The organism is Ancylobacter sp. TS-1 (assembly GCF_009223885.1).
Lineage (GTDB): Bacteria > Pseudomonadota > Alphaproteobacteria > Rhizobiales > Xanthobacteraceae > Ancylobacter.
The window spans coordinates 2,275,524-2,499,400 of sequence record NZ_CP045144.1 but is presented as its reverse complement, the minus strand read 5'-3'; the positions used below and the strand labels follow the sequence as shown (position 1 = coordinate 2,499,400).

Annotated in this window: 206 protein-coding genes, 2 tRNA genes and 3 pseudogenes (1 of these 211 only partly in view); 112 read left to right on the top strand and 99 right to left on the bottom strand. The window is 69.3% G+C overall.

Features of this window, described 5'->3' with window-relative positions; all coding sequences use genetic code 11:
- The first annotated feature begins 139 nt into the window (after window positions 1–139).
- Together GBB76_RS11755 and choX are read left to right on the top strand one after the other, a co-directional pair.
- Window positions 140–1,762 carry an ABC-F family ATP-binding cassette domain-containing protein gene (locus GBB76_RS11755; protein WP_152303472.1) on the top strand — a complete coding sequence of 541 codons (1,623 nt, stop codon included), beginning with the start codon at window positions 140–142 and terminating at the stop codon, window positions 1,760–1,762.
- A 191-nt stretch (window positions 1,763–1,953) separates the two neighbouring features.
- Window positions 1,954–2,904 carry a choline ABC transporter substrate-binding protein gene (gene choX, locus GBB76_RS11750; protein WP_152303471.1) on the top strand — a complete coding sequence of 317 codons (951 nt, stop codon included), beginning with the start codon at window positions 1,954–1,956 and terminating at the stop codon, window positions 2,902–2,904.
- Window positions 2,905–2,945: 41 nt separating this feature from the next.
- Here choX and GBB76_RS11745 read toward each other — a convergent pair whose 3' ends face one another.
- Entirely contained in the window at window positions 2,946–3,911 is a 966-nt protein-coding gene (locus GBB76_RS11745; protein WP_152303470.1) for a GlxA family transcriptional regulator, read from the bottom strand.
- A gap of 90 nt (window positions 3,912–4,001) precedes the next feature.
- Here GBB76_RS11745 and GBB76_RS11740 point away from each other — a divergent pair, with 90 nt between their 5' ends.
- From GBB76_RS11740 to GBB76_RS11730, 3 genes are all read left to right on the top strand, one after another.
- On the top strand, window positions 4,002–4,904 hold the full coding sequence (locus GBB76_RS11740; RefSeq protein ID WP_152303469.1) for a 3-keto-5-aminohexanoate cleavage protein: 903 nt from the start codon (window positions 4,002–4,004) through the stop codon (window positions 4,902–4,904).
- Window positions 4,905–4,914: 10 nt separating this feature from the next.
- Window positions 4,915–6,447, top strand: coding sequence for a carnitine 3-dehydrogenase (locus GBB76_RS11735; RefSeq protein WP_152303468.1), 1,533 nt, complete (start codon window positions 4,915–4,917; stop codon window positions 6,445–6,447).
- 83 nt (window positions 6,448–6,530) lie between these two features.
- Window positions 6,531–7,610 carry an aldose epimerase family protein gene (locus tag GBB76_RS11730; protein ID WP_152303467.1) on the top strand — a complete coding sequence of 360 codons (1,080 nt, stop codon included), beginning with the start codon at window positions 6,531–6,533 and terminating at the stop codon, window positions 7,608–7,610.
- Between the two features lie 15 nt (window positions 7,611–7,625).
- Here the strand turns inward: GBB76_RS11730 and GBB76_RS11725 are convergent, their stop codons facing one another.
- From GBB76_RS11725 to GBB76_RS11705, 5 genes are read right to left on the bottom strand one after another with little or no spacing between them, the layout of a single operon-like run.
- The gene (locus GBB76_RS11725; RefSeq protein ID WP_152303466.1) at window positions 7,626–8,333 is read right to left on the bottom strand and encodes an energy-coupling factor ABC transporter ATP-binding protein; all 708 of its coding nucleotides are present in this window, start codon (window positions 8,331–8,333) and stop codon (window positions 7,626–7,628) included.
- Window positions 8,330–9,058, bottom strand: coding sequence for a cobalt ECF transporter T component CbiQ (gene cbiQ / locus GBB76_RS11720; protein ID WP_246668903.1), 729 nt, complete (start codon window positions 9,056–9,058; stop codon window positions 8,330–8,332). The genes GBB76_RS11725 and cbiQ overlap by 4 nt, the downstream gene beginning before the upstream one ends.
- The gene (locus GBB76_RS11715; RefSeq protein ID WP_152303464.1) at window positions 9,055–9,615 is read right to left on the bottom strand and encodes a cobalamin biosynthesis protein CbiL; all 561 of its coding nucleotides are present in this window, start codon (window positions 9,613–9,615) and stop codon (window positions 9,055–9,057) included. The genes cbiQ and GBB76_RS11715 overlap by 4 nt, the downstream gene beginning before the upstream one ends.
- A gap of 23 nt (window positions 9,616–9,638) precedes the next feature.
- Window positions 9,639–10,253 (bottom strand): cobalt transporter CbiM, encoded by a 615-nt coding sequence (gene cbiM, locus GBB76_RS11710; RefSeq protein WP_152303463.1) that lies wholly within the window; start codon window positions 10,251–10,253, stop codon window positions 9,639–9,641.
- Window positions 10,254–10,271: 18 nt separating this feature from the next.
- On the bottom strand, window positions 10,272–11,102 hold the full coding sequence (locus GBB76_RS11705) for a DUF4198 domain-containing protein (RefSeq protein ID WP_152303462.1): 831 nt from the start codon (window positions 11,100–11,102) through the stop codon (window positions 10,272–10,274).
- 151 nt (window positions 11,103–11,253) lie between these two features.
- Here GBB76_RS11705 and nikR point away from each other — a divergent pair, with 151 nt between their 5' ends.
- Window positions 11,254–11,727: a nickel-responsive transcriptional regulator NikR gene (gene nikR / locus GBB76_RS11700; RefSeq protein ID WP_152303461.1), complete on the top strand. Its 474-nt coding sequence runs from the start codon at window positions 11,254–11,256 to the stop codon at window positions 11,725–11,727.
- A 9-nt stretch (window positions 11,728–11,736) separates the two neighbouring features.
- Here nikR and GBB76_RS11695 read toward each other — a convergent pair whose 3' ends face one another.
- Window positions 11,737–12,075 carry a hypothetical protein gene (locus GBB76_RS11695; RefSeq protein WP_152303460.1) on the bottom strand — a complete coding sequence of 113 codons (339 nt, stop codon included), beginning with the start codon at window positions 12,073–12,075 and terminating at the stop codon, window positions 11,737–11,739.
- Between the two features lie 278 nt (window positions 12,076–12,353).
- Here GBB76_RS11695 and rplU point away from each other — a divergent pair, with 278 nt between their 5' ends.
- The 12 genes from rplU (at window position 12,354) to GBB76_RS11635 (ending at window position 23,790) form a co-directional block, all read left to right on the top strand.
- Window positions 12,354–12,662, top strand: coding sequence for a 50S ribosomal protein L21 (rplU, locus tag GBB76_RS11690; RefSeq protein WP_152303459.1), 309 nt, complete (start codon window positions 12,354–12,356; stop codon window positions 12,660–12,662).
- Between the two features lie 32 nt (window positions 12,663–12,694).
- Entirely contained in the window at window positions 12,695–12,964 is a 270-nt protein-coding gene (gene rpmA, locus GBB76_RS11685; RefSeq protein ID WP_152303458.1) for a 50S ribosomal protein L27, read from the top strand.
- A gap of 145 nt (window positions 12,965–13,109) precedes the next feature.
- A complete protein-coding gene (locus GBB76_RS11680; protein ID WP_152303457.1) occupies window positions 13,110–13,769 on the top strand; it encodes a GNAT family N-acetyltransferase in 660 nt (219 codons plus the stop codon).
- Window positions 13,770–13,837: 68 nt separating this feature from the next.
- Complete coding sequence (gene obgE, locus GBB76_RS11675; RefSeq protein WP_152303456.1) at window positions 13,838–14,872, top strand: GTPase ObgE; 1,035 nt, start codon at window positions 13,838–13,840, stop codon at window positions 14,870–14,872.
- 93 nt (window positions 14,873–14,965) lie between these two features.
- Window positions 14,966–16,168, top strand: a complete 1,203-nt coding sequence (gene proB, locus GBB76_RS11670) for a glutamate 5-kinase (RefSeq protein ID WP_152303455.1) — start codon at window positions 14,966–14,968, stop codon at window positions 16,166–16,168.
- Between the two features lie 61 nt (window positions 16,169–16,229).
- Window positions 16,230–17,336, top strand: coding sequence for a DUF262 domain-containing protein (locus GBB76_RS11665; protein ID WP_152303454.1), 1,107 nt, complete (start codon window positions 16,230–16,232; stop codon window positions 17,334–17,336).
- An 8-nt stretch (window positions 17,337–17,344) separates the two neighbouring features.
- The gene (locus tag GBB76_RS11660) at window positions 17,345–18,022 is read left to right on the top strand and encodes an MAE_28990/MAE_18760 family HEPN-like nuclease (RefSeq protein ID WP_202911088.1); all 678 of its coding nucleotides are present in this window, start codon (window positions 17,345–17,347) and stop codon (window positions 18,020–18,022) included.
- Between the two features lie 36 nt (window positions 18,023–18,058).
- Complete coding sequence (locus GBB76_RS11655) at window positions 18,059–19,078, top strand: serine hydrolase (RefSeq protein ID WP_152303453.1); 1,020 nt, start codon at window positions 18,059–18,061, stop codon at window positions 19,076–19,078.
- Between the two features lie 341 nt (window positions 19,079–19,419).
- Complete coding sequence (locus GBB76_RS11650; RefSeq protein ID WP_246668902.1) at window positions 19,420–20,592, top strand: extracellular solute-binding protein; 1,173 nt, start codon at window positions 19,420–19,422, stop codon at window positions 20,590–20,592.
- 222 nt (window positions 20,593–20,814) lie between these two features.
- The gene (locus GBB76_RS11645) at window positions 20,815–21,894 is read left to right on the top strand and encodes an ABC transporter ATP-binding protein (protein ID WP_152303452.1); all 1,080 of its coding nucleotides are present in this window, start codon (window positions 20,815–20,817) and stop codon (window positions 21,892–21,894) included.
- A gap of 1 nt (window position 21,895) precedes the next feature.
- A complete protein-coding gene (locus GBB76_RS11640) occupies window positions 21,896–22,906 on the top strand; it encodes an ABC transporter permease (protein WP_152303451.1) in 1,011 nt (336 codons plus the stop codon).
- Entirely contained in the window at window positions 22,903–23,790 is an 888-nt protein-coding gene (locus tag GBB76_RS11635; protein WP_152303450.1) for an ABC transporter permease, read from the top strand. The genes GBB76_RS11640 and GBB76_RS11635 overlap by 4 nt, the downstream gene beginning before the upstream one ends.
- 21 nt (window positions 23,791–23,811) lie before the next feature.
- On the opposite strand, the gene GBB76_RS11630 is transcribed toward GBB76_RS11635, so the two are convergent.
- The 9 genes and pseudogenes from GBB76_RS11630 to fdnG form a co-directional block, all read right to left on the bottom strand.
- On the bottom strand, window positions 23,812–24,369 hold the full coding sequence (locus tag GBB76_RS11630) for a GNAT family N-acetyltransferase (protein ID WP_256366625.1): 558 nt from the start codon (window positions 24,367–24,369) through the stop codon (window positions 23,812–23,814).
- Window positions 24,370–24,495: 126 nt separating this feature from the next.
- Window positions 24,496–25,332 carry an alpha/beta fold hydrolase gene (locus tag GBB76_RS11625; protein WP_152303449.1) on the bottom strand — a complete coding sequence of 279 codons (837 nt, stop codon included), beginning with the start codon at window positions 25,330–25,332 and terminating at the stop codon, window positions 24,496–24,498.
- 340 nt (window positions 25,333–25,672) lie between these two features.
- Window positions 25,673–25,768: transfer RNA gene (locus tag GBB76_RS11620), tRNA-Sec, on the bottom strand.
- Between the two features lie 141 nt (window positions 25,769–25,909).
- Window positions 25,910–27,841 (bottom strand): annotated as a pseudogene (gene selB / locus GBB76_RS11615) (selenocysteine-specific translation elongation factor); the annotation flags it as partial.
- The gene (gene selA / locus GBB76_RS11610; RefSeq protein WP_152303448.1) at window positions 27,838–29,259 is read right to left on the bottom strand and encodes an L-seryl-tRNA(Sec) selenium transferase; all 1,422 of its coding nucleotides are present in this window, start codon (window positions 29,257–29,259) and stop codon (window positions 27,838–27,840) included. The gene selA and the pseudogene selB, both read right to left, overlap by 4 nt.
- Window positions 29,260–29,269: 10 nt before the next feature.
- Window positions 29,270–30,181, bottom strand: coding sequence for a formate dehydrogenase accessory protein FdhE (fdhE, locus tag GBB76_RS11605; RefSeq protein WP_152303447.1), 912 nt, complete (start codon window positions 30,179–30,181; stop codon window positions 29,270–29,272).
- Between the two features lie 162 nt (window positions 30,182–30,343).
- Window positions 30,344–31,063, bottom strand: coding sequence for a formate dehydrogenase subunit gamma (locus tag GBB76_RS11600; protein ID WP_202911087.1), 720 nt, complete (start codon window positions 31,061–31,063; stop codon window positions 30,344–30,346).
- Window positions 31,063–32,049 (bottom strand): formate dehydrogenase subunit beta, encoded by a 987-nt coding sequence (gene fdxH, locus GBB76_RS11595; RefSeq protein WP_152303446.1) that lies wholly within the window; start codon window positions 32,047–32,049, stop codon window positions 31,063–31,065. The genes GBB76_RS11600 and fdxH overlap by 1 nt, the downstream gene beginning before the upstream one ends.
- A gap of 12 nt (window positions 32,050–32,061) precedes the next feature.
- Window positions 32,062–35,151, bottom strand: a complete 3,090-nt coding sequence (gene fdnG, locus GBB76_RS11590; RefSeq protein WP_152303445.1) for a formate dehydrogenase-N subunit alpha — start codon at window positions 35,149–35,151, stop codon at window positions 32,062–32,064.
- A gap of 339 nt (window positions 35,152–35,490) precedes the next feature.
- On the opposite strand from fdnG, the gene GBB76_RS11585 reads away from it, so the two are divergent.
- The 8 genes from GBB76_RS11585 (at window position 35,491) to GBB76_RS11550 (ending at window position 43,596) form a co-directional block, all read left to right on the top strand.
- Window positions 35,491–36,021 carry a TlpA disulfide reductase family protein gene (locus GBB76_RS11585; protein WP_246668901.1) on the top strand — a complete coding sequence of 177 codons (531 nt, stop codon included), beginning with the start codon at window positions 35,491–35,493 and terminating at the stop codon, window positions 36,019–36,021.
- Window positions 36,018–37,148 (top strand): transglutaminase-like domain-containing protein, encoded by a 1,131-nt coding sequence (locus GBB76_RS11580; protein WP_152303443.1) that lies wholly within the window; start codon window positions 36,018–36,020, stop codon window positions 37,146–37,148. The genes GBB76_RS11585 and GBB76_RS11580 overlap by 4 nt, the downstream gene beginning before the upstream one ends.
- Before the next feature lie 120 nt (window positions 37,149–37,268).
- Entirely contained in the window at window positions 37,269–38,330 is a 1,062-nt protein-coding gene (gene selD / locus GBB76_RS11575; RefSeq protein ID WP_152303442.1) for a selenide, water dikinase SelD, read from the top strand.
- Between the two features lie 150 nt (window positions 38,331–38,480).
- The gene (gene larA / locus GBB76_RS11570; RefSeq protein WP_152303441.1) at window positions 38,481–39,788 is read left to right on the top strand and encodes a nickel-dependent lactate racemase; all 1,308 of its coding nucleotides are present in this window, start codon (window positions 38,481–38,483) and stop codon (window positions 39,786–39,788) included.
- Window positions 39,785–41,113: a LarC family nickel insertion protein gene (locus GBB76_RS11565; protein WP_152303440.1), complete on the top strand. Its 1,329-nt coding sequence runs from the start codon at window positions 39,785–39,787 to the stop codon at window positions 41,111–41,113. The genes larA and GBB76_RS11565 overlap by 4 nt, the downstream gene beginning before the upstream one ends.
- Entirely contained in the window at window positions 41,106–41,891 is a 786-nt protein-coding gene (locus tag GBB76_RS11560) for an adenine nucleotide alpha hydrolase (protein ID WP_152303439.1), read from the top strand. Before GBB76_RS11565 ends, GBB76_RS11560 begins: the two co-directional genes overlap by 8 nt.
- A gap of 3 nt (window positions 41,892–41,894) precedes the next feature.
- Window positions 41,895–42,548 carry a nickel pincer cofactor biosynthesis protein LarB gene (gene larB / locus GBB76_RS11555; RefSeq protein WP_152303438.1) on the top strand — a complete coding sequence of 218 codons (654 nt, stop codon included), beginning with the start codon at window positions 41,895–41,897 and terminating at the stop codon, window positions 42,546–42,548.
- A 19-nt stretch (window positions 42,549–42,567) separates the two neighbouring features.
- Entirely contained in the window at window positions 42,568–43,596 is a 1,029-nt protein-coding gene (locus GBB76_RS11550; RefSeq protein ID WP_152303437.1) for an aldehyde reductase, read from the top strand.
- 155 nt (window positions 43,597–43,751) lie between these two features.
- Here GBB76_RS11550 and aguA read toward each other — a convergent pair whose 3' ends face one another.
- The 5 genes from aguA to acnA form a co-directional block, all read right to left on the bottom strand.
- Window positions 43,752–44,843: an agmatine deiminase gene (gene aguA, locus GBB76_RS11545; RefSeq protein ID WP_152303436.1), complete on the bottom strand. Its 1,092-nt coding sequence runs from the start codon at window positions 44,841–44,843 to the stop codon at window positions 43,752–43,754.
- A 5-nt stretch (window positions 44,844–44,848) separates the two neighbouring features.
- Window positions 44,849–45,742 (bottom strand): N-carbamoylputrescine amidase, encoded by an 894-nt coding sequence (aguB, locus tag GBB76_RS11540; RefSeq protein ID WP_202911086.1) that lies wholly within the window; start codon window positions 45,740–45,742, stop codon window positions 44,849–44,851.
- Between the two features lie 26 nt (window positions 45,743–45,768).
- On the bottom strand, window positions 45,769–46,110 hold the full coding sequence (locus GBB76_RS11535; protein ID WP_152303434.1) for a DUF2794 domain-containing protein: 342 nt from the start codon (window positions 46,108–46,110) through the stop codon (window positions 45,769–45,771).
- 396 nt (window positions 46,111–46,506) lie between these two features.
- Window positions 46,507–47,364, bottom strand: coding sequence for a thioredoxin family protein (locus tag GBB76_RS11530; RefSeq protein ID WP_246668900.1), 858 nt, complete (start codon window positions 47,362–47,364; stop codon window positions 46,507–46,509).
- A 318-nt stretch (window positions 47,365–47,682) separates the two neighbouring features.
- Window positions 47,683–50,367: an aconitate hydratase AcnA gene (gene acnA / locus GBB76_RS11525; RefSeq protein ID WP_152303433.1), complete on the bottom strand. Its 2,685-nt coding sequence runs from the start codon at window positions 50,365–50,367 to the stop codon at window positions 47,683–47,685.
- 212 nt (window positions 50,368–50,579) lie between these two features.
- On the opposite strand from acnA, the gene ccmA reads away from it, so the two are divergent.
- The 9 genes from ccmA (at window position 50,580) to GBB76_RS11480 (ending at window position 58,862) form a co-directional block, all read left to right on the top strand.
- Entirely contained in the window at window positions 50,580–51,209 is a 630-nt protein-coding gene (gene ccmA, locus GBB76_RS11520) for a heme ABC exporter ATP-binding protein CcmA (RefSeq protein WP_152303432.1), read from the top strand.
- The gene (gene ccmB / locus GBB76_RS11515; RefSeq protein ID WP_152303431.1) at window positions 51,206–51,877 is read left to right on the top strand and encodes a heme exporter protein CcmB; all 672 of its coding nucleotides are present in this window, start codon (window positions 51,206–51,208) and stop codon (window positions 51,875–51,877) included. The genes ccmA and ccmB overlap by 4 nt, the downstream gene beginning before the upstream one ends.
- 393 nt (window positions 51,878–52,270) lie before the next feature.
- Window positions 52,271–52,855 carry a F0F1 ATP synthase subunit delta gene (locus tag GBB76_RS11510; RefSeq protein WP_371717114.1) on the top strand — a complete coding sequence of 195 codons (585 nt, stop codon included), beginning with the start codon at window positions 52,271–52,273 and terminating at the stop codon, window positions 52,853–52,855.
- Window positions 52,855–54,384, top strand: coding sequence for a F0F1 ATP synthase subunit alpha (atpA, locus tag GBB76_RS11505; RefSeq protein ID WP_152303429.1), 1,530 nt, complete (start codon window positions 52,855–52,857; stop codon window positions 54,382–54,384). The genes GBB76_RS11510 and atpA overlap by 1 nt, the downstream gene beginning before the upstream one ends.
- Window positions 54,385–54,423: 39 nt before the next feature.
- The gene (locus GBB76_RS11500; RefSeq protein ID WP_152303428.1) at window positions 54,424–55,305 is read left to right on the top strand and encodes a F0F1 ATP synthase subunit gamma; all 882 of its coding nucleotides are present in this window, start codon (window positions 54,424–54,426) and stop codon (window positions 55,303–55,305) included.
- A gap of 25 nt (window positions 55,306–55,330) precedes the next feature.
- A complete protein-coding gene (gene atpD, locus GBB76_RS11495; RefSeq protein WP_152303427.1) occupies window positions 55,331–56,764 on the top strand; it encodes a F0F1 ATP synthase subunit beta in 1,434 nt (477 codons plus the stop codon).
- 69 nt (window positions 56,765–56,833) lie between these two features.
- Complete coding sequence (locus GBB76_RS11490; protein WP_152303426.1) at window positions 56,834–57,250, top strand: F0F1 ATP synthase subunit epsilon; 417 nt, start codon at window positions 56,834–56,836, stop codon at window positions 57,248–57,250.
- A gap of 78 nt (window positions 57,251–57,328) precedes the next feature.
- Complete coding sequence (tenA, locus tag GBB76_RS11485; protein WP_152303425.1) at window positions 57,329–58,003, top strand: thiaminase II; 675 nt, start codon at window positions 57,329–57,331, stop codon at window positions 58,001–58,003.
- A gap of 118 nt (window positions 58,004–58,121) precedes the next feature.
- Window positions 58,122–58,862, top strand: a complete 741-nt coding sequence (locus GBB76_RS11480) for a GntR family transcriptional regulator (RefSeq protein ID WP_162375573.1) — start codon at window positions 58,122–58,124, stop codon at window positions 58,860–58,862.
- Window positions 58,863–58,929: 67 nt separating this feature from the next.
- On the opposite strand, the gene infA is transcribed toward GBB76_RS11480, so the two are convergent.
- Entirely contained in the window at window positions 58,930–59,211 is a 282-nt protein-coding gene (gene infA, locus GBB76_RS11475) for a translation initiation factor IF-1 (RefSeq protein ID WP_013168254.1), read from the bottom strand.
- Window positions 59,212–59,382: 171 nt separating this feature from the next.
- On the bottom strand, window positions 59,383–60,870 hold the full coding sequence (locus tag GBB76_RS11470; protein ID WP_152303423.1) for a DEAD/DEAH box helicase: 1,488 nt from the start codon (window positions 60,868–60,870) through the stop codon (window positions 59,383–59,385).
- A 265-nt stretch (window positions 60,871–61,135) separates the two neighbouring features.
- Between GBB76_RS11470 and GBB76_RS11465 the strand changes: the two genes are divergently transcribed.
- Window positions 61,136–61,870, top strand: a complete 735-nt coding sequence (locus GBB76_RS11465; protein ID WP_152303422.1) for a class I SAM-dependent methyltransferase — start codon at window positions 61,136–61,138, stop codon at window positions 61,868–61,870.
- Between the two features lie 9 nt (window positions 61,871–61,879).
- On the opposite strand, the gene metW is transcribed toward GBB76_RS11465, so the two are convergent.
- Both metW and GBB76_RS11455 read right to left on the bottom strand, forming a co-directional pair.
- A complete protein-coding gene (metW, locus tag GBB76_RS11460) occupies window positions 61,880–62,530 on the bottom strand; it encodes a methionine biosynthesis protein MetW (RefSeq protein ID WP_152304849.1) in 651 nt (216 codons plus the stop codon).
- Between the two features lie 59 nt (window positions 62,531–62,589).
- A complete protein-coding gene (locus GBB76_RS11455; RefSeq protein WP_152303421.1) occupies window positions 62,590–63,810 on the bottom strand; it encodes a homoserine O-acetyltransferase in 1,221 nt (406 codons plus the stop codon).
- Between GBB76_RS11455 and GBB76_RS18645 the strand changes: the two genes are divergently transcribed.
- From GBB76_RS18645 to GBB76_RS11435, 5 genes are all read left to right on the top strand, one after another.
- The gene (locus GBB76_RS18645; RefSeq protein ID WP_162375571.1) at window positions 63,809–63,955 is read left to right on the top strand and encodes a hypothetical protein; all 147 of its coding nucleotides are present in this window, start codon (window positions 63,809–63,811) and stop codon (window positions 63,953–63,955) included. The genes GBB76_RS11455 and GBB76_RS18645 overlap by 2 nt on opposite strands.
- An 11-nt stretch (window positions 63,956–63,966) precedes the next feature.
- On the top strand, window positions 63,967–64,881 hold the full coding sequence (locus tag GBB76_RS11450; protein WP_152303420.1) for a chorismate mutase: 915 nt from the start codon (window positions 63,967–63,969) through the stop codon (window positions 64,879–64,881).
- 66 nt (window positions 64,882–64,947) lie between these two features.
- Window positions 64,948–66,078, top strand: coding sequence for a histidinol-phosphate transaminase (gene hisC, locus GBB76_RS11445; protein WP_152303419.1), 1,131 nt, complete (start codon window positions 64,948–64,950; stop codon window positions 66,076–66,078).
- A complete protein-coding gene (locus GBB76_RS11440; protein WP_152303418.1) occupies window positions 66,068–67,003 on the top strand; it encodes a prephenate/arogenate dehydrogenase family protein in 936 nt (311 codons plus the stop codon). Before hisC ends, GBB76_RS11440 begins: the two co-directional genes overlap by 11 nt.
- A 31-nt stretch (window positions 67,004–67,034) precedes the next feature.
- Window positions 67,035–67,556, top strand: coding sequence for a nucleoside deaminase (locus tag GBB76_RS11435; protein ID WP_152303417.1), 522 nt, complete (start codon window positions 67,035–67,037; stop codon window positions 67,554–67,556).
- A gap of 116 nt (window positions 67,557–67,672) precedes the next feature.
- Here GBB76_RS11435 and GBB76_RS11430 read toward each other — a convergent pair whose 3' ends face one another.
- Window positions 67,673–69,163 carry a CoA-acylating methylmalonate-semialdehyde dehydrogenase gene (locus GBB76_RS11430; RefSeq protein ID WP_152303416.1) on the bottom strand — a complete coding sequence of 497 codons (1,491 nt, stop codon included), beginning with the start codon at window positions 69,161–69,163 and terminating at the stop codon, window positions 67,673–67,675.
- Between the two features lie 126 nt (window positions 69,164–69,289).
- Here GBB76_RS11430 and GBB76_RS11425 point away from each other — a divergent pair, with 126 nt between their 5' ends.
- Window positions 69,290–70,204 (top strand): LysR family transcriptional regulator, encoded by a 915-nt coding sequence (locus tag GBB76_RS11425; RefSeq protein WP_152303415.1) that lies wholly within the window; start codon window positions 69,290–69,292, stop codon window positions 70,202–70,204.
- A gap of 22 nt (window positions 70,205–70,226) precedes the next feature.
- Here the strand turns inward: GBB76_RS11425 and GBB76_RS11420 are convergent, their stop codons facing one another.
- Both GBB76_RS11420 and GBB76_RS11415 read right to left on the bottom strand, forming a co-directional pair.
- Window positions 70,227–71,186: a tripartite tricarboxylate transporter substrate-binding protein gene (locus GBB76_RS11420; RefSeq protein ID WP_152303414.1), complete on the bottom strand. Its 960-nt coding sequence runs from the start codon at window positions 71,184–71,186 to the stop codon at window positions 70,227–70,229.
- A gap of 199 nt (window positions 71,187–71,385) precedes the next feature.
- Entirely contained in the window at window positions 71,386–71,847 is a 462-nt protein-coding gene (locus tag GBB76_RS11415) for a helix-turn-helix domain-containing protein (protein WP_152303413.1), read from the bottom strand.
- 99 nt (window positions 71,848–71,946) lie between these two features.
- Here GBB76_RS11415 and GBB76_RS11410 point away from each other — a divergent pair, with 99 nt between their 5' ends.
- Window positions 71,947–74,247 (top strand): heavy metal translocating P-type ATPase, encoded by a 2,301-nt coding sequence (locus GBB76_RS11410; RefSeq protein WP_152303412.1) that lies wholly within the window; start codon window positions 71,947–71,949, stop codon window positions 74,245–74,247.
- A gap of 145 nt (window positions 74,248–74,392) precedes the next feature.
- Here the strand turns inward: GBB76_RS11410 and argH are convergent, their stop codons facing one another.
- Entirely contained in the window at window positions 74,393–75,778 is a 1,386-nt protein-coding gene (gene argH / locus GBB76_RS11405) for an argininosuccinate lyase (RefSeq protein ID WP_152303411.1), read from the bottom strand.
- Window positions 75,779–75,804: 26 nt separating this feature from the next.
- Here argH and GBB76_RS11400 point away from each other — a divergent pair, with 26 nt between their 5' ends.
- Window positions 75,805–76,578: a TlpA disulfide reductase family protein gene (locus GBB76_RS11400; RefSeq protein WP_202911085.1), complete on the top strand. Its 774-nt coding sequence runs from the start codon at window positions 75,805–75,807 to the stop codon at window positions 76,576–76,578.
- On the opposite strand, the gene GBB76_RS11395 is transcribed toward GBB76_RS11400, so the two are convergent.
- Window positions 76,556–77,557 (bottom strand): sensor domain-containing diguanylate cyclase, encoded by a 1,002-nt coding sequence (locus GBB76_RS11395; protein WP_162375569.1) that lies wholly within the window; start codon window positions 77,555–77,557, stop codon window positions 76,556–76,558. The two genes, GBB76_RS11400 and GBB76_RS11395, sit on opposite strands and share 23 nt — an antisense overlap.
- A gap of 202 nt (window positions 77,558–77,759) precedes the next feature.
- On the opposite strand from GBB76_RS11395, the gene GBB76_RS11390 reads away from it, so the two are divergent.
- On the top strand, window positions 77,760–78,698 hold the full coding sequence (locus tag GBB76_RS11390; RefSeq protein ID WP_152303409.1) for a DMT family transporter: 939 nt from the start codon (window positions 77,760–77,762) through the stop codon (window positions 78,696–78,698).
- Window positions 78,699–78,876: 178 nt separating this feature from the next.
- On the opposite strand, the gene GBB76_RS11385 is transcribed toward GBB76_RS11390, so the two are convergent.
- From GBB76_RS11385 to GBB76_RS11340, 10 genes are all read right to left on the bottom strand, one after another.
- Entirely contained in the window at window positions 78,877–79,758 is an 882-nt protein-coding gene (locus tag GBB76_RS11385) for a 3-hydroxybutyryl-CoA dehydrogenase (protein ID WP_152303408.1), read from the bottom strand.
- 88 nt (window positions 79,759–79,846) lie between these two features.
- On the bottom strand, window positions 79,847–80,791 hold the full coding sequence (locus GBB76_RS11380) for an electron transfer flavoprotein subunit alpha/FixB family protein (RefSeq protein ID WP_202911226.1): 945 nt from the start codon (window positions 80,789–80,791) through the stop codon (window positions 79,847–79,849).
- A 14-nt stretch (window positions 80,792–80,805) separates the two neighbouring features.
- Window positions 80,806–81,555 (bottom strand): electron transfer flavoprotein subunit beta/FixA family protein, encoded by a 750-nt coding sequence (locus GBB76_RS11375; RefSeq protein ID WP_152303406.1) that lies wholly within the window; start codon window positions 81,553–81,555, stop codon window positions 80,806–80,808.
- A gap of 235 nt (window positions 81,556–81,790) precedes the next feature.
- Complete coding sequence (locus GBB76_RS11370) at window positions 81,791–82,510, bottom strand: rhomboid family intramembrane serine protease (RefSeq protein ID WP_152303405.1); 720 nt, start codon at window positions 82,508–82,510, stop codon at window positions 81,791–81,793.
- Window positions 82,511–82,514: 4 nt separating this feature from the next.
- Window positions 82,515–83,123: a cob(I)yrinic acid a,c-diamide adenosyltransferase gene (locus GBB76_RS11365; RefSeq protein ID WP_152303404.1), complete on the bottom strand. Its 609-nt coding sequence runs from the start codon at window positions 83,121–83,123 to the stop codon at window positions 82,515–82,517.
- 21 nt (window positions 83,124–83,144) lie between these two features.
- Window positions 83,145–83,348 carry a twin transmembrane helix small protein gene (locus GBB76_RS11360; protein ID WP_152303403.1) on the bottom strand — a complete coding sequence of 68 codons (204 nt, stop codon included), beginning with the start codon at window positions 83,346–83,348 and terminating at the stop codon, window positions 83,145–83,147.
- Window positions 83,349–83,375: 27 nt separating this feature from the next.
- A complete protein-coding gene (locus GBB76_RS11355; RefSeq protein WP_152303402.1) occupies window positions 83,376–83,852 on the bottom strand; it encodes a TspO/MBR family protein in 477 nt (158 codons plus the stop codon).
- 114 nt (window positions 83,853–83,966) lie between these two features.
- Window positions 83,967–84,956: a hypothetical protein gene (locus GBB76_RS11350; protein WP_202911084.1), complete on the bottom strand. Its 990-nt coding sequence runs from the start codon at window positions 84,954–84,956 to the stop codon at window positions 83,967–83,969.
- 120 nt (window positions 84,957–85,076) lie between these two features.
- The gene (locus GBB76_RS11345; protein WP_152303401.1) at window positions 85,077–85,532 is read right to left on the bottom strand and encodes a host attachment protein; all 456 of its coding nucleotides are present in this window, start codon (window positions 85,530–85,532) and stop codon (window positions 85,077–85,079) included.
- Window positions 85,533–85,660: 128 nt separating this feature from the next.
- Window positions 85,661–86,494 carry a YihY/virulence factor BrkB family protein gene (locus GBB76_RS11340; RefSeq protein ID WP_152303400.1) on the bottom strand — a complete coding sequence of 278 codons (834 nt, stop codon included), beginning with the start codon at window positions 86,492–86,494 and terminating at the stop codon, window positions 85,661–85,663.
- Between the two features lie 337 nt (window positions 86,495–86,831).
- Between GBB76_RS11340 and GBB76_RS11335 the strand changes: the two genes are divergently transcribed.
- The 3 genes and pseudogenes from GBB76_RS11335 (at window position 86,832) to GBB76_RS11325 (ending at window position 89,658) form a co-directional block, all read left to right on the top strand.
- A complete protein-coding gene (locus GBB76_RS11335) occupies window positions 86,832–88,073 on the top strand; it encodes a glutamate-5-semialdehyde dehydrogenase (RefSeq protein ID WP_246669119.1) in 1,242 nt (413 codons plus the stop codon).
- Window positions 88,070–88,683, top strand: a pseudogene (locus GBB76_RS11330) (nicotinate-nucleotide adenylyltransferase). The gene GBB76_RS11335 and the pseudogene GBB76_RS11330 overlap by 4 nt, the downstream one beginning before the upstream one ends.
- Window positions 88,684–88,746: 63 nt before the next feature.
- On the top strand, window positions 88,747–89,658 hold the full coding sequence (locus GBB76_RS11325; RefSeq protein ID WP_152303398.1) for an agmatinase: 912 nt from the start codon (window positions 88,747–88,749) through the stop codon (window positions 89,656–89,658).
- Window positions 89,659–89,710: 52 nt separating this feature from the next.
- Here GBB76_RS11325 and GBB76_RS11320 read toward each other — a convergent pair whose 3' ends face one another.
- The 4 genes from GBB76_RS11320 to GBB76_RS11310 form a co-directional block, all read right to left on the bottom strand.
- Window positions 89,711–91,876, bottom strand: a complete 2,166-nt coding sequence (locus GBB76_RS11320) for a DEAD/DEAH box helicase (RefSeq protein ID WP_152303397.1) — start codon at window positions 91,874–91,876, stop codon at window positions 89,711–89,713.
- Window positions 91,877–91,943: 67 nt separating this feature from the next.
- Window positions 91,944–92,120 (bottom strand): hypothetical protein, encoded by a 177-nt coding sequence (locus tag GBB76_RS18760; RefSeq protein ID WP_202911083.1) that lies wholly within the window; start codon window positions 92,118–92,120, stop codon window positions 91,944–91,946.
- Between the two features lie 59 nt (window positions 92,121–92,179).
- Window positions 92,180–92,428, bottom strand: a complete 249-nt coding sequence (locus GBB76_RS11315; RefSeq protein ID WP_152303396.1) for a BrnA antitoxin family protein — start codon at window positions 92,426–92,428, stop codon at window positions 92,180–92,182.
- Window positions 92,429–92,443: 15 nt separating this feature from the next.
- Complete coding sequence (locus GBB76_RS11310; protein ID WP_152303395.1) at window positions 92,444–92,746, bottom strand: DUF6481 family protein; 303 nt, start codon at window positions 92,744–92,746, stop codon at window positions 92,444–92,446.
- 232 nt (window positions 92,747–92,978) lie between these two features.
- Here GBB76_RS11310 and rsfS point away from each other — a divergent pair, with 232 nt between their 5' ends.
- The 9 genes from rsfS to GBB76_RS11265 all read left to right on the top strand — a co-directional run bounded on the left by rsfS (window position 92,979) and on the right by GBB76_RS11265 (window position 103,328).
- A complete protein-coding gene (gene rsfS / locus GBB76_RS11305) occupies window positions 92,979–93,392 on the top strand; it encodes a ribosome silencing factor (protein WP_152303394.1) in 414 nt (137 codons plus the stop codon).
- An 8-nt stretch (window positions 93,393–93,400) separates the two neighbouring features.
- Window positions 93,401–93,883: a 23S rRNA (pseudouridine(1915)-N(3))-methyltransferase RlmH gene (gene rlmH / locus GBB76_RS11300; RefSeq protein ID WP_152303393.1), complete on the top strand. Its 483-nt coding sequence runs from the start codon at window positions 93,401–93,403 to the stop codon at window positions 93,881–93,883.
- A gap of 60 nt (window positions 93,884–93,943) precedes the next feature.
- Window positions 93,944–95,281 (top strand): murein hydrolase activator EnvC, encoded by a 1,338-nt coding sequence (locus tag GBB76_RS11295; RefSeq protein WP_152304847.1) that lies wholly within the window; start codon window positions 93,944–93,946, stop codon window positions 95,279–95,281.
- Window positions 95,278–96,627, top strand: coding sequence for a S41 family peptidase (locus tag GBB76_RS11290; protein ID WP_152303392.1), 1,350 nt, complete (start codon window positions 95,278–95,280; stop codon window positions 96,625–96,627). The genes GBB76_RS11295 and GBB76_RS11290 overlap by 4 nt, the downstream gene beginning before the upstream one ends.
- Before the next feature lie 154 nt (window positions 96,628–96,781).
- Window positions 96,782–97,222 (top strand): hypothetical protein, encoded by a 441-nt coding sequence (locus GBB76_RS11285; protein ID WP_152303391.1) that lies wholly within the window; start codon window positions 96,782–96,784, stop codon window positions 97,220–97,222.
- Window positions 97,223–97,342: 120 nt separating this feature from the next.
- On the top strand, window positions 97,343–97,855 hold the full coding sequence (locus GBB76_RS11280; protein WP_152303390.1) for an RNA pyrophosphohydrolase: 513 nt from the start codon (window positions 97,343–97,345) through the stop codon (window positions 97,853–97,855).
- A gap of 249 nt (window positions 97,856–98,104) precedes the next feature.
- Window positions 98,105–98,857, top strand: coding sequence for a TetR/AcrR family transcriptional regulator (locus GBB76_RS11275; protein WP_152303389.1), 753 nt, complete (start codon window positions 98,105–98,107; stop codon window positions 98,855–98,857).
- A complete protein-coding gene (locus tag GBB76_RS11270) occupies window positions 98,854–100,143 on the top strand; it encodes an efflux RND transporter periplasmic adaptor subunit (protein ID WP_152303388.1) in 1,290 nt (429 codons plus the stop codon). The genes GBB76_RS11275 and GBB76_RS11270 overlap by 4 nt, the downstream gene beginning before the upstream one ends.
- Window positions 100,143–103,328: an efflux RND transporter permease subunit gene (locus tag GBB76_RS11265; protein ID WP_152303387.1), complete on the top strand. Its 3,186-nt coding sequence runs from the start codon at window positions 100,143–100,145 to the stop codon at window positions 103,326–103,328. Before GBB76_RS11270 ends, GBB76_RS11265 begins: the two co-directional genes overlap by 1 nt.
- A gap of 140 nt (window positions 103,329–103,468) precedes the next feature.
- Here GBB76_RS11265 and GBB76_RS11260 read toward each other — a convergent pair whose 3' ends face one another.
- The 5 genes from GBB76_RS11260 to GBB76_RS11240 form a co-directional block, all read right to left on the bottom strand.
- Complete coding sequence (locus tag GBB76_RS11260) at window positions 103,469–104,146, bottom strand: LON peptidase substrate-binding domain-containing protein (RefSeq protein ID WP_152303386.1); 678 nt, start codon at window positions 104,144–104,146, stop codon at window positions 103,469–103,471.
- 72 nt (window positions 104,147–104,218) lie between these two features.
- The gene (gene trxA, locus GBB76_RS11255; protein ID WP_152303385.1) at window positions 104,219–105,145 is read right to left on the bottom strand and encodes a thioredoxin; all 927 of its coding nucleotides are present in this window, start codon (window positions 105,143–105,145) and stop codon (window positions 104,219–104,221) included.
- A gap of 78 nt (window positions 105,146–105,223) precedes the next feature.
- A complete protein-coding gene (locus tag GBB76_RS11250) occupies window positions 105,224–105,745 on the bottom strand; it encodes a prolyl-tRNA synthetase associated domain-containing protein (protein ID WP_152303384.1) in 522 nt (173 codons plus the stop codon).
- A gap of 36 nt (window positions 105,746–105,781) precedes the next feature.
- Window positions 105,782–106,924 (bottom strand): hypothetical protein, encoded by a 1,143-nt coding sequence (locus tag GBB76_RS11245; protein ID WP_152303383.1) that lies wholly within the window; start codon window positions 106,922–106,924, stop codon window positions 105,782–105,784.
- Between the two features lie 13 nt (window positions 106,925–106,937).
- The gene (locus tag GBB76_RS11240; RefSeq protein ID WP_152303382.1) at window positions 106,938–108,353 is read right to left on the bottom strand and encodes an MBOAT family protein; all 1,416 of its coding nucleotides are present in this window, start codon (window positions 108,351–108,353) and stop codon (window positions 106,938–106,940) included.
- Between the two features lie 258 nt (window positions 108,354–108,611).
- Between GBB76_RS11240 and GBB76_RS11235 the strand changes: the two genes are divergently transcribed.
- Window positions 108,612–109,415 (top strand): gamma-glutamyl-gamma-aminobutyrate hydrolase family protein, encoded by an 804-nt coding sequence (locus tag GBB76_RS11235; protein ID WP_152303381.1) that lies wholly within the window; start codon window positions 108,612–108,614, stop codon window positions 109,413–109,415.
- A 109-nt stretch (window positions 109,416–109,524) separates the two neighbouring features.
- On the opposite strand, the gene GBB76_RS11230 is transcribed toward GBB76_RS11235, so the two are convergent.
- Window positions 109,525–110,199 carry a GntR family transcriptional regulator gene (locus GBB76_RS11230; protein ID WP_152303380.1) on the bottom strand — a complete coding sequence of 225 codons (675 nt, stop codon included), beginning with the start codon at window positions 110,197–110,199 and terminating at the stop codon, window positions 109,525–109,527.
- Between the two features lie 116 nt (window positions 110,200–110,315).
- Between GBB76_RS11230 and GBB76_RS11225 the strand changes: the two genes are divergently transcribed.
- Window positions 110,316–110,543: a Trm112 family protein gene (locus GBB76_RS11225; protein WP_202911082.1), complete on the top strand. Its 228-nt coding sequence runs from the start codon at window positions 110,316–110,318 to the stop codon at window positions 110,541–110,543.
- 6 nt (window positions 110,544–110,549) lie between these two features.
- On the opposite strand, the gene GBB76_RS11220 is transcribed toward GBB76_RS11225, so the two are convergent.
- Entirely contained in the window at window positions 110,550–111,794 is a 1,245-nt protein-coding gene (locus GBB76_RS11220) for a ubiquinone biosynthesis hydroxylase (RefSeq protein ID WP_152303379.1), read from the bottom strand.
- Window positions 111,795–111,920: 126 nt separating this feature from the next.
- Between GBB76_RS11220 and GBB76_RS11215 the strand changes: the two genes are divergently transcribed.
- From GBB76_RS11215 to GBB76_RS11170, 10 genes are all read left to right on the top strand, one after another.
- On the top strand, window positions 111,921–112,796 hold the full coding sequence (locus tag GBB76_RS11215; protein ID WP_152303378.1) for an acyl-CoA thioesterase II: 876 nt from the start codon (window positions 111,921–111,923) through the stop codon (window positions 112,794–112,796).
- 322 nt (window positions 112,797–113,118) lie between these two features.
- Window positions 113,119–113,457, top strand: a complete 339-nt coding sequence (locus GBB76_RS11210) for a P-II family nitrogen regulator (protein ID WP_152303377.1) — start codon at window positions 113,119–113,121, stop codon at window positions 113,455–113,457.
- A 51-nt stretch (window positions 113,458–113,508) separates the two neighbouring features.
- Window positions 113,509–114,873, top strand: coding sequence for an ammonium transporter (locus tag GBB76_RS11205; protein WP_152303376.1), 1,365 nt, complete (start codon window positions 113,509–113,511; stop codon window positions 114,871–114,873).
- Window positions 114,874–115,117: 244 nt separating this feature from the next.
- A complete protein-coding gene (locus tag GBB76_RS11200; RefSeq protein ID WP_246668898.1) occupies window positions 115,118–116,386 on the top strand; it encodes an aminotransferase class I/II-fold pyridoxal phosphate-dependent enzyme in 1,269 nt (422 codons plus the stop codon).
- Between the two features lie 46 nt (window positions 116,387–116,432).
- Window positions 116,433–119,132 carry a DNA translocase FtsK gene (locus GBB76_RS11195; RefSeq protein ID WP_246668897.1) on the top strand — a complete coding sequence of 900 codons (2,700 nt, stop codon included), beginning with the start codon at window positions 116,433–116,435 and terminating at the stop codon, window positions 119,130–119,132.
- 151 nt (window positions 119,133–119,283) lie between these two features.
- On the top strand, window positions 119,284–120,063 hold the full coding sequence (locus tag GBB76_RS11190) for an outer-membrane lipoprotein carrier protein LolA (RefSeq protein ID WP_152303374.1): 780 nt from the start codon (window positions 119,284–119,286) through the stop codon (window positions 120,061–120,063).
- A 330-nt stretch (window positions 120,064–120,393) separates the two neighbouring features.
- Complete coding sequence (locus tag GBB76_RS11185) at window positions 120,394–121,212, top strand: exodeoxyribonuclease III (RefSeq protein ID WP_152303373.1); 819 nt, start codon at window positions 120,394–120,396, stop codon at window positions 121,210–121,212.
- A 150-nt stretch (window positions 121,213–121,362) separates the two neighbouring features.
- Entirely contained in the window at window positions 121,363–121,575 is a 213-nt protein-coding gene (locus tag GBB76_RS11180; protein WP_152303372.1) for a lipoprotein, read from the top strand.
- A 15-nt stretch (window positions 121,576–121,590) separates the two neighbouring features.
- Entirely contained in the window at window positions 121,591–122,862 is a 1,272-nt protein-coding gene (gene lysA / locus GBB76_RS11175) for a diaminopimelate decarboxylase (protein WP_152303371.1), read from the top strand.
- A gap of 174 nt (window positions 122,863–123,036) precedes the next feature.
- Window positions 123,037–125,802 (top strand): TIGR02302 family protein, encoded by a 2,766-nt coding sequence (locus tag GBB76_RS11170; RefSeq protein WP_202911081.1) that lies wholly within the window; start codon window positions 123,037–123,039, stop codon window positions 125,800–125,802.
- Window positions 125,803–125,970: 168 nt separating this feature from the next.
- On the opposite strand, the gene hpt is transcribed toward GBB76_RS11170, so the two are convergent.
- The gene (gene hpt / locus GBB76_RS11165; RefSeq protein ID WP_152303370.1) at window positions 125,971–126,561 is read right to left on the bottom strand and encodes a hypoxanthine phosphoribosyltransferase; all 591 of its coding nucleotides are present in this window, start codon (window positions 126,559–126,561) and stop codon (window positions 125,971–125,973) included.
- Window positions 126,562–126,795: 234 nt separating this feature from the next.
- Here hpt and ftsE point away from each other — a divergent pair, with 234 nt between their 5' ends.
- The 4 genes from ftsE (at window position 126,796) to GBB76_RS11145 (ending at window position 129,651) form a co-directional block, all read left to right on the top strand.
- Window positions 126,796–127,455 (top strand): cell division ATP-binding protein FtsE, encoded by a 660-nt coding sequence (ftsE, locus tag GBB76_RS11160; protein WP_152303369.1) that lies wholly within the window; start codon window positions 126,796–126,798, stop codon window positions 127,453–127,455.
- A gap of 13 nt (window positions 127,456–127,468) precedes the next feature.
- Window positions 127,469–128,527, top strand: a complete 1,059-nt coding sequence (locus GBB76_RS11155) for an ABC transporter permease (RefSeq protein WP_246668896.1) — start codon at window positions 127,469–127,471, stop codon at window positions 128,525–128,527.
- Between the two features lie 9 nt (window positions 128,528–128,536).
- Window positions 128,537–129,238, top strand: a complete 702-nt coding sequence (locus tag GBB76_RS11150; RefSeq protein WP_152303368.1) for a YdcF family protein — start codon at window positions 128,537–128,539, stop codon at window positions 129,236–129,238.
- Window positions 129,239–129,327: 89 nt separating this feature from the next.
- The gene (locus tag GBB76_RS11145; protein WP_152303367.1) at window positions 129,328–129,651 is read left to right on the top strand and encodes a hypothetical protein; all 324 of its coding nucleotides are present in this window, start codon (window positions 129,328–129,330) and stop codon (window positions 129,649–129,651) included.
- A 37-nt stretch (window positions 129,652–129,688) separates the two neighbouring features.
- On the opposite strand, the gene GBB76_RS11140 is transcribed toward GBB76_RS11145, so the two are convergent.
- Window positions 129,689–130,225, bottom strand: coding sequence for a gamma-glutamylcyclotransferase (locus GBB76_RS11140; RefSeq protein WP_152303366.1), 537 nt, complete (start codon window positions 130,223–130,225; stop codon window positions 129,689–129,691).
- Window positions 130,226–130,483: 258 nt separating this feature from the next.
- Between GBB76_RS11140 and GBB76_RS11135 the strand changes: the two genes are divergently transcribed.
- The gene (locus GBB76_RS11135; protein WP_152303365.1) at window positions 130,484–131,599 is read left to right on the top strand and encodes a DUF2125 domain-containing protein; all 1,116 of its coding nucleotides are present in this window, start codon (window positions 130,484–130,486) and stop codon (window positions 131,597–131,599) included.
- Window positions 131,600–131,651: 52 nt separating this feature from the next.
- On the opposite strand, the gene edd is transcribed toward GBB76_RS11135, so the two are convergent.
- From edd to zwf, 3 genes are all read right to left on the bottom strand, one after another.
- Window positions 131,652–133,490, bottom strand: a complete 1,839-nt coding sequence (gene edd / locus GBB76_RS11130; protein WP_152303364.1) for a phosphogluconate dehydratase — start codon at window positions 133,488–133,490, stop codon at window positions 131,652–131,654.
- 89 nt (window positions 133,491–133,579) lie between these two features.
- Window positions 133,580–134,272 carry a 6-phosphogluconolactonase gene (gene pgl / locus GBB76_RS11125; protein ID WP_152304842.1) on the bottom strand — a complete coding sequence of 231 codons (693 nt, stop codon included), beginning with the start codon at window positions 134,270–134,272 and terminating at the stop codon, window positions 133,580–133,582.
- Window positions 134,273–134,469: 197 nt separating this feature from the next.
- The gene (zwf, locus tag GBB76_RS11120; RefSeq protein ID WP_152303363.1) at window positions 134,470–135,945 is read right to left on the bottom strand and encodes a glucose-6-phosphate dehydrogenase; all 1,476 of its coding nucleotides are present in this window, start codon (window positions 135,943–135,945) and stop codon (window positions 134,470–134,472) included.
- Between the two features lie 769 nt (window positions 135,946–136,714).
- On the opposite strand from zwf, the gene GBB76_RS11115 reads away from it, so the two are divergent.
- From GBB76_RS11115 to GBB76_RS11090, 6 genes are all read left to right on the top strand, one after another.
- The gene (locus GBB76_RS11115) at window positions 136,715–137,725 is read left to right on the top strand and encodes a tripartite tricarboxylate transporter substrate binding protein (protein ID WP_152303362.1); all 1,011 of its coding nucleotides are present in this window, start codon (window positions 136,715–136,717) and stop codon (window positions 137,723–137,725) included.
- Between the two features lie 233 nt (window positions 137,726–137,958).
- Window positions 137,959–138,459: a tripartite tricarboxylate transporter TctB family protein gene (locus GBB76_RS11110; protein WP_152303361.1), complete on the top strand. Its 501-nt coding sequence runs from the start codon at window positions 137,959–137,961 to the stop codon at window positions 138,457–138,459.
- Between the two features lie 47 nt (window positions 138,460–138,506).
- Complete coding sequence (locus GBB76_RS11105; RefSeq protein ID WP_152304841.1) at window positions 138,507–140,021, top strand: tripartite tricarboxylate transporter permease; 1,515 nt, start codon at window positions 138,507–138,509, stop codon at window positions 140,019–140,021.
- Between the two features lie 329 nt (window positions 140,022–140,350).
- Complete coding sequence (locus GBB76_RS11100) at window positions 140,351–141,076, top strand: GntR family transcriptional regulator (RefSeq protein ID WP_152303360.1); 726 nt, start codon at window positions 140,351–140,353, stop codon at window positions 141,074–141,076.
- Window positions 141,077–141,385: 309 nt separating this feature from the next.
- Window positions 141,386–141,847: a TerB family tellurite resistance protein gene (locus GBB76_RS11095; protein WP_152303359.1), complete on the top strand. Its 462-nt coding sequence runs from the start codon at window positions 141,386–141,388 to the stop codon at window positions 141,845–141,847.
- A 148-nt stretch (window positions 141,848–141,995) separates the two neighbouring features.
- A complete protein-coding gene (locus tag GBB76_RS11090) occupies window positions 141,996–142,742 on the top strand; it encodes a glutamine amidotransferase (RefSeq protein ID WP_152303358.1) in 747 nt (248 codons plus the stop codon).
- A 143-nt stretch (window positions 142,743–142,885) separates the two neighbouring features.
- Here the strand turns inward: GBB76_RS11090 and GBB76_RS11085 are convergent, their stop codons facing one another.
- The 3 genes from GBB76_RS11085 to GBB76_RS11075 form a co-directional block, all read right to left on the bottom strand.
- Window positions 142,886–143,350 carry a MucR family transcriptional regulator gene (locus GBB76_RS11085; protein WP_152303357.1) on the bottom strand — a complete coding sequence of 155 codons (465 nt, stop codon included), beginning with the start codon at window positions 143,348–143,350 and terminating at the stop codon, window positions 142,886–142,888.
- A 417-nt stretch (window positions 143,351–143,767) separates the two neighbouring features.
- Window positions 143,768–144,412 carry a TenA family protein gene (locus GBB76_RS11080; RefSeq protein ID WP_152303356.1) on the bottom strand — a complete coding sequence of 215 codons (645 nt, stop codon included), beginning with the start codon at window positions 144,410–144,412 and terminating at the stop codon, window positions 143,768–143,770.
- 66 nt (window positions 144,413–144,478) lie between these two features.
- Window positions 144,479–145,267 (bottom strand): SDR family oxidoreductase, encoded by a 789-nt coding sequence (locus GBB76_RS11075; protein ID WP_152303355.1) that lies wholly within the window; start codon window positions 145,265–145,267, stop codon window positions 144,479–144,481.
- Between the two features lie 186 nt (window positions 145,268–145,453).
- Between GBB76_RS11075 and GBB76_RS11070 the strand changes: the two genes are divergently transcribed.
- The 7 genes from GBB76_RS11070 (at window position 145,454) to uraD (ending at window position 153,313) form a co-directional block, all read left to right on the top strand.
- A complete protein-coding gene (locus GBB76_RS11070; protein ID WP_152303354.1) occupies window positions 145,454–145,942 on the top strand; it encodes an HPP family protein in 489 nt (162 codons plus the stop codon).
- Window positions 145,942–146,511 (top strand): TetR/AcrR family transcriptional regulator, encoded by a 570-nt coding sequence (locus GBB76_RS11065; protein ID WP_152303353.1) that lies wholly within the window; start codon window positions 145,942–145,944, stop codon window positions 146,509–146,511. The genes GBB76_RS11070 and GBB76_RS11065 overlap by 1 nt, the downstream gene beginning before the upstream one ends.
- Window positions 146,512–146,635: 124 nt before the next feature.
- A complete protein-coding gene (gene pucL / locus GBB76_RS11060) occupies window positions 146,636–147,475 on the top strand; it encodes a factor-independent urate hydroxylase (protein WP_152303352.1) in 840 nt (279 codons plus the stop codon).
- A gap of 49 nt (window positions 147,476–147,524) precedes the next feature.
- Window positions 147,525–148,346, top strand: a complete 822-nt coding sequence (locus GBB76_RS11055; protein WP_152303351.1) for a xanthine dehydrogenase family protein subunit M — start codon at window positions 147,525–147,527, stop codon at window positions 148,344–148,346.
- Window positions 148,343–151,069, top strand: a complete 2,727-nt coding sequence (locus GBB76_RS11050) for a molybdopterin cofactor-binding domain-containing protein (RefSeq protein ID WP_152303350.1) — start codon at window positions 148,343–148,345, stop codon at window positions 151,067–151,069. Before GBB76_RS11055 ends, GBB76_RS11050 begins: the two co-directional genes overlap by 4 nt.
- Entirely contained in the window at window positions 151,066–152,418 is a 1,353-nt protein-coding gene (guaD, locus tag GBB76_RS11045; protein ID WP_202911080.1) for a guanine deaminase, read from the top strand. Before GBB76_RS11050 ends, guaD begins: the two co-directional genes overlap by 4 nt.
- Window positions 152,419–152,425: 7 nt before the next feature.
- The gene (gene uraD, locus GBB76_RS11040; protein WP_371716937.1) at window positions 152,426–153,313 is read left to right on the top strand and encodes a 2-oxo-4-hydroxy-4-carboxy-5-ureidoimidazoline decarboxylase; all 888 of its coding nucleotides are present in this window, start codon (window positions 152,426–152,428) and stop codon (window positions 153,311–153,313) included.
- Between the two features lie 27 nt (window positions 153,314–153,340).
- Here the strand turns inward: uraD and GBB76_RS11035 are convergent, their stop codons facing one another.
- The 6 genes from GBB76_RS11035 to GBB76_RS11010 all read right to left on the bottom strand — a co-directional run bounded on the left by GBB76_RS11035 (window position 153,341) and on the right by GBB76_RS11010 (window position 158,477).
- Complete coding sequence (locus tag GBB76_RS11035) at window positions 153,341–153,547, bottom strand: hypothetical protein (protein ID WP_152303348.1); 207 nt, start codon at window positions 153,545–153,547, stop codon at window positions 153,341–153,343.
- 151 nt (window positions 153,548–153,698) lie between these two features.
- Entirely contained in the window at window positions 153,699–154,238 is a 540-nt protein-coding gene (locus tag GBB76_RS11030) for a flavin reductase (RefSeq protein ID WP_152303347.1), read from the bottom strand.
- Between the two features lie 75 nt (window positions 154,239–154,313).
- The gene (locus tag GBB76_RS11025; protein ID WP_152303346.1) at window positions 154,314–155,627 is read right to left on the bottom strand and encodes an NtaA/DmoA family FMN-dependent monooxygenase; all 1,314 of its coding nucleotides are present in this window, start codon (window positions 155,625–155,627) and stop codon (window positions 154,314–154,316) included.
- Window positions 155,628–155,632: 5 nt separating this feature from the next.
- The gene (locus GBB76_RS11020) at window positions 155,633–156,469 is read right to left on the bottom strand and encodes an ABC transporter ATP-binding protein (RefSeq protein ID WP_152303345.1); all 837 of its coding nucleotides are present in this window, start codon (window positions 156,467–156,469) and stop codon (window positions 155,633–155,635) included.
- Window positions 156,470–157,288 carry an ABC transporter permease gene (locus GBB76_RS11015; RefSeq protein WP_152303344.1) on the bottom strand — a complete coding sequence of 273 codons (819 nt, stop codon included), beginning with the start codon at window positions 157,286–157,288 and terminating at the stop codon, window positions 156,470–156,472. It abuts the gene before it with no gap.
- Window positions 157,289–157,397: 109 nt separating this feature from the next.
- Window positions 157,398–158,477 (bottom strand): putative urea ABC transporter substrate-binding protein, encoded by a 1,080-nt coding sequence (locus tag GBB76_RS11010; RefSeq protein ID WP_152303343.1) that lies wholly within the window; start codon window positions 158,475–158,477, stop codon window positions 157,398–157,400.
- A 136-nt stretch (window positions 158,478–158,613) separates the two neighbouring features.
- On the opposite strand from GBB76_RS11010, the gene GBB76_RS11005 reads away from it, so the two are divergent.
- Together GBB76_RS11005 and GBB76_RS11000 are read left to right on the top strand one after the other, a co-directional pair.
- On the top strand, window positions 158,614–159,246 hold the full coding sequence (locus GBB76_RS11005) for a TetR/AcrR family transcriptional regulator (protein WP_152303342.1): 633 nt from the start codon (window positions 158,614–158,616) through the stop codon (window positions 159,244–159,246).
- A 120-nt stretch (window positions 159,247–159,366) separates the two neighbouring features.
- A complete protein-coding gene (locus GBB76_RS11000; RefSeq protein WP_152303341.1) occupies window positions 159,367–159,582 on the top strand; it encodes a hypothetical protein in 216 nt (71 codons plus the stop codon).
- Between the two features lie 82 nt (window positions 159,583–159,664).
- On the opposite strand, the gene GBB76_RS10995 is transcribed toward GBB76_RS11000, so the two are convergent.
- The 4 genes from GBB76_RS10995 to GBB76_RS10980 form a co-directional block, all read right to left on the bottom strand.
- Window positions 159,665–161,107 (bottom strand): NAD-dependent succinate-semialdehyde dehydrogenase, encoded by a 1,443-nt coding sequence (locus GBB76_RS10995; RefSeq protein ID WP_152303340.1) that lies wholly within the window; start codon window positions 161,105–161,107, stop codon window positions 159,665–159,667.
- A 99-nt stretch (window positions 161,108–161,206) separates the two neighbouring features.
- Window positions 161,207–161,683 carry a VOC family protein gene (locus GBB76_RS10990; RefSeq protein WP_152303339.1) on the bottom strand — a complete coding sequence of 159 codons (477 nt, stop codon included), beginning with the start codon at window positions 161,681–161,683 and terminating at the stop codon, window positions 161,207–161,209.
- 4 nt (window positions 161,684–161,687) lie between these two features.
- Window positions 161,688–162,047: a DUF1428 domain-containing protein gene (locus GBB76_RS10985; protein ID WP_152303338.1), complete on the bottom strand. Its 360-nt coding sequence runs from the start codon at window positions 162,045–162,047 to the stop codon at window positions 161,688–161,690.
- Window positions 162,048–162,083: 36 nt separating this feature from the next.
- Complete coding sequence (locus GBB76_RS10980; RefSeq protein WP_152303337.1) at window positions 162,084–162,509, bottom strand: VOC family protein; 426 nt, start codon at window positions 162,507–162,509, stop codon at window positions 162,084–162,086.
- A gap of 128 nt (window positions 162,510–162,637) precedes the next feature.
- On the opposite strand from GBB76_RS10980, the gene GBB76_RS10975 reads away from it, so the two are divergent.
- Complete coding sequence (locus tag GBB76_RS10975; RefSeq protein ID WP_152303336.1) at window positions 162,638–163,345, top strand: helix-turn-helix domain-containing protein; 708 nt, start codon at window positions 162,638–162,640, stop codon at window positions 163,343–163,345.
- An 84-nt stretch (window positions 163,346–163,429) separates the two neighbouring features.
- Here GBB76_RS10975 and GBB76_RS10970 read toward each other — a convergent pair whose 3' ends face one another.
- The 3 genes from GBB76_RS10970 to GBB76_RS10960 form a co-directional block, all read right to left on the bottom strand.
- Window positions 163,430–164,212 carry a Bax inhibitor-1/YccA family protein gene (locus GBB76_RS10970; RefSeq protein WP_152303335.1) on the bottom strand — a complete coding sequence of 261 codons (783 nt, stop codon included), beginning with the start codon at window positions 164,210–164,212 and terminating at the stop codon, window positions 163,430–163,432.
- Window positions 164,213–164,375: 163 nt separating this feature from the next.
- Window positions 164,376–166,976, bottom strand: coding sequence for an ABC transporter permease (locus tag GBB76_RS10965; protein ID WP_152303334.1), 2,601 nt, complete (start codon window positions 166,974–166,976; stop codon window positions 164,376–164,378).
- A gap of 8 nt (window positions 166,977–166,984) precedes the next feature.
- On the bottom strand, window positions 166,985–167,719 hold the full coding sequence (locus GBB76_RS10960; RefSeq protein WP_152303333.1) for an ABC transporter ATP-binding protein: 735 nt from the start codon (window positions 167,717–167,719) through the stop codon (window positions 166,985–166,987).
- Between the two features lie 163 nt (window positions 167,720–167,882).
- On the opposite strand from GBB76_RS10960, the gene GBB76_RS10955 reads away from it, so the two are divergent.
- The 3 genes from GBB76_RS10955 to GBB76_RS10945 all read left to right on the top strand — a co-directional run bounded on the left by GBB76_RS10955 (window position 167,883) and on the right by GBB76_RS10945 (window position 171,812).
- Entirely contained in the window at window positions 167,883–168,473 is a 591-nt protein-coding gene (locus GBB76_RS10955) for an arylesterase (protein WP_152304839.1), read from the top strand.
- Window positions 168,474–168,611: 138 nt separating this feature from the next.
- Complete coding sequence (locus GBB76_RS10950) at window positions 168,612–170,657, top strand: acyltransferase family protein (RefSeq protein ID WP_152303332.1); 2,046 nt, start codon at window positions 168,612–168,614, stop codon at window positions 170,655–170,657.
- Window positions 170,658–170,768: 111 nt separating this feature from the next.
- Window positions 170,769–171,812, top strand: coding sequence for an aldo/keto reductase (locus GBB76_RS10945; RefSeq protein ID WP_152303331.1), 1,044 nt, complete (start codon window positions 170,769–170,771; stop codon window positions 171,810–171,812).
- Between the two features lie 63 nt (window positions 171,813–171,875).
- Here GBB76_RS10945 and GBB76_RS10940 read toward each other — a convergent pair whose 3' ends face one another.
- The 13 genes and pseudogenes from GBB76_RS10940 to GBB76_RS10880 all read right to left on the bottom strand — a co-directional run bounded on the left by GBB76_RS10940 (window position 171,876) and on the right by GBB76_RS10880 (window position 187,357).
- Window positions 171,876–172,286 carry a DNA-binding transcriptional regulator gene (locus tag GBB76_RS10940; protein WP_152303330.1) on the bottom strand — a complete coding sequence of 137 codons (411 nt, stop codon included), beginning with the start codon at window positions 172,284–172,286 and terminating at the stop codon, window positions 171,876–171,878.
- A gap of 73 nt (window positions 172,287–172,359) precedes the next feature.
- Window positions 172,360–173,373, bottom strand: coding sequence for an ABC transporter substrate-binding protein (locus GBB76_RS10935; protein WP_152303329.1), 1,014 nt, complete (start codon window positions 173,371–173,373; stop codon window positions 172,360–172,362).
- A 102-nt stretch (window positions 173,374–173,475) separates the two neighbouring features.
- A complete protein-coding gene (locus GBB76_RS10930) occupies window positions 173,476–174,270 on the bottom strand; it encodes an ABC transporter permease (RefSeq protein WP_152303328.1) in 795 nt (264 codons plus the stop codon).
- The gene (locus GBB76_RS10925; protein ID WP_152303327.1) at window positions 174,267–175,118 is read right to left on the bottom strand and encodes an ABC transporter ATP-binding protein; all 852 of its coding nucleotides are present in this window, start codon (window positions 175,116–175,118) and stop codon (window positions 174,267–174,269) included. Before GBB76_RS10925 ends, GBB76_RS10930 begins: the two co-directional genes overlap by 4 nt.
- A 26-nt stretch (window positions 175,119–175,144) precedes the next feature.
- Window positions 175,145–176,095 carry a hydroxymethylglutaryl-CoA lyase gene (locus tag GBB76_RS10920; protein ID WP_152303326.1) on the bottom strand — a complete coding sequence of 317 codons (951 nt, stop codon included), beginning with the start codon at window positions 176,093–176,095 and terminating at the stop codon, window positions 175,145–175,147.
- Window positions 176,092–177,321 carry a CaiB/BaiF CoA-transferase family protein gene (locus tag GBB76_RS10915; RefSeq protein ID WP_152303325.1) on the bottom strand — a complete coding sequence of 410 codons (1,230 nt, stop codon included), beginning with the start codon at window positions 177,319–177,321 and terminating at the stop codon, window positions 176,092–176,094. Before GBB76_RS10915 ends, GBB76_RS10920 begins: the two co-directional genes overlap by 4 nt.
- Window positions 177,322–177,611: 290 nt before the next feature.
- Window positions 177,612–177,833 (bottom strand): annotated as a pseudogene (locus GBB76_RS10910) (inner membrane-spanning protein YciB); the annotation flags it as partial.
- A 57-nt stretch (window positions 177,834–177,890) separates the two neighbouring features.
- Window positions 177,891–180,974 carry an SUMF1/EgtB/PvdO family nonheme iron enzyme gene (locus GBB76_RS10905; RefSeq protein WP_152303324.1) on the bottom strand — a complete coding sequence of 1,028 codons (3,084 nt, stop codon included), beginning with the start codon at window positions 180,972–180,974 and terminating at the stop codon, window positions 177,891–177,893.
- Between the two features lie 24 nt (window positions 180,975–180,998).
- Window positions 180,999–182,885, bottom strand: coding sequence for an ABC transporter permease (locus GBB76_RS10900; RefSeq protein ID WP_152303323.1), 1,887 nt, complete (start codon window positions 182,883–182,885; stop codon window positions 180,999–181,001).
- Entirely contained in the window at window positions 182,885–183,628 is a 744-nt protein-coding gene (locus GBB76_RS10895; protein WP_152303322.1) for an ABC transporter ATP-binding protein, read from the bottom strand. The genes GBB76_RS10900 and GBB76_RS10895 overlap by 1 nt, the downstream gene beginning before the upstream one ends.
- Before the next feature lie 13 nt (window positions 183,629–183,641).
- Window positions 183,642–185,663 carry a VWA domain-containing protein gene (locus tag GBB76_RS10890; protein WP_152303321.1) on the bottom strand — a complete coding sequence of 674 codons (2,022 nt, stop codon included), beginning with the start codon at window positions 185,661–185,663 and terminating at the stop codon, window positions 183,642–183,644.
- Between the two features lie 2 nt (window positions 185,664–185,665).
- Window positions 185,666–186,757: a hypothetical protein gene (locus tag GBB76_RS10885; RefSeq protein WP_152303320.1), complete on the bottom strand. Its 1,092-nt coding sequence runs from the start codon at window positions 186,755–186,757 to the stop codon at window positions 185,666–185,668.
- Window positions 186,758–186,892: 135 nt separating this feature from the next.
- The gene (locus GBB76_RS10880; RefSeq protein ID WP_152303319.1) at window positions 186,893–187,357 is read right to left on the bottom strand and encodes a hypothetical protein; all 465 of its coding nucleotides are present in this window, start codon (window positions 187,355–187,357) and stop codon (window positions 186,893–186,895) included.
- Window positions 187,358–187,579: 222 nt separating this feature from the next.
- On the opposite strand from GBB76_RS10880, the gene GBB76_RS10875 reads away from it, so the two are divergent.
- Both GBB76_RS10875 and GBB76_RS10870 read left to right on the top strand, forming a co-directional pair.
- Window positions 187,580–188,845 (top strand): DUF1598 domain-containing protein, encoded by a 1,266-nt coding sequence (locus GBB76_RS10875; protein ID WP_152303318.1) that lies wholly within the window; start codon window positions 187,580–187,582, stop codon window positions 188,843–188,845.
- A gap of 88 nt (window positions 188,846–188,933) precedes the next feature.
- Complete coding sequence (locus tag GBB76_RS10870; RefSeq protein ID WP_152303317.1) at window positions 188,934–189,482, top strand: hypothetical protein; 549 nt, start codon at window positions 188,934–188,936, stop codon at window positions 189,480–189,482.
- Window positions 189,483–189,604: 122 nt separating this feature from the next.
- Here GBB76_RS10870 and GBB76_RS10865 read toward each other — a convergent pair whose 3' ends face one another.
- From GBB76_RS10865 to dapF, 4 genes are read right to left on the bottom strand one after another with little or no spacing between them, the layout of a single operon-like run.
- Window positions 189,605–190,210: a septation protein A gene (locus GBB76_RS10865; RefSeq protein WP_152303316.1), complete on the bottom strand. Its 606-nt coding sequence runs from the start codon at window positions 190,208–190,210 to the stop codon at window positions 189,605–189,607.
- A gap of 2 nt (window positions 190,211–190,212) precedes the next feature.
- Complete coding sequence (gene ftsY / locus GBB76_RS10860) at window positions 190,213–191,154, bottom strand: signal recognition particle-docking protein FtsY (RefSeq protein ID WP_210250432.1); 942 nt, start codon at window positions 191,152–191,154, stop codon at window positions 190,213–190,215.
- A gap of 5 nt (window positions 191,155–191,159) precedes the next feature.
- Window positions 191,160–192,440 (bottom strand): tRNA (N(6)-L-threonylcarbamoyladenosine(37)-C(2))-methylthiotransferase MtaB, encoded by a 1,281-nt coding sequence (mtaB, locus tag GBB76_RS10855; RefSeq protein WP_152303314.1) that lies wholly within the window; start codon window positions 192,438–192,440, stop codon window positions 191,160–191,162.
- Between the two features lie 3 nt (window positions 192,441–192,443).
- Window positions 192,444–193,337, bottom strand: a complete 894-nt coding sequence (dapF, locus tag GBB76_RS10850; RefSeq protein ID WP_152303313.1) for a diaminopimelate epimerase — start codon at window positions 193,335–193,337, stop codon at window positions 192,444–192,446.
- A 215-nt stretch (window positions 193,338–193,552) separates the two neighbouring features.
- Between dapF and GBB76_RS10845 the strand changes: the two genes are divergently transcribed.
- The 5 genes from GBB76_RS10845 (at window position 193,553) to GBB76_RS10825 (ending at window position 199,047) form a co-directional block, all read left to right on the top strand.
- Entirely contained in the window at window positions 193,553–194,371 is an 819-nt protein-coding gene (locus GBB76_RS10845; protein WP_152303312.1) for a GyrI-like domain-containing protein, read from the top strand.
- A 194-nt stretch (window positions 194,372–194,565) separates the two neighbouring features.
- Window positions 194,566–195,798: a 23S rRNA (adenine(2503)-C(2))-methyltransferase RlmN gene (gene rlmN, locus GBB76_RS10840; RefSeq protein WP_152303311.1), complete on the top strand. Its 1,233-nt coding sequence runs from the start codon at window positions 194,566–194,568 to the stop codon at window positions 195,796–195,798.
- A gap of 8 nt (window positions 195,799–195,806) precedes the next feature.
- Window positions 195,807–196,331 (top strand): hypothetical protein, encoded by a 525-nt coding sequence (locus tag GBB76_RS10835; RefSeq protein ID WP_152303310.1) that lies wholly within the window; start codon window positions 195,807–195,809, stop codon window positions 196,329–196,331.
- Window positions 196,332–196,420: 89 nt separating this feature from the next.
- Window positions 196,421–197,650 carry an argininosuccinate synthase gene (locus tag GBB76_RS10830; protein WP_152303309.1) on the top strand — a complete coding sequence of 410 codons (1,230 nt, stop codon included), beginning with the start codon at window positions 196,421–196,423 and terminating at the stop codon, window positions 197,648–197,650.
- 281 nt (window positions 197,651–197,931) lie between these two features.
- Window positions 197,932–199,047 carry a site-2 protease family protein gene (locus GBB76_RS10825; RefSeq protein WP_152303308.1) on the top strand — a complete coding sequence of 372 codons (1,116 nt, stop codon included), beginning with the start codon at window positions 197,932–197,934 and terminating at the stop codon, window positions 199,045–199,047.
- Window positions 199,048–199,086: 39 nt separating this feature from the next.
- Here the strand turns inward: GBB76_RS10825 and GBB76_RS10820 are convergent, their stop codons facing one another.
- A complete protein-coding gene (locus GBB76_RS10820; protein ID WP_152303307.1) occupies window positions 199,087–199,353 on the bottom strand; it encodes a hypothetical protein in 267 nt (88 codons plus the stop codon).
- Between the two features lie 189 nt (window positions 199,354–199,542).
- On the opposite strand from GBB76_RS10820, the gene GBB76_RS10815 reads away from it, so the two are divergent.
- The 3 genes from GBB76_RS10815 (at window position 199,543) to GBB76_RS10805 (ending at window position 202,425) form a co-directional block, all read left to right on the top strand.
- Complete coding sequence (locus tag GBB76_RS10815; RefSeq protein WP_152303306.1) at window positions 199,543–199,776, top strand: hypothetical protein; 234 nt, start codon at window positions 199,543–199,545, stop codon at window positions 199,774–199,776.
- A 189-nt stretch (window positions 199,777–199,965) separates the two neighbouring features.
- Entirely contained in the window at window positions 199,966–201,795 is a 1,830-nt protein-coding gene (gene typA, locus GBB76_RS10810; protein ID WP_152303305.1) for a translational GTPase TypA, read from the top strand.
- Between the two features lie 120 nt (window positions 201,796–201,915).
- Window positions 201,916–202,425, top strand: coding sequence for a GNAT family N-acetyltransferase (locus tag GBB76_RS10805; protein ID WP_152303304.1), 510 nt, complete (start codon window positions 201,916–201,918; stop codon window positions 202,423–202,425).
- 30 nt (window positions 202,426–202,455) lie between these two features.
- On the opposite strand, the gene GBB76_RS10800 is transcribed toward GBB76_RS10805, so the two are convergent.
- Window positions 202,456–202,791, bottom strand: a complete 336-nt coding sequence (locus GBB76_RS10800) for a DUF167 family protein (protein WP_152303303.1) — start codon at window positions 202,789–202,791, stop codon at window positions 202,456–202,458.
- A complete protein-coding gene (locus GBB76_RS10795; RefSeq protein ID WP_152303302.1) occupies window positions 202,788–203,072 on the bottom strand; it encodes a YggT family protein in 285 nt (94 codons plus the stop codon). Before GBB76_RS10795 ends, GBB76_RS10800 begins: the two co-directional genes overlap by 4 nt.
- 170 nt (window positions 203,073–203,242) lie before the next feature.
- On the opposite strand from GBB76_RS10795, the gene GBB76_RS10790 reads away from it, so the two are divergent.
- A tRNA-Ala gene (locus GBB76_RS10790) sits at window positions 203,243–203,318 on the top strand.
- Between the two features lie 84 nt (window positions 203,319–203,402).
- Here GBB76_RS10790 and GBB76_RS10785 read toward each other — a convergent pair.
- The 6 genes from GBB76_RS10785 to GBB76_RS10760 all read right to left on the bottom strand — a co-directional run bounded on the left by GBB76_RS10785 (window position 203,403) and on the right by GBB76_RS10760 (window position 211,944).
- Window positions 203,403–206,393, bottom strand: coding sequence for an AMP-binding protein (locus GBB76_RS10785; RefSeq protein ID WP_152303301.1), 2,991 nt, complete (start codon window positions 206,391–206,393; stop codon window positions 203,403–203,405).
- Window positions 206,393–207,442 (bottom strand): hypothetical protein, encoded by a 1,050-nt coding sequence (locus GBB76_RS10780; RefSeq protein WP_152303300.1) that lies wholly within the window; start codon window positions 207,440–207,442, stop codon window positions 206,393–206,395. Before GBB76_RS10780 ends, GBB76_RS10785 begins: the two co-directional genes overlap by 1 nt.
- 236 nt (window positions 207,443–207,678) lie before the next feature.
- Window positions 207,679–208,440, bottom strand: coding sequence for a heme ABC transporter ATP-binding protein (locus GBB76_RS10775; protein ID WP_152303299.1), 762 nt, complete (start codon window positions 208,438–208,440; stop codon window positions 207,679–207,681).
- A 4-nt stretch (window positions 208,441–208,444) separates the two neighbouring features.
- Window positions 208,445–209,479 carry an iron ABC transporter permease gene (locus GBB76_RS10770; protein ID WP_152303298.1) on the bottom strand — a complete coding sequence of 345 codons (1,035 nt, stop codon included), beginning with the start codon at window positions 209,477–209,479 and terminating at the stop codon, window positions 208,445–208,447.
- A 65-nt stretch (window positions 209,480–209,544) separates the two neighbouring features.
- A complete protein-coding gene (locus GBB76_RS10765; protein ID WP_246668893.1) occupies window positions 209,545–210,447 on the bottom strand; it encodes a hemin ABC transporter substrate-binding protein in 903 nt (300 codons plus the stop codon).
- Window positions 210,448–210,627: 180 nt separating this feature from the next.
- A complete protein-coding gene (locus tag GBB76_RS10760) occupies window positions 210,628–211,944 on the bottom strand; it encodes a UDP-glucose/GDP-mannose dehydrogenase family protein (RefSeq protein WP_152303297.1) in 1,317 nt (438 codons plus the stop codon).
- Between the two features lie 369 nt (window positions 211,945–212,313).
- On the opposite strand from GBB76_RS10760, the gene GBB76_RS10755 reads away from it, so the two are divergent.
- From GBB76_RS10755 to GBB76_RS10720, 8 genes are all read left to right on the top strand, one after another.
- Window positions 212,314–213,450: an ABC transporter substrate-binding protein gene (locus tag GBB76_RS10755; RefSeq protein WP_152303296.1), complete on the top strand. Its 1,137-nt coding sequence runs from the start codon at window positions 212,314–212,316 to the stop codon at window positions 213,448–213,450.
- Window positions 213,451–213,514: 64 nt separating this feature from the next.
- Window positions 213,515–214,723, top strand: a complete 1,209-nt coding sequence (locus GBB76_RS10750; protein WP_152303295.1) for a YncE family protein — start codon at window positions 213,515–213,517, stop codon at window positions 214,721–214,723.
- A 54-nt stretch (window positions 214,724–214,777) separates the two neighbouring features.
- Entirely contained in the window at window positions 214,778–215,986 is a 1,209-nt protein-coding gene (locus GBB76_RS10745) for an isochorismate synthase MenF (protein WP_152303294.1), read from the top strand.
- A complete protein-coding gene (locus GBB76_RS10740; RefSeq protein WP_152303293.1) occupies window positions 215,983–217,608 on the top strand; it encodes a (2,3-dihydroxybenzoyl)adenylate synthase in 1,626 nt (541 codons plus the stop codon). Before GBB76_RS10745 ends, GBB76_RS10740 begins: the two co-directional genes overlap by 4 nt.
- Before the next feature lie 2 nt (window positions 217,609–217,610).
- On the top strand, window positions 217,611–218,255 hold the full coding sequence (locus tag GBB76_RS10735; RefSeq protein WP_152303292.1) for an isochorismatase family protein: 645 nt from the start codon (window positions 217,611–217,613) through the stop codon (window positions 218,253–218,255).
- Window positions 218,255–218,542: a phosphopantetheine-binding protein gene (locus tag GBB76_RS10730; protein WP_152303291.1), complete on the top strand. Its 288-nt coding sequence runs from the start codon at window positions 218,255–218,257 to the stop codon at window positions 218,540–218,542. Before GBB76_RS10735 ends, GBB76_RS10730 begins: the two co-directional genes overlap by 1 nt.
- A 4-nt stretch (window positions 218,543–218,546) precedes the next feature.
- Window positions 218,547–222,464 (top strand): non-ribosomal peptide synthetase, encoded by a 3,918-nt coding sequence (locus GBB76_RS10725; protein ID WP_152303290.1) that lies wholly within the window; start codon window positions 218,547–218,549, stop codon window positions 222,462–222,464.
- The gene (locus GBB76_RS10720) at window positions 222,446–223,219 is read left to right on the top strand and encodes a 2,3-dihydro-2,3-dihydroxybenzoate dehydrogenase (RefSeq protein WP_152303289.1); all 774 of its coding nucleotides are present in this window, start codon (window positions 222,446–222,448) and stop codon (window positions 223,217–223,219) included. Before GBB76_RS10725 ends, GBB76_RS10720 begins: the two co-directional genes overlap by 19 nt.
- Window positions 223,220–223,259: 40 nt before the next feature.
- Here the strand turns inward: GBB76_RS10720 and GBB76_RS10715 are convergent, their stop codons facing one another.
- Window positions 223,260–223,877: the 3' portion of an ABC transporter ATP-binding protein gene (locus GBB76_RS10715; RefSeq protein WP_152303288.1), read on the bottom strand. Its footprint extends 198 nt past the window's final position; the window shows 618 of its 816 coding nt (coding positions 199–816); the start codon falls outside the window, past its right edge; the stop codon is at window positions 223,260–223,262.

Sequence of the window (223,877 nt, the reverse complement as noted above, 5' to 3'; positions counted from 1 at the left end):
ACAGTGCCAATTTCGAAGGCATGTGGCCCCGTCCACCCGGCGGCGGCCGCGGCGCAGGGCCGCGATGCGCCGGCGCGGCTTCCCCCGGCGCGTCAAATGGCCTAAGCGCCCTGCATAATCCTCGCAGGGCCCCGCGCGCATGATCCGCCTCGATTCCATCAGCAAGCAGAACGGCAAGCAGATCGTCTTCATCGAGGCGTCGGCGACGTTGCTCAAGGGCGAGAAGATCGGCCTCGTCGGCCCCAATGGCGCCGGCAAGACCACGCTGTTCCGGATGATCACCGGCGAGGAAGCGGCGGATGAGGGACAGGTGTCGGTCGATCGCGGCACCACCATCGGCTATTTCAGCCAGGATGTGGGCGAGATGGCCGGCCAGTCCGTGCTGGCCGAGGTGATGGACGGCGCCGGGCCGGTGAGCACCATCGCCGCCGAGCTGCGGTCACTGGAAGCGGCCATGGTCGATCCCGACCGCGCCGACGAGATGGACGCCGTCATCGAGCGCTATGGCGAGGTGCAGGCGCGCTTCGAGGAACTGGACGGCTATTCGCTGGAGGGCCGCGCCGCCGAGGTGCTCGCCGGTCTCGGCTTCTCGCAGGAGATGATCGACGGCGATGTCGGCAAGCTCTCGGGCGGCTGGAAGATGCGCGTGGCGCTCGCCCGCATCCTGCTCATGCGCCCCGACGTGATGCTGCTCGACGAGCCCTCCAACCATCTCGACATCGAGAGCCTGATCTGGCTGGAGGCGTTCCTGAAGAATTTCGACGGCGCGCTGATGATGACCTCGCACGACCGCGCCTTCATGAACCGCATCGTCACCAAGGTGGTGGAGATCGACGCCGGGACGCTTACCTCCTATTCCGGCGATTACGAGTTCTACGCCCAGCAGCGCGCGCTCGCCGAGAAGCAGCAGCAGGCGCAGTTCGAGCGCCAGCAGGCCATGCTGGCCAAGGAGATCGCCTTCATCGAGCGGTTCAAGGCGCGCGCCTCGCACGCCGCGCAGGTGCAGAGCCGGGTGAAGAAGCTCGACAAGATCGAGCGGGTGGAGCCGCCGCGCCGCCGCCAGACCGTCGCCTTCGAGTTCCAGTCGCCGCCGCGTTCGGGCGAGGATGTCGTGAGCCTCAGAGGAGTGCACAAGAGCTACGGCCCGCGCCGCATCTATGAGGGGCTGGACTTCAGTGTGCGTCGGCGCGAGCGCTGGTGCGTGATGGGCGTGAACGGCGCCGGCAAGTCGACCCTGCTCAAGCTGGTGGCCGGCGAGACGCGGCCCGACGACGGCACCGTCGCCCTCGGCGGCAGCGTGAAGATGGCCTATTTCGCCCAGCATGCCATGGAAGTGCTGGAGGGCGAGCGCACCGTGTTCGAGACGCTGGAGGACGCCTTCCCGCAGGCTGGACAGGGCAGCCTGCGCTCGCTCGCGGGCTGCTTCGGCTTCTCCGGCGACGACGTGGAGAAGCGCTGCCGCGTGCTCTCGGGCGGCGAGAAGGCGCGGCTCGCCATGGCCCGCATGCTCTACGACCCGCCGAATTTCCTCGTGCTCGACGAGCCGACCAACCATCTCGACATCGCCACCAAGGAGATGCTGATCGCCGCGCTCGCCAATTACGAGGGCACCATGGTCTTCGTCAGCCACGACCGGCACTTCCTCGCCGCGCTGTCGAACCGGGTGCTGGAGCTGACGCCCGAGGGCGTGCACCAGTATGGCGGCGGCTACACCGAATATGTCGCGCGGACCGGGCAGGAGGCGCCGGGGCTGCGGAGCTGAGCGGTGTGGGCGGTGTGGGCTGTCTCACCGCCCCTGTCGCCTCCGCGCCGGGCGAGGGGTGACGCGGCGTGAGGCGGCTGCGCATTCGGTCATCTGCGCTTCGACTATGATCAAGCAGGCGGTGACGCAGGCAATAGGCTTTCCCCGCGATGCCGATACAGCGGCATGATCGCCAATATGAGGGAACAGCAATGATCAAGCGCCTTCTCGTTGCCTGCGTCGCCCTGTCCGCATCGCTCGCGTCGCCCGCCGCCTTCGCCGGCGACCCGGCGACCTGTGCGAAGCCGAGCCTCTCCGATGTCGGCTGGACCGACATCACCGCCACCACCGAGATCACCCGGCAGATCCTCGCCAGCCTCGGCTACAAGCCGGACGTCGCCATCCTCTCCGTCGCCATCACCTTCAAGGCGCTGGAGAACGGCGACCGCGACATCTTCCTCGGCAACTGGATGCCCCTGCAGGAGCCGACGCAGGTGCCTCTCGTCAAGGCCGGCAAGATCGACGTCGTCGCCACCAACCTCAAGGATGCCCGCGTTGGCTTCGCGACCTCCAAGGCCGCCTATGATACGGGCCTGAAGACCTATGCCGACATCGCCAAGTTCAAGGACAAGCTGGACGGCAAGATCTACGGCATCGAGGCCGGCAGCAGCGCCAACACCACCATCTCCAAGATGATCGCCGACAACACCTTCGGCGTCGGCGGCTTCACGCTGGTGGAGTCGAGCGAGCAGGCGATGCTCTCGCAGGCCGCCCACCGCATCAAGCAGGGCGAGCCTGTGGTGTTCTTCGGCTGGCAGCCGCACCCGATGAACCTCAATCTGCCGATCACCTATCTGACCAATGGCAACGACGTGTTCGGCCCCAATGACGGCGGCGCCACCGTGGTCACGCTGACCCGGCCGGGCTACGTCAAGCAGTGCCCGAATGTCGGCAAGCTGCTGACCAACCTGACCTTCGACGTCGCCACCGAGGACCGGCTGATGAGCGATATCCTCGACAAGGGGATGCAGCCCGACGCCGCCGTGCGCGCCTGGCTGAAGGAGAACCCGGCCGCCATTGACCGCTGGCTCGACGGCGTGACCACGCTCGACGGCAAGCCGGGCGCGGCGGCGGTGAAGGGCGCGCTCGGCCTCAAGTCCTGACGCGATCCGACGACGAAACGACAGACGACGAAAGGGCCCGGCTACAGCCGGGCCCTTCTTGCTGCCGAGGGCGGCTGGCCGAACTGGCGGCGGAAGGCGCGCGAGAGCGAGGCGATGGCCGAGAAGCCGGTGCGCTCGGCGATGTCGGCAATGGGCAGGTTGGTGTCGAGCACGAGCCGCCGCGCCGCGCTGAGGCGCAGGGCGATGTAATAGGCCCCCGGTGCCACGTCGACCGTGCGCAGGAACAGCGTTTCCAGGCTGCGGGTCGACACGCCCACCCGCCGCGCGATAGCGGCGATGGTGAGCGGGCGGTCGATATGGGTCTCCATGATGCGGATCGCCTCGGCGACGCGCGGCTCGTGCTGGCGGATACGCCCGAGCGAGACGATGGGCTGCACGTCCGAGCCGGTGCGCACCTCCTCGTAGATGTAGAGGCTGGCGACATCGAGCGCCGCCGAATAGCCCTGCCGGGCGCGGATCAGCGCCAGCATGCAGTCGAGCGCCGGCGTCGCCCCGCCGGTGGTGAACACCGGCTCGTCCACCACCCAGCGGTCGGGCTGCACGTCGGCATGGGGAAAGCGTGCGGCGAAATCCTCCAGGTCCTCCCAGTGGGTCGTCGCCCGGCGCCCGTCCAGCAGCCCGGCATAGCCGAGCAGCCAGGAGCCGGATTCGATGCCGCCGACGATGGAAGAGCGCTTGGCCCCCGCGCGGATCGCCTTCAGCACCGGGGACGTGGCGTGGCTGGCGACATCGAAGGCGGCCACGGCGATCAGCGCATCCTGCCGCGCCGTCGGATCGAAGGCGCCTTCCACCGGGATCGGCAGGCCGCAGCTCGACACCGGCATGGCGCCGTCCATCGAGGTCAGCCGCCAGCGATAGGCGGGGCGCCCCAACACGCGATTGGCGCCGCGCATCGGGTCGAGCGTGGCGGCGAGCGAGAGCAGCGACAGGCCAGAGAACAGCACCAGCGTGACGTCCAGCGGCTCGTTGGAATGGGCAAAGATCATCGCTTCGCAAAATGAAAAATGGCGTGCGCATCAAGTTGCGTCACAGCGCGGCTTTGCCGTCAAGCTCCACCCATCATACCGGAGGTATCCATGCCGCTTTCGATGAATCGCGACGTCTTCATCACCTGCGCCGTCACCGGTGCGGGCGCCACCACGGGCAAGTCCCCGCATGTGCCGGTGACGCCCCAGCAGATCGCGGAATCGGCCATCGACGCGGCCAAGGCGGGTGCGGCTATCGTGCACTGCCATGTCCGCGACCCGGAGACCGGGGCGGCGGCGCGCCGGCTTGAACTCTATCGCGAGGTGACCGACCGCATCCGCTCGGCGGACATCGATGTGGTGCTGAACCTGACCGCCGGCATGGGCGGCGACCTCGTCTTCGGCGGCGTCGAGGCGCCCTTCCCGCTGAACGCTGGGGGCACCGACCTCGTGGGCGCCACCGAGCGCGTCGCCCATGTCGCCGACTGCCTGCCGGAAATCTGCACGCTCGACTGCGGCACGATGAATTTCAGCCTCGGCGACTATGTGATGACCAACACGCCCTCCACCCTGCGCGAGATGGCGCGGCAGATGACGGCGCTCGGCGTGCGTCCCGAGATCGAAGCCTTCGACACCGGGCACCTCTGGTTCGCCAAGCAGCTCGTCGAGGAAGGGCTGATCGAGGACCCGGTGCTGATCCAGCTCTGCATGGGTATTCCGTGGGGCGCGCCGGACGACCTCAACACGTTCATGGCGATGGTCAACAACGTGCCGGCCAGTTGGACCTTCTCGGCCTTCTCCATCGGGCGCAACGCCCTCGCCTATCCCGCCGCTGCGGTGCTGGCGGGCGGCAATGTCCGCGTCGGGCTGGAGGACAACCTCTATGCCGGCAAGGGCCAGCTCGCCACCAACGCCCAGCTCGTCGAAAAGGCCGCGACGGTGGTGACGAATATGGGCGCGCGCATCATCGGCCCGGCTGAGGTGCGCGAGAAGCTGAAGCTGGTGAAGCGCTGAGGAGACGACGATGACGGCGACAATTCCGGGGGGCCTTGCTCCCATCTCCCGCGCGGCCGCCATCGGCGGCGGGGTCATCGGCGGCGGCTGGATCGCCCGCTTCCTGCTCGCCGGCATCGACATGAAGGTGTTCGATCCGCACCCCGAGGCGCAGCGCATCGTGGCGGAGGTGATCGCCAATGCCGAGCGGGCCTATGGGCTGCTCACCAGCGCGCCGCTGCCCGCGCGCGGCCGGCTCACCTTCTGCGCCAGTGTGGCCGAGGCGGTGGCGGATGCGCAATGGGTGCAGGAGAGCGTGCCCGAGCGGCTCGACCTCAAGCGCCGCGTGCTCGCCGAGATCGACGCGGCGGCCCCGGCGGAGGCGCTGATCGGCTCCTCCACCTCCGGCCTCAAGCCGACCGACCTGCAGGAAGCGCTGGCGCATCCCGAACGGCTCTTCGTCGCCCATCCCTATAACCCGGTCTATCTGCTGCCGCTGGTGGAGATCGTCGGCGGCGCGGCGACCACGCCCGCCACCGTCGCGCGGGCGAAGCAGGTGCTGGAAGCCATCGGCATGAAGGGCGTCGTCATCGCCCGCGAGATCGAGGCCTTCGTCGGCGACCGGCTGCTGGAGGCGCTGTGGCGCGAGGCGCTGTGGCTGATCAAGGACGACATTTGCGACGTCGAGACTTTGGACGACGTGATCCGCTATTCCTTCGGCCTGCGCTGGGCGCAGATGGGGCTGTTCCAGACCTACCGCATCGCCGGCGGCGAGGCCGGCATGCGCCATTTCCTCGCCCAGTTCGGCCCGTGCCTGCAGTGGCCGTGGACCAAGCTGACCGATGTCGTCGACCTCGACGACGCGCTGGTCGAGAAGATCGGCGCGCAGTCGGATGCGCAGGCGGCGGGGCTCTCGATCCGCGAGCTGGAGCGCATACGCGACGAGAACCTCGTCGGCATCGTGCAGGCGCTGAAGGCGAGCCGGGGTGGCGAGGGCTGGGGTGCGGGCGCGCTGCTGGGCGATTTCGAGCGGCGGCTGTGGGCGGCGGCCGGCGGCGAATCCGCCGGGGCGCCCGATATCGCCGCGCCGCTGGCGCTGCACGAGGCGCGCGTCTCGCCGGCCTGGATCGACTATAACGGCCACATGACCGAGCACCGCTATTTGCAGGCGTTCGGCGACGCCACCGACGCGCTGCTGCGCCTGATCGGCGTCGATCTCGCCTATGTCGAGGCCGGCCGCAGCTACTACACGGTCGAGACCCATATCCGCCATCTCGACGAGGCGCGGCTCGGCGAGGCGCTGCGTGTCACGACGCAGCTTCTCGCGGTCGACGGCAAGCGCATCCACCTGTTCCACCGCCTGTTCGCCGGGCCCGAGGGCCGGGAGATCGCCACCGCCGAGCAGATGCTGCTGCATGTCGACACTAGGGCGGGGCGCGCGGTGCCGGCGCCGGAGGCTGTGCTGGCCGGTTTGTCGCCGATTGCGCAGGCGCATGCGCGGCTCGCCGCGCCGGAGGGCGCCGGCCGTTCGGTCGGGGCGAAGCGGGTGGCCGAAGCGGTGTGAGACGGCGCGAACCGGAGACGGGCGCGCGGGAAACGGCTATAGAGCGTGGCCGACATTGCCGGGCGTCCATTCCGGGCTTCGCCATGACCGCCACCGCTTCCCGTCTTCTGCGCGAGCCCTTCGGCACCCTGCCGGACGGGCGCCCTGTCGAGCGCATCCGCCTGATCGGTCCCGAGGGGTTCGAGGTGGCGGTGCTCACGCTCGGCGCCACGGTGCAGGCGCTCCACGTGCCCGACCGCTACGGGCGGCTGGCCGACATCGTGCTCGGCCACGACACGCCGGAGCCCTATCTCGCCACGCCGCGCTTCTTCGGCGTGGCGGTGGGGCGCTACGCCAACCGCATCGCCGGCGGCCGTTTCGAACTCGACGGCGCGCGCGTCTCCATTCCGGCCAATGACGGGCCGCACGCGCTGCATGGCGGGACCGAGGGCTTCGACCGGCGGCTGTGGCGCGTGGAGGAGACGGCCGAGGGCGAGGCGCCTTCGGTGCGGCTTTCGCTGGTGAGCCCCCATGGCGACCAGGGCTTTCCCGGACGGCTGGAGGCGGGCGTGACCTACACGCTCACCGGGCCAGACGAACTCACCATCGCCTTCACGGCAGCGACGGACCGGCCGACGGTGGTGAACCTCACCCATCACGGCTATTTCAACCTCGGCGGCGTTGAGGAGGGCGGCGACGTGCTCGACCATCTCCTCACCATCCATGCCGACGACTACCTGCCCATCGACGCGGCGGCGATCCCGCTCGGCGGGCCGCAGAGCGTCGACGGCACGCCGTTCGACTTCTGCACCCCCCGCCCCATCGGCGCGCGTATCCGGCAGGCCGACGAGCAGTTGCGGCGCGGCTTCGGCTACGACCACACCTATTGCCTCGACGGCGGCTTCACCGCGCAGCCGCGCCTTGCCGCGCGGGTGCATCACCCTGCTTCCGGGCGGGTAATGGAACTGCTGACCGACCAGCCGGGCCTTCAGTTCTATTCCGGCAACCATCTCGACGGGCGCACGCCGGGCAAATATGGCCGGCTCTACCGCCAGTCGGAGGCGTTCTGCCTCGAACCGCAGGCGTGGCCGGACGCGCCGAACCGGGCGGACTACCCCTCCGCCCGGCTCGATCCGGGCGAGACCTACCGCCACGTCTCGGTCTATCGCTTCCCAGTCGCCTGAGGCGTTCGCCCCCGCTCAGTCGTGCGCGGGATGCACATGCGGGTGGCGGTGCAGATGCGGGTGGTCGTGGATCTCGGCCGGCGCCAGCATGCCCTCGCGCATGGTCATTGCCCGGGTCGCCAGCTCGGCGACGAAGCCGTCATCGTGCGAGACCAGCAGCAGCGCGCCGGCAAAGCGATGCAGCGCGTTTCGCAGCCGCTCGCGATTGGCCGCGTCGACGCCATTGGTCGGCTCGTCGAGCATCAGCACGTCCGGCCGCATGGCGAGCAGCCCGGCAAGGCAGACGAGCCGTTTCTCGCCCCCCGAGAGGCGATGGCTGACGCGATCCGCCAGAGGGCCGATGCCGAGCCCGTCCAGCGCCTCCTGCCCGCGGGCGCGGGCCTGCGCCTCGGTGCAGCCGGTGTTGAGCGGCCCGAAGGCGACGTCCTCGATCACGGTGGGGCAGAAGAGCTGATCGTCGCTGTCCTGGAACAGGTAGCCGATGCGCGGTCGCAGCGGGCGGAAGTCGCGCTCGGCCCGGCAGAGGGCACCGAACAGCCGCACCTCGCCGGCACTCGCCCGCTCCAGCCCGACCAGCGTGCGCAGCAGCGTGGTCTTGCCGGCGCCGTTCGGCCCGACAATGGCGAGCCGCTCGCCGGCCGCGAGGGCGAGGCTGGCCTCGCGCAGCACCGGCACGCCGTCGCGCCGCACCGTCACGCCGTGCAGCGAGAGCAGCGCGCTCATGACCGCCCCACCCCGGTCAGCTCGACGGCAAGGGCGAGCAGGCCGCCACCCGCCACCAGCGCGAAGCCGGCCCAGTCGCGCCGCGTCGGTGCGGGCGCGGTGGCATGGGGAAACCGGCCATCATAGCCCCGGCAGAGCATCGCTTCCTCCACGCGCTGCGCGCGGTCGAGGGCGCGCACCAGCAGCATGCCGATGAGATTGCCATAGCTGCGCCAGGTGTGGCGGTTCGTTCGCGGGCGGAAGCCGCGGGCGCGCATCGCCTCGTGCAGCCGGCGCGCCTCGTCGCGGAGGAGGCCGACATAGCGGGCGGTCAGCACGAAGAGCCGAGCGATCGCCTCGGGTACGCGCAGCCCGCGCAGCGCGCCACCGAGCCGGGAAGGCTCGACGTCGCCGAGCAGCGTGGTGATGAGCATCATCGCGGCGGATATCTTGAGGGCTACCAATACGGCGCGCGCCAGGCCCTCCGCGCTGGCGGTCAGCGGGCCGAGCGACACGAGCGACGTGCCCGCCACGGTGAAGGGCAAAGTGAGGAAGAGCAGCAGCACGAAGCCTTCCACATGCAGGAGGCGGCGCCACGAGACCCGCGCCGGGCTCGTCCGCCACAGCGCCAGCGCGGCGAGGAGCGCAGCGGCGGCGATGGCGGGCGTGCGCAACTGCGAGAGGCAGGCGACGGCGATGAAGGTTGCGGCGAGGCGCAGCCGCAGGTCGGCCGGTGCGAGGCTCATTTTCGCCGTCCCCGCGCCCACAGTGCCATGCCGGCAAGGCCGAGGATGAGGAAGACGCCTGAGACGATGTCGGTCACGCGCAGCCTTGCGTCGAGTTCCTCGATGCGCTCCAGCAGCGGCTCGACCTGACGCTGCACGGCCGCCTCGATGGCGGCTTCGAGCGGGCGGGTGTCCGCGATCGTCGATACAGGGGAATCCGTTGCTGCCGCCGGGGAGGGGGAGGGTGCGGCGCCTCCCGCCAGACGGGCGGCAGTGAGCGTGGCGGAGGCGATGTGTCCCTCGCGCGTGTCGACGGTGACGGTGACGTCGCCGGTCGCCTCCGGCGGCAGGGCGAAGGCGAAGCGGCCCTCGGCATCGGTGGTGCCGCTGATAAGAGTGGCGCCGGCCGAATCCTTCGCGATCCAGGGTGTGCCCCTGGCGCGGCCGCCGCCGATGAAGAAGGCGTAGCCGGCAATCGAATCGCCCGCGACGGTGGCGAACACCTTGAGCTTGTGCGCCTGCGCCGGCGCGGCGAAGGCGAGCAGGAAGAGGAGGAGCGCGGCCGCCAGTCGTTTCATGGTGGCCCACCCATAGCAGGCTTTCACGGTAGCGCGGGGCGCAGCGCGTCGGGCTGCACCCGGGCGAGAAAGGCGACCACGGCGGCGGTGACGAAGGCTTCGCCCAGAGCCAGCGGCAGGTAGGTGGCGACGAGCACGCTCGCCAGCGGCGTGTATTCCGAGCCGGAAAGCGCCAGCGACAGCGCGACCATGCCGCCGGTGCCGAGCACGGCGAACGCCCCCACCGCGCCGGCGAGCAGCGCGCGGGCGAGCGGCCGGCGCGCGGCGCGGATCGCCGGTCCCAGCGCCATACCGAGCAGCACGCCCGGCAGCGCGATGTTGACCGTGTTGACGCCCAGCGTGGTGAGCCCGCCGAAGCCGAACAGCAGCACCTGCAGCAGCAGCGCCACCAGCACGGCGGCGAACGCGCCGGCGCCCAGCATGATCCCCATCAGCCCGGACAGCAGCAGGTGGATGCTGGTCGGGCCCATCGGCACCGCGATCAGCGAGCCGGCGAAGAAGGCGGCGGAGAGGATGGCGGTGCGCGGGATCGCCCGGTCGTCGAGCCCGCGTACCGCCAGCGCGACGCCGCCGGCCGCGAGAAGGCCGCCCCCGATCAGCACCGGGGCGGAGAGGATGCCATCGGGGATGTGCGCCATAGAGGGTTACCTGTCGGGCTATTTGCCGCTCGTCGCCGTGTTCATGTCGGTGGCCTTGACCCAGATGAGGCCGCCAAGTTCCACCGGCACCGGCTTGCCTTCCGGCGAGGTGGCCGGCGTGTCGGCCTCGACCAGCGCGGCGAAGCCCCACCAGCCGGTGCGCGGCATGGCGTAGCTGAAGGTGCCGTTGGCGTCGGCCTTGATCACCTGGGTGACGAAGGCATCGTTGGGCGGCTTCACCGTGCCGTCATTGACGAACTCCACCTCGATCTCGGCGAAGGGCACCGGCTTGCCGTCCTTCAGCACGACGCCGGTGAACAGGTTGCCGGTCCACAGGCCGGAGGGGCGGGTGAGCGGCCGGATCTCGACCGGCAGGCCGACCAGTTGGTCCCAGCCCTCGCCGGAGGCGAAGCCGTCGACCACCACTTTCGCGTAGTGGACGATGTATTTGCCCTCGGCCGGCTCCCAATAGGGCTGCGGCTCGACAAAGAAGACGGCGGCGCCCGGCTCCGGCAGGTCGTGGCTCAGCGTCCAGGCCTGCTTGCCCGCGACCGGGCGGGCAGCGATCGCGCCCGTGAGGTCGGTCTGCCGGCCGCCCGACAGCACGCCCACGCGCACCGGCTTCTTCATGTCCATCACCGGGCCGCCCTCGACCGGGTGGGTGAAGACAAGGTCGAGCGTGACGGTGCCGCCGTCCGGCAGCACGTCGGCGGAAGGAATGATCTCCTGGAAATGCGCCCGGGCCGGCGTGAAAAGCGCGGCCGCGCCGAGCAGCGGCAGGGCGAGCACGCCGCCTCTCAGCACGGCCGCGAGGAACGTGGAGGCGGACGGGAAGGCGGCGAGGGGCATCGGGCGGGGTTCCGCATCGTATGAAATCATCTATAAAAAATCATACTGAGGCCCGGTCCCGATGCGCAAGCGCCAAACACCGCCGCCGTTTCCAATTTCTCCGTCACCCTCTGAATGTTAGGCTTCGCGTCCAGTTTCGCGGAGACGAGCCATGCAACGGATCACCATCGCCATCGACGATGATCTCGCCGCCCGGCTCGATGCCCATATGGAAGCGAGCGGCTCGACCAGCCGCTCGGAGGCGATCCGCGACCTCGTGCGGCGCGGCCTTTCCGCCCGTCCCGAGGGGCCGGCGCAGGCGCAGTGCTTCGGGGTGATCAGCTGCACCATCGACCAGTCGGTGCGCAACCTCGCCGCCCGCGTGCCGCAGGGGCGGCTGGAGCGCCACGACCAGACCGTCGCGGCGCTCTCCGTGCCGCTCGACCACACGACGTCGCTCGACGTGACGCTGATGCGCGGCCATGTCGGCGACGTGTCGGCCTATGCCGAGGCGCTGTTCCTCGAACGCGGCGTCATGCACGGCACGCTCGCTTTGGTGCCGGTGGACGCGGGGGCGGACCGCCACGTCCACAATCAGGGCGCCGCCCATGAGCACACCCATCTGCGGGTGAAGAGCGGCTTCTGAGAGGCCCGCTCAGCGCCGCTGCGCGTTCAGCGCCAGCCAGGCGATGGCGGCGCCGGTGAGCGCGGCGGCGGCGACCAGCAGCAGCGGGTGATCGCCGGCCTGCCGCGACAGCGCGCCGACGCCGCGCCCGTACAGCGCCTGACCGTTCTCCAGCGCGTCGTCGGCAAGCCGCAGCGCCCCGCTGCGGGCATGGCGCACCGCCCGCGAGCCGAGGTCGAAGGCTTCCTCATAGGCGTCCTCGGCACGGTGGGCGGCGGTGTCGTAGGCCTCGCGGCCGGTCTCGCCCGCCACGCGCCGCAGCTTGCCGCCGACCTGCCGGGCCGCGCCCGTGATACGCTGAGTGTCCATTGCCGAACTCCGATCTGACGCGCGGCGGGGTCGCCGCGCCTGTGCGGGGAGAACGCCGGGCGGGGCGGAAGGTTCATCGGGCGCGAGGCCGCGATAATGTGTACTTTCCTTGACAGGAGCGGCCCCGGCGGCTATGAGCCCGGCGCTGCGTGATGGGCGTCCTGCGTCCCTCGCGCGCATATTGAAACCCATCGACCGAAAGAAGCCGGTCCAGGCCAGCGTCGCGCATCAGCGTTCCGCGCAGTGCCGGAGACCGGGCTCGAACGAAAGGACAGAACATGTTCGCGGTCATCAAGACGGGCGGCAAGCAGTATCGGGTCGCCCCCAACGAACTCGTGACCGTCGGCAAGATCGACGCCGAGGCGGGTTCGTCCGTCACCCTGCCGGTGCTTATGCTCGGCGGCGAAAGCCCGAAGGTCGGTGCCCCGCTCGTGGACGGCGCCGCCGTCACCATCGAGGTCGTCAAGCACACCCGTGGCGACAAGGTCATTGCGTTCAAGAAGCGTCGTCGTCAGAATTCGCGTCGTAAGATCGGCCATCGCCAGGACTTCACCGTCGTGCGCGTGACCTCGATCACCGGCGCCTGAGACCGCCAGCAGGAAAGAATTAGGAGAGCATCATGGCTCACAAGAAGGCAGGCGGTTCCTCCCGCAACGGTCGCGACTCCGAAGGTCGTCGTCTCGGCGTAAAGAAGTTCGGCAGCGAGAAGGTCGTCGCCGGCAACATCATCGTGCGTCAGCGCGGTACGACCTGGCATCCCGGCACCAATGTCGGCATGGGCAAGGATCATACCCTCTTTGCGCTGAGCGATGGCCGAGTCGAGTTCCGCACGAAAGCAAATTCCCGCACGTACGTATCCGTCATTCCGGCCGCCGAGGCCGCCGAATAAAGCCGGTGAGGGTTCATGGAAATCCCGCCGGTCTCGCCCGACCGGTAGGATTTCCCTGATGTCCTTGAGGACAGTCCGGGGTGCCCGACAGGGGAGGCGAGAAGACCGCCTCCCCTTCGTCGTTCAGGCCCCCAGGAGACCCTCAATGACCATCGTCGAAGCGACCCCCGGGTCGACCCTTGCCGAGAGCAGTATCGCCGTCCTCGAAACCGGCCGCCTCCTCCTTCGCGTGCCGCGCATCGAGGACATGACGTGGATCGCCGAGCTCGCCGACAACCGCAAGGTCGCGGAGATGACGGCGAACATCCCCCATCCCTACGGCATGGCGGATGCGGCGGCCTTCGTCGCCAACCTGCCGGGCGGCCCCGAGGCGGCGACCTTCGCCATCTTCCTGAAGGACGAGGGCGTGCTGCGGGGCACCGCGGGCTTCGGCCCGCCGATTCCGGTCGGCATGTGCGGCTTCGTGCGCCGCGACGAGGACGCGCCGGAGATCGGCTACTGGCTTGCCGAGCCCTATTGGGACCACGGCATCGCCACCGAGGCCACGCGCGCGCTGATCGACCACGCCTTTGGCGACCGCAAGCTGGAGGCGCTCATCGCCTCCGCGCGCGTCGTCAATCCGGCCTCGCGCCGGGTGCTGGAGAAGTGCGGCTTCCAGTGGACCGGGGTCGGGCTGGCCCGGGTCCGGGCTATCGGCGCCTCGGTGCCGGTCGACCGCTTCCGGCTGGAGCGCCGGCTGTGGACCTCGCTGCGGGCCTGGGGCGCCACCAAGCCGCCGCGCCTGCACGACTCCACCCGGCATTGAGCCGGGGCATCTGCTATCCTGAACGGGTTCCCGCGCGGGCGGGGGCCCCGAACCGTTGAGCCGTACCGATGAAGTTTCTCGACCAGGCCAAGATCTATGTCCGTGCCGGCGACGGCGGCGCGGGCTGCCTCTCGTTCCGGCGCGAGAAGTTCATCGAGTTCGGCGGCCCGGACGGCGGCGACGGCGGGCGGGGCGGGGATGTGTGGATCGAGTGCGTCGACGGGTTGAACACGCTCATCGACTACCGCTTCCAGCAGCACTTCAAAGCCAAGAAGGGCGGCTTCGGCATGGGCAAGAACCGCGCCGGGGCCAAGGGCGACGATGCCGTGCTGAAAGTGCCGGCGGGGACCGAGGTGCTCGATGAGGACGGTGAGACCGTTCTGGCCGATCTGACCCATATCGGCCAGCGCATCCGCCTCATCAAGGGTGGCAATGGCGGCTTCGGCAACGCCCATTTCCAGACCTCGACCAACCAGGCCCCGCGCCGCGTCAATCCGGGGCAGGAGGGTGAGGAGCGGTGGATTGTGCTGCGGTTGAAACTCATCGCTGATGCCGGTCTTGTCGGCTTGCCCAATGCCGGCAAGTCGACCTTCCTCGCGGCGACGACGGCGGCGAAGCCGAAAGTCGCGGACTACCCCTTCACCACGCTGCATCCTGGGCTCGGCGTGGTGAAGGTGGACGGGCGCGAATTCGTGCTGGCCGACATTCCCGGCCTGATCGAGGGCGCGCATGAGGGCGTCGGCCTCGGCGACCGCTTCCTCGCCCATATCGAGCGCTGCCGCGTGCTGCTGCACCTTGTCGACGGCACCTGCGAGCATGCCGGCAAGACCTACAAGACCGTGCGCGCGGAGCTGGAAGCCTACGGGCAGGGGCTGGAGGACAAGCCCGAGATCGTCGCCCTCTCCAAGATCGACGCGCTCGACCCGGAGACGCTGAAGACCCAGCTCGCCCGGCTCCAGCGCGCCGCCAAGCGCAAGCCGCTGACGCTCTCGGCGCAGTCCGGCGAGGGCGTGCGCGAGGCGCTGCGCGCGCTCATCCATGTCATCGACGAGGGCAAGGCCGAGGAAGTCGCACGGGACGTCGTCGAACCCTGGCGGCCGTGACGGGCGCCAAACGCCCCCCACAAATCCCGCGCCTTGGCGGCGAAATCGGCGTATGAAGCGCGCCGTCCCTCATTTCCAGCCGAAGCGCCTCCGATGAACCGTCCCGCCTCGCCCGCCGCCGCCACCGACACCGCCGCCACCGGGACCGCCGCTACCGGGACCGCCGGCACGCCGGTGCCGCAGCTTTCCTCCTTCCGTCGCATCGTGGTGAAGGTCGGCTCGGCGCTGCTGGTGGACTCCTCGCGCGGGGCGCTGCGGCATGCGTGGCTGGCGGCGCTGGCCGAGGACGTCGCCCAGCTTCACCGCGAGGGCAAGGAGGTGCTGGTCGTCTCCTCGGGCGCCATCGCGCTCGGGCGCAATGTCTTGAAGCTGCCCAAGCGCCCGCTGAAGCTGGAGGAAAGCCAGGCCGCCGCCGCCGTCGGGCAGATCGCGCTGGCGCGGGCGTGGTCGGAGGCGCTGGCGCATGAGGGCGTCGCGGCCGGCCAGATCCTCATCACGCTCGGCGACACCGAGGAGCGCCGGCGCTACCTCAACGCCCGCTCGACGCTGGCCAAGCTGATCGACCTCAAGGTCGTGCCCGTCATCAACGAGAACGACACGGTGGCGACCTCGGAAATCCGCTATGGCGACAATGACCGCCTCGCCGCCCGCGTCGCCGGCATGGCGAGCGCCGACCTTCTCGTGCTGCTCTCCGATATTGACGGGCTCTACACCGCCCCGCCCAATGACGACCCCGATGCGCGCTTCCTGCCGCTGGTGCCGCGCATCACCGCCGAGGTCGAGGCGATGGCGGGCGGCGCCGGCACCGAGCTGTCGCGCGGCGGCATGAAGACCAAGATCGAGGCCGGCAAGATCGCCACCACGGCGGGCGCGCATATGGTGATCGCCTCCGGCAAGGTGAAGAACCCGCTGCGCGCCATTGCCGAGGGCGCGCGCTGCACCTGGTTCCTCGCCCCGGCCAACCCGGTCGCCTCGCGCAAGCGCTGGATCGCCGGCTCGCTGGAGCCGCGCGGCGTGCTGCATCTCGACGCCGGCGCCGTGGCCGCGCTGCGCCGGGGCTCCTCGCTGCTGCCGGCGGGGGTAAAGCTGGTGGAAGGCGACTTCACGCGCGGCGACGCCGTGGTGCTGCGCGGGCCGGACGGCGCCGAGATCGGCCGCGGCCTGGTGGCCTATGACGCCGACTATGCCGAGCGCATCCGCGGCAAGTCCTCAGACGAGATCGCCACCATCACCGGCTTCGAGGGTCGCGCGGCGATGGTGCACCGGGACGATCTGGTGCTGGGCGGGGGTGGGTGAGACGGACCTAGATTCATTCGGGAATTCAGGCTAACCTTTTCATCATAAGAAAGGGTTGATTATGGCGCTCGATGATGAAGTCCAGGCTGCTCGCAAGAAAGTTGTTACCGATGGCTATGACATGTCCATCGGTGAGATTATTAATTTATATAAAGAGTCTGAATTAGTCATAGATCCGGTATTTCAGAGATTATTTAGATGGGACGACGAACGGAAGACGCGGTTCATTGAATCTCTTTTACTTGGTATACCAATACCGTCTATTTTTGTATACCAAACGGAATTCGGTGTTTGGGAGCTCGTTGACGGACTGCAAAGAATATCGACCGTACTTCAGTTGACGGGCGACTTGAAAGGTGAGCGAGCTGATCAGCTCGGACCACTCGTATTGAATGGAACTAGGCTTCTTCCGAGTCTCAATGGTAAGCGATGGAAGTCATCCGGACCTAGTATTGATGATGGAATAGGGCAGGCATTTCAGATTGAACTTAAGCGAGCTCGTGTTCGTGTGGAAATACTTAAATCTGAAAGCGACATATCTGCCAAGTTTGAACTTTTTCAGCGCCTAAATACCGGAGGAGCTGGCCTCACTGAGCAGGAAGTTCGTAACAGTATAGCTGTATCTTTGAATAAAAATTTCTATGACTGGCTAATTGACTGCGCAAATTTCGACGCTTTTAAGTTAACAACAAATCAAACTGATACCGCATTAGAGGCGCAGGCCGGTGTCGAGCTTGCGTTACGTTTTTTCGCGTTTAGATCTGTGGCATATCAATCGGGACTTGATGTTCATGAATATTTGAACGGCGCCCTTATGCAGATGGCCACAAGTAATGATTTTGATATGTTGGGGGAGCGTGATGTTTTTCAAAAAACATTCACTTTCTTAAACGCCGCGCTCGGGGATGCCGCATTCAAGAAATGGAACGGAGGAAATTTTTCCGGAAAATTCCTGATGTCTGTCTATGAGGTCATGGCTACCGGGGTCTCTTACAATTTGGTTCATTTGAATGCTATGTCACCTCACGATCGCGATGTCTTTATAAAAGAGGTCGCTAAAAAACTTTGGAGTAATCCTTCGTTCACCCAAAATTCTGGTGCTGGTGTTCGAGGAACAACTAGACTCGCTAAATTGTTGCCTATATCTGCCGATCTTCTGCGCCCGTAGAGTGCGCCATGTCAGAAATCAAAACACTCCCCCAGTTGCAAGACGCCCTTGATAAGGAGATGAGTTGGCGCGTAAAAGAGATCGGTAGTTTTACAGTTGCAGCAAAGGCCAATGGTCCGCAGAGACGTTTTTTTATACGTGCCGGAGTTGCTCTTTTGTATGCTCATTGGGAGGGGTTTATTAAGTCATCCTCGGATATGTATTTAAATTACATACACAATAAAAGTCTTTCATATGCTGACTTAAAAAGTTGCTTTGCAGTTATGGGACTAAAATCGAAACTTAATATGTTAAGGGAGTCGAAGAAATCCAAGGCAAATGTAGAGGCGTTCGAATTTATTACGTCCGAATTAGGTAAAACGGCTTCCATCTATGGATCTAATTATATTGATACAGAATCAAATCTTACATCGATAGTTTTTTCGAATATTGCGCAATCTTTGGATATAGAAATTGACGCCTATCAAATGCATTTTAACCTAATTGATCAGAGTCTTGTCCATCGGCGTAATAAAATAGCGCATGGAGAGTACATAGATATAGGAGGAAAGGAATTTTCTGATCTAGTCGAGAATGTTCTATTAATGATGAGAAACTATAAGACTGATCTGGAAAATGCGGCGTCTCTCGAAAAGTATAAGCGTCCCGCCACGACGAGCGCACAGCCTCAGCTCCCCCCATCGTGACCCCACATCCCCCGCTCCCGCCCTATCTTCCCCGGCATGCACCGTCGCTCCCTGCTTGCCGCTCCGCTGCTTCTGCTCGCCCCGCGCCTCGCGCGCGCTCAAAGTGAGTCGCCCATACACTCCGACGCTGCCGCACGGCTGACGCCTCTGCTCGACCGCGCCGCCGCCTTTGAGCCGCTGCGCACCGCGCTCGTGATGAGGGCCGGCGAGACGCTCGCCGCGCGCGGCTACAAAGGCGGGCGGGTGGACCGGCCGGCCAACATCAAGTCGGCCTCGAAAAGCATCCTCGCCATGCTGGTCGGCATCGCCATCGACAAGGGCGTGCTGGAAGGGGCGGACCAGAAGATCGCCCCGCTGCTGCGCGCCGATCTGCCTGACGACCCCGACCCGCGCCTTTATGAGATCACCATCGGCCATCTGCTTTCCATGCAGGCAGGGCTGGAGCGCACCTCCGGGCCCTCTTACGGCCAGTGGATCGCCTCGCGAAACTGGGTGCGGGCGGCGCTGGCGCGGCCCTTTGTCGATGCGCCGGGCGGCGCCATGCTCTATTCCACCGGCTCGACGCATCTGCTCTCCGCCATCCTGACGCGCGCCTCCGGGCGCTCGACGCTGGCGCTGGCGCGCGACTGGCTCGGCGCCATCGAGGGCTTCGCGATCGCCGACTGGGAGCGCGACCGGCAGGGCATCTATTTCGGCGGCAACCAGATGGCGATGCGCCCGACCGCGCTGCTTGCCTTCGTCGAGTGCTGCCGCAAGGGCGGGCGCAACCGGGCCGGGGAGCAGGTGATTCCGCCGGCGTGGATCGAACAGTGCTGGACGGCGCGCACGGCCTCGCGCTTCACCGGCGACGCCTATGGCTATGGCTGGTTCGCGCGCGAGATCGCCGGGACGCGGGTGCATTACGGCTGGGGCTATGGCGGGCAGATGCTCTATGTGGCGCCGGAACGGGCGGCCTGCCTGGTCATGACCTCCGCCACCGACGCGCCCGCCGGCCGCACCGGCCACCGCGACGACCTGCACGCGCTGGCCGGCGACCTCCTCGCCGCGCTGGGCTGAAACGCGCGCCGCCGGCTTGCGTTTGGCCGGCAAACGAAAGCCCGCCGGTTTCGCCACGACGCCGAAGCGCGTGGCATACGCGCATTTTTCGTGCACACAATTTGGCGAACCGTGGCTAATTCGGCGCCAGTGGCGAAGCGCAGGCGGGGCGGGCGGGCGCGGCCGGCCGCAACAGTGCGGGACGGGCGATGCAGGGTCCGGGGCGGGGCGTGTCGTGCCCGTTCTGGCGGTTCGTCGCACCTGTGCAACGGGCGGCGCCGCTGGCACGCTTCGTGCTCCAAGCCTCCCGGCCACTTCCGCCCAACAGGTCTGTGCCGGGCGGCCAGAGCGAGGAACATGTCGTGACGAAGAAGCCGGAAGCTCCCAACTCGTCCATCGAAACGCTGCTGGCAGCGCGCAGCTTCACCCGCCGCGTGCTGTTCAAAGGGGCGCTGGCCGCCGGTACGGTCGCCGCGACCGGCCCGTGGCTGGTGAAGGACGCCTTCTCCTCCTCGGGCGAGCTGAACATCCTCAACTGGTCGGACGAACTGCCCGATCCGGTTCTCCCGGAATTCACCAAGAAGACCGGCATCAAGGTCAACTCCACCCCGTTCTCGCAGAACGAGGAGCAGATCAACAAGCTGCAGGCCACCGAGGGCGAGGGCTTCGACCTGTGCGCGCCGACGCGCGACCGCGCCCCGCAGTTCAAGGAGCTGGGCGTGCTGGCGCCCTACGACCTCTCCAAGCTGAAGCTCGACCAGGTGCTGCCGGCGATGCTCGAAGGCTCCACCAGCGTGTGGACCTGGGATGGCGGCCTCTACCACGTGCCCCATTGCTGGGGCTCGGAGGCGATCTCCTGGCGCACCGACCTCGCCACCCTGACCTATGACAAGCTCAGCTACGGCACGCTCTGGAGCCCGGAATTCAAGGGCAAGATGCAGGGCCGCCCGCACTCGCTGCTGCTCGGCATCGGCCTGTGGTGGGACAAGTCCGGCAAGCTGCCCTCCAACCGCATGCTCGACGCCTTCAAGGACGAGGCGACGATGAAGAAGATCTACGATCCCATCCTCGCCTTCGCCATCGAGAACAAGGCGCAGGTCAAGCAGTTCTGGGATTCGGCCGACAACACCAAGTCCGGCTTCATGGAGAATGGCTGCGTCATCGGCCAGACCTGGGATGGCCCGCCGCTCTCGCTGAAGAAGGCCGGCAAGCCGATCAACTACATGGCCCCGCAGGAAGGCGCCATCACCTGGATCGACGGCTGGTCGATGACCAAGGCGGCGAAGAACGTGCCGCAGCTCTACGAGTTCATCAACTTCGTCCACCAGCCGGAAATCTCGGCGATGGTCGCCAACGGCTCGGGCTACAACCCGGTCGTCAAGGGCGCCGACAAGTTCCTCTCCGAGGTCGCCAAGAAGAACTTCGCCGAGGCCTATCCCGGCAACGCGCTCGACAATCTGTGGAGCCGCCCGCCGGAGCCGTCGTGGTACGCCGAGCTGCGCACGCAGTACGCCGAGAAGTTCAAGGCGGCGTGAGTGCGGGGGACGGTCCTCGCGCCGTCCCTCCCCGTCATCCCGGACGGCCGGCAGGCCGATCCGGGAACGATCCCGGCTCCGCGGCTCCGCCTTCGGCCGGGATGACGGCGTTCTCTTCGAACGGGCGGGTCGCCCGTCACACGATACCCGCCCGTCTCACGGTCCCGGATCGCCGCTGGTGCGGCGTCCGGGACGACGGCAACCAACTGAACGGAAATCCGCATGGCCGCTGCCGTCGAGCTTGAGGGCGTCAATGTCACCTTCGGCGACTTCGTCGCCGTCAAGGAAGCCAACCTCACCATCGAGCCGGGCGAGTTCTTCTCCTTCCTCGGGCCGTCCGGCTGCGGCAAGACCACGCTGCTGCGCACCATCTCCGGCTTCATCGAACCGACGCGGGGGCGGGTGAAGATCGGCGGCGAGGACATGAAGGGCATCGGGCCGAACAAGCGGCCCACCGCGCTGATCTTCCAGAACCTCGCTCTGTTCCCGATGATGACGGTGGCCGAGAATATCGGCTACGGCCTCCGGGTGCGCGGCGTGCCGCGCCACGAGCGCGACGAGAAGGTGAAGAACCTGCTGATCCAGGTCGCGCTCACCGAGCATGGCCACAAGCGGGTGTCCGAGCTTTCCGGCGGCCAGAAGCAGCGCGTGGCCATCGCCCGCGCCCTGGCCGTCGAGCCGTCGGTATTGCTTCTGGACGAGCCGCTCTCCGCGCTCGACCTCAAGCTGCGCCAGCACATGCGTTCGGAACTGCGCGCCATCCAGAAGCGGGTCGGCATCACCTTCATCTACATCACCCACGATCAGGGCGAGGCGCTGACCATGTCGGACCGCATCGCCGTGATGAATGCCGGGGTGATCGAGCAGGTCGGCGACGGGCGCGCCGTCTATGCCGAGCCGCGCACGCCCTTCGTCGCCTCCTTCGTCGGCGAGAACAACGCCATACGCGGACGCATCTCCACCATCGAGGGCGACATCGCCACGCTGGAGACCCCGCTCGGCACGTTGAAGGGCCGCAACCCGGTTGGCCTCACCAGCGGGCAGGAGGCGTTGCTGTTCGTGCGCCCCGAGGCGATGCAGCTGCACGCCAACGGCTCCACCACCGGCTTCGAGGGCGAGACGCTGGACGTCGCCTACGAAGGCAGCGTCACCCATGTCACGCTGCGGGTGAAGACCGGACAGAAGGTCACGGCCAGCATTGGCGCCGGCGCGGGAATGGTGCTGCCGAGCGCGGGCGAGAGCCTGCATATCGGCTTCCGTCCCGAGGACGGCCTGCTGCTGGCCCGGCCGGAAAGGCACTGAGATGAGCGGCGGCCTCGCCCTGGTCTTCGGCCTGCCGCTGGTCGTGGCGGTCGGCTTCTTCCTGCTCGCCGCCTATGAGCGGCGCACCGGCCTTGCCTCCGGGCCGGGCTTCTTCCAGCGCAACGGAATCGGGGTCGGCACCTATCTCGTGGTCGCCGTCGGCTTCTGGGCCTTCTTCATCATCCTGCTGCCGCAGCTCGCCATGGTGGACATGTCGTTCCGCCCGAAGCTGCCGCCGGCGCAGATGGGCGGGCCGAAGGACGTCTTCACGCTGGAGAACTACCGCTACTTCCTGTTCGGCTCGACCACCTCGACCGCCGAATGGAACTGGCTGCACATCAAGGCCTTCTTCCTCACTATCGGCGTCAGCATCGCGATCACGCTGCTGAATTTCGCGATCTCCTACCCGCTCGCCTTCCACATGGCGCAGTCGGCGACGGCTGCGCGGCTGCGCGTGCTGCTGCTGCTGCTGATCCTGCCCTATTGGGTGAACGAGATCCTGCGCGCCTTCGCCTTCCGCGTGCTGCTGTCCTCGGGCGGCATCATCAACCAGATGCTGATGGGCGTCGGCCTGACTTCCGAGCCGATCGACTTCCTCGGCGCCGATGTCGGCCTCTATGTCGGCCTGTCCTACGCCTATCTCCTGATGATGATCTTCCCGCTCTACAACGCCATCGAGAGCCTCGACCGCAACCAGATCGAGGCGGCGCGGGACCTTGGCGCGCCGTGGTGGCACATCCACGCCTTCATCGTGATGCCGCACGCCAAGCCCGGCATCGCCTCCGGCTGCACGCTGGTGTTCATGCTCACCGCCGGCGCGCTGGCCGCGCCGCTGGTGCTGGGCGGGCCGCGCACGCTGTGGTTCACGCCCATCGTCTATGACCGCTTCTACCAGGCCTTCAACTGGCCGCAGGGCGCGGCCTACGCCTTCATCCTGCTGGTGAGCTGCATCATCTTCGTGCTGGTGGTGCTGAAGGCGTTCCGGCTCAGCCTCGGGGAAATTACGCGATGACGCCGAGTCCGTTCCAGCGCGTGATGTTCGCGGTCTACACCGTGATCTTCTTCCTCTATCTGCTGGGCCCGCTGGCGGTGATGGGCGTCTCCGCCTTCAACACCCCGCAATACCCGCAGGTCTGGCCGATCGAGGGCTTCACGCTGGACTGGTTCGGCCAGCTGCTGGCCGACCAGGACATGATGACCGGCCTGCACATGAGCATCTGGATCGGCTTCCTCGTGGTGGCGATCTCGGTGCCCATCGGGCTCGCCGGCGCCATCGTGATGACGCAGATCCAGGCACGGGTGCGCTCGGCCTATTACCTGATCGTGGTCTCGCCGGTGCTGACCCCGGGGATCATCATCGGCATCTCGACCGTGGTGTTCTGGCGCCAGTTCACCGGCCAGACCGGCACGCGCTTCCTCTATGACGGCGTGGTGCTCACCGTGCTGGGCCAGGCGAGCTTCATTTCGGCCTATTGCATGCTGATCATCCTCGCCCGGCTCCAGCGCTTCGACCGCGCGCAGGAGGAGGCGGCGCTCGATCTCGGCGCCAGCTACCCGCAGGTGTTCCGCCACATATTGGTGCCCTTCCTCAAGCCGGCGCTGGCCTCGGCGGCGGTGCTGGCCTTCCTGTCCTCCTTCGAGAACTACAACACGACGACCTTCTCGATCCTCTCGGACAAGACGCTGACCACGGTGCTCGCGGGCCGGGTGCGGCAGGGCACCACGCCGGCCATCTCGGCGCTGGCGGTGCTCATCGTGGCGGTGACGGTGATCGGCGCCATCGCCTATGAGATCTACAAGCGCCGCTCCGACGCGGTCGCCGCGCAGCGCCAGCGCGCCGCATTGGAGGCCGAGGAGGCCGAGCTTTCCGGCACGCCGGCGCCGGCGATGGGCTGAAGCGCCGGCCCTTACCCCCGCTCACGTCGGCGGCGGGGTGGGCAGGGTGTCGTCGCCGGGGCCGAGCGGGCGCTGCATGAGCACCGAATCGACCCAGCGGCCAAACTTGAAGCCGACCGCGGCCAGCGTGCCGGCCGGGCGGAAGCCGAGCCGGCGGTGCAGGGCGAGCGAGCCGGCATTGTCGCTGTCGCCGATCACCGCCAGCATCTGCCGCCAGGGGCCGGCCTCGCAGCGGGCGATGAGGGCACCGAGCAGCGCGCCGCCAATGCCCTTTCCGCCGCAGCCCGGCGCCACATAGACCGAATCCTCCACCGTGAAGCGGTAGGCCGGGCGCGGGCGGTAGGTGGAGGCATAGGCATAGCCGACGACCGTGCCCTCCCGCTCGGCGACGAGATAGGGCAGGCCGAGCGCCAGCACATGGGCGCGCCGGGCGGTCATCTCGGCGGCGGAGGGCGGCACTTCCTCGAAGCTGGCGAGGCCGGTGAGCACATGATGGGCGTAGATCGCCTGCACGGCCGGCATGTCGTCGTCGCGGGCGTCGCGGATGAGGGGCGGGACGATGGGGAGGGAGTGGGGCACGCTCTGTCGCTTTCGTTCGGCGGTTCCTGCCACCGGCGGGCGGGTTCCCCCGCCGTCGCGACACGCGACCGCCGGCCATGACCGCAAGAGTCATGGCCGGCGTTGAAGCCTTTCAGGCGGCGCGGATCAAGCCTTGATGAAGGCGAGAATGTCCGGGTTGACCACGTCGGCATGGGTGGTGAGCATGCCGTGCGGGAAGCCGGGATAGACCTTCAGCGTGGGGTTCGGCAGCAGTTCCGCCTGCAGCGCGCTGGCGTTCTTGTGCGGGACGATCTGGTCGTCATCGCCCTGGAGGACGAGGGTGGGGACCGTCATCGCCTTGAGGTCTTCGGTCTGGTCGGTCTCGGAGAAGGCCTTGATGCCCTCGTAATGCGCCTTGGCGCTGCCGACCATGCCCTGGCGCCACCAATTGTCGATCACGCCCTGCGAGACCTTGGCGCCGTCGCGGTTGAAGCCGTAGAACGGGCCGGCGGCGACGTCGATGTAGAACTGGGCGCGGTTGGCGGCGAGCGCGGCGCGCAGGCCGTCGAACACCTCGACCGGCAGGCCGCCAGGATAGGCTTCGGTCTTCAGCATGATCGGCGGCACGGCGGCGACCAGCACGGCCTTGGCGACGCGGCCCTGCGGCAGGCCGAACTTGGCGACGTAGCGGGCGACCTGGCCACCGCCGGTGGAGTGGCCGATATGAACGGCGTTCTTCAGGTCGAGATGCTCGACCACGGCCGAGACGTCGGCGGCGTAATGGTCCATGTCATGGCCCTCGCTCACCTGCGCCGAGCGGCCATGGCCGCGGCGGTCGCTGGCGACGACGCGGAAGCCGTGCTGGAGGAAGTACAGCATCTGGGCGTCCCAGTCGTCCGACGACAGCGGCCAGCCGTGATGGAAGACGATCGGCTGTGCATCCTTCGGACCCCAGTCTTTGAAGAAGATGTCAACGCCGTCTTTGGTCGTAACGTAGCCCATAATGTGGTTCCCTTCGGGTGGAAAGAGATTATCTGATCGTCGATTGATACTGTTTTATTTCGAATCTGCGGAAAAGACGCTTTCGGACTCTCCGCATGTCGTCGTCGAAGCGCCTCGCATTGAGATATTTCTATCACGATGTTTGCCGGACGCAGGTGACAATGCGATGGCGCCGGCGCCGGTTCTTTCGTGCATGCATGCACGGCAAGCGTCGCAGGGCACTTGTGCAATTTCGACACGGGAGGGTCGGCGCTTCAGCCGCGCCGAGCGGCCGGCACGGGCTCGCCGGCGCGTGCGCCGGAGCAAGGCGGTCGCCGGGTCAGCGCCCGGGGACGGGGGATGGCGGAAGAGAGTGGGAGTCGAACCCACCAGGGACCGGCTCGCGGCCCCTCCCGGATTTGAAGTCCGGGTACCTCACCGGAGATAACGCTCTTCCAGATGCCGCATCGCCCGACGTGCCGTCGGTTGCTGCGGGGTCGTCACAGGCTTGGTTGGCACAGGCTTGGTTGGCACAGGCTTGGTCGTCACAGGCGCGGCCGGTCGTTGGCGGCGCCTGTGCCTCAGTGTCCTCCATCGCGCCGAACAGGTCCAGCCGGTGCCTGTTGACGCGGCGAAGGTCGCCCCGGCGCAGCGTGACGCCGTGCCGGTCGAAGAATTCGAGGATCTGGATCGCCACCTTGCGGCCGACCGCGTGCTCGCCGTGCTCGATTCGGTCGCGGAAGGCGCCGGCGGCGAACTGGCCGTCCGCGGCCGCCTCCGACAGGGCGCGCACCATCGCCACCATGGCGGCGACCGTCCGGCGCAGGAAGAAATGGTCGTGCGCCACCTCGTCGACCTTGCCCATGCGGGCGAGCAGCTTGAGCAGGCGGCGGATCTCGGGCTCGGCCTCGCCGGTCATCGCCGCGACGTCGCGCACGCGCGGTGGACGGAAGCGCGCGCCGCCGCCGAGCAGCGGCTCCACCAGCTCCCAGCGCAGTTCGTCCGCGCGGGTGAGGCGCACCTCGTGGCCGGACAGGCGCACCCAGGCGCCGTCGACCGCCAGCCGCCCGTCGCCGGACAGGCGCCGAAGCGCCTCGGCGAAGGCGGGCTTGGGCAGGCGCGGGGCGAGGGCGAGCCGCAGGCGCTCGGTGCCCATGCCCGGCAGGTCGGGATTGGCCTCGTGGAAGCGCGCCAGCTCGGCCAGCAGCGCGTCGGCGTAGAGGGGCCAGCGCGCGGCGGACAGCACGGTGAGCGCACCGCCCCCCGCCAGCGCGACGAGGCCGAGCCTCTCCATGAGGCCGCCGGCCGCGTCCGCACCCAAGGCCCGGTCGCGGGCAAAGGCGTCGAGGTCGAGATGGAACGGCTCGGCCGCCAGCAGCCCGGCCACGGCGGCGTCGGCCTCGGCCTCGCCGAGCGCGGCAAGCTGGGCGAGGCGCTCGGGGGTGCGGCGCTTGCGGGCCGGGGCGCGCAGGTCGAGGAGGCGCCCGCCGCCGATGGTGCGCTGGGCCGAGGTGTCGCGGATGACGAAGCGGTCGCCCGCCGCCGCCGCGAGAGGGCTGTCGAGCACGATCTGCACGAGGCCGGCGGCGCCCGGCGCCAGCGATTCCCCCGACAGGGGCACGAGGCGGGCGCCGATCTCGGCCGAACCCTGATGGAAGCGCACCGGGAACCACTGGCCGAGCGGCTTCGGCTCGCCGGCCAGCACGTTGAGCGTGGCGTCGATGCGCGCGGTCGGGGCGTCGAGCGCGGGGTCGAGCACCATGTCGCCGCGATGGATCGCGTCGTGCGAGATGCCCTCGCCGGCGAGATTGAGCGCGCAGCGGTCGCCGGCCCGGCCTTCCTCGGCCTTGCGGTTCTGCGCGTGGATGGAGCGCACGCGGGCGGGAAGGCCCTGCGGCGAGGCCGTCACCGTGTCGCCGACGCGCACCCGGCCGGAGAGCACGGTGCCCGTCACCACCGTGCCGGCGCCCGACAGGGTGAAGCAGCGGTCCACGGCGAGGCGGAAGCGTCCCCCCGCCGCCCGGGAGGTGAAGGCGCGGGCCTCAGTGACGAGGCGCGCGCGCAGTGTCTCGATGCCCTCGCCGGTGATGGACGAGACCGGCAGTATGTCGGCGCCTTCCAGCGCCGTGCCCTCCAGCAGGGCGGCGATCTCGCCGGCCACTTCGCCGCGCCGTTCCGCGCCGGCAATGTCCGCCTTGGTCAGCGCGACCAGACCGCGCGAGATGCCGAGCAGGTCGAGCAGGGCCAGATGCTCGCGGGTCTGCGGCATCACCCCGTCATCGGCGGCGACGATGAGCAAGGCGAAATCGATGCCGCTCGCCCCGGCCAGCATGGTGTGGATGAACTTCTCGTGCCCCGGCACGTCGATGAAGCCGAGCGTGCCGGCCTCGGTCGGCAGATAGGCGAAGCCGAGGTCGATGGAGATGCCGCGCGCCTTCTCCTCCTTCAGCCGGTCGGTGTCGACGCCGGTGAGCGCGCCCACCAGCGCGGTCTTGCCATGGTCGATATGTCCGGCCGTGCCGATGATCATGGCGCCACCTTCAGATGGTCGAGGTCGGCGAGGAAGCCGGCCTCGTCCTCGAGGCAGCGCAGGTCGAGGATGAGCGCGCCCTCGGCGATGCGGCCGATGACCGGCACCGGCAGGTCGCGCAGCGCCGCCTGCAACGCGTTGAGCGTGCCGCCGGAGCCGCCAGCCGGGCGAATGGCGAGCGCGGCGCTCGGCAGGGTTTCCAGCGGCAGCGCGCCGGAGCCGATCTGGCTGGCGCAGTCCGCCGCTTCCACCGTGAAGCCCGAGCCGAGCCGGGCGCCGACCGGGGCGGCCAGCGCCTCGGCGCGGGCGGCGAGTTCGGCGCGGGTGCGGGCGAGCAGGCGCAGCGTTGGCAGGCGGGCCTTGAGGCGCTCGGGGTCGCGGTAGAGCCGCAGCGTCGCCTCCAGCGCCGCCAGACGGATCTTGTCGACGCGCAGCGCCCGCTTCATCGGGTTTTTGTTGATCTTCGCGATCAGCTCGGCGCGGCCGACGATGAAGCCGGTCTGCGGGCCGCCGAGCAGCTTGTCGCCGGAGAAGGTGACTATGTCGGCGCCCTCGGCCACCGCCTCGCGCACGGTCGGCTCATGGGCGAGGCCGAGGCGGGTGAGATCGAACAGCGTGCCCGAGCCGAGATCGTTGACGAGCGGCACGCCGCGCGCATGGGCGATGCCGGCCAACTCGCGCGCCGGCACCTCGCGGGTAAAGCCCTCGATGCGGTAGTTCGAGGTGTGCACCTTCAGCACCAGCCCGGTCGCCTCGCCGAGCGCGCCGGCATAGTCCTTCGGATGGGTGCGGTTGGTGGTGCCGACCTCGACCAGCTTCACCCCGGCCCGGGCCATGATGTCGGGCATGCGGAAGGCGCCGCCGATCTCGATCAGTTCGCCGCGCGAAACGACGGCTTCGCGGCCGAGGCCCAGCGTGTTGAGCACGATGAGCACGGCGGCGGCGTTGTTGTTGACGACGGTGGCGTCCTCGGCACCCGTCAGCTCCACCAGCAGCTCGCGCACATGGTCGTCGCGCTCGCCGCGCTGGCCGGTGGCGAGGTCGAATTCCAGCGCCACCGCCGAGGCCATGGCGGCGGTGGCGGCCGCGATGGCCTCCTGCGCCAGCAAGGCGCGGCCGAGATTGGTGTGCAGCACCGTGCCGGTGAGGTTGAACACCGGGCGCAGGCTGGAACGCGCGGTGCGCTCCAGCGCCTCGCCGGCGGCGAGCGCCACATGGTCGGCCGAGGGCAGGGCGAGGACCCGGCCCGCCTGCACGCCGGCCCGCGCCTCGTCGAGCGCGGCGCGCACCGCCTGCGTGAGCGGCGCGCGGCCGTGCCGCTCCAGCGCCAGCGCGGCGGAGGCGGTCTTCAGCACCTGGTCGACCGAGGGCAGTTCGCGCAGGGAAGGCGGGCCGGAGGGGCGGGTTTCGGCGTCCATCGCCTGCCCCTCAATAGCCGAGCAGGAACGGGTTGAAGGCGGCGCGCCGGTAAGGGCCCTCGCGCATCATCAGATCGAGGCCGAGCGTGCCGATGTCGTCGGCCACCGGCTCGATGGTGACGTCCCTGTTCTGGTACATCACCTTCACATAGGTGCGGCACTCGTCGCAGGTCTCGGCCTTCACCGTGCCCGGGCTGCCCTCGATCTCCTGATAGCCGATGCCCTTGGTGGTGCCGCAGGAGCAGCAGCGTATGCGGACATAGTTCCACAGGGTGGAGCAAAGCGAGCAGGCGCAGAAGCGGTTGCCGTGCGCGTTCGGCCATTCGACGATCAGGGAAGCGACCGGCGGTCCGCCGCAGGCCGGGCAGGCGCCGTCGCCGACCGGCACGAGGCGCTTTGCGTCGAGACCGGCGGCGAGCCGGGAGAAATGCACCTGAAGGGCGGCCGCGACATAGACATGCTCGGCCAGCGTCTCCACCGGCATGTCGTGGGCGAGCACGTCGCGCACCATCTGCGCGCGCAGGGCGCCGTCGGCGTGGCGGGCGCGGGTGAGCGCCTGCGCCGCCTCTTCCGGCATCGCCACGCGGGCGCTGGCATCGAACAGCGCGTCGAGCGTCGCCTCCAGCGTGTCGTCGAGCGTGGCGCGGGCGCGGTCGAGCGGGGGCATCTCGAAGGCGCTCGCGCGCTCCAGCGCCTCCGCGTCCGGCACCTCGACCGGCGGCAGCGCCGGCACGATGGCGTGCTGGGCGTCGACGAGGCCGGCGACGAAATCGAGATAGGGCTTGAGCGGGCTCACCGCCGCATAGGTGCGCAGCCGCTTCGCGCGGACGGCGAACAGCGTGGCGGGATCGGGCAGCACCGCGAAGGGCGGGGTGGAGACGCTACCGATCGCGGACGGATCGGGCTTGAGATCGGCCGACATTGTTTCCTCACGAACCGCACGGGCCACGTGGACCATATGGGGAGCGATCCCGGTCGCCGCGCGGCAGCGACCGGGATCGTCGTCCGTCTCAGGCCGGACGGCGTTCCCGAAGACGGCCTTCGGCCGCTCCGGGAGGCCGGCGACAGAACCGGCGCGGGCGGCCTATTCGGCCGGCGCGCCCGGGCCGCGGGGCTTGCCCACAAGCTCGCGCAGCCATTTGCGGTGGTGGCGCCAGGCCCAGCCGCCCGTCACCTCGCCGCGCGTCATGGCGCCGATGGTACCCTTGACCCAGATCGCCGCGTAGACGTGGATGATCCACACGCAGATGATGCACACCGCCGCCACCGCATGGACGAGGATGGCGATGCGCTTCTGCTCGATCGTGGTGAAGGGGTAGAAATACTGGTCCCACATCACGATGCCGCTGCCGATCAGCACGAGGATCAGGCCGGACATCGACCAGAAGACGAATTTCTGGCCGGCATTGTACTTGCCGATCTCCGGCAGCCTCTCCTCATGCCCGCCCAGCACGTCGCTGATGCGCGCCAGCCAGGTGCCGTCCTCGCGGGCGGGAAGGTTGGCCCGCCAGAACCGCACGAACAGGATGAAGAAGGAGAAGAACAGCACCACGCCGATCCACGGATGGATCGCGCGCGTCCACTGCCCGCCGCCGAACAGGCCGGTGAGGAAGAACAGCCTCGGCGTGAACAGCGCCATGCCGGACAGCGCCAGCGCGATCAGGCTGATGGCGGTGATCCAGTGGTTGATGCGGGCGGCGAGCGTGTAGCGCGCCACCTGCACCGGGTGGCCGGGACGCACCGCGTCGCCCGGCTCGACGTCGTCGGGCACGTGCCCGTGCGCATGGGGGTCGATGGCGGTCATCAGACCCTCCCTTCCGGCTGCGTCGGATCGGCCGGCGGCGGGGGCGCCGTGCCCTCGACCAGCCTCTCGGCGTTCTCTTCATCCTCCTCGCCGACCTTGTTGGGACCGGCGACGACGTAGTGGAGGAAGCCCGCCGCGGCGGCGAAGCCCATCACGGCGAGACCGACATATTTGGTCACGCCCTTCCAGGTCTCGACGATCGGCGAGATGCGCGGATTGTCCGGCAGGCCGGCATAGATGGACGGCGTGTCGGCGTGGTGCAGCACGTACATGACATGGGTGCCGCCCACGCCCTGCGGGTCGTAGAGGCCGGCCTTGTCGAAGCCCCGCGACTTGAGGTCGGTGATGCGCAGCTCGGCCCAGTCCTTCATCTCCTGCTTGGTGCCGAAGACGATGGCCTGGGTCGGGCAGGCCTTCTGGCAGGCCGGGCCCTGGCCCACCGCCACGCGGTCCGAGCACAGCGTGCATTTATACGCCGTGTGGTCGACCTTCGAGATGCGCGGGATGTTGAAGGGGCAGCCCTTGATGCAGTAGCCGCAGCCGATGCAGTTCTCGTGCTGGAAGTCGACGATGCCGTTCGAGTACTGCACGATCGCGCCCGGCGCCGGGCAGGCCTTGAGGCAGCCCGGATCCTCGCAGTGCATGCAGCCGTCCTTGCGGATGAGCCATTCGAGATTCTCGGTCTCGGGGTTCACCCATTCGGTAAAGCGCATGAGCGTGAAGGTGTCGGGCGTCAGGTCCATGGGGTTTGTGTAGACCCCGTGGTTGAAGCCGATCTCCTCGGTCAGGTTGTTCCATTCGAGGCACGCCGCCTGGCAGGCCTTGCAGCCGATGCACTTGGTGACGTCGATCAGCTTGGCCACCTCGGTCAGCCGCTCGGCAGGCGGCGTGACCTCGGAGGCGGAGCGCCGCATGATGTCCTTTTCCCCGAAGCGCGGCTTGTCGGCGCCGGGGGAGACGGACGGGTTCGGAATCGCTGGAAACATCGTGCCGCCTCCCTATGCCACCACCGGCCCGGTGGAGGGCTCGATGTTGACCATGAACGCCTTGAACTCCGGCGTCTCGATGTTCGCGTCACCCACGAACGGGGTCAGCGTGTTCGCCGGGAAGCCCTTGCGGGCGGCTCCGACGAAGCCCCAGTGGATCGGCACGCCGACAATGTGGACGACCTTGCCGTCGACGGTCATCGGCTTGATGCGCTTGGTGACGACCGCCTTGGCGTAAAGCTCGCCGCGCTTCGACCACACCCGCACCCAGCCGCCGAGCGCGATGCCCTTCTCCTTCGCCAGTTCCTCGGAAATCTCGACGAACTGTTCCGGCTGCAGGACCGAGTTCACATGGTTGTTCTTGGTCCAGTAGTGGAAATGCTCGGTGAGACGGTAGGAGGTGCCGGCATAGGGGAAGTTCGGATCGCCGATGTCGGCGAAGCTCTTCCAGTCGTCCTTGAACACGCGCGCCACCGGGTTGCCGCGTATCTTCGGCGCGATGACGTTGGCGACCGGGCTCTCGAACGGCTCGTAATGCACCGGGAACGGCCCGTCCCGCATCATCTTGCGCACCCACAGGCGGGACGTGCCTTCGGGGTTCATGATGAAGGGGCCGACATCCCTGGGCTTGGCGGTGGGCGCGATGTCCGGCACGTCGTAGCCGGTCCACTTGGCGCCATCCCACTCGATCAGCTTGCGCGAGGGATCCCACGGCTTGCCGTCGAGGTCGCAGGAGGCGCGGTTGTAGAGGATGCGCCGGTTGGCTGGCCAGGAATAGGACCACTTCAGGAACATGCCGGCATCGCCGGGGTCGGAATTGTCCCGCCGCGCCATCATGTTGCCGGCCTCGGTCCAGCAGCCGGAGAATATCCAGCAGCCGCCCGCCGTGGTGCCGTCGTCGCGCATCTGGCCGAAGCCGGCAAGCTGCTTGCCCGCTTCCAGGATCTTCTTGGTCGGGTCGACGGGGTCGTAGACGTCGGCCAGCACCGAGCCGTTCATCTCCTTCGCCAGTTCCTCCGCCGTCGGCTCGCCCGGGTCCTTGTAGGACCAGTTGAGATTGACGATCGGGTCGGGGAAGGCGCCGCCCTCCTTCTGGTACAGCGCCTTCAGCCGCAGATGGATCTGCGCCATGATCCAGGTGTCGGTCTTCGCCTCGCCCGGAGGCGAGCCGCCGGGCCAGTGCCATTGCAGCCAGCGGCCGGAATTGACCAGCGAGCCCTCGTCCTCGGCGAAGCAGGTGGTGGGAAGCTGGATCACCTCGGTCTTGATGTCGGCCGGGTTCACCTTGTTGAAGGTGCCGTGGTCCTCCCAGAAGCGGGCCGTCTCGGTCTGGAGCGGGTCCATGATCACGAGCAGCTTGAGCTTGGCCAGGCCCTCGGCCAGCTTGGCCTTGTTGGGGAAGGCCTGCAGCGGGTTGAACCCCTGGCAGAAATAGAGGTTCACCTTGCCGTTCTTCATCATGTCGAAGATGCGCAGCACGTCGTAGCTCGGGACATCGAGCTTCGGCAGGTAGCTGTAGGCCCAGTCGTTCTCCGCGGTGGCGGCGGGCCCGTACATCGACTTCATGAAGCTGACGAAGAACTTGCGGTAGTTCTGCCAGTAGCTCGTCTGGTTCGGCCGCAGCGGCTTGAAGGCCCGCGTCGACATATAGGTGGCGAAGTCGGCTTCCTTCTGGGTGGGGATGTTGAGATAGCCGGGGATGAGGTTGCTCATCAGCCCGAGATCGGTCAGCCCCTGGATGTTGGAATGCCCGCGCAGGGCGTTCATGCCACCGCCGCGCACGCCGATATTGCCCAGGATGAGCTGAAGCATCGCCATGCCGCGAATGTTCTGCGCACCCTTGGAATGCTGGGTCCAGCCGAGCGCGTACATGCTCGTCATGGTCTTGGTCGGGGTCGAGCATTCGCCCACCATCTCGGCCACCTTGAGGAAGGCGTCCTTCGGCGTGCCGCAGATGCGCTCCACCATCTCGGGCGTGTAGATCGCGACGTGCTGCTTCAGCAGGTTCCACACGCAGCGCGGATTCTGCAGCGTCTCGTCGACCACGGCATAGCCGTCCGGGCCGATCTCATACTCCCAGGTGTCCTTGACGTAGTCGCGCTTTTCCTCGTCATAGCCGGTGAACAGGCCGTCCTGATAGGCGTAGCCCTCGCGCACCACGAAGCTGGCGTTGGTGAAGGGCTTCACATAGTCCCACTGCACCTTGTCGTTGCCGATGCAGTAATTGATCAGGCCCATCAGGAAGGCGATGTCCGACCCCTGCCGGATCGGCGCGTAGAAATCCGCCACCGAGGCCGAGCGGTTGTAGCGCGGGTCGACGACGATGAGCTTGGCGCCACGGTTGGCTTTCGCCTCGGTGACCCATTTGAATCCGCACGGATGGGCTTCGGCGGCATTGCCGCCCATGATGACCACGAGGTCGGTGTTCTTGATGTCCGTCCAGGCGTTGGTCATTGCGCCACGGCCAAATGTTGGGGCGAGACTCGCCACCGTCGGGCCGTGTCAGACGCGCGCTTGGTTATCGAACGCCAATATGCCGGTCGAGCGCACGACCTTGTAGGTCGCGAACGCGGTTTCGTTGGTGGTCGCGGAGGCCGCGAGGAAGCCGGTGGTGAGCCAGCGATTGACCGTCACCCCGTCCGAGTTGGTGGCGACGAAATTGGCGTCGCGGTCGTCCTTCATGGCGCGGGCGATCTTGTCGAGCGCCACATCCCACGAGACGGCCTCGAACTTGTCCGAGCCGGGCTTGCGCAGCATCGGCTGGGTCAGCCGGGTCTGCGACTTCACGATGTCGCGCAGCGCCGAGCCCTTGGGGCAGAGCGTGCCGCGATTGGTCGGGTGATCGGAATCGCCCTCGATATGGACGATGTCGGCCTTCTCGCCTTTCCGAAGGTCGCCCTTGGAATAGATGATGATGCCGCAGGCAACCGAGCAGTAGGTGCAGGTGTTTCGCGTTTCCGACGTGTTCGCCAGGTGGAACGGCTTCACAGCGGCGGCCACGGCGGCCTCCGCTTCGCTGAAGCCGAAGGCACCGAGCGTCGTGCCCGCGATCCCCGCACCCGACGTTTTCAGAAACGTACGGCGCGAGAGCTCCATGTTCATCGAGGCCCTCCCGAGTTACCTCACAAAGCCCGTCGAGCGATAGGCTTTCCCAATCGCAAGGCTATTTTTTAGTTCATCTAAAGTCAAACAGACGAAGGTCGAAGGCGGGCCCGAAAAGTCGTGGAATACCAAGGGATTCCGACCATCGCAGTGCGTTCCCGAAATGCTGCGGCGCAGCAGCCATGGGTTTCGCCTATCGGGTGATTGACGATTGCGCGGGCTCGTCGCAGCATCGCCGGTGTGATCGCGCATGCAGCTCCCGCGTGTCGGGGCGAGATCAACCCGCTCTACCGGCTTGTCGTGGCTTCCCTTGCGTCATTGGCGATGGGGAGTTCGACCTTGGCTGCCGCCGCCCCGGAGGCCGCCCCCGGCCTTGTCCCCGGACAGGCGGCGCCCGCGCTCGCCCTGCCGTCGCTGGCGCATGGCCGGCAGGACCTTGCTGCACTGCACGGACGCCCCGTTCTCGTTCACTTCTTCGCGACATGGTGCGAACCCTGCCGCGCGGAGATGGCCGGGCTCTCGCGGCTCGCCGCGCGCCGCAAGGACCGACCCTTCGCGCTGCTTGCCGTCGATGTCGGCGAGGTGGAGCTGCGGGTGCGCCGCTTCTTCGACGCCAACCCGGTGCCGTTTCCCGTGCTGCTCGACGAGGACCGTTCCGCCATGAAGGCGTGGAAGGTCGTCGCCCTGCCGTCGAGCTTCGTGCTCGACGCCTCCCATGCCCTGCGCCTTTACGCCGATGGCCCGGTCGACTGGGACGACCCGGCCGCCGACCGCCTGCTCGACAATGTGTCCGACCCGGCCGCCGCGCCCGAGAGCGCGGGGCTGCCGCCCCTCAATGAAGATGAACCGACCCGGGAGAACTCGCCATGACCAGCCGTCGTGACTTCCTCAAAGCCGGCGTCGCCCTTGCGGCCGTCGCCGCCGCCCCGCACGCCGCCTTCGCGCAGGCGGCCGCCCCCGCCGGCGCCGCGCTCTTCGCCCCCAGCCCGGGCAAGTGGCGCGACTTCGAGGTGGTGACGACGCTGAACGTCGCCCCCGTCGACGGCAAGGCCGGCCCGGCGCAGGCCTGGGTGCCGCTGCCCTCCTACCGCGCCGCCGACTGGTTCAGGCCCGGCGAGAGCACATGGAAGACCAACGCCGCCAGCGCCGAAGTGGTGACGGATCCCCATTACGGCGCCAAGCTGCTGCACCTGACCTGGGCACCCGGCGCGGCCGATCCGAGCGTCGAGATCACCTCGCGCTTTTCCACCCGCGACCGCGCGACCGACTTCTCCAGGCCGGGCAGTGTCGCCGCCCTCTCTCCGGAAGAGCGGGCGTTGTTCCTGGCCGCCACCGACCTCATTCCCACCGACGGCATCGTGAAGGCGACCGCCGACAGGATCACCGCCGGCAAGGCGAGCGACCTCGAGAAGTCGCGCGCCATCTATGAATGGGTGGTCGAGAACACCTATCGCAACGCCGCCACGCGCGGCTGCGGCACCGGCGATGTCGCCTCGCTGCTGGCGAGCGGCAATCTCGGCGGCAAATGCGCCGATCTCAACGCCCTGTTCGTCGGCCTCAACCGCGCCGCCGGCATCCCGGCGCGCGACATCTACGGCATCCGCGTGGCGCCCTCGGCCTTCGGCTACAAGAGCCTCGGCGCCAATTCGCCGACCATCTCCAAGGCGCAGCACTGCCGCGCCGAAGTGTGGCTGGACGGCTTCGGCTGGGTCGCAACCGATCCGGCCGACGTGCGCAAGGTCGTGCTGGAGGAGCCGCCGGGCAAGAACGCCATGGACGACGCCAAGGTGCTCGCCGCGCGCAAGGCGCTGTTCGGTTCCTGGGAGGGCAACTGGCTGGCCTATAATGACGGCCACGACATCGCCCTGCCGGGCGCCAGCGGGCCGAAGCTCGGCTTCCTCATGTACCCGCAGGCGGAAGTGGCGAGCCTGCGCCATGACTGCCTCGAACCCGACGCGTTCGCCTATGTGATCAAGGCGAGCGAAATCTCGGCCTGATCCACCCATGATCGTCATCCCGGCCGAGCGCAGCGAGAGCCGGGATCGTTCTCCCACCACGACGCGATCCCGGATCGGCCTTGCGGCCGTCCGGGATGACGCTCGACACAGGCCATGGCCATGCTCGACAAACCCGCCGACGCCGCCCCGTTCCGCCTCACCAGCCTCGCCCATGGCGGGGGCTGCGGCTGCAAGCTGGCGCCTTCGGTGCTGCGCGAACTGCTGTCCGAGCAGCCGCCGGGCTCGCCCTTCGAGCGGCTGCTGGTCGGCACCGAGACCGGCGACGACGCGGCGGTCTGGCAGCTCGACGACGACACCTGCCTGATCGCCACCACCGACTTCTTCATGCCGATGGTGGACGACCCCTATGCGTTCGGCCGCATCGCCGCCACCAACGCCATCTCCGACGTCTACGCCATGGGCGGCAAGCCGCTGCTGGCGCTCGCCATTCTCGGCATGCCGCTCGGCAAGCTGGAGCCGGCGATGGTGCGCGAGATCCTGAAGGGCGGGGCCTCGATCGCCGCCGAGGCCGGCATTCCGGTGGCCGGCGGCCATTCCATCGATTCGCCCGAGCCGATCTACGGCCTCGCGGTGATCGGCACCGCGCGGCCCGAGGCAATCCGCAGGAACAGCACCGCCCGTGCCGGCGACGTGCTGATCCTGACCAAGGCGCTCGGCGTCGGTGTCTATTCCGCCGCGTTCAAGAAGGAGGCGCTCTCCGCCGCCGCCTATGCCGAGATGATCGCCTCGATGACGACGCTCAACCGCGTCGGCACCGCGCTCGGCACGGACCCGGACGTGCACGCCGTCACCGATGTGACCGGCTTCGGCATTCTCGGCCACGGGCTGGAGATGGCGCGCGGCTCGGGCCTCGCGCTGGGGATCGAGGCGTCGGCCCTGCCTTTCCTGACGGAGGCCGGGACGCTGGCGCAGGCCGGGCACATCACCGGCGCCTCGCACCGCAACTGGGCGAGCTATGGCGAGGCGGTGCGCCTGCCCGACGGCCTGCCCGACTGGCGTCGGCATCTGCTGACCGACCCGCAGACCTCCGGCGGCCTGCTGGCCGCCGTGGCGCCGGAAGCGGCGGAGCGCGTTCTGGCCGCGATCCACGCCGCCGGCTACGGCCGGGCCGCCATCATCGGCGAGGTGTCGGAAGGGGCGCCCGTCGTCACGGTGATCTGAGCGTGGCGACGAGGTGCGCGCGGGGATGGCTTGGCCCGCGCCGCCGGCCGGTTTAAGAGGCGGCCGCGAGCGGCTATCATGACAGCCGTCATGAGGGGCGCCCGTCATCGGCGCGCGCCCGCGCCGCCCGCCACAGATTAAGGATCGACCATGCACGACACGGCCCTCGAACTCGCCTTCGGCCGCGGCACGCTGCCGCTCAACCTGCCGGCGCGGGCGCGCCCGACTGTGCTGCGCAAGGCGGACCTTCCCAAGTTGCCGGACAATGCCGCCGCCATCCGCCACGCCTTCGACAATCCCGTCGGCTCGGCCCCGCTGGCCGCGCTGGCGAAGGGGCGCAAGAGCGCCTGCATCCTCGTCTGCGACATCACCCGCCCGGTGCCGAACAGGCTGTTCCTGCGCCCGATGATCGAGGCGATGCTCGCCGGCGGCATTCCCGCCGAGGCGATCACCGTGCTGGTGGCGACCGGCCTGCACCGCCCCAATGAGGGCGAGGAACTGGCCGAGCTGATCGGCGATCCGTGGGTGCAGGAGACGGTGAGCGTCGTCAACCATTTCGCCCGCGACGAGGCGGCTCATGTCGACCTCGGCCCGACCGCCACGCGCGGCACGCCTGTCTTCATCGACCGCCGCTTCGTCGAGGCGGATCTGCGCATCGCGACCGGGCTGGTCGAGCCGCATTTCATGGCCGGCTGGTCCGGCGGGCGCAAGGTGGTGGCGCCGGGCGTCGCCGGCCACCAGACCATCCGCACCTTCCATTCCGCCCGCTTCATGGAAGACCCGCTGGCGGTGCAGTGCAACCTCGTCGGCAACCCGCTGCACGAGGAGCAGCTGGAGATCGTGCGCAAGCTGGGCGAGATCTACGCGCTCAACACGGTGCTGGACGAGGCGCGCGACCTCGTCTTCGTCTCCTTCGGCGAGATTATCGCCAGCCATCTCGCGGCGGTGGAGTATGTGGAGGGCGCCACCATCATCGGCGTGCCGCGCCGCTTCCATACGGTGGTGACGTCCTCGGCCGGCTATCCGCTCGACAAGACCTACTACCAGACGGTGAAGGGCATGGTGACGCCGCTCGACATCCTCGCCCCCGGCGGCACGCTGATCATCGCCTCGGAATGCTCGGAAGGCTTCGGCAGCGAGGAATTCCGCGAGGCGCAAGCCCGCCTCGTCGAACTCGGCCCGGAGCGATTCCTAGCCACGCTGACCGCCAAGACGCTGGCCGATGTCGACGAGTGGCAGACCGAGATGCAGCTCAAGCCGATGCGCGTCGGGCGCATCCAGCTCTACACGACGGGCCTCACCGCCGAGGAGCGGCGCATCACGGCGGTGGAGATCGTGCCCGACATCAACGAGGCGATCGCGCAGAGCCTGGCGCGCTCGGGCGACGACGCGCTCGCCATCGTGCCGGAGGGGCCCTATGTGATCCCGGTTTTCCGCGAGCGGCAGGCGGCGGCGTGACATCCGGCGGCGCGACATCCGCCTCGGTGCGGCGGATCCATCTCGACGCGGTGGGCGGCGTCGCCGGCGACATGTTCGTCGCCGCGCTGCTCGACGCGTTCCCCGATCTGCGCGAACGGGTGCTGGCGGATGCCCGCGCCGTGCTGCCGGCGGGAATCGGCGCGCCGGTGCTGACCGAGGGCGAGAGCGGCGCCGTGCGGGCGCTGCGCTTCGGGTTGGAGGCGGGCGGCGGGGCCGGGCAGGCCGGGCATGGTCACTCCCATGTTCATGCGCACGGGCATTCGCACGATCACGCGCATCACCATCACGGCGACATCACCGTCGCGGCGGATGTTGAAAAGCCGGCTAAGGACATGCCGACCCATGCCGGCACCTATCCCGACATGCGGGCGCGCATCGACGCAGCGGCGCTGCATCCGGGCACGGCCGAGCATGCGGGAGCGATCCTCGCCATCCTCGCCCGCGCCGAGGCGGGGATTCATCGCGTCGCCATCGAGGACGTGCATTTCCATGAGATCGCCGACTGGGATTCGCTGCTCGACGTGGTGGCGGCCGGCAGTATCGCCGCCGCGCTCGACGGTGCCGAGTGGTCAATCTCGCCGCTGCCGCTCGGCGGCGGGCTGGTGAGGACGCAGCACGGGCTTCTCCCCGTTCCCGCGCCCGCCACCGCCGCCCTACTCGAGGGCTTCGACTGGCGCGACGACGGCGTGGCCGGCGAGCGTGTTACCCCGACCGGCGCGGCGATCCTCAGGCATCTCGCGCGCCCCGGCCGTCCCGCCGGCGGGCGGCTCGTCGCCACCGGCACCGGGGCGGGCACGCGTGCCCTGCCGGGCATGCCGAACGTGCTGCGTGTGCTCGCCTTCGAAGAGGCGGCGCCGGATGGCTATGACCGCGACACGGTGGCGGTGATCGCCTTCGAGGTCGACGACATGACCGGCGAGGAGATCGGCACCGCCGCCGAGCGGCTACGCGCGACGGCGGGCGTGCTCGATGTCAGCCTCGGCCAGCTCGCCGGCAAGAAGGGGCGGCCGGCGGTCTCGTTCCGCCTGCTGGCCCGGCCGGAGGCGGCCGAGGACGCCGCCCGCGCCTGCTTCGAGCAGACCTCGACCATCGGGCTTCGGCTCACCGAGGAACGCCGGCTGACGCTTGCCCGCGCCGCCGGGGAGATCGCCGGTATTGCCGTGAAGCGGGTCGCGCGGCCGGGCGGGGCGACGGTGAAGGCCGAGAGCGACGCGCTGAACGGCGCCACGCTGGCCGAGCGCCGCGCCGCCAAGGCTCGTGCCGAATCGCGTGCCGAGCGGGCCACCGGAGGCGGCGATGCGTGAGGACGCGGCGCTGGCGCAAGAACTGGCGCGCGTGCTCGCCCGTTTCGAGACGCTTGCGGTCGCGGTGAGCGGGGGCGTCGATTCCCTGACGCTTGCCACCTTCGCGCACCGGCAGGGGTTGCCGCTCACCGCCATCCACGCGGTCTCGCCCGCCGTGCCGGCCGAGGCCACGGCGCGGGTGCGGAACCTCGCGGAGGCCGAGGGCTGGGAACTGGTCGTCACCGGCACCGGCGAATTCGACGATCCGCGCTACCGCGACAACCCGGTCGACCGCTGCTATTTCTGCAAGACCAATCTTTACGACCGCATCGCCGGCCTGACCGAGCGGCCCATCGCCTCCGGCGCCAATCTCGACGATCTCGGCGACTACCGCCCCGGCCTCATCGCCGCCGCCGAGCGCCGCGTCGTGCATCCGATGATCGAGGCGGGGATGACCAAGGCCGATGTGCGCGCGCTCGCCCGCGCGCTCGGCCTGCCGGATATAGCCGAACTGCCGGCGCAGCCCTGCCTCGCCAGCCGGGTCGAGACCGGCATCGCCATCGACGCCGCCGACCTCGCCTTTGTCGAGACCGCCGAGCGCCGCCTCGCGCCGCTGGCGAAGGGCGGCACGCTGCGCTGCCGGATCACCCATCACGGCGTCGTCGTCGAGCTTGACGGCGCGGCGATGGAGGCGGCGGAGGCCATCGGCGCCATCGCGGCGGGCCTGTGCGCCGGCGCGGTGCGCGCCTATGCCGGCACCCGGGCCTATCGGCGCGGCGCGATGTTCGTCAGGAGCTGAGCGATGGAATTCGTGTTCGACTGGCAGCGTGGCGCCCGTACCGGCGTGTCCGAGGCGGTGCTGTGCGGCGCCAAGAGCCCGGCACAGATCGGTTTCATCCTCGGCGAGGCTCGCGCGCGCCGCGCCCGGCTGCTGCTGACCCGGCTGGAGCCGGCCGCCTTCGCGGGGCTCGACGAGGACGCCCGCGCCGGGCTCGATTACGACCCGCTCTCGCATACCGCCGTGCTCGGCGGGCCGGTGCCTACCGTGGCGGGGGCGGTCGCCGTGGTGGCGGCCGGCACCTCCGACCTGCCGGTCGCCCGCGAGGCGGCGCGCACGCTGGCCTTCTCCGGTCACGAGGCGCTGCTCATCGCCGATGTCGGGGTCGCCGGGCTGTGGCGGCTGATGGCGCGGATCGAGGAAATCCGCACCTGCAGGGTGGTGATCGCGGTCGCCGGCATGGAGGGCGCGCTGTTCTCCGTGCTGGGCGGGCTGGTGAGCGCCCCGGTCATCGCGGTGCCGAGTTCGGTCGGCTATGGCGTGGCGGAAGGCGGGCGCGCGGCGCTGCATTCGGCGCTGGCGAGCTGCGCGCCGGGGGTGGTCGTCGTGAACATCGACAACGGCTTCGGCGCCGCTTGCGCCGCCCTCAAAATGCTGGGCGCCCGCGCGGCCGGGTAGCTCCAGGGAAAGGGCCAGCATGGCCAGCGTGCTCGTCACCGGCGGCAGCGGCTTCATCGCCACCCATGTCATCGCCCGGCTGCTGGCCGAGGGGCATGCGGTGCGCGCGAGCCTGCGCAATCCCGCGCGCGAGGGCGAATTGCGCGCGGCGCTGGGCGTGCTCGGCGCCGATCCCGGGGAACGGTTGGACTTTGCCGTCGCCGATCTTCTCGACGATGCCGGCTGGGCGCAGGCGATGGCGGGTGTCGAATTCGTGCAGCATGTCGCCTCGCCCTTTCCCGCCGGCGTGCCCGGGGATGCCGACGAGCTGATCCGCCCGGCCCGCGAGGGCACGCTCAGGGTACTGCGGGCGGCGCGTGAGGCGGGGGCGAAGCGTGTCGTGGTGACGTCTTCCTTCGCGGCGGTGGGCTACGGCCACACGGTTCGCAAGCCGCGCTATGACGAGACTGACTGGACCGACCCGGCGGGCGCCGACGCGCAGCCCTACATGGTCTCCAAGACGCTGGCCGAGCGGGCGGCGTGGGATTTCATCGCCCGCGAGGGCGGCGGAATGGAACTGGTCGCGGTGAATCCCGTCGGCGTGTTCGGGCCGGTGGCGGGGCCGGACCTGTCGACCTCGACCCGTCTCGTCAAGGCGATGCTGGAAGGGGCGATTCCCGCCTGCCCGCGCATCTTCTTCGGCGTGGTCGATGTGCGCGACGTCGCCGACCTGCATCTGCGCGCCATGACCGCGCCGCAGGCGGCCGGGGAGCGCTTCCTCGCCACGGCCGGGGACTGCGTGTCGCTGATCGAGGTGGCGCGCACGCTGCGGGCGCGTCTCGGTCCGGCGGCGCGGCGCGTGCCGCGCTTCCAGATGCCGGATGCGATGGTGCGCCTCGCCGCGCCCTTCGTGCCGATGGCGCGCGCGGCGGTGCCGCAGCTCGGCCTCGTGCGCAATGCGAGCGGCGAGAAGGCGGAGCACCTTCTCGGCTGGACCCCGCGCCCGGCGGATGAGGCCATCGCCGCCACCGGCGAGAGCCTGATCCGGCTGGGGCTGGTGAAGGCATAGATTCGCGCTGTCCGCCGTTTTCCGTCGCCACCCTCGTTCGCCGTCATCCCGGCCGCAGCGCAGCGGAGAGCCGGGATCGCTCGCCATCGTGCATGCGATCCCGGATCGGCCCTGCGGGCCGTCCAGGATGACGGCAAGGCGAAAGGGCGAAGTCCTCAGCCCGGCGTGCCGGCGGGCTGCTGCTGGGTGATGCAGTGGATGTTGCCGCCGCCGAGGATGATCTCGCGCGTCGGCACCCCGACCACCTCCCGATCCGGGAACAGGCGGGAGAGGATGCCGGCGGCTTCCTCGTCATGCGCCTCGTCGAGCAGCGGCATCAGCACGAAGCCGTTGCCGACATAGAAATTGGCATAGGAGGCGCCGAGCCGCTCGCCGAGGCCGCGCGACATGGTGCCGGAGCCCGGCCCGAGATCGATGGTCTCCTCCATCGTGCGGAACAGCGGGCCCGGCAGCGGCAGCTTGACCACCTCGATGGAGCGCCCGCGCGCGTCGGTCGCCTTCGACAGCCGCTCCAGCGCGTCGCGCGAGATGGCGTATTGCGGGTCGAGCGGGTCCTCGCACCAGGTCAGCGCGACGACGCCGGGGCGCACGAAGCAGGCGAGGTTGTCGATATGGCCGGAGGTCTCGTCGTCGACGAGGCCGGCGCCGAGCCACAGCACCCGGGAGATGCCGAGATAGTCGCGCAGATGCTGCTCGATCTCCTCGCGGGAGAGGTGCGGGTTGCGGTTGGGATTGAGAAGGCATTCCTCGGTGGTGAGCACCGTGCCCTGGCCGTCGACATGGATCGAGCCGCCCTCGAGAATCAGCGGCGCGGCGTAGCGCGGGGTGCGCTCGATCTCCAGCATCTTGGCGGCGATCAGCTCGTCCTGGTCGCAGGGCGCGTAGAGCCCGCCCCAGGCGTTGAAACCCCAGTCGACGCCGCGCACCCGCCCGGCCGCATCGGTGACGAAGGTGGCGCCGCTGTCGCGGCACCAGGAATCGTCGGAGGCTGCCTCCACCACCCGCACCGAGGCGGGCAGGGCGGCGCGCGCATGGCGCCATTGCCGGGCGGTGGCGAGCATGGTGACGGGCTCGAAGCGGGCGATGGCGCCGGCGACCGCGACGAAGGCCTCCTGCGCCGGCTCCGCGCCCTCGCGCCAATTGTCCGGCCGCTCCGGCCAGATCATCCAGGTGCCGGCATGCGGCTCCCATTCGGCCGGCATGCGGAAGCCGTCGGCGGCGGGAAGGCTGGTCAGGGTGTCGCTCATGGGGCTCATCCGATCCGGCGGGTGGGCGCGCGCCCGTCGAGGGAGAGCAGCGGCGCGTAGAGTTCCGGCCGCCGGTCGCGGAACACGCCCCAGCTCTGGCGCTGGCGGGCGATGCCGTCGAGGTCGAAGGTCGCGGTGAGCACGGTCTCGTCGGTGCGGCCCGCCTCGGCGACCTTCTCGCCGGTCGGCCCGGCGATGAAGGAGGAGCCGTAGAAGGTTATCTCAGTCCCGTTGCGCCCCGGCTCGGTGCCGATGCGGTTGGAGGCGATCAGCGGGGTGAGGTTGGCCCCCGCATGGCCCTGCATCACGCGCTGCCAGTGGCCGGACGAGTCGAGGCCGGTATCGTGCGGCTCGGAGCCGATGGCGGTCGGGTAGAGCAGCACCTCGGCGCCCAGCAGCGCCATGGCGCGGGCGCATTCGGGGAACCACTGGTCCCAGCAGATGCCGACGCCGATGCGCCCGACCGCCGTGTCCCACACGCGAAAGCCGGTGTCGCCGGGGGAGAAGTAGAATTTCTCAGTGTAGCCCGGCCCGTCCGGAATGTGGCTCTTGCGGTAGAGGCCGAGGATCGAGCCGTCGGCGTCGATCACCGCGATGGAGTTGAACGTCGCCTGCCCGGCACGCTCGAAGAAGGAGACCGGCAGCACCACGCCGAGTTCCCGGGCCAGCCCGGCGAAACGGGCGATCAGCCGGTTGCCCTCGAAGGGAGCGGCGAGGTCGAGGAACTCGTAGAGCTGGTCCTGGCAGAAATAGGGGGTCTCGAACAGCTCCTGCAGCAGGATGAGCGTCGCGCCGCGTCCGGCGGCCTCGCGCACCAGCGCCTCGGCGCGGGCGATGTTGGCCTCGATGTCCCAGTCGCAGCGCATCTGGGTGGCGGCAACGGTCAGGCTGCGCATCATGTTCTCCGGTGTAGAGGGTCGGCGGGTCAGTTGACCGCGCGCAGCGGCTTTTCGAGCACCGCGACGACGCGGCGAAGCTCGTGCCCGCGCTTCAGGATGAGGCCGGTCTGCGACACCACCGTGTAGGCGCCCTGCCGGCGGGCGAGGCGCGGGTCCTTCTCGATGCGGTAGATCGGCACCTCGGCGGCGCGGCGGAAGATCGAGAACACGGCCTTGTCGCGGGTGAAGTCGATGGCGTAGTCGCGCCATTCGCCGAGCGCCACCATGCGCCCGTAAAGGTCGAGGATGAGGTCGAGCTCGCGCCGGTCGAAGGTGACGAGATCGGCACGCGCGCCGACCGGCAAGGCTATGGGGTCAATTTCCGCCACGCGGCTCCTCCGGCTGATCCGGGCCCGCTGCCAAGGCGGCCTCCGGCGCAACGCGTCATTTGCCTGTCATGATCCACCTCGCCGGGGGCGCCTTCAAGCGCCTTTCGCGTGTGGGCCGCTCTTGTGCCCGGCGGACAGCCGTTCACGCCCTCGTTAACGGAATTCACACGGCCGCCCGAATTCAGCCGTTGCGATGCCGTGCCCGGCTTCCAATCTCTCATCATAGCGTTGGGCCGGTGCACGTGGCGCATCGGTTTCCCAGCCCCCCAGCCCCCCGCGGTGCTCGTGGACCGGCCTGACGTTACGTTCTAGGTTCAATCCCCGAATTGACCTTCAGGCCCGGCTCCCCCGCCGGGCCTTTTTCTTTGTCCGGATGAGAACGGAAACGGGCTGGTGTCAGGGCAGCGGCTGGAGCGCGGCGCCGAGCACGGGGCCGGGCTCGGTCGACGAACCGGACTGCACGAAGACGACGACCGCGTCGGTCGGGTCGCCCGGCAGGCGGCGCAGCGCCGCCTCGTAGCTCGCCTCGTCGCCGTTCCAGTTGCCGAGCTTGACCCAGCCGCGCACCACATTGTGGTAGGTCATGCTGGTGCCCTCGTTCTCGCCGCGGCCGATATCGACCTTCATGCGCGAGGCGACGGGGCACAGCCACACCTCGCCCGCGCCGGCGCCGGGCGCGGCGCCGACCGTGATCCGCACCCGGTCGCCCATGGTCTCCACCGCCACCGGGACGGTGGGGCGGGCGATGGCGGAAACGGTGCGCTCGATCATCGCGCGGTCGGAGCCGATGGCCATCACGCGCCCGTTCACGACCGCCTGCGGGGTGAACATCTTGCCGTCGCCGCGCATGCGGGCATAGGCCTTCTGGCGCAGCGAATGGCCGTGCTTGGCCAGCGTGTCCTTCCAGCCGAGATAGTCCCAGTAATCGACGGCCAGCGTCAGGGCGATGACGTCCGGGCGCTCGGCCAGCTCGCTCATCAGCTTGTCGGCCGGCGGGCAGGAGGAACAGCCCTGGCTGGTGAACAGCTCGATCATCGCCTTGGGCGCCGTCACGGCCTTGGGGGCCGTGCCCTCGGTGGAGGTCTCGCCGGCCCAGGCGGCGGCGGGAAGCGCCAGCATCAGCGCCAGAGTGCAGGCATTGCGCGCGAGCCCGCCGCGCAGGAATCCGCCAAGGTTCGGAAGGCGCGCAGGTCGCCGGGCAGGGTGCCGGGCGAGGTCTTGCAGGCGGCGGGCGGGGGCGGCGTAAACGGACATGTCGGGCGGATCGTCCTTGTCGCGGGCTCGCGGGTCCGGTGCGGGGATGCCGGCGGCACGCGCGGAAATCGCGCGGCTGCGGCCTCTTTGCCCGGCCCGTGGAGGGCTCCCGGACGGGTGTTCCCGACCGGATCCGCCCTAGCCAATAGGACGGCACGGCGCTGGCGACCAGTCACATTCGGGTGTCGCCGCGCCGTCGGCGGGCCGGTGTCGCCGCCCTGCCGCAGCGGCCGGCAGGGCGGGCACGGGCGCGTAAGAAAAAGGCCGGCGCGGGGGTCTTTCCCGCGCCGGCCTCACATCTTCGGGACCGGCCCGCGATCACGCCGCGAGGTTGCGCAGCACGTAGGGCAGGATGCCGCCATTGCGGAAGTAGTCGAGCTCGTCCAGCGTATCGATGCGGCAGGTCAGCGGCACGTTCTTGACCGTGCCGTCGCTGAAGGCGATCTCGGCGATCAGCGTCTGGCGCGGCTTGAGGTCGCCCTCGATGCCGCGGATGGTGACGATCTCGTCACCCTTGATGCCGAGCGACTGCCAGCTTTCGTCGTTCTGGAACACCAGCGGCACCACGCCCATGCCGACCAGGTTCGAGCGGTGGATGCGCTCGAAGCTCTGGGCGACGACGGCGCGGATGCCGAGCAGGGCCGTTCCCTTGGCCGCCCAGTCGCGCGAGGAGCCGGTGCCGTATTCCTTGCCGGCGAAGACGACGGTGGGAACGCCTTCCTGCCGGTAGAGCATGGCGGCGTCGTAGATCGGCAGTTCGGCGCCGTCCGGCCAGTGCCTGGTGAAGCCGCCTTCCTTGCCGCTCAGCATCTGGTTCTTGATGCGGATATTGGCGAAGGTGCCGCGCATCATGATCTGATGGTTGCCGCGCCGCGTGCCGTACTGGTTGAAGTCGGCCGGCCGGACCTGATGGTCGCGCAGATAGGCGCCGGCGGGGCTGGCTTCCTTGATCGAGCCGGCGGGCGAGATGTGGTCGGTGGTGATGGAGTCGAGGAACAGGCCGATGACCCGCGCCTCGATGACGTCGGTGACCGGCTCCGGCAGCATCTTCATGCCCTCGAAATAGGGCGGGTTCTGCACATAGGTCGAGCGGTCGTCCCAGGCGTAGGTCTCGCCGACCGGAATGGCGATCTTCTGCCAGTTCTCGTCACCCTTGAAGACGTCGGAGTACTTCTCCTGGAACACCTTCTTGGTGACGTTCTCGCGGATGAATTTCGCGATCTCCTGGTTCGACGGCCAGACGTCCTTGAGGAACACCGGCTGCCCGTCCGAACCGATGCCGAGCGGCTCGGTGACGAGATCGATCTGCAGCGAGCCGGCGATGGCGTAGGCGACGACCAGCGGCGGGGAGGCGAGGTAGTTCGCCTTCACGTCGGGGTTCACGCGGCCCTCGAAGTTGCGGTTGCCGGAGATGACGGCGCCGGCAACGAGGTCGTTCTTGTTGATGGCTTCCGAGATCGGCTCCGGCAGCGGGCCGGAATTGCCGATGCAGGTGGTGCAGCCGAAGCCGACCAGGTTGAAGCCGAGCGCGTCGAGGTCGTCCTGCAGGCCGGCGGAGGCGAGATAGCCTTCCACCACCTGGCTGCCGGGCGCCAGCGAGGTCTTCACCCAGGGCTTCGACTTCAGGCCCTTGGCGACCGCGTTGCGGGCGAGCAGGCCGGCGGCGATCAGCACGCTGGGGTTCGAGGTGTTGGTGCAGGAGGTGATGGCGGCGATGGTCACGTCGCCATGGCCGAGATCGTAGTCGGTGCCGGCGACCGGCACGCGTTTGCCGACCTCGCCCGCCTTCTTGAACTCGCCTTCCAGCGCGGCGATGAAGCCGGCCTTGGTGCCGGAGAGCAGCACGCGGTCCTGCGGGCGCTTGGGGCCGGCGAGCGAGGGCAGCACGGTGGAGATGTCGAGCTCCAGCACGTCGGTGAACACCGGGTCGGGCGTGCCCGCGGTGCGCCACAGGCCCTGCGCCTTGGAATAGGCCTCGACCAGCGCGATGCGCTCATCCGTGCGGCCGGTCTCGTCGAGATAGGCGATGGTTTCCGAATCGACCGGGAAGAAGCCGCAGGTGGCGCCATATTCCGGCGCCATGTTGCCGATGGTGGCGCGGTCGGCCAGCGAGAGGTGGTCGAGGCCGGGGCCGAAGAACTCGACGAACTTGCCGACCACGCCCTTCTTGCGCAGCATCTGGGTGACGGTGAGCACGAGGTCGGTGGCGGTAATGCCTTCCTTCATCTCGCCCGTCATCTTGAAGCCGATGACTTCGGGGATGAGCATGGAGACCGGCTGGCCGAGCATGGCCGCTTCCGCTTCGATGCCGCCCACGCCCCAGCCGAGCACGCCGAGGCCGTTGATCATGGTGGTGTGGCTGTCGGTGCCGACGCAGGTGTCGGGATAGGCGACGGTCACACCGTCCTCGTCCTTCGTCCAGACGGTCTGGGCGAGATATTCGAGGTTCACCTGGTGGCAGATGCCGGTGCCCGGCGGCACCACGCGGAAATTGTCGAAGGCCGACTGGCCCCACTTCAGGAAGCGGTAGCGCTCCTGGTTCTGCTTGTACTCTTCCTCGACATTCTTGCCGAAGGCGGCGTTGTCGCCGAAGAAGTTGACGATCACCGAATGGTCGATGACGAGGTCGACGGGAACCAGCGGGTTGATCCGCTTCGGGTCGCCGCCCAGATGCACCATCGCGTCGCGCATGGCGGCGAGGTCGACCACCGCCGGCACGCCGGTGAAGTCCTGCATCAGCACGCGGGCGGGACGGTAGGCGATCTCGTTCTCGACCTTGCCGCGGTTCACCAGCCAGTCCTTGATGAACACGATGTCCTTCTTCGAGACGGAGCGTCCGTCCTCGAAGCGGAGCAGGTTCTCCAGCAGCACCTTCATCGAGAAGGGCAGCGCGGAAACGCCGTCCAGCCCGTTCTTCTCGGCATCGGGCAGGCTGTAATAGGTGTAGGTCTTGCTTCCGACGGTGAGGGTCTTACGGCTTTTGAAGCTGTCGAGCGACGTCACGGCTGGCAGGTCCCCGCTTTGGTGTGACAAGGGTGCGCCGGGCCTTTGAGGTGAGAAGCTTTGCGGGCTATAGCTCGCGCGGCCCTGGTCGCGGCATGGGGCGCATCGTTCGGAATTCTATATAGAGCCATTTCAAACTCCGATCCTAGAGGGCATGGCGCGCTGCATCGGAAAATTGTGCGTCGCGAGGCAGCGGTAAGGGAGTCGAATTCGTGAAGCGCCTTGTGGTCGAGCAGCTCTCGTGCCGGCGCGGTGTCCGGCTCCTGTTCGAGGGGCTCGGCTTCACCCTCGAATCGGGGCGCGCGCTCATCGTGACGGGGCCGAACGGCACCGGGAAATCGTCGCTGCTGCGCCTGCTGGCCGGCCTGTCGCGGCCCGCGCACGGAACGCTCCGGCTGGAGGGCGCCGCCGAGCCGGAGGATTTCGCCGAGGAGGTGCACTATCTCGGCCATCTCGATGCCCACAAGCTGGCGCTGAGCGCGGCGGAGAACCTCGCCTTCTGGCGCGACATGCTCGGGCGTCCCGCGCTCGGCGTCGGCGAGGCTCTGGCCGAGGTCGGGCTCGGCGGGCTGGAGCGGCTGCCGGTGGCGGTGCTCTCGGCCGGGCAGAAGCGCCGCCTCGCGCTCGCCCGCCTGCTGGTGGCCGAGCGCCCGCTCTGGCTGCTCGACGAGCCGACCACGGCGCTCGATGTGGCGGCGCAGGCGCGCTTCGCCGCTCTCGCGCGCGCTCACGTCGACAAAGGCGGGCTGATCGTCGCCGCCACCCATGCCCCGCTCGATTTCGGCCCGTCCGACGCGCTCGATCTCGGCGCCTGGCGCCCCGCCTCGCCGGTGGCCGCATGAGCCGGGCCTTTCTCGCCCTGGTGGCCCGCGACCTGCGTCTTGCCCTGCGCGCCGGCGGCGGGGCGGGGCTCGGCGTCGTGTTCTTCCTCGCCGTGGTGGTGGTGACGCCCTTCGCCATCGGGCCCGACCTCGCTCTGCTCGCCCGCATCGGGCCGGCGATCCTGTGGATCGGGGCGCTGCTCGCCTCGCTGATCGGGCTCGACCGGCTGTTCGCGGCCGATGCCGAGGACGGCTCGCTCGACGTGCTCGCCATGCTGGCGCTGCCGCTGGAACTGATCGCCGCCGCCAAGGGGCTGGCGCACTGGATCGCCACCGGCCTGCCGCTGGTGGTCGCGGCGCCGGTGCTCTCGCTGCTGCTCAACCTCGAACCGGCCTCGATCGGCGCGCTGACGCTGACGCTGCTGGTCGGCACGCCGGCCATCACCTTTCTCGGGCTGATCGGCGCGGCCTTCGCGAGCGCCTTCCGGCGCGGCGGCCTGCTCGTCGCCGTGCTGGTGATGCCGCTGACGATTCCCGTGCTGATCTTCGGCGTCGCGGCGACCGGCACCGTCCTCGGCGGCACGGTATCGTTCGGCACGCCCTTTCTCGTTCTCGCCGGTCTGTCGCTCGGCGCGCTGGTGCTCGGACCCGTCGCGGCGGCGGCGGCGCTGCGGGTGACGCGTGACTGAGACCCGACTGAGGGGGGTGGGGAACGCCCGCGCGTCCTGCGCCGGCCGGCCGGAATTCCGTCCTGGCATGCCAGTCTGGCATACCAGAAGCGCGACATCCTCGCGCAGGGGCGGGAACGGCGCCGGTCCGGAGCGCCCGCGCGGCGGCGCCCGTCTGGTGCAGCAATGCGCCGCAGGGGCCGCAAAGCCTTGAAACGACGTGCGCAGCGGCGCCGGAGGCCGTTACGGGGCCGCTACGTCATTTGCCCCCCTCCATCCCTCACGTCCTCGTGTTGCAGCACGCCCGGAGCCGTGTTAGGGAACCGCCGACCTTGAGGGTGGGTAAGGGAAAGTCCTACGCCGCCGCGAGGCTGTATCTTTCCAGTCTGGAAGCTGACGTTCCGCCTTGCGGGCATCGCGCCGGACAACCCCGAGAGAGGCACAGTGGCCGAGACCTACGTATCCGGAGTGGCGGGGCGCTACGCGACGGCTCTATTCGAGCTCGCCCGCGATGCCGGTGCCGTCGATGCGGTGAAGGCGGACCTTGAGAGGTTCAGCGCCATGATCGCCGAAAGCGACGACCTCAAGCGCCTCGTGCGCAGCCCGGTGTTCACGTCCGACGAGCAGGAGAAGGCGATCGCCGCCATTCTCGACAAGGCCGGCATCGGCGGGCTCGCGGGCAATTTCTTCAAGACCGTGGCGGCCAATCGCCGGCTGTTCACCGTCGAGGCGATCATGCGGGGCTTCGATGCTCTGGTGGCCGCCTACAAGGGCGAAGTGGTGGCTGAAGTCACCGTCGCCCAGCCGCTGTCCGAGGCTCACGCCGCCACGCTGAAGGAGGCGCTCGACGCGCTGACCGGCAAGGACGTGAAGCTTGCCGTCGAGGTCGATCCCTCGCTGCTCGGCGGTCTCAAGGTCAAGATCGGCTCGAAGCTCGTCGATGCTTCGCTCAAGACCAAACTCAACTCGATCCGCCATGCGATGAAAGAGGTTCGCTGATGAGTATCCGCGCCGCTGAAATTTCCGCGATCCTCAAGGAACAGATCAAGAATTTCGGCCAGGAAGCCGAAGTTTCCGAGGTCGGCCAGGTCCTCTCCGTCGGTGACGGCATCGCCCGCGTCTACGGTCTCGACAACGTCCAGGCGGGCGAGATGGTCGAGTTCGAGAACGGCACGCGCGGCATGGCGCTGAACCTCGAAATCGACAATGTCGGCGTCGTGATCTTCGGCTCCGACCGCGAGATCAAGGAAGGCCAGACCGTCAAGCGCACCGGCGCCATCGTCGACGTTCCGGTCGGCAAGGGCCTGCTCGGCCGCGTCGTCGACGCCCTCGGCAACCCGATCGACGGCAAGGGCCCGATCGAGTTCACCGAGCGCCGCCGCGTCGACGTGAAGGCGCCGGGCATCATCCCGCGCAAGTCGGTGCATGAGCCGATGCAGACCGGCCTCAAGGCCATCGACGCGCTGATCCCGATCGGCCGCGGCCAGCGCGAGCTGATCATCGGCGACCGCCAGACCGGCAAGACCGCGATTGCGCTCGACTCGATCCTCAACCAGAAGCCGATCAACCAGGGCACGGACGAGAAGGCCAAGCTCTACTGCGTCTATGTCGCGGTGGGCCAGAAGCGTTCGACCGTCGCCCAGTTCGTGAAGGTGCTCGAGGAGCAGGGCGCGCTGGAGTACTCCATCATCGTCGCCGCCACCGCCTCGGACGCGGCGCCGATGCAGTTCCTGGCGCCGTTCGCCGGCACCGCCATGGGCGAGTTCTTCCGCGACAACGGCATGCACGCCCTCATCATCCATGACGACCTGTCCAAGCAGGCCGTGGCGTACCGCCAGATGTCGCTGCTGCTGCGCCGCCCGCCGGGCCGCGAAGCCTATCCCGGCGACGTGTTCTATCTCCACTCGCGCCTGCTCGAGCGCGCCGCCAAGCTCAATGACGAGAACGGCGCCGGCTCGCTGACCGCCCTCCCGGTCATCGAGACCCAGGCCAACGACGTGTCGGCCTACATCCCGACCAACGTGATCTCGATCACCGACGGCCAGATCTTCCTCGAGTCCGACCTGTTCTTCCAGGGCATCCGCCCGGCCGTGAACGTCGGCCTCTCGGTCTCGCGCGTCGGCTCGGCGGCCCAGATCAAGGCGATGAAGCAGGTCGCCGGCAAGATCAAGGGCGAGCTGGCCCAGTATCGCGAGCTGGCGGCCTTCGCCCAGTTCGGCTCGGACCTCGACGCCTCGACCCAGAAGCTGCTCAACCGCGGCGCGCGCCTGACCGAGCTGCTGAAGCAGTCGCAGTTCGCGCCGCTGAAGGTCGAGGAGCAGGTGGTGGTGATCTACGCCGGCACCAACGGCTATCTCGACGTCCTGCCGGTCTCCAAGGTCCGCGAGTTCGAGCAGGGCCTGCTGCTGTTCCTGCGTTCCAAGCACGCCGACATCCTCGACACGATCCGCACCTCCAAGGAGCTGTCGAAGGACACCACCGAGAAGCTCGTGAAGGCGATCGACGCGTTCGCGAAGACCTTCGCCTGAGTGGCAGGGCGGCGCAAAGGGCACGGGAGTCCAAGTTAGATGGCCAGCCTTAAGGATCTGCGCAATCGCATCGCTTCGGTGAAGGCGACGCAGAAGATCACCAAGGCGATGCAGATGGTCGCCGCCGCCAAGCTGCGGCGCGCCCAGCAGGCTGCCGAGGCCGCGCGCCCCTATGCGCAGCGCATGGAGAGCGTGCTCGGCAACATCGCCGGCGCGATTTCCGGCGGGCCGGACGCGCCGCTGCTGCTGACCGGCACCGGCAAGGACGAGACGCATCTGCTGCTCGTGCTGACCGCCGAGCGCGGCCTGTGCGGCGCCTTCAACTCGTCGATCGTCCGCCTCGCCCGCGAGCGCGCCAACGCGCTGCTCGGCCAGGGCAGGACGGTCAAGATCTTCTGCGTGGGCCGCAAGGGCCACGAGGCGCTGCGTCGCCAGTTCGAGCGCCAGATGATCGGCGTGGTCGAGCTGCGCGCCAACAAGGGCGTCACCTTCGCCGACGCGCAGGCGGTCGCCGACAGGATCGGCGCGATGTTCGCCGCCGGCGAGTTCGACGTCGCCACCCAGTTCTTCAGCCGCTTCCAGTCGGTCATCTCGCAGACCCCGACCGCGCAGCAGCTGATCCCGGCGACCTTCGAGGCGCCGGCCGAGGCCGCCTCCGGCGCCGCGGCGGTCTACGAATACGAGCCCGGCGAGGCCGAGATCCTCGCCGACCTGCTGCCGCGAAACCTCGCGGTGCAGATCTTCAAGGCGCTGCTCGAGAACGGCGCCTCGGAGCAGGGCGCGCGCATGAGCGCGATGGACAACGCCACCCGCAACGCGGGTGAAATGATCAAGAAGCAGACTTTGACCTACAACCGCACCCGTCAGGCGATGATCACGAAGGAACTTATCGAGATCATCTCCGGCGCCGAGGCGCTGTGAGGCAGGACCCGGAAGGACGACGAACATGGCTAAGGTCGGACGCATCACGCAGGTCATCGGCGCCGTCGTGGACGTGCAGTTCGAGGATCACCTCCCGGAGATCCTGAACGCGCTCGAGACCACCAATAACGGCAATCGCCTCGTGCTCGAGGTTGCCCAGCATCTGGGCGAGAACACCGTGCGCACCATCGCGATGGACTCCACCGAGGGTCTGGTGCGCGGCACCGTGGTGAAGGACACCGGCGGGGCGATCTCCGTCCCGGTCGGCGCCGCCACGCTGGGCCGCATCATGAACGTCATCGGCGAGCCGGTGGACGAGGCGGGCCCGCTGGTCGGCGAGACCACGCGCGGCATCCACCAGCCGGCCCCGTCCTATGCCGAGCAGTCGACCGAGGCGGAAATCCTCGTCACCGGCATCAAGGTCGTCGACCTGCTGGCGCCCTATTCCAAGGGCGGCAAGGTCGGCCTGTTCGGCGGCGCCGGCGTCGGCAAGACCGTGCTGATCATGGAGCTGATCAACAACATCGCGAAGGCGCACGGCGGCTACTCCGTGTTCGCCGGCGTGGGCGAGCGTACCCGCGAGGGCAACGACCTCTACCACGAGATGATCGAGTCCAAGGTCAACGTCGACCCGCACGAGAATGGCGGCTCCTCGGCCGGCTCGAAGTGCGCCCTCGTCTATGGCCAGATGAACGAGCCCCCGGGCGCGCGCGCCCGCGTCGCCCTGACCGGCCTCACCGTCGCCGAGCACTTCCGCGACCAGGGCCAGGACGTGCTGTTCTTCGTCGACAACATCTTCCGCTTCACCCAGGCGGGTTCGGAAGTGTCGGCTCTGCTCGGCCGCATTCCCTCGGCGGTGGGCTATCAGCCGACGCTCGCCACCGACATGGGCGCGCTGCAGGAGCGCATCACCACCACCACCAAGGGTTCGATCACCTCGGTGCAGGCCATTTACGTGCCCGCCGACGACCTGACCGACCCGGCCCCGGCCGCCTCCTTCGCCCATCTCGACGCCACCACGGTGCTGTCGCGCTCGATCGCGGAAAAGGGCATCTACCCGGCGGTCGACCCGCTCGACTCGACCTCGCGCATCCTCTCGCCGCTCGTCATCGGCGAGGAGCACTACAACGTCGCGCGCCAGGTTCAGCAGACGCTGCAGCGCTACAAGTCGCTGCAGGACATCATCGCGATCCTGGGCATGGACGAGCTGTCCGAAGAGGACAAGACCACGGTCGCCCGCGCCCGCAAGATCGAGCGCTTCCTGTCGCAGCCCTTCCACGTCGCCGAAGTCTTCACCGGCTCGCCCGGCAAGCTCGTCGACCTCGCCGACACCATCAAGGGCTTCAAGGGCCTGGTGGAAGGCAAGTACGATCACCTCCCGGAGCAGGCCTTCTACATGGTCGGCACCATCGAAGAGGCGATCGAGAAGGGCAAGAAGCTGGCTGCCGAGGCGGCGTGATCCGAGCGCCCCGGCCGTTGACGGCACGGGGCGTCGATCCCTGACGCTGACGCATCCCCTGGAGGACCCATGGCCACCTTCCCGTTCGAACTCGTCTCGCCCGAGCGTCTGGTCTATTCCGGCTCGGTGACAGAGGTCATCGTTCCGGGCACCGAGGGCGAGTTCGGCATCCTCGCCGGCCATTCGCCCTTCGTGTCGACGCTGAAGCCCGGCGTGCTGACCATCAAGGGCGACGGCGCCCCCCGCAAGCTGTTCGTGCGCGGCGGCTTCGCCGAGGCGAACCCGGCCGGCCTGACCGTGCTCGCCGAGACCGCCATCCCGCTCGCCGAGCTGCGCGTCGAGAACCTCGCGCAGATGATCAAGGACGCGCAGGAAGACGTCGAGGACGCCCGCGACGAGGCCATCAAGGCCAGCCGCCAGCTCTTCCTCGAGCAGCTCAAGTCGGCGGCCGCGGCCATCGAGGCGGACTCGCGCACCTCGCACTGAGTTCTGCCCGCCGCCAGAGACGATTATGATCCGGGCCGCTGACCACAGCGGCCCTTTTCATTTCCGGAGGAAACGCGAATGAGCGACGGCTCGACCTTCAGCGCCCATGCCTGGGGCCGTAATCTGCCGACCTATGAGGCGATCCGGACCATGCCGTTCAACGACGCGCTGGCCGCGGGCACGCTCTCGCCCGAGCAGTTCCGCCACTACATGATCCAGGACGCCCACTATCTGATCGCCTTCGGCCGGGCGCTGGCCCTCGCCGCCGCCAAGGCGGACGACCCGGACGGGCTGGTGCAGTTCGCGGAAGCCGCCAAGGTGGCGGTGGTGGTGGAGCGCTCGCTGCACGCCGACTTCTTCGAGACGTTCGGCGTCAGCGCCGACGAGTTCGCGCGCACGCCGATGTCGCCGGTCTGCCACCATTATTCGAGCTTCCTCATCGCCACCGCCCATGCCGAGCCCTATCCGGTGGCGCTGGCGGCGCTGCTGCCCTGCTTCTGGATCTATGCCGAGATCGGCCGCGACATTCTCGGCCGCGCGGTGCGCCCCAATCCCTATGACGCCTGGATCGACACCTATGCAGGCGAGGAATTCCACGAGGCGGTGCGGGCGGTGATCGCCACCACGGACCGCGCGGCGGCCGGCGCCTCTCCGGGCGAACTCGCCCGCATGCATGCCGCCTACCGGCACGCCACGCAGCTCGAATGGATGTTCTGGGATTCGGCCTGGCGGCAGGCCGACTGGCCGGTCTGAACCGGCCCGGCGGCGCCCGCGCGCAGGGCAGGCCGCCCCCGCGCCGCGCTATGATGTCGGTGCGTGGCGTCGCGGCAGGAAACATGCATCAATGTCGGGGCCTGTTTCCGACGGACCCATGACCACGCCCAGCGACGCGCCGACCATGGACCCTCGCCCCGCCGGGCGGGGTCGCTCCGAGCACCTCATCCGCACGCGGATCCTGGAGGCGATCTTCGAACGACGCCTCGCGCCGGGCGAGAAGCTGACCGAGGACAGGCTGGCCGAGCTGTTCGGGGTGAGCCGGACGGTGGTGCGGCAGGCGCTGGCGCGCCTCGCACAGGACGGCATCGTCGAGCAGCATCCCAATCGCGGCGCCTTCGTCGCGGCGCCGAGCCGCACGGATGCGTGCCATGTGATGGCGGCGCGCGCGGTGGTCGAGCCGGAAGTGGTGCGCGTGGCCGCCTGCGGCTGCGGTGCGCAGGGTCTGGAGCGCCTGCGCCGCCACATCCGGCAGGAGGACGAGGTGCGCGCCGCCGACGACCGCGCCAGCCTTGTGCGGCTGACCGGCGAATTCCACGTGGTGCTGGCGGAGGTGGCGGGAAATCCGGTCTTCGTGCGCCTGCTCACCGAATTGCAGGCGTTAAGCTCGCTGTCCATCCTGCTCTATGCACGCGGCGAGCGTTCCGCCTGCCCGCCGGGGGAGCATGGGGCGATCGTCGCCGCCATCGCGCGCGGAGAGGCCGAGGAGGCCGCCCGTCTGATGCGCGCGCATATCGCCCATGTGGCGGCGGACATGGAGCTGAGCGAGCCGCCCGAACGTGCGGAAGGGCTGGCGCAGGCGCTCGGCTTCACGACGCGCGCCCGGCCGCCGCGCTGAACGCGGCCCCGGGCCAGCTATGTCGGGGGTGGATCCGTCCGGCCGTGGCCGGACGCCTGCGATGCGATCAGCGACGACGGCCCGGCGGGGGACGACGCTGGCCGCTGCCGATCGGAGGGGTCGGGCCGCCGGTCTTGTGGCGGAAATTGATGCGCCCGCGCTCAAGATCGTAAGGCGACATCTCGACGACGACGCGGTCGCCGACGATGGTGCGGATACGGTTCTTCTTCATCTTGCCCGCCGCATAGGCGAGAATCTCGTGTTCATTGTCGAGCACGACGCGGAAGTTGCCGTCCGGCAGAACTTCCGTCACGGTGCCGTCGAACTCGAGCAGTTCCTCTTTCGCCATTAATGGCTCTCCTGGTACAGGCTGCCGCCGGTCTTGCTGTCACGTCTCGCTGACAGGCAAATACCCTGACCGGCCGCATTTGTCTCGTTCAGATAACGCAGCGGGTGTGAGCCCGCCAGTCGAAGGGCATCGTCCGCGCGCCGTCACCAGCGCGCGGCTGAGTGCGTCGGGTCAGGGCGCGGCGCGGTAGGACCGGCGCCGGGGCGGGCGCTGGCCTTCACGCGCGGGCGCCTCGCGGCGCACGGCGTCGGGCCGCCCGCCTTCATGGCGATGGCCTTCGGCGCGGAACTCGTCACGGCGCGGGCCGTCCTGCGGGGCGCGCTCGGGGCGACCTTCCGGACGCGGGCCGCGCGGCGGGAACGGGCGGGCGGAGCGCTCGCCCTCGCGGGGGCCGCGCTCGCCGGCCGGGCCGCGCGGGGGACGGCCGCCATCGCGGCGCACACCATCACGGCGATCGCCTTCGCGCGGGCCGTCCGAACGGAAGCCTTCGAGGCGCGGGGCGCCTTCGCGGCGGCTCTCGCCACGGCGGTCGACCGAGGGAATGGTGATCTTGATCAGCCGCTCGATGTCGCGCAGGAAGGCGCGCTCCTCGCCGTCGCACAGCGAGACGGCGATGCCCTCGCGGCCGGCGCGCGCGGTGCGGCCGATGCGGTGGACATAGCTTTCCGGCACGTTCGGCAGGTCGTAATTGATGACGTGGCTGACGCCCGGCACGTCGATGCCGCGCGCGGCGATGTCGGTCGCCACCAGCACCTTGACGACGCCCTGGCGGAAGGCGGCCAGCGCCCGCTCACGCTGCGGCTGCGACTTGTTGCCGTGGATCGCCTCGGCGGCGATGCCGGCCCCGGCCAGACCCTTCACCACACGGTCGGCGCCGTGCTTGGTGCGGGAGAAGACGAGGGCGCGGTCCATATCCGGCTCGGAGAGCAGTTCGACCAGCAGGTTCGGCTTGCCCGCGCGGTCGGTGAACATCACCTTCTGCTCGACGCGATCGGCGGTCTTGGCGACCGGGGTCACGGCGACGCGGACGGGATTGGTCAGCAGCGAATCCGCCAGCTTCTCGATCTCGCGCGGCATGGTCGCCGAGAAGAACAGGTTGCGGCGCTTGGCCGGCAGCCGGGCGCAGATGGCGCGAATGGCGTGGATGAAGCCCATGTCGAGCATCTGGTCGGCCTCGTCGAGGACGAGGACTTCGACCATGTCGAGCCGGACGGCGTTGTTCTCAAGCAGGTCGACGAGGCGGCCGGGGGTGGCCACCAGCACGTCGACGCCGCCGGCCAGCGCACGCGCCTGCCGGCCGATCGGCACGCCGCCGATGGCGAGCGCGGTCGAGGGACGCACATGCTTGCCGTACAGCCGGAAGCTCTCGAGGATCTGGCCGGAAAGCTCGCGGGTCGGGCTCAGCACCAGGGCGCGCGCCGAGCGGCGCTCCGGGCGGAAGCGGTTGGTGACGAGGTGCTGCAGGATCGGCAGCGCGAAGGCGGCGGTCTTGCCGGTACCGGTCTGGGCGATGCCGATGAGATCGCGCCCGGCCAGCACCTGCGGCACGGCCTGGATCTGGATCGGGGTGGGGGTGGTGTGGTTCGCTTCCGCGAGGGCTTTCAGGATCGGCTCGGCGAGGCCGAGTTCGTTGAAACTGGTCAAGTAGGATTCTTTCATGGGCGAGTGCGTCCGCGCGCACATCGGGCGCGAACTGCACAGGCGGGGGCGGTGAGACACCCCGCGTAGCCTGGGACGTCGGCGTTTTCGGATGATCAGGGGCTGAAGACTGCTGCGGCCGGAAAAGCGAGGAATTCCTCACCAAGCCAAAGCGGACATCGAGCGACGCGGCCCCGAATACGGACACGTTTCCGTATGTTCCGCCTATGTGGCCTAAAAGGGTGGTGATTTCAAGGCGTCTTCGGTGCGGCTATAAGATCGGGCCATGTATCCTGATGTCGTCGGCCTTCGAAGTTTCTATGCCCAGCCGCTCGGCGTGGTGACGCGGCGCCTCGTCGGCCGCGCCATCCGCGCGCGTTTCGACAATGTGCGCGGCCTTTCCGTGCTCGGCATCGGCTATGCCACGCCCTATCTCGGCGTGTTCCGCGAGGAATGCGAGCGCGCGCTCGCCTTCATGCCGGGCGCGCAGGGCGTGACGCGCTGGCCCTCGGCGGCGCCGACGCTGGCGGCGCTGGTCGACGAAACCGAGCTGCCGCTGCGCGACGGCATGATCGACCGGGTGATCGCGGTGCATCTGCTGGAGATGACCCCCGACGCGGAGGAAGTGCTGCGAGAGGTCTGGCGTGTGCTGGCGCCGGGCGGGCGGCTGCTCTGCGTGGTGCCGAGCCGGCGCGGCGTGTGGGCCCGCACCGAGAACAACCCGTTCGGCCATGGCCGGCCGTTCTCGCGCTCGCAGATCACCGATCTCCTGCGCGGGGCGTTGTTCACGCCGGTGAGCTGGGGCGAGGCGCTCTACATGCCGCCGGTTTCGCGGCACTGGTTCCTGCGCTCGGCGGTGGCGTGGGAGCGCGTGGGCGCGACGCTGTCGCTGCCCTTCGCCGGCGTGCACATCGTCGAGGCGACCAAGCAGGTCTACAAGCCGGTGGCGACCAAGCGCCGCTCGCGCCTGCGCGTGCTCCAGCCGGTGCTGGAACCGGCGCTGGCGCCTGCGGGCGGGTGAGGGCGCGCCTCAGCGGCGCGGCTCGCCCGGCTTCTCCCGCGACAGCAGGAACACCGCCTGCTCGCCGAGCAGGTTCCACACCGCCCAGGGCAGGTTGACGCGCACCGGGCGACCGGAGGCGTCGAGCGCGATGGCGCGGTCGATGCGCGCGCCGACCTCCTCCACCAGATCCACGAAGTCGCGGATGGTGCAGAAATGGATGTTCGGCGTGTCGTGCCAGCGATAGGGCAGGTTCTCGGTGCTGGGCATCTTGCCGTTGACCAGCAGATCGAGCCGCATCCGCCAGAAACCGAAATTGGGAAAGGAGACGATGGCCCGCGTGCCCACGCGCAGCATCTGGTCCAGCACCCATTTCGGCCGGCGCGTCGCCTGGATGGTCTGCGACAGGATCACATAGTCGAAGGAATTGTCGGGATAGTCGGCAAGGTCGATGTCGGCGTCGCCCTGGATGATGGCGAGGCCGCGCGCCACGCCGGCATTCACCCCCTCGCGCGAGAGTTCGATGCCGCGCGCGTCGCAGCCGCGCGTGGTGGCGAGCAGTTCCAGCAATTCGCCGTCGCCCGAGCCGACATCGAGCACGCGCGTGCCGGGCTGCACCATCTCGGCGATCAGCAGCAGGTCGACGCGGGTGCCCGAGGCGGCGCGCACGGTCTCGCGCATGGTCAGGTCCCGCCCGTTGGCGGGCGCGTCGGCGGGCGCGGGCGGGTCGGGCGGCGACATCATTTCACCCCGAGCGTGCGGGCGGCGGAATCGATGAAGCCGCGCGCAATGGCGAAGAATTCCGGCTCGTCGAGCAGGAAGGCGTCGTGGCCCTTGTCGCTCTCGATCTCGGCGAAGGAGACCGGCGCGCCGGCGGCGTTGAGCGCGTGGACGACGGCGCGGGAATCGGCGGTCGTGAACAGCCAGTCCGAGGTGAAGGAGACGAGGCAGAAACGCGTCTTCGTGCCCTTGAACGCGTTCGCCAGCACGCCGCCGTAATCCGCCGCGAGGTCGAAATAGTCCATCGCCCGGGTCACGTAGAGATAGGAATTGGCGTCGAAGCGGTCGACGAAGGCCTCGCCCTGGTGGCGCAGATAGGATTCCACCTGGAAGTCGGCGTCGAAGGAGAAGGTGCGCCCGGCGCGGTCCTGCAAATTGCGGCCGAACTTCCGGTGCAGGGATGAGTCGGACATGTAGGTGATGTGCGCGGCCATGCGCGCGACCGCCAGCCCCCGGCGCGGGCTTGTGCCCTCGGCGAGATAGCGACCGCCGCGCCAGTCGGGATCGGCCATGACCGCCTGCCGGCCGACCTCATGGAAGGCGATGTTCTGCGCCGAGTGGCGCGCCGCCGTGGCGATCGGCAGCGCCGCGACCACGCGCTCGGGATAGCTCACCGTCCATTGCAGCACCTGCATGCCGCCCATCGAGCCGCCGACCACGGCAAGCAGCCGGTCGATGCCCAGATGGTCGACCAGCATGGCCTGCGCGCGCACCATGTCGCCGATGGTCAGCACGGGAAAATCGAGCCCGTAGGGCTGGCCGGTCGCCGGGTTGGTGGAGGAGGGGCCGGTGCTGCCGAGGCAGCCGCCGATGACGTTGGACGAGATGACGAAGAAGCGCTCGGTGTCGACCGGCTTGCCGGGCCCGATCAGCGTCTCCCACCAGCCCGGCTTGCCGGTGACGGGGTGCACATTGGCGGCGTGCTGGTCGCCCGAGAGCGCGTGGCAGACCAGAATGGCGTTGGAGCGCGCCGCGTTCAGCGTGCCATAGGTCTGGTAGCCGATCTGGAACGGGCTGAGCACCGCGCCGGAATCGAGCTGGAGCGGCTGGTCGGTCCCGAAACGCACCAGCGCCGAATGGGGATGGTCCGCCTCGCCGCGCGCCGCCTCGACCAGCCGGAGGCTATCGAGCGCGGCGTCGGGCCGGGCCGTGATGTCGGGCGTGACCGTGGTGTCAGACATGAAAACCGTCTTACCGGACGAAGAGTTCTTTTTACCGGACGATCCGATGATCCTACAGGGGCGTCTTGTCAATATGAGCGAGGCGGCGATTTTGGTGGCGGCGCGGGGCCATCCGGCAATTCCACACGAACCGGAAATGCTCTAGGACATCGGCCGATGGACAAGATCGCCAACGCTCCCGCGGCGCCGTCCGGCGCCGCTTCCCCGGCCCCCGCCGATCCGGTGGCCGATCTCGGCGCGCTGCGCGCGGAGATCGACCGCATCGACGCGGCGATGCACGCGCTTTTGATCGAGCGCAGCCAGATCATCGACCGGCTGGTGGCGGTGAAGCGCGCGCGGGGTACGGAGGGTGGCTCGGCCTTCCGGCCGGCGCGCGAGGCGTCGATGATGCGCCAGATCGTCGACCGCCACCGGGGCATCCTTCCCGTCGACACGGTGGAGGGCATCTGGCGCGTCATCATCTCCACCTTCACCTATGTGCAGGCGCCCTATGGCGTGCATGCGGACCTCGCTTCCGGCGAGGCGGCGATGCGCGACACCTCGCGCTTCCATTTCGGCTTCACCGTGCCGTTCATCGGCCATATGGGGGCGGCCGGGGTTGTGGCGGCGGTGGCGCGCTCGCGTGGCGACCTCGGCCTGGTGCCGGCCTTTGCCGCGCCGGGCGCCGGGGCGTGGTGGACCGCGCTCGAAGGCGCGCACGCGCCCAAGATCATCGCCCGCCTGCCCTTCGTCGAGCGGGCCGACCATCCGGCCGGGCTGCCGGTGTTCTGCATCGCGCATCCGGTGACGGACGGCGCCGTGACCGAGGTCGAGGTGTGGAGCCTGCACGTCTCCGGCTGGAACGCGCAGGCGGCGCGCGCGCTCGCCCCGCTCGCCGAGGTCATCGCCGTGCCCGACCGCGGGCTCGACGGCGCGGCGCTGCTCGCCTCGGTTCCGGTCGGCGGGCAGGGGGCGCACGACGCCAGCCTCGACACCGTGCTGGCGGCGCTGCGCGCGAGCGGCGCCTCGGTGCGTGCGGCGACCCTCGTCGGGAGCCATGCGAGCCGCTATACCCACTCGCCGCACGGCTGAACGCCGTCCTGCCGCCGTTTGCCTCATTTCGTCCTTCGCCTCGATAACGCCTGCCGGAGTTCCGTCATGTCGTCCGCCTCTTCCCGTCCCAACCGTCCCGTCCCGCGCGCTGGCGTGCTGGATATCGAGGCCTATGTGCCGGGCAAGTCGCAGGGCGGCGCGGGCATGAAGGTGCACAAGCTCTCGGCCAACGAGAACCCGCTCGGGCCGAGCCCGAAGGCAGTCGCGGCCTTCCAGTCGGCCAATGCGCTGGAGCTCTACCCCGACGGGTCGTCGTCGAAGCTGCGCGAGACCATCGCCAGCGCCTACGGGCTCGACCCGGCGCGCATCGTCTGCGGCACCGGCTCGGACGAATTGCTGATGCTCACCGCCGCCGCCTTTGCCGGGCCGGGCGACGAGGTGCTGTTCTCGCAGCACGGCTTCCTCGTCTACCGCATCGCCGCGCTGGCGGCGGGGGCGACGCCCGTGGTGGCGCCGGAGAAGGACTTCCGCACCGATGTCGACGCCCTGCTGGCGGCGGTGACGGAGCGCACGCGCGTCGTCTTCCTCGCCAACCCGAACAACCCGACCGGCACCTACCTGCCCTTCGACGAGGTGCGCCGGCTTCAGCGCGGCCTGCCGCCCAATGTGCTGCTGGCGCTCGACGCGGCCTATGCCGAATATGTCCGGCGCAACGATTACGAGGCCGGCATCGAGCTGGTGGCGACCTGCCCGAATGTGGTGATGCTGCGCACCTTCTCGAAGATCTACGGCCTCGCGGCGCTGCGCGTGGGCTGGCTCTACGGGCCGGCCGAGGTGGTGGACGCCATCAACCGGATTCGCGGCGCCTTCAACGTCTCGGCACCCGGCCTTGCCGCCGCCATCGCGGCGGTGGAGGACACCGGCCATGTCGAGGCGGCGATCGCGCATAACGAGACCTGGCTGCCCTGGCTGACCGAGCAGCTGACCGCGCTCGGCCTCACCGTGACGCCGAGCGTCGCCAACTTCCTGCTGGTGCATTTCCCCGACGTGGAAGGCCGCACGGCGAAGGATGCCGACGCCTTCCTCAGCGGGCGCGGGCTGATCCTGCGGCGGGTGGACTCCTACGGCCTGCCGGGCGCCCTGCGCCTGACGGTGGGGACGGAGGAGGCCAACCGCCTGCTGGTCGAGGCGCTGGCCGAGTTCCTCGGGGAAAAGGGGGCGGGTCATGGTGCTTGATCCCCCGCTGTCGAGCCCGATCGTCGGCCGGCTCACCGTCATCGGAATCGGCCTGATCGGCTCGTCGATCCTGCGCGCGGCGAAGGCGCGCGGGCTCGCCGGCACGCTGGTCGCCTATGACGGCGCGGAGGTCGTGCGCGACCGCGCGCTGGCGCTCGGCCTCGCCGATCTCGTCGCCGCGACGCCGGAGCAGGCGGTGCGCGACGCCGATATCGTGATCCTGTGCGTGCCGGTCGGCGCGATGGGCGCGGTGGCGGAAGCCATCGCCCCGCATCTCAAGGCCGACGCCATCGTCTCCGACGTCGGCTCGGTGAAGGGCGCCGTGGTGAGCGCGCTGCGCGCGCATCTGCCCGGCAATGTCCACATCGTCCCCGGCCATCCGGTGGCGGGCACGGAATATTCGGGGCCGGATGCGGGCTTCGCGACGCTGTTCAAGAACCGCTGGTCGATCCTCACCCCGCCGGAGGGAACCGACCCGGCGGCGGTGGAGCGCCTCGCGGCGCTGTGGGCGGCGATGGGCGCCAATGTCGAGACCATGACGCCGGAGCACCACGATCTGGTGCTGGCCATCACCTCGCATGTGCCGCACCTGATCGCCTACAACATCGTCGGCACGGCGGCGGACCTCGAGGCGGTCACGCAGTCGGAGGTTATCAAGTACTCGGCCGGCGGCTTCCGCGACTTCACCCGCATCGCAGCGTCCGACCCGACCATGTGGCGCGACGTGTTTCTCAACAACCGCGAGGCGGTGATCGAGGTGCTGGGGCGCTTCACCGAGGACCTGATCGCGCTTCAGCGGGCGATACGCTGGGCCGAGGGCGACAAGCTGTTCGACCTGTTCACCCGCACCCGCGCCATACGCCGCTCGATCATCGAGATCGGGCAGGAGACGGCGGCGCCGGACTTCGGCCGCACGCACGAATAAGGCGCGCGAGGGGTCTTCAGGGGCGCGGCGGATGGACCGGGCGAGCGACGAAGACATGATGGGGGAGGCGCTGGCGGAGGCGGCCCTGGCCCTCGAGGCGGGCGTGTTTCCCGTCGGCGCGGTGCTGGCGCGGGGAGGGCGGATTCTCGGCCGCGCCCGCAAGACCATGGCGTCGAACCATCTCAGCCATGCCGAGATGAACCTGTTCCACCGGGTGTTCATGGGCGATTACCGCTTCGCGCGCGCGGACGGCCTCACCCTCTACACCACGCTGGAGCCCTGCGTGATGTGCTTCGGCACGCTACTGCACCTGCCGATCACGCGGCTGGTTTTCGCGATGGAGGACGCCTATGGCGGCTGCGCCTCGGTGACGCTCAACGGCGCGCCGCCGCGCCACCAGCACCGCCCGGTGGAGATTGCCGGAGGCGTGCGCCGCAGCGAGGCGCGGGCGCTGTTCGCGACCTTTCTCGACACCACGTCGGAGCCGTTCTGGCGCGAGGGCGGCGCCCCGCCCTTCCAGACGGCGGTGCGGGGCGAACCGGTGCAGTTCTAGTCGTCATCCCGGCCGCAGCGCAGCGGAGAGTCGGGATCGGTGTCCGTCTGCAACGGCATGCGATCCCGGATCGGCCTTTGGCCGTCCGGGATGACGCTTTGGCGGGGCCGATGACCTCAGCCGCTGGTCGGCATGACGAACTGGGCGCCCTCGCGGATGCCGGTCGGCCAGCGCGCAGTGGTGGTCTTCAGCTTGGTGTAGAAGCCGACGCCCTCCATGCCGTAGACGTTGCGATCGCCGAAGATCGACCGCTTCCAGCCGCCGAAGGAATGGAACGCCACCGGCACCGGGATCGGCACGTTGATGCCGATCATGCCGGCCTTCGCGTCGCGGTCGAAGGCGCGCGCGGCGTCGCCGTCGCGGGTGAAGATGGCGGCGCCGTTGCCGTATTCGTGGTCGTTGACCAGCTTGAGCGCGTCGTCGTAGCGCGGCACGCGCACCACCGAGAGCACCGGGCCGAAGATCTCTTCCTTGTAGATCTTCATCTGCGGCGTCACCTCGTCGAACAGCGTGCCGCCGAGGAAGTAGCCGTTCTCGTAGCCCTGGAGCTTGAGGTCGCGCCCGTCGACGACGAGCCTGGCGCCGGCGGCGACGCCATCGTCGATATAGCCGCGGACCTTGGCCAGATGCTCCTTCGTCACCAGCGGGCCCATCTCGCTGTCGGGGTCGAGACCGGGGCCGACCTTGAGCGCGCGCACCTTCGGCACCAGCTTCTCCAGCAGCGCGTCGCCGACGCCACCGACGGCGACCGCCACCGACACCGCCATGCAGCGCTCGCCGGCCGAGCCGTAGCCGGCGCCCATCAGGGCGTCGACGGTCTTGTCGAGATCGGCGTCGGGCATGACCACAAGGTGGTTCTTGGCGCCGCACAGGGCCTGCGCGCGCTTACCCGCCGCAGCGGCGGTCTTGTAGACATATTCGCCGATGGCGGTGGAGCCGACGAAGCTCACCGCAGCGACATCCGGGTGGGTCAGCAGCGTGTCGACCGCTTCCTTGTCGCCCTGCACCACGTTGAACACGCCGGCCGGCAGGCCGGCCTCGGCCAGCAGTTCGGCCAGCATCAGCGAGGGGGTCGGGTCCTTCTCGGAGGGCTTGAGCACGAAGGCGTTGCCGCAGGCGAGCGCCACCGGGAACATCCACATCGGCACCATGACGGGGAAGTTGAACGGGGTGATGCCGGCCACCACGCCCACGGGATGGCGGGCCGAGAACACGTCGACGCCGCGCGCCACCTGCTCGGTGAAGTCGCCGCGCACGAGGTGCGGGATGCCGCAGGCGAACTCGACCACCTCGATGCCGCGCGTCACCTCGCCCTTGGCGTCCTCGAAGGTCTTGCCGTGCTCGCGGGTGATGGCGGCGGCGAGCGCGTCGATGTCGCGCTCCAGCAGGGCCTTGAACCTGAACATGATGCGCGCGCGGGTCAGCGGCGGCGTGTCGGCCCAGCCGGGGAAGGCGGCGGCGGCGGCGGCGACCGCCTCGCCCACCGTGGCGGCGGAGGCGAGGAGCACCTCGCCCGCCTGTGCGCCGGTGGAAGGATCGAAGACCGGCGCGGTGCGCCCTGCCGTTCCAACGGATTTGCCGCCGATATAGTGACCGATGACCGCCATGAGGCTTTCTCTCCCTTGAGATGCTGTCATCGTTGTGCTTGCCGAACGGGCGCACTTCAACGACGATGTTTCCCAAACCGTTGTGCGAATTTTCGATAACCACCGTAAGGGGAGGGCGGAGCGGCCATGGATTGGGATCACCTGCGCATCTTCCTCGCCGTCGCGCGGGCCGGGCAGATGCTGGCGGCGGCGCGCCAGCTCGGGCTCGACCACGCCACCGTCGGCCGGCGGCTCGGCGCGCTGGAGGCGGGGCTCGGCACCAAGCTGATCGAGCGGCGCACCACCGGCAGCGAGCTGACCGCCGCCGGCGAGCGCCTGCTCGCCCATGCCGAGCGGATGGAGACCGAGATGCTGCAGGCGCAGTCGACGCTCGGCAATGTCGACCTCGCGCTGGCCGGCACGGTGCGCATCGGCGCGCCGGACGGCTTCGGCACCTATTTCCTCGCGCCCCGCCTCGGGTGGCTGGCGGAGGAGCACCCGAGCCTGTCCATCCAGCTGGCGCCGCTGCCGCGCAGCTTCTCGCTGCCCAAGCGCGAGGTGGATATCGCCGTCACCTTGCAGCGGCCGGCGGAGGGGCGGCTGGTGGCGCGCAAGCTCACCGACTACACGCTCGGGGTCTATGCGGCGCACAGCTATCTCGAGCGCACCGGCCCGGTGCGGACGCTGGCCGACATCGACGGGCGGCTGCTGGTGACCTATGTGGCGGATCTCGTCTACTCGCCGGCGCTCGACTATTTCGAGGCCTTTCGCGAGACGCGGGCGCGCCGGCTGGAATGCGCCAGCGTGGTCGGCCAGATGGAGGCGGTGCGGGCGGGCGCCGGGATCGGCATCCTGCACGACTACGCCGCGCGGGCGCATCCCGAGCTGGTGCGGCTGCTGCCGGAAATGGCCTTCCGCCGCTCCTACTGGCTGGTCACCCATGCCGACATCCGCGACCTCAGGCGCATTCGCGAGGTGGAGGATTTCATCGTCGGGGCGGTGCGCGAGCAGCGCGCCTGCTTCGTCGCCGCGCCGGAGCCGGGCGAGCCGGCCGCCGCCTGAGCGCGGTTCTCGGCCCCGAAGCCTAGAGCCCGAGCTGGGTCAGCTGGTCACGCATCCGCAAGGTGTCGCGGTGCACGAACTCGCCGAAGGCAGGACCGGCGAGATAGTCGCCGGTCCAGTTGTAGCGGAACAGCGTCGCCTTCCAGGCCGCACCGTCGACCGTCTCGTTCATCAGCTGGATGTGGCGATTGAGGGCTTCCGCGCCGATGCCCGGCGGGGCGAACACGCCGCGCCAATTGGAGAGTTCGATGTCGAGCCCCTGCTCGACGAAGGTCGCCACCGGGACGCCCGGCAGGCGCTGCGGGGCGGACAGGCCCAGCAGGCGCAGCCGGCCGGCGACGAGGTGATTGCGCACCTCGCCGAGGCCGGCGCAGATGCAATCCTGCTCGCCGCGCACAACCGCCTCGATGGCTCCCACGCCGCCCACATAGGGCTGATACCGGAGATGACGGGCGGGCACGCCGGCGTAGCGGGCGATCATGGCGGCGAGGATATGGTCGGCGCTGCCCCGCGAGCTGCCGCAGAAGGAGAATCGCTCCGGGGACTGGCGGAGCGCGGTAAGCAGGTCGCCCAGCGTGGCGAAGGGCGAATCCGTTCGCACGGCGCAGGCGGCGTATTCGGTGGTAAGCCGCGCCACCGGCGCGAGATCGGCAAGGCTGGTGGCCTGCTGCGCGACGATTGTGGAGCCGACCAGACCCGAGCCGCCCAGCAGGAGGGCGTCGCTGTGTGCCGAGTATTCGTCGATGAAGCGCGTGATCGCCAGCGGCGCGCTTGTCCATTTCGGGGTCAGCAGGGAGGCGACGTTGGCGTCGCCCAGGCACTCGGCGAGGCTGTGGCCGAGCAAGGCAAGGCTTCCCCCTTCCGGCACCGGAAGGAGGAGCGTCAGGCGCTCGCGAGCCGCCGGCGCGTCCGGCGCGGCGAGGGCCGACGGCAGACCCAGGCAGCTTGCGGCAAGACCGGCAATGAAGCGGCGACGGTGCATGGCGTCCGCGCGGAGGAATCGGCGAGCATATACATCGAACTTAATTCCAATATCGACATAGTTCCTCGCGCGCCGTGCCGGAAGTGACGATGCGGCAATGGGGCAGCTTGTGACGGAACTGTTACCGCGAGGACACGTTCTCCGTGCATTAAAGGTGCTTTAATACCTCTTTACCGTGACTTGCCCGGCCCCCCGCAGGCTACAGGCCGGCAACGCCTGCCGCAGCATGCCCGTGATGGTGCCGGCATTCGCCGTGGTCGGCGAGAATCTCGATCACCCGGCATTCGGCGACATGCCCGTGCGAGCAGCCCTCCACCATGCGCGCCAGCTCGGCGCGCAGCGCCGTGAGGCTGGCGATGCGCCGCTCCACCGCGGCGAGATGATCGCGCGCGATCGCATCCGCCGCCGCGCAGGACTGGCCGGGCTCGTCCTGCAGCCGCAGCAGGGTGCGGATAGCCTCGATCTCGAAGCCGAGTTCCCGCGCATGGCGGATGAAGGCCAGGCGCCGCATGTCGTCGCCGCCATAGGCGCGGCGCCCGCCTTCGGTGCGCGGCGGCGCGGGGAGCAGGCCGATCTCCTCGTAATAGCGGATGGTCGGCACCTTAACGCCGCTCGTGCGCGCGGCCTCGCCGATGGTGAACTGCTCCGCCGCCGTTGCCATTTCCACTCTTGCTCCTCTAGTCGCTAGAGGAATTAGGTTGTCTGCCATGACCTGACAAGGGTGTCCGCGATGACGCCCGGTTCGCACAGGAGCCGCACCATGTCCGCCGTGAAGACCCGCTACCGCATCGAGGGAATGGACTGCGCGTCCTGTGCCGCGAAGATCGACACGGCGGTGCGGCGGGTGAAGGGCGTGGAGGAGGTCTCGGTCTCCGTGACCGCCGGCACGATGACCGTCGCGCACGAGGCGGCGGACCTTGTCCTGCTGGAGACTCGGGTCGCGGGGCTGGGCTACGGCATCGTGCGGCTGACGGCGGCGAGCGTAGCGGCACCCGTGGCGCCGACCCAAGACCAAGACCACGACCACGACCACGACCACGCGCATGTGCACGGCGCCGGCTGTGCCGGGGGGCACGACCATGACCACGACCACCACCACGCGCATGACCACAGCCACGATCACAGTCACGCTCAGGTTCCGGCGGCGCCGGCGCGCGCCGCGCCGGAGGCTCATGGTCACGCCCACCTGCCGGGTGATGTGCCGTGGTGGAAGACCGGCAAGGCGCGCCTGACCCTGGTCTGCGGCGCGGCGCTGGCGGCGGCCTATGGGCTCGGCCATTTCTTCCCCGGGCTCGACCCGTGGATCTTCATCGCCGCGCTCTCGGTCGGCCTCGTCCCGATCGCCCGCCGGGCGCTGATGGCGGCGCTGTCGGGCACGCCCTTCTCCATCGAGACGCTGATGACCATCGCCGCCGTCGGCGCCGTCATCATCGGCGCCTCGGAGGAGGCGGCCGCCGTGGTGTTCCTGTTCCTCGTCGGCGAGTTGCTGGAGGGCGTCGCCGCCGGACGGGCGCGCGATTCGATCCGCGCCCTCACCAGCCTGGTGCCGAAGACCGCCCGCCGCGTCGAGGGCGCCTCCACCCGCGAGGTGCCGGCGGACAGCCTCGCGGTCGGCGACGTCATCCTCGTGCGGCCCGGCGAGCGCATTCCCGCCGATGGCGAGGTGCTGGAGGGCGCCGGCTCGGTGAACGAGGCGCCGCTGACCGGCGAGAGCGTGCCGGTCGCCAAGCAGGCGGGCGATGCGGTCTTCGCCGGCACGGTGAACGGCGAGGCGGCGCTGACCGTGCGCACCACCACCGAACCCTCCGACAACACCATCGCCCGCGTGGTCCGCCTCGTCGAGGAGGCGCAGGAGAGCAAGGCGCCGACCGAGCGCTTCATCGACCGCTTCGCCCGCTGGTACACGCCCTTCGTGGTGCTGCTGGCGGCGCTGGTCGCCGTGGTGCCGCCGCTGCTGTTCAGCGCCTCATGGGACGAATGGATCTACAAGGGCCTCGCCTTGCTGCTGATCGGCTGCCCCTGCGCGCTGGTGATCTCGACGCCAGCCGCCATCGCGGCGGGTCTCGCCTCCGGCGCGCGGCGCGGGCTGCTGATCAAGGGCGGCGCGGTGCTGGAGGTGCTGCGCACGGTGAACGCGGTGGCGCTCGACAAGACCGGCACGCTGACCGAGGGCAAGCCGAAAGTGACGGATGTGGTGGCCTTCGAGGGCGAGGAGGCGGCGCTGCTTGCGCGCGCGGCCGCGCTGGAGGCCGGCTCCACCCACCCGCTGGCGAGCGCCATACTGAACGAGGCCGCCGCGCGCGGGCTTGTCGCGCCGCCGGTGAGCGCCGCCGGCGCGCTGGGCGGGGAGGGGGTGAGCGGCACGGTCGACGGCGCCGCGCTGTTCCTCGGCTCGCCGAAGGCGGCGGGCGCACGCGCGCCGCTGAGCGCGGAGCAGAGCGCCGCCATCCACTCCTTGAACGATGACGGCAAGACCGTCGCCGTGCTGCTGGCCGACGGGCGCGCCGCCGGCCTCATCGCCATGCGCGACGAGCCGCGTCCCGACGCGGCCGCCGGGCTGGCGGCGCTGACGGCGGCGGGCATCCGCACGGTGATGCTGACCGGCGACAACGAGCGCACGGCGAAGGCCATCGGCGCCGCTCTGGGCATCGAGGTGCGCGCCGGGCTGATGCCGGCCGACAAGCAGGCCATCATCGGCGAGATGAAGGCCCAGGGCCTCGTCGTCGCCAAGGTCGGCGACGGCATCAACGACGCGCCGGCGCTGGCGGCGGCCGATGTCGGCATCGCCATGGGCGGAGGCACCGATGTCGCGCTGGAGACGGCGGACGCCGCCGTGCTGCACGGGAGGGTCGGCGACGTCGCGGCGATGATCGATCTGTCGCGCGCCACCATGGGCAATATCCACCAGAACATCACGCTGGCGCTGGGGCTGAAGGCGGTGTTCCTCGTCACCACCATCGCCGGTATCACCGGCCTGTGGCCGGCGATCCTCGCCGACACCGGCGCCACCGTGCTGGTGACGGCGAACGCCCTGCGGCTGCTGGGGCGGAAGGCGGGGTGAGGACCGACTGAGGGAGCGGCGGCCAACAGAGCATCGTCATGCCCGGGCTTGGCCCGGGCATCCATGTCTTTGCACCCCAGAGAAGCCGTGGATGGCCGGGCCAAGCCCGGCCATGACGGTCATCGGATGTGGCGGGCGGCCGGCCTTACGCCTTCGCCAGCAGCTTCAGCCAGCGGCGTGCCTGCGCGCGCACATTCTTCGGCGCGGTGCCGCCATAGGAGACGCGGCTCGCCACCGATTTCGACACCGAGAGCACGCCGAACACTTCCGCCGTGATGCGCGGCTCGACCGACTGCATCTCGGCCAGCGAGAGCTTGTGCAGCGGCGCGTCCTTGGCCGAGGCCAGCGCGACGATGCGGCCGGTGACGTGGTGCGCCTCGCGGAAGGGCAGGCCGAGCACGCGCACCAGCCAGTCGGCGAGATCGGTGGCGGTGGAATAGCCGGAACCGGCCGCCGCCTTCATCCGCTTCTCGTCCGGCACCATGTCGCGCACCATGCCGGATGTGGCGGCGATCATCAGCGAGAGGGTGGAGAGGGCGTCGAACGTGCCTTCCTTGTCCTCCTGCATGTCCTTGGCATAGGCCAGCGCCAGCCCCTTCATCACCATCAGCAAGCCATTGAAAGCACCCGCGATTCGGCCGATCTTGGCGCGCACCAGCTCGGCGGCGTCGGGGTTGCGCTTCTGCGGCATGATCGAGGAGCCGGAGGTGAAGCGGTCGGAGAGCTTCATCAGCCCCACCAGCGGCGAGGTCCAGATCACGATCTCCTCGGCGAAGCGGGAGAGGTGCATGGCGCAGATCGAGGCGCTGGCCAGCGTCTCCAGCACGAAGTCGCGGTCGGAGACCGAATCGAGCGAGTTCGCCGTCGGGCGGTCGAAGCCGAGGGCGCTCGCGGTGGCGAAACGGTCGATGGGGAAAGAGGTGCCGGCCAGCGCGGCGGCGCCGAGCGGGCACTCGTTGAGCCGCGCGCGGGCGTCCTTGAGCCGGCCGCGGTCGCGCCCGAGCATCTCGACATAGGCCAGAAGATGGTGGCCGAAGGTCACGGGCTGGGCGGTCTGAAGGTGCGTGAAGCCGGGCATCACCGTGCCGGAATGGATCAGCGCCTTCTCGGCCAGCGCGAGCTGGAGGTCCTTGAGCTGGGTGTCCAGCGTGTCGATGGTGTCGCGCACATAGAGCCGGAAATCGGTCGCCACCTGGTCGTTGCGGGAGCGGGCGGTGTGCAGGCGCCCGGCGGCGGGGCCGAGCAGGGTGGCGAGGCGCGACTCGACGTTCATGTGGATGTCTTCCAGCGCGCGCTGGAAGGTGAAGTCGCCGGAATCGATCTCTGACAGGATCGTGTCTAGACCGGCGACGATCTTTTCGGCATCAGCCCTGTCGATGATCCCCTGTGCCGCCAGCATCGAGGCATGCGCCTTCGACCCCGCAATGTCCTGCGCGTATAGCCGCTGGTCGAAACCGATGGAGGCGTTTATCTCCTCCATGATCGCATCGGGGCCGGTCTCGAAGCGGCCGCCCCACATCTTGTTGCTCATGCTGACTAATCTCCGCGAGGACGGCCATGACCGAACGACCTGAGGACGCGACGGGGCCCGGGACGACGGGACAGGCGCGGCCGAGAGGCCGTTTCGCCCTGCTGGTGTCGGCCGCGCTGCTCCTCGGCGTCCTCGCCGGGCTGGCAGGCGTATACGGGATCGGAGGCGTCGGGCGCAACGTCGTTGCCACCGGGCCCGCCGTGCCGCCGGCAGCCGGCGGGGCCGATATGGGCAATCAGGCCGGTGGGGTGGACGATCAGTGCCGTGCGGCCAGCGAGGCCGGCAAGCGCCTCGCCGCCTTCGCCACCGGGGAACTCGCCGCCTTCGCGCCGACGCTCAAGCCGACCCGCATTCCCGACCTCGCCTTCCTCGCCCCCGACGGCACGCCGGTGAAGCTGTCGCAGGTCGGCGGCGACGGGCTGAAGCTCGTGAACATCTGGGCGACCTGGTGCGTGCCGTGCCGCAAGGAGATGCCGGCGCTCGACCAGTTGCAGGCGACGCTCGGCCGCAAGGGCAGCGGCGACGTGCCCGGCTTCGAGGTGGTGGCGCTCAACATCGACACCCGCGATCCGGCCAAGCCGAAGGTCTTCTTCGACGAGATCGGCATCAAGAATCTGGCGCTCTATGCCGACCCCAAGGCGCAGGCGTTCCAGGACCTGCGCGCGGTGGGGCGCGGCTTCGGCCTGCCGACCACCATGCTGATCGACGCCACCGGCTGCGAGATCGGCCACATTGCCGGCCCGGCCGAATGGGCGAGCCCGGACGCCATCGCGCTGATCAGGGCCGCACTGGGAAGCTAGATCGACGGCGGATCCCCGCCGGCATGGGCCATGTGCCGTCCGCCGGCGCGATCCACACACGATTCCGACCGCCGGTCTTGACCTGGTACAGCGCGGCGTCGGCGCGGTGGAGCACATCCTCCAGCTCGCGATCGGCGGGACTCGCCACGGTGACGCCGATGCTGGCGGTGACCGGGATGGCGTGGCCGGCGAAGCTGGCGGGGCTGGCCGCCAGCGCGCTGCGGAACCTCTCGGCGGCGATGCCGGCCTCCGTTATGTCGGCCTTCGGCATCACGCAGGTGAACTCGTCGCCGCCCAGGCGGGCAAAAAGATCGCAGCTGCGGAAACTGGCCTGGCCGACGGCCGCCACATGCCGCAGCACCTCGTCGCCCGCCGCATGGCCATACGCGTCGTTGATCTCCTTGAACCTGTCGAGATCGATCATCAGCACCGCCAGCGAGCTGCCGAAGCGATGAAAGCGGCTCAGTTCCACCGGAGCGAAGATGTCAAGGAAACGGCGGTTCGCCAGTCCGGTCAGCGGATCGGTGGCGGCGAGGCGGGCAAAGTCCGCCTCGATGCGCTTGCGGTCGGTGATGTTCATGTGGGACACCACCGCGCCGACCAGCGGACCGCGGGCGTCCGGCTGGTCCGCCACTTCGAGGCGCCGCCGCAACGGGGTGACGCGCACCAGGAACCATCTCAGCGCCGTCGGCGAATGGCAGGCATAGTCTATCTCGAACTCTTCCCTTTCGCCGGCGAGCACCGCCTGAAGCCCTCGGGCGAAGGGCATCGCCTCCTCCGAGGCGTCCCCCGTCGCGTGCCGGCACACGTCGAGGTAATTGATGCCGATCGGGTTCACCAGCCGATGGGCGCCGTCGCGCTCGGCGTCGTCCTTCCACGCCCTGTTCACCGCCGTGATGGCGCCGTCGGTATCGAGCACGCAGATCTGCAGGGGGAGTGCATCGATGACGGCGATCGCGAGGTCGTCGTCGCGCAGCAATTCACCGTGATACGGCATCTCGTCGTAGCCTGTGAGCGGCCTCTCGTGCGGCGAGGCCCCATTGCCGAAGTGTGTCATGAAACTAGCGCTAAATCCGAACTATTCCAGTGTTCGGCGCTGGACGGCTCACAGGCGATTTCGGGTGGTGCCGGCAGGCGAGACGGTCTAACAGGGCGTTCCTGAAACCGCGCAGTGCCCCCGCATGGCTTCCGCCCCCCGCGTATCCTCCTCGCCCGTGCCCATGGCACCTTCCGACTGGGGCGCGCTGGCGCTGCTGGGGCTGATCTGGGGCGGCTCCTTCTTCTTCGGCAAGGTGGCGATCGCGGAGATCCCGCCGCTGACCATGGTGCTGACGCGCGTGGCCATCGGGGCGCTGGCGCTGTGGGTCATCGCCCGGGCGCGCGGCGTCCACATGCCGCTGAACCGGCGGCTGGTGGCCGAGTTCATGCTGCTGGCGGTCATCGCCAACATCATTCCGTTCGGGCTGATCGCCTGGTCGCAGCAGCATCTGCCGAGCGGGCTGTCCTCCATCCTCAACGCCGCGACGCCGCTGTTCACCGTGCTGGTGGCGCAGGCCTTCACCCATGACGAGAAGTTCACCCTCGGCAAGCTGACCGGCGTGAGCCTGGGCTTTCTCGGCGTGGCGGTCATGATGGGGCCGGCGCTGCTCGGCCAGCTCGGCGGGCACGAACTGCCCGCCCAGCTCGCGGCCATCGGCGCCACCGTGTCCTACGGCTTCGCGGCGGTCTATTCCCGGCGCTTCCGCCATCTGCCGCCGCTCGGCATCGCCATGGTGCAGCTGGCCAGCTCCAGCCTGCTGCTGCTGCCGGCGGTGGCGGTGATCGACCAGCCATGGAATCTGCCGGCGCCCTCGCTGCCGGTGATCGGCGCCCTTCTCGGCCTCGGCGTGCTCTCCACCGGGCTGGCCTATATCCTCTATTTCCGCATCGTCGGGCGGAACGGGGCGACCAACATCTCGCTGGTGACGTTCCTGGTGCCGGTGAGCGCCATCCTGCTCGGCGCGCTGGTGCTGGGCGAGGCGCTGGAGCCGCGCGAATTCGCCGGCTTCGCCATCATCGCGCTGGGGCTGGCGGCGATCGACGGCCGCCCGGCGCGGTGGCTGCGGGGGAGGATGGGGTAGGGGTGCCTGCCGCTGTCATCCCGGCCGGGCGGAGCGAGAGCCGGGATCGTCATCCGCCTATCGGCACGCGATCCCGGATCGGCCTGCGGCCGTCCGGGATGACGGAAAGGCAGATGCGTCTGGTCCTGCGAGGCCCGGCTGCGCCGGGGCCTGCTCAACGTGCCGGCGTGCCCCGCCTCTAGCGGGTCGGCACCGGCTTCTCGCCGCGATAGTCGTAGAAGCCGCGCTGGGTCTTGCGGCCGAGCCAGCCGGCTTCGACATACTTCACCAGCAGCGGGCAGGGGCGGTACTTGCTGTCGGCCAGCCCCTCATGCAGCACCTGCATGATCGACAGGCACGTATCCAGCCCGATGAAGTCGGCGAGCTGGAGCGGGCCCATCGGGTGGTTGGCCCCTAACCGCATGGCGGTGTCGATGGCGTCGACCGAGCCCACGCCCTCATAGAGCGTGTAGATCGCCTCGTTGATCATCGGCAGCAGGATGCGGTTGACCATGAAGGCGGGGAAGTCCTCCGACACCGCATAGGTCTTGCCCAGCCGGCTGACGAAGGCCTTGGACAGCTCGAAGGTCTCGTCCTCGGTGGCGATGCCGCGCACCAGCTCGACGAGCTGCATCAGCGGCACCGGATTCATGAAGTGGATGCCGATGAAGCGCTCGGGCCGGTCCGTCGAGGCGGCGAGCCGGGTGATCGAGATGGACGAGGTGTTGGTGGCGAGGATCGCCTCGGGCTTCAGGAACGGGCAGACCGAGGAGAAGATCTTGCGCTTGATCTCCTCCTTCTCCACCGCCGCCTCGATCACCAGGTCGACCTCGGCGAGATCGGCGGTCTGGTTGGTGCCGTGGATGCGCCCGAGCGCGGCCTGCTTCTCGGCCTCGCTATAGGCGCCCTTGGAGACCTGACGCGCCATGTTGCCGTTGATGGTGGCCAGGCCCGACTTGATGCGGTCGGACTCGAGGTCGTTCAGCACGACATCATAGCCGGCAAGCGCGCACACATGCGCGATGCCGTTGCCCATCTGGCCCGCCCCGATGATGCCGACGCGCTTGATATCGAAAGCCATGGTCCGTTCGTCCTGCCCCTGTCGGCGGCCGCCGCCGCGCTTCGTTGCCGGCGTGCTTTGCCGACGACCGTTCCAGTATAGAGCGCCGTCAGCCTTTTGCCTTAGCTATTTCGGCCGTCAGCTCCGGCACGATCTGGAACAGATCGCCCACGAGGCCGTAGTCGGCCACCTGGAAGATCGGGGCCTCCTCGTCCTTGTTCACCGCCACGATGACCTTGGAATCCTTCATGCCGGCGAGGTGCTGGATGGCGCCGGAAATGCCGAGCGCGACATAGAGGTCGGGCGCCACCACCTTGCCGGTCTGGCCGACCTGCCAGTCGTTCGGCGCGTAGCCGGCATCGACCGCCGCGCGCGAGGCGCCGACCGCCGCGCCCAGCGCGTCGGCCAGCGGCTCGACCACGGAATGGAAGTTCTCCGCCGAGCCGATGGCCCGTCCGCCCGAGACGATGATGCGGGCGGCGGTCAGCTCGGGCCGGGCGCTGGTGGCGATCTCTTCGCCGACGAAGCGCGAGCCGGCGCCGGCGCCGGCGGCATCCACGGCGCGGACCGGCGCGCTGCCGGCCTCGCCGACCGGCGCGAAGCCGGCGGTGCGGATGGTGAGCACCTTCGTCGCGTCGGTGGCCCGCACGCGCTGGATCGCGTTGCCGGCATAGATCGGCCGGTCGAACGTGTCGGGCGCGACGACGGCGACGACGTCGGAGACCTGCATCACGTCGAGCAGCGCGGCGATGCGCGGCAGCACGCTCTTGCCGAAGGCGGTGGAGGCGGCGACGATCGCGCCATAGCCGGGCGCCAGCGCGAGGCCGAGCGCGCTCACCGGCTCGGCGAGGCGGTGGGCATAGGCGGGCGCATCGGCGAGCAGCACCTCGGCGACGCCCTCGAGCCGGGCGGCGGCCTCGGCGGCGGCGCGGGCGTTCTCGCCCACCACCAGCACATGCACCGGGGCGCCGAGCGCCAGAGCGGCGGTCAGCGCGCGGGCGGTGACCGGGTTGAGGCTGGCATCGTCATGCTCGGCGAGGAGCAGGGTCGGCAGATGGTCGGCCATGGTCAGAGCACTCCCGCCTTCTTGAGGTGGTCGACGAGTTCGGCCGGCGAGCCGACCTTGATGCCGGCGGTGCGGCCGGCGGGCTCGGTGGTGGAGAGGATTTCCAGGCGCGGGGCGAGGTCGACGCCGAGTTCGGAGGCGGACTTCTCGTCGATCGGCTTCTTCTTCGCCTTCATGATGTTGGGCAGCGAGGCGTAGCGCGGCTCGTTGAGGCGCAGATCGGTGGTCAGCACCGTCGGCAGGTCGAGGTCCAGCGTCTGCAGGCCGCCGTCGATCTCGCGGGTGACGGAGAGGGTGCCCTCGCCGACCGCGACCTTCGAGGCGAAGGTCGCCTGCGGCCAGCCGAGCAGGGCGGCCAGCATCTGGCCGGTCTGGTTGCAGTCGTCGTCGATCGCCTGCTTGCCGAGGATGACGAGGCCGGGCGCCTCCGCCTCGACGATCTTCTTCAGGAGCTTGGCGACGGTGAGCGGCTCGATGCCGGCGTCGTCGGTCTTCACCCAGATGCCGCGGTCGGCGCCCATGGCGAGAGCGGTGCGGATGGTCTCGTCGGTCTTGACCGGGCCGATGGAGACGGCGACGACTTCGCTCGCCTTGCCGGCCTCCCTCAGGCGCAGCGCCTCCTCGACGGCGATCTCGTCGAAGGGGTTCATCGACATCTTGATGTTGGCGAGCTCCACCCCCGAGCCGTCCGCCCTGACGCGGATCTTGACGTTGTAGTCGACGACCCGCTTCACGGGCACCAGGATCTTCATCACACATCTCCCGTCGGGCGTGGCCGCGTGGCCCGCCCTTGGCAGCCGCATTCGGGGAAGGCAGAGCCGCCAGCGAGGCCGTGCAAGGGACCGGATGGGGGCGCTTGTGGGCGGTGCTGCGGGGCGGCTCGGCCTGCGGAAAACCGCGGCAAACTATGGTTCGGCCCGAGGGCTGTCAACGCCGTCGCGGCGGGCGCCCGCCGCCATGCAGGGGCCGGTGCAGGCCCCTCGAATGTCAGACCGGCGGGGGGCCGCCGGGCGTGCCGTCGCGCGTCATCACCCAGAGCGGCACGCCGCGCCGGCGCATGAACACGACCAGCACCGCGCCGGTGGCGAGCCCGCCTATATGCGCCCACCACGCCGTGTCCTGCTCGCCGGAGGCGAACAGGCTCCAGAGCTGGAAGCCGATCCACGCCCCCAGCGGCCAGATGGCGGGGATGCGCAGCGGCAGGCGCATGAACATCAGCACCCAGATCCGCACATTGGGGTGCAGCATGAGATAGGCGCCGACCAACCCGGAGATTCCCGCCGAGGCGCCGACCAGCGGCGAGGCGGAATCGGGCATGGCGAGCGCATGGGCGAGGCCGCCGGCGATGCCGCACAGCAGATAGAAGACCAGGAAGCGCAGATGGCCGAGTGCGTCCTCCACATTGTCGCCGAACACCCAGAGGAAGGCCATGTTGCCGGCGAGGTGCAGCCAGCCGCCATGCAGGAACATGTAGCTGACGAGGGTCAGCTCGGAGGGCAGGCGCGCATATTCGGCCGGCAGCACGGCGGCGTGCGTCACCACGGCGGGGATGGCGCCGTAGCCGAAGGCCGAGGCGACGTCGATCTCCGGCCGGTAGCCGTGCTGGACGAAGACGAAGATCAGCACGTTGAGCGCGATCAGCGCCCAGGTGACATAGGCGTGGGTGATCCCTTCCAGCGGGTTGTCGTCGTTGAAGGGGATCAGCATGGTGTCAGCCGGCGCGTCCTGCCGCCGGCACCCAGAGCACGTCGCCGGCTTCGCCCTCGCCCGCCGCGCGGAAATTGGCGGCGCGGCTCATGACGAAGAGAAGGTCGGAGAGGCGGTTGAGATATTTCACCGCCGCCGGCGACACGATCTCGCCCGGCGTGCCCGCCAGTTCGACCGCCAGCCGCTCGGCGCGCCGGCAGACGGTGCGCGCGACATGAAGATGCGCTGCCGCCGGGGTGCCGGCCGGCAGCACGAAGGAGCGCAGCGGCTTGAGCGGGGCGTTGATCGCGTCGATGTCGCGCTCCAGCCGGTCGACCTGCGAGGCGACGATGCGCAGCGGCTCGTAGCCGAGCGGCTCCCCGGTGTCGGGCGTGGCGAGGTCGGCGCCGAGGTCGAACAGGTCGTTCTGGATGCGCGCGAGCATCGCCTCCATGTCGGCGAGGCCGGCCTCCGCGCCGGCGTGCAGGCGGGCGACGCCGATGGCGGCGTTGGTCTCGTCCACCGTGCCATAGGCGGCCACGCGCAGATCGTGCTTCGGCCGCCGCTCGCCGCTGCCGAGCGCGGTGGTGCCGTCGTCGCCGGTGCGCGTGTAGATGCGGTTCAGCACCACCATGGGGATGCTTCCTCTAGGGAATTAGCTGTGATTCATCAGGATGATGGTGGCGAGCACGAAGCACAGCGCCACCGCCTGCAGCAGCACGCGCCACTGCATCAGCTTCTGCGACAGGAGGGGCGAGCCGCCGCGCGCCATGTTGGCGAGGCCGAGCACGAGGACCAGCGCGACCGAGCCCAGCGCGATCGGCAGGATGATGAATTTGGCGATGGTGACGACGTCCATCGGGGGTCTCCGGGCTCGCGGGAGCCTTCAGTTCAGGGCGACAATGGCAGCATTGAGTGCTGTCGCATAGGATACCCACGCCAGATAGGGGGCCAGCAGCCAGGCCGCCATGCGGTCGATCCGCGCGCTCGCCCAGAGGGTGGCGGCGATGGCGAGCCAGAGCGCGATCACCACGACGAGCGCGGCTCCCGGCGCCTCCATCCCGAAGAACACCGGCGACCAGATCGCGTTGAGCGCGAGCTGCACGAACCATAGCAGGACCGCCCTCCGCCGCTCCGGCGAGGGCGCGTGAAGCTGCCAGAGCCGCCAGAGCGCCACCGCCATCAGCACGTAGAGCGTGGTCCAGGCGATGGGGAACACCGCGTCGGGCGGCGTCCAGGTCGGCTTGGCGAGGCCGGCATACCAGGTCGGGATCTTCGGCGTGGTGGCGAGCGAGCCGACCGCACCGACGGCGAGGCACAGCCCGACCGCGACGACGAGGCGGAAGAAGGAGAGGGTCTTCATGCGGTTCCTCCGGCCGGGGAATCGAAGCGCGAACGTGCCATCTTATACGCGCGGGCGCCGCGACGGTTCACGCCGCGCGGTCCCGTGCCGCACCCTTTTCACGCCGGCCCTCTTTTACGCCGGGGCGGCGGGATCGGTACCCGCCGGGCCGGGGCCCCAGGGCGCGCGGCGGCCGGACGGGAACCGCGCGGCGAGGTCGCGGAAGGCCGAGGAGGCGCCGTCGAGCCGCGCCGTCCAGTCCGGGTCCGGGGTCTGGCCGCGAATGGCGATGTCGTAGGCTTGCAGCAGCGCGGCGATGGACAGCGGCTCGATCAGCGCCGCCTTCAGCGCCCAGGCGAGGATGGCGGCGAACACCACCCCGAAGCCGGTGAGCCCGCCCGGCAGCGCATAGGCGAGGCCGATGGCGGGGCCGAGCAGGAACAGGAAGATGAGCGCGGTGGCGGCATATTCGAACAGCGCGATCCACACCGCGTTGCGGATGAGTGCGCCCGCATTCTGGGCGTAGAGCACCAGCCCGTCGCGCGCCGCCTGCGCCGGTGGCTCACCCTCGCGGCGGATGATGTAGGCGAGGATCACCTCGTCGACGAGGCCGAGCGCGATCTTCAGGACCGCACTGACGAAGTCGTTCAGCGTCTTGAATCCGGGAATCCAGCCGGTCACGAGGTTGAGGATGCCGACCAGCGCGCGCACCACGCCGCGAATGAGCAGGTCGAGGCCGAACAGGAGGTTCACTTCGAGGAAACGCGCCTTCACCATGGCGACGGCATAGGAGATCTGGTCCTGCCCGCCGGGGAGGGTGCCGCCGCGCAGCAGCGCGTCCATCGCCGCCACATGGCCGGCCTTGACCAGATAGATCAGATATTGGCGCACCCACCACAGCACGCCGCAGACGAGGCCGAAGCCGGCGAGGGCGCCGATCAGCGCGCCGGTGATCTCGCCATCTTCGCCAAAGGCGAGGCCGATGGCCCAGCCGATGCCCGCTCCCGCGCCGGTGCCGGCGATGAAGCCGAAGGCGATGCCGACATGGACGACGAGGCGCAGCAGCACGAAGGGCCAGGTGCGCAGCACCAGCGCGATCGTCGTCGCGACCGAGAAATCCCACATGGCGCCGCCCCCACAGCAAAGCCCCGCCCCGGCGGCAGCCGGGACGGGACAGCGTAGAACGCTTTCGCGAGGTTGGAAATTCGCACGACGTTGCAAGGTTGCGCCGGGGGTGGCGCGGGATCAGGCGGCGAGATGCTTTTCGATCTCGTGCACGGGCATCTTCACGAGGTCGCGGTCCACCTCGGCGGCGACCGCCTCGTGCGCCGCCTTGCCGAGCATCGGGCGCAGGGCGCCGAGCGCGCGCGGCGGGGCGACGAGGATCAGCCGGCGCGCCTCGCCGCCCGCCACGGCGGCGTCGAGGCGATGGGCCACCTTGCGCAGGAAGGCGCGCTCGGCCTCGTCGTGCCAGTCGGTCGTCTCGACCGAGGAACGCGCGGCGCTCGCCGATTCGTGCACGCGGCCGGGCGCGTCGGTGCCCTGCTCGCGGGTCGGCGGGTTGTCCTGCTCGTGCACCTCGCGGGTGCGCAGGTTCGGAAACATGGCGTCGCCCTCATTGCGCAGGATCAGCGCCTTGCGCCCGTCGCAGACAACGACCCACGTGCCGGCCTCGATCCTGAGCTTGCTGTTGCTTGTCATTGGGCACCTCCTCGCCGGCAGTCTCCGGCGTCCACGCCATTGCACAGGGCGGACGGGGCGCCCGCCTTGACCCTGGTCAAGCGGGAGACCGGGGCGCGGGTTCCGCCGGCGGGCGGCGCGGCGGCGGTTCAGTAGCGGTTTTCGCGCGCCCGGCGGATCGCGGCGTTGAGTTCGCCGCCGTAAACGAAGATCGAGGCGGTGGTGTAGAGGAAGATCAGGGCGATCATCACCGAGGCGAGGCCGGCATAGGTGGTGACGTAGTTGTTGGCGAATTCGGCGAGATAGCGCCCGAAGGCGGCGCCGGCGGCCAGCCACAGGCCGAGCGTCACCATGATGCCGGGCGCCACCTCGGCCAGCGTGCGCCGGCCGGAGGGCAGCCACATATGCGCCACCACCAGCGCCACGATGAGGATGGCCGAGGTCGCCGCGTAGCGCAGGAAGGTGATGACCCAGCCGAACGGCGCCAGCGCCGGCACCCAGCGCACCGCCGCCAGCCACAGCACCGGGCCGAGCACGACGAGGAAGGACAGCGCCAGCAGCCCGGCGGCGCCGACCACGACATAGCCGATGGATTCGAGGCGCAGCCAGTACCAGGCGCGGCCCTCGCGCACGCCATAGGCGCGGTTGAGCCCGATGCGCAGGCTCTCGATGCCGTTGGAGGAGAAGTAGATCGCCAGCACGACACCGATGGTCAGCACGTCGGTGCGCACCTGGGTCAGCACGTTGCGGATCTCGCGCCCGATCGGCTCGGCCACCTGCGCCGGCCACGCCTCCAGCATGAGCTGCACGGTCTCGTCGGCGAGGTTCCGGAAATCGAAGAACGCCGCCAGCGCGGTGACGAAGATGAGGAAGGGGAACAGCGACATCAGCGCCGACAGCGCGATATGGCTGGAAATCGCCCATCCGTCGTCCTCGACGAAGCGCCAGAAGGCATCCCAGGCGATGTCGAAGGCGCGCAACAAGAGTTCGGGTCTCCTCGCGGCGGCGGATCGGCGGCGTCGCCGCCGCGGGCGGATCGCGGACAGGCTCGCCGTCACATCGGATGCCGGGCGGAAAATGGCAAGCCTTTCCGGTCGCATTGGTAAAACTGCGACCTGCCCCGCGCCGCCCGCCGCCATTTCGTTTTGGCGCGAGGGCGGGCGTCTGTGCTAGACAGGTCGCCCGTTTCAAGACCCCTTTTCGTGACCTGCGAGAGAAGCCATGTCCGCGACCTCTGCCCTGCGCGCCGCCCCCGCCACCGGGAACCTTCCCGGCGCGCCGGTGCCGCGCGGCCCGCAGGGCGAGGACGTGCCGGCGCTGATGCTGGAGATCGGCGCCCGCGCCCGCGCCGCCGCCCGCACGCTGGCGCTGGCCTCCGCGCCGGCCAAGAGCGCCGGGCTGATGGCCGCCGCCGCCGCGATCCGCGCCCATGCCGGCGACATCCTCGCCGCCAATGCGCAAGACGTGGAGGCCGCCACGGCCGCCGGCATGAGCGGCTCCATGCTCGACCGCCTGACCCTGAACGCGGCCCGGCTGGAAGCCACCGCGCGCGGCGTCGAGGAGATCGCCGCGCTGCCCGATCCGGTCGGCAAGGTGACGGAGAGCTGGGAGCGGCCGAACGGCCTTCGGCTGGAGCGCGTGCGCACGCCGCTCGGCGTGGTCGGCGTCATCTATGAGAGCCGGCCCAATGTGACGGCGGATGCCGGCAGCCTGTGCCTGAAGGCGGGCAATGCGGTGATCCTGCGCGGCGGCTCGGACAGCTTCAATTCCTCGCGCGCCATCCATGCCGCCATGGTGGAGGGGCTGGTCTCCGCCGGTCTGCCGGCCGACGCCATCCAGCTCGTGCCCACCCGCGACCGCGCCGCGGTGGGCGAGATGCTCGCCGGGCTCGGCGGCACGGTCGACGTCATCGTGCCGCGTGGGGGAAAAAGCCTCGTGGCCCGGGTGCAGAGCGAGGCGCGGGTGCCGGTCTTCGCGCATCTGGAAGGCATCGTGCACGTCTATGTCGACAAGGGCGCCGATCTCGGCAAGGCGCTGACCATCGTGCGCAACGCCAAGCTGCGCCGCACCAGCGTGTGCGGGGCGGCCGAGACGCTGCTGGTCGATGCCGCCGATGCCGGGCGCCTGCTCGCCCCCCTCGTCACCATGCTGCTCGACGAGGGCTGTGCGGTGCATGGCGATCCGGCGGCGCAGGCGGTCGATCCGCGCGTGACGCCGGCGAGCGAGGAGGACTGGCGCACCGAATATCTCGACGCGGTGATCGCGGTGAAGCTGGTCGACGGGGTGAAGGCCGCCATCGACCATATCGAGACCTATGGCTCGCACCACACCGACGCCATCCTGACCGAGGACGCGGCGGCGGCCGAGACCTTTCTGAACGAGGTCGATTCCGCCATCGTGGTGCACAACGCCTCGACCCAGTTCGCCGATGGCGGCGAATTCGGCTTCGGCGGCGAGATCGGCATCGCGACCGGGCGCATGCATGCGCGCGGGCCGGTGGGCGCCGAGCAGCTCACCTCCTTCAAGTACCGGGTGCGCGGCACCGGCCAGATCCGGCCGTGACCGAGGCGCTGCCGGCCGAGGCGCGCCTTCCGCCGCTGGCGCCGGGCCTGCGCATCGGCCTGTATGGCGGCAGCTTCAACCCGGCCCATGCCGCCCATCGCGCGGTGAGCCTGATGGCGCTGAAGCGCCTCGGGCTCGACCGCGTGTGGTGGCTGGTCACGCCCGGCAACCCGCTGAAGGACAATGGCCGGCTGCCGCCGCTGGCGGTGCGGCTGGCGCAGGCCCGCGCCATTGCCCGCCACCCGGCGCTGGTGCCGACCGGGCTCGAGGCGGGGCTCGGCACGCGCTACAGCTACGACACCGTGGCCGCGCTGGTGCGCCGCTTTCCGCAGGTGCATTTCGTCTGGATCATGGGGGCGGACAACCTCGCCTCCTTCCACCGCTGGCAGCACTGGCAGGCCCTCGCCCGGCTGGTGCCGATCGCCGTGGTGGACCGCGCCGGCTGCACCCTGCCGGCCATGGGCTCGCCGGCCGCCCACGCGCTGGCCCGCTGGCGCCGCCCCGAGCACGAGGCCCCCGCCTCGCCACCCTGCCCCCGCCCGCCTGGGTGTTCCTGCACGGGCTGAAATCGTCGATGTCCTCGACGCAGTTGCGGGCGGCGGGCGGGTAGGGGGGCGTCCATCCCGCCTACCCGCCGCCGAATGTCGGCCACGCACGATAGGAAACCCGGGAAATGACCGCCGCGCCTTCCTTCCTCGGCCTTCCCGATCGCCTCGCCGGTGGCCGCGTGCCCCGCGCGGTGATCTTCGGCGCCGGCCATGGCAGCACCTATCCCGGCAAGGACAGTCGCGGCCATGCCCTGGCCGCCGCCGCCATCCGGGCGGCGAGCCAGGACGATGCCCCGCTGATCGAGCACTGGGATTTCGACCTCGGCGGCCCGCTGTTCGACGGCGGGCCCGTCTCCTGCGTCGACAGCGGCGACGTGCCGACCCGCATGCACGACAATGCCGGCAACCGGGCCCGGATCGAGGAGAGGACGCGCGCGATACTCGCCATGCCGTCCGTGCCGATCCTGCTTGGCGGCGACGATTCCGTGCCCATTCCCTTCTTTGGCGGATTTGCCGGTCACGGTCCGGTCTGGATCCTGCAGATCGACGCCCATATCGACTGGCGCGACGAGGTGAACGGCGAACGCCACGGCTATTCCAGCCCCATGCGCCGGGCGAGCGAGATGGCGCATGTCGCCGGCATCGTGCAGGTCGGCCTGCGCAGCGTCGGCAGCGCAGGCCCGGCCGAAATGGCAGCCGCCCGCCATTATGGCAGCCGCCTCGTGACCGCCCGCGAGGTTCACGCCCGGGGAATCGACGCCGCTCTCCGGCATATTCCCGACGGTGCGCGCGTGGTTGTCACCCTCGATTGCGACGGGCTCGATCCCGGCATCATGCCGGGCGTGGCGGCGCGTACACCCGGCGGCCTCACCTACACGCAGACGATAGACCTGATCGCGGGACTGGGCCGAAAGGCGAGGATCGCGGGCTTCGATCTGGTCGAGCTTTACCCGCCCGCCGACATGGATGGTCTGTCGGCGCTGACCGCCGCGCGCCTTCTCGTCAATGCGATCGGCGCCATCGTCCGGCAGGCCTGAGGCCGCATCGCCTCCGGACGGATGCCAGCCCGCGCCATACGCGCAGGGTGCGTCAGTCGTGGCCGCGTCGCGGCGGCTTTCCGTTGGGCTTGCCCTTCGGCTTGCCCTTGGAGAGTCCCTTGGGCTTTCCCTTGGCTGCGCCGGTGGGGGCTCCCGCAGGCGCACCCTTGGACCCGGCCTTGTGCGCGCCCTTGAATGCGCCCTTTGGCGCCCCCTTGGGCTTGCCCTTGAACTCTCCGGCGGGCGGGCCGGCGGGGGCATCGCGGCGCTCGGCGCGCGCGCCTTCGGGGCGGCGCGGCGTGTCGTCCCGTGTCCGCTCGTAGCGGGGAGCCGGTCGCGCCGGGCGGTCGGGGGCGGGCCGCGCGGCCTCGGGCTGCCGCGTCTCGGGGCGCGTCGGTTCGGGTCGTGTGGTCTCGGGTCGCGTGGTTTCGGGCCTGTCGTCACGCGCCGGCTTGTAGGGAGCCTTGTAGGGCGCCGGCCGCTCGCGGGGCAGCGGGGTCCAGCCCTCGCTGCGCGTCCCGCCGGGCGCGTCCGCGCGCGGGCTGTCCCTGCCGGGCCTGTCGGCACCGGACCGGGCGCCGCCCGGCCGGCTTCCGCCCGACCGGGGCCCGCCCGCCGGGGGCGGGCCTTCCAGCGGCTCGATGAGCGCGCCGGAACTGTCCGGCCGGCCCGCCGCCTTGCTGAAGCGCTCGACGGCGGCGAGGCCGACCTCGAAGGCGGTTTCCTCGTCGAAGATGCGGATGGCGCCGATGTCCCGGCGCGTCACATTCCCGCGCCGGCAGATCAGCGGCAGCAGCCATTTCGGATCGGCATTCTGGCGGCGGCCGATGGTGAGGCGGAACCACGCGCTCTCGCCGGCGGCCACCGGGCCGTCGAACGCGCCCCGGACGGGACGCTCGCGGGCGCTGCGCGGCTCGCCGGGGTCTTCCACCTCTTCCGGGGCCGGCAGGCTGGCCCGGTACATCCGCGCCAGCGCGGCGGCGAGGTGCTCGGCCGAATGCGTGGCGAGCAGCGTGCGGGCGGCGGCGGCATCGTCCTCGCCCGGCGCCTCGGTCAGCAGCGGGTCGACCAGCATGCGCTCATGGTCGAGCGCGCGGATCTCGTCGGCGGTGGGCGGGCCGGACCAGGTCGCGGCGACGCCGAGGCCGGCCAGCAGGTCCTGCGCCCGGCGGCGGCGGGCGGGCGGGACCAGCAGCACGCTGATGCCCTTGCGGCCGGCGCGCCCGGTGCGGCCGCTGCGGTGCTGGAGGCTTTCGGCATCGTTCGGCAGCTCGGCATGGATGACGAGGCCGAGGCTCGGCAGGTCGATGCCGCGTGCGGCGACGTCGGTGGCGACGCAGACCCGCGCGCGGCCGTCGCGCAGCGACTGGAGCGCGAGGTTGCGCTCGTTCTGGCTGAGCTCGCCCGACAGGGCGACGGCGGAGAACTGGCGCTCCTGCAGCATGGCGTGCAGGTGGCGCACCGCCTCGCGCGTGTTGCAGAACACGATGGCGCTCGGCGCGTCGTAGAAGCGGAGCACGTTGATCGCGACGTGCTCCATCTGCTTCGGCGCGATGCGCAGGGCGCGATATTCGATGTCGGCGTGCCCGCCTTCCGCACCGGTGATGTCGATGCGCAGCGCGTCCCGCTGGTAGCGCTTGGCGAGCGCGCTGATGCCGCGCGGCAGGGTGGCCGAGAATAGCAGGCTGCGCCGCTCGGCGGGCGTGGCGTTGAGGATGAATTCGAGATCCTCGCGGAAGCCGAGGTCCAGCATCTCGTCGGCTTCGTCCAGCACCACCACCCGCACCGCGGAGATGTCGAGCCGGCCGCGCTCCAGATGGTCGCGCAGACGCCCGGGCGTGCCGACGACGATATGGGCGCCCTGATTGAGAAGGCGCTGCTCCTGGCGCGGGTCCATGCCGCCGACGCAGGCGACGATGCGGGCGTCGGTCGCCGTGTAGAGCCACGCGAATTCGCGCTGCACCTGCAAGGCGAGCTCGCGGGTAGGGGCGACCACGAGGGCCTGCGGCGCGGCGGCCGGCCCGAAGCGCTCATCGGTGCCGAGCAGGGTTTCCGCCATGGCGAGGCCATAAGCCACGGTCTTGCCGGAGCCGGTCTGCGCCGACACCAGCAGGTCGCGCCCGGCCGTCTCCGGCGCCAGCACGGCCAGCTGCACCGGGGTCGGGTCGTTGTAGTCGCGCTCGGCAAGGGCGCGCCCGAGTGCCGGATTCGTGGTCATGAAGGGCACGGCTGGCTCCGCCTCTCTGCGATGTCGTCAGGTGTCGAACGGGACGCCGGCCGCCGCGCTATCGCTTGCGCTGATCGTCGATCAGCGTCTCGATGGCGCCGATGGCCACCTCGATGTCGGCGATCTTGCGCAGGGTGTTGTTCGACGGCACGGCGCCGCTTTCCGCCGCCGCAATGATGAGTTCACGCTGCGCGGACAGCAACTGCGCACGCAGGGCCTCGAGTCTGGAGATCATGGCTACTCCCTGCCGGGGCTTCCGGCGGAAAACCCTTCAGGCGGGCCCGCCTGAAGGCTCTACAGGCCGGCCGCCTTGCGGAGGGCGGCGTTGATCCGATCCTGCCAGCCGGGGCCTTCCTCCTGGAAATGCTCCAGCACGTCGCGGTCGAGCCGGAGGGAGACCGTCTCCCTGGCATTGGGCAGCGACGGCGCCTTCGCCGGCCCGGCGGCGGGCGCCTCCGGCGGCTTCGTCGTGGCGCTCTTGAAGGCCGCCTCGGCAGCGTCGCGGGCCGAACCGGAAAAACGGCGAGTGGGAGGACGGCTCATCGGTGCAACCCGCTGCTATTGGCCGGTGCGGCGTTTTCTCGCCGCATACCGCGCATCGCGCTTCGCCTTCGCCGCGTCCTGGTCCGCCGTGATCTGGGCGAGAGCCGCTTCCTCGCGGGCGCTGGCCTCTGCCGCTTCGGCCTCCCGGCGCGCGGCGTGGCGCGCGGTGCGGGCTTCGTCGATGGCCTTGCGCTCCGCCGCTCGCTCGAGCGTGGCGGGGTCGTCGGCGCCGGGGCGCGCGGCCAGCCGGGCGACCATGCGCGCCTTCGCGGCAGCGGCGGTCTTCTGGCGATCCTGATAGGTGTCGGTGATTTTCATCCGAGCGGTCTAGCGGACGGCGGCGCCGCGTGCAATCAGAACGGTTGGGCCGTGCCCGCGACCGGCCTGCGGCGCGGCGGCGCGTCTCTCTCGCCCCGGCCCGCAGCCTTCCTCCCATCCCCGGTTGAAAAACACCCCCCTTCCGCACTATCTTAAACAGGCATGAACGGCGTGGAGCCTCCCCGCCGTTTCCGTTGCCGTACTGACGAGAGGATCCGGACCCCTGTCCATCATGGCGCTCGCAGCAGCCGCCTCCAGCCCGGCGACTGCGCCTGTCTCCGAAACGTCTTTCGACGCCGAGGAGATTCTTGCCCTCGTTCTGGCCCGTCTCGAAGACGACAAGGCCGAGGACGTCGTTTCCATCGAACTGCGCGGCAAGACGACCATTGCCGATTACATGGTCGTCGCCTCCGGCCGCTCCCAGCGCCATGTCGGCGCCATCGCCGAGCACCTCGCCGAGGCGCTCAAGGCGCGTGGCGTCAAGGGTGTGCGCATGGAAGGCATGCCGGCCTGCGACTGGGTGCTGATCGATGCCAGCGACGTCATCGTCCACGTCTTCCAGCCGGAAGTGCGCGGGTTCTACAACATCGAGAAGATGTGGTCGGCCGCCGTTCCCGGTGGTCCGTCCAAGCTGACGCGCGGCTAGGCGCCGCCTTGCGGCTGGTAATCGTTGCCGTGGGCCGGCTGAAGGCCGGGCCCGAGAGGGAGCTTTGCGCGCGCTATCTCGACCGCGCGGGCAAGGGAGGAAGGTCGCTGGGCCTTTCCGGCCCCGACGTGATCGAGATTTCCGAAAGTGCCGCGCGCCGGCCTGAAGACCGCATGAGCGAGGAAGGCACGGGGCTGATCGGCGCGCTGCCCGAGGCGGGCGCCGTGATCGCGCTCGACCCGCGCGGGCGGGAGATGTCGAGCGAGGAGATCGCCGCCGACATCGCCGCGCTGCGCGACCGTGGCGTGCGGGCGCTGAGTTTCCTGATCGGCGGTGCCGACGGGCTGAGCGAGGCCGCGCGCGGCCGGGCGGACCGTCTCGTCGCCTTCGGGCGCGCCACCTTTCCGCACCAGCTCGTCCGCGTCATGATGGCCGAGCAGATCTACCGCGCGACGACCATCCTCGCCGGCCACCCCTACCACAAGGCCTGAGGGCGGGCGGCGCCGGCTGCGCTAACTCAGGCTTAACCCGGTTCGCCCTCTCCTGTGCCGATGCCCGCTCGCCGCACCCCCACTTCCGCGCCTCGCCCGGTCTGCCGCGCCGGGGCGCTCGCCGTCGCGGCCCTGGCGGGGCTGCTCGCGGCGGTGCCGGTGCGGGCGCAGGACAGCCCGGCCCCGGCGGGCGCCGCCCCGGACCGCCCCACCCAGAAGCAGCGCATCGAGCGCATCGACGCCGAGCTGCGTGATTCCACCGCCGCCCAGCAGCAGCTCGTGCGCGAGATCGAGGCGCTGAAGGGCGACCGCGCCAAGCTCAACACGGCGCTGCTGGAGACGGCCATCCGGGTGCGCGAGACCGAGGGCAAGCTCGACGCCAGCGAGCAGCGCCTTCTCCAGCTCGGCCGCGAGGAGGCCGACATCCGCGAATCGCTGGAGGCCCGCCGCAAGGTGCTGGCCGAGGTGCTGGGCGGGCTGGTGCGGCTCGGCCGCCGCCCGCCGCCGGCGCTGATGGTGCGCCCGGACGACGCGCTGCAATCGGTGCGCTCGGCCATGCTGCTCGGCGCGGTGCTGCCCGAGCTGAAGGCGGAGACCGACCTGCTGGCCAGCGAGCTCACCGCGCAGGAGCGCGTGCGGCAGGAAACCGCCCGCGAGCGCGACGCTCTCGCAGATTTGAAGCTGTCCCTTGCCGAGGAGCGCCGGCGCACCGCCGCGCTCGTCGAGGAGAAGAAGAAGTCGCTCGACCAGGGCGAGGCGGCGCTCGCCAGCGAGAAGAGCCGCGCCGCCACGCTCGCCGCCGAGGCGGGCAATGTGCGCGAGCTGATGCAGCGCATGGAGACCGAGATCGCGGCCACCCGCAAGGCGGCCCAGGAGGCGGCGCAAACCCCCGCCGATCAAGGCGCTGCGGCCAAGCTGGCGGCGCTGCAGAACCCCGGCCGGCTCACCCCCGGCATGCCGTTCGACGAGGCGAAGGGCCTGCTGCCGCTGCCGGTCGGCGGCGCCGTGCTGAAGGCGTTCGGCACCGAGGACAGCTACGGCGGGCAGGAGAAGGGCGTGTCGTTCGGCACGCGGATCGAGGCGCAGGTGGCCTCGCCGACCGACGGCTGGGTGGTCTATGCCGGCCCGTTCCGCTCCTATGGCCAACTATTGATCATCAATGCCGGCGGCGGATACCATATTCTTTTGGCGGGGATGGATAAGATAACCGTAGAACTGGGTCAGTTCGTGCTGTCCGGCGAGCCGGTCGCGGTCATGGGGCGCGGACCGCAGCTTGTTTCGTCGGCCAGCCTTGGAACCGCCCAACCCATTCTTTACGTCGAGTTCCGCAAGGATGGAATCTCGATCGATCCAGCGCCATGGTGGGCGACGAGCGAAAGCGAGAAGGTACGCGGATGATGCGTAGGACGTCAGTATTTCTCTTCGGTGCGGCGGCCGGCGCCCTTATCGCGGTCGGTGCCACCCAGCCGCGGCTGCTGCTCCAGCCGACCCAGGCGGTCGCGGCCGCCTCCGATACTTATCGTCAGCTGAACCTGTTCGGCGACGTGTTCGAGCGCGTGCGCGCCGACTATGTCGAGAAGCCGGACGACGCCAAGCTGGTCGAGGCGGCCATCAACGGCATGCTCTCCTCGCTCGACCCGCACTCGACCTACATGGACGCGAAAGACTTCCGCGACATGCAGGTGCAGACGCGCGGCCAGTTCGGCGGCCTCGGCATCGAGGTGACGATGGAGGACGGCCTCGTGAAGGTCGTCGCCCCGATCGACGACACCCCGGCCGCCAAGGCGGGCGTGCAGGCCGGCGATCTCATCGCCAAGCTCGACGGCGAGGAAGTGAAGGGCCTGACCCTGAACCAGGCCGTCGACAAGATGCGCGGCGCGGTCGCTACCCCGATCAAGCTGACCATCATCCGCAAGGGCCAGGACAAGCCGCTCGAGCTCACGCTCACGCGCGACATCATCAACATCAAGTCGGTGCGCTCGCGCGTCGAGGCGGACGACATCGGCTATATCCGCATCACCTCGTTCAGCGAGCAGACCGGCGACAGCCTGAAGAAGGCCATCGCCGACCTGACCAAGCAGATCGGCGAGGACAAGCTCAAGGGCTTCATCATCGACCTGCGCAACAATCCGGGCGGGCTGCTCGATCAGGCGATCGACGTCTCCGACGCCTTCCTCGATCGCGGCGAGATCGTCTCCACCCGCGGGCGCAATGCCGAGGAAACCGAGCGCCGCAACGCGCGCCCGGGCGACCTCGCCAAGGGCAAGCCGGTGATCGTGCTGGTCAATGGCGGCTCCGCCTCGGCCTCGGAGATCGTGGCCGGCGCGCTGCAGGACCACAAGCGCGCGACCATTCTCGGTTCGCTCTCCTTCGGCAAGGGCTCGGTGCAGACGGTGATTCCGGTTTCCGGCAACGCCGCGATCAAGCTGACCACGGCGCGCTACTACACGCCGTCGGGCCGCTCGATCCAGGCCAAGGGCATCCAGCCGGACATCGAGCTGGTGCAGGACGTGCCGCAGGACGTCAAGGAGAAGGCCGAGGCGGCCGGTGTCGAGACGACGCGCGGCGAGGCTTCGCTCAAGGGCCACCTGAAGAATGGCGAGGACGAGCAGACCGGTTCGCCGGCCTATGTCCCGCCGGACCCGAAGGACGACACCCAACTCAAGCTGGCCATCGACCTGATCCAGGGCGTGCAGAAGAACGCCGCCTATCCGGCCGACCCCAAGGCTGCGGTCCCGAACTGACCGCGACCTGAGACCGCCCGCCGGCGCCCCGCCGGCCGGCCCCGACGCAACGGACCCCGCTCTTTCCCGAGAGCGGGGTCTCGTTTTTTCAGCGCCCCGTCATGTGCCTGATTCTGCCCCGCTTCTGCCTTGGTCGGCGCCGACAAAGGTCGCCATGAACAGTTCGACATCGCCTCGCGCCGTGCCTGCCCCGACCTCTCCGGCGGCCTCCCCTCCGGGGGCGGCGGCGGTCCAGACCCTGCCGGGGCACGATGCCGGCAGGGACAGCGCGCGGCACTATGCGGCGGTGGGCATTTTCGCTCTGGCGGGGCTCGCCATGGTGGGCGTCGTCGTCGGCGCCTATGCCTTCCGTCCCGCCGACGCGCCCGCGCCGACGGGGAGCCTGTTCGGCCTTGATGCCGGCAATCTCCTGCCGACCGGCGTGGCGGCGGACGCGCCCATGCTGCGCCCGGGCTTCGAGGCCGAGCGCCGCGACGCCATCACCGTCTTCGACGCCTCGACCGGGCAGCGCGAGATCGTCGGCGCCCCGGCCGAACTCGACACGGCCGACGCGGCGGCCTTTTCCGGCGACGAGGCCACTCCGCTCGCCCGCTGAGGACGGCGCGGCCAATGCCCCTCGCGCGCCCTACGCGCGGGCGTCATCTTCGCCTATCATGATGGCGGCCCCCGCCACCGCGTCCCGCGTTTCCCGCCGCTCCTTTCCGCCGGTTTCCGCATGATCCCCTTCGACCAGCTTCCCTATCGCCCCTGCGTCGGGGTGGTGCTCGTCAATCGCGACGGGCTCGTCTTCATTGGCCAGCGTACCGGCGGCGCCGAGCATGTCGACGCGCATCATTCCTGGCAGATGCCGCAGGGCGGCATCGACGAAGGCGAGAGCCCGGAGGAAGCGGCGCTGCGCGAACTCTATGAGGAGACCAGCGTTTCCTCGGTGGAGCCGCTGGCGGTGGCGCCGGACTGGTTCGCCTACGACCTGCCGGAGCCGATCGCCCGCGAGGCCTGGAAGGGCCGCTATCGCGGCCAGAAGCAGAAATGGGTGGCGCTGCGCTTCACCGGCGACGATGCCGAGATCGACGTGCGCCATCCCGGCGGCGGCCGGCACAAGCCGGAATTCACCGGCTGGCGCTGGGAGCATCTGGAGCGCACGCCCGAGCTGATCATCCCGTTCAAGCGGTCGGTCTATGACCGCGTGGTGGCGCAGTTCCTGCCGCTGGTGGCGCGCGCCGGCTAGCCGTTGCGGGCGCGCGAGCGCGGCCGGCCTCTTAATCATAATCCGATCCGGCAGACCCTTTCCGGGCCCGGCGGGTTATGCTGCACCCGCTCGGCGCGGCCTGCCGCCGCGCGGTGCCGCCGCCGGCGAAAGGCCGTGCCGAGGGCCTTCCGGGGCCGGACTCCAGAATGCGAACGAACGTTCGTTCTTGACTCGACCCGGGCCGCCGACATAAATGCGAACGAACGTTCGCTCTTTTCGGGAATCCGCATGACCGTCACCGCCAAGCGCCCGAGCCGCGCCGCGCCGTCCACCGGAACCGGCACTGGGCCGGGCCGTCCGCGCGCGGCCGCCGCCGCGCCCGCGCCGCGGTCCGCCTCCCGGCCCGACCCGCGCCGCCGCGTGCTGGATGCCGCCGTCGCCTGCTTCACCCGTTCCGGCTTCCACGGCTCCTCGATGCACGAGATCTGCGCCGAGGCCGGCATGAGCCCCGGCGCGCTCTACCGCTACTTCCCTTCCAAGGAGGCGATCATCATCGCCATCGTGGAGGAAGAGCGCGCGGTGCGGGTGAGCTGCATCGAACTCCTTGAAAGTGCGCCGAGTTTCGTCGAGGGCCTTGCCCGGATGGGGCAGGCGCTGTTCTCGGGCGAGACGCAGATGGTGTGCCTGGCGCTCGGCCCGGAGATCTTCGCGGAGGCCGCGCGCAACCCGGCGCTGAAGCCGACCTTCGACGCCGTCGAGGACGAGATGAACGTGGCGATCCGCAGGCTGCTCGTCGCTGCGCAGGAGCGCGGCGAGATCGACGCCTCCATCGACCCCGACATCGCCATGCTGCTGATCAACGCCATCGGCGACGGGCTGGTGCTGCGCAACAATTTCGAGCCCGACCTGCCGCTCGACCGCATGATGCCGGCGCTGGCCGCGTTGATCGGGCGCATGCTCGCGCCCGCTGGTGTACCCGCTGGCGTACCCGCCACCACGCCTGCCTTTTCGCCCGCCCCGCCTTCGGACATCGCGTCATGATCCCTTCTTCCGGCACTCCCGAACCCGGCACCGGCCGGGCGCCCTCCTTCCGCGGCCGCATTGCGCTCGCGCTCGCCATGACCGTGATCGTGGTGGGCGTGGCCGGCTATGCCTTCCGCGACCGCATCGCTGGCGGGCTCAGCCTCGCCGAGCCGGCGCAGGCCGACGTCGCCGCGCCGGAGCCGGCGAAGGTGCGCGGCATCACCATCTCCGTGGTGCCCGCCGCCACGCGCGAGGTGATCGAGACGCTGGCCGTCACCGGCACGCTGGTGCCGCGTGAGGAGATCATGGTCGGGCCGCAGATCGACGGCTACCAGATCACCGATATACTGGTGGAGGAGGGCGACCGGGTCGAGAAGGGCCAGGTGCTCGCCCGCCTGTCGCGCGACACGCTGGAGACGCTGCTCGCCCAGAACACCGCCAACGCCGCCAAGGCGCAGGCCGCCATCGCCCAGCAGAAGGCGCAGCTCCAGCAGATGCTGGCCCAGCGCACCGAAGCCGAGGCGGCGGTGGAGCGCGCCCGCACCCTGATCAAGACCGGTGCCACCTCGCAGGAAGTGCTCGACCAGCGCGAGCGCGCGGTGAAGGTGACGTCCGCCCAGGTGACGGCGGCCGAGGAGATGGTGACGGCGGCCGAAGCCGAGGCGGCGCAGATCCGCGCCAACCGCGACGAGATCGACGTCCGCCTCGCCCGCACCGACATAAAGGCGCCGGAAGCGGGCATCGTGTCGGCGCGCTCGGCCCGCATCGGCGCCATCGTGCTCTCTTCCCATGCCGAGCCGCTGTTCCGCATCGTGAAGGACGGCGCCATCGACCTCGACGCCGAGGTGCCGGAATCGGCGCTGACGCGGGTGACGCCCGGCCTGCCGGTGGCGGTGACGCCTGCCGGGTTCGAAGCCCCGCTCGCCGGCTCGGTGCGCCTCGTCGGCGCCAAGGTGGATGCGACGACCCGCCTTGCCCGCGTCGCCGTGGCCCTGCCCGAGGACCCGCGCCTGCGCCCCGGCGCCTATGGCCGCGGCACCATCGAGATCGCCCGCCATCAGGGCATCGCCCTGCCGCAGTCGGCGGTCCAGTTCAGCCCCGAGGGGACTTTCGTGCTGGTGGTTGAGGACGAGACCGTCCACCTGCGGCCGGTGAAGACCGGCCTGCGCGGCGAGGGTTTCATCGAGATCCGCGAGGGCGTGAAGGAGGGCGATGCCGTGGTCGCCCGCGCCGGCGGGTTCCTGCGCGAGGGCGACCGGGTGAACCCGGTGCCGCTCGCGCCCGCGACGGGGGACGGCGCGTAATGGCCCTTAACATCTCCGCCTGGGCGATCCGCAAGCCGGTGCCCTCCATCGTGCTGTTCGTGGTGCTGACCGCCATCGGCCTCTACACCTTCGACCAGCTGCCGATCACGCGCATGCCGAATATCGACGTGCCCATCGTCTCCGTCACCATCACCCAGCCCGGCGCCGCGCCGAGCGAGCTGGAGGCGCAGGTGACCAAGCGCGTGGAGACCTCGGTCGCCGGCGTGCAGGGCGTCAAGCACATCACCTCGACCATCACCGAGGGCACGTCCCTCACCGTTGTCGAGTTCCAGCTCGAGACGCAGGTCGACCGCGCCGTCAACGACGTGCGCGACGCCGTAACCAAGATCCGCACCGAGCTGCCGCAGGATATTCAGGAGCCGCTGATCCAGCGCGTCGACGTCGAGGGCATGGCCATCGTGACCTATGCCGCCTCGGCACCGGCCATGACGCCGGAGGAGCTGTCCTGGTTCGTCGACGACACGGTGATCCGCGCCCTTCAGGGCGTGCGCGGCGTGGCGCAGGTCAAGCGCGAGGGCGGCGTCGAGCGCGAGATCCGCATCTCGCTCGATCCCGACAAGCTCGCCGCGCTCGGCGTGACGGCAGCGGACGTCAACCGCCAGCTCGCCGCCACCAATGTCGATCTGGCCGGCGGGCGCGGCGAAATCGGCACGCAGGAGCAATCCGTCCGCACGCTCGGCGGCGCGACCACGGTGGCCGACCTCGCCGAAACCCGCATCGCCCTGCCGGGCGGACGTCACGTGCGCCTCGCCGATCTCGGCTCGGTGACCGACGGCGCGGCCGAGCCGCGGATCTTCGCCCGGCTCGACGGCAAGCCGGTGGTGGCCTTCGGCGTCTACCGCGCCAAGGGCTTCTCCGATGTCGTGGTGGCCGAGCGGGCCGACGAGGCGCTGCGCGCGCTGGAAGCGCGCCATCCCGAGGTCGACATCACGCTGATCGACTCGACGGTGAAATACACCCAGGCCGATTACCGCTCGGCCATGCACACCCTCATCGAGGGCGCGCTGCTGGCGGTCATCGTGGTCATGCTGTTCCTGCGCGACTGGCGCGCCACCATCATCACCGCGACGGCCATTCCGCTCTCCATCCTGCCGACCTTCTGGGTCATGGACCTGCTCGGCTTCTCGCTGAACGGGGTGAGCCTGCTGGCGGTGACGCTGGTCACCGGCATCCTCGTCGACGACGCCATCGTCGAGATCGAGAACATCGTGCGGCACATGCGGCTGGGCAAGTCGGCCTATCGCGCGGCCGTCGACGCCGCCGACGAGATCGGCCTCGCCGTGGTGGCGACCACGCTGACCATCGTCGCGGTGTTCCTGCCCGTCAGCTTCATGGGCGGCATTGCCGGCCAGTATTTCCGCCAGTTCGGCATCACGGTGGCCGTGGCGGTGCTGTTCTCGCTGCTGGTGGCGCGCCTGCTGACGCCCATGCTGGCCGCCTATTTCCTGCGCGACCACGGTCATCGTGAGACGCCGGACGGCGCGCTGATGCGGCTTTACATCGGGCTGCTGCGCCGCTCGGTTCGTCACCGCTTCCTCACCGTGGCGGCGGGCATCCTGCTGTTCATGGGCTCGATGTGGCTCTCCACCCTGTTGCCGTCCGGCTTCATCCCCAATTCCGACGTGTCGCGTTCTGTACTGGCGCTGGAACTGCCGCCGGGCGCCACGCTGGACACCACGCGCCGGGTCGTCGACGAGGTGTCGGCGAAGCTGAAGGCGCAGCCGGAAGTGGCCAGCGTGTTCGCCACCGCCGGCTCGGGCTCGACCGGCGGGCCGGTCAACGGGGCCGGCGAGGTGCGCAAGGCCACCATCATCGTCAATCTCGTTCCGCGCGGCGAGCGCAAGGAGACCCAGAAGCAGTTCGAGATGCGCATGCGTGAGGCGGTCGCCGAGATCCCCGACCTGCGCTTCAATTTCGGCGCCTCGGGCGGCGCCGGCCCGGGCGGGCGCGAGTTCACGCTCATCCTCTCCGGTTCGGACGGCGCGGTGGTGGAGAAGACGGCGTTGGAACTGGAGCGGGAGATCCGCTCCAGCGTGAAGGGCCTGTCGAATGTGCAGACCTCCGCCGCGCTGGAGCGGCCGGAACTGCGCGTCGTGCCCAAGCTCGCCGAAGCCGCCGAACTCGGCGTCTCAGTCGCCGACATCGCGCAGACCGTGCGCATCGCCACCATTGGCGACGTGTCGCAGAACCTCGCCAAATTCTCCGCCGGCGACCGGCAGGTGCCGATCCGCGTGCAGCTCGACGAGACGGCGCGCGCCCGGCTCTCGACCTTCGAGACGCTGAAGGTCCGCACGGCGGCGGGCACCGCGGTGCCGCTCTCGGCCGTGGCCGATCTCTCCTTCGGCACCGGCCCTTCCAGCCTCGACCGCTACGACCGCGCCCGGCGCGTCGCCATCGAGGCGGATCTGGCGGGCAACACCCAGCTCGGCGAGGCGCTGGCCGAGGTCTACGCGCTGCCTGTCGCGAAGAACCTGCCGGCCGGCGTGATGCTGAAGGAGACCGGCGACGCCGAGATCATGGGCGAGGTGTTCGGCGGCTTCGCCACCGCCATGGGCGCCGGCGTCCTGATGGTTCTGGCGGTGCTGGTGCTGCTGTTCGCCAATGTGCTGCAGCCGATCACCATCCTCATCGCCCTGCCGCTCTCGGTCGGCGGCGCCTTCATCGCGCTGCTGCTCACCAACAATGCGATGACGCTGCCGGTGGTCATCGGCTTCCTGATGCTGATGGGCATCGTGACCAAGAACGCGATCCTGCTGGTCGACTTCGCTATCGAGGCGGTGCATGCGGGCGTGGACCGCACCACCGCGCTGATCGAGGCCGGCCGCAAGCGGGCCCAGCCCATCGTAATGACCACCATCGCCATGGCGGCGGGCATGATGCCCTCCGCCCTCGGCCTCGGCGAAGGCGGCGACTTCCGCTCGCCGATGGCGATCGCGGTGATCGGCGGCCTGATCGCCTCGACGGTGCTGTCGCTGGTGTTCGTGCCGGCGGTGTTCACGCTGATGGACGATCTCGGCCGGCTGTTCGCCCACCTGTTCGGGCGCTTCGTCGGCGCCCGCGACGAGCCGGACGAGCACGCTCCCGCGCCGGTGCTGCCGACCGTGCACGCCATGCCGCACCCCGGCCAGCACGCCGGCCCGCGCCCGCCCATCGCGGCGGAATAGAGGGCGGCGGTACAGGCCGGCTCCGATCCTTCCCGGCGTGCCGGGGAGGAAAGGGCGAGGGATGCGACGCCAACCGCCCCCCGGCGCCGCGTCCCTCGTCCGCCTTTTTCGAACCGGCCGGCCTCCTCGCGAGCGGGTGGCTATTGCAGCGAGCCGTCGCCCTCGCCGCCGGTGCGGGCCATCGACATCTGCGTGACCGCGATCAGCATCTCGGCGCGGGCGGCCAGGCTGCCGGCCTCCAGCAGCGCCTGCTTCTCGCGCGGGCCGAAGGGCGACATCATGGCCAGCGCATTGACCAGCGCCTCGTTGGGCGCGTCCTTGATGCTCTCCCAGTCCGCGTCGAGCTGGTTGGCGTCGAGATAGGCGGCGAGCGTGCGCAGCAGCGTGCCCCGGTCCACCGCGTCGGCGCCGAGATTGGGCGTGAAGTCGCCGCGGAACGGCTCGTAGTCGACGTGGGCCTGCCGGAACGGCGTGCCGGAATCGACCTCCGCCACGACGCGGAAACGCACGACGCCGCTGAGATTCATCAGGTAGCGCCCGTCGCCGCTCTCGGCGATCTCGGTGATGCGGCCGACGCAACCGACCTGCACGATCTCCGGCGCTCCGGGCACGGCGAGGGGCGGCTGGACCGGCGCCGTCTGGATGATGCCGATCAGGCGGTGGCCCGCCAGCGCCGCATCCACCATGGTGAGATAGCGCGGCTCGAAGACGTTGAGCGGAAGCTGGCAGCGCGGCAGCAGCAGCGCCCCCTCCAGCGGGAACAGCGGGATGATCGGCGCCAGCTCGGACGGATCTTTGTAGGGGCGGTTGATCGCCATTGACGTTCCTTGCGGCGCGTGCCGCTGGGCTTGTGCCTTGCGGCGATTGCGGGCCGGCGGCGGCCCCGGGCGTCAGGCGAACAGGATCGAGGACAGGCGGCGGCGGCCGGCGATGGTGTGCTCGTCGGTCGGCCCCCAGGCCTCGAAGAACTGCACGAGCTGCTTGCGCGCGCCGTCGTCTTCCCAGGCGCGGTCCTTGCGCACGATGGCGAGCAGGTGGTCGGCCGCCTCCTCGCGCATGCCGCGCGCATTGAGCGCCAGCGCGAGGTCGAAGCGCGCCTGATGGTTGAGCGGGTTGGCGGCGACGCGGGCTTCCAGCTCGCGCACATCGCCGAGTTCGGCGGCCGCTTCCTCAAGCTCGATGGCGGCGCGCACGGCGGCGAGGCCGCTGTCATTGGCGGCGGTCTCGGGCGCCAGCGCCAGCGTCGCCTTGGCCTGTTCGAGATCGCCGGCGAGAAGCTGCGCGCGGGCGAGGCCGGCGAGAGCCTTGAGGTTGGCCGGCTCCTCGCCGAGCACGGCGGCGAAAATCTCGGCGGCGCCGACGAGATCGCCCTCGGCGAGCGCGGCCTCGGCCGAGGCGATCACCTCGGCGATGTCGTCACCGGCCGAAGCGCCGGCGAGCCGGTCGACCAGCGCCTGCACCTGCGTCTCGGTCTGCGCGCCCATGAAGCCGTCGACCGGCTGGCCGTTGACGAAGGCGTAGACGGTCGGCAGCGACTGGATGCCGAGCTGCTGGGCGATGGCGGGGTGGTCGTCGGTGTTCATCTTGGCGAGGCGCACCTTGCCCTTGGCGGCGCGCACGACCTTCTCGATGACCGGCGTGAGCTGGCGGCAGGGGCCGCACCACGGCGCCCAGAAGTCCACCAGAACCGGGCGCTTGCGTGATTCCTCCACGACCTCCTTCATGAAATCGCGGGTCGTGACGTCGATCACGACATCGTCGCCGGCCGGTGCCGTGCCACCGTTCGCGGCCGGGGAGGAGGGCTGGTTCAGCAACATGGGGCGTCCTCGCAATGGGGCTCGTACTCGCCGTCTAAGATGGTCGGCCGCGCCGCGAATGCAACCGGCGCGGCGGGCTTACGCCTCGTCCGCCGCCTCGCTGCGGCGCGGCACCGCGAGGATCACCGGCTCATGCCCGGTGGCACGCAGGAAGCGCACCAGATCGTCGCGGCCTATGGTGGTGGTCGCGGTGTTGACCAGCGGATGGCAGTTGATCGCCGCGTGCTCCATGAGCCCGGCGTCGAGCACCACGCTCACGCGGCCTTCCGTATCGTTGACCGGGCCGAAGGCCGTCACCGCGCCGGGCTTCACGCCGAGCACCTCCTCCAGCAGCTCGGCGCTGCCGAAGGAGAGCTTGCTCGCCGCCCCGAGCGGGATGTGCAGGTTCTTGAGGTCGACGCGGGTCTCCTCCTCCACCACGACGAGGAAGAGGTTCCCCTTCTTGTCCTTGAGGAAGAGATTCTTGGTGTGGCCGCCGGGTATGTCGCCGCGCAGCGCCTGCGAATCCTCCACCGTGAACAGAGGCGGGTGCTCGACCGTGCGCTGCTCGATGCCGAGCGCGGCGAGGCGGGCGAGAAGGTCCTGGGAGGAAAGGGGCATGGAAGGGCCGGGGCTGAACGGACGGGAAGATGCCTTCTAGTGCGCCGCCGGCCCGGTGGGCAAGGCGTTCGGCGCCGCCACCCCGGCAGGCGCGAGGGAAGCGTCGCAGGGAAGATACCGCTCGACCGGGATGTAGATCAGGATATCGGGCCGGAAACGCTCGATCAGGCCGCGATCGAAGCGGCAGCTCCGGTGATGCGCCCACGCGAAGGCGGAGCTTCGGGTCGCTATCAGGCCACGCCAGAAATCGCGGGTGAAGGAATCCCCCACCACCATGATTCGTGGCCCGGCATGGCCGGTCTCGAACGCTTCCGAATGAAAGATCGGATGGTCGGCTTCCATGACGGCGCCCGCGACCGGCGCGAGGTTCTGCGGGGCGATGAAGGGCTCCTGCCACTGAAAGCGCCGATCGGGCGGATCGGGTTGCTCGAGCCCGGCAAGGCGCAGCAGATCGCCATCGGGCCGGGCGACCGGCGGTCCCAGCGCGGCCTCGGGGCTTACGGCGAGGTCTGGCCGGCCGGCCGCGTCCATCGCCGCGTTGAAGGCAAGGAGGGCACCGCGCTCGTTCCAGTGGGTGTCGTAGCGGAAATAGATCGGCCCGTCTTTCTTGGCCGCCTCCATCAGCGGACGCAGGTCGACGAAGGGAATGCCGTCCGCTGCCATCCGTTCGGCGATCAGGTCGTATTCGGTCGGCGTCTTCATGGCGCGGCGGGCATAGGCGGGCAGGTTCTCGCGCGTGACGGTCTGGGCGTTCGGCGCGATGAGGGCGACGAAGCGGCCGCCCAGCGCCGTCACCTGCGCGTCCAGCGATCGCGTAAAGTCGACGAAGCCGGCGACGGCCCCGGGGCGGACCGTCTGGCCGAGCGATTGTTCGAGCGTGGCGTCGTCGCGGATGAACAGGGCGCCGTTCTCGCCTTCCAGCACGCGGTCGCTCGGCGGCGAGCCGATGAAGCGCAGATAGCGCCCATGGGCCGCCAGCACCGCGCCGCGGAAGCCGAACGTGTCGTTGATATAGGGATCGAGATGGCGGGAGGCGTTCCTCCACCATCGGGCGGCCGGGGCGAGCGCGGTGCGCTCGGGCGCCGGCAGGTCGGGCAGGAACAGCCCGAGGGCCGGCAGGCACAGCACCGCGAAGAAGAAGACCGCCAGCCAGCGCCTCAGTCGCAGCAACAAGGTCATCCCCGTCTCCCCCTCAGAACCGGAAATACAGGAAGGGCGCATAGGCCGAGGCGCCCACCGAGACGAGGCAGAGGCCGAACATCAGCACGATGGCCAGAGTGTCGCCCGCACCCGCGAGCGCGGCGCGCAGGCGCGCCGGCAGCGAGAGCGACGGCATCCTCGGCAGGCCGAACATGGCCAGCGGCCAGCCCAGAACCAGCATGGCGCTGGTCATCGGAACAAGCTCCAGCGCCAGAGGCAGCGTCGGCGGCCCGGCGCCGTTGAGGCCGGCCATGCCGGCAAACAACGCGAGCGCGCCGGGCAGGCTGTCGGCGCGGAACCAGACCCAGCCGGTGAGCACGACGAGCAGCACATAGGCGTGGCGCAGCACGCCCGGCCCGGCGCGCAGGAGGGCGCCGAAGCGCGTGCGCTCCAGCACCAGGAAGGCGCCGTGATGGATGCCCCAGATCACGAAGTTCCAGCTCGCCCCGTGCCAGAGGCCGCACAGCAGGAACACGGTCCACAGATTGACCGCCGTGTGGAGGTGGCCGTGCCGGTTGCCGCCGAGCGGGACGTACACATAGTCGCGGAACCAGCTCGACAGGCTCATGTGCCAGCGCCGCCAGAAATCGGTGATCGACCGGGCGCCATAGGGCAGGTTGAAGTTGCGCGGGAACCGCAGGCCCATCGCCAGCGCGAGGCCGATGGCCATGTTCGAGTAGCCGCCGAAGTCGAAATAGATCTGCAGCGCATAGGCGCTGACGCCGAGCCATGCCTCGCCGAGAGTGGGCGCGGCGGTCCGGTCGAACACCACCTCGGCGACGGGCGCCACCTGATCGGCGATCAGCACCTTCCAGGCGAGGCCGATGACGAAGATGCGCAGCCCCGCCGAGACCCGCCCGAGCGTCGTCCGGCGCGCGCGGATGCGGTCCGCGATGGTCGAGTAGCGCACGATCGGCCCCGCCACCAGCTGCGGGAACATGGTGAGATAGACCGCGATCTCCTCCAGGCGGCCATTCGCCCGCGCTTTGCGGCGATAGACGTCGACCAAGTAGGAAATGGCGTGGAAGGTGAAGAAGGAGATGCCGAGCGGCAGGGGCAGGCTGGCGCCCGGCAGTTGGAGCGGGGCCGGCAGCAGAAGGTTCAGGTTCTGCGTCAGGAAGCCGAGATATTTGTAGACGACCAGCGCGGCGAGATTGGTGGCCACCGCGAGCACCAGCATGCGCCGGCGCCGGGGCTCGGGGAGCGGGTCGATCGCCCGCGCGAACAGGTAGTTGGCGACGACCGAGACGGCCAGAACGGCGAGGTTGGAGAGCCCGCCCCAGGCGTAGAAGACCAGCGAGAAGGCGAGGAGGACGACGTTGCGCGCCCGCGTGCCCGGCAGGACGAAGTAGCAGGCCAGGAACGCCGGCAGGAAATAGAACAGGAAGGAAACCGACGAAAAAACCATGCGAACCTGCGGCGGCGCCTCTTCGTTGCGCCCCTTGCCCGGGCCCTTTGGCCGCGTTCCTTGGCCGCGTTCCCTGGCCGCGCTCTTGCGGCGGTGGCCCGATGCCGCCGGAACCTATCGTTTCGACCGGCGATCCGGCAACCAAAACCTCGCGCGCCGCCCACCCCCTCGTGCGCCGCATGGCCGCCGCGCCGGCGCCGCCGTTGACAGCCGGGGGGCGCCGGTACCACATCTGACCGCGAGCATGCGGGAGACATCATGCGTCCAGTCATCGGTGTGATCAGCGACGTGAAGGCCAGCGGCGGCCACGTCGTCCATGGCGTCACGGAAAAATACATCTACGCGGTCGCGCGCGGCGCGCAGGCCATGCCGGTCCTCATCCCCGGCACCATCTCGGCCGTCGATGCCGACATGGCGCCGGAGCGCGCGGTGATCGACGAGATCTTCGATCTGGTCGACGCCATCTTCCTGCCCGGCAGCCCCTCCAATGTCGCCCCACAGCATTATGGCGACGTCCCGCACGACCCGCCGCTACCGGCCGATCCTCATCGCGACGACATCTCGCTGCCGCTGATCCGCGCCGCGCTGGAGCGGGGCGTGCCGCTGTTCGGCGTGTGCCGCGGCTTCCAGGAGATGAACGTCGCGCTGGGCGGCACGCTGTTCCAGAAGCTCTACGAGCAGCCCGGCCGATTCGACCATCGCGAGGATTCCACCCGCGACATCGAGACCCAGTACGGGCCGGCGCACGACGTGGCGCTGGCGCCCGGCGGCCTGCTCGCCGGCCTTGCCGGAACGGATCGCTGGCAGGTGAACTCGCTGCACGGGCAGGGCGTGGCGAATCTGGCGCCGGGCGTCGTGGTCGAGGCGCGGGCCGAGGACGGCACGGTCGAGGCCTTCCGCGTGCCGGACGCGCCGGGCTTCAACATCGCCATCCAGTGGCACCCGGAATGGCGCTTCTGGCAGGACCGGCTGTCCTCGGGCGTGTTCACCGCCTTCGGCGCCGCCGCCCGTCTGGCGGCCGAGCGCCGGCACGGCGCTGCGCGGCTGAAGGCTGCGGGCTGAGCCGCGCGCCGTCATCCTGGACGGCCGAAGGCCGATCCGGGATCGTCAGCCGAATGGAAAGCGATCCCGGCTCTGCGGCTTCGCCTTCGGCCGGGATGACGTTCGGGGGCTACCCGAGCTGCGCCAGCAGGTGGCCGATGCCGTCGCGAATGTCGGCCTCGATGGCGCGGCGCAGCGCCGCTGCGTCGCCGGCCCGGAGCGCAGAGAGCGCCTCCGCGTGGCGGTCGACCGTGTAGTGGCGCTCAAGATCGGCCAGGGCGAGGCGCATGAACGGGCCGATCTGCAGCCAGACCGATTCGATCAGCGGCAGCAGCACATTGTCGGGCCGCCCACCATAAAGCGCGGCGTGGAAGGCGAGGTTGGTCTCGATCATCGCCTCGATGTCGTCGGCCGCCACCGCCGCGTCCGATTCGCGGTTGAGCTCGTCCAGCCGCGCGATGAAGGCTGCGTCGGCGACGCCGAGCGCGCGCGAGGCCGCCTCGCATTCCAGCAGGGTGCGCGCGGCCATCAGTTCCTCGAAGCGGCGGGCGGTCATTTCCGGCACGCGCACGCGGCGATTGTCGAGCAGCACCAGCGCCCGCTCGGCCACCAGACGCCGCAACGCCTCGCGCACCGGCATCGAGGACACGCCGAGCGCGTCGGCGAGCCCGCGGATCGTCACCGCCTTGCCCGGGGGGAAACGGCCGGACATGACCGAGCGCCGCAGGCGGCGGAACACCCATTGTTGCAGGGTCTCGCCGTCGAGGCGCTGTTCGTGGGAGAGGTCGAGGGCGTGCAGGTCCATCAATCGCTGTCGTGGCGGGGCGCGGGAAGAAACGGGTAGCGACGTGAGAATGTCAGCTTGCTGCGCTATATAGCGGGAATCCGTCGCCGTCGCCGATATCAAGAAGGCCCGCGCCCATGACCGTGAATTCCGACAAGCCCGCCGCCCGCTCCGGCTACGAGATCGACCCGAAGCTGCTCGAACTGCTGGTGTGCCCGGTGACGAAGGCGCCGCTGGACTATGACCGCGAGGCCCGCGAGCTGATTTCCCGCGCCGCCCGCCTCGCCTATCCGATCCGCGACGGCATCCCGATCATGCTCGCCGACGAGGCCCGCGCGCTCACCGAGGATGAGCTGGCGCGCTAGCCGTCTTCAGAGCGCCTCGCCGCGCAGCAGCTTCGGCGCCTGCCCGCCAATGCCGGCGGCGTCGCGGATGAAGAAGGACTTCAGCGCCGGCATGCGCTCGACGAGGCCGAGGCCGACGTCGCGCACGAGGCGCACCGCGTCCGAGCGGATGCCGAACAGCCGGTTCAGCCCGTCGGTCGCCGCGCCCATGGCCAGCGTGTCGAAGCGGCGCCAGCGCTGGTAGCGCTCCAGAACGTCCGGCCCGCCAATGTCGAGGCCGAGGCGGGCGGCGTCGGTGACGGCCTCCGCCAGCGCCGCGACGTCGCGCAGGCCCATATTGATGCCCTGCCCGGCGATGGGGTGGATGGTGTGAGCGGCGTCGCCCACCAGCGCCAGCCGCTCGCCGATGAAGGCGCGCGCCATCTGGAAGCCGAGCGGGAACGCCTTCGGCTCGTCGAGGATCTCGATCTCCCCCAGCTCCAGCCCGAAGCGGCGCTCCAGCTCGTCCTTGAGCAGAATGCGCGGAAGGGCGAGCAGGCGCGCGGCGGTGTCGCTCGCCTCGGTCCAGACAATGGAGCAGCGATTGCCGGTCAGCGGCAGCATGGCGAAGGGGCCGGCGGGAAGGAAATGCTCGATCGCCTTGCCGCCATGCGGGCGCTCATGGCCGACCGTCATCACGATGGCGGACTGGCCGTAGGGCCAGCCGACCACGCCGATGCCGGCCAGCGCGCGCAGCTTCGAGCGGGCACCGTCGCAGGCGGCGAGGAGGCCGGCGCCGATCTCGCCGCCGCCGGCGAGGGTGAGCGTCGTGCGGGCCGGGCCGGCGGCGAAGCCGGCGACCGGGGTCGGCAGAAGCGCGATGTCGCGCGTGCGCGCCAGCGCCGTCATGGCGTCCTGAAGCCGCGCATTCGGCACCATATGGGCGAAGGGCTCGCCCGGCCGGACCTCGCCGTCGAAGGACAGGAACACCGGCCGCGCGGCGTCGCCGAGCTTCGAATCGGTGATCTCCATAGCGAGGATCGGCTCGGCCTCGGCGGCGACGTGCTCCCACACGCCGAGCGCCTCGAACAGCCGGCGGGCGCCGGCGGCGATGGCCGAGGCGCGCATGTCGGCGCTGCGCGGCAGCCCGTCCGCGGCGGGCGCGGCGAAGGCGGGGTCGGCAATGGCGATCCGCGCCCCCGCGCCCAGCCCCTGGCGTAGCGCCAGCGCGAGGGAGAGGCCGGCGAGGCCGCCGCCAGCGATCACCGCGTCATAGGTCTGCCGCTGTCCCATCCGCTTCGCCTCTCGCTTCCTTCGCCCGTCGTCCGCATTGTGCGGGGGGCATCATATGCCTTAGCTACCCGCCTCGAACAATGCGCCCGATCAAGCCGCGCATCCCGCGCAGGAGAGTCGCCGCCGATGCCGAACCACGTTGCCGAGCTGGTCGATGTGCTCGATCTGGAGCCGCTGGAGGAAAACCTGTTCCGCGGCTCCAACCCGCCGGAAAGCTGGCCGTTCCGCACCCGCGTCTTCGGCGGGCAGGTGCTTGCGCAGGCGCTGGTCGCCGCGCAGCGCACGGTCGATCTCGCCGCCCATTCCATGCACGCCTATTTCCTGCTCGCCGGCGATCCCACCATCCCGATCGTCTACGAGGTCGAGCGGGTGCGCGACGGGCGCAGCTTCGCCACCCGCCGCACGGTGGCGATCCAGCACGGGCGGCCGATCTTCATCATGTCGGTGTCGTTCCACCGCGAGGAGCCGGGGCTGGAGCACCAGCTCGACCTGGAAATGGTGGTGCCCACTCCCGAGGAGGTGCCGGGCATCGAGGACCTGCCGGCGGCGGTGCTCGAGCGCCTGCCCCAGCCGGTGCGCGACTACTGGATGCGCCCGCGCCCGATCGAACTGAGGCCGATCGGGCTCGGCGAGGCCCGCAGCGCGCCGCGCCGCGCCCTCTGGTTCCGCGCCGCCGGAGCGCTGGCGGATGATCCGGGCCTGCATCGCGCGGTGCTGGCCTATGCCAGCGACATGACGCTGCTGGAGGCGACGACGCTGGTGCACGGCACCAGCGTGCTCGGGCAGAACATCCAGGCGGCGAGCCTCGACCATGCGCTCTGGCTGCACCGCCCCTTCCGGGCCGACGACTGGCTGCTCTACACGCAGGACAGCCCCAGCGCCTCCGGCGCGCGCGGACTGGCGCGCGGGCTGGTCTACGACCGCGCCGCGCGGCTGGTGGCCTCGGTGGCGCAGGAGGGGCTGATCCGGCAGGTAACGCCTACAGCCAAGGCATCTGCTTGAAAATTAATCAGCATGTGGCAATTGTTGGGCGGGCACCGATGGAGGCCCGCCCGTCCGATCAAGAAATGAGCAGCGGCCTTTCCCCCGCACGCCTTCCTAGCCATGGGAAACCCGCCGACTCACGGCTTGCCGGCGCTGGTGAACGGAGATTCGCCGGGGTGCGACCGGCACGAAACCGTTTGCGCCGCACGGTTGGCACGCGAATTGATTCCCTGTTCGCGGCTTGACCGAAGGGTCGGAGTGTTATCCGCCTGGCCGAGTCCGAAATGAAACGCCCGGAACCCTGTCGCCAGCGGTTCGGGGCCAAGCGGGGACAGGAACCATGAAGATCGTCATGGCTATCATCAAGCCTTTCAAGCTTGAGGAAGTCCGGGATGCGCTCACTGGGATAGGTGTGCACGGACTGACCGTCACGGAGGTCAAGGGATACGGCCGTCAGAAGGGCCACACCGAGATCTATCGCGGCGCGGAATACGCGGTGAGCTTCCTGCCGAAGCTCAAGATCGAGGTCGCCGTGCCTTCCGATCAGGTTTCCAAGGTCATCGACGCCATCACCGTCTCGGCCAAGACCGGCCAGATCGGCGACGGCAAGATCTTCGTCTATGCGATCGACCAGGCCGTGCGCATCCGCACCGGTGAGACCGACGCCGACGCGCTCTGAGCCCGCGTCATTGATCCCGACATTTTCCGATTGCGACGGAGCATTGAACCCATGACGACGAAGAACTGGATACGCGCGGGCCTTCCCGTGCTGGCGACGACGGCGCTGTTCGCGGCCGCCGCTTTCGCCCAGGACAACCCGGCCACCGGCGCCGAAGCCACCGCTGAGGCCGCCGCTGTGGTGGCCACGGTGGACAAGGGCGACGTCACCTGGATGATGGTCTCCTCCATCCTCGTGCTGTTCATGACGGTGCCCGGCCTCGCCCTGTTCTATGGCGGCCTGGTGCGCGCCAAGAACATGCTCTCCGTGCTGATGCAGGTCACGGTCATCGCCGCGGTGATGATGCTGATCTGGGTGTTCTACGGCTACTCGCTCGCCTTCACCTCGGGCAACGCCTTCATCGGTGGCTTCGAGAAGGCCTTCCTCGCCGGCGTGACGACGGAAAGCCTCGCCGACACCTTCTCGGCCAATGTGAAGATCCCCGAATACATCTTCATCGTCTTCCAGATGACCTTCTCGGCCATCACCCCCGCGCTGATCATCGGCGCCTTCGCCGAACGCATGAAGTTCTCGGCGATCGTGCTGTTCTGCGTCCTGTGGGTGACGTTCGTGTACTACCCGATCGCCCACATGGTGTGGTTCTCGGAGGGCTACCTCTTCGCCATGGGCGCGCTCGACTTCGCCGGCGGCACCGTGGTGCACATCAATGCCGGTATTGCGGGCCTCGTGGGCTGCATCATCATCGGCAAGCGCACGGGCTACGGCAAGGAACTGATGCCTCCCCACTCGCTGCCCTTCGCGATGGTCGGCGCCAGCGTCCTGTGGGTCGGCTGGTTCGGCTTCAACGCCGGCTCCAACCTCGAAGCCAATGCCGGCACCACGCTCGCCGTGATCAACACCTTCGTCGCCACCGCCGGCGCGATCGTGGGCTGGTCGCTCATCGAGTGGCTGGCCAAGGGCAAGCCCTCCATGCTCGGCGCGATCTCCGGCATGGTCGCCGGCCTCGTCGCGATCACCCCGGCTGCCGGCCTTTCCGGTCCGCTCGGCGCGATCGTGCTCGGCTTCGTCGCCTCGATCATCTGCTTCTTCTTCTGCACCACCATCAAGAACGCGCTGGGCTATGACGACAGCCTCGACGTGTTCGGCGTCCACGGCGTGGGCGGCATCGTCGGCGCCATCGGCACCGGCATCGTGGTCGCTCCGGCCCTCGGCGGCCCGGGCATCGCGGACTACGAGATGGGGCACCAGGTGTGGGTGCAGCTCCAGGCGGTGGCGGCCACGATCGTGTGGTGCGGTGTCGTCTCGGCGATCATCTACTACATCGTCAACATCCTCGTCGGCCTGCGTCCGTCGGTGGAGAAGGAGCGCGAGGGTCTCGACATCGTCGAGCACGGCGAGCGCGCCTACCACAGCTGACATCGCCTGCCTTTCCGCAGCCTCCCGCTGCCTCGAGACCCCGGCCATGCGCCGGGGTCTTTTTTGTTGGCCCGTGCGTTATGGGTCCGTGCGCCCCCTCGCGCGCCGCGCGCCTTCCCGCGCCCGGCCTCTTCGGCCCCGCCCGGCCGCCCTCGTCCTCCATGGTTAAGAACGCCTTTACCGCGCCGGTCCTATTCTGGAGCGAGACGCCGCGCTTTTGCGGCGCATGGCGAGACGTTCACCCGTGCCCGATCCCGTTCTTCAAGGCGTTGCGAGCGACGAGACGACGCGCCCGGCCGCCGATCCCGGCCCGGCGGCGCGCTCGCCCTTCGTGCGGCTGACCGAGCTGCTGGCCGACATCGCGCCGGGCAGGCCGGCGCTGAGCCTTGCCGTGGGCGAGCCGCGCCATGCCATGCCGGATTTCGTCGGCGAGGTGCTCGCCGCCCATCTCGACGGCTTCGGCCGCTACCCCGCCGGCAAGGGCCTGCCCGAGTTTCGCGCCGCCGCCGCCGACTGGCTCGCCCGCCGCTACGCGCTGGCGCGCAGGCCCGACGCCGAGCGCGAGGTGCTGGTGCTCAACGGCTCCCGCGAGGGCCTGTTCTTCGCCGCGCTGATGGCGCGCCGGCTGCTGTCGCCGTCCAAGCAGGCCAGCATCGGCGCCGGCGCTCCCGCCGTGCTGCTGCCCAACCCGTTCTACGCCGCCTATGGCGCGGGCGCGGAGGCGGCCGGCTGCAAGAGCGTCGCCCTGCCGCTGCCGGCCGGAGGGGGCTGGCTGCCCGACCTCGACGCGCTCGCCCCGGAACTGCTCGACCGCACCGTGGCGCTCTATTTCGCCTCGCCGGCCAACCCGCAGGGCACCATCGCTCCGCGCGCCTATCTGGAACGGCTGGTGGCGCTGTGCCGGGCCCATGAGGTGATGGTGTTCGCCGACGAGTGCTATTCGGAGATCTGGCTCGGCGCGGCGCCGCCGACCGGCATATTGGAGGTCGTGGGCGCGGACTTCACCGGCGTCGTCACCTTCAACTCGCTGTCCAAGCGCTCCAGCCTGCCGGGGCTGCGCTGCGGCTTCTGCGCCGGCGATGCGCGCTTCATCGACGCCTTCGGCGAGTTCCGCAACGTGGCCGCGCCGCAGGTGCCCGAGCCGCTGCAATGGGTCGCCATCGCCGCGCTGGCCGACGAGGCCCATGTGCGCGCGAGCCGCGACCTCTACCGGGCGAAGTTCGACGTCGCCGACCGCGTGCTGGCGGGGCATTTCGACTATGAGCGGCCCGATGGCGGCTTCTTCCTCTGGCTGAACGTCGCCGGGCTGCGCACGGGCGCGCTGAGCGGCGGCGAGGCGGCCGCGCGCCGCCTGTGGCAGCGCGAGGGGCTGCGCACGGTTCCCGGCGGCTATCTGTGCCGGAGCGGGCCGGACGGGCGCAATCCGGGCGCCGACTATCTGCGCATCGCGCTGGTGCAGGACCTGGCGACGACCGAGGCGGCGCTGCCCCGCCTGCTGGCCGGGCTGTCCTGAGGCGGATGGGGAACGGGGCGAGATGGGGCGAGAGATAGGGCGCGAGATGGGCCAGACGGGACGCCTGCCGGCGGCGGCGCTACGCGCGTCCCGGTCCGACGCCATGCCGGGGCGCGTTTCCGCCGGCCGCACGGGCAAGGCCGGGGGCGGTGTTGCGGGCAAGGTTCCGGGCAAGCCCGGCGGCAAGGCGGTGGTGCGGGCCAAGGGCCCCCGCCGCAGGAACGCGCCGGGTGGCTTCCTTCCCGAGGAGGTTCGCGGCGCCCTCGGCCGGCGCGGCGCCGAACTCGTCGGTCTCGCTTTGCTGGCGCTGTCCGGCCTGATGCTGCTGGCGCTGGCGAGCTGGTCGGCGGACGATCCCAGCCTCTCCCGCTCCAGCGCGGTCGCCCCGTCCAATTTCCTCGGCCTTCCCGGCGCGGTCTTCGCCGATCTCACCATGCAGCTGTTCGGGATCGCGGCGCTCGCCGTGGTGCTGCCGATCGGCGTGTGGGGCTGGCTGATCCTCACCCACCGGCGCCCGCACCGTCCGCGCGCGCGGCTCATCGCCCTCGTCGTCGGGGTGGTGTTCGCGGCGGGCTTCGCCGCCTGCCTGCCGCGCCTTGGCGGCTGGCCGCTGCCGAGCGGCCTCGGCGGCGTGCTGGGCGAGGGCGTGCTGGCAGTGCCGGCGGCCTTCCGCACCAACTGGCTCGGGGCACTGGACTATGCCGTGATCGGGGGCATCTGCCTTCTGGCCGCCAGCGTCGCGCTGCCGATCGCCGTCGGCGGCGGCCTGGGCGGTGGCGCCGGCCCGGTCGACGACGAGGCGGACGAGGCCGAGTTCGAGGATGATGAGCCGGGCAGGCTCGCCTTCCTGCTCGGCATGTTCACCCATGCCTTTCTCTCGGCCCGGGCCCGTTTCGGCGCCGATGCGCCGCGCCGCCCGGCGCGCGAGCGCCCGCGTCGGGGACTGGGCGAACGGGTGCGCGGTGCGTTCGGCTTCGACGAGGAGGACGGGCCGCCGCTGGCGCGCGGGCCGCGCCACGAACCGAATTTCGGCGGCCGGGACGAGTTCGATCCGGAGGACGACGTCGCCGGCTTCGAGCTGGCCGAGGACGACGTCGCCGACGGTGCCGATCCGGCCGATTTCGAGCCCGCCGCGCCGCCGGTGCCGGCCACCACCGCCCGCCGCCCGCCGCCGCTGCGCTCGATCAAGGGCGGGCGCGCCGCGCTGGAGGAGCAGCGCCGGCGCTACCTGATGCCCGGCCTCGACCTGCTGTCGCCGCCGCCGCCGCGCAGCGGGCCGGCCCTGCCGCGCGAGGCGCTGGACGAGAACGCCCGCCTGCTGGAAGGCGTGCTGGACGATTTCGGCGTGCGCGGCGCCATCGTCAATGCGCGCCCCGGCCCTGTCGTGACGCTTTACGAGCTGGAGCCGGCGCCCGGCATCAAGTCCAGCCGCGTCATCGGCCTCGCCGACGACATCGCCCGCTCGATGAGCGCGATCTCCGCCCGCGTCGCGGTGATTCCGGGCAAGAACGCCATCGGCATCGAACTGCCCAATCCCAAGCGCGACAAGGTGCTGCTGCGCGAGATTCTCGCCGCGCGGGATTTCGGCGAGGCGGCGCACAAGCTCGCCATCGCGCTCGGCAAGACCATCGGCGGCGAGCCGGTGATCGTCGACCTCGCCCGCATGCCGCATCTGCTGGTCGCCGGCACCACCGGCTCCGGCAAGTCGGTCGCCATCAACACCATGATTTTGAGCCTGCTCTATCGGCACAGGCCGGAGAACTGCCGGCTGATCATGATCGACCCGAAGATGCTGGAGCTTTCCGTCTATGACGGGATTCCCCATCTGCTCACCCCCGTCGTCACCGATCCGAAGAAGGCGGTGGTGGCGCTGAAATGGGCGGTGCGCGAGATGGAGGAGCGCTACCGCAAGATGTCGAAGGTCGGCGTGCGCAACATTGACGGCTTCAACGCCCGCATCGCCGAGGCGCAGGCCAAGGGCGAGCAGATCGTGCGCACCGTGCAGACCGGTTTCGACAAGGAGACCGGCGAGGCGATCTATGAGCGCGAGGAGATGGACCTCTCGCCGATTCCCTACATCGTGATCGTGGTCGACGAGATGGCCGACCTGATGATGGTCGCCGGCAAGGACATCGAAGGCGCCATCCAGCGCCTCGCCCAGATGGCGCGCGCCGCCGGTATCCACCTGATCATGGCGACGCAGCGCCCGAGCGTCGACGTCATTACCGGCACCATCAAGGCGAACTTCCCGACCCGCATCTCCTTCCAGGTCACGTCGAAGATCGATTCGCGGACGATTCTGGGCGAAATGGGCGCCGAGCAGCTGCTCGGCCAGGGCGACATGCTCTACATGGCCGGCGGCGGGCGCATCTCGCGCGTGCACGGCCCGTTCGTCTCCGACCAGGAGGTCGAGCGCGTGGTCGAGCACCTGAAGTCCCAGGGCGCGCCGGACTATCTCGACGCGGTGACGACCGACTTCGACGAGGACGGCGAGGACGGCGCCGTCTTCGACAAGGGCGCCATGGGCACCGCCGAGGAGGGCGGCGACCTCTACAGCCAGGCGGTGGCGGTGGTGATGCGCGACCGGAAGTGCTCCACCTCCTATATCCAGCGCCGGCTGCAGATCGGCTACAACCGCGCCGCCTCGCTGGTCGAGCGCATGGAGCGCGAGGGCCTCGTCGGGCCGGCCAACCACGCCGGCAAGCGCGAGATCCTCGTCGAGCCGGCCGGCGCGGAGGGCTTCTGAGCCGATGCCGCGCCCGGACCGCCCGCCTTACCCTGCGTCCGGGCCACAGGATCGCCACAGCGGCGCGCTACCCGCGTCCGGACAGATTTCCGCGCCGCGCCCGTCGATTCGGCGTCGCGCCCCCTCGACGTGCCCCATGGAGATGCGCCCCATGCGCCATCTGATCCGCGCCTGCGTCGCTTCCGCCCTGCTGGTCCTGCCGCTCGGAGTCGCCCAGGCGCAGGTGCCACCGCCGCCCTTCGTGGTGCCGCTGCCGCCCAAGAAGCCGGCGCCGGCGACGATGACCCGCACCGCGCAGGCGGCGCCGGCCGCCGCCGCCAAGCCCGCCGCCAAGCCCGCGACCGTCCAGCCGGCGGCGGCCCCCAAATCCGATCCGAACATCCAGATGGCGGCGACGGCGAACCGCCGCGCGGCGGCCGACACGGTCCAGCGCATCAACGAGTATTTCAACAGCTTCAAGACCATGACCGGCGATTTCGTGCAGGTCGACCCGGACGGTACCCGCCGGCAGGGCGAGTTCTACATCCTCAAGCCCGGCCGCGTGCTGTTCGAATACGCTCCGCCGAGTCCGATCGAACTGGTGGCGGACGGGCGCTCGGTGGCGGTGCGCGACAAGCGGCTGAAGACGCAGGACATCTCGCCGCTCTCGGCGACCCCGCTGCGCTTCCTGCTGGCGGAGAATTTCGACCTCGCCCGCAACGCCAGCGTCGCCGGCGTGTACCAGGACGACATCTTCGCCACCGTGGTGCTGGAGGAGAAGCAGTCCATGGTCGGCACCTACCGGCTGATGATCATGTTCGACGCCAAGACCATGCAGCTCAAGCAGTGGACGGTGACCGACCCGCAGGGCTACGACACCACCGTCGCGGTCTCGAACCTCAACACCGCCGACCGGCCGGATCCGGCGCTGTTCGTCATCAACCGCAATTGACGCTGCGGCTGTCTGAGGCATCATGTTGCCTATGGCAGGCAGCGTCGCTGATCAGTGTGAAGTCAAGCGGGACGGGGGCTGGCACCTTCTCGACATCGTGGAGGCGCTCGTTCTGCGGCCGGAATTGATGCGCTGTCCCGCGTGCCACGGCCGCGTTCGCGCGCACAAGCTCGGTACCACGGGACAGAGGGCGCATTTCGAGCATTTCGAAGCGCATGCCGGCTGCTCGTCGAAGCAAAGCACCTTTTCTGGCCACCGTTCTCTTCATCCTTCGGCGGTGGCTTGATAGAGAGGGTTCCTCTGAGGTCGCCCTCGTGAAGGTTCCCCGCTTTGCCGCTTTCCATCGCCACCTGGAACATCAATTCGGTGCGCCTGCGCATCGGTCTTGTCGCCAAGCTCGCCGCCGAGCAGCAGCCCGACGTCATCTGCCTGCAGGAAACCAAGACGCCGGATGACCGCTTCCCGCTCAAGGACGCGGCGAAGTTCGGCTATCCCCATGCCGCCATCCACGGCCAGAAGGGCTATCACGGCGTCGCCATCCTCTCGAAGCGGCCCTTCGAGGCGGTAAGCCGACAGGGCTTCTGCGACATGGGCGATGCGCGCCACATCTCGGTCGTGCTCGGGCGCGAGGCCGGGCTGTCGGCACCGCTGACCATCCATAATTTCTACATCCCGGCCGGCGGCGACATTCCCGACCCGCAGGTGAACGAGAAGTTCCGCCACAAGCTGTCCTTCCTCGACGAGGCGACCGCCTGGGAGATGCTGCACCCGCAGGACCCGGCGGCGCGTTCGGTGCTGGTCGGCGACCTCAACATCGCCCCGCTGGAGGCCGATGTGTGGAGCCACAAGCAGCTGCTCGACGTGGTGAGCCATACGCCGGTCGAGGTGGAGAAGCTGGCCCGGCTGCAGGCGGCCGGCCACTGGGTCGACGTGATGCGCCGCTTCGTGCCGCCGCAGGAGAAGCTCTACACGTGGTGGAGCTACCGCGCCGCCGACTGGGCGGCCTCGAATCGCGGCCGCCGGCTTGACCATGTGTGGGCGACACCGGCGCTGGCGCCGGCCGCGCAGGCCATGACGGTGCTGCGCGAGGCGCGGGGCTGGGAGCGGCCTTCCGACCATGTGCCGGTCGTGGTGACGTTCGACGCCTGAGCGGACAGCGGACGGCCGTCATCCGCCCGCGAAGCCGCTTTGCGGGCTCGCCTTTCCAGCGCCGCCGTTATAGTTTGCGCCGAGCGTTCCCGCCGGTGCCCGCCGGCGGACGCTGTTCCGTTCTGGTGATCCCAAGCCGAGGAAGCGTCCTTGTCCCGCCGTTCCCCGCTCCGCCCGTCCCGCCTCCTCGCCGCAACGCTCGTCCTCGCGGGCGCGCTGGCGCTGGGCGGCTGTGGCGTGAAAGGCCCGCTGGAGCCGCCGCCGAACTCGCCGCAGGCGCAGCCCGGCCCGGACGGCAAGGTGCCGAAGGATACCGGCCCGGTGAAGCCGAACCGGCCCTTCGTCCTCGACGGCCTGCTCTGACCCGCCGAACGCGCCATGCATCATTTCGCCTATCGTGACGGCATCCTCCACGCCGAGGATGTGAGCCTCCCCGCCATCGCGGCGGCGGTCGGGACGCCGTTCTATGTCTACTCGACGGCGACGCTGGAACGGCACTTCCACGTCTTCACCGACGCCTTCGCCGACATGCGAACCACGCTGTGCTACGCGGTGAAGGCCAATTCCAACCAGGCGGTGATCGCCACCTTCGCCAGGCTCGGCGCCGGCGCCGACATCGTGTCGGGCGGCGAGCTCAAGCGGGCGCTGGCGGCCGGCATCGCGCCGCAGAAGATCGTGTTCTCCGGCGTCGGCAAGACGCGCGAGGAAATGGCCGCCGCGCTCGATGCCGGCATCATGTGCTTCAACGTCGAGAGCGAGCCGGAACTGCTGACGCTCTCCGAGGTGGCGGTGAGCCATGGCGTGGCGGCGCCGATCTCGATCCGCGTCAACCCGGACGTCGACGCGAAGACCCACCACAAGATCTCGACCGGCAAGTCGGAGAACAAGTTCGGCATTCCGGTGTCGCGGGCGCGCGAGGTCTATCGCTATGCCGCCGCCCTTCCCGGGCTGCGCATCACCGGCGTCGACATGCATATCGGCAGCCAGATCACCGATCTCGGTCCGTTCGATAACGCCACCGCGCTGCTGGTGGAGCTTGCCCGCGAACTGATGGCGGACGGCCACCGGCTGACCCATCTCGATCTCGGCGGCGGGCTCGGCGTGCCCTATGTCGCCGGCGAGCCGGACCCGCCGCTGCCCTCCGCCTATGCGGCGCTGGTGAAGCGGCACACGCATAATCTCGGCCTCGGCCTCGTCTTCGAGGTCGGGCGCATGCTGGTGGCCAATGCCGGCATCCTCGTCGCCCGCGTGCTCTATGTGAAGGAAGGCGACGGCAAGCACTTCGTCATCGTCGACGCGGCGATGAACGATCTCATCCGCCCGACGCTCTACGAGGCGCATCACGAAATTTTGCCCGTGCGCCAGCCGGTACCCGGCGGGGAGGGGCAGATCGTCGCGGATGTGGTCGGGCCGGTGTGCGAGACGGGCGATTATCTGGCGCTGGGAAGGCGGCTGCCGGCGCTCAAGGCGGGCGACCTGATCTCGGTGATGACCGCCGGCGCCTATGGCGCGGTGCAGGCCTCGACCTACAATACCCGGGCGCTGATCCCGGAAGTGCTGGTGCGGGGCGAAGAATTCGCCGTGGTGCGCCCGCGCGTGGAGACCGACGCGCTGATCGCGCTCGACCGGCTTCCCGGCTGGCTCGGCTGAGCCCGCCGGCGGCACCGGCCGCGCCGCGCCCGCCACATTCGGCCTCCTCCCGTTTCACGATCTGATGATGAATCGGGCGCGCCTGTTTTCGAGGCAGGGCTGGCGCGCGGGGGACACCATGTTAAGGTGACGCTGGGGCTGGTGTGGACCCACGTGCGTCGGAGGCTCGTACGCGTGACGGCAACACCGGAAGGAACGGACGGCGGCGAGGTGCATCCCGAGGCGGGTGCGGCCCCGCGTGCCGACAATGCGCGCACCGAGGTGCGCCGCGCCGAGCATAGCCTGCGCAGCGCGCTCCAGCGTGCGCGCGCGGCGCTGCTGTGGGAGCGCGTCTGGCCGGCGATCGCCGCCATGGGCGCCGCGCTCGGCCTGTTTCTCATTGCCTCCTGGCTCGGTCTCTGGCTCGCGCTGCCGCCCTATGGCCGCATCGCCGGCCTCGTGCTCTTTGCCCTTGCTTTCGCCCTCGCCCTGGTGCCGGCGCTGCGTATCCGCCCGCCCTCCGCCGGCGAGGCGCTCTCGCGACTCGACCGTGAAAGCCGCCAGCCGCACCGGCCGGCGACCGCGCTCGCCGACCATCTCGCCTCCCGGCCGGACGATCCCGTCGGCGCCGCCCTGTGGCGGGCCCATATCGCGCGCATGTCGGCCCAGCTCGGCAGCCTGCGTGCCGGCCTGCCCTCGCCGCGCCTTGCCGCCATCGACACGCGGGCGGTGCGCGCGCTGGTGATGCTCGGCGTCATCGCCACCTTCTTCATGGTGCCCGGCGACCATCTGCGCCGCATCGCGGCGGCCTTCGACTGGCAGACGCTGGTGGCGCCCAAGCCCTACCGGGTCGACGCCTGGGTGACGCCGCCCGGCTATACCGGCCGCCCGCCGGTGATGCTGCCGGGCCTGCGCTCGCTCGACACCGCCGGCAATGCCGGCGGCGCCGAGGCGGAGCCGACCTTCGACGCCACCGCCCTGACCGTGCCGGCCGGCAGCGAGCTGGTGGTGCGCATCACCGGGCTCGACGAGGCGCGCCTCGTCACCGATGGCCGCCTGACGCCGCCGCCGGAAACCAAGGACGAGACGGCGGATGGCGCCGCGCCCGCGCCTGCCGCCACCGCTCCCTCGGCCCCCGCGCGCGCGGCGAATGGCGAGGAGCGCCGCTTCATCGTTGCCGGCGACGGCTCCGCCCGCGTCGAGGGGCCGGACGGGCGCTTCGTTTCCTGGCACTTCCGCGCCCAGCCGGACGAGCCGCCGAGCATCGAGCTGACCAAGGAGCCGCAGGCCTCCGGCGCGACCGGGCTGGCGCTCGCCTACAAGGCCGAGGACGATTACGGGGTCGCCAGCGCCGAGGCGCGTTTCGCCGCCGTGCCGCCCGCGTCGCCGCTGCACGCGCTGAAGAATGCGCCGCCCCCCGCGCCCGCGCGCCCGCTGGTCGAGGCGCCGAACTTCCCGCTGCCGCTGTCCGGCGGCCGGGCTCGCGTGGCGACCGGGCAGACCACCAAGGACCTGACCGAGAGCCCGTGGGCCGGCGCAAAGGTGACGATGACGCTGGTCGCGCGCGACGAGGCCGGCAATCTCGGCCAGTCGCGCCCGCGCGGCTTCACCCTGCCGCAGCGCAGCTTCTCGAACCCGCTGGCGCGTGCGCTGATCGAGGAACGGCGCACGCTCGCCTTCGACGCCAACCAGCGCGAGCGCGTGCAGGCCGGGCTCGACGCCCTCGCCATCGCGCCGGAGCGTTTCACGCCCGACCCTTCCCATTACATGGGCCTGCGCAGCGCCTATTGGCGGCTCGCCAATGCCCGCAGCGACGAGGATCTGCGCGGCGTCGTCGACTATCTCTGGGAAATCGCCGTGCGCATCGAGGATGGCGACCTCTCCGATGTCGAGAAGCGCCTGCGCGACGCCCAGCAGGCGTTGCAGAACGCGCTCGAGAACGGCGCCAGCGACGAGGAGATCAAGCGGCTGGCGCAGCAGCTGCGCGAGGCGATGCAGGAATTCATGCAGGCGCTGGCGCAGGAGGCGCAGCGCAATGGCGAGCGCGCCGACCGCAGCCAACCCATGGACCCCAACACCCGCACCGTGCGCCCGCAGGACCTGCAGAAGATGCTCGACCGCATCGAGGACATGGCCCGCAACGGCGCCCGCGACGCGGCGCGCCAGATGCTCAGCGAGCTGCAGAACATGCTGAACGGCCTGCAGGCCGGCCGCCAGCAGCAGCGCCGGCAGGGCCAGAGCCAGATGTCGCAGAACATGGACCAGCTCGGCGACATGATCCGCCGCCAGCAGCAGCTGCGCGACCGCACCTTCAAGGAGGGGCGCGACGGCCAGCAGGACCAGGCCTTCAACGATCTCAAGCAGAACCAGGAGCAGCTCCGCGACCAGCTTCGCCAGCTGCGCGAGAAGATGCAGCAGGCCCAGCGCGGCCAACAGGGCCAGCAAGGCCAGCAGGGCGAGCAGCAGGGCCAGAACGGTCAGGGTCAGCAGGGCCAGCAAGGGCAGGGCCAGCAGGGGCAGGGCCAGCAGGGGCAGGGCCAGCAAGGTCAGGGTCAGGGCATGCCCGGCGATGGCGGGCTCGGCGAGGCCGAGCAGGCCATGCGCGAGGCCGAGCAGGCGCTCGGCCAGGGCGACGGCACCGGCGCGGTGGATGCGCAGAGCGAGGCGCTGCAGGCGCTGCGCAAGGGCGCCCAGCAGATGGCCGAGGCGATGCAGCAACAGCAGGGCGGCCAGGGGCAGGAACCGGGCGGCCCCTCGGGCGAGACTGCCGAGCGCAACGACCCGCTCGGCCGGCCGCTGCGCTCGCGCGACTATGGCGACGACGTCACCGTGAAGGTGCCGGACGAGATCGACATGCAGCGCGCCCGCCGCGTGCTGGAGGAACTGCGCCGCCGCTTCGGCGAGCCCGACCGCCCGCGCCTCGAACTCGACTATCTCGACCGCCTGCTGCGCGACTTCTGAGTTCGGCCCGTCATCCCGGAACGGCCCCAGGCCGTATCCGGGATCGGGTGCCGATGCTGGCAAGCGGGCTCGGCAAGCGGGCGTGGCAAGCGATCCCGGCTCTCCGCTTCGCTGCGGCCGGGATGACATCGGGAAATGCGGGCCGGCGCGTGCCGCCGCCCGCCGCCGCTACTTCTCGGCGTCGGGGATGTAGCCGATGAAGGGAAGCTGGCGGAAGGCGTGCGACACGTCCATGCCGTAACCGACCACGAAATAGTCCGGGCACTGGAAGCCGACGAAATCGGCGGTGATCTGCACCGCGCGCTTGTGCGGCTTCTCCAGCAGCACGCAGACCGAGACCCGCCGCGCCCCGCGCGCGGCCAGCAGGTCCTTGGCGAAGGCGAGGGTGCGGCCGGATTCCAGTATGTCGTCGATCAGCAGCACGTCGCGCCCGCGCACATCGGTGTCGATGTCGCGCAGCACCGCCACCTGTCCGGAGGAGACCCGCGCGTCGCGGTAGCTCGACAGGGTGATGAACTCGACCTCCGGCGCGAGGCCGGCGTCGTGCATGGCTCGGATGAGGTCGGCGGCGAAGACGAAGCTGCCCTTCAGCACGGCGATGACGACCAGCTTCTCGGGCTTGGAGGCGACGATCTCCGCGACCAGCTCGCGGTTGCGGCCTGCGATGGTCTCGGCGTCGAAAAGCACCTCGATGCGGGCGTCCCGGTAGGCATTGGCCTCCCCGCCCGGAGCGGCGTCGGTCGTCGTCGGCTGCGTCATCGTCATCCTCGTGCGCGCCGCCGCATGGGCTCGCGGCGCCTGTCATGAGCCTTGTCATCGGTTCGTCAGGATGGACCGGGCGGCCCCTTGCCGTCCAGCCGGGGGGCGTGGATACCGCAGCCGCGGTCTCTGCGCCGCACCGTCTTTTGCCACGCGGCGCAAACGCTATGTTAGGGGTGACTGCGCCATCAGAATCAGAAGGCGGCGCGTCGGGCCAGCCTGAAGGAAAGAGTCTTGGTTCGCTTCGAGAATGTCGGACTGCGCTACGGCATGGGGCCGGAGGTGTTGCGGGATGTCACCTTCGGCATTCCACCGCATTCCTTCCAGTTCCTGACCGGCCCCTCCGGCGCGGGCAAGACGACGCTGCTGCGGCTGCTGTTCCTGTCGCTGCGCCCCACGCGCGGGCTGATCACCATCTTCGGGCGCGATGCCGCCAAGCTCGGCGCCGACGAGACGGCGGCGCTGCGCCAGCGCATCGGCATCGTGTTTCAGGACTTCCGCCTGCTCGACCATCTCAGCACCTATGAGAACGTCGCCCTGCCGTTGCGCGTGCAGGGGCGCGAGGAGGCGAGCTACCGCGCCGAGGTGCAGGAGCTTCTGCAATGGGTCGGGCTCGGCGAGCGCATGCATGTGCTGCCGCCGGTGCTGTCGGGCGGCGAGAAGCAGCGCGCCGCCATCGCCCGCGCGCTGATCGGCCGGCCGGAGATCCTGCTCGCCGACGAGCCGACCGGCAATGTCGACCCCAGCCTTGCGCGCCGCCTGCTGCGGCTGTTCCTCGAACTGCACAAGAGCGGCACCTCGGTGCTGATCGCCACCCACGACATCGGGCTGATGGACCAGTTCGACGCCCGCCGCCTCGTCATCAATCAGGGGCGCCTGACCGTCTATGACTGAGCATCGGAACAGGATGTCGGGCCTGCTGACGGCCGTCGCGGGCCGGCTCAACCGTCCGGCGCGCGGCGCCGATCCGGCCGGCGCCCCGCCTGCCTCCGCCGCACGCGCGGCGCCGGGCGAGAAACCCGCGCCGGCCGGGGGCAAGGCGGGCGCGAAGCCGGGGGGCGCTCCCCTGCGCTCGGCGGCGCAGCGCCCCATCGTGCCCGGCGCCACGGTGACGGCGCGGGCGCTGATCGCAGTCATCGCCATCATGACCTTCCTCGCCGGCATCACCATCGGCGCGGTCTCGGCGGTGAGCAACGTCGCCACCGAGTGGACTTCCGACATCGCCCGCGAGACCACGATCCAGATCCGCCCCGGCGACGGGCTCGACGTCGAGGCGGCGCTGGCCAAGGCGGTGAACGTCGCCCGCTCCACGGAGGGCGTGGCCGAGGCGCGCGCGCTCGACGAGAGCGAGACCGCCGCCCTGCTGGAACCCTGGCTCGGCGCGGGCATCGACCTCGCCAACCTGCCGGTGCCCCGCCTCGTGGTGGTGAATCTCACGCCCGGCGCGGGGGCGCCGGTGCTCGCGGCGCTGCGGGCGAGCCTGGCCGAACAGGTGCCTTCGGCGACCCTCGACGATCACCGGCTCTGGGCCGAGCGGCTGTCCTCCACCGCCCGGACGGCGATGGCGATCGGCCTTGCCGTGCTCGGCCTCGTGGGGGCGGCGACGGTGCTGTGCGTGGCGGTGGCGACCCGCGCGGCGGTGGACGCGGCGCGCTCGGTGGTCGAGGTGCTGCATCTGGTCGGCGCGCGCGACAGCTTCATCGTCTCCGAATTCCAGCACCATTTCCTGACCGTCGGGCTGAAGGGCGCGGCCATAGGCGGCGGGGCGGCCGTCGCGCTGTTCTTCATCGGCTCGACCGTGCCGTCCTGGTTCGCCGTCGACCGCAGCATCGACACGCTGGTCGGGGCGCTGACCATCGATCTGCGCGGCTATGGCGGCATCTTCGGCGTGTCGGTGCTGGTGGCGCTGGTGACGACGCTCACCTCGCGCGCCACGGTCTACCGCACCCTGCGCGGCATCGGCTAGGCTGCCGCCGTGACCGACATTCCTTCGCCAGAGGCCGGCCCGACCGGCGCCCGACCCTCCGGTACCGGCCCTGCACCGGGCCGGCGCGGCCGGCTGCGTTGGCTGGGCCTGCTGCTCCTCGCGCTCCTTGCCGCGCTGCTGACGGGCTTCGCCTTCTTCGTCGCCGGCATCGAGGGCCGCGAGGCGCAGACAAAGCGCAGCGCCGACGGCATCGTCGTGCTGACCGGCACCCCGGACCGCATCGTCGACGCCACCAACCTGCTGATCGACGGGCGCGCGAAGCGCCTGCTCATCACCGGCGTCCATCCCGACACCACGCTGGCCGGGATCAGCCGCAATGTCCCGGCCTCGCAGGAGGCGCTCGAATGCTGCGTCGAGCTGGGCCATTCGGCGCTCAACACGCGCGGCAACGCGCTGGAGGCGGCCGAGTGGGCGCGCCGGAACCATTTCCGTTCGCTGCTGGTGGTGACGTCGGCCTGGCACATGCCGCGGGCGCTGGTGGAACTGCGCCGGACCCTGCCGGAGGTCGAGCTGGTGCCCTATCCGGTGGTGCCCCGGCGCGCCGCCGATGCCGGCTGGCGGGGCACGCTCGGCAAGGCCCGGCTGCTGCTGGTCGAATACGTCAAGTTCCTCGCCGCCTATGCCGGAGTGCGGGTCTGGCCGGCCACCGCATCACAATTTGGAGAGAATGGCGGTTCTTCCGGCCACTGATGCGGGGGAGCAACGGAACATTCAGCATCTTGGCGGATTCAGTACAGGAACGAGTTGACGCCGCTTGGGCATGTTCTAGATTTGTTCTCATGATGACACGCGAAACGATACTGGCCGATTCGCTGCAGGACGCCGGTCCGCTCAGCGCCCGTGGTCTGCTCGCCCGCCGTTTCCGGCTGTGGCGCGGCACCGACGGGCGGCGGCAGGTGTTCTCCGTCTATGCCGCCGAGGAAGCGCCGGACTATCCGGACGCGGTGGCGATTGCCGTGCGCATGGAGGGAACGCGCCGCGTGCCGGTGTGGGCCGGCCCGGCCGGCGCCAAGGCGCGCACCGCGGCGCTCGCCAATGGCGCGCAGGAAATCCATCTGCGCATATTGCCCGAGACCGACAGCGGCGCGCTCGCCCCGCTCTGAGGCCCGCCCGCCGCGCCGCCGCGCGAGGGCGTCGCCGTCACAGCCGGGCGACGAGCCAGTCCAGTTCCTCGTCGCGCAGGCCGATCTCCTCGAGCTGCCGGGCGGTGGCGAGCACATAGTCGGCGTTCGGGCCGCCGACGCCATGGCCCTGCCGGACGATGTGCAGGCGCTCCTCGCGCGAGAGCGGGCCGGCATATTGGGTGTGGCCGCGATCCACCAGATAGACCACGGCCGCCACCGCCCGCCCGCTGCCGTCCTTCAGCCAGACCCGGCGCGTCGCCTCGTGATAGATGTTGGTGACCTGCTCGCGCTCGCGCAGATAGGCGAGCGTGTCGTCGGCCCGCGCTGCGGCGACGCGGAAGGCGATCCCGACGCAGGAGCCGCCACGGTCCAGCCCCAGCACCAGCCCCGGCCGTTCCGGCGTGCCGCGCCAGTGCACCGAGCGCACACACAGCGAACGGTGGGCGCCGATCAGCCGGCCGGGCACGCGTTCCTCGAAATCGAAGCCCGGCTTCCACATCAGGGAGCCATAGGCGAACACCCAGAGATCGGTGGCGGTCGTGGCGGACGTCATGGCGGGGCCTGAATCAGCGCGCGGCGGGAGACCTTTTCAAGCCATTGCCCGTGGCGCCATCATGGCGCAAGGGGACGTGAACGTGGACATGAGAGCGGACGTGAATGCGCGCGCGCCCCGATCCGCGCCATGTCGTCCTTTGCGCGGAGCTTTTCGCCGGGATTTGCAGGCCCCGGCGGGACGGTTAGGTTGGCCTGCCTTAAGCCTGCCGCATGGACATCCGAGCGTGCGCCGGCCTCGACCACCCGGAGTAACCGCATGAGCCCTCACGATCCCCAGACCCCGCCGGCCGCCGCCGGTGCCCCGCCTGCGCGGCGTCGGCCCTGGCTGATCGCGGTGCCGACGGTGCTGATCGTGCTGGCCGGGCTCGGCTGGTCGGCGGCGTGGTTCTACGCCTCCGGCCGCGCGTCCGCCGAGATCGACGCCTGGATCGCGCGCGAGGCCACCGAGGGGCGCAACTGGGCCTGCGCCAGCCGGGAACTGGGGGGCTTTCCCTTCCGCTTCGAACTGGTCTGCGCCGACCCGACCGTGACCTTTGCCGGCCCCGGCGGCTGGACGGCGAAGATGGCGCGCGCCCATGCGGTGGCGCAGGTCTGGAACCCCAACCACATCATCGCCGAGTTCGAGGGCCCGTCGACGCTGGTCGAAACGGCGACCGGCCGCGAGGTGAGGGCGAACTGGTCGCTGCTGCAGGTGAGCGGCGTCGGCAATGAGGGGCGGGCCGAGCGGGTCTCGATCTCGGCCAACGACTACTCGCTGGCCGAGGGCGGCACCACGGTGTTCGCCGCCCGCCACGCCGAACTGCATGTGCGCCATCATCCCGGCCAGGCCGTGGGCACGCTCGACATCGCCTTCGGCTTCAAGGGCGCGACGGGCATGATGCTTGCCGTCCCCCCCGTGACACCCGCATCGGCCGCGGCAATTCCGGCGACGCCGGCACCGGCCGTGCCGCCGAGCACTGTCGACGGCGAGGTGGAGGCGACGGTGACCGGCGTGCCGCCGTTCCGCGCCATGCCGGCGGCGCAGCGGCTGGCGCTGTGGCAGCAGGCCGGCGGGCGGGTGGATCTTCAGGTCGCCAAGGTCACGGGCGGGGGCGGCGCGCTCACCGCTTCCGGCGATCTCGGCCTCGACCTGCTGCGCCGTCCGGACGGCCGGCTCAACCTGTCGCTGGTCAAGGCGCAGCCGCTGTTCGCGGCGCTGGTGGCGGCCGGGCTGATGCCGGACTTCATCGCCGGCCTCGCGCCCGCCCTGCTGGTGGCGGGCCTGCCGACGACCGTCGACGGCCAGAAGGCGAGCAGCTTCCCCTTCGTGTTCCGCGACGGGCGCGTGGCGCTCGGCGTGCTGCCGCTCGGCAAAATCGGCCCGCTGTTCTGAGCGGATCCCGGATCATCGCCGCACGGCGTGCGGCTCGTCCGGGAAACGGCCTTCAGACCGCGAAGATGCTCGCCCCCGTGTCCGCCGTGCCGACAGCGGCGCGGAAGGAGGCGAACAGTTCGCGCCCGACCCCGACATGGGAGGACGCCAGATTGGCCGGCGCGGGCGCGCGCTCAGCCCAGGCTTCCGCGTCGACCAGCACGTCGAGCGTGCCCGCCACCGCGTCGAGCCGGATCATGTCGCCATTGCGGATCAGCGCGATGGCGCCGCCATCCGCCGCCTCGGGCGTCACGTGGATCGCCGCCGGCACCTTGCCGGAGGCGCCGGACAGGCGCCCGTCGGTGACGAGGGCGACCTTGTTGCCGCGATCCTGCAACACGCCGAGCGGCGGCATCAGCTTGTGCAGTTCCGGCATGCCGTTGGCCTTCGGCCCCTGAAAGCGCACCACGGCGATGAAATCGCCTTTGAGGTCGCCGGCCTTGAAGGCGGCCTGAAGCTCCTCCTGGCTGTGGAACACGCGGGCCGGCGCCTCGATGATGTGGCGTTCCGGCGCGATGGCCGAGGTCTTGATGACGGCGCGGCCGAGCGGGCCGGCGAGCAGCTTGAGCCCGCCGGTGGACTGGAACGGGGCGGTCGCCCCGCGCAGCACGGCCTCGTCGCCGCTGGCAGCGGTTCCCTCGCGCCAGTCGAGCCCGCCATCCTCGCGCAGCACCGGCTCCTGCGTGTAGGCGTCGAGCCCCTTGCCCCACACGGTCTCGACATCGCGGTGCAGCTTGCCGTCGGCGAGGAGCTCGCGGATGACGAAGCCCATGCCGCCGGCGGCGTGGAAATGGTTCACATCGGCCTTGCCGTTGGGATAGACGCGGCAGAGCAGGGGGGTGATGTCGGCGAGGTCGGAGAAGTCGTCCCAGGTCAGCCTGATGCCCGCCGCCGCCGCCATGGCGACGATGTGCAGCGTGTGGTTGGTCGAGCCGCCGGTGGCGTGCAGGCCGACCACGCCGTTCACGAACGCCTTCTCGTCCAGCATGCGGCCGACCGGCACGTAGTCGTTGCCGAGCGCAGTCATGGACATGGCGCGCTCGGCGGCGGCGGTGGTCAAAGCCTCGCGTAGCGGCGTGTTGGGGTTGACGAAGGAGGCGCCGGGCAGATGCAGGCCCATGATCTCCATCATCATCTGGTTGGTGTTGGCGGTGCCGTAGAAAGTGCAGGTGCCCGGCCCGTGATAGGACTGGCTTTCGGCTTCGAGCAGCGCGTCGCGGCCGACCTTTCCCTCGGCGAAGAGCTGGCGGATCTTCGCCTTCTCGTCGTTCGGCAGGCCCGAGGTCATCGGCCCGGCGGGGATGAACACCGCCGGCAAATGGCCGAAGGAGAGCGCGCCGATGACGAGGCCGGGCACGATCTTGTCGCAGATGCCCAGGAAGACGGCCGCGTCGAAGGTCTGGTGCGAGAGGGCGACGGCGGTGGCCAGCGCGATCACGTCGCGCGAGAACAGCGACAGTTCCATGCCGGCCTCGCCCTGGGTGACGCCGTCGCACATGGCCGGCACGCCGCCGGCGACCTGCGCCACGCCGCCGGCCCGGCGCGCGGCGGCGCGGATCAGTTCCGGGTAGCCTTCATAGGGCTGGTGGGCGGAAAGCATGTCGTTATAGGCGGTGACGATGGCCAGATTCGCCCCCGGCCCCTCGCGCAGCATCGCCTTGTCGGAGGGGCCGCAGGCGGCGAAGCCGTGCGCCTGGTTGGCGCAGCCGAGCTTCGCCCGGCCTGGGCCGCGCTCGGCGGCGGCGGCGATGCGCTCCAGATAGCGCGCGCGGGTGTCGTGGGAGCGCCGCGCGATGCGCTCCGTGACCTCGCCGATGCGGGCGTTCACGCTGGACGGGATGGCGTCGGCCATGCGGCTCTCCTCAGGTCGTCAGCGGCCGGCGATTCCGGCCGCTCATTGGTGGCGGCGCCGGAAGCCCGGCGCCGGAAAGGCGGGGCCCGTCAGGGCGCCCAGAAAATGTCGAGCGGGCGCGGCGCCCGCAGCACGGCGCGGATCGGCATGTCGGTGGCCGGACCCTCGCCGAGCGCCTGCTCCAGCACCGGGCGCTTGGCCTCGCCCTCGATGTGGAGCGCCAGCGCGTCGGCGGCCAGCAGCACCGGCAGGGTCAGGGTGATGCGCGGCTCGCCGGCATTGGGCGCGCGCATCGGGATCAGGCCGAGCGCGGCGTCCGGGTCGATCGCCTCTTCCAGATGGTCGCCATCGGGGAAAAAGGAGGCGGTGTGGCCGTCGTCGCCCATGCCGAGGATGGCCACCGCGAGCGGCCAGGACAGGTCTTCCAGCGCCTCGTTGACGGCGAACAGCCCGTCCTCGGGGGTCGGCGCGTCATTGGCCAGCGGCACGAATTTCGCGCCGGCCGCCCGGTTGATCAGCAGATGCTGGCGCACGAGGCGCGCATTGGAGCGGTCCGAGGTCTCGCGCACCCAGCGCTCGTCGACCAGCGTCACCGCGATCTTGTTCCAGGGCAGGTCGCGGGTGGAAAGCTCCTCGAAGAAGCGGGTGGGCGTGCGCCCGCCGGAGACGGCAAGGCTCGCCATGCCGTCGCGCGCGACGCGGGCCGTCAGCGCGGCGCCGACATGATCCGCCAGCGCCCGGGCCAGAGCGGTCCCGTCGCTGAATTCGTGAAATCCCGGCACGCTCACGCTTTCCTCTCCACTCGCTGATGCCGGCCCGTTGTCGGGACGGCTTGCCTGCGGCCGGCACTCCCCTGCCGGCCGCTGCCGAGTATAGGACCATGGCCTCGGCCGCCGCGATCCCTTCGCGAGGACCGCGCCGGCTTGTGATCGCGGGCTCCCTCCCGCGACCGGCGCCGTCTTCCAACCATAGGCGCCGGTCAGGCGCCGTCTTCCAGCCACGTGCGGCCGTCGCGCTCGATGAGGGCGATGGATGCCGAGGGACCCCAGGTGCCGGCGGTGTAGGGACGCGGCGGCTCCTTGGCGCCGCGCCAGGCGGCGAGGATCGGGTCGACCCAGCGCCACGCCGCCTCGACCTCGTCGCGGCGCATGAACAGGGTCTGGTTGCCGCGCACCACATCGAGGATGAGGCGCTCATAGGCGTCCGGGTTGCGGACCTTGAACGCCTTGGCGAAGCTCATGTCGAGCGGCACATGGGTGAGGCGAATGCCGCCCGGGCCGGGGTCCTTGATCATCAGCCAAAGCTTCACGCCCTCGTCCGGCTGAAGGCGGATGACGAGCCGGTTCGATTCGATGGGGCCGGCATTGGCATCGAACACCGAATGCGGCACCGGCTTGAAGCCGACCACGATCTCCGAGACGCGCGAGGCGAGGCGCTTGCCGGTGCGCAGATAGAAGGGCACGCCGGCCCAGCGCCAGTTCTCCACCTCCGCCTTCACGGCGACGAAGGTTTCGGTGCTGCTGGTGGCCGAGCCGAGTTCCTCCAGATAGCCGGGCACCGCGCCGCCGGCCGAGGCGCCGGCGCGGTACTGGCCGCGCACGGTGAGAGCGGCAACGTTGTGGTCGTCGACAGGCTTGAGGGCGCGCAGAACCTTGAGCTTCTCGTCGCGCACCGAATCGGCGTCGAGCGAGGAGGGCGGCTCCATGGCGACGAGGCAGAGAAGCTGGAGGATGTGGTTCTGCACCATGTCGCGCATGGCGCCGGCGGTGTCGTAATAGCCCGCGCGCTCCTCGACGCCGAGCGCCTCGGCCACGGTGATCTGCACGTGGTCGATATGGGCGTTGTTCCACAGCGGCTCGAACAGGGCGTTGGCGAAGCGCAGCGCCATCAGGTTCTGCACCGTCTCCTTCCCGAGATAATGGTCGATGCGGTAGACCCGGTCTTCCGGGAAGATGCGGCCGACCTGCTCGTTCAGCGCGAGGGCCGATTTGAGGTCCTTGCCGATCGGCTTCTCGATGACGACGCGCCCCTTCGCCGCCAGGCCGAACTTGCCGAGCCGCTCGCAGATCGGGCCGAACAGATGCGGCGCGGTGGCGAGATAGTAGACGGGGATGTGCTCAGGCTGGCTCTCGACGCGCGCGGCAAGCTCGGCCCAGCCGGGATCGCCATCGGCATCTGCGGTGACATAGGTGAGGCGCGAGAGGAAGCGCTGCACCTCGGGCCCCTGAAGCTCGGAAGCGGGGATGTGGTCGTTGAGCGCCTGATGGGCGAAGCCGCGGAACTCGTCGTCGCTCAGGTGCCGGCGCGAGACGCCGATGATCGAGGCGTCGTCCGGGATCTGGCCGTCCAGGTCGCGATGGAAGAGGGCGGGAATCAGCTTGCGCCGGGACAGGTCGCCCGTTGCGCCGAAGACCGTGAGGGTGAAGGGAGCCACCGGGATCACGCGACTTGTCATTAAGCAGTGTCTCCTCGACTCGGGGCAGATGCGCCCGCTGCCGGTGCGCCCTGCCTACTCTATCGGCCCACATGGGGCTGGATTGCGGACGCGACGCCCGTTCGCCCGTTGTCCTAGCAAAAACGATTCCGCGCCGCGATATCACCGGGCAATGCCCGAACACGGCACTGTGGGAGGTGTCTGCGACGGCGCGATGATGAACCCCCCGCCCGCCTCCGCCCGGCCGCATTCGGGGCACCGGACCGCTTCTGAAAATGTGCTGCAATGCAGCAATATGGCGAGAAAGTGGAGAGTGTCGGGGTAAAATCGGGCAATTGCGGCCCCGCCAAGTATTCGCCCGAGGACCGTCGGCGACGGCGGTCTCCTCGGCGCAGCCCGCAGGAACGCTGGGTCAGTCCGCCGACGAGAGGGCGGAACCCGCATGGAGGCTTGAACGAAAAGGCTTTCTCATCAACGGTTTGCGTAATAAGGTATTCGCCCGCACATTATGGATTATTAGGTATACCAAGAATGGTATGCCAAATACATAATAATATAAATACGTAATACCAGTTTACATTGCGCCGCAACATTGAACTTTAGAATTATCTCTTGGAATCAGGTTCATCTTGGTACAAGTTATTCCACAGAATATCCGGCGGAGAGACACAACAAAGTCGCCGGTTATCGAGGTCGCGCATCGCCCCTCCGGGCGGCAAGCACGGCCCAACCAAAGAGCCGACAGCCAAAAGTCGGCCGTTCGCCAAACCCTTTGGGAAGGAAACGCCAAATGAAACATCTGCATGCTCTCGGCCTCGGTGCCGTGACCGCTCTTGGCATGTCCGCGCTGTCCATGCTGCCCGCCGCGGCGGCGTGGGAGCCCACCAAGCCGGTGGAGTTCATCGTGCCCGCCGGTACCGGCGGTGGCGCCGACCAGATGGCCCGCACGCTTCAGGGCATCATTGCCAAGCACGACCTGATGTCGACCCAGCTCGTCGTCATCAACAAGTCCGGCGGCGCCGGCGGCGAGGGCTTCCTCGACGTGAAGAGCGCCAAGGGCAATCCGCACAAGATCGTCATCACGCTCTCCAACCTGTTCACCACCCCGCTGGCGACCGGCATTCCCTTCAACTGGAAGGATCTGACCCCGGTCGCGATGCTCGCCCTCGACGAATTCGTCCTGTGGGTGAACGCGCAGGAGCCCTACAAGACGGCTCAGGAATATGAAGCCGCGATCAAGGCGGCTCCGGACAACACCTTCAAGATGGGCGGCACTGGCTCCAAGCAGGAAGACCAGATCATCACCGTCGCCATCCAGAAGGCGCTCGGCAAGAAGCTGACCTACATCCCGTACAAGGGCGGCGGCGAGGTTGCGGTGCAGCTGGTCGGCGGTCACATCAACTCGTCGGTCAACAACCCGATCGAGGCCGTCTCCCAGTGGCGCGGCGACAAGCTGCGTCCGCTCTGCGTGTTCGACTCCAAGCCGCTGCCCTACACCGACAAGATCCTCGGCGATCTGTCCTGGTCCTCGGTTCCGACCTGCAAGTCGGCTGGCCTCGACGTCGAATACCTCATGCTGCGTGGCATCTTCATGCCCCCGGGCGTGAGCCAGGAGCAGGTCGACTACTTCGTCAACCTGTTCAAGAAGGTCCGCGAGACCGCCGAGTGGAAGCAGCTCATGAAGGATGGTGCCTTCAACCAGACCTTCATGGCCGGCGACGAGTTCAAGGCGTGGGTCGAGCAGTCCGAGACGATCCACAAGGGCCTGATGCAGGAAGCCGGCTTCATTGCCGGCAACTGATGCGCCTTTGATGGCGTAGCCCCGAGCACGGCCGGCCCTGTGGCCGGCCGCGCGATCCTCGACCGGATCGCGGTACGCGTGGCGCAAGGCGGTGAGCGGAGACGCTCCCCGCCGGGCCGCCCTCCGGGCGAGACATAACGAACAACAAACAACCAGCGGGCTGGCGCCAATGTGCCGTCGACGGGTTCTTGTCCCGCCGGCCCGGTTTTTGCGCGGATTTTCGGAGACATCTGATGGAACAGTCTCACCACGGAGCCGAGACGGGACCGAAGCAACGTACCATCGAGGTCGGTACGGCGCTGCTGACCCTGGTATTCGGCCTCATCGTCCTCTACGGCAGCATTATCGTCGGCTTCGGGTGGGGCTCGGACGGCCCGCAGGCTGGCTTCTTCCCCTTCTATGTCGGCCTCATCATCTGCGTCTGCAGCATCATCAATCTGGTGCAGGGCGCGCGCGAGGATCCGGAGCCGCTCTTCGCCGAGTACGGCCAGCTTCGCCAGGTGCTGAAGGTTCTGATTCCGGCCTGCATCTATGTGGCGCTGGTCCCCTTCCTCGGCATCTATCTTCCTTCCGTTGCGCTCATCCTCATCTTCATGATCTGGCTGGGCCATTACGGCTGGCCGCTGTCGCTGGCCGTCGCCCTCGGCGTACCGGCCTTCTTCTACATCACGCTTGAGCGCTGGTTCCTGATTCCGCTCCCGAAGGGGCCGATCGAGGCCATGCTCGGACTCTGATCAGGCACAGACAAGAAGGCCTCCCAAGGGGATAAGCGCCCATGAATATGATTGCTGAGAATTTCACCTTTCTCTACCACGGGTTCGGCATCGCCTCCGACCCGTTCAACATCCTGCTGATGGCCATCGGCATTCTGCTCGGTGTCATCATCGGCGTGCTGCCGGGCCTCGGCGGCGCCAACGGCGTCGCCATCCTGCTGCCGCTCACCTTCTCGATGTCGCCGACCTCGGCGATCATCCTGTTGACCTGCATCTACTGGGGCGCCCTGTTCGGCGGCGCCATCACCTCGGTGCTGTTCAACATTCCGGGTGAGCCGTGGTCGGTGGCCACGACCTTCGACGGTCATCCCATGGCGCGGTCGGGACGCGCGGGCGAAGCCCTGACGGCGGCGTTCACCTCGTCCTTCGTCGGTGCCTTCTTCGCGATCGTCATGATCACGCTGATCGCGCCGCTGGTGGCACAGTTCGCGCTCCAGTTCGGCCCGGCCGAGAAATTCGCGGTGTACTTCCTCGCCTTTGCCTCCTTCGTGGGCATGAGCAAGGAGCCGCCGGCCAAGACCATCGTCTCCATGATGATCGGCTTCGCGCTCGCCGCGGTCGGCCTCGACATGGTGACCGGCCAGCTGCGCCTGACCTTCGGCATCACCGAACTGCTCAACGGCTTCGACTTCCTCATCGCGGTCATCGGTCTCTTCGGCATCGGCGAGATCCTGCTCACGATGGAAGAAGGCCTGGAGTTCCGCGGCAAGGCGGCGAAGATCGACCCGAAGGTGGTGTGGAAAACCTGGAAGACGCTGCCCAAGTACTGGGTGACGTCCCTGCGCTCCTGCATCATCGGCTGCTGGATGGGCATCACGCCCGCCGGTGCGACGCCGGCCTCCTTCATGGCCTATGGCATCGCCAAGCGCATGTCGAAGAACGGCAAGAACTTCGGCAATGGCGAGATCGAGGGCGTCGTCGCCCCCGAGACCGCCGCTCACGCTGCCGGTACGGCCGCCATGCTGCCGATGCTGGCGCTGGGTGTCCCCGGTTCGCCGACCGCCGCGGTTCTGCTCGGCGGCCTGCTGATCTGGGGTCTGCAGCCCGGTCCGATGCTGTTCGTCGAGCAGGCCGAATTCGTGTGGGGCCTCATCGCCTCCATGTATCTCGGCAACATCGTCGGCCTCATCCTCGTGCTGACCACGGTGCCGCTGTTCGCCTCGATCCTGCGTATCCCCTTCTCGATCATCGCTCCGGTGATCCTGGTGATCTGCGCGATCGGTGCCTACACGGTGAACAACAACGTGTTCGACGTGATCATGATGATGGTGTTCGGCGTCCTCGGCTATCTGCTGAAGAAGACGAACTACCCGCTCGCGCCGCTGGTTCTGGCGATCGTTCTCGGCGACAGTGCCGAGGAAGCCTTCCGCCAGGCCCTGCTCTCCTCGGGCGGCGCCATCTCGGTGTTCTGGTCGAACGGTCTCGTGTCCTCGATCATGGGCCTCGGCGTCGTCGCCGGCATCTGGCCGCTGATCGGCCTGCTCTTCGGCAAGCTGCGCGGTAACTCCGCCCAGCCGGCCTGAGGCAGAAAGACGAACGCCCGCCGCGCGCCGGTCGCGCGGCGGGCTCTGCCATGAGGGGGATGACGGTCCGTCACTCCTCTCCGGCGCCCAGGCGAAGGGCGGGGCCAATCGCCCTTCCGCCGAATCCCTCGTCCCCGGAGAGGGAGATCGGGCAATCAGCGGCCGCGGGGAACCGCCGGACGAGCCACGCCAGAGAAGGTGGCAGACGTGCGGTTCGCGAGCCGGTGTTTCGGGGGACGGGAGGCAACGCCAATGACTTACGCCGATAACAGGCTTCATTCCCGATGCCGCGGGCCGGTGCCCGCAGCCGGGCGCGGGACGGAAGCATCATGATGAGCGTCGAGAGCACCATCCGCCGCGTGAACGGGGGAGCCGCGAAGCTCTCCGTCGCTCCGCTCGAGGACACCTCCACCTTCAAGAATCGCGCCTATGCCGCGCTGAAGGAGGTCATCGTCTCGCTCAACATCTACGACCAGAGCAACGAAGTCCGGCTCGACGAACGCCAGCTCGCCCAGAGCCTCGGCGTCAGTCGCACGCCGGTGCGCGAGGCGATGGCGCAGCTGGAGCGCGAAGGCTTCGTCCATTCGGTGCCGCGCCGCGGCATCTATGTGGTGCGCAAGACCAAGCGCGAAGTCATCGAGATGATCCAGGTATGGGCGGCGCTGGAGAGCCTCGCCGCACGCCTGATCACGCTGCACGCCAGCGATGACGAGATCGGCCGCCTTCGCCGGATGTTCGCCTCCTTCGACGACGGCGCGCCGCATGCCAAGCTCGACGAATATTCCGAGATCAACATCCAGTTCCACCAGACCATCATCGCGATGGGCGGCAACGGAATCCTCGTCAATCTGGCGGAGAACCTGTTCACCCACATGCGCATGATCCGCCGCAAGACGATCGGCGAGGAGGACCGGGCGGACCGCTCGATCCAGGACCATCTCGCCATCATCCAGGCGCTGGAGGCGCGCGACACTGCCGCCGCCGAGGCGCTGGTGCGCAACCATGCGCTGGGCCTTGCCGACCACGTGTCGCGCTACGCCGACTATCTGGAGTGAGGGGCGGCCGGCGGGCCACAGGCCCGTCCGGCGCGCACCGACACTGTCCCCAACCTCTTCCCGGCGGGTTCCTCGACCCCGTCGGGTTCTTTTTTGGCGCCGGGCCGGACCCGGACGGGCCGCCCGGCGCCCGTCGCCCCGCCACGCACGTGGGTGTGGCGCCGCTGCACCGCGCCGTCGCGCTGTATCGCGCGCGAGAGGTCGGCCGTTGCGCGCCCCGGGCGATTACGTTACGCACGATCCAGGGCCGGACGCCGGGCCCCTATTCACATTCAGCCGTTCCGCCACGCCGCAGGGGAGCCCGTCGGCATGCTGCGCTCGTTGACCGATTTCATCGCCGAGATCGCTGGCGGCGGACGCGATACCGTCGCCTTCGCCGAGAACGACTACCGGCTGGCCGCCGCGGCGCTGCTGGTGCATGTCGTGACCATTGACGGGGTGATCGGTGCCGACGAGATGGGCAGGCTGCGGGCGATCCTGGGCGCGCAGTTCAGCCTGACCGACGCCGAATCCGAGCGGCTGCTGCAGGCGGCGATCGCCCGCGACGCCGAGGCGGTCGACCTCTACGCCTTCACCAGCGTGCTGAACCGCGCCATGGACGAGGACGGCCGCAAGCGCGTCGTCGAAATGATGTTCGAGGTCGCCTATGCCGATGGCGGCCTGACCGAATTCGAGGACAATCTGGTCTGGCGCGCGGCTGAGCTGCTCAATGTCAGCTCGCGCGAGCGGGTGCAGATCCGCAAGCGGGTGCGCGACGACGCCGAAGACTGAGGGCCCGCTGCTAGGCCGCTGCGGCGGACGGCGCGACGCGATGCGGCCTTCTTGCGGTATCGGCGCGGACGTGGCGTCATCCTTGCTTGCCGTCAACCTGATCGCTGAGTCGCTTTTTCCTCCTTCCCGGCACCTGTCCCGCTCCGAAATGGCTTCCGCTGCTGCATCGCTTCCCGTGCTGATCGTGCTCCACCAGGAGCATTCCTCCCCCGGCCGGATCGGCCGGCTGCTGGTCGAGCGCGGCTATGGGCTGGACATAAGGCGCCCCTGCATGGGGGACGCGCTGCCCGCGACCCTGGCCGGCCATGCCGGCGCCATCGTCTTCGGCGGGCCGCAGAGCGCCAATGACTGCCATGACTATGTGCGCGCCGAGATCGAGTGGATCGGCGTGCCGCTGAGCGAGCGCAAGCCCTATCTCGGCATCTGCCTCGGCGCCCAGATGCTGGCGCGCCATCTCGGCGCGCGCGTGGCCCCGCATCCCGAGGGGCTGGTGGAGATCGGCTATTACCCGGTGCGGGCGACCGCCGCCGGCTCGGCGCTGCTGGCGGCCGAGGCCGGCACGCCCGGCCCCGCCTGGCCGGGCCATGTCTATCACTGGCACCGCGAGGGCTTCGAGCTTGCCGCCGGCGCCGACCTGCTGGCCGAGGGGCCGACCTTCCCGAACCAGGCCTTCCGCTACGGGCCGGCCGCCTATGGCATCCAGTTCCACCCGGAAGTGACGTTCCGCATGATGTATCGCTGGACCGCGCGGGCCGGCGACCGGCTTGGCCAGCCCGGCGCACGTCCGCGGCCGGCGCATTTCTACGGCCGGCTCCAGCATGACCGCCGCATCCGGCTCTGGCTCGACGCCTTTCTCGATCACTGGCTGTCGAGCGGCGCGCTGCCGGCGGGCTAGGCGCCGCCCCGATCTGGCGGCGTGCCGTCCGGCACGGCCGATCATGAAAAAAGCCGCGCGGCACAGGCCGGCGCGGCTTTTTCTTTAGATCCGTCAGGCGGGCGTCCGGCGCAGCCGGGGAGCCGCAGGTCGCCCGGCCTGTCTCAGACCACCTTCTTGGCGCGGCCGCGACCCTTGGCCGGCACCGGCGCCACAGGCTTCTTGCGCTGCTGGCCGAGGCCCATCTTCTTGGCAAGGTTGGAGCGCGCCTCGGCATAGCTCGGGGCGACCATCGGGTAATCGTTGGGCAGGCCCCACTTGGCCCGGTATTCCTCGGGCGTCAGGTTGTACTTGGTGCGCAGATGGCGCTTGAGCGACTTGAACTTCAGCCCGTCCTCAAGGCAGATGATGAATTCCGGCGTGACCGACTTCTTGACCGGGACGGCGGGCTTCAGCACTTCCTCGACCACGGCGGGAGCCGGGGTGGAAAGGCGAAGCAGCGCGCCGTGAACCTTGGCGATCAGATCGGGAAGCTCGGTGGCGGGAACCGAATTGTTGCCCACGAAGGCGGCGACGACATCAGCAGTGAGGCCGAGATAGTCGACCGACGAAGCGTCCTGTTCCGACATTTATTTCTCCATTGAAAGCCTCGAGGGATTTATCACCGGCGGGGAAAAGGTCAACAAGAAATCCCAAGCAGTGCGTGTTGAGAGTAACTGATTTTCGTGGAACTGCACGTGTTCTGTTGTCGTTTTTCTGGTGCACGGTATGTCTTCCACCCCTGCGACACGGCGCTTTCGCTCACGTGAGGGAAGTGGAGCCGATGCATTGCTCGCATACGGCGCGCGCGCTGTGACGGCGCCACCGGCGCAAAGGAAAACCGCGAGGAAAAACCCATGCCGACGCCGGCGCGGTTGCGCGCGGGATCGACGGGAAAGCATAGTTCGGAAATAGAAATAACGAGTCGCGCCGACACAATCTTGTGAAACGGCGCCGTTTCCTGCCCGTGGCGGGAAAAAATCCACCACGGCGGAAGGTTCCGCAACTCAGGCGTAGATGTGATCGAAGAAGGCGCGCTCGAGCGTCACCGCGCGCGAGAAGAAGGCGGCGGCGGTGGCGCGGCTTTCGGGATCGACGGCGGCGCCGACGCGGTCGAGTTCCCCGCGCAGCCAGGTCACGAAGGCGCGGAAGCCGTCATTATTGTGCAGCGTGATCCATTCGGCGTGCACGAAGTCCGGCGGCAGCGCCGCGCCCGGGCGGTCGGCCCAGGAGAGATAGATCCATTCGGCGACGGTGAGCACGGCGAGGCAGGCGGCATAGTCGCGGCTGGCGGCGGCGTCGCGCATCAGCGCCTGGAAGCCGATCGTCGGCGCGGTGAGCACGGGGTGCGCGCGCTCGGCCTGCGGCACGCCGAGCGCGTCGAAGGAGCGCTGGAAATAGGTGTTCTCGTCCGAAGTGATCATCGCCGCGAACTGGGCGAAGCGGATGCGCGATTCGAATCGGTCGGCGGTGGCGATGGCCATGCCGAGGAGCGCGACGAAGCCGTCGATGAACTGGTAGTCCTGCGTCAGATAGCGGCGCATCACCTCCGGCGGCACCGCGCCGGCGAAGATCTCCTCGACGAAGCGGTGGCCGGTGGCGGCCTCCCACTCCTGCGCGTTGCGCGCGCGCATTTCCTCGCTGAAGCTCATCGCTTTCCTCCCGCCAGACATTCGCCGGTTCTAGGGCGGCGCGGCGCGGGCGTCGAGAGCGGCGCGCTACATCCGCACCGTCTGCCCGCCATCCACCGTCAGCACATGGCCGTTGACGAAGGAGGCCTCGTCCGAGGCAAGGAAGACGGCCGCCGCGCCGATCTCGTGCGGGCGGCCCCAGCGCCCGACCGGCACGCGGATGTCGACGAAGGCGGAGAACTGCGCGTCCCGCACCAGCCCCTCATTGGTCTCGGTGGCGAACATGCCGGGGGCGATGGCGTTGCTGGTGATGCCCTCGCGCGCATAATCGACCGCGAGGGCGCGCATCAGCCCGGTCAGGCCGGCCTTGGCGGCGGTGTAGACGGGGTCGTTGCGATTGGCGACATGGCCGGCAATGGAGGTGACGGTGATCAGCCGCCCGTGCCGGTGCGCTACCATGTGCCCGGCCGCCGCGCGCGCCAGCATCATCGGCGCCACCAGATCGGTGGCGAGCAGGCGGGCCGCCTCCTCGGCGGTGAAGTCCTGCAGCGGGCGGCGGTCGCGGGCGCCGACATTGTTGACCAGAATGTCGAGCCGGCGCTCGTCGCGGGCAAGGGCGGCGATGGCCGCCGTCCCGGCCTCGCTGTCGGCGACGTCGAAGGCCATGGCGCGGACCGGGCGGCCGCCGGCCTGCGCGATTGCCGCCGCCGCGGCGTCGAGCCGCTCGCGATTGCGCCCGTTGATCGCCACCGTGGCGCCGGCCAGCGCCAGTGCCTTCGCCATCTCGAAGCCCAGCCCGCGCCCGGCGCCGGTGACGAGGGCGACCCGCCCGTCGAGGCGGAACGGGCTGCGAGGGGGCAGGGGAGCGTCTGGCATGGGAGTGTCGGCGAGGGGCGCGTCTGTCACGGGAGCCTCTGTCATGGGCGGTCTCGGGCTTCGATCCGGCGGCGAATCGCCGGAACTTTCGCGCGTCGCGCCGCGCCGTGCCACCCGCTTCCGACGCTGGACAGGTCGGCAACCGTTGTGTACTGATTGGTACAGTCACGACCGATTGGTACAAAGATGCGCCATTATATTCATCGCCACCAGCCTCCCCACAAGCCGCATACCGCGCTGCTCGCCGGCATCGGCGCCATGATCGCCATCGGCGTCACCGGCGCGATCAGTTTTCACGCGGGCGCCCCGCTGCTCATCGCCCCCTTCGGCGCCAGCAGCGTGCTGCTGTTCTCGGTGCCGAACAGCCCGCTGTCGCAGCCGGCCAATGTGGTCGGCGGCCACCTTCTGGCGACGGCGGTCGCCGTGGCGCTGCACATGGTGCTGCCGGGCACCTGGTGGGCGGCGGCCATCGCGGTCGGGGTGGCGATTTCCCTGATGGCGCTGCTGCGCGTCACCCATCCCCCGGCGGGGGCCGACCCGCTGCTGGTCTTCGCCTCCGATCCGGGCTGGAGCTTCGTGCTGATGCCGGTCGGCGTCGGCGCGGTGGCGCTGGTGGTCATCGCCGCTCTGTTCCACCGCTTCACCGGCACGACCTATCCGCTCCGGGCGCCCTGATGGCGCGACAGGTCGCCGAGCGCGCCGATGTGGTGCCCGTGCTGGCGGAACTGTTTCGCGAGCACGGCTATGAGGGCACCAGCCTTGCCCTCATCGGCGCCCGCACCGGGCTTGGAAAGGGCAGCCTCTATCATTTCTTCCCGGGCGGTAAGGAGGAGATGGCGGCGGCGGTGCTGGCCGATATCGACGGCTGGTTCGAGCGCGAGATCTACGCGCCGCTGCGCGGCGGCGAGGACCGCGAGGGCGCCCGTGCGAGCGTCGACGCGATGTTCGCCAATGTCGACGCCTATTTCCGTTCCGGCCGGCGCAGCTGCCTGATCGGTGCCTTCGCGCTCGGCCACACGCGCGGGCGGTTCGCGGTGCTGATCGACGACTATTTCTGGCGCTGGCAGATGGCGCTTGCCGGGGCGCTCGCCCGCGCCGGGCACCCGGCCCCGACGACCGATCTCGCCGAGGAGGTGCTGATCGGCATTCAGGGCGCCATCGTGCTCGCCCAGGCGCGCGACGACGAGGAGGTGTTCCGCCGCGAAATCGCCCGCCTGCGCCGGCGCTGCGAGGCGCCGGGCTGAGCCGCCCGCATCGCGCTTCCGAAGCGGCTATCGCCCGTGCCACAGTGGCCGACGGCGTACCGGCCGGCTGGCATCGGTTTCGCATGCCGGGCAATGGTACCGACGGTGACAGGGAGACGTGGTCATGCCGCTCATTCGCAACAGCTATGGCAAGGGCCGCGTGCGCATCATGCGGGTGAAGCGCGACAGCGCCCGCCACGAGGTGCGCGAACTCTCCGTGCAGGTGATGCTGACCGGCGATTTCGAGGCCGCCTATACCGAGGGCGACAACACGAAGGTGATCGCCACCGACTCGATCAAGAACATCGTCAACATCGTCGCCCGCGACAATGTGGGGGCTGAGAACGAGGACTTTGCCGGCCTGCTGGCGACCTATTTCCTCGACCGCTACGCCCATGTCGACGCCGTGGAGGTCACCGCGACCGAGATGAAGTGGAGCCGGATCGCGATCGAGGGCGCCGGGCACGACCATTCCTTCGCGCTCGACGGCAACGGAAAGCCCGTGGTCAGCCTTTCCGCCACGCGCGAGGGGCGGCGCCTCGCCTCCGGCATCTCCGGCTTCACCTTCCTCAAGACCACGCAGTCGGGCTGGGAGGATTACTGGTTCGACGAGGCGACGACGCTGAAGCCGACCGCCGACCGGCTGTTCGCGACCGCGATGGACGCCTCCTGGGTGTGGTCGGGCGCGCCCGCCTCCTATGCGGCGGCGAATGCGGCGGTGCTGGAAGAGGCGCTGAAAGTGTTCGCCACCACCTACAGCCCCGGTGTCCAGAACACGCTCTACCTGATGGGCGAGGCGGTGCTGGCGGCGGTGCCGCAGATCGCCGAGATCACCGTCGCCTGCCCGAACAAGCACTATCTGCCGATCGACCTGTCGCCCTTCGGGCGCGGCTTCGACGGGCAGGTCTTCACCCCGACCGACGAGCCTCACGGACAGATCGAATGCACGATCGCGCGCGGATGACGTGCTCGCCGACCCACCCGCCCCGACCCGGCCCCGCGAGATGCTGCCCATGGACCTGAATGCCGTCACCGCCGTGCTGCGGCCGGGCGGGCGCGAGGAATTGCCGGCCCGGCAGGCCGGCGACGCCTGGCTCGGCGGCGGCACCTGGCTGTTCTCCGAGCCGCAGCCGGCGTTGCGCCGCCTGATCGATCTCTCCGGGCTCGGCTGGACGCCGCTGCGTGCCGACGGGGAGGGCCTGACCATCGCCGCCACCTGCACGATCGTGACGCTCTACGGCTTCGAGCCGCCGCCGGGCTGGCGCGCGGCCGCGCTGATATCGGAGTGCTGCCGCTCCTTCCTGGCCTCCTTCAAGATCTGGGGCATGGCGACCGTGGGCGGCAATATCTGCCTCGCCCTGCCCGCCGGGCCGATGATCTCGCTGGCCGCCGCGCTGGACGGGGTGTGCGTGGTGTGGACGCCCGAGGGGGGCGAGCGGCGGGTGAAGGTGATCGACTTCGTGCGCGGCCCGCGCGACACGGCGCTGGAGCCGGGCGAATTGCTGCGGGCCATCGAACTGCCGGCCGCGGCGCTGGCCCGCCGGGCCGTCTTCCGCCGCGCCTCGCTGACCCCGCTGGGGCGCTCGGGCGTGCTGCTGATCGGCACGCTGGACGCGGCGGGCTTCGCCCTCACCGTCACCGCCTCGACGCGGCATCCGGTCCGCCTCGACTTTCCCGCCCTTCCCGGCCGTCTGGCGCTGGCCGAGCGGATCGCCTCGGCGATTCCCGTCGACCTCTATTATGACGACGTGCATGGGGCGCCGGACTGGCGCCGCCACATGACCGCCGTGCTTGCCGAGGAAATTCGTGAGGAACTTGCGGAGGCGGACGGATGAAGCTGACCGTCAACGGCCAGCTGTACGATATCGAGCCGCGCCCCGGCCAGTGCCTGCGCACGCTGCTGCGCGAACTGGGCTGGTTCGGCGTGAAGAAGGGATGCGACGCCGGCGACTGTGGCGCCTGCACGGTGCATCTGGACGGGCGGGCGGTGCATAGCTGCCTCACCCCGGCCTTCCGCGCCGAGGGGGCGACGGTCACCACCATCGAGGGGCTGGCCGAGACCGTGGCCGGCGAGGGGCTGCATCCCATGCAGCAGGCCTTTCTTGCCGCGCAGGGGTTCCAGTGCGGCTTCTGCACCGCCGGCATGCTGATGACCGCCGCCGTGCTCGACCAGGGCCAGAAGGCGGAACTGCCGGTCGCCCTCAAGGGCAATCTGTGCCGCTGCACCGGCTACCGGGCCATCGCCGACGCCATTGACGGCATCGCCGCCGTCGAGCCGGACCGGGCGGGCGCGGCGGCCGGGCGCAGCCTGCCGGCCCCGGCGGGCCCCGGCATCGTCACCGGCCGCGCCCGCTACACCATGGACGTGGCGCCGGAGGGCGAACTCGCCGGCCTGCTGCACCTGAAGCTGCTGCGCTCGCCGCATCCCCATGCCCGCATCCTCTCCATCGACACGACGGCGGCGCGGGCGGTGCCCGGCGTGGTCGCGGTGCTGACCCATGAGGACGCGCCTCGCCGGCTGTTCTCCACCGCGCGCCACCATCACCCGACCGACGATGCCGACGACACACGCGTGCTCGATCCGGTGCTGCGCCATGTCGGCCAGCGCGTCGCCGCCGTGGTGGCCACCAGCGAGGCGGCGGCCGAGGCGGGCTGCGACGCGCTGCGGGTCGACTACGAGATACTACCGGCGGTGTTCGACCCCGAGCAGGCGATGGCGCCCGGAGCGCCGCTCGTGCATGGCGAGAAGGGGTCGGCATCGCGCATCGCCGATCCGGCGCGGAACCTCGCCGCCGAACTGCACGGCCATGTCGGCGACGTCGAGGCGGGGTTCGCGCAGGCCGATGTGATCCACGAGGCGACCTATGAGAGCCAGCGTGTGCAGCACGCGCATCTGGAGACGCATGGCTGCATCGGCTGGACGGACGCCGAGGGCCGGCTGAACATCCGCTCGTCGACGCAGACGCCGTTCCTCACCCGCGACGCGCTGGCCGCGCTCTACGACCTGCCGCGCGAGGGCGTGCGCGTCGTCGCCGAGCGTGTTGGCGGCGGCTTCGGTGGTAAGCAGGAAATGCTGACCGAGGACATCGTGGCGCTGGCGGTGAGGAAGACCGGCCGTCCGGTGAAGCTGGAATTCACCCGCAACGAGCAGTTCGGCGCCTCCACCAGCCGCCATCCGATGAAGGTGACGCTGAAGATCGGCGCCACGCGGGAGGGCCGGCTGACCGCCATCTCCATGCGGATGCTGCTGAACACCGGCGCCTATGGCAACCATGCCGGCGGCGTGCTGTTCCACGGCTCGGGCGAGTGCATCGCGCTCTATCGCTGCCCGAACAAGAAGGTGGACGGCTATTCCGTCTACACCCACACGCTGCCGAGCGGCGCCTTTCGCGGCTACGGGCTGAGCCAGACCAATTTTGCCGTCGAATCCGCCATGGACGAGCTGGTGCACAAGCTCGGCATCGATCCGTTTGAATTTCGCCGGCTAAATGTCGTGGTGCCGGGCGATGCGATGATCTCCACCACCGAGGAGGAACACGACGTCGAGATGGGCAGCTACGGGCTCGACCAGTGCCTCGACGCGGTGGAGGCGGCGCTGGCGCGGCCGGCGCCGGTGAACCTGTCGGAGGACTGGATGATCGGGCGCGGCGTGGCGGCGGCGATGATCGACACCATTCCTCCGCGCGGCCATGTCGCGCAGACCCGGCTGAGCCTCACGCCGCAGGGGCGCTACGCGCTGCGCACCGGCACGGCGGAGTTCGGCAACGGCACCACGACGGTGCATGCGCAGATCGCCGCGACGCTGCTCGGCGCCCGCGCCAGCCAGATCGACATAGACCAGTCCGACACCGCCCATGTGGCGCACGACACCGGCGCCTATGGCTCCACCGGCACGGTGGTGGCGGGCGAGGCGACCCGCCGCGCCGCCGAGGCGCTGGCCGGGGCGATCCGCAGCGCCGCTGCCGCGCGGCTCGGCGGGGTGCCGGAGCAATGCCGCATCGAGCCGGAGGCGGTGGTCGCGGGAGCCGGGCGAATCGCGCTGGCCGACCTCGCGCCGCTGGAGGCGGTGGGCGATGCCGACGGCTCGCCGCGTTCGGTCGCCTTCAACGTGCAGGGCTTCGAGGTGGCGGTGCACCGGCGCTATGGCGAGATCCGCATCCTGCGCTCGGTGCACGGGGCGGACGCCGGCACGGTCATCAATCCCATGCAGTGCCGGGGGCAGGTCGAGGGCGGCGTGGCGCAGGCGATCGGCGCCGCGCTCTATGAGCGGCTGATCATGGATGAGGCGGGCGCCGTGGCCAATGCGAGCTTCCGCAGCTACCACATCCCCGCCTTCGCCGATGTGCCGCGCACCGTGGTGTTCTTCGCCGCGACGCATGACAGCGTGGGGCCGCTCGGCGCCAAATCGATGAGCGAGAGCCCCTACAACCCGGTGGCGGCGGCGCTGGCCAACGCGATCTTCGACGCCACCGGCGTGCGCCTGCGCGCCACGCCCTTCATGGCCGACAAACTCTATGCGCGGCTGCCCGATCAGGCCGGCAAGGAGACGGGGCAATGAGCGCGGCGGGGGGAACGATCGTCCTGCGCGGGCCGGCGGCGACGCTGGTGGGCAACCCGTTCGAGCAGCCCTCGCGCGCCTGCCTCGCCACTCACGAGGACGCGCTGGTGGTGATCGAGGGCGGCATCGTCCGCGCCTTCGGCCCTTATGCCGAATTGAAGGACAGCGTGCCGGAGGGGGCCGAGACGTATCACTATCCCGGCCACCTGATCGTGCCGGGCTTCATCGACACCCATGTGCATTTCCCGCAATTGCAGATGATCGGCGCCTATGGCGCGCAATTGCTGGAATGGCTCGACACCTACACCTTCCCGGCCGAGATGAGCTTCGCCGATGCCGGCCATGCGGCGCGGGTGGCGCGCCTGTTTCTGCGCGAATTGCTGCGCGCGGGCACCACGACGGCGGTGGTCTACTGCACCGTGCATCCGCATTCGGTGGACGCGTTCTTCGCCGAGTCCGAGCGGTTCAACACCCGCATGATCGCCGGCAAGGTGCTGATGGACCGCAACGCCCCGGCGGCGCTGCTCGATACCGCCCAACGTGGCTATGACGAGAGCCTGGCGCTGATCGGGCGCTGGCATGGGCGCGGGCGCCAGCTCTACTGCGTGACGCCGCGCTTCGCGCCGACCTCCACCGAGGCGCAACTCGACGCCGCCGGCGCGCTGCTGAAGACCCGCGACGGCCTCTTTCTGCAGACCCATCTGTGCGAGAATCCCGGCGAGGTGGAATGGGTGCGCGAGCTGTTTCCCGCCCGCGCCTCCTATCTCGACGTCTACGCCCATGCCGGGCTGGTGGGTCCGGGCTCGGTGTTCGGCCATGCCGTGCACATGCATGAGGGCGATTTCTGCACCTGCCACGCCGGCGGGGCGGCGCTGGCGCATTGCCCGACCTCGAATCTCTTCCTCGGCAGCGGGCTGTTCCGCCTGTTCGACGCGGTGGACCCGCGCCGGCCGGTGAAGGTCGGGCTCGGCACGGATGTGGGCGGGGGCACCTCGCTCTCGCAGCTCCAGTCGCTCAACGAGGCCTACAAGGTCGCCGCGCTCACCGGCCGCAAGCTCGACGCCGTGCAGGGCTTCTATCTCGCGACACTCGGCGGCGCCCGCGCGCTCGGGCTCGAGGGAACGCTCGGCCGGCTGGCGCCGGGATATGAGGCCGACATCTGCGTGCTCGACCCGCAGGCGACGGCGCTGATGGCCTTCCGCGCCGGCTATTGCGCCTCGATCGAGGAACTGCTGTTCATGCTGATGACGCTGGGTGACGACCGCGCCGTGCGCGCGACCTATGTCGCCGGCTCCCGCGTCTACGACCGCGCCCGCGCGGGCGATCCCTTCCTCCCTGCGGCTTCCTGAGGTGCCCGTGTCCGACCGCATCAGCCTCGACGATCTCAACGGACGCGACCGGGCCGGCTTCATCGCCGCGCTGGGCGACATTTTCGAGCACACGCCCTGGGTGGCGGAAGGCGCCTATGCCCGCCGCCCCTTCGCGACGGTGGCGGCACTGCACGAGGCGATGATGGGCGTGGTGCGCGCGCGCACCGAGGCCGAGCAGGCCACCTTCGTCGCCGTCCATCCCGATCTCGCCGGCAAGGCCGCGCGGGCCGGCGCGATGACGGCAGCGTCGGTGTCCGAGCAGGCGGGCCTCGGCCTCGACCGGCTCTCCGAGGAGGAGTACGGCCGCTTCGAGGCGCTGAACACCGCCTATCGCGAGCGGTTCGGCTTTCCCTTCGTGATCTGCGTGCGGCGGCAGACGCGCGACGCCATTCTCGACGCCTTCGAGCGGCGGCTGGCCCATGAACGGGCGGAGGAACTCGCCGCCGCGCTGGCCGAGATCGGCCACATCACCCGGCTGCGTCTGGTCGAGCGGGTCGACGGGCCGGGTGCGCCGGAGGTCGTCGGGCGGCTGTCGACCCATGTGCTCGACACCCACAAGGGCGGGCCGGCCGCCGGGGTGGGGATCGATCTCTACGAGGTGGGCGCCTCCGGCCGGGCGCTGCTGCGGCAGGCCACGACCAATGAGGACGGGCGCACCGACGCGCCGCTGATAGCCGGCGCGCCACTGCGGATCGGCACCTATGAGCTGGTGTTCCAGATGGGCGCCTATTTCGCCGCGCGCGGGCTCGACCTGCCCGAGCGGCCCTTTCTCGACGCTGTGCCGATCCGTTTCGGCATCGCCGAGCCGGAAGGGCATTATCACGTGCCGCTGGCGGTCACGCCGTGGAGCTACTCGACCTATCGCGGAAGCTGACCCCTTGAGCCGCGCGGCGCGGGTCGGTCAGCGATGGGCGTAGGAATTGATCAGCGACTGCCAGCGAATGGCGGCGTCGCCGTTGGAGGCGGCGGAATTGTTCGGCTGGCTGGGCAGCTTCTGCCGCTGCTCCCACGGAAAGGGCGAGCGCGGCTGGTTCTGCGCCATGGCGGCGAAGGGAACGGCGAGGCCGGCCCCGAGCGCGGCAAGCGCGATGATCTTCCTGTAGGCCATGATGGCGTTCCTCGACACAGCGGCCCCCCGGCTCGCCTCCACACCATTCACCTACTACGCCGGGCCGGCGCTCACATCTGTGCTAGCGCCTAGGGGGATCACCGCATGTTGAAGCGTCCGGGCCGGGCGATGCCGGGCTGCGGGGCCGCGTTCAGCCCTCGGGGGCGCCGGCGACCGTGTGGTAGCGGCGGCTGAAATAGATCAACCCCTCGCGCGCGCCGCCCTCGGCGAGGCCGACCACCTCGCAGAACAGCACGTCGTGCGTGCCGACCTCGACCGTGCGCACGATGCGGCAGTCGAAGGCGACCACCGCCCCGGCCAGCATCGGCGCGCCGGTGGCGGAGGAACACCATTGCCCAAGGGCGAAACGCTCCTCCGGCGCGGTGCGCCCGCCGAACAGGTTGGACAGTTCCTCATGGCCGGCGGCCAGCGTGTTGACGCAGACGACGCCGTTGGCGTGCACGGCGCTTGCCGCCGACGAGCCCTTGTTGAGGCAGACCAGCAGGGTCGGCGGTGAATCGGTGACGGAACACACCGCCGAGGCGGTGAAGCCGTGCCGCCCCGCCGGGCCGTCGGTGGTGACGATGTTCACGGCCGCGCCGAGGCGGGCCATGGCATCGCGGAACTGCTGCCGCGTGACCGGAAGGCCGGGAGCAGCCGACACGCCGTCGGCCGGCGAGCATTGACCCATACCCTTCTCCTTCGTGCCGGAACGTGAGCCGGCAAAATTGAGGGGCGCGGCGCTGGGGCCGCGTCCCTTCGCGGATCAGAATTCGCGCAGATTGTCGCGCAGAAGCTGGTGCTTGTACTCGGTGCGGGTGAGGCCGCGGCGCTGAAGCTCCGGCACCAGCCCGTCGACGATCTCGGTGATGTAGCGGCGCGAGACACGCAGCACCGGCGTGGTGATGAGGAAACCGTCGCCGCCGACCTCCTCCATCGCGTCGCCCATCTTCTGCGCCACCTGCGCCGGGGTGCCGATCAGCTCCAGCGAGGAGACGAGGCCACCGCCGCCATCGGCCGCGAGCTGGCGCAGCGTCTTGCCGGAGCCCCATTGCTGGAACTTGTCGAGCGTGCCGGATTCGCCGTTCGTCACCAGCTTCTCGGGCAGCGGCTTGTCGACGTCGAACCGGGCGAAGTCGATCTCGGTGATGGCGGAGATCGAGATCAGCACGTCGGTGACGAAATTGTCCGACATGGTGATGTGCTCGTAGCGCTGGCGGGCCTCCGCCTCGGTTTCGCCGAGGCTCGGCGTGATGCAGAAGAACACCTTGATGTCGTCCGGGTTGCGGCCGATCTTGGCGGCGCGCGCGCGGATGTCGGCGCGGAACTCCTTCATCCCCTCGACGCCGTTCGCCACCGAGACGATGGCGTCGGCGTGCTGGGCGGCGAAGTCGCGCCCGCGCGGCGAGGCGCCGGCCTGCAGGTAGACCGGGCGACGCTGCGGCGAGGGCACCGTGTTGAGCGGGCCGCGCACCTGATAGAAGCGGCCCTTGTGGTCGACCGTGTGGACCTTGGAGCCATCGGCATAGATGCCGTTCTCGCGGTCGAGCACCACGGCGTCCGGATCCCAGCTGTCGAACAGCTTGCCGACCACCTCCATGTATTCGTCGGCCATGGCGTAGCGGTCCTCGCGCGGAGGCAGCCTGTCCATGCCGAAATTCTTGGCCATCAGGTCTTCGGCCGAGGTGACGACGTTCCAGCCGAAGCGGCCCTTGGTCAGGCTGTCGATGGTGGAGGACAGGCGCGCCAGCATGAAGGGCGGGTAGGCCATGGTCGACATGGTGGCGACGACGCCCAGATGGCGCGTCGCCATGCCCATCGCCACCGCCAGCGGGGCGGGATCGGCCTTCGGCACCATCATGGCGTGCTTGAGCGAGAGGTCGCGCGAGGCGCCGTAGGTTTCCGGCACCATCAGCTTGTCCTCGATCATGATGAGATCGAAGCAGGCGCGCTCAAGGCTCTGCGCCATCTCGATGTAGAACTGGCCGTCCCAGGGATAGCCGCCCTGTCCGAAGGGTTCGCGCCACTCGTCGGGGGTGAAGTTCATGAACCAGGCGAGATGGAAACGCTTGTCGGCCATGTCAGTCAGTCCTTCACAAGAGCCGGGACGGGCGAGCCGTCCGCGGGTACGGAGTTGCCGGAGAGAAGGGCGAGGCGCGCCCTCTCGCGCTCGGCTTCGAACAGGCGGGAATCCCGCATGCTGCGGCACTTGGCTTCGAAGTCGGAGACGATGGTGGCGCCGAAGCGTTCTGGCGCCTGCGGGTCCCTGCGCGGACGGTCGACCGCGATGACCCGGGTGCCGAGCAGGAAGGCTTCGGGCAGATCGTGCGTGACCATGACGATGGTCATGCGGTTCTCCTCCCACAGCTCGCCGACCAGCTCGTGCATCGACTTGCGGGTGCCGGGATCGAGCGCGCCGAAGGGCTCGTCGAGCAGCAGCACCTTCGGCTTCATGATCAGCGCCTGCGCCAAAGCCAGGCGCTGCTGCATGCCGCCGGAAAGCTGGGCGGGGTATTTCTGCGCGTGCTCGGCAAGGCCCACGCGGGTGAGCAGCGCCATGGCCTGCTCTTCCAGCGCGCGGCGGCGGGCGCCGAAGAAGCGCCCGAGGATCGGCGCGCCGGCCCATTGCGGACCCATCATCACATTGCCCAGCACAGTTCTGTGCGGGAACACCGAGTAGCGCTGGAACACGACGCCGCGGTCGACGGTGGGCTCGGTGGCGATCGGCTCGCCGTCGATCAGGATGCGTCCGCGCGTGGGCAGCTCCTGCGAGAGCAGCATGCGCAGCATGGTGGTCTTGCCGACGCCGGAGGGGCCGATGATGACGAGGAATTCGTGATCGTCGAGCGCGAGGTTGACGCGCTCCAGCACGACCCGCTCGTCATATTCCTTCCAGATGTTCTCGAAGACGATCGTGGTCATTCAGGCCGCCTTGATCTGGTCCCAGGGATAGGCGGCGGCCGCCAGGCGGCGCAGCGCGTAATCCATGATGAAGGCGAGAAGGGTGATCCAGGCGACATAGGGCAGGATCACGTCCATCGCGAGATAGCGGCGCACCAGGAAGATGCGGTAGCCGAGGCCGCCCTCGGCGGTGATCGCCTCGGCGGCGATGACGAAGAGCCAGGCGGCGCCGAGCGAGAGCCGCACCGAGTCGATCAGGCGCGGCATGACCTGCGGCAGCACCACGCCGGTGATCATCTGCCAGGTCGAGGCGCCGAGCGTCTGCGCCTTGATGATCTGCTCGTTGGGGATGGCGGAGACCCGCAGCATCACGTCGCGGATGATGAAGGGCGCGATGCCGAAGACGATGAGCACGATCTTCGAGGCCTCGCCGAGGCCGAACAGGATGAACAGGATCGGCAGCACCGCCAGCGGCGGGATCAGCGAGAAGGCGGCGAAGAAGGGCTCGAAGGTGGAGCGAAGATAGGGAATGAAGCCGACCAGGATGCCGAGCACCAGCCCGAGCAGCGCCGAGATGCCGAGGCCGACGAAGAGCCGCCACAGGCTCAGCCAGGTGTCCCACCACAGCAGATACTGCTTGGTGGCGACGTCGATGGTGGTCGCCATGCGCACGATGGTCGCCCAGAAGGCGGCGAAGCTTGGCATCAGCTTGTCGGCCGGCTCAACCGCCAGTCGCGCATTCGAAGCCAGCATATAGGCCGCGATCATCACCACGAAGGGCAGGATGGCGAGGATGATCCGGACACCCGGGCGGGGCGCATAGTTGATCAGGCGGCGCATGGGTTTTCCCTGAGCGACGTTCCGGGCGGGTGGCGCGGATGGGGGGAGAGCGGCACGCCGGACGGGGGGGCGCAATGTCCGGCGTGCCGCCTCCGGCGGCGGGGGAAGCCTAGAGCTTGCCGTCCGCCGCGTCCTTGGTGAAGGTCGCGTTGACCCTCATCTTGATGTTGGCCTTGTCGCCGAGGACGGTGCCGTCGGCGACCTCGATGCCGATCGTGTCGACGCTGGTGGCGCCCTGGCCGAACAGGCCCTGCTGGAAGCAGAAGGTGCGGATGCTGTCCCAGATCTTCTCGTTCTCGGGCGAGAGCAGGAAGCTGGCCGCCTCGGCCGGGGTGTAGAAGAAGTGGGTGGTGTCGAGCTGGGCCTGCAGGCCGCCCGCATCGGTGCCCATGGCGCTGGTCATCACCGCGCGCATCTCCTCGCCCTTCGGGCCGCCGGCCTTGAGGGTGCCGAGCGCCTCGTACCAGGCGCCGACGACGGCCTTGGCGAAGGCGGGGTTGTCCTTCAGCGTCTGCGTGTTGCCGATGAACACGTCCATGATCTCGCCGGGGATCTTCGAGGAGTCGAAGAGGTTGGTGGTGCCGGCGACCTTGAGCATGTCCTCGGTCAGCGGCTTCCACGACACGGCGTGCTTCATGTCGGGCTGCGAGACGAAGGCGGCGGAGATTTCCGCGTCGGAGATGTTCACCGCCTTGGCGGCGGTGGGATCGTTAATGCCGGCCTGCTGCAGCGCGCGGTTCAGCAGATAGTGCGAGACCGAGTACTGGAGCAGGTAGACGTCCTGCCCGGCGAGTTCCTTCACCGTCTTGGCGGTCTTGGAGACGACGATGTCGTTGCCGTTCGAATAGTCGGTAATGAGGAAGATGGAGGTGTCGACACCGCCGGCGGCCGGCATGGTCAGGCCGTCCATCGAGGCCACGCCCACCGCGTCGATCTCGCCGGCGATGAACTGGTTGATCGAGCCGACATAGTCGTTGGCCTGGATGATATCGACCTCGATGCCGTATTTGTCGGCCCACTTCTTCATGATGCCGGACGACTTGAGGTAGGCGAACGGCATGAAGCCGATATAGACGGTGTAGGCGACCTTGAAACTCTTCTTGGGGGCCGCCTGTGCCCCGGGCATCCCCGCGAGGGTGGCGGCGGCGAGGCCGAGGATAATGGCAGCAGCCCTGAATATGCGCGTCATGAGGAGTGGCTCCGGTCGCTGAATTGGCTGGACCGGGCTATTAAACGGTGACTTAATATCGTCTGCAAGCCCAACAAATGGGCACGCTTAGCATATGAGCAAGGCAGAAAATTCCGTACAATTACGGAGGAAACGCATGACTGCACGACCCGCGCGCAAGCGCCTCCAGCCGGCCGAGCGGCGGGCGATGATTCTCGAGGAAGCGTTGAGACTGTTCGCCGAGCGCCATTTCTCGGTGGTCACGGTGCGCGACATCGCCATGGTCTGCGACATCAATGTCGGCCTGCTCTACCACTACTTCGCCAACAAGGACGACCTGGTGCGCAGCGCGCTCGGCTACGCCATCGAGCAATTGATGGCGGGCTATGAGGCACGCCGCCCGGTCGATACCGAGCCGCTCTCGGACATTCTCGCCTGGCTCGACATCCATATGGAGCTTGCCCCGACGCTGGCGCTGATGGTCAAGCTGATGTCGGACTATGCCAGTTCCTCGCTGCGCGACGAGGAGCTCGACGGGCTGATCGCCGGCTTCTACGGCCGCGAGAAGATCCTGCTGGAGGGCGCGCTGCGGCGCGGGGTCGAGGGCGGGCGCTTCGCCCCGGTCGACATCGCGCGCACGGCACGCCGCATCGGCTTGATGCTGGACGGGATCTTCTATGCCTCGGCGAGCCGTGGCGACGACCGCATCGTTGCCGACATTGCCGACCTCGCCGATTTCGTGCGCGACCTGCTCGGCGCCGAGGCGCCGGCGCACGCCAGCATGGGATAGCGGGCGGTCCGCCGCAGCGTGAGCCCGCTCCGGGCCGGTTCCGCCGTTCTGTCCACGCAAGCGCATTTCTGTGTCCACTAGTGCACGCTGCGAGGCGCGCAGCTGTGCTAGAGGGCATTTATGCGTGAGACAGAAGAGACAGCCCGGCGGATATGCGCGCTCGACCTGCGCGCCAGCGGCATTGCCGACAGCGCAATTCCCGCGCTGGTCGAGCGGTTCTGGCCGGTTCTCGCCAACGAGATCCGCCAGGGCGTGACGGTCGGCGACTGGTCGTTCGCCGCCGAGGAGATCGCGCGGCTGACGCAGGAATATCGCAGCCTGATCGGCGGGCGCTGACGGCCCGTCATGGGGCGTACCTTGTCCCCCGTCATCGAGGGCGGGCACGCCGACGGCGCACCCGCTCCCCGGGCCGGACGGCTTACAGGCCGATGCAGACGTATTTCAGGTCGAGATACTCGTCGAGGCCGTACTTCGAGCCCTCGCGGCCGATGCCGGATTCCTTCACGCCGCCGAAGGGCGCCACTTCCGTCGTGATGACGCCGGCATTGATGCCGACCTGCCCGTAGCGCAGCGCCTCGGAGACGCGGAAGGCGCGGCCGAGATCGCTCGTGTAGAAATAGCAGGCGAGGCCGAACTCGGTGTCGTTGGCGAGCTTCACCGCCTCCGCCTCGGTCTCGAAGCGGAACACCGGGGCGACCGGCCCGAAGATTTCCTCGCGGGCGAAGTTCATCTGCGCCGTGGCGTCGGCGATGACGGTCGGCTGGAAGAACTGGCCGCCGCGCGCGTGGCGCGCGCCGCCGGTGACGACCCGGCCGCCCTTGGCGAGGGCGTCGGCGACGAAGCTCTCGGTCTTGGCGACCGCCTTGTCGTCGATCAGCGGTCCCTGCACCACGCCGTCCTCGAGGCCGGGGCCGACCTTGAGCGCGGCGGAAGCGGCGGCCAGCCGCTCGACGAAGGCGTCGTAGATGCCGGCCTGGGCGTAGAAGCGGTTGGCGCAGACGCAGGTCTGGCCCGAATTGCGGTACTTGGAGGCGATGGCGCCCTCCACCGCCTTGTCGAGATCGGCATCGTCGAAGACGAGGAAGGGGGCGTTGCCGCCGAGTTCCATCGACACCCGCTTCACCGTGTCGGCGGCCTGCTTCATCAGGATCTTGCCGATCGGCGTCGAGCCGGTGAAGGTGATCTTGCGCACCGCCGGGTTGGCGGTGAGTTCGCCGCCAATGGCCGAGGCCGAGCCGGTGAGGATGTTGACGACGCCGGCGGGGTAGCCGACCTGCTCGGCCAGCACGCCCCAGGCGAGGCCCGAATAGGGGGTCTGCGTCGCCGGCTTCACCACCGAGGTGCAGCCCGTCGCCAGCGCCGGGCCGATCTTGCGGGCCAGCATGGAGGAGGGGAAGTTCCACGGCGTGATGGCCGCGACCACGCCCACCGGCTGGCGGGTGACGAGGATGCGCCGCTCGCCCCAGGGGGAGGGGATCACGTCGCCATAGGCGCGGCGGGCCTCCTCGGAGAACCACAGCACATAGGCGGCGCTGGCGCCGACCTCGCCCATGGATTCGGCCAGCGGCTTGCCCTGCTCGACGGTGAGCAGCTCGGCGAGCGCGCGCTGATTGTCCATGATGGCGGCGTGGAGCCGGCGCAGCAGCCGGGCGCGCTCGTCGGCGGTGGTGTGCGAGAAGCTCTCGAAGGCCGCATCGGCGGCCGCGATGGCGCGGCGGGTCTCGGCGGCGCCGGCATTCGGCACGGTGCCGATGACCTCGCCGGTCGCCGGGTTCGTCACCTCGATGGTGCCGCCGCCATCGGCGGGCAGCCACTGGCCGCCGATGAAATTCGCCTCGCGCCTGAAATCCGCCCAGCTCATGGTCTGCCTCCGCAACGCATGGCGCCGGCCCTCATGGCCGGCGCCGGGTGAGGCTATGTAACGCCCGGGCCGGGCGGCGACAACGCCAGCGCGCGCGCATCAGCTGCGATGATAGGCGGCCTCCAGCGCGGCGATGTCGAGTTTCACCATGTCGAACATCGCCTCCATCACCCGCTTCGCGCGGGCGACGTCCGGGTCCTTGATCGCCTGGAGCAGCCAGCGCGGGGTGATCTGCCAGGACAGGCCGTAGCGGTCGGTGATCCAGCCGCACTGCACCGGCGTGCCACCCTCCGCGAACGCCGCCCACAGCCGGTCGATCTCGGCCTGGTCGTCGCAGGGGACGATCAGCGAGACGGCCGGGGTGAACGGATAGCGCGCGCCCCCGTTGAGCCCGAGATAGGGGGCGCCATTGAGGGTGAACTCCACCGTGATGACCTCGCCGGCCTTGGCGCCGGGCGTGTCGACGGGGGAGCGGTTGACGGTCTCGACCCGCGAATCCGACAGCAGCGACGTGTAGAGGCGCGCGGCCTCCTCCGCCTTGCCGTCGAACCACAGGCAGGTGCACAGCGGCGACATGGGCTCATTCCCGGCCGATATCGACGATGGGCGCGAAGCCGCCGAAGATCATGCGCTGGCCGTCGAAGGGCATGTCGGTCATCTCCTTCATGCGCGGGTCCTCCATGAAGCCCTTCATGCCGGCGTCGCGGACCTCCCGCGAGGGCCAGACGATCCAGGAGAACACCACGGTTTCCTCCGGTGTCGCCTGCACGGCGCGGCGGAAATCCGTCACCTTGCCGTCGGGCACGTCGTCACCCCAGGCCTCGACGAGGCGCAGCGCGCCATGGTCCATGAAGATCGGCGCCGCCCGCTCGGCCATGGCGCGGTAGGCGTCCTTCTTGTCGGTTGGCACGGCAACCACGAATCCGTCGATGTAGCTCATGATATCCTCGCGTCTCGTCTTGGCGGTGAAGCGGTGTCAGGATGCGTTTTCGGTGGCGGGCTCGACCGCCGCCATGTCCATCCAGAACGGTTCCCATACATGCCCGTCCGGATCCTCGAAGCTGCGCGAAAACATGAAGCCGAGATCCTGCGCCGGGCGGGGATCGGCAATGCCGCCGCCAGCGAGGGCGTCGGCCACGAGGGCGTCGACCGCCGCGCGGCTGTCCTGCGCGAGTGCCAGCAGCATGCCGGTCGTCGCATGCGAATCGGCGATCGGGCGCGGGGCGAAGCCGGCGAATTTCGGGTGTGTGAGCAGCATCACGAAGATGGTGTCGGAGAACACCATGCAGGCGGCAGTGTCGTCGGAGAATTGCGGGTTTCTCGTCGCGCCGATGGCCTCGTAGAAGGTAACGGCGCGGGGCAGGTCGCGAACCGGCAGGTTCACGAAGATCATCTTGGGCATCGGGTCTCCTCCGTCTGGCGTCTTCCATCGGGCCCGCCGGCCGTTCGTCCGGCGGGACTTCCACGCGGCCGTATTCCCTTGCGGCAAGGCGTTGACAGGAATAAGCGAGGTAGTTAGCAAAAACAACCATGTCGTTAATGAAAATAACTTATGGAACACCCGTACGTCGGCGATATGACGATGCCTGCGCCGCATCGCATGCGCTCGACCTCGTGGGCGAACGCTGGGCGCTTCTGGTGATGCGCGAACTGATGCTCGGCCCCAAGCGCTTCGGCGATATAAAGGCCGACCTGCCGGGCATCAGCGCCAACATCCTCACCCAGCGGCTGGAAGGGCTGGAGCGCGTCGGAATCCTGCGCCGCCGGAAGCTGCCGCCGCCCGCCTCGACGCAGGTCTATGAGCTGACCGAATGGGGCTATGAGAGCGAGCCGATTTTCCAGGTGCTGGGCCGCTGGGCGGCGCGCTCGCCGACGCACGACCCGACGCTGCACTTCGGCGCGGTCTCGATGATGCTGTCGCTGCGCACCATGCTGGACCCGGCCCTGGCGGCGGGGATGTCGGCGCGGATCGATCTCGTGATCGGGCGCGAGACCTTCCGCCTCACGCTGGCGGATGGCGCGATCGAGGCAGTGCGCGGGCGCCATGCGCAGGCGGACTTCACCTTCACCGGCGAGGCCGGCATCATCGCCGCCGCCGTTTATGGCGGGCAGTCGCTGGAGGCGCTGGAAGCGGCGGGGCTGCTGAAGCTGGAAGGCGACCGCGCGCTCGCCGCGCGCTTTCTCACCCTGTTCCCGCTGCCGCCCAAGGCGGAACTGCCGGCTGTCGAGGAAACCTGACGCGGCCGGGAGAGTGCGCGCCGGCCAACGAAAAAGCCCCGGCCGCGAGGCCGGGGCTTTTGTGTTTCGGGACGTTCCCGACGATCAGTTGTTCCGGTTGCCGAAGAGCTGGAGCAGCATCAGGAACAGGTTGATGAAGTCGAGATACAGCGTCAGCGCGCCCATGATGGCCTTGCGCCCGGCGACCACGTCGTCGTCGCCCGCGAAGTACATCTCCTTGATGCGCTGGGTGTCGTAGGCGGTGAGGCCGGCGAAGACGAGCACGCCCACCACCGAGATCACGAACTGCAGCATCGACGAGCCGAGGAAGATGTTCACCAGCGACGCGATGATGATGCCGAACAGGCCCATGATCAGGAACGAGCCCATGCCGGTCAGGCTGCGGCTCGTCGTGTAGCCGTACAGGCTCAGGCCGCCGAAGGCCGCCGCGGTGATGAAGAACACCCGGACGATGCTCTCATGCGTGTAGACTAGGAAGATGCTGGCCAGCGACACGCCGACGAGGCCGGCATAGAGCCAGAAGATGCCCTGCGCGGCGCCGACGCTCAGGCGGTCGACCCGGAAGCTGAGGAAGAACACGGCCGCCAGCGGCGCGAGCATCACCACCCAGCGCAGCGGGCTGGCAAACAGCGCGACGCCGAGATCGGTAAGGTAGACGCCCGGCGCGATCGCGGCCTGGGTCGGCACGTCGGAGACGGACAGCATGTAGATGCCGAGCGCCGCCGCGCCGGTGATGGCGAGGCCGAGCGTCATGTAGTTGTAGACGCGCAGCATGTAGGCGCGCAGGCCCTGGTCGATCTCGGCCTGCGTCCGCGCCGCCGTCGCCCCGAAGCGCGGCACGGAGACGTTGCGGTTAAAGTCGGACATGGTCGGATCCTCTCCCGATAATTCCGTTTCCCCTCCCGGTACCTGCCGGGGACCGGCGGCCGGATGGGCGATCAGCGCGAATATGAGGGGCGTAACGACTTGCCGCAAGTGAAGTTTGCGACAGGTTTGACGCTGCGGCAGCCGGTTTTGCCGGCCCGCCCGCTCACAGATTGCGCAGGATGCGCGCCGGTTTCTGCCCGAGCGCCCGCCAGGTGCCGATCAGCCCGAAGCCGACGGTGAGCACCAGCGCCACCGCCGCCGCGCCGACCGCCGCCCCCGTCGACCAGGCGAAGCCGAGCTTCATCACATAGACCACCACGACATAGGAAGCGGCGGCGCCGGCCCCCACCGCCACGACGGCGGTGACGAGGCCGAGCGCGGCATATTCGAGCGCGTAGGCCGCCACCAGCCTCGCGCGGGTGGCGCCCAGCGTCTTCAGCACCACGGCGTCGTAGACCCGGTGGTGCTGACCCGCCGCCAGCGCGCCGGCCAGAACCAGCACGCTCGACAGCAGGGTGACGAGGCTGGCGCCGCGTATGGCGGTGAGCAGGTTGCCGACGATCTCGCCGATCTGCACCAGCGCCTCCTTCACCCGCACCGAAGTGACGGCCGGGAACTGCGTCGCCACCGCCCGCCCGATGGCCCGCTCGGCGGCCGGGTCGCCGCCGTCGGGCAGAGTGAGGGTGGCGAGCGAGGTGTGCGGGGCGCCGGCGAAGGTGTTGGGCGAGAACACCATGACGAAGTTGATGGCGAGCCGCTCCCATTCCACCTGCCGCAGATTGGCGATGGTGGCGGTGATGGAGCGGCCGAGCACGTTCACCGTCACCTCGTCGCCGATCTTCAGCCCGAAGGCGTCGGCGATCTCGCGCTCGAAGGAGACTTGCGGCGGGCCGGCATAGTCGGCCGGCCACCAGTCGCCGGCGACGACGGTCGAGCCTTCCGGCACCGAGGCGGAATAGGTGATGCCGCGGTCGGAGGAGAGCACCCAGGCGAATTCCGGCGGCGGGGTGATGTCCTCGACCGGACGTCCGCCCATCGAGATGAGGCGTCCGCGCAGCATCGGCACCACCTCGACCTCGCCTTCCGGCGCCTGCTGGCGCAGCCATGAGGCGAAATGGTCGGTGTCGCTGTTCTGGATGTCGAGGAAGAAATAGCTCGGCGCCTCGGTCGGCAGGCGGGCGGAGAGCTCGCGGGTCAGGCTGCGGTCGATCAGCGCCAGCGTCACCAGCAGCGTCAGGCCGAGGCCGAGCGAGAGCACCACGGTTGGGGTCAGCGCCGCCGGCCGGTGGATGTTGGAGAGCGCGAGGCGCAGTGCGGTCGAGCGCGGGCGCGGCAGGCGGCGGGCCACCGCCATGATGCCGACGGCGACGAGGCGCAGCGTCACCAGCACCGCCGCTGCCGCGACGAGATAGTAGATCGCGATGCGTCGTTCCTCGGAAGCGGCGACGGCAAGCGCGGCGAGCGCCAGCACGGCGAGGCCGGTCGCCACGACATAGATGCGGCGCGGACGGCGGCGGGCATTCTCCACCTGCTCGCGGAACAGCGCCGACACCGGCACGTCATGGGCGAGCCCCAGCGGCCAGAGCGCGAAGGCGAGCGCGATCAGCCCGCCATAGGCGACGGCCAGCGCCAGCGCCGCCGGTTGCAGGCTCGGCTCGATCGGTATCGGCAGCAGATGGCCGAAGGCGGCGTTGGCGGCGAAGGGCAGGGCCGAGCCGACCACGGCGCCGATGGCGATGCCGACCAGCGCGATCAGCCCGACCTCGGCGAGATAGATGGAGAAGACGGTGATGCCCGGCGCGCCGAGGCTCTTGAAGGTGGCGATGACGCCGCGCTTGGCGTCGAGATGGCTCTTCACCGCATTGGCGACGCCGACGCCGCCGACCAGCAGGGCGGTCAGGCCGACGAGGGTCAGATATTCGGTGAACCGGCGCACATTGTTTTCGAGGCGCGGGGCGGCGGCCTCGCGGGTGCGGGTCTCGAAGCCGGCCTCCGGCGCGCCGTTCTGGACACGCTCGACATAGGCGGCAAGGCCGGACGGGTCGGCGAGCTTCACGCGGTACTGCCAGCGCACGAGGCTGCCGGGCTGGAGCAGGTTGGTCGCGCGCAGCGCGTCGAGCGAGACCATCAGCCGGGGGCCGAAGCCGATGCCGGTGGAGAGCGCGTCCGGCTCGCGCGCGATGGTGCCGCGCAGCACCAGCTCGGCGTCGCCGAGCCGGAAACGGTCGCCCGTCTTCAGCCCGAGCCGCTCGGCCAGCGCCGGATCGACCACCGCGCCGAACGCGTTGCCTTCGCGGGCGAGGGCGCCGGGCACCGCCTGCGGCGGGCTGAGTTCCAGTGCGCCCACCATCGGATAGGCGCCGTCGACCGCCTTCACCTCGGCGAGCGTGGCGTCGAGCCCCTCGCCGGTGCCTGCGCGTGCCATGGCGCGCAGCGTCGCGATGGTTGCGACGCGCCCGCCGGAGGCGATGAGCGCGTATTCCTGCGGGCTCGCCTCGCGCTGGACGAGGGAAAAGGCGGCATCGCCCCCCAGCAGCGTCGCCCCCTCGCGCGCCAGACCGTCGGTCAGCGCGCGGGAGAAGGCGCCGACGCCGGCGATGGACGCCACGCCGAGCGCGAGGCAGGCGAGGAACACCGCGAAGCCGCGCAGGCCGCCACGCAATTCGCGCAGGGCGAAGCGCAACGCCAGCGGCCCACGCCCGGAGCGGCGGGCGGCGGGCGCATGGCCGGCCCCGGCGGCGGCGGAAAGCTGTTCGGTGCTCATGTCGGTATTCATGCGGGAGACCCGGCGGTGGCCAGTTCCGCCGCGGCATCGGTCTCGACCGTGCCCGAGCGCAGCCGCACGGTGCGGTCGCAGCGCCGGGCCAGAGTCGCGTCATGGGTAACGATGACCAGCGTGGCGCCCCGGCGCGCCTGCGCCTCGAACAGCAGGTCCATGATCTGCCGGCCGGTCGCCTCGTCGAGATTGCCGGTCGGCTCGTCGGCGACGAGGATGCGCGGCTCCGGCGCCAGCGCGCGAGCCACCGCGACGCGCTGCTGCTCGCCGCCGGAAAGCTGGGCCGGATAATGGTCGAGCCGGTGGCCGAGGCCGACCGCCGTCAATTCGGCGGCGGCGCGCTCGAAGGCGTCGGCGCGGCCGGCCAGTTCCAGCGGCACCGCCACGTTCTCGACCGCCGTCATCGTCGGGATGAGGTGGAAGGCCTGGAAGACGATGCCGACATTGCGGCCGCGAAAGCGGGCGAGGGCGTCCTCGTCGAGCCCGGTCAGTTCCTGCCCGGCGACGCTGACACGCCCGGAATCGGCACGCTCCAGCCCGGCCAGCACCATCAGCAGGCTCGACTTGCCCGAGCCCGAGGGGCCGACGAGACCCACCGCCTCGCCCGGGGCTATGCTGAGCGAGACGCACTTGAGGATGTGCACGCGCGCTGCGCCGGTGCCGAGCGACAGCTCGACGTCATCGAGCTTCACGGCGAGCGGGGCGGTTTCGGACTGGGAATGAGGCGGCATGTCGTCCTGTGCGTTGATGGCGGGCCGGCGCGACGATCTCGCGGGCATCGCCTCTTTGCGGCCGGGAATTCCCGCAACATATGCTGCACTGCATCGCTTAGGGAAAGGTTCGGCCTTGTCACGATTGCTCCAGTTCCTGTTCGCCGCCGCCGCGCTTCTCGCCATGGCCGCCCCCGCGCGCGCCGAGCCGCTGCGCCTCGTCGCCCTTGGCGACAGCCTGACCGCCGGCTACGGCCTGCCGGCGGACAAGAGCTTCCCGGTCCGGCTGCAGGCGGCGCTGAAGGCGAAGGGACACGATGTCGTGATCGCCAATGCCGGCGTTTCCGGCGACACCACGACCGGCGGCCTCTCGCGGCTGGACTGGTCGGTGCCGGACGGGACCGATGGGGTGATCCTCGAACTCGGCGCCAATGACGCGCTGCGCGGGCTCGATCCGGCTATCCCCGAGAAGGCGCTCGGCGCCATTCTCGCGCGGCTGAAGCAGCGCGGCATTCCGGTGCTGCTCGCCGGCATGCGGGCGCCGCCCAATCTCGGCACCGACTACGCCGCCCGCTTCGATCCGATCTATCCGCGCCTCGCCGCGACCTATGGCGTGCCCCTCTACCCCTTCTATCTCGACGGCGTGGCCGGAAACACGAAGCTGAATCAGCCCGACGGCATCCACCCGACGGCGGAGGGGGTCGACGTCATCGTCGCCCATATCCTGCCGAGCGTGGAGAGCTTCCTGGCGACGCTGCCCGCGCGAACGAACTGAGCCGGGCAGGCGGCGCGGGGGCCGTCGCCGGCCGCCGAATTGGGTCAACAGTGTGGCGCGGTTGCGCTCGACGGGCGCGGAGATCGTGCTGTATGGAAGTGGTCCAGATGCACGATGGCCGCCCCGCGCTGAGACCCGATGAAATATCGTAGTGAGATTGACGGCCTGAGGGCCGTCGCCGTCGTCCCGGTCATCCTTTTTCACGCGGGCTTCGAAGTATTCGGCGGCGGATTCGTCGGTGTCGACGTCTTCTTCGTCATCAGCGGCTATCTGATCACGATCATCCTGCTCACCGAAATCGAGAAGGGTGAGTTCTCGATCGCGCGATTCTACGAGCGGCGGGCGCGGCGCATCTTGCCGGCGCTGTTCCTCGTCATGGCGGCCTGCATCCCCTTCGCCTGGCTCTGGATGATGCCGGACCAGCTCAAGGCCTTCGGCCAGAGCGTGGCGGCCGTCGTGTTCTTCGTCTCGAATTTCCTGTTCTGGCAGGAATCGGCCGGCTATTTCGCCCCGTCCGCCGAGCTGAAGCCGCTGCTGCATACGTGGAGCCTCGCGGTCGAGGAGCAGTATTACCTGCTGGCGCCGCTCAGCCTCGCGCTGCTGTGGCGCTTCGGCCGCCGGGTCGTCTTCTGGTCGGTCGTGGCGACGGCGCTGGCGAGCCTGCTGGCCACCGAATGGGGCTGGCGCTTCGCGGCGCGCGCGAATTTCTTCCTGCCGCAGTTCCGCGTCTGGGAACTGCTGGCCGGCTCCATCTGCGGTTTCATCGCCACCAGCCGGGCGCCCCGGCCGAACAATCTGCTCGGCGCCGCCGGGCTGGCGCTGATCGTCTTCGCCATCTTCGCCTATGACAAGGAAACGCCGTTTCCGAGCTTCTACGCCCTGGTGCCGGTGGTCGGGTCGGCGCTCATCCTGCTCTACGGGCAGAAGGGCACCCTCGTCGCCCGGGTGCTGTCGGCGCGGGCGCTGGTCGGCATCGGGCTGATCAGCTACAGCGCCTATCTCTGGCACCAGCCGCTGTTCGCCTTCGCGCGCATCCGTTCCATCGGCACGCCGCCCGAGGCGCTGATGCTGGCTCTGGCGGCGGCCTCGCTCATCCTCGCCTATTTCAGCTGGCGCTTTGTCGAGCAGCCCTTCCGGCGCGGGCCGGTGCCGCTGCTGCCGAGCCGGCGCGCGGTCTTCGCCGCCAGCGGCGCCGTGGGCGTGGTCTTCGCCGGCTTCGGCGCCTATGCCACCGTGACCAACGGCTTTCCGGGACGGCTGAAGGCCGCGCTGGCCGACCCGCGCTCGGTGGCCCTTCTGTCCTCGACCGAGATCAGCAAGCTGGGCGGCAAGTGCTACGGCGCCGAGCGCGTGAACACGACGCAGCCGGTCACGCTCTGCCCGATCTTCGAGCCGCCCGCGCCGAAGGCCCGCATCCTTGTCCTCGGCGACAGCCATTCCTATGCCCTGCTGCCCGCCTTCGCGCGGATCGGCGAGCAGGATGCGGTCTATCACATGGGCTATGGCGGCTGCCCGCCGATCGAGCGCGTCTCCGTCGCCGGGCAGGCCAAGGGCGTGTGCCAGGAAGTCGCGCGCCTGTCGCTGGAGGCGGCGCGCACGGGCGGCTTCGACCTCGTGGTGCTGGTGGCGCGGTGGGCGCTCTACACCGAGGGTCCCGACCGCCACGATTCCGCCCGTCCGGGTGCCAATTACTACCGGATCGCCGACGATGGCGCCACGAGCGCGCCGACCGTCGATTCGGCGCGCGAGACCTTCGCCCGCCGCATGACGCAGATCGCGGAGGAGTTCACGGCGCTGAAGATTCCGCTGCTGATCATCGAGCAGGCCCCGGTGCAGCCGGTGCTGCCGCGGCAGATCTTCGAGCAGGCGGCCCTGCAGGGGCGCGGCAGCGAAGTCGACGAGGCCCGGCTGAAGGAACTCGTCGTCCAGACATCGCCGACCGTCGACCCGGTGGGCGATGTGCGCCACTTCTCGCAGGAGGTGTTCGGCAAGCTGGCGGGGCCGGATGTCACCGTGCTCACGCTCAACCCGCAGTTCGAACAGGCCGGGCACTATGTCTGGGGCGACGGCAGCGGAAGCTACTACGCCGACCGCGACCATCTGTCGGTCTATGGCGCGGCGCATGTGACGGCGGCGGTCACCGCCGCCATCGAGGGCATTCTCGCCCGCGCGCCCGTGCGCTAGCCGGCGGCGGCACGCGGATACGTCGTCGCGGCTTTCCGTTCGGCAGCCTTGTGCGGGTGCGCGCCGCTGCCTATCGTCCCCCTTCCGTCGCAACCTTCCGAAAAGAACCCCATGCAGTACCGTCCGCTGGGCCGCACCGGCCTCGAGGTCAGCGCGATCTGTCTCGGCACCATGACCTACGGTCAGCAGAACACCGAGGCCGAGGGGCACGCGCAGCTCGACTACGCGCTCGACTGCGGCGTCAATTTTCTCGACACCGCCGAACTCTATTCCATCCCGCCCAGTCCCGAGACGCAGGGCTCGACCGAGCGCGTCATCGGCACCTGGCTCAAGGCGCGCGGCGGCCGCGACAGGGTGATCCTGGCGACCAAGGTCGTCGGCCTCACCGAGATGACCTGGTTTCGCGACGACGGCTCGCCCGGCCGGCCGACGCGGGTGCAGATCCGCGAGGCGGTGGAGAAGAGCCTGAAGCGGCTGCAGACCGACTATATCGACCTCTACCAGCTGCACTGGCCGGGCCGGCCGATGCGGTGGGGCTCCAACCCGACGCGCTGGCAGGCGCTGGCGGGCGAGGAGACGTCCATATCCGAGACCCTGGCCGCCTTCGACGAACTGGTGAAGGACGGCAAGATCCGTCATTTCGGCCTCTCCAACGAGAGCGCCTGGGGCACGATGAGCTTCCTTGCCGAGGCCGAGCGCACCGGCGGGCCGCGCGCGGTCTCGGTCCAGAATGCCTACAATGTTCTCAACCGCACCTATGAGACGGCGCTCGCCGAGGTGAGCCTGCGCGAACAGGTGAGCCTGCTCGCCTATTCGGCGCTGGCGCAGGGCTACCTGACCGGCAAATACCAGAAGGGCGCGCTCCCCGCCGGCGCGCGCACGACGCTGTTCCGGCGCGCCAACCGCTACCAGGTGCCGGGCGCGGAAGAGGCGATCGACGATTATCTCGCCATCGCCCACGACGCCGGGCTCGATCCCTCGCAGATGGCGATCGCCTTCTGCCTGACGCGCGACTTCATGACCTCGGTGATCATCGGCGCGACCTCGATGGATCAGCTCGTCGCCGATATCGGCGCGGCGGATGTCGCTTTGTCGGCCGAGGTGCTTGAGCGCATCGACGCGGTGCATCAGCGGCGCGGCAATCCCTGCCCCTGAGGGCCGGCGCGGCGGGGGTGCGCCGGAAACCGACGTGTCAGTAGGTTATTTGCCGGCTACCTATCACTCTGCCTCGTCGGGGGCGGGGGCGGCCGGTGCCGCGACCGCCGGCCCGAGCACCAGATCGTCGGCGGCATAACGCTCCAGCCGGCCGGGCAGGTAATAGATGTCCGAGACCGTGTCATGCTCGGCCACCGTCCAGAACGGGTCGGCGTCGCGGACCTGCACCCAGAGGAACCGGCTGACGTCCTGCCCGTCGCCGATGGCGGCCGCCTGGATCTCCGCCGTCATCTGCGGCGTGACGCCGCCGGCCTCGACCATGGCGGCGATCTGCGTGGCTACCGTGTCGGGGATCGGTTTGGCGCCGCTGCTCCAGCGCCTGCAGGTGCGGACGTCGACACCGAGGAGCCTGGCCATGGCGGCCGGCGATACATCCAGTGTCTCCAGGGCGGCCTTGAGTTCATCTGCGGTCATGTCGGTCGTGCCCTTGGGGAATACGAATGGCCGTCGGCGTCGACGGCCGGCGGCTTGCGGTCGGGTCTGTCGGCTACTGGCCCCTGGCCTTGGCGAGGAACGAGCCGTCGAAGGTTCGGGACAGGTCGATGCCGGAGGCGCCGAAGCTCGGATCGGTCGTCGTGAGCAGGTTGAGCGCGCTCTTCATGCTCGCCTCGCTGATGTCGCCATCGGTCGAATAGGCCTGGCGCGAGGCATTGAAGGCCTTGATGTAGAGCTCCTTGTCGCCCAGCCAGTATTCCTGCGGCACCGTCGCCGCGACCTGTTCCGGCGTCGCGGTCTCCAGCCATTTCAGCGTCTTGTAGAAGGCATTGGTGAGAGCCTGAACCGTGTTCGGGTTCTGCCGGATGAAGCTCTCCTTGAGATAGAGCACGGCCGCCGGGTTCATGCCGCCGAACACCTGCAGGGTCCCCTCGGTGGTGCGGGTGTCGACCAGAACCTTGATGGCGCCCATGTCCTCCAGCTTGGAGATGACGGGGTCGAGGTGGGAGATGACGTCGATCTCGCCCCTCTGCATGGCGGCGACGGCCGAGGGGCCGCTGCCCACGCCGATGAAGGAGGCGTCGTCGGGGTTCAGCCCGGCCTTTCGCATCAGGTACTGCACGAGAATATAGGTCGATGAGCCCGGCGCGGTGACGCCGATCTTCGCCCCCTTGAAGTCCGCGACGGAGCGGAGGGTGTCGGCCTTGTCCTTGCGCACCGCGACGACGATGCCGGGATAGCGGCCGAGGTCGATGACCGCCCGCACGTCCTGCTTCTTCTCCTGCATGCGGATGGTGTGCTCATAGGCGCCGGCCACGGCGTCGACGGAGCCGCCGATGAGCGCCTGCAGCGACTTGGAACCGCCGCCGAAATCGCTGATCTCGACGGTCAGTCCCTCGTCCTTGAAGTAGCCGAGGCGTTCGGCCAGCGTCAGGGGGAGATAGTACAGCAGCGGTTTGCCGCCGACGCCCAGCGCCAGGTTGGGCTTTTCGACCTCGCCGGCCCGCGCGGCGCCGAAGGCGGAAATGAGAAGGCCGGCTGCGAGCAGCAGAGCGCGCATCTTCATGGTGTTCCTCCCGTTCTTTTCGAGTTATCGGCCTGTTCTAGCGGTGCCCGGGGCGGCGGCAAGGGGCGGCGGCAAGGGCACGCCGTCGCGAAGCGCCGCCCTCTAGTTCTGCTCGCCGGCGGATTGCGGCCGCCAGACGAGAAGCCGGCGCTCGATGCGGGTGACGCCCCAGTCGATGACGAGCACGAAGCCGGCCAGTATGACCATGCCGGCGAACACGCCGGTCACGTCGAACACGCCCTCCGCCTGATGGATGAGATAGCCGAGCCCCGCCGCGGAGCCGAGATATTCCCCGACCACGGCCCCCACCAGCGCGAAGCCCACCGCCGTGTGCAGCGACGAGAACATCCACGACAGCGCCGACGGCCAGTAGACGTGGCGCAGCAGCTGGCGCTCGTTCATGCCCATCATGCGCGCATTGGCGAGAACCACCGGGCTCACTTCCTTGACGCCCTGATAGACGTTGAAGAACACGATGAAGAACACCAGTGTGACGCCGAGCGCGACCTTCGACCAGATGCCGAGGCCGAGCCAGAGCATGAAGATCGGCGCCAGCACCACGCGCGGCAGGGCGTTGAACATCTTCACATAGGGATCGAACACCGCCGCGACGGTGGGCTGGCGGGCGAACCAGAAGCCGAAGACGACGCCGGCGACGGAGCCGATGAGAAAGGCCAGCACCGTCTCGGTGAGTGTGATCCACAGATGCTTCCAGATCGTGCCGGTGGCGAACAGCGTATAGACGCGCGCCAGCACGTCGCCGGGCTTCGAGAAGAAGAATTCCGGCAGCATGTAGGTGCCGCCGATCGGCACGGTGGCGCCGATCTGCCAGATGGCGAGCGCGACGAGGGCGACGAGGATCTGGAGGAAGAGCAGCTTGGCGGGATGAAGTTTCACGGCGCAAGGTCCTCCCCATAGGTCTTGGCGACTTCCGCCTTGAGCTGGTTCCAGATCTGGCGGTGAAGCTGGTGGAAGCGCGGGTCGAGGCGAATGTCGGCGGTGTCGCGGGGACGGGCGAGGTCGATCGGGTAGTCGCCGATGATGCGCGCCTGCGGCCCGGCCGACATGATGACGACGCGGTCGGAGAGGGCGATCGCCTCCTCCAGATCGTGGGTCACGAACAGCACCGCCTTGCGGTCGTCCGCCCACAGGCGGAGCAGCAGCGTGCCCATGATCTGCCGCGTCTGGGCGTCGAGCGGGCCGAAGGGCTCGTCCATGAGCAGGATCTTCGGCTGCCGCACCAGCACCTGGGCGAGGCCGACGCGCTTGCGCTGGCCGCCGGAGAGCTGATGCGGGTAGCGGTCGCCGAAGCGGCCGAGGCCGACCTTCCTCAGCCATTCCCCCGCCTGCGCGAGGGCGTCGGCGCGGCGCGCGCCGCCGATCTCCAGCGCGATGGCAACATTGTCGAGCGCCGTCTTCCACGGCATGAGGGCGTCCTGCTGGAAGAGGTAGCCCGCCTGCGCGTTCAGCCCGTTCAGCGTCCTGCCGAAGATCGTCACATCCCCGCCCGCGGGCCTGAGGAGGCCGGCGGTGACGTTGAGTAGGGTGGACTTGCCGCAGCCCGTGGGGCCGACGATGGCGACGAATTCGCCTTCGCGCACGCGCAGCGAGGTCGGGGCGACCGCCTCGTAGAGCGGCTGGCCCCTGATCGCGAAACGGACGCTGACCGCGTCGAGCGCGACCGCGACGGGCGCGGAATCGGGCGTCGCCGGCTGCGCGGGCGGTCGCCGGGGGGCGCCCTCCATGTCCTGTTCTCTCGTCTCTCGTCCTGTCATGGAGCCGCTGGGTGCCGATTGGCCGGGGCGGGGTGAAGGTCCGTGCTCCGGCCCGCCTTGGCCACCTGCCCTGAAATATCGTGGCCGATGAGGGCCGGCAGCGCGCGCGCCAGCGCGAGCAGGCGGGCAAGGTCGACGCCGCTCGCGACGCCCATCTCGTCCAGCATGTGCACGAGGTCCTCGGTCGAGATGTTGCCGGTCGCGCCGGGCGCGAAGGGACAGCCGCCGAGGCCGCCGAGCGAGGCATCGAAGCGGTCGGCGCCGGCGTCGAGGGCCGCCAGCACGTTGGCGAGCCCCATGCCGCGCGTGTTGTGGAAATGCAGGGTGAGCGGCAGCGTACCGAACTGGCGCCGCACCGCGCCGACGAGGTGAGCCACCTGTCGCGGATTGGCCATGCCCGTGGTGTCCGCGAGGGTGACGGAATCGAGGCCCGACTCAAGATAGTCCTCGATCAGCGCCAGCACCTTCGCCTCCGGCTGGGCGCCCTCGAAGGGGCAGCCGAAGGCGGTGGCGATCGAGCCGTTGAGCGTCGTGCCCGTCCCCTTCGCTGCCTCGGCGATGGCCCGGAAGCCCTCAAGCGACTGCGCGGGGGTCATTCCCATATTGGCGAGGTTGTGGGTCTCGCTCGCCGACATGACGAGGTTGAGCTCGTCCATGCCCGCGTCGAGTGCCTCCTGCGCGCCGCGCAGATTCGGCACCAGCGCCACATAGGTGACGCCGGGCCGGCGCGCGATGGCGCGCGCGACGATGCCCGCATCGGCAAGATTGGGCACGGCGCGGGGCGAGACGAAGGACGTCACCTCGATCTTCGATACGCCGGTTTCCGACAGGGCGTCGATGAGGGCGATCTTTTCGGCGGTCGGCAGAAAGCGCGGCTCGATCTGGAGCCCGTCGCGCGCGACGACCTCCTGCACATGGACGCGGGAGGGCAGGGCGGCCCCGTTCATTCCTCCTCCCCGCGCGTGATGGCGCCGCTGCGGGCGAGCGTGTCGATCTCCTCGGCACTGTAGCCGAGCCCGGCCAGAACGGGCGCCGTGTGTTCGCCGAGCCGGGGGCCGAGCCAGTTCACCGCCCCCGGCGTTTCCGAGAAATGCGGGACGATGCCCGGCATCTTGACCTCGGTTCCGTCCGGCAGCGTCGAGGGCAGGATCATTTTCCGGGCGAGATATTGCGGGTCCGAGACGATGTCGGCCACCGAGTAGATGCGCCCGTTCGGCACGTCGGCGCGGTCCAGCGCCGTGGTGACTTCCTCCAGAGAATGGCGGCGCGTCCATTTGGCGATGGTGGCGTCGATCAGCTCGACATGGGCGACGCGCCCGTCATTGGAGGCGAAGCGGGGGTCGAGCGCCATGTCCTCGCGGCCGATCGCCGTCATCAGCCGCTTGAAGATGGCGTCGCCATTGCCGGCGACGATGACGTAGCTGCCCTCCGCCGTGGGATAGGAGTTCGACGGCGCGATGCCCGGCAGCGAGCCGCCGGAGCGCTCGCGCACGAAGCCGACCACGTCATATTCCGGGACAAGGCTCTCCATCAGGTTGAACACGCTCTCATAGAGCGAGACGTCGATGACCTGCCCGCCGCCTCCGCTCTTCACCCGCAGCAGCGCCATCAGGGCGCCCATCACCGCGTGGAGTGCCGCCAGCGAGTCGCCGAGGCTGATGCCGGTGCGCGCCGGCGGACGGTCCGGATCGCCGGTGGTGAAGCGCATGCCGCCCATCGCCTCGCCCACCGCGCCGAAGCCGGGTCGCTCGCGATAGGGCCCGTCCTGGCCGAAGCCGGAGATGCGCACCATGACGAGGTTGGGATTGACCTCACGCAGCGCCTCCCAGCCGAGCCCCCAGCGTTCCAGCGTGCCGGGGCGGAAGTTCTCGACCAGCACGTCTGCGTCGCGCGCGAGGCGGCGCACGATCTCCTGTCCTTCGGGCCGCCGCAGGTCGACGGCGACCGACTTCTTGTTGCGCGATTGCAGGTACCACCAGAGCGAGGTGCTTTTGTGCAGCTTGCGCCATTTGCGCAGCGGGTCGCCCTCGCCGGGCGCCTCGATCTTGACGACCTCGGCGCCGAAGTCGGCCATCAGCCGCGTGGCGAAGGGCGCGGCGATCAGATTGCCGAGCTCGACGACGCGAACTCCCGACAGCGGACCGGCTGCCGCGTTGGCCGCGCTGGCTTCCATGGTCGGCGCTCCTCACCCTTTATTCGTCGATCCGGCCGGGAATGGCGCTCGTTCCGATGGAGATGGCGGAACGCGTCCGCGCGCCGGATCTTCCGTCCCGTGCTCGCGGTCTGTCGACCTATTCCACCGCAGTATCGGCGCCGGGGCGCCCGCCGCCAAGGCCCCCGCGCCAAGGCCCCGCGCCAAGGCCCCGCGCCAAGGCCCCGCGCCAAGGCCCCGCGCCAAGGCCCAGCGTTCTGGCTTGCCTCGCCGGCCGCGCGCGATTGCCACCGGCGGGACCCTGCCCGCCGTCAGCCCTGCGTGCCGTCCCGCGTGTCGCCGGCTGCCGAATCCGGCGGGGGTGGCGGGGCGTGGCGGGTCATCAGGGGAACCTGCGCCATGGCGAAGACCAGCGTGAGCGGGAGATAGACGAAGGTCTTGAAGGCGACCCAGGTGTCGGTCGAGAAGCTGCGCCAGACGACCTCGTTCAGCACCGCCATGGTGATGAAGAACCCGCCCCAGCGTATGGTCAGGTCAGAACCTCTTCGCGGAATGTCGCGGAACCCGGCCGCAGTCCTACTGTCCTACGGTCACTTGTTCCAAACCCAGTTCGCCCGGGCCCCGCAGATCTGGTTAATGCGTTGAGCGGATTTGGTATAGCCACTGAGGCTATAGCTGACCGCGACCCGACCGTCGCTGACCGGGTCTGCGCCTGTGATCTCCAGATAGTGCCCGTTGCGGAAGCTGCGTATGGCGTCGGAATCGATACAGGAGTTCGAAGCGCAGTTGCGCCTCGTGAGTGGCTTTAATTGGCGCCCCTCGAATTCACCGGGGACATACCTGCCGTCGACTTGTACCGAGACCTCGCCATTCTTGTAGGTAGTGTCTCCGCCCGCCTTCGTGGACTGGTCCAGTGCTATCCAGATGGACGCATCCGCGCGTTCGACGCCGATATAGAAATAGGGTTTCTGCGGTCGCCAGCCGATGTCAGGTTCGACATTTTGGGCGATCGTGACGGCATAGCATTTTCCACCCTGTGAATAGATGGTCCAGTCATCATGACTTTCCACGAAGCTTCCCATCCACGAGAGGTCGGGATCTTTCATCTCCGTGACCAGATCGACATTGATCGTGAAATTGTTCTGTGAGGCTGTCCCAGATGGTGCAACGCGCAGGTAATACGTGCCGCGTTCCACGGTTGCACGGATAGTCTCCTGTGCGCTTCCGCTGTTTGTCGATTTTCCAATGACGCCGCCGTCGTGTCCTTCGACATATAGATCGAGATCGGATGCTGCGCTGAATCCGAACAAGTCTGCGATCAGCAAGGCGCGGTCATCGCTGACCGTAATCTTGAAATATTTCGCTTCGCCGCGTTTCAGATTGTCGAACTCGATGCCGGTCAACTCCGTGGCATTGGCGCGCGCGGTGGCGGGGTCGAATGTCCGGGCACCTGAGAACTCCTCGGTCGAGAAGTAAAGGTTGAATGGCGTGAGCAGCGCGCCCGACGCCAGTTGGACCCGCACGGTATACTTTCCGCTCTCGAGATCCTTCGCGAACACCTCGTCCTGCGTGCCAGGGCGCTTGTGGTCGGACGTGGCCGGGTTGCCGTTTGAATCAATGACTTCCATGTCCGCCGCCGCGAGAAGGCCCGTCAGCTCGATCCGCAGCTTTGCGGGCTCGTTCAGCGTGATGGGGAGGAAAAGCCTGTTGCCCTGAGGCGTGAGCATGCCGGGATAGGCCCGGCGGGCAACGGTCTGCCGTGTCGCCTGACCTAGGGTGGTCGAGAAAGCCTCGTCGAACAGCTTCTTCGGGCTGATCGTCAGGCGGTAACCCGTGGAGCCGTTACCTGCCGCTACGACCTGGACGAATCCACGGCTGCCCTGCGCCACAGGGACCGCGAGCTCGAAGGCCGTCTTGCCCGCTTCCGATGTCGCGCTCGCCACGATCTGCTGCCGCTCGTCGAGATAGATCAGCGTTACAGGGGATTTAAGCTCGCTGACGCTTATGCTCATCCCCGCGCGAGCGTCGTTCATGATCACGGGGTACGTGTCCGCGCGGTCGCCGGCACCTATGAAGCCGGTCACCGTGTAGCCCGAGGCGAGGGGAAGCGCCGAGGCCAACGCCGCCGATTCCGGGCGGGCTATGCCTGTGTCGGCTGTCGGCTTCTTGCGGACACTCAGCGTGTAGCGGTTGGGCGGCGATCTCGCGCCATTCGAGGCGAGTCGGAGGAAATAACGCCCGGGCAGCAGATCGCGGGTCGTCAGGCTCTTCTGCGGCTTGGTCGCCGCAAGCGTGCCGTACAGCGTGTCAGCCTCGTCGAGCACTGACAAGGTCAGCGGCTCCGTGGGCTTTATCTCGATCTCGAGCGCGGCATACTCATTGAGCGTCAGCGAGAAGAAGTCCTCGGTGTCATCATCCGACAATCGCTCGACCGTCTCGGCTCCATTGCCGGTCAGAACGCCCAGATCCTTGGCGTTGGCGAAGTTGTTGCCTGCCGGATCGCCCGTCTCACTGATAGCCTGGTATGTCGCCACGAACTGGTCGTTGAGTTCGGTGGATCCGGTGCGCTGGGTGCTGCCGATGACTGGAAGGCCCAGCGCGAGCCGAATGCCGACATAGGGAAAGTTCTGAACGAGCAGGCTCTTGCTGACATCGTCCCGGCGGAAGGCCGGCTGCTCGTCACGCATCGAGATTCGGAACTGCTCCGAGGGGAGACGATAGCTGCCGCCGCGGGACACGTAAGCGCCCACCGCGCCGAAACCGTTCTCGGCAGTGAAGGGATTGAGCATGAGTTCGCCGGCATTGCCGATGACGTCGTAGAAGCCGAACAGCTTCTTGCGTGAACCGATCGGCAGCAGGCGCTGCGGCTCGTTGCCGAGATGGGCGAAATCCTGAAGAAATGTGCCCGACGGCATGGCTGGCACGTCCGTCTGCAATGACTGGCGGGTGATGGTGCCGGCAATGAACTCTTCGCCACCGCGGGCCACGAATTCCCATTCGTGCTCGGTCGGCAGTCGTACGAAGCCGGGATAGTCAGGATTCCGCGAAAGGGCTGCCAACTTATCGGCACAACTCCTGTTGCCGATGCAAAACAGATTGAAGACGTCCAGCACCTCGACATAGTCCCGGTAGCTCAGATAGGTGATCGGCTCGGAGAGCAGGTCGGCGATCGGCTTGGTCAGCACGCCCTTGCATTTGCTCTCCGGCGCGACGTAGTCCAGAAGCACACCGAGCACGCGCTCATCCTTGGTGCGCGAGGCGAGGGCTTCGACCCCACGCCCCAACTGTCCGCCGCCCATGATGTACACATACTGTGCTTTGGACAGCTCATACTTGCCGATCAACAGAACCGAATTTCCGGCCGCGTCGATAATTGGAGAGGCAACACGAACATCGAGCGGCGTCTCGAAGACCTTTTTGTCGGCGCCCATCTTGTAGGTGGTCTTTTCATCTCCGTAGAGCCCAGCCTTCCCGAGGTCGACGCGTGTGAAGATGAGGGGCATTCCGGCGGGACCGGGGAGTATGAAGTCGTCCGGGTCTGGCTTGGGATTGGACCAGGAGGCGAAGACGTCGCTCGACAGGGTGATCCCGGCGCAGCCTTGGGCGGCGGCGGGCGCCGTCAGCGCCATAAGGGCGCAGGCCGCGTGCATCAGTGCTTTGATCAGCCTTACCATGCGACCCCCAACCCCATTACGCTGTCAGCCGGAGCGGATGGCCTGCGCCGGATCGATCCGAGTGGCTTCTCGCGCGGCGGCAAGCGAAGCAAGACCGGAGCCGATCAGGACGAAGGTGGCCGAAAAGGCGAAATGTACGAAGTAAAGCTTAGACAACTGGCCATCAAAGCCGAGCTGCGGCGCGATCACCGAATTCAGGAAGCTTGAGACCAGAAGGTAGACCGCGGCGGAAGCCAGGAAACCCAGTAGGGCAATGGTCAGTGCTTGGCTGACCGGAATGAGGAAGATGCTGCGCTTGCGCATGCCGATCAGTCGCATTGTGGCGAAATCTACGCGCTTGCGCTGAACATTGGCAAAGAAGCTGGACGACAGGATGGAGTAGCCGCCCGCGAGCGCGACGCTGGCGACGACGAGTATAAGAGTATCCAAACTGCGCTCGAGCTGCTGAAGCTTGCGAATCTCGTCCGACTTTGCTCGCACGGCTACGCCGAGCTGTTCAAAGCGTTCCACGATCCGCGGCACGGCGTCTATGTCGGTCGCCAGCAGGCGAAAGCCCCGAAAGCCCGCGGATTGCTCGGCAATATTCGCATTGGCCGCGTCGAACGCCAAAGGGACGTCGGCACCTCTGCGCAACATGGCGAGCAGGACCGGACTGGCGACCACCGCATTGACATCGAGGAAACCGAGGTAGGCCACGGTCAGCTTCAACGGACCGGTGGCCCAACCGGCATCGGGCACGAGGTCAATCTCGACGGAAGACGGACGCCCGGCGGCCTCCCACGCGATCCGCTGCTTCTCCGGCAGGAAAACGCCATTGTTCAAGGAGTAGGCCGCCTCGTTGCGGATCGCCCAGCCTGGATCGCGGCCGAGCCCGATGAAGAGTTTCGGGTCAAGCCCGACCAGCTTGGTCTCATCACCGAGAACGCGCACCGACACGGGCGTGCCGACCCCGACAGGACGCGCGCGGCTGTTGACGAGCACGGCCCGTGCTTCCTCGATGTCGACGCCTGAATAGGGGCGGCTGGCATTTTCCAGCAGGTAGAAATGCGTGGTCTCGCTGAGTCCGGTCGCAGAAGCCTCGCCGGCGGTGAGTCCGGCGAGCCCATCCCCGAACAGATCCGCGACACGTGCCGGCTCTATGGGGATCAGGTTCTTCGCCCCCACCCGGATGCGAAGGTCGGTCAGCACGGTTTCGCCAAGCGGGCCGTCGGCCGCGATCATCAGCCGGGGGTAAGCCTGGCGCGGCGGCATCGGGACGCCGGGCCATCCCCGCTCGCTGACTGCGAGCCCGGCGCGGTAGCTTTCAACCTGACGGTCGAGAGCCTGATCGGCGAGGATCGTTGGTTGGGGAAGAAGCTCATCCGGGACGATTCCGCTCACGGTGACGGGTACTTCCACGACCTTGCGGCGGTCACGCTCAATCCGGCTGACGGAGAGTTTGAACGCGGAGCCTATCGTGAGGCCAGCCTTGTCGGCGATATCCGACGTCAGCACCACCCGGTCGCCCGAGGGTCCCTCGCCGGTGAGTTTGCTGAAGAGCGGGTCCGCCCTGCTTGAGGGTACGAGCCGCGCCTCGCTTTTGCGGCCTTTGGGTCCCACATAATCGACCTCGCGCGGCACGAGCATTACTGAAGGCGAGACGAAAGCGACATTTTCCCAGCTCCGCAGCTCGGCGAAAAATCGCTCCTGACGCAGATCGGGGTTGGTCGGGCGCACTTCCCGGAAGCTGGGATCCTCGATGAATTCGGACCGGAGCCGGTCGATGAAGCCCACCTTGACCGACCCCAGCAGGAGGATCGGTGCCAGGACCGCCACCACCGAGAGCACGAGGCACAGGCTGATAAGCTTCTCGTTGGCGAGATCCCTGAACGCCACGAAGCTGATGCTTCGGAGAGGGTTTCGCACCGCCATCACCCGGCGCCTCCCTGTCCGATGACCGACAGCGTCGAGTTGGCGCCGATCATCTCCGGCCGCAACGTGATGATCTCGTCGGCGAAGCTGCGCACCAGGTCGAGATCGTGCGAAACCATGATCACGGTGACGCCGTTCAGCTGCGACAGGCGCTTCAGTTCGCCGACGATCACCTCCGCCATGTTCTCGTCGACGGAGGCCGTCGGTTCGTCGGCAAGGACGATCTGCGGGCTTAAGCTGAGCGCGCGCAGAATGCTGACGCGCTGGCGCTGGCCACCCGAAAGCTGGCTCGGCTTCTTGTCGAGCTGAGCCACCATGTCGTAAAGCTCGACGAACTGGCGGATGGTATCCTCATTCACCTCGATCCCCGCGAGAATGAACGGTAGCTGCAAGTTCTCGCGTACGGTCAGGAAGGAGAAGAGGCCGCCTGACTGAAGAATGTAGCCGAAATGGCGCAGGCGGATGCGGCTGATCTCCGCGTCATCGCCCGACTGAACGATGTTGGCGAGATCGACCGTTTCGCGATCAGCGATCAGTTCATAGGTGTCCACCATTGTTGGGCGCGACACCATGGCGAGCAGATCGAGCAAGGAGCTCTTTCCGCTGCCGCTTCGCCCCACGATCCCGTAGAAGCGACCGCGCTGAAACGAAAGGTCCGGAATGCGCAACTCGAAGCGCGACCCGCCACTCTCGAGAATCTTGGTCAGCGATCTGATCTGAAGAACGGTCGATGACGCGGGCATATCATCGCTCTCGTCAGGGCAAATTCTTCAGGTCGAGCATGTAGACGCGTTCCTCAGCGACATCCTCGGAATTCAGGCTCGCCCAGGCATCCGCGCGGTTCAGAATGTCATCGTAGAGCTTGACGAGGCTCGTGAGCCGCTCCTCGAAGCGCGTGCGATCCGCCGGGGAAGACTGCCGGAATTCGTCGAGCGTCAGCCCCAGGATTTCGCTCTTGTAGGGCAGGGACTGGATCCAGCGCGGGACGACCTGCGCGAATTTCTTGCTCGGGTCCTTGCCGAGCTGGCTCCTTATGTCCAACGCTTGGCTGGTCGAGCTTACCTGCACCGCGGCGAAGAAATCCGCTGTCGTCGTCTTATTCTCCTTCACCGTCTCGATCACTTCGTCGAGGGTACTCATCAGGCCCTGCAACTCGCCTTTGCGCACGAGAACCTTCACCTCGAAGGCGGGTTTGGCAAAATCAGTGAGGTCGCGATCCAGCATCCAGGCCGTGATGTTGGACGGCGGCGTGGCGGCGGAACCGATATACTCCACGAACGCAGCACGAGCGGCACCAAGGATGGCGGCTGCCGTCTGATCGCCGCCGGCGCTGGCATTCGAGATGCTGCCGAATTTGCCGGCGCTCATGAAGTCGACAACCTGACTGATGGTGCTGCGAAGGCTGGCCTCCAGACTCTCGCCGCCGCCACCGACGACGGAGAAGGCAACGCTGCTTTCGCCATCGCCGGCCGCCATGGTGGAGAACTGGGGTTTTGCGGCCGCGAAGTCCGCCGACCCCTCCGCGCCGACATAGATGGAGGCGATGTAGACCCTTTCCTGGTCTGCCAGCGCGCGTGCGGCCTGTTCGCTGAGAGCGCTGGTGTTCTTCGCGTGCCCAAGCGGATGCGAGCTTGCATCACCGATCAGGATGATCATGCGTGCCGCCGAAGGCGACCAGTTGGAGGTTATGCCCATCTTGACGCCGGCAAAAACCTCTTCCTCGTGGTCGCCGCTGCCGGCAGTCGCGGCCTTGACGATGCCGGACCCGAGGAGATCGCGGAACGCCTTGCCGTCAACCAGATCCGGCGTGAAATTGTTGGCGACCCATTCCAGCCCCGGAGTTGCTTCGACCGAGTCTCGATAGCCGACCAATCCGAATTTGAGGGCCGATGGATCAGCAAGCTTCTGCGACAGAGCTTGCGACGCCTCGCGGATGGCGGCCTCCACCGCCTCGATATAAGGATCCATGGACGCGGTCATGTCGATGACGAACACGACATCGAGCGCGACGCCGCCGACTCCCCCACCGGTCTGTTGCTGGAAGCAGTCGCCGGATCCGGACTGCCTTATGTCGCAAGCGGAGGTCTGCCGCGAACGGGCCTGTGCTGTAAGCGCGGCCGTCTGCAGCGCGCGCATCTCGCTGCCCGGATTGAGGTCGCTCAGATCCTCGAACTGCAGGATCGGCAGCAGGTAGAATTGCTGATTGATGTCAATCCAAGCGTTGCCTTCCCGTGAGACGATGCCTGAAGGGGGCTTTCCGGCGGCGATATCCTCATAGAGTTTCGTGGCCTGAAGCGTTCCGCCGTCGATCTGCTTGAGCGTCTCGTCGAGAGCGTCCTCGCTCTCGAACATCAGCACGGGTTTGCGTTCCGAAACGCCGGGATTGATATAGGCAAGCGCGAGCGCCTGCTTCCACATCACCACGTCCTCCGCCCTCATATAGCCGAGGATTTCCTTGGTGGTGCGCCCGACGGAAAACCATCCCTCTGCCGCAAAGTTCGTCTTGTCGTATTTCACGTCGAACATGTCGAAGGCGAATAGAGCCTCGAAGGCTGGGATGTTGGATTCCGGCTGATGGCTGTTCTCGTCCATCTCCACGTAGATGTTCGATTGAGGCTTGGTTAGCAGCCGCAGCGGTAGCCCTGTGCTGGTGACGATGCAGAATTCGCCGGGGCCGCGGCAATCGATTTCGGCGTCATCGGCGCGTGCACCGATGGTGCCGATCAGCACCACCCCCAGCATGGCGACAAACAAGGAGAACAAGAACGTGCGGGCCATGTTCAGTACTTCCTCTCCTGAGTCAGTCGAACGGCGCATGTGCCGACGATGGCGGCCTGGAGGGCCGCAAGCAGGCCGTCTTCCATCGAAAAAATCTTGCTTGACGCGAACGCGGCCAGCTCGCCCTTCTTCGCCCGCACGCCAAAATCTCCGAAGGCGACGCGCTGGTAGCAGAACTCTCTCTTGGGGATACACCAGTAGGCGCGATCGTTGACACTTTCGGTTACTGCCTTGCGGTCCGTCGGGTTGCCACTGGCGCCGTAATAATTGTTAAGCGCAATCATCTCGCCGCGTATAACCGACCCGGGAGCCTGGTCGTTGGCAAGATTGCCGATCGTGCCGAGCAGAAAATTGCCGTCTGGTTCGCATGTCGCGCGGTCGACCGCGAATACCGCTTCGCCGGCTTTCACGTCTCGCGAACGCGAGGCGTCCACCCATGGGTAGTAGTTCTGCGCCCAGATCTGCGGCGCACCCGTCCTGCTGTCGGGCACGATGACGAGGGACTGCGGCTTAGACGGCTCGGACACGACTGCCGACTCGCGCGGGACACGCTCGCTAGGCACGTAGTAACGGCGAAGCACATGGAGGATGGTGGTGGCCGAAACCGGTGTGCCCGCCGAATTCATCGCAAAAAATGGAGCGTGAAGTACGATTTCCTTAGATGACATGTAAGAGCAGTCGACGACCTCTCTTAATCGAGAATTTCGCGGGACACCTGATGTCATCGCCCGTTGCAGGTCGAAGACGATTTCATTCTCAGGGAAATGAAATATAAATATATGGTCGTCATACAGATGGCTATAGTCTAAGCCCGCGATACGTCGCTCGGACGGTGACGAGGCAGGGTATCGCAGGATCTTCAGCCGAAGAAAAATCTTATGCCAGTCCGGAGTGACCTTCGAGCTCGGTACGGCACTGATAGGCGCAATTCCGAACTGTGGATCGATTGTCGTGTCACATGCCGGCGCCGCAGGGTCATTGGCGAACGCGCTTAGCGAGAGGTCGGGATCGGCCTTGGCCGTAACGCCACCCGCGAGCATCATCGCGATGACAACAAACAGCCAACTAAGCCTCCCCATCTTCGCCTCGCCCATCCCATGTGCGCGTTGCAATCATACCGTGCATTCGCATGCGAACAAGTGGTAATATTTCTTTAGTATGTGACAACTTGCACGCCCAAATATAGTCGAGGGTCAGATACCCAGAGTACAAGAAATTCAGCGGAAGGCTCACCGCAGCGCGTTAACGGCGGCGCTCACGTCATCTAGGTTGCTCTCTCGGCCCTGCGGCGCGACGTGAACCGAGACCCCACCCGGAGCAGGAGCGGAGGCGGGCGCCGTCGCGCCCGTCGGCTGGTTCCATCTTTGCGTGTCATCGTAGAGTTGCTGAATGATCAGGTCGCATTCCGGGGACGCCATGCCGATCTGCGACAGCTGGCGCGCCTGCGCGACGTTAATCGTTCCGCAGTAATGGCTCGAGAGAAGGCCGCGATAGGTCAGTGCGATGCTGCGGGCGTTATCGACATCGAGGAGGTCGCACCCATAGGCCGGCACCTGCGAGCAACCTACGCTCTTCATGAACTCGTACAAAAAGGTCTTGCTATCGGCGGAAGCTGGCGTGGCGGCTAAAAAGGCCGCGTTCGCCAGCCCCCAGGCACACGCGTATGCGAAGGACTGACAGTCAAGCTTCCGCATCGTCGCCATCCATGATTGCGTAACGGAAACAGGTTGTATCATTCGCGCGCGGCGTGCAACACTGAGTTGGGTAACGGGAGATGGCTGCGGCTCGGAGAGAGAAGTGGCAATACGGCTGCTACACGATGCTGCGGTTCGGCTTGTGCCCGGTGGGGCAGCGACAGGCCCCCTGATTACAAGCTGGCCATTACACGCCGGCTGTGCTGCGGCGGCCTCTAAGCCATGACACTCTCGCGCCGACGCTTCCTGACTGGGAGCTTCGCGACCGCCGGCGCAGCGACGTTTCTTGCCGCGCATCCCGCGAACGCCCAGCAGCAGAAGTTTGCCTGCGAGTTTCAGCCGACGCGGTTCAGCGCCGCTCCGGCTGTCGCGGTGTCGCTGAAGGAGCTGTCGGGGGCCATAGCCGCCTGTTCAGGCCGAACGGAGAGTTTCGCCCGCACGCGCTGCGCGCGCTTGAAACGCCTCGGTGGCATGACGCGCTTGGATGGCTTCGTCGCCGACCCCGCAAATCGCGACGTGATCCTGTGGGGGCAGAAGGAGAAGGGGGCTCCGCCGCTCGATTTCGACGATTTTATCATAGCGTTGCGCGCCGCCTGGGGTCGCTACGTCGGCAAGCCCGGTCAGCCGGGGTATAATCTGGCACCCGCCATCTCTATTGATGCCGATCCCGCCGTCTTCAAGCGTCTGAACGAACTGTCGACGAGCGGATCAGATTACGATGCCGAATACATGCGCGTCTGCGCCTCGCCGCAGAAAGTCCGTGTCGACGGCATGCCGAGGCATACGCGGGTCGCCTATACTCTGGTCGATGCCGATTACCGCATGAAGCAGGTGGGACAGGGGACGCTGAAGCTGCCCATCGCTTCACCTTTCCCCTCTCATCATGAACTGCGGATTCAGCTCAGCGCCGCTCTCGGCGATCGTAATGCTGCAGGCAAGCAGCCGCAAAGCACGCGGTTCTGGTTCACCCCCGGCCAGTTCAACTATCAGATATCACCCGACGGCGAGACCGGCTTCCTCGAAACGGCGCAAGTAATCCTGCGGGACGAAGACCAGAGGAATACAGGACAGGCACTGGTTGCCTCCGGTTTGACCAATCCCATCGCGCGTGCCTTCACCTGCGCCTGGACCGAGCGTATGGAGGACGTCTACCGCGCCGAGCCGATCTGGCGCGACATGAACAACATCTTCCGACACTTCGCCGTCGCCCGCATCCTGGAGCAGCGCCGTGTCTTGGAGCGGGTGCGGGTCGATATGCGAGTGTTGCTCGACACCTATACGCCCGAGCCGGTAAAATTACCGGAAACGCTGCCGGGTCTCGGCTTCGTCGATCGGCAGTCCGGCCAGATCTGGTCCATCTGCGGCGGCGTTTCGCTAGGCTTCGACCGCGCCACTCTAGGGGGGCGCGAGTTCGTGACGCCGGACGCTGTGAGGCGGGTCATGGCGCAGCGGCCTGCTGTCGGCACGCTGGACTGGGATGTCTCATAACCCATCCTGGCCAAGCTGTTGCCGGCTGCCTTTATACTAGACGTCGCGGCTGAATTCCGATCTTCAACCGAACCGTGCGGGTGGTCCAATGCTCTGCAAGACTGTTCTGATCGTTGCCGCGGCAGGCGCGGCGTTGCTGGCCGCTGATCCCGCTTCGGCGGATGGCTGCAGCAAGACGTGGGGCATCAAGCGCAGCTGGACGCAATGGGCGCAAGAATGCGCGGATTCGATTCAGCGCACCGCGGCCGAGATTCGCGAGAAAGCCCAGGAAATCCGTTCGATGCCCCGGAACGCCTATGATCAGTGGCAGACCGATCGGCGGGCCCAGGCGGAACGCGAACTGTACGAGCTCGAGCAGAAGCAGAGAATGGCAATAGAGGCAAAGCGGCAGCGTGATCGCGAGGTCATGCAGCTTCAGATCGACTGCTTGAAGCGAACCTGTTCCGACGAGACCCGCAGGTTCCTTCGGACCTATCCGATCAACGCCCCTGCCGGAACCTATCTGCCGTCGCCGCCCGACCAGTCCGGCGGAACGCGGGACTATGGCGGCGTTGATGTCAATGTGAATGCAAAGCAAGTCGACACATCGGCCAATTTGTCGGATGTGCGTAGCCAGGTTCTGAACTTGGCGCGTTGATCGGCTCAGGCGGCCCCGAAAAGCGGCCGGCGGTTAAGCTCGGTTCGTTCTGGCGAGAGGACGAGCCCGATGACGGGTAAGAGGAACCGACATCAACGGATTCACAGTCGTCCGGTGCCCCCTCAGCGCTTCTCGCCCTTCCCCTCGTCCTTCGCCGGCTCGGGGGCGTGGCGGGTCATCAGGGGAACCTGCGCCATGGCGAAGACCAGCGTGAGCGGGAGATAGACGAAGGTCTTGAAGGCGACCCAGGTGTCGGTCGAGAAGCTGCGCCAGACGACCTCGTTCAGCACCGCCATGGTGATGAAGAACCCGCCCCAGCGGATGGTCAGCTCGCGCCAGCCGCGATCGGTCAGCACGAAGACATCGCCGAGCACATAGGGCAGCAGCGGCTTGCGGAAATACAGCCCGCCGAGCAGCGCGACGCCGAACAGCGCGTTGACCATGGTCGGCTTCATCTTGATGAAGTGGTCGTCCTGCAGCCACAGCGTCAGCGTGCCGAACACCAGCACGACGCCGGCCGAAATCAGCGGCATGACCGCGATCTTGCGGGCGATGAGCCACATCGCCGCCAGCGCGGCGAAGGTCGCGACCATGAAGGCGCCGGTGGCGACATAGATGCCGCCGCGCCCGTTGGCGACGAAGAACACCACGAGCGGCCCGAGCTCCAGCGCCAGCTTGAGCATCGGGTGCATGGAGCGCAGTCCGCTCCCGGACGAAGCCTCGCTCATTTTCAGCTCTCCAGTCCGACGACGGCGCGGGCGAAGTCGCGCGCCGCGAAGGGTTGCAGGTCGTCGACGCCCTCGCCGACGCCGATCAGGTGCACAGGCAGCCGGTATTTGGCCGCGATGGCGACGAGGATGCCGCCGCGCGCGGTGCCGTCGAGCTTGGTCATGACGAGGCCGGTGACGCCGGCCACGCGCTGGAACGCCTCGACCTGAAGCAGCGCGTTCTGCCCCACCGTGGCGTCGAGGGTGAGAACCACCGCATGCGGGGCGGTCGGATCCTGCTTCTTGATGACGCGGACGATCTTCTCCAGTTCCGCCATCAGCTCGGCGCGGTTCTGCAGGCGGCCGGCGGTGTCGATGATGAGGACGTCGGCGCCCTCGGCGCGCGCCTTCTCGATGCCGTCGAAGGCGACGCCGGCGGCGTCCGCGCCCGGCGCGCGGGCGACAAGGGTCGCTCCGGTGCGTTCGGCCCAGACCCTGAGCTGCTCGACGGCGGCGGCGCGGAAGGTGTCGCCGGCGGCGAGCACGACCTTCTTGCCCTGCGCCTTCAATGTCGAGGCGAGCTTGCCGATGGTGGTGGTCTTGCCGGAGCCGTTGACGCCGACCATCAGCAGCACGAAGGGCTTGGTGGCCGGATCGAACGTCAGCGGCCGCGCCACCGGCGCGAGGATCGCCTCGATCTCGTGCGCCACCGCCTCGCGCACCTCGTCCGCCCCCGCCTTGCGGTCGAACAGGCCCAGACGCAGGATTTCGGCGATATGAGCGGCGTTCTCCACACCGAGATCGGCGCGGATGAGCACATCCTCGAAATCCTCGATGGTCGAGGCGTCGAGCTGGCGCTTGGTGAACAGGTCGGTGATGCCGGTCTGGAGTTCCGTCGCGGTGCGTGTCAGGCCTTGCGTCAGGCGCTTCCAGAAGCCGGTGGTCTTGTCGCTCGTGTCGGTCATGTCTCTCAAGCCGCGATCAGCCGCGCGCCGTCGTGGCCGGCGATGCGTATATGGGTCAGCGTGCCGGGCACGGTCGGCCGCGACAGGCGAACCGGGGTGAAGCCCGGGGTGCGGGCGATGCCGCCGCGCTCGGCCAGCACCTGTCGGGTGGTTCCGATCTCGGCGGCGAGATGGCGCAGCAGCGCCTGCGTGCCCTTCTCGCGCAGGCGGGCGGCGCGCTCGCGGACGATCTCGGTCGCGACCTGCGGCATGCGCGCGGCCGGCGTGCCCGCGCGCGGCGAGAAGGGGAAGACGTGCAGATGCGTCAGCCCGCAGGCATCGACCAGATCGAGCGAGGCGCGGAACTGGGCGCCGGTCTCGGTCGGGAAGCCGGCGATGATGTCGGCGCCGAACACCATGTCCGGCCGCCGGCGGCGCATCTCGGCGCAGAAGCCGATGGCGTCGGCGCGCGAATGGCGGCGCTTCATGCGCTTGAGGATCAGATCGTCGCCCGCCTGCAGCGAGAGGTGCAGATGCGGCATCAGCCGCTCCTCCTCGGCGAGCGCGCGCATCAGCTCCGTGTCGACCTCGACCGAATCGATGGAGGACAGGCGCAGCCGGGCCAGTTCCGGCACGTGGCGCAGCAGCACCCGCACCAGCGTACCGAGGCGCGGCGCGCCGGGCAGGCCGGCGCCGTAGGAGGTGAGGTCGACCCCGGTGAGCACCACTTCGCCGAATCCCTGCGCGACCAGCGCGCGCACGCGCTCGACCACGGCGCCCATCGGCACGGAGCGTGCGTTCCCCCGCCCATAGGGGATGATGCAGAAGGTGCAGCGGTGGTCACAGCCGTCCTGCACCTGCACGAAGGCGCGGCTGTGCCCCTCAATGGTGTCGGCCGGCCCGTCGAGGAGATGCGGCGCGGTCTCGCGGACGGCCATGATGTCGCCGACGACGATTTTCTCGGACGAGCCGAGATCGAGCGCCCGGCGAGTGTCGGCCCAGCTCGCCGGGTCGCGCTTCTCGCCATTGCCGAGCACGCGGTCGACTTCGGTCATGCCGGCGAAGCTCGCCGGCTCGGTCTGCGCCGCGCAGCCGGTGACGACGATGCGGCGGGCCGGGTCCTCGCGCTTGAGCCGGCGGATGGTCTGGCGCGCCTGCTTCACCGCCTCGGCGGTGACGGCGCAGGTGTTGACGATGACGGCATTGTCGAGCCCGGCCGCGCCCGCCATGGCGCGGGCGGTGGCGGAATCGAGCGCGTTCAGGCGGCAGCCGAAGGTCACGATCTCCACGGGGCGGGCTGTCGGCATCGATCAGGCGGCGCCGATGCCGGCCGGGCGCTCGGCGGGAGCCGTCAGCATGTCGGCGGAAAGCCGGCCCTCGAACTCGAATTCGGCGGGGCCGGTCATCAATATGTGGTCGTCGCCCTCGCGCCAGTCGATCAGCAGGTCGCCGCCGGGCAGGGTGACGGTGACGCGCCGGCCGGTGAGGCCGAGGCGGGCGGCGGAGACGGCGGCGGCGCAGGCGGCCGAGCCGCAGGCCCGCGTCAGCCCGACGCCGCGCTCCCACACCTTCAGGACGATGTGGTCGGGCGAGAGAACCTGCGCGGCCGAGATGTTGGCGCGCTCGGGAAAGATCGGGTGGTGCTCAAGCTCCGGCCCGTATCGGCCGAGGTCGACCGCCTCGACATTCTCGACCCAGAAGATCGCGTGCGGGTTGCCGACATTCACGACGGCGGGCCCGCGCAGCACCGGCGCCTCGGCGGGGCCGGCCTGCAACTCGATGGCGCGGGTGTCGGCCACCGGGCCGGCCAGCGGGATGTCGTGCCAGCCGAAATGGGGCACGCCCATGTCGGCGGTCACTCCGTCGGGCACGACGGTGCAGTCGAGCAGGCCGGCGACGCTCTCGAACACCATGTGGTCGGCGCCGGTGCGGCCGGCCTCATACAGCGCGATGCAGCGCGTGCCGTTGCCGCAGGCGCCGGATTCGGAACCGTCGGCGTTGATGATGCGGACAAAGGCGCGCGTGCCCTCGGTCTGCGGCGGGTAGAGCGCCATGATCTGGTCGAAGGGAAGCGACTGCGGCCGCGCCAGCGCGCGCGCCTCCTGCGCCGGCACGGCGAGCGGGGCGTCGCGCAGGTCCAGCACGACGATCTCGTTGCCGAGGCCGTTCATCTTGACGAAGGGGCGGTTTTCCAGCGCTGCCATGACGAAATCGCGGCTTGGGTCCAAGGTCCGGGGCCCTGGGACCGAAGGGGTGTCGTCCTTATATGGCCAAGCGGCGCGCATTGGCCAGTCTCATTGGGCGCGCGGGCCGCTCGAAAGCCCGCATGCCTTCGCGCCGCCTTCGTGCCGCCCGTCGCGGGTCTTACGGGACAATGCTACATATCGCGCGCGCCCGCGCCCTTTCCGGTGATCCGACCATGCTGCTGTCTCCGCCCGTTCGCCCGCTGACGCGACGGTTGTTCTTTCTCGCCGCCCTTCTCCTCGCGAGCGCGCCGGCGCCGCTGCACGCGCAGGCCGCTGCCCCCGCCGCGCCGCCGGCGCAGACGGTTCCCGCGCCCGACGCCCCGGCGGCAGGCGCCCCGTCCACGGACGCGCAGGCGGCCCCCGCTCCCGCGACGCCCGCTCCCGCCCCGGAGGCCGGGCCGGCCGACCCGGCGCCGCAAGACGACGGCGGGCCGCTCGACGACGACGCCCTCGTCGCGCCGCCCGTGGTCGATCCCAAGGGCGTCGACACCCAGACGGTGACGCCGGCGCCCGACCCGCTGAAGCGGCCGGACGGATTCGGCGACGAGGCGGTGCTGAAGCCGGTGCCGGTGCTGATGAAGAAGGCGCATGCGAGCTGGGACGAGGCCTTCGAGACCATCGTCGCCACACTGAGGGACATCGACGCCGAACTGGCGCGGCTGAAGCTCAAGGCCAATGGCGCGTCGTTCATCATCTACACGGCGACCGACGATCTCGGCTTCGACTTCGAGGCGGCGGTGCCATTCGAGGGCGCGACGACGGAGAAGCCGCAGAACGGCGCGGAGTTCTCCGCCTCGCCGGCGGGCCGGGCGCTGCGCTTCACCCATCGCGGGCCCTATGACGCTATGGACCCGACCTATGAGCAGATCGCCAACCTGCTCGACGCCAAGGACCTGGAGGCGCAGGATCTCTATGTCGAGGAATACCGCTCCGACCCGCGCACCACGCCGCCGGACGATCTCGTCATCGACATCTGGGTGCCGCTGAAGTGAGGGCCTTGCCCGCGTCATCCCGGAACGGCCGTCAGGCCGTATCCGGGATCGCGTGACGACTTGGCGTGCGATCCCGGCTCTCCGCTTCGCTGCGGCCGGGATGACGTCGCCGGATTGGCGGGGACTGTCTACCCATTCGCCTCGCCCGCCGCTCTGTGCTATGAGGCGCGCAAACACTGACCTTCGATAAAGCGATGAACCTGATCGATACCACTGCGGCGTCCGCCGCCGGGGCGCGCGGCCCCGTTGAAATGCCGGGCACGGAAAAGCGGCGCTCCCTTGCCGGGCTCGACCGCGCCGGGCTTGGAGAGGCGCTGGCCGAGATCGGCGTGAGCGAGCGCGAGCAGCGCATGCGCGTCGCCCAGCTCTGGCACTGGATCTATCTGCGCGGGGCGCTGTCCTTCGACGAGATGACCAATGTCGGCAAGGGGCTGCGCGAGAAGCTCAGCCTTGCCTTCACGCTCGACCGGCCCGAGGTGGTGGTCGAACAGGTGTCGAATGACGGCACCCGCAAATGGCTGCTGCGCCTGCCCCCCGACATTGCCGGCGACAAGCCGCACGATGTCGAGATGGTCTATATCCCCGAGAGCGACCGCGGCACGCTGTGCGTCTCCTCGCAGGTCGGCTGCACGCTCAACTGCTCTTTCTGCCACACCGGCACCCAGCGCCTCGTGCGCAACCTCACCAGCGCCGAGATCGTTTTGCAGGTGATGGTGGCGCGCGACCGGCTCGGCGACTATCCCGGCCGCGAGCGCGCCGTCGGCCCCGGCCTGCCCACCGAGGGCGACCGGCTGGTGACCAACATCGTGTTCATGGGCATGGGCGAGCCGCTCTATGCCTATGACTCGGTGGCCAAGTCGATCGAGGTGCTGGCGGATGGCGAGGGGCTCGGCATCGGCAAGCGCCGCATCACCGTCTCCACCTCGGGCGTGGTGCCGGAAATCGAGCGGCTCGGCCGCGAGGTCGGGCCGATGCTCGCCATCTCGCTGCACGCGGTGCGCGACGAACTGCGCGACGAGCTGGTGCCGATCAACAAGAAGTACCCGCTCAAGGCGCTGCTGGAGGCCTGCCGCACCTATCCGCCGGCCTCCAACGCCAAGCGCATCACCTTCGAGTACGTCATGCTCAAGGGCGTGAACGATTCGCCGGCCGATGCGAAGGCGCTGGTGAAGCTGCTCGCCGGCATCCCGGCGAAGATCAACCTCATCCCCTTCAACCCGTGGCCGGGCACCAAATACGAGTGCTCGGACTGGGAGACCATCGAGCAGTTCTCCGACATCGTGTTCCGCGCCGGCTATTCGAGCCCGGTGCGCACGCCGCGCGGGCGCGACATCCTCGCTGCCTGCGGCCAGCTCAAGAGCGAGACCGAGAAGCTCTCCGCCCGCGAGCGGCTGGCGCTGCGCGCCATGGCGGCGGCGGCGGAATAGGAGCCTTCATGGACAATCTGCTGCGTCTGCTGCTTCGCCTCGTCGTGGTGCCGCTCGGCATGATCGTCGGCTTCATCGCCAGCTTCGCCGTCATCCTGTTCGGCTATTGGCGCCTCGGCGACATTCTCGCCGACAATGCCGAGGTGCAGGCGGCGGCGCTGTTCGACGCGCTGGCGGCGGCGAGCTACCTCTTGATGATGGTAGCGCTGGCGATGTGGGCGGTGGCGCTGATCGGCATCCTGTTCGCCGAAGCCTTCGCCGTGCGCTCCTGGATGTTCCATGTCGCCAATGGCGCGCTGTCGGCCTGGCTCGCCGCTTCGGTCTTCGCGCCCTATGCGCAGGCGCCGGTGCCATTCGACGGCGATCTCTACATCGTCGCGGCCGGCCTTGCCGGCGGGCTCGCCTACTGGCTGGTGGCGGGCTGGAATGCCGGCTTCTGGAAGCCGCTCGGCACGCCGCGCCCCGCCGCCGCGCCGGTCCCTTCGCCTGCCGGGGCGCCTCCCGCCGAACCCCTGCCGCCCTCCGCCCCCTGAGGCGCGAACGGCGGAGCTTGCACCGGCGCGCGCCATGCCTATAGTCCGCGCGCTTTCGAAAGCTCGGCTTCTTTCCTGCGGAACGTGAAATGGCGAACGATGTGAAGAAGGTGGTGCTCGCCTATTCGGGCGGTCTCGACACCTCGGTGATCCTCAAATGGCTGCAGACCACCTATGGCTGCGAGGTGGTGACCTTCACCGCCGATCTCGGCCAGGGCGAGGAGCTGGCGCCGGCGCGCAAGAAGGCCGAGATGCTCGGCATCAAGCCCGAGAACATCTTCATCGAGGATGTGCGCGAGGAGTTCGTCTCCGAATACGTCTTCCCGATGTTCCGCGCCAATGCGCTCTATGAGGGGCTGTACCTGCTCGGCACCTCCATCGCGCGCCCGCTGATCTCCAAGAAGCAGATCGAGATCGCCCGCAAGGTCGGCGCCGACGCGGTGGCGCATGGGGCCACCGGCAAGGGCAACGACCAGGTGCGCTTCGAGCTGAGCTATTACGCGCTGGAGCCGGAGATCAAGGTGATCGCGCCGTGGCGCGAATGGGATCTGCGCTCGCGCGAGCAGCTGATCGCCTTCGCCGAGAGCCACCAGATCCCGATCGCCAAGGACAAAAGGGGCGAAGCCCCGTTCTCGGTCGACGCCAACCTGCTGCACTCCTCCTCGGAAGGAAAGGTGCTGGAGGACCCGGCCGAGGAAGCCCCCGAATATGTCTACCAGCGCACCATCTCGCCCGAGGCGGCGCCGGACAAGGCGACCTACATCACCGTCGGCTTCGACAGGGGCGACGCGGTCTCCATCGACGGCATCGCGCTCTCGCCGGCCAGCCTGCTGACCCGGCTGAACGAACTCGGCAAGGAGAACGGCATCGGCCGGCTCGATCTCGTCGAGAACCGCTTCGTCGGCATGAAGTCGCGCGGCGTCTACGAGACCCCCGGCGGCACGATTCTCCTTCAGGCCCATCGCGGCATCGAGAGCATCACGCTCGATCGCGGCGCGGCGCATCTGAAGGACGACATCATGCCCCGCTATGCGGAGCTGATCTATTACGGCTTCTGGTTCTCGCCCGAGCGCGAGATGCTGCAGGCTCTGATCGACAAGAGCCAGGAATTCGTCACCGGCGAAGTCCGGCTCAAGCTCTACAAGGGCAATGTCGAGGTGGTCGGGCGCGCCTCGCCCTACTCGCTGTACAATCAGGACCTCGTCACCTTCGAGGAAGGCGCGGTCGCCTACGACCACCGCGACGCCGCCGGCTTCATCAAGCTCAACGCGCTGCGCCTGCGCACGCTGGCCAATCGCGACCGCCGTTTGGGGCGCTGATCGTCCCGTTTCGGTAGCCGTTTCCGACTGAACGCCGTCATGCCCGGGGCTGTCCCGGGCATGGACGCCTTGCCCGACCATCGTCGTCCCGGCCGCGCGAAGCGAGCGCCGGGAGCGTTCGCGAATCCGCCCGCGATCCCGGATCGGCCTGCGGCCGTCCGGGATGACGGCCTCGCGACGGGCGCCGCGCGGAGAGGGCTATTTGCGCTGTCCTGTCATGGCGCTGCGGTTATGCTGGCGGCGCGGTGGCAAGCGTGCCCGCCCGCCTCGAGGAGAACCCCATGCCCTGGTCGCTCACCGTCGGACATGTCTACGGCACCGCGGTCCGCATCCATGTCACCTTCCTGCTGTTTCTGGTCTGGATCTGGGTCGCCTATTACCAGCAGGGCGGGTCGGGCGCGGCGTGGGAGGGCGTGGCCTTTGTCGGGCTGCTGTTCTTCTGCGTGCTGCTGCACGAGTTCGGGCACATCTTCGCGGCGCGGCGCTACGGGGTGAAGACGCCGGAGGTCACGCTGTGGCCGTTCGGCGGCATCGCCCGGCTGGAGCGCATCCCGGAGAAGCCGTCCGAGGAACTGGTCGTCGCCATTGCCGGGCCGCTGGTCAATGTCGTCATCGCGGCGCTGCTGCTGCTCTATCTCGGCGGCAATGTCGGGGTCGAGCACATCGAGAACATCGAGAACCCGCATGTGAGCCTGATCGCCAAGCTGGCGGCGGCGAACATCTTCCTCGTGGTGTTCAACCTCATTCCCGCCTTCCCGATGGATGGCGGGCGCGTGCTGCGCGCGCTGCTGGCGATGAAGATGAGCCACGCGCAGGCGACGCAGACCGCCGCCTCCATCGGCCAGGGCCTCGCGGTGATGCTCGGCGTGCTGGGCATCTTCGGCAATCCGATGCTGATCATCATCGCGGTCTTCGTCTTCCTCGCCGCGACGGGCGAGGCCGGTCAGGTGCAGATGAAGCAGGCGGCGCAGGGCCTGCTGGTGCAGGACGCCATGATCACGCGCTTCGAGACGCTCGGCCCGCAGGCGAGTGTCGGCGATGCCGCCGAGGCGCTGATCCGCACCACGCAGAAGGAATTCCCCATCGTCGACGGCGCCGACCATCTGCGCGGGGTGCTGACGCGCGACGCGATGATCCACGCGCTGCAGGCCAAGGGGCCGGCCTCCTCGGTGATCGAGGCGATGCAGGGCGAGGTGCCCACTGTGGGCGCGCGCACCCCGCTCGACCGTGCGCTGAAGCTGATCACCGAGAGCGGCGCCCCGGTGGTGGGCGTGCTCGATGCCTCGGGCAAGCTCATCGGCCTGCTGTCGCCGGAGAATGTCGGCGAGATGATGATGCTGCGCGCCGCCCAGCCGGACGCGCGCTTCGGCCCGTGGGCGAAGAAGCCGGTGGCGTGAGGAAGCCCCTCTCCGGGGAGGAACAGGGAAGGCCGCGCCTCAGCCTTCCTTGACTCCGGTGACGCCGGTGAAGGAGGGTGGGTCGCTGGCCGGGAAGCTCTCCTCCAGCGCCTCGTCGACATCCGCTTCGGTGGGTGGCGGTGTCGCCACGGCGCCGCCCGGCACGCCGCCATCGGAGGGCCTGACATCGCCGGTGATGCCGCCGAACGCCGGCGGGTCGCTGGCGGGGAAACTCTCCTCCACCGTCTCGTCGATCTCGGCCTCGGTGTATTCCGGCTCGCCCGGCCTGCCGCTGTCGTCGATCATCGCCCTCTCCTTGCGTTCTCGATAGCTTCAAGGTGGGCCGTGCGCCCGGCGCTTCAAGGGTTCGCGGCGGATGAAGCGTCGATGGCGCGGGCGCGGAACCTTTCCGCCCGCCGGACGTTGAAGAAGACCGCCGCGCCCGCCCGCGCGGGTCCGGCCCGCTTCCGACGCGCGTTTCGAGGAGGATGGCTGATGACCGCCCGTCACGAACCCGTCCGGCTGCAGTACTGGCCGGCGTCCCACACTGTCGATGCCCCCGATTCCTGGCCCGAGGCCTTCGAGTTCGGCTCCGTCGAGGATGCCGTCGCCTTCGCCATGACGCAGGCGCCGGCCAATCGCGAGGTCGCCTGGCTGCGCACCGCCGACGGCGCCGTGCTCAAGCCGCCGCAGATCCGCCGGCTGTGGGAACTGCGGCTCGACCACTGAATCCGGCGGCGGTCGGGGCGCCCTCCGGGAACGGAAGGCGCCGGAATATCGCGGGCCGGCGGCCCCGCCTTCGGCCGGGTTGACGCAGCGCGCGGCGCCGTCATTGCCATTGCGGGCTTTCTGAGTATAGTGCGCCGCAAAATTCACGCGGGTCCGAAGCCCTTCGGGCCCGCTTTTTGGTGTTTTCATATGAAGCTGCGCAACATCGCCATCATCGCCCACGTCGACCACGGCAAGACCACTCTGGTGGACGAACTGCTCAAGCAGTCCGGTTCCTACCGCGAGAACCAGCGCGTCGCCGAGCGTGTGATGGATTCGAACGATCTCGAAAAGGAGCGCGGCATCACCATCCTCGCCAAGGCCACCTCGGTGGTCTGGAAGGACACCCGGATCAACATCGTCGACACCCCCGGCCACGCCGATTTCGGCGGCGAGGTGGAGCGCATCCTCAACATGGTGGACGGCGCCATCGTTCTGGTCGACGCCGCCGAAGGGCCGATGCCGCAGACCAAGTTCGTGGTCGGCAAGGCGCTCAAGGTGGGCCTGCGCCCCATCGTGGCGATCAACAAGGTCGACCGCTCCGACGCCCGCGCGCAGGAAGTCATCAACGAGGTGTTCGACCTGTTCGCGGCGCTCGACGCCAGCGACGAGCAGCTCGACTTCCCGATCCTCTACGGTTCCGGCCGCAATGGCTGGATGGCCGAGAGCCCGGAAGGCCCGCAGGACGAGGGCATGGCCCCGCTGTTCGACCTCGTGCTCAAGCATGTGCCCGAGCCGACCGTCGATGACGGCCCCTTCACCATGATCGGCACGCTGCTGGAGGCCAACCCCTTCCTCGGCCGCATGATCACCGGGCGCATCACCTCCGGCTCGATCAAGCCGAACCAGGCGATCAAGGTTCTGGCGCAGGACGGCTCGCTGGTCGAGCAGGGCCGCGTCTCCAAGATCCTCGCCTTCCGCGGCATCGAGCGCCAGCCGATCGAGGAAGGCGTGCAGGGCGACATCATCGCCATTGCCGGCCTCTCCAAGGGCACGGTGGCCGACACCTTCTGCGCGCTCGACGTGACCACGCCGCTCAAGGCGCAGCCGATCGACCCGCCGACCGTCACCATGTCCTTCATCGTCAACGATTCGCCGCTCGCCGGCACCGAGGGCGACAAGGTGACCAGCCGCGTCATCCGCGACCGCCTGCTGCGCGAGGCGGAGGGCAATGTCGCGCTGAAGATCGAGGAATCCTCGGACAAGGATTCGTTCTTCGTCTCCGGCCGCGGCGAACTCCAGCTTTCCGTGCTGATCGAGACCATGCGCCGCGAGGGCTTCGAGATCGCCGTCTCGCGCCCGCGCGTGGTGTTCTCGAAGGACGAGGCGACCGGCGAGATCCTCGAGCCGATCGAGGAAGTGCTGATCGACGTCGACGAGGAATATTCCGGCGTGGTCGTCCAGAAGATGTCCGAGCGCCGCGCCGAGATGGTGGAGATGAAGCCCTCCGGCGGCAGCCGCCAGCGCCTCGTCTTCTACGCCCCCACCCGTGGCCTGATCGGCTATCAGGGCGAGCTGATGACCGACACGCGCGGCACCGCCATCATGAACCGGCTGTTCCACGCCTATCAGCCGCATCGCGGCGAGATCCCCGGCCGCCGCAACGGCGTGCTGATCTCCAACGAGGCCGGCGAGGCGGTGGCCTATGCGCTGTGGAACCTCGAGGATCGCGGCCCGATGATGATCGAGCCCGGCTGGAAGGTCTATCAGGGCATGATCGTGGGCGAGCACAACCGCGAGAACGATCTCGAGGTGAACGTGCTCAAGGGCAAGAAGCTCACCAATATCCGCACCACCTCGAAGGATGAGGCGGTGCGCCTCACCCCGCCGATCCGCATGACGCTGGAGCGCTCGCTGGCCTGGATCCAGGACGACGAGCTGGTCGAGGTGACGCCGAAGTCGATCCGCATCCGCAAGCGCTGGCTCGATCCGAACGAGCGCAAGCGCGAGGAGCGCCGCAAGGAGTCCGAGGGCGTCTGAGCCCTCGCCTCGCGGCCGGCTCCGCCGGGCGTGGCGCCGATGCCACGCCCCGGTGGAACGAAATCGTCAGTAACGCGGAAAGCCCTTGATCCGGGGGAGCGGTTTTGCTCCCATCGGGTCATGAGCACGCTCCTTGTCGAGACACGCCGGGCTGCCCCGGCCGATGCCGCCAACATCGCCGAGATCCACGACTCGGCGTGGCGCTTCGCCTATCGCGGCCTGATCCCCGGCTTCGAGCTGGAGAAGATGATCCTGCGGCGCGGCCCCGCCTGGTGGGAAACCGCGCTCAAGCGCGGCTCGCGCGTCGTCGTGCTCACTTTCGGCGACAGCGTGGCGGGCTACGCCAATGTCGGGCGCAACCGGGCGCGCGGCCTGCCCTATGAGGGCGAGATCTACGAGCTTTACCTGCGGCCGGAATATCAGGGGCTCGGCTTCGGCCGGCGCCTGTTCGCCGATGCGCGCAAGGAACTGGCCAATGCCGGCTTCGACGGCATGGCGGTCTGGGCGCTGGCGGCGAACGAGACGGCGGTCGGCTTCTACCGCGCCATGGGCGGGCTCGGCGTCGCCCGCTCCACCGAGACCTTCGGCGAGCGCACGCTGGAGAAGCTCGCCTTCGGCTGGAACGGCTGAGCGGCGCGCCCGCTTCCTCACCGCCTGCGATTAAGCCGGCGATCCGTTTCCGATCAGCGCCTGGAGCCGCGCGGCGATGTCATGCGGGTCGCCGGAGAGGCGGAAGCATTTGGTGCGGCCGGTGGCGCCGGAGACCAGTTCCACCCGCGAGGGGGCGATGCCGGCGGCCTTGGCGAGCAGCCGGGCGAGCGCGTCATTCGCCTTGCCGTCCTCGGCCGCGACCGAGACGCGCGCCTTGAGCGCGGGCCGCCCGTCGCCAAGGGCGATGAGGCCGTCGATCGCGTCCCGCCCGCCGCGCGGTGTCGCGCGCACCGTCACCAGCACCGCGTCGGCGCTAAGGCTCCAGGGAACGGAGGGGAGACTCACGCGCCCGCCAGGAACTCGAAGACGAGATTGCGCACGAAATAGAGCAGGATGATCAGGATGACCGGCGAGACGTCGATGCCGCCGAGATTGGGCAGCAGCCGGCGGATCGGCGCCAGCACCGGCTCGGTGACCCGCCACAGGAATTCGCCGAGATTGCGCACGAACGGGTTGTGCGGGTTGACGACGTTGAACGCCACCAGCCACGACAGGATGGCCGAGGCGATGAGGATCCAGACGTAGAGCGTGATCAGCGTGTCGAAGAGCCAGAGAAGCGAGTACATCGCGAGCCTCGGAAGGGGATCGGTGTGCGACGCGGAAACCGCCGCCCGTCAAGATGCTTAATGGCGCGGCCGCATTGCGGCAACCCCGATTCACAGGCGGCGCCCGCGCGTGCGTCAAGCTGCCTTGACAGCGGGCCGGCGCCGCACGTACAAGGCGCGGCCTGAGGCTTGGGGCCGTAGCTCAGTTGGGAGAGCGCTGCAATCGCACTGCAGAGGTCAGGGGTTCAAATCCCCTCGGCTCCACCAGCTTCCGAAGTCCCGGATTTGTCCCGGACTTCCTCCAACCGGCCCGATAGGCGGCCGATGTGCCGTCCGGGCGCGTGCATTTCCCTACATGATGTCGCCATCGCGCCTTGAGCGCGGAAGACGTTTCGCGTCCGCGCTGGCGGACATCCCGCGACGGGCGGCGCGCGCGTTGCGCACGGACCGCACAATGTCCGCCACCTGCCGCGCATGGCCGGCGGGCGACCAGACCGGGGCCTCGGCGGGGGTCTGGTGCACGAGCAGTATCCGGTCGATCAGCGCCGCCCGGCGCAGGAAATGCTCCGACCCCGCATGAAGGCCGGCGAGCGGCGAGGTGCCGGGACGCAGGGCTTCCGGCGGCCTTTCGAGGCGCTGCCGCGCATAGTGCAGCAGGCGCGAATCGGGGGTCCGCGCGAGGGCGCTGTCGAGGAAGTGGCGCGCCCGGTCCCTGCCGCCGTCCCGCAGCAGCAGGGGCACGAGCGCGACCGCGCATTCCCATCCGATCCAGTCCGGCACATCCGCGACGAGCCGGTCGAGCCCCGCGTCCCCGAGCGGCGCGGGGCCTTCCAGCGCCCGGTAGACGCGGCCGCCGAAGCTCTCGACGGCATCGGCGGGAAACGACACCGCGCGCTCGCGCGACGGCACGGCCAGCGCGGCCGCGACGCATTCCCCGGCGAGGGCCAGCACCTCGGGCCGGGCCAGATCGCCATGCTCGACGGTGGGGATGTCGACCGCGACGGTGATTCCGTCCTCCGGTTTCCAGAGGCTGAGCGTGTCGAAGGCGAGGCCGAGCGAGGGCAGCGGGCCACGGCGGATGTGCAGCACCGGCGGCGCCGCCTCGCGGGGCAGGGCGGCGAGCGCGCGGTCCAGCTCCGCGTTGCGGTAGAGGCCGATGCGGTGCAGGGGCACGGCGTCGACCATCACCACGAGGTCGGGGGCCTGCGGTGTGCCCGCCAGCAGCCGGCCGACCAGCCAGGCCAGGCTGCCGCTCAACGAATAGCCGAAGATCACCCGGGGCGCGGGGGCCTTTCCCGCGCGCAGAAGCTCCACGATCTCGAAGGTTCGCCGCAGCCACCGCCGGCCCTCCAGCAGGCTGCCGGTCTCCCCGCTCGTGTCGGCGGCCCACAGATCGTGGCCGGCAAAGAGCCCGGCCCGCTGGAAGGGGGTGAGGGCGGCGACCCCGCCCGCGCCCGGCATGGCCAGCGCCACCCCTTCCGAGGCGCCCGGGGCGGGCCGGACGCGACGAAGGCGAAGCCCCGTCCCCTCACCGAGGGGCGGCGCGGGCGGGGGCAACCCGAGAAGGCGGGCAAGGCCGGGCAGGGTCGCATCGGCGATGAAGTCCGCCGCCGGCAGCCGGCGCCCGAAATCCCGTTCCACGGCGAGGCCCAGCTCCATCAGTTTGAGGGAGTCCCCGCCAAGCGCGAAGAAGTCGCGTCCGGGGCCGTCCGCGCCCGGTCCCAGTATCTCCCGCCACAGTCCGGCGAGGCGGTCGAAATCGCTGCCGCCGCGCTCACGCCGGGCTGGCGCGTCGGCCGGTTCGTCCGGGATCTGCGCGCGAAGCGCGCCGTGATCGACCTTGCCGCCGGCCAGCAGCGGGATTTCCGGCAGGGTGCGGATCCGGCGGGGCAGCATGAAATCCGGCAGGCGGCCGGCGAGCCAGCCGCGCGGGTCGGGCGGTGCCCCGGCGCCGGGGGCGAGGGTGATGAAACCGGTCAGGACGACGGCGCCCGCCTCCATGCGCTCGACCACGGCGGCGCCGGTGACGCCGGGCATGGCGCGCAGATGATTCTCGACTTCGGCGAGGTAGACCCTCTGGCCCCGTATCTTGACCATACGGCTCGTCCGCCCGAGCAGGACGAGGCTGCCATCCGGCAGAGGGCGCACGATGTCGCCGGTGGCGTAGATCCTCCCGGCCTCGCCGTCCGGCGCGGGCGCAAAGCGTTCGGTGCGGATGGCGCCGCCGCTCAGATCGCCGAGGGCATGGACGGCGGAGCGGATGACAAGCTCGCCCGCTCCGGCCGCCGGTGCCGCCCCGTCGAGGGGCCGCAGCGCATAGGAAAACAGCGGGTAGACCCGTCCGATGGGAACTGTGCCGGCCTCGGGATCGAGGGCATCGCCCTCGCTCCAGACGAAGAGCGCGCTCTCGGTGCTGCCATAGACGTTCTGGATGAGGCAGTGGGGGCCGAGCACGGCATGGGCGAGATCGAGGTCGCTGGTCAGGAGCGGTTCGCCGGAGAAGCGCACGCTGTCGAGGCCACGCAGCGATTCACGCGCTTCCGGCAGGCGGGCGAAGAGCCGGAACATCGACGGCGTGAAGCGGAGATGGCGCACGTCGAGCCGGCGGATCGCGGCGAGCATGCCGCTGAAGCCGTCTTCCCTCACATCCGACAGGCAGAGCGTTCCGCCGGCGAGGAGAAAGACCAGCGCGTGGTGCAGGTAGCCGTAATTCCCGTGCGATCCGGCGATCAGGACGCGCGCGCCCTCCGGCACCCTCATCAGCCCGATCGAGGCCTGCACCTTGGCCTGCAGGTTGCGCGAGGCATAGGTGACGAGCTTCGGCCGCCCGGTGGAGCCGGATGTCGGGAAGATCATGGCCGGTTCGTCCGCGCCGAGCATCGGGCCGGGATGCGCGGCACGGCGGCGCCCGTCCGACACCAGCCGGATTGCCGGTGCGTCCGGCGGCAGGCTCCCGATAGTGGCGCCGTCGCACAGAACCAGCGGCGCGCCGGCCGCCGCGATCAGTTCCGCCAGCCGCGCCGGTGGATGCCCCGGTTCAAGCAGCAGGAAGGGGCGGCCGGCGAGCGGGCAGGCGAACCAGGCGGCGACGGCATCGAGGCCGAGCGTCTGGACAAGCGCGATCGGGCCGGGAGGCGCCGGGCAGAGCCGGATTTCCTCGGCAAGCCCCGCCACGCGGTGCCAGAGTTCGCCAAATGTGACGCCCTGCCCGCCATGCAGCACCGCCGGCCGATCCGGCCAGCGGGCGGCGATCCGGGCGAGCGAAGCCGGCAGGGGGGTGGAGAGCGCGTCGTCGTCCGGTGCCGCGAAGGGTGAGGCGTGCCAGCGAAGGGCGGCCTCCATCAGGCGTGCCCGACGCCGGGGGCGGGATCGTCGACGGCGGCTCCGGGCACGGCGACCGGCACCGGCCTGACGCTCATATGATCGGCGAGGCACGCCGTGACGAGCCGGGGGATCAGCCTCCCCTCGCTCTCATGAAAGCCGAGCGTGCCGTTCTGCACGCGTATCGCGCCGCCCGCGAAGGGACGGAAGGAGAGCGTCGAGGGGTGGGCGACCTGCCGGAACAGGATCGCGTGCTGCGCGGCGGCGATGGGCCGGAGCTGCTCGGCCCAGATCGACTCGGAAAGGGCATAGAACGCGTTGAGGAGGCGCGCCTCCGCCTCGCTGCACCGCCGGCCGAGGAAGCGCTCGACGATCTCGTGCTCCTTGGCCGACAGGGCGGGGCGGGGCGTCACCGGCGTGTCCGGGTCCAGCTCGCCATAGCCTTCCACCTCCGACTGGACCAGCACGCGGATGCCGCCTTCGGCACCGCTCGCGCGGATCATGCGGCGCAGCTCCGCCGCATAGGCTTCGGTCGTCGCACAGGGGATGTGGTTGACCCAGCTCGACACGCCATTGTTGACGACGATCACGAAGTCGATGCCGGCGGGATAGATCGCCGCGACACGCTCCTGCAGCGCCGCGATCTGGAACAGGAGCGCGAGTTCGGTCTGGTCCGGGCGAAAGATGAAGCGCGGGCCGCCGGCGAGCGGCGAGGCGCGATAGCCGCCATTATAGAGAAAGAAGAAGGTGATCGGGCGGCGCTCGCGGACCTGTTGCCGCAGGTTCTGTCGCAACCCCTCCAGCAGAGGGGCGAGCCGCCCGCGCGACTGGTAGTTGAACGTGTGGTGAAGAAGAATCCGGATCAACTGCTCGACGCAGTCCTCGGGTTCGCGTTCTTCGGAGTCGATGCCCCCGGCTTCTCCCGGCGGCCGCCAGGCGCGGCGCAGCCGTTCGGTGCCGGCGCGCAGCCAGGCGGAAATGCGCGATCCGCTGGTCAGGTCGGCATCGGTGTAGCCGCACGGGCCCCCCTGCTGCGCGGGCAGGGGCAGCAGCAGTTCCTGTCGATCCATCACGGACATCGTTTCAACGGCCTGTCGAGCCTTCGCACCTGGATCCGCGCCGACAATCGGATCGCGCATCCGGCCCGTTTCGCACTGTCCCGCACGCGCCCCGCCTCACGGCGGCGGTGCCGCGGGGAGGCAGGCCGACGCCGCGATTCCATCGGTGCATGACGCAAGGGTAGTGGAATGGGTGGGCCTGTCCAGACCGCCCGCGCCGAATCTCTGCCGGATCGGGTTACCCGTCCTCAGCGCGCCGCCGACTGCGGCAGCAGGAAGGGCGTCGAGGGAGCCCAGCCGACCCGGGCGGCGACGCCGTAAAGCTCGGCGATGCGGGTATCGGTCAGCACCTCGGCGGGCGTGCCGCGCGCGGCGACGCGCCCGTCCTTCAGCGCGACGATCTCGTCGGCCACCATGGCGGCGAGGTTGAGGTCGTGCAGCACGGCCAGCAGGCCGACACCCTCGGCGGCCAGCTCCCGCATCAGGCCGAGCACCAGCAGCTGCTGGGCGAGGTCGAGGCTGGCGGTGGGCTCGTCCAGCAGGAGATAGCCGCCGCCCTCGCCGCAGGTCAGCTGCACCAGCGCGCGGGCCAGCTGCACGCGCTGCTTCTCGCCGCCCGACAGGTGCTCGTAGCGCTCGCCGGCCAGCGCCGCCAGTTCGACGCGGGCCAGCGCCCGCCGGGCATGGGCGGCCGGATCGGCCCCGCGCGGCGCGCCGATGCCGGCGACTTCCTCCACCGTGAAGGGAAAGGCGACCTGGACGCTCTGCGGCAGCACGGCGCGGCGCCGGGCGAGCCGGGCCGGCGGCAGGGCGGCGATGTCCGCGCCGTCGAGCGTCACCCGTCCGGCGCGCGGGCGCAGTTCGCCGGCCAGCACCCGCAGCAGGGTCGACTTGCCCGCCCCGTTGGGCCCGATCAGCACGGTGACGCGGCCCGGCCGGACCTCCGCCGAGGCGCCGTCCAGCAGCGGCCGTCCGCCGGCCATGAAGGCGATGTCCTGCGCGCGATACATCCGCCTAGCCCGTCAGTCCCACGCGCTGGCGCAGCAGCAGCCACAGGAAGAACGGCGCGCCGAATCCGGCGGTGACGACGCCGAGCGGCAGTTCGGCCGGGCTCACCACGGTGCGCGCCACCACATCCGCCCCGAGCAGAAGCCCCCCGCCGAGCAGCGCCGCGCAGGGCAGCAGCAGCCGGTGCGAGGGGCCGAAGAGCAGCCGGATGAGATGGGGCACCACGAGGCCGACGAAGCCGATCACGCCGGCCACCGCGACCGACGCGCCGGCGCCGGCGGCGATGGCGAGGATCGCCAGCCATTTGGCGCGCTGCACGTCGATGCCGACATGGAAGGCCTCGGCCTCGCCGAGCGCCAGCGCGTCGAGCGCCCGCACCAGCCGGCCGCAGATGAGCGCCAGCACCGCCATGAAGGGCAGCGCCGCCGCCACCTTCTGCCAGGTGGCGCCGCCGAGCGAACCGAAGGACCAGAAGGTGAAGTCGCGCAATTGCTGGTCGGAGGCGGCGAACACGGTGAGCCCGGTGCCGGCGGCGGCGAGCGCGGCGATGGCGATGCCGGCGAACAGCATGGTGGCGACCGAGGTGCGCCCCTCCCGCGTCGCGATCAGATAGAGCACCACCGTGGCCACCAGCGCGCCGGCAAAGGCCATGAGCGGCAGCCCGGCATCGGCCAGCGCCGGCGGCAGCACCCCGGCGAAATGCGCGCCGAGCACGATCCAGATGGCGGCCGCCAGCGCGGCGCCGTTCGAGATGCCGATGAGGCCGGGATCGGCCAGCGGGTTGCGGAAGATGCCCTGCGTCACCGCCCCGGCCAGCGCGATGCCGCCGCCCACCAGCAGCCCGAGCAGGGTGCGCGGCAGGCGCACATCCAGCACGATTACGCTTTCCCGCAGCGCGGCCCCGCCCGCCCGCTCGCCGCGCAGCGCGGCGCCGAGGATTTCAGCGATCCGGCCGGGGGAGAGCGTGACCGGGCCGATGGCGAGCGAGGCGAGGAAGGCCGCCAGCGCCACGCCGGCGCACAGGCCGATGGCGAACGACACCCGCCACCGCCGGACGGGGCGACGGGGCGCGCCGGCCGGAGGTGTGCTCACGGTTTCGGTCGCGCTCACGGCGTCCCGGCGGCCCAGGCGCGCGCCGGCAGCGCCGGCAGGTCGAGTTCGGGATAGACGCGCGCGGCGAGGTCGCGCGCGGCCTGCGGCGTGCGCGGCCCGAAGCTCAGGAGATAGCCGCCATTGATGCGGAAGAGACGGCCTTCCGCCGTCGCCCGGGCGCCGGCGAAGGCGGGCATGGCGCGGATGGCGTCGTCGGAAAGCGCGTGGTTCTGGTCCTTCATCAGCACGATGGCGTAGGGGTCGGCGGCCAGCAGGGCTTCGCCCACGGCCGGCTTGTAGCCGTTCAGCCCCTGCACCGCGTTGGCGACGCCTGCGAGATCGAACATGGCCTGCGCGCCGGTGCCTGCGCCGCCGACGACCGGCGCGGCACCCGAGGCGGAGAGCACGAAGATGGCGCTGCGCGGGGCGGCGATGCGCGCGCGCATCTGCGCCAGCGCGGCGAAATCGGCCGCGATGGCCTGCGCCAGTTCCTCGCCGCGCTCCGGCACGCCGGCAAGCCGGGCGACGCGGCGGATATTGGCGAGAACGGTCTCGGCGTCCCGCGCCTCCGGCAGCGTCTCGAAGGGGATGCTGGCGCCCTTGAGCACCTTCACGGCGTCGGGCGGGCCGGCGCTTTCCACGGCGATGATGAGGTCGGGCCCGACGGAGAGCACGCCCTCCGGCGAGAGGGCGCGCATGTAGCCGACATTCGGCTTTTCCGCGAGGGCGCGGGGCGGATAGGTGCTCGACGTGTCGACGGCGACGATGCGGTCCTCAAGCCCGAGCGCGTAGAGCGTCTCAGTGACGGCGCCGCCGATGGCCAGAATGCGCTGCGCGGGCGCCGGTTCCACGCCCGGCGCCGGCTGCGCGAGTGCCGCCACCATTCCCATGACTGCCAGAATCCGAGCCAGTGGCACGCCGTGCTCCATCGATCCGATCGCCTCGTGCGAACGGCGCGACAATAGGCAGGGTGGCCCCCGGACGCCACGGCGCCGGATGAAAAAGACGATTAAAAACAAAAGATTAGAACTTGAATAAATCAGAAAAGCGGGCGCCCCGCCGGCTCGCCGAAGGGGCGCGCGACCCTGCCGGGCGCGCTAGTCGAGCGTGCCGCGCCCGATGCCGACATAGGTGAAGCCGCGGCCGATGAGGTCGGCGGGCGGGTAGACGTTGCGCAGGTCGACCACCACCGGCCGGCGCAGCAGCGCCTTGAGCCGGTCGAGGTCGAGGGCGCGGAAGGCATCCCATTCGGTGACGATGACGAGGCCGTCGGCGCCCTCAGCGCAGTCATAGGGGTCGCCGGCATAGTCGACGCCGGCGGGCAGCACCTTGCGCGCCTCCTCGATGCCGGCGGGATCGAAGGCGCGCACGCGCACGCCGCGGTCGAGCAGCGACTGCACGATGTTGATCGCCGGGCTGTCGCGCATGTCGTCGGTGTTCGGCTTGAAGGTGAGGCCGAGCACCGCCACCGTGGCGCCGCGCGGCGGTGTGCCGATGGCGTCGAGCACGCGCCGGCCCATCGCCGCCTTGCGGCTGTCGTTCACCGTCGTCACCGTCTCGATGAGCCGCAGCGGGGTGCCGGCCTCCTGCGCCGTGCGCATCAGCGCCAGCGTGTCCTTGGGAAAGCACGAGCCGCCATAGCCGGGGCCGGCATGCAGGAATTTCGGGCCGATGCGGCGGTCGAGGCCGATGCCGCGCGCGACTTCCTGCACGTCGCCGCCGACCTTCTCGCACAGGTCGGCCATCTCGTTGATGAAGGTGATCTTCATCGCGAGGAAGGCGTTGCTGGCATATTTGATCAGCTCGGCATTGTTGCGGCCGGTGAACAGCAGCGGCGCGGCGTTGAGCGAGAGCGGGCGGTAGAGCGCGGCCATCACCTCGCGGGCGCGGGGGTCGTCGGTGCCGATGACGATGCGGTCCGGGCGCTTGAAGTCCTCGATGGCGGCGCCTTCGCGCAGGAATTCGGGATTGGAGACCACGGCGATGTCGGCCGAGGGGGCCTCCTCGCGGATGATGTGCTCGAGGTCGGCGCCGGTGCCGACGGGCACGGTCGACTTGGTGACGACGACGGTGAAGCCCTGCGCGGCGCGGGCGATCTCGCGGGCGGCGGCGTGGACATAGGAGAGGTCCGCATGGCCGTCGCCGCGCCGCGAGGGCGTGCCCACCGCGATGAACACCACTTCGGCCTCGCGCACCGCCTGGGTCAGGTCGGTGTCGAATTGCAGCCGCCCGCTGGTGACGTTGCGGCGCACCAGATCCTCGAGGCCGGGCTCGAAGATCGGGATCTCGCCGAGCTTGAGGCGCTCGATCTTGTCGGCGTCCTTGTCGACGCAGACGACCTCATGGCCGAAATCCGAGAAACAGGTGCCGGACACGAGCCCGACATAGCCGGTACCGATCATCGCGACGCGCATGGCGGCCTCACAGTCTCACTGCCGAACGCGGTCGGCCGGCTCCGGGACGGGGTCCCGCGCCATCTTTAGCCAATCGCCCGCATTCGTTCGAGCCGACGACGCACGGACGCGCCGGCCCGCGCGGGCACGAAACCTCTTTGCAGAGTCGTGCGTCGGTTTCGCGACAGGGCGCGCGCCCCGCGCACGGCGAAGTGATGACGCGACGTCAAGACATCGTTCCTGACGTGAAGTAAAAGAAAATCTGTATTCTCGTTATCTCTAAATTAGACTAATTAAAAACAAGCAATTACAAAATGTTTAGTTGACACATCCGGCGCGAAGAGCCGATTAGGCGGCAGTGAATTGCTCCACCGTCGGTGCCTTCCGCCCATGCGCCTTTCCCTTCGCGGCCTGCTTCCCTTCCGCCCGGCCGGACAGTCCGGCCTGTTGCTGGGATTGGCTCTCGCTCTTCTGGCCATTGCCGCGCCTGCCCGCGCCGAGGTCGTTCTGAAGGACGTAACCGGCCGCGAGGTGAAGCTCGCCGCGCCGGCGAGCCGGCTGCTGATCGACGACGGGCGCTTCCTCGTCGCGCTGGCGCTGATCCATCCCGACCCGGTGAGCGTGCTGGCGGCCTGGCCGCGCGACATCAACCGCATCGGCAAGCGCACCTATGAAGCCTATGCGGCGAAGTTCCCCGCCATCGAGAGGCTCGCCCGGGTGGCCAGCTCGGCCGGGGCGCTCTCGGTCGAGCAGGTGGTGGCGGCGCGGCCGGACCTCGCCGTGTTCTCGCTCGGCTCGCAGCCCTCGCCGGAGGAGCGCGCCCGCATCGAGGCGGCCGGCATCCCGGTGGTGGTGATCGACTTCTTCACCCACCCGCTCGCCAATGTGGAACCGAGCCTCGCTCTGCTCGGCACGGCGACCGGGCGCGAGGCGCAGGCAAGCGCGTTCCTCGCCTTCCGCCGCGCCCATCTCGACGCCGTGACGGACAAGCTCGCCGGCCTGAAGGAGGGCGAGCGCCCGCGCGTCTTCCTCGAACCGCATGCGGCGATGACGGCGGACTGCTGCAATTCCCCCGGCCGCGGCAATGTCGGCGACATCATCGAGGCGGTGGGCGGCACCAATATCGGCGCGGCGGTGATCCCGCGCGCCTTCGGCAAGCTCAACCTCGAATATGTCGTGGCGCAGGACCCGCAGGTCTACATCGCCACCGGCGGCAGCCATATGGAAGGCACCGCCGGGCTGCTGATCGGGCCCGAATACACCCTTGAGAAGGCGCGCGAGACGCTGGCGCGCGTGGTCGCCCGTCCCGGCTTCGCCGGGCTCGCGGCGGTGCGCGACAAGCGCGTGCACGGCCTCTCGCACCAGATGCTGAATTCGCCGCTCGACCTCTTCACCGTCGAGATTCTGGCCAAGTGGGTTCATCCCGAACGCTTCGCCGGGCTCGATGTCGAGAAGACGGTGGCGGAGGTGAATGTCCGCTTCCTCGCCGTGCCGGTCGAGGGGCCGAACTGGATCGACCTCGACTGAGCGCGGCCGCAGCCGGGGCTGCCGCGCGGCCTCACCCGCACCTGTCCATCAACGGAGACACCCGATGCCGATCGACGCGACCCTTGCCCGGCCCCGCCTGCGCCGCCTCGCCCTCGCCACCGTGGCGCTGTTCGGCCTGACCGGCGCGGCCCTCGCCGACCCCGAATTCGTCAAATCGGTGAAGCCCGGCGCGGGACTGTACGAACTGGTCTTCAGCGGGCCGATGAACCGCGTCTATGTCGCCGCCGCCGGCACCCGCGGGGCGAGCGAGACCTTCGTCTACGCGCTCGACCCGGCGACGCTGGAGACGAAGGAGACCATCGCGCTCGGCGACGACCCGGTGTTCGGCCTCGGCATCAACAACAAGACGAAGACGCTCTACGGCACCCAGACCCGCGACGGCTCGCTGGCGGTGATCGACCTCGCCAGCGGCAAGGTGGTGGCCAAGCTGGCCAAGGGCGAGAAGGCGCATGTGCGCGAGGTGGCGGTCGACGAGGCGGCCGACCGCGCCTATGTGACCGTGCTCGGCATGCGCGACACGCCGTCCTCGGTGTGGATCATCGACGGCGCCAAGAAGGAGATCGTCGACAGCATCGACGATATTCCGGGCGGCATCGCCGGCATCTCGCTCGATGCCAGGAACAACCGGCTGTTCCTCTCGGCTCTGCAGGCCAATGAGGTGGTGGTGGTCGATCTCGCCACCAGGAAGGTCACGAACCGCTTCCCCTCCGGCGGCGAGGGCGCCATCAACCTCGTCTACGACCCGTCCGGCGATCAGGTCTTCGTCGCCCATCAGGGCTCGGGCGAGGTGGTCGCGCTCGACGCGAAGGACGGCAAGGTGATCAAGAAGATCCCGACCGGCGCCGGCGCGCTGAGCCTCGCCATCGATCCCACGCGCAGCATTCTCTACGTCACCAACCGGCAGGCCGGCTTCACCAGCCTCGTCGACACCAAGACGCTGGAGCCGGTCGCCAATGTCGTCACCGGCTCGATGCCGCAGACCGTGACCGTCGATGCCGCCACCGGCAACGCCTATGTCTCCAACAAGGTGAAGAGCACCGGCCGTCCGCGCCCGCCGGCGCCGCCCGCCGGTGCCGCCCCGGCGGCTCCCGGCGCGCCGCAGCCCGCCGTCGCTGCCGCTCCTGCCGCCGCTCCTGCCGCCGCTCCTGCCGCCGCTCCTGCCGGCGCGCCGCCTGCGGGTGAGGGTGGGCGCGCCCGCCCGGTGCCGATGGTCGACCCCTATGGCGACACCGTCACCCTGATCAAGCCCTGATCGCGCCCCGCCGGAGGCTGCCTTTCGATGACGTCGAGCCACGGAGCGATGCGCATGGGTGACGGTGCGGAGCCGGCGGCCGCCGGCAGGGCGGCCTTCGCCCCCGCCTTGCCCTTCGCGCTGGCCTCGGCCGGACAGACCCTTGTCGGCCGTGGCTGCCTCGATCACGTGACCGCCGGCCCGGTGCCGCCGGGCGAGCAGGTGCGTTCCCTGCTCGCCGGCACCGTCGCCGGGCCCCGCCTCATCGTCGGCGCGCTGCCCTTCGACACCGGCGCGCCGGCCCATCTCTACCGTCCGGCGGAAGCGACGTTCAGCGCCGGGCGGGCCTGCTTTGCCGCCGCCTTCTCCCCGCCGGCGCTGGTGAAGGCGCCGGAGGGCTCCGCCCCGCGCTGGCAGGTGAGGGCCGAACCCTCGCTGACCGCCTATCGCTATGCGGTGGCCGAGGCGCTGGCCCGCCTCGCCCGCGCGGAAGAGGGGCTGCGCAAGATCGTGCTGTCGCGCAGCCTCAGACTGGTCGCCGACCGCCCGGTCGATGCGGCCGCGCTGCTGCGCGCGCTGGCGGAGGATACCAGCGTCACCGCCTTCTGCGTGCCGCTGGAAGGCGGCGCCCCCGGCCGCGCGCTGGTCGGCGCGACGCCGGAACTGCTGGTCTCCCGGCGCGGTACGGCGATCGCCTCGCGCCCGCTGGCCGGCTCGGCCCGCCGCTTGCCCGAGACCGGCGCCGACCGCGCGGCGGGCGAGGCGCTGATGGCCTCGCAGAAGGACCTTCGCGAGCATGGCGAGGTGGTCGCCGCCATTCTCGACCAGCTTGCGCCCCATTGCGTGGAACTCTACGCGCCGGACCAGCCCGAACTGGCGGCGACCGCCAGCATGTGGCACCTGCGCACGTCGATCGCCGGCCGGCTGCGCGACGCCTCGCTTTCCGCGCTCGACCTCGCGCTGCTGCTGCACCCGACCCCGGCCGTCTGCGGCACGCCGCGCCTGCCGGCGGCGCGGGCCATCGCGGAGCTGGAGGGCTATGAGCGCGGCTTCTATGCCGGCGCCCTCGGCTGGTGCGACGCGGCGGGCGACGGCGACTGGCACGTCGCCATTCGCTGCGCCGAGATCGCCGGCCGCGAGGCGCGGCTCTATGCCGGGGCGGGCATCGTGCCGGGGTCCGATCCGGTCGCCGAGGGCGAGGAGACCTCGGCCAAGTTCGCCGCCCTGCTGTCCGCGCTCGGCATCGACGAGGATGGCCAGCCGCTCGTGGAGGATCGCGCGTGATACCGTTGCGGCAGGTCTGGCCCGGGGAATGCGCCGCCCGCTACCGGGCGAAGGGCTATTGGCGCGGGGAGACGTTCTGCTCCTTCCTGCGCGCGCGGGCGAGCGAGATGCCCGACCGCCTCGCCGTGGTCGGCGGCGAGCAGCGCTGGAGCTTCGCCGAGCTTGAGGCGCGGGCGGAGCGCATCGCGCGCGGCTTGCTGGCGCTGGGGCTGAAGCCGGGCGACCGGGTGGTGGTGCAACTGCCCAACATCCCGGAATTCCTTTCCGTGGTGTTCGGCCTGTTCCGCGCGCGGCTGATCCCGGTCTATGCGCTGCCGGCCCATCGCAGCGTCGAGATCGTCCATTTCGCCCGCATGGCGGAAGCGCGCGGCTACATCCTCGCCGCCGGACACGAGGGCTTCGACTACCGTCCGCTGGCGCGGGAGGTGTGCCGCGAGGTGCCGGCGCTCGACCATATCGTGGTGGTCGGCGAGGGCGGCGACTTCGCCTCGCTCGCCGCGCTTCCCTCAGGCGACGAGGTGGCGCTGCCTCAAGATGCCGATCCGTCCGAGGTCGCCTTCCTGCAGATTTCCGGGGGCTCGACCGGGCTTTCCAAGCTGATCCCGCGTACCCATGACGACTACATCTATTCGTTCCGCGCCAGCGCCGAGATTTGCCGGCTCGGCCCTTCCAGCGTCTATCTCGCCGCGCTGCCGGTGGCGCATAATTTCCCCATGAGTTCGCCCGGCGTGTTCGGCGCGCTTTACGCCGGTTCGCGCGTGGTGCTCGCCCCCTCGCCGAGCCCGGAAGTCGCCTTCCCGCTGATCGCGCGCGAGGGCGTGACCATTACGGGTCTGGTGCCGCCGCTCGCCTTGCTCTGGCTTCAGGCGGCGCCCAACACGTCGCACGACCTGTCCTCGCTTGAGGTACTGCAGGTCGGCGGGGCGAAGTTCCTCACCGAATCCGCCCGCCGGGTGCGCCCCGTGCTCGGCTGCACGCTCCAGCAGGTGTTCGGCATGGCCGAGGGGCTGGTGAACTACACCCGCCTCGACGACGACGAGGAGACCATCGTCTCGACGCAGGGCCGCCCGATCAGCCCCGACGATGAGGTGCTGATCCTCGACGACGAGGGCCGCCCGGTGCCGGAGGGCGAGGCCGGCAACCTGCTGACGCGCGGGCCCTACACGATCCGCGCCTACCACAATAATGACGGGGCCAATGCCCGCGCCTTCACCGAGGACGGCTTCTACCGCACCGGCGACGTGGTGAAGCGCACGCCCGAGGGCTACCTCGTCGTGCAGGGCCGGGCGAACGACCACATCAACCGCGCCGGCGAGAAGATCTCGGCCGAGGAAATCGAGGACCATCTGCTCGGCCACCCCAGCGTGTTCGACGCGGCGGTGGTGTCGCTGCCCGACGACTTTCTCGGCGAGCGCTCCTGCGCCTTTGTGATCGCTCAAGGGCAGAAGCCCAAGGCCGCCGCGCTGAAGGCGTGGATGCGCACGCGCGGCCTCGCCGACTTCAAGGTGCCGGACCAGATCGTCTTCGTCGATGGCTTCGAGACCACCGCCGTCGGCAAGGTCTCGCGCAAGGAACTGCGCGCCAGCCTGCGCCGACGCTTCCTCGAACAGGCGGAGGGCTGAGCGTGTCCGCGACCAAGGGCCTGCCGACGATTCCCCCCTACGAGCTGCCGCGCGCCCATGAGGTGCCGGCGGCCCGCGCGCCGTGGACGCTGGAGCGCGACCGCGCGGCGCTGCTGATCCACGACATGCAGAACTATTTCCTGCGCGTCTTCACCCCCGATGCCTCCCCGCTCGCCCCCGTCGTCGCCAATATCGCGGCGCTGGCGACGGCCGCCCGCCGGGCCGGCGTGCCGGTGTTCTACACCGCGCAGGAAGGCAATCAGGACCGGCGCGACCGGGGGCTTCAGGCCGACCTCTGGGGGCCGGGCATGAGCGCGGCGGCCGAGCACCAGCCGATCCTCGCCGCGCTCGCCCCGCAGCCGGGCGACCTCACACTGGTGAAGCACCGCTACAGCGCCTTCCAGCGTTCGAACCTTGAGACGCTGATGCGCGCGCGCGGGCGCGACCAGCTCATCATTTCCGGCGTCTACGCTCATATCGGCTGCACCCTCACCGCCGCCGATGCCTTCATGCGCGATATCGAGCCCTTCATGGCGGCCGACGCGCTGGCCGATTTCTCGCGCGCGAAGCACGACCTCGCGCTGTCCTATGTCGCCGATGTGTGCGGCGTGCCGCTGCCGACCGCGCGGATAGTGGAGCTTCTGTGATGGTCCTCGAGCCCGGCGACATCAGGCGCATCGTCACCCCCGCCGCCCCGGTCACGCGCGAGAAGATGCGCGCGGACATCGCGAAGATGCTGCACGAGGACCCCGAGGAAATCGCCGGCGGCGACAGCCTGATCGACCTCGGCCTCGATTCCATGCGGGCGATGAATCTCGTGCTGATGTGGAGCGAGGGTGGGCTCGACCTCGAATTCTCCGAGTTCGCCGAAGACCCGACGCTCGACGGCTGGTGGGCGCTGGTCGACGCCCGCCAGAAGGCGCGGGGCGGCTGACGCCATGAACGAGCGGCCGGGCACGGCGCATCCGCTCACCGAGGCGCAGGCGGGGCTGTGGTACGCGCAGCGGCTCGATCCCGCGAACCCGTTGTTCAACACCGGCCAGTACATCGAGATGACCGGCCCGCTCGACCGCGTGGCCTTCGAGGCCGCGCTGGCGCAGGCGGTGGCGGAAGCCGAGGCGCTGGCGCTGCGCATGGTCGACGACCCCGCCGGCCCGCGCCAGATCGTCGATCCTGCCCGCCGCCCGGCGCTGGAGGTGATCGACGTCTCGCAGGCGCCCGACCCGCTCGCCGCCGCCGAAGCGGACATCGCCCGCGACATGGCGACCCCTATCGACCCGGCGCGCGATCCGCTCGCCGCCGAGCGGCTCTTCGTGCTCGGCCCCCGGCATCATGTCTGGCAGCAGCGCATCCATCACCTCGCCATCGACGGCTACGGCATGATCCTGCTCACCCAGCGCGTGGCCGAGCTCTACAATGCGCGCCGTCGCGGCAGCGAGGCGGGGGCAAAGCTGCCGGGCCTCGCCGCAGCGCTTGAGGAGGACGCCGCCTATCGCGTCTCGGACAAGCGCGAGACGGACGGCGCCTATTGGCGCGAATTGTTCGCCGACCGGCCGGAGGTGGCGAGCCTCGCACCCGGCCTGCCCGCCAGCGCGCCGCGCTTCCATCGCCGCGCGGTGGAGATCGACGGCGCCGCCTTCGCCCGGCTGCGGGATGCGGGCGAGCGCACCGCCGTGCCGTGGCCCGATGTCGTCACCGCGCTGACGGCGGCCTATGTGCGCCGCCACACCGGAACGCCGGAGGTGGTCGTCGGCGTCCCCTTCATGGCGCGGCTCGGCAGCGCGGCGGCGCGGGTGCCGGCCATGCTGATGAACGTGCTGCCGCTGCGCGTCGCGTCGGACGAGGACGCCCCGCTCGACGAGGTTCTGGGCGCGGTGGCGAGGAGCCTCACCCGCGCGCGCCGGCACGGGCGCTACCGCTCCGAGCAGTTGCGCCGCGACCTGCGCCTCGTCGGCGGCCAGCGCCGGCTGCACGGGCCGCTGATCAACCTGCTGCCCTTTGACGAGACGCCGCGCTTCGACGGGCTCTCCTGCCGGCTGGAAGTGCTCTCCACCGGGCTGGTGGACGACATCACCTTCACCTTCCGCCTGCACGGGTCGCAGGGACTGCGCCTCGAGGTCGACGCCAACCCGGAGCTGTACGACGCCGGCACGGTCGAGGCGCATGCGGCGCGGCTGACGCATTTCATCGAGGCGGCGAGCGCGGCGGGTACGCTGCGTGAGGTGCCGACCGCGACGCCGGACGAGGCGCGCCGGCATCTGTTCGCGCTCAACGCCACCGACCATCCCGTCCCCGACACCACGCTAGCCGCGCTGATCGAGGCGCAAATGCGCGCGACCCCGCACGCCCCGGCGCTGCGCTTCGGCGGACGCACGCTGGACTATGCGACGCTCGACGCCCGCAGCGCGGCGCTGGCGGAGGCGCTGGCGGCGCGCGGCGTGGGCCGGGAGAGCCTCGTGGCGGTGGCGCTGCCGCGCTCCTTCGAACTGGTGATCGCGCTGGTCGCCATATTGCGCGCCGGGGCGGCCTATCTGCCGCTCGACCTCGCCCAGCCCGAGGCGCGGCTGGCCCGCATCCTCGGCTCGGCGCGGCCCCGGCTGATACTGGCGGAAGCGGCCTCCGGGCAAAATTTTGCCGACGAATATAAGATTTTTCCTCCCGAAAAATGGCCAGCCATGCTGGCCGATCCGCTGCCGGCGGGACCGGCCCCCGGCGACGCGGCCTATGTGATCTACACTTCCGGCTCGACCGGCGAGCCGAAGGGCGTGGTCGTCGAGCACCGCGCCATCGTCAACCGGCTGGAATGGATGCGGGAGCATTACGGCTTCACCGCCGCCGACCGCATCCTGCAGAAGACGCCCGCCACCTTCGACGTCTCGGTGTGGGAGTTCTTCCTGCCCTTCCTCGCCGGTGCCTGTCTCGTCATCGCCCCGCCGGAAGCGCATCGCGATCCGGTGGCGCTTGCCGCCCTCATCCGCGACGAGGCGATCACCACGGCGCATTTCGTGCCCTCCATGCTGGCCGCCTTTCTGGACGAGCCGCGCGCGCGGGGGCTCGCCCTCGCTCGCGTCTTCTGCTCCGGCGAGGAACTGCCGGCGGATCTGCGCGACCGCTTCCACCGCACGGTGCGCGCCGAGCTGCACAATCTCTATGGGCCGACCGAGGCGGCGGTGGATGTGAGCTTCTGGCCGGCGGACGAGGCCGACCGCTCGCGCCCGGTGCCGATCGGCTTCCCGGTGTGGAACACGCGGCTCTACGTGCTGGACGAGGCGGGCCGGCCGCAGCCACCCGGCGTGCCGGGGCACCTGTATCTCGGCGGCGTGCAGCTCGCGCGCGGCTATCTCGGCCGCGACGACCTGACCGCCGAGCGTTTTCGCCCCGACCCGTTCCGCCCCGGCGAGCGGATCTATGCCACCGGCGATCTCGCTCTGTGGCGTCCGGACGGTGCGGTGGTGTTCCTCGGCCGCTCCGACCATCAGGTGAAGATCCGGGGCCTTCGGATCGAGCTTGGCGAGATCGAGGCGGCGGTGATGGCCTCCGGCCTCGTGCGGCAGGCGGGGATCGTCGCGCGCGAGGATGGCGGCACGACGCGGATCGTCGCCTATGTCGTGCCCGAGCCCGGCGCCGACCTCGCCGCGCTGAAGGGCTTCGTGGCGGCGCGGGTGCCGGACTACATGGTGCCGGCCGCCTTCGTCGCACTCGACGCATTGCCGGTGAACGCCAATGGCAAGCTCGACCGCGGCGCGCTGCCGGCGCCGGACTTTGCCGGGACCGGCGCGCGCGCGCCGGAAACGCCGACCGAGGCGCGCATCGCCGCCCTGTTCGCCGAACTGCTCAGGGCCGGCGGGCCGGTATCGGCCGAGGACGATTTCTTCGCGCTGGGCGGGGATTCGCTGCTGGCGGTGGCGCTGCTGCTGCGCGTGCGCGAGGCGTTTGGGCGCGATCCCGGCCTCGGTGCGCTGTTCGCCCAGCCCACCGTCGAGGGCTTCGCCCGCCTGCTCGATGCCGGCGACGGCGTGGGCGATGCCGGGCTGACGCCGCTGGTGGCGCTGGTGGAAGGCGATCGCGCATTGCCGCCGCTCTTCGCCATCCATCCGGCCGGCGGCATTGCCTGGTGCTATGGCCGGCTGGCGCGCGCGCTCTCGCCCCGCCGCACGGTCTATGGCGTGCAGGCGCCCGCACTGGCGCCGGATGCGGCGACGCCCGAAAGCCTGGAGGCGCTGGCGGCCGATTATGTCGCGCGCCTCCGCGCCGCGTGGCCGCAGGGGCCTTACCATCTCGTCGGCTGGTCGGTCGGCGGCATCATCGCGCAGGCCATGGCGGTGCGGCTGCGCGAGCTGGGCCTCGATGTCGGCGTGCTGGCGATGCTCGATTCCTACCCGGCCGATTGCTGGCGGGCCGAGCCCGAGCCGGACGAGGGCGCCGCGCTGAAGGCGCTGGTCGCGCTGGCCGGCCACGACCCGGACCGGCTCCCGGCGCTGGCGCTGAACCGCGCCTGCGTGCTCGCCTTCCTGCGCGCCTCCGACAGCCCGCTCGGCATGCTGCCCGACGCGGCACTGGACGGGGTGGCGCGCGTGGTGGCGTCGAACAGTGCGCTGGTGCGCGGCCATTATCATCGCCGCTACGAGGGCGTGGTTCTTCATTTCCGCGCGGCGCTGGACCACAAGGACCGGGATCTTTCGCCGTCCATGTGGTCGGACCATGCGGCGAATATCCATGTGATCGACGTTCCCTCGCTGCACGCCCATCTCACCGGCGTGGGGGCGACCGCCGTCGTCGCGCCGGTGCTGGCGCGGGCGCTGGCGGAATACGAGGGACGAGAAGAGGAGAAGGCGGCATGCGCGACAGCGGTCTGAGTGGGCGGCTCGCCCTCGTCACCGGGGCGGCCGGCGGCATCGGCGCGGCCGTGGTGCGCGTGCTTCTCGCCGAGGGCGCCCGCGTGGTGGCGACCGACCGCGACGAGGCGGGGCTCGCGGCGCTGGCCGAATTCGGCCCCGACGTGACGCCGGCCCTGCTCGATGTGCGCTCCAGCGAGGCGGTCGACGCCCTCGTCGCCCGCGTCGAGCGCGAGGCCGGCCCCATCGACCTGCTCGCCCATGTCGCCGGCGTGCTGTCCTATGAGCCGGTCGTGAGCCTGTCCGACGCCGAGTGGGAGCGCGTGCTCGACATCAACGCCACCGGGGTGTTCCGGGTCTGCCGGGCGGTGGCGCGGGCGATGCAGCCGCGCGGGCGCGGGGCGATCGTCACCGTAAGCTCCAACGCCGCCGGCATTCCCCGCCACGCCATGTCGGCCTATGCCGCCTCCAAGGCGGCGGCGACCATGTTTACCCGCTGCCTCGGGCTGGAACTCGCCCCGCACGGCATTCGCTGCAACATCGTGGCGCCCGGCTCGACGCTCACCCCGATGCAGACCGGCATGTGGGCGGATGCGGGCGGCGCGGCGCGGGTGATCGCCGGCTCGCCGGAGACCTTCAAGGCCGGCATCCCGCTCGGCAAGCTGGCGACGCCGGAGGATGTGGCCGAGGCGGTGGCCTTCCTGCTGTCGGAGCGGGCCAGCCACATCACCATGGCCGATCTTTATGTCGATGGCGGCGCCACCTTGCGGGGGTGACCTGCTCCCTCTCCCCGACGGGGAGAGGAAAGGAAAGGGCTCACAGCGCCCGGTCGACGATCACCTGCAGGAAGCCGCGCGCGCAGGTCTCCACCCGCGCCTCCACCTTGTAGACGCGCGCCAGCATGGCCGGGGTGATCGCCTCGTGCGGCGTGCCGTCGGCGGCGACGGCGCCCTTTTCCAGCACCACGATGCGCCGCGCATAGCGGGCGGCCTGGGCGATGTCGTGCAGCACGATGACGACGATGATGGAGCGCTCGCGCGCCAGTTCCTCGACGAGTTGCATCACCCTGAGCTGATGGTGGATGTCGAGCGCGCTGGTCGGCTCGTCCAGCAGCAGCACGGTCGGCTCGCGCACCAGCGACTGGGCGAGGCTGGCGAGCTGGCGCTGGCCGCCGGAGAGTTCGTCGAGCCCGCGCAGCGCCAGTTCGGCGATGCCGAGCCGCTCCAGTGCGGCGAGCGCGCGTTCATGCGCCTCCATGGTGGAGAGGGCGTCGTCGCTCGCCGACATCAGCGCCGAGAGCGTCGCCTCGAACACGGTCAGCGCCACGCGCTGGGGCAGCGCCTGCGGCATGTAGGTGACGAAGCGCGCATGGCCGGCGGCGGAAAGCCCGGTCAGCTCGACATCGTCGAGGCGGATCGAGCCCCTGGCGGGAAC

What these genes read in the sequence shown, in the direction of transcription:
- GBB76_RS11755 (WP_152303472.1), top strand. Translation starts at nt 140, where the DNA reads ATGATCCGCCTCGATTCCATCAGCAAGCAGAACGGCAAGCAGATCGTC.
- choX (WP_152303471.1), top strand. Translation starts at nt 1,954, where the DNA reads ATGATCAAGCGCCTTCTCGTTGCCTGCGTCGCCCTGTCCGCATCGCTC.
- GBB76_RS11745 (WP_152303470.1), bottom strand. Translation starts at nt 3,911, where the DNA reads ATGATCTTTGCCCATTCCAACGAGCCGCTGGACGTCACGCTGGTGCTG.
- GBB76_RS11740 (WP_152303469.1), top strand. Translation starts at nt 4,002, where the DNA reads ATGCCGCTTTCGATGAATCGCGACGTCTTCATCACCTGCGCCGTCACC.
- GBB76_RS11735 (WP_152303468.1), top strand. Translation starts at nt 4,915, where the DNA reads ATGACGGCGACAATTCCGGGGGGCCTTGCTCCCATCTCCCGCGCGGCC.
- GBB76_RS11730 (WP_152303467.1), top strand. Translation starts at nt 6,531, where the DNA reads ATGACCGCCACCGCTTCCCGTCTTCTGCGCGAGCCCTTCGGCACCCTG.
- GBB76_RS11725 (WP_152303466.1), bottom strand. Translation starts at nt 8,333, where the DNA reads ATGAGCGCGCTGCTCTCGCTGCACGGCGTGACGGTGCGGCGCGACGGC.
- cbiQ (WP_246668903.1), bottom strand. Translation starts at nt 9,058, where the DNA reads ATGAGCCTCGCACCGGCCGACCTGCGGCTGCGCCTCGCCGCAACCTTC.
- GBB76_RS11715 (WP_152303464.1), bottom strand. Translation starts at nt 9,615, where the DNA reads ATGAAACGACTGGCGGCCGCGCTCCTCCTCTTCCTGCTCGCCTTCGCC.
- cbiM (WP_152303463.1), bottom strand. Translation starts at nt 10,253, where the DNA reads ATGGCGCACATCCCCGATGGCATCCTCTCCGCCCCGGTGCTGATCGGG.
- GBB76_RS11705 (WP_152303462.1), bottom strand. Translation starts at nt 11,102, where the DNA reads ATGCCCCTCGCCGCCTTCCCGTCCGCCTCCACGTTCCTCGCGGCCGTG.
- nikR (WP_152303461.1), top strand. Translation starts at nt 11,254, where the DNA reads ATGCAACGGATCACCATCGCCATCGACGATGATCTCGCCGCCCGGCTC.
- GBB76_RS11695 (WP_152303460.1), bottom strand. Translation starts at nt 12,075, where the DNA reads ATGGACACTCAGCGTATCACGGGCGCGGCCCGGCAGGTCGGCGGCAAG.
- rplU (WP_152303459.1), top strand. Translation starts at nt 12,354, where the DNA reads ATGTTCGCGGTCATCAAGACGGGCGGCAAGCAGTATCGGGTCGCCCCC.
- rpmA (WP_152303458.1), top strand. Translation starts at nt 12,695, where the DNA reads ATGGCTCACAAGAAGGCAGGCGGTTCCTCCCGCAACGGTCGCGACTCC.
- GBB76_RS11680 (WP_152303457.1), top strand. Translation starts at nt 13,110, where the DNA reads ATGACCATCGTCGAAGCGACCCCCGGGTCGACCCTTGCCGAGAGCAGT.
- obgE (WP_152303456.1), top strand. Translation starts at nt 13,838, where the DNA reads ATGAAGTTTCTCGACCAGGCCAAGATCTATGTCCGTGCCGGCGACGGC.
- proB (WP_152303455.1), top strand. Translation starts at nt 14,966, where the DNA reads ATGAACCGTCCCGCCTCGCCCGCCGCCGCCACCGACACCGCCGCCACC.
- GBB76_RS11665 (WP_152303454.1), top strand. Translation starts at nt 16,230, where the DNA reads ATGGCGCTCGATGATGAAGTCCAGGCTGCTCGCAAGAAAGTTGTTACC.
- GBB76_RS11660 (WP_202911088.1), top strand. Translation starts at nt 17,345, where the DNA reads ATGTCAGAAATCAAAACACTCCCCCAGTTGCAAGACGCCCTTGATAAG.
- GBB76_RS11655 (WP_152303453.1), top strand. Translation starts at nt 18,059, where the DNA reads ATGCACCGTCGCTCCCTGCTTGCCGCTCCGCTGCTTCTGCTCGCCCCG.
- GBB76_RS11645 (WP_152303452.1), top strand. Translation starts at nt 20,815, where the DNA reads ATGGCCGCTGCCGTCGAGCTTGAGGGCGTCAATGTCACCTTCGGCGAC.
- GBB76_RS11640 (WP_152303451.1), top strand. Translation starts at nt 21,896, where the DNA reads ATGAGCGGCGGCCTCGCCCTGGTCTTCGGCCTGCCGCTGGTCGTGGCG.
- GBB76_RS11635 (WP_152303450.1), top strand. Translation starts at nt 22,903, where the DNA reads ATGACGCCGAGTCCGTTCCAGCGCGTGATGTTCGCGGTCTACACCGTG.
- GBB76_RS11625 (WP_152303449.1), bottom strand. Translation starts at nt 25,332, where the DNA reads ATGGGCTACGTTACGACCAAAGACGGCGTTGACATCTTCTTCAAAGAC.
- selA (WP_152303448.1), bottom strand. Translation starts at nt 29,259, where the DNA reads ATGGACGCCGAAACCCGCCCCTCCGGCCCGCCTTCCCTGCGCGAACTG.
- fdhE (WP_152303447.1), bottom strand. Translation starts at nt 30,181, where the DNA reads ATGTCGGCCGATCTCAAGCCCGATCCGTCCGCGATCGGTAGCGTCTCC.
- GBB76_RS11600 (WP_202911087.1), bottom strand. Translation starts at nt 31,063, where the DNA reads ATGACCGCCATCGACCCCCATGCGCACGGGCACGTGCCCGACGACGTC.
- fdxH (WP_152303446.1), bottom strand. Translation starts at nt 32,049, where the DNA reads ATGTTTCCAGCGATTCCGAACCCGTCCGTCTCCCCCGGCGCCGACAAG.
- GBB76_RS11580 (WP_152303443.1), top strand. Translation starts at nt 36,018, where the DNA reads ATGACCAGCCGTCGTGACTTCCTCAAAGCCGGCGTCGCCCTTGCGGCC.
- selD (WP_152303442.1), top strand. Translation starts at nt 37,269, where the DNA reads ATGCTCGACAAACCCGCCGACGCCGCCCCGTTCCGCCTCACCAGCCTC.
- larA (WP_152303441.1), top strand. Translation starts at nt 38,481, where the DNA reads ATGCACGACACGGCCCTCGAACTCGCCTTCGGCCGCGGCACGCTGCCG.
- GBB76_RS11560 (WP_152303439.1), top strand. Translation starts at nt 41,106, where the DNA reads ATGCGTGAGGACGCGGCGCTGGCGCAAGAACTGGCGCGCGTGCTCGCC.
- larB (WP_152303438.1), top strand. Translation starts at nt 41,895, where the DNA reads ATGGAATTCGTGTTCGACTGGCAGCGTGGCGCCCGTACCGGCGTGTCC.
- GBB76_RS11550 (WP_152303437.1), top strand. Translation starts at nt 42,568, where the DNA reads ATGGCCAGCGTGCTCGTCACCGGCGGCAGCGGCTTCATCGCCACCCAT.
- aguA (WP_152303436.1), bottom strand. Translation starts at nt 44,843, where the DNA reads ATGAGCGACACCCTGACCAGCCTTCCCGCCGCCGACGGCTTCCGCATG.
- aguB (WP_202911086.1), bottom strand. Translation starts at nt 45,742, where the DNA reads ATGATGCGCAGCCTGACCGTTGCCGCCACCCAGATGCGCTGCGACTGG.
- GBB76_RS11530 (WP_246668900.1), bottom strand. Translation starts at nt 47,364, where the DNA reads ATGTCCGTTTACGCCGCCCCCGCCCGCCGCCTGCAAGACCTCGCCCGG.
- ccmB (WP_152303431.1), top strand. Translation starts at nt 51,206, where the DNA reads ATGAGCCGGGCCTTTCTCGCCCTGGTGGCCCGCGACCTGCGTCTTGCC.
- atpA (WP_152303429.1), top strand. Translation starts at nt 52,855, where the DNA reads ATGAGTATCCGCGCCGCTGAAATTTCCGCGATCCTCAAGGAACAGATC.
- GBB76_RS11500 (WP_152303428.1), top strand. Translation starts at nt 54,424, where the DNA reads ATGGCCAGCCTTAAGGATCTGCGCAATCGCATCGCTTCGGTGAAGGCG.
- atpD (WP_152303427.1), top strand. Translation starts at nt 55,331, where the DNA reads ATGGCTAAGGTCGGACGCATCACGCAGGTCATCGGCGCCGTCGTGGAC.
- GBB76_RS11490 (WP_152303426.1), top strand. Translation starts at nt 56,834, where the DNA reads ATGGCCACCTTCCCGTTCGAACTCGTCTCGCCCGAGCGTCTGGTCTAT.
- tenA (WP_152303425.1), top strand. Translation starts at nt 57,329, where the DNA reads ATGAGCGACGGCTCGACCTTCAGCGCCCATGCCTGGGGCCGTAATCTG.
- GBB76_RS11480 (WP_162375573.1), top strand. Translation starts at nt 58,122, where the DNA reads ATGACCACGCCCAGCGACGCGCCGACCATGGACCCTCGCCCCGCCGGG.
- infA (WP_013168254.1), bottom strand. Translation starts at nt 59,211, where the DNA reads ATGGCGAAAGAGGAACTGCTCGAGTTCGACGGCACCGTGACGGAAGTT.
- GBB76_RS11470 (WP_152303423.1), bottom strand. Translation starts at nt 60,870, where the DNA reads ATGAAAGAATCCTACTTGACCAGTTTCAACGAACTCGGCCTCGCCGAG.
- GBB76_RS11465 (WP_152303422.1), top strand. Translation starts at nt 61,136, where the DNA reads ATGTATCCTGATGTCGTCGGCCTTCGAAGTTTCTATGCCCAGCCGCTC.
- metW (WP_152304849.1), bottom strand. Translation starts at nt 62,530, where the DNA reads ATGCGCGAGACCGTGCGCGCCGCCTCGGGCACCCGCGTCGACCTGCTG.
- GBB76_RS18645 (WP_162375571.1), top strand. Translation starts at nt 63,809, where the DNA reads ATGAAAACCGTCTTACCGGACGAAGAGTTCTTTTTACCGGACGATCCG.
- GBB76_RS11455 (WP_152303421.1), bottom strand. Translation starts at nt 63,810, where the DNA reads ATGTCTGACACCACGGTCACGCCCGACATCACGGCCCGGCCCGACGCC.
- GBB76_RS11450 (WP_152303420.1), top strand. Translation starts at nt 63,967, where the DNA reads ATGGACAAGATCGCCAACGCTCCCGCGGCGCCGTCCGGCGCCGCTTCC.
- hisC (WP_152303419.1), top strand. Translation starts at nt 64,948, where the DNA reads ATGTCGTCCGCCTCTTCCCGTCCCAACCGTCCCGTCCCGCGCGCTGGC.
- GBB76_RS11440 (WP_152303418.1), top strand. Translation starts at nt 66,068, where the DNA reads ATGGTGCTTGATCCCCCGCTGTCGAGCCCGATCGTCGGCCGGCTCACC.
- GBB76_RS11435 (WP_152303417.1), top strand. Translation starts at nt 67,035, where the DNA reads ATGGACCGGGCGAGCGACGAAGACATGATGGGGGAGGCGCTGGCGGAG.
- GBB76_RS11430 (WP_152303416.1), bottom strand. Translation starts at nt 69,163, where the DNA reads ATGGCGGTCATCGGTCACTATATCGGCGGCAAATCCGTTGGAACGGCA.
- GBB76_RS11425 (WP_152303415.1), top strand. Translation starts at nt 69,290, where the DNA reads ATGGATTGGGATCACCTGCGCATCTTCCTCGCCGTCGCGCGGGCCGGG.
- GBB76_RS11420 (WP_152303414.1), bottom strand. Translation starts at nt 71,186, where the DNA reads ATGCACCGTCGCCGCTTCATTGCCGGTCTTGCCGCAAGCTGCCTGGGT.
- GBB76_RS11415 (WP_152303413.1), bottom strand. Translation starts at nt 71,847, where the DNA reads ATGGCAACGGCGGCGGAGCAGTTCACCATCGGCGAGGCCGCGCGCACG.
- GBB76_RS11410 (WP_152303412.1), top strand. Translation starts at nt 71,947, where the DNA reads ATGTCCGCCGTGAAGACCCGCTACCGCATCGAGGGAATGGACTGCGCG.
- argH (WP_152303411.1), bottom strand. Translation starts at nt 75,778, where the DNA reads ATGAGCAACAAGATGTGGGGCGGCCGCTTCGAGACCGGCCCCGATGCG.
- GBB76_RS11400 (WP_202911085.1), top strand. Translation starts at nt 75,805, where the DNA reads ATGACCGAACGACCTGAGGACGCGACGGGGCCCGGGACGACGGGACAG.
- GBB76_RS11390 (WP_152303409.1), top strand. Translation starts at nt 77,760, where the DNA reads ATGGCTTCCGCCCCCCGCGTATCCTCCTCGCCCGTGCCCATGGCACCT.
- GBB76_RS11385 (WP_152303408.1), bottom strand. Translation starts at nt 79,758, where the DNA reads ATGGCTTTCGATATCAAGCGCGTCGGCATCATCGGGGCGGGCCAGATG.
- GBB76_RS11375 (WP_152303406.1), bottom strand. Translation starts at nt 81,555, where the DNA reads ATGAAGATCCTGGTGCCCGTGAAGCGGGTCGTCGACTACAACGTCAAG.
- GBB76_RS11370 (WP_152303405.1), bottom strand. Translation starts at nt 82,510, where the DNA reads ATGCTGATCCCCTTCAACGACGACAACCCGCTGGAAGGGATCACCCAC.
- GBB76_RS11365 (WP_152303404.1), bottom strand. Translation starts at nt 83,123, where the DNA reads ATGGTGGTGCTGAACCGCATCTACACGCGCACCGGCGACGACGGCACC.
- GBB76_RS11360 (WP_152303403.1), bottom strand. Translation starts at nt 83,348, where the DNA reads ATGGACGTCGTCACCATCGCCAAATTCATCATCCTGCCGATCGCGCTG.
- GBB76_RS11355 (WP_152303402.1), bottom strand. Translation starts at nt 83,852, where the DNA reads ATGAAGACCCTCTCCTTCTTCCGCCTCGTCGTCGCGGTCGGGCTGTGC.
- GBB76_RS11350 (WP_202911084.1), bottom strand. Translation starts at nt 84,956, where the DNA reads ATGTGGGATTTCTCGGTCGCGACGACGATCGCGCTGGTGCTGCGCACC.
- GBB76_RS11345 (WP_152303401.1), bottom strand. Translation starts at nt 85,532, where the DNA reads ATGACAAGCAACAGCAAGCTCAGGATCGAGGCCGGCACGTGGGTCGTT.
- GBB76_RS11335 (WP_246669119.1), top strand. Translation starts at nt 86,832, where the DNA reads ATGCTGGAGATCGGCGCCCGCGCCCGCGCCGCCGCCCGCACGCTGGCG.
- GBB76_RS11325 (WP_152303398.1), top strand. Translation starts at nt 88,747, where the DNA reads ATGACCGCCGCGCCTTCCTTCCTCGGCCTTCCCGATCGCCTCGCCGGT.
- GBB76_RS11320 (WP_152303397.1), bottom strand. Translation starts at nt 91,876, where the DNA reads ATGACCACGAATCCGGCACTCGGGCGCGCCCTTGCCGAGCGCGACTAC.
- GBB76_RS18760 (WP_202911083.1), bottom strand. Translation starts at nt 92,120, where the DNA reads ATGATCTCCAGACTCGAGGCCCTGCGTGCGCAGTTGCTGTCCGCGCAG.
- GBB76_RS11315 (WP_152303396.1), bottom strand. Translation starts at nt 92,428, where the DNA reads ATGAGCCGTCCTCCCACTCGCCGTTTTTCCGGTTCGGCCCGCGACGCT.
- GBB76_RS11310 (WP_152303395.1), bottom strand. Translation starts at nt 92,746, where the DNA reads ATGAAAATCACCGACACCTATCAGGATCGCCAGAAGACCGCCGCTGCC.
- rsfS (WP_152303394.1), top strand. Translation starts at nt 92,979, where the DNA reads ATGGCGCTCGCAGCAGCCGCCTCCAGCCCGGCGACTGCGCCTGTCTCC.
- GBB76_RS11295 (WP_152304847.1), top strand. Translation starts at nt 93,944, where the DNA reads ATGCCCGCTCGCCGCACCCCCACTTCCGCGCCTCGCCCGGTCTGCCGC.
- GBB76_RS11290 (WP_152303392.1), top strand. Translation starts at nt 95,278, where the DNA reads ATGATGCGTAGGACGTCAGTATTTCTCTTCGGTGCGGCGGCCGGCGCC.
- GBB76_RS11285 (WP_152303391.1), top strand. Translation starts at nt 96,782, where the DNA reads ATGAACAGTTCGACATCGCCTCGCGCCGTGCCTGCCCCGACCTCTCCG.
- GBB76_RS11280 (WP_152303390.1), top strand. Translation starts at nt 97,343, where the DNA reads ATGATCCCCTTCGACCAGCTTCCCTATCGCCCCTGCGTCGGGGTGGTG.
- GBB76_RS11275 (WP_152303389.1), top strand. Translation starts at nt 98,105, where the DNA reads ATGACCGTCACCGCCAAGCGCCCGAGCCGCGCCGCGCCGTCCACCGGA.
- GBB76_RS11270 (WP_152303388.1), top strand. Translation starts at nt 98,854, where the DNA reads ATGATCCCTTCTTCCGGCACTCCCGAACCCGGCACCGGCCGGGCGCCC.
- GBB76_RS11265 (WP_152303387.1), top strand. Translation starts at nt 100,143, where the DNA reads ATGGCCCTTAACATCTCCGCCTGGGCGATCCGCAAGCCGGTGCCCTCC.
- GBB76_RS11260 (WP_152303386.1), bottom strand. Translation starts at nt 104,146, where the DNA reads ATGGCGATCAACCGCCCCTACAAAGATCCGTCCGAGCTGGCGCCGATC.
- trxA (WP_152303385.1), bottom strand. Translation starts at nt 105,145, where the DNA reads ATGTTGCTGAACCAGCCCTCCTCCCCGGCCGCGAACGGTGGCACGGCA.
- GBB76_RS11250 (WP_152303384.1), bottom strand. Translation starts at nt 105,745, where the DNA reads ATGCCCCTTTCCTCCCAGGACCTTCTCGCCCGCCTCGCCGCGCTCGGC.
- GBB76_RS11245 (WP_152303383.1), bottom strand. Translation starts at nt 106,924, where the DNA reads ATGACCTTGTTGCTGCGACTGAGGCGCTGGCTGGCGGTCTTCTTCTTC.
- GBB76_RS11240 (WP_152303382.1), bottom strand. Translation starts at nt 108,353, where the DNA reads ATGGTTTTTTCGTCGGTTTCCTTCCTGTTCTATTTCCTGCCGGCGTTC.
- GBB76_RS11235 (WP_152303381.1), top strand. Translation starts at nt 108,612, where the DNA reads ATGCGTCCAGTCATCGGTGTGATCAGCGACGTGAAGGCCAGCGGCGGC.
- GBB76_RS11230 (WP_152303380.1), bottom strand. Translation starts at nt 110,199, where the DNA reads ATGGACCTGCACGCCCTCGACCTCTCCCACGAACAGCGCCTCGACGGC.
- GBB76_RS11225 (WP_202911082.1), top strand. Translation starts at nt 110,316, where the DNA reads ATGACCGTGAATTCCGACAAGCCCGCCGCCCGCTCCGGCTACGAGATC.
- GBB76_RS11220 (WP_152303379.1), bottom strand. Translation starts at nt 111,794, where the DNA reads ATGGGACAGCGGCAGACCTATGACGCGGTGATCGCTGGCGGCGGCCTC.
- GBB76_RS11215 (WP_152303378.1), top strand. Translation starts at nt 111,921, where the DNA reads ATGCCGAACCACGTTGCCGAGCTGGTCGATGTGCTCGATCTGGAGCCG.
- GBB76_RS11210 (WP_152303377.1), top strand. Translation starts at nt 113,119, where the DNA reads ATGAAGATCGTCATGGCTATCATCAAGCCTTTCAAGCTTGAGGAAGTC.
- GBB76_RS11205 (WP_152303376.1), top strand. Translation starts at nt 113,509, where the DNA reads ATGACGACGAAGAACTGGATACGCGCGGGCCTTCCCGTGCTGGCGACG.
- GBB76_RS11195 (WP_246668897.1), top strand. Translation starts at nt 116,433, where the DNA reads ATGGGCCAGACGGGACGCCTGCCGGCGGCGGCGCTACGCGCGTCCCGG.
- GBB76_RS11190 (WP_152303374.1), top strand. Translation starts at nt 119,284, where the DNA reads ATGCGCCATCTGATCCGCGCCTGCGTCGCTTCCGCCCTGCTGGTCCTG.
- lysA (WP_152303371.1), top strand. Translation starts at nt 121,591, where the DNA reads ATGCATCATTTCGCCTATCGTGACGGCATCCTCCACGCCGAGGATGTG.
- hpt (WP_152303370.1), bottom strand. Translation starts at nt 126,561, where the DNA reads ATGACGCAGCCGACGACGACCGACGCCGCTCCGGGCGGGGAGGCCAAT.
- GBB76_RS11155 (WP_246668896.1), top strand. Translation starts at nt 127,469, where the DNA reads ATGTCGGGCCTGCTGACGGCCGTCGCGGGCCGGCTCAACCGTCCGGCG.
- GBB76_RS11145 (WP_152303367.1), top strand. Translation starts at nt 129,328, where the DNA reads ATGATGACACGCGAAACGATACTGGCCGATTCGCTGCAGGACGCCGGT.
- GBB76_RS11140 (WP_152303366.1), bottom strand. Translation starts at nt 130,225, where the DNA reads ATGACGTCCGCCACGACCGCCACCGATCTCTGGGTGTTCGCCTATGGC.
- GBB76_RS11135 (WP_152303365.1), top strand. Translation starts at nt 130,484, where the DNA reads ATGAGCCCTCACGATCCCCAGACCCCGCCGGCCGCCGCCGGTGCCCCG.
- edd (WP_152303364.1), bottom strand. Translation starts at nt 133,490, where the DNA reads ATGGCCGACGCCATCCCGTCCAGCGTGAACGCCCGCATCGGCGAGGTC.
- zwf (WP_152303363.1), bottom strand. Translation starts at nt 135,945, where the DNA reads ATGACAAGTCGCGTGATCCCGGTGGCTCCCTTCACCCTCACGGTCTTC.
- GBB76_RS11115 (WP_152303362.1), top strand. Translation starts at nt 136,715, where the DNA reads ATGAAACATCTGCATGCTCTCGGCCTCGGTGCCGTGACCGCTCTTGGC.
- GBB76_RS11110 (WP_152303361.1), top strand. Translation starts at nt 137,959, where the DNA reads ATGGAACAGTCTCACCACGGAGCCGAGACGGGACCGAAGCAACGTACC.
- GBB76_RS11105 (WP_152304841.1), top strand. Translation starts at nt 138,507, where the DNA reads ATGATTGCTGAGAATTTCACCTTTCTCTACCACGGGTTCGGCATCGCC.
- GBB76_RS11100 (WP_152303360.1), top strand. Translation starts at nt 140,351, where the DNA reads ATGATGAGCGTCGAGAGCACCATCCGCCGCGTGAACGGGGGAGCCGCG.
- GBB76_RS11095 (WP_152303359.1), top strand. Translation starts at nt 141,386, where the DNA reads ATGCTGCGCTCGTTGACCGATTTCATCGCCGAGATCGCTGGCGGCGGA.
- GBB76_RS11090 (WP_152303358.1), top strand. Translation starts at nt 141,996, where the DNA reads ATGGCTTCCGCTGCTGCATCGCTTCCCGTGCTGATCGTGCTCCACCAG.
- GBB76_RS11085 (WP_152303357.1), bottom strand. Translation starts at nt 143,350, where the DNA reads ATGTCGGAACAGGACGCTTCGTCGGTCGACTATCTCGGCCTCACTGCT.
- GBB76_RS11080 (WP_152303356.1), bottom strand. Translation starts at nt 144,412, where the DNA reads ATGAGCTTCAGCGAGGAAATGCGCGCGCGCAACGCGCAGGAGTGGGAG.
- GBB76_RS11075 (WP_152303355.1), bottom strand. Translation starts at nt 145,267, where the DNA reads ATGCCAGACGCTCCCCTGCCCCCTCGCAGCCCGTTCCGCCTCGACGGG.
- GBB76_RS11070 (WP_152303354.1), top strand. Translation starts at nt 145,454, where the DNA reads ATGCGCCATTATATTCATCGCCACCAGCCTCCCCACAAGCCGCATACC.
- GBB76_RS11065 (WP_152303353.1), top strand. Translation starts at nt 145,942, where the DNA reads ATGGCGCGACAGGTCGCCGAGCGCGCCGATGTGGTGCCCGTGCTGGCG.
- pucL (WP_152303352.1), top strand. Translation starts at nt 146,636, where the DNA reads ATGCCGCTCATTCGCAACAGCTATGGCAAGGGCCGCGTGCGCATCATG.
- GBB76_RS11055 (WP_152303351.1), top strand. Translation starts at nt 147,525, where the DNA reads ATGGACCTGAATGCCGTCACCGCCGTGCTGCGGCCGGGCGGGCGCGAG.
- GBB76_RS11050 (WP_152303350.1), top strand. Translation starts at nt 148,343, where the DNA reads ATGAAGCTGACCGTCAACGGCCAGCTGTACGATATCGAGCCGCGCCCC.
- guaD (WP_202911080.1), top strand. Translation starts at nt 151,066, where the DNA reads ATGAGCGCGGCGGGGGGAACGATCGTCCTGCGCGGGCCGGCGGCGACG.
- GBB76_RS11035 (WP_152303348.1), bottom strand. Translation starts at nt 153,547, where the DNA reads ATGGCCTACAGGAAGATCATCGCGCTTGCCGCGCTCGGGGCCGGCCTC.
- GBB76_RS11030 (WP_152303347.1), bottom strand. Translation starts at nt 154,238, where the DNA reads ATGGGTCAATGCTCGCCGGCCGACGGCGTGTCGGCTGCTCCCGGCCTT.
- GBB76_RS11025 (WP_152303346.1), bottom strand. Translation starts at nt 155,627, where the DNA reads ATGGCCGACAAGCGTTTCCATCTCGCCTGGTTCATGAACTTCACCCCC.
- GBB76_RS11020 (WP_152303345.1), bottom strand. Translation starts at nt 156,469, where the DNA reads ATGACCACGATCGTCTTCGAGAACATCTGGAAGGAATATGACGAGCGG.
- GBB76_RS11015 (WP_152303344.1), bottom strand. Translation starts at nt 157,288, where the DNA reads ATGCGCCGCCTGATCAACTATGCGCCCCGCCCGGGTGTCCGGATCATC.
- GBB76_RS11010 (WP_152303343.1), bottom strand. Translation starts at nt 158,477, where the DNA reads ATGACGCGCATATTCAGGGCTGCTGCCATTATCCTCGGCCTCGCCGCC.
- GBB76_RS11005 (WP_152303342.1), top strand. Translation starts at nt 158,614, where the DNA reads ATGACTGCACGACCCGCGCGCAAGCGCCTCCAGCCGGCCGAGCGGCGG.
- GBB76_RS11000 (WP_152303341.1), top strand. Translation starts at nt 159,367, where the DNA reads ATGCGTGAGACAGAAGAGACAGCCCGGCGGATATGCGCGCTCGACCTG.
- GBB76_RS10995 (WP_152303340.1), bottom strand. Translation starts at nt 161,107, where the DNA reads ATGAGCTGGGCGGATTTCAGGCGCGAGGCGAATTTCATCGGCGGCCAG.
- GBB76_RS10990 (WP_152303339.1), bottom strand. Translation starts at nt 161,683, where the DNA reads ATGTCGCCGCTGTGCACCTGCCTGTGGTTCGACGGCAAGGCGGAGGAG.
- GBB76_RS10985 (WP_152303338.1), bottom strand. Translation starts at nt 162,047, where the DNA reads ATGAGCTACATCGACGGATTCGTGGTTGCCGTGCCAACCGACAAGAAG.
- GBB76_RS10980 (WP_152303337.1), bottom strand. Translation starts at nt 162,509, where the DNA reads ATGCCCAAGATGATCTTCGTGAACCTGCCGGTTCGCGACCTGCCCCGC.
- GBB76_RS10975 (WP_152303336.1), top strand. Translation starts at nt 162,638, where the DNA reads ATGTCGTTAATGAAAATAACTTATGGAACACCCGTACGTCGGCGATAT.
- GBB76_RS10970 (WP_152303335.1), bottom strand. Translation starts at nt 164,212, where the DNA reads ATGTCCGACTTTAACCGCAACGTCTCCGTGCCGCGCTTCGGGGCGACG.
- GBB76_RS10965 (WP_152303334.1), bottom strand. Translation starts at nt 166,976, where the DNA reads ATGAGCACCGAACAGCTTTCCGCCGCCGCCGGGGCCGGCCATGCGCCC.
- GBB76_RS10960 (WP_152303333.1), bottom strand. Translation starts at nt 167,719, where the DNA reads ATGCCGCCTCATTCCCAGTCCGAAACCGCCCCGCTCGCCGTGAAGCTC.
- GBB76_RS10955 (WP_152304839.1), top strand. Translation starts at nt 167,883, where the DNA reads ATGGCCGCCCCCGCGCGCGCCGAGCCGCTGCGCCTCGTCGCCCTTGGC.
- GBB76_RS10950 (WP_152303332.1), top strand. Translation starts at nt 168,612, where the DNA reads ATGAAATATCGTAGTGAGATTGACGGCCTGAGGGCCGTCGCCGTCGTC.
- GBB76_RS10945 (WP_152303331.1), top strand. Translation starts at nt 170,769, where the DNA reads ATGCAGTACCGTCCGCTGGGCCGCACCGGCCTCGAGGTCAGCGCGATC.
- GBB76_RS10940 (WP_152303330.1), bottom strand. Translation starts at nt 172,286, where the DNA reads ATGACCGCAGATGAACTCAAGGCCGCCCTGGAGACACTGGATGTATCG.
- GBB76_RS10935 (WP_152303329.1), bottom strand. Translation starts at nt 173,373, where the DNA reads ATGAAGATGCGCGCTCTGCTGCTCGCAGCCGGCCTTCTCATTTCCGCC.
- GBB76_RS10925 (WP_152303327.1), bottom strand. Translation starts at nt 175,118, where the DNA reads ATGGAGGGCGCCCCCCGGCGACCGCCCGCGCAGCCGGCGACGCCCGAT.
- GBB76_RS10920 (WP_152303326.1), bottom strand. Translation starts at nt 176,095, where the DNA reads ATGAACGGGGCCGCCCTGCCCTCCCGCGTCCATGTGCAGGAGGTCGTC.
- GBB76_RS10915 (WP_152303325.1), bottom strand. Translation starts at nt 177,321, where the DNA reads ATGGAAGCCAGCGCGGCCAACGCGGCAGCCGGTCCGCTGTCGGGAGTT.
- GBB76_RS10905 (WP_152303324.1), bottom strand. Translation starts at nt 180,974, where the DNA reads ATGGTAAGGCTGATCAAAGCACTGATGCACGCGGCCTGCGCCCTTATG.
- GBB76_RS10900 (WP_152303323.1), bottom strand. Translation starts at nt 182,885, where the DNA reads ATGGCGGTGCGAAACCCTCTCCGAAGCATCAGCTTCGTGGCGTTCAGG.
- GBB76_RS10895 (WP_152303322.1), bottom strand. Translation starts at nt 183,628, where the DNA reads ATGCCCGCGTCATCGACCGTTCTTCAGATCAGATCGCTGACCAAGATT.
- GBB76_RS10890 (WP_152303321.1), bottom strand. Translation starts at nt 185,663, where the DNA reads ATGGCCCGCACGTTCTTGTTCTCCTTGTTTGTCGCCATGCTGGGGGTG.
- GBB76_RS10885 (WP_152303320.1), bottom strand. Translation starts at nt 186,757, where the DNA reads ATGGGCGAGGCGAAGATGGGGAGGCTTAGTTGGCTGTTTGTTGTCATC.
- GBB76_RS10880 (WP_152303319.1), bottom strand. Translation starts at nt 187,357, where the DNA reads ATGCGGAAGCTTGACTGTCAGTCCTTCGCATACGCGTGTGCCTGGGGG.
- GBB76_RS10875 (WP_152303318.1), top strand. Translation starts at nt 187,580, where the DNA reads ATGACACTCTCGCGCCGACGCTTCCTGACTGGGAGCTTCGCGACCGCC.
- GBB76_RS10870 (WP_152303317.1), top strand. Translation starts at nt 188,934, where the DNA reads ATGCTCTGCAAGACTGTTCTGATCGTTGCCGCGGCAGGCGCGGCGTTG.
- GBB76_RS10865 (WP_152303316.1), bottom strand. Translation starts at nt 190,210, where the DNA reads ATGAGCGAGGCTTCGTCCGGGAGCGGACTGCGCTCCATGCACCCGATG.
- ftsY (WP_210250432.1), bottom strand. Translation starts at nt 191,154, where the DNA reads ATGACCGACACGAGCGACAAGACCACCGGCTTCTGGAAGCGCCTGACG.
- mtaB (WP_152303314.1), bottom strand. Translation starts at nt 192,440, where the DNA reads ATGCCGACAGCCCGCCCCGTGGAGATCGTGACCTTCGGCTGCCGCCTG.
- dapF (WP_152303313.1), bottom strand. Translation starts at nt 193,337, where the DNA reads ATGGCAGCGCTGGAAAACCGCCCCTTCGTCAAGATGAACGGCCTCGGC.
- GBB76_RS10845 (WP_152303312.1), top strand. Translation starts at nt 193,553, where the DNA reads ATGCTGCTGTCTCCGCCCGTTCGCCCGCTGACGCGACGGTTGTTCTTT.
- rlmN (WP_152303311.1), top strand. Translation starts at nt 194,566, where the DNA reads ATGAACCTGATCGATACCACTGCGGCGTCCGCCGCCGGGGCGCGCGGC.
- GBB76_RS10835 (WP_152303310.1), top strand. Translation starts at nt 195,807, where the DNA reads ATGGACAATCTGCTGCGTCTGCTGCTTCGCCTCGTCGTGGTGCCGCTC.
- GBB76_RS10830 (WP_152303309.1), top strand. Translation starts at nt 196,421, where the DNA reads ATGGCGAACGATGTGAAGAAGGTGGTGCTCGCCTATTCGGGCGGTCTC.
- GBB76_RS10825 (WP_152303308.1), top strand. Translation starts at nt 197,932, where the DNA reads ATGCCCTGGTCGCTCACCGTCGGACATGTCTACGGCACCGCGGTCCGC.
- GBB76_RS10820 (WP_152303307.1), bottom strand. Translation starts at nt 199,353, where the DNA reads ATGATCGACGACAGCGGCAGGCCGGGCGAGCCGGAATACACCGAGGCC.
- GBB76_RS10815 (WP_152303306.1), top strand. Translation starts at nt 199,543, where the DNA reads ATGACCGCCCGTCACGAACCCGTCCGGCTGCAGTACTGGCCGGCGTCC.
- typA (WP_152303305.1), top strand. Translation starts at nt 199,966, where the DNA reads ATGAAGCTGCGCAACATCGCCATCATCGCCCACGTCGACCACGGCAAG.
- GBB76_RS10805 (WP_152303304.1), top strand. Translation starts at nt 201,916, where the DNA reads ATGAGCACGCTCCTTGTCGAGACACGCCGGGCTGCCCCGGCCGATGCC.
- GBB76_RS10795 (WP_152303302.1), bottom strand. Translation starts at nt 203,072, where the DNA reads ATGTACTCGCTTCTCTGGCTCTTCGACACGCTGATCACGCTCTACGTC.
- GBB76_RS10785 (WP_152303301.1), bottom strand. Translation starts at nt 206,393, where the DNA reads ATGGAGGCCGCCCTTCGCTGGCACGCCTCACCCTTCGCGGCACCGGAC.
- GBB76_RS10780 (WP_152303300.1), bottom strand. Translation starts at nt 207,442, where the DNA reads ATGGATCGACAGGAACTGCTGCTGCCCCTGCCCGCGCAGCAGGGGGGC.
- GBB76_RS10775 (WP_152303299.1), bottom strand. Translation starts at nt 208,440, where the DNA reads ATGTATCGCGCGCAGGACATCGCCTTCATGGCCGGCGGACGGCCGCTG.
- GBB76_RS10760 (WP_152303297.1), bottom strand. Translation starts at nt 211,944, where the DNA reads ATGCGCGTCGCGATGATCGGTACCGGCTATGTCGGGCTCGTGTCCGGC.
- GBB76_RS10755 (WP_152303296.1), top strand. Translation starts at nt 212,314, where the DNA reads ATGCGCCTTTCCCTTCGCGGCCTGCTTCCCTTCCGCCCGGCCGGACAG.
- GBB76_RS10750 (WP_152303295.1), top strand. Translation starts at nt 213,515, where the DNA reads ATGCCGATCGACGCGACCCTTGCCCGGCCCCGCCTGCGCCGCCTCGCC.
- GBB76_RS10745 (WP_152303294.1), top strand. Translation starts at nt 214,778, where the DNA reads ATGGGTGACGGTGCGGAGCCGGCGGCCGCCGGCAGGGCGGCCTTCGCC.
- GBB76_RS10730 (WP_152303291.1), top strand. Translation starts at nt 218,255, where the DNA reads ATGGTCCTCGAGCCCGGCGACATCAGGCGCATCGTCACCCCCGCCGCC.
- GBB76_RS10725 (WP_152303290.1), top strand. Translation starts at nt 218,547, where the DNA reads ATGAACGAGCGGCCGGGCACGGCGCATCCGCTCACCGAGGCGCAGGCG.
- GBB76_RS10720 (WP_152303289.1), top strand. Translation starts at nt 222,446, where the DNA reads ATGCGCGACAGCGGTCTGAGTGGGCGGCTCGCCCTCGTCACCGGGGCG.